At 68.4% G+C, this 230686-nt stretch carries 191 protein-coding genes, 6 tRNA genes, 1 other RNA gene and 2 pseudogenes (2 of these 200 only partly in view); 95 read left to right on the forward strand and 105 right to left on the reverse strand.

Annotated features, from left to right (window positions below; genetic code table 11):
• The 4 genes from AAFX79_02345 to eno all read right to left on the reverse strand — a co-directional run.
• Nucleotides 1–799, reverse strand: partial view of a rhomboid family intramembrane serine protease gene (locus tag AAFX79_02345; GenBank protein MEO1007386.1) — the 5' portion only. It extends 128 nt beyond the left edge of the window; 799 of the gene's 927 nt are visible here — the first part of the coding sequence; it begins with the start codon at nucleotides 797–799; its stop codon lies off the left edge, out of view.
• Between the two features lie 97 nt (nucleotides 800–896).
• A complete protein-coding gene (locus AAFX79_02350) occupies nucleotides 897–1919 on the reverse strand; it encodes a DUF6576 domain-containing protein (protein ID MEO1007387.1) in 1023 nt (340 codons plus the stop codon).
• A complete protein-coding gene (locus tag AAFX79_02355) occupies nucleotides 1916–2506 on the reverse strand; it encodes an NUDIX hydrolase (GenBank protein ID MEO1007388.1) in 591 nt (196 codons plus the stop codon). The genes AAFX79_02350 and AAFX79_02355 overlap by 4 nt, the downstream gene beginning before the upstream one ends.
• A complete protein-coding gene (eno, locus tag AAFX79_02360; protein ID MEO1007389.1) occupies nucleotides 2503–3798 on the reverse strand; it encodes a phosphopyruvate hydratase in 1296 nt (431 codons plus the stop codon). The genes AAFX79_02355 and eno overlap by 4 nt, the downstream gene beginning before the upstream one ends.
• A 143-nt stretch (nucleotides 3799–3941) precedes the next feature.
• Between eno and AAFX79_02365 the strand changes: the two genes are divergently transcribed.
• From AAFX79_02365 to AAFX79_02375, 3 genes are all read left to right on the forward strand, one after another.
• The gene (locus AAFX79_02365) at nucleotides 3942–4652 is read left to right on the forward strand and encodes a PhoU domain-containing protein (protein MEO1007390.1); all 711 of its coding nucleotides are present in this window, start codon (nucleotides 3942–3944) and stop codon (nucleotides 4650–4652) included.
• A 213-nt stretch (nucleotides 4653–4865) separates the two neighbouring features.
• Nucleotides 4866–5210, forward strand: a complete 345-nt coding sequence (locus tag AAFX79_02370) for a hydroxylase (GenBank protein MEO1007391.1) — start codon at nucleotides 4866–4868, stop codon at nucleotides 5208–5210.
• A 108-nt stretch (nucleotides 5211–5318) separates the two neighbouring features.
• Nucleotides 5319–6584, forward strand: coding sequence for an MFS transporter (locus AAFX79_02375; GenBank protein MEO1007392.1), 1266 nt, complete (start codon nucleotides 5319–5321; stop codon nucleotides 6582–6584).
• Between the two features lie 126 nt (nucleotides 6585–6710).
• Here the strand turns inward: AAFX79_02375 and AAFX79_02380 are convergent.
• The 4 genes from AAFX79_02380 to AAFX79_02395 form a co-directional block, all read right to left on the reverse strand.
• Nucleotides 6711–6785 (reverse strand) — tRNA-Pro (locus AAFX79_02380).
• Between the two features lie 151 nt (nucleotides 6786–6936).
• Nucleotides 6937–9603, reverse strand: a complete 2667-nt coding sequence (locus tag AAFX79_02385; GenBank protein ID MEO1007393.1) for a GC-type dockerin domain-anchored protein — start codon at nucleotides 9601–9603, stop codon at nucleotides 6937–6939.
• A gap of 315 nt (nucleotides 9604–9918) precedes the next feature.
• A complete protein-coding gene (locus tag AAFX79_02390) occupies nucleotides 9919–13002 on the reverse strand; it encodes a GC-type dockerin domain-anchored protein (protein ID MEO1007394.1) in 3084 nt (1027 codons plus the stop codon).
• A gap of 268 nt (nucleotides 13003–13270) precedes the next feature.
• Nucleotides 13271–13353: transfer RNA gene (locus tag AAFX79_02395), tRNA-Tyr, on the reverse strand.
• Between the two features lie 168 nt (nucleotides 13354–13521).
• Between AAFX79_02395 and AAFX79_02400 the strand changes: the two genes are divergently transcribed.
• Both AAFX79_02400 and kynA read left to right on the forward strand, forming a co-directional pair.
• The gene (locus AAFX79_02400; protein MEO1007395.1) at nucleotides 13522–14688 is read left to right on the forward strand and encodes a citrate/2-methylcitrate synthase; all 1167 of its coding nucleotides are present in this window, start codon (nucleotides 13522–13524) and stop codon (nucleotides 14686–14688) included.
• 4 nt (nucleotides 14689–14692) lie between these two features.
• Nucleotides 14693–15550: a tryptophan 2,3-dioxygenase gene (kynA, locus tag AAFX79_02405; protein ID MEO1007396.1), complete on the forward strand. Its 858-nt coding sequence runs from the start codon at nucleotides 14693–14695 to the stop codon at nucleotides 15548–15550.
• Between the two features lie 24 nt (nucleotides 15551–15574).
• On the opposite strand, the gene AAFX79_02410 is transcribed toward kynA, so the two are convergent.
• The 6 genes and pseudogenes from AAFX79_02410 to AAFX79_02435 form a co-directional block, all read right to left on the reverse strand.
• Nucleotides 15575–16882 carry a GC-type dockerin domain-anchored protein gene (locus AAFX79_02410; protein MEO1007397.1) on the reverse strand — a complete coding sequence of 436 codons (1308 nt, stop codon included), beginning with the start codon at nucleotides 16880–16882 and terminating at the stop codon, nucleotides 15575–15577.
• On the reverse strand, nucleotides 16879–17805 hold the full coding sequence (locus AAFX79_02415; GenBank protein MEO1007398.1) for an ATP-binding protein: 927 nt from the start codon (nucleotides 17803–17805) through the stop codon (nucleotides 16879–16881). The genes AAFX79_02410 and AAFX79_02415 overlap by 4 nt, the downstream gene beginning before the upstream one ends.
• A 145-nt stretch (nucleotides 17806–17950) precedes the next feature.
• Nucleotides 17951–18175 (reverse strand): annotated as a pseudogene (locus tag AAFX79_02420) (cold shock domain-containing protein).
• A gap of 221 nt (nucleotides 18176–18396) precedes the next feature.
• Nucleotides 18397–20745 carry a polyribonucleotide nucleotidyltransferase gene (pnp, locus tag AAFX79_02425; GenBank protein ID MEO1007399.1) on the reverse strand — a complete coding sequence of 783 codons (2349 nt, stop codon included), beginning with the start codon at nucleotides 20743–20745 and terminating at the stop codon, nucleotides 18397–18399.
• A 333-nt stretch (nucleotides 20746–21078) separates the two neighbouring features.
• Nucleotides 21079–21348, reverse strand: coding sequence for a 30S ribosomal protein S15 (gene rpsO / locus AAFX79_02430; GenBank protein MEO1007400.1), 270 nt, complete (start codon nucleotides 21346–21348; stop codon nucleotides 21079–21081).
• Between the two features lie 236 nt (nucleotides 21349–21584).
• Complete coding sequence (locus AAFX79_02435; GenBank protein ID MEO1007401.1) at nucleotides 21585–22640, reverse strand: KpsF/GutQ family sugar-phosphate isomerase; 1056 nt, start codon at nucleotides 22638–22640, stop codon at nucleotides 21585–21587.
• A 64-nt stretch (nucleotides 22641–22704) separates the two neighbouring features.
• Here AAFX79_02435 and AAFX79_02440 point away from each other — a divergent pair, with 64 nt between their 5' ends.
• From AAFX79_02440 to AAFX79_02450, 3 genes are all read left to right on the forward strand, one after another.
• Nucleotides 22705–23499 (forward strand): segregation/condensation protein A, encoded by a 795-nt coding sequence (locus AAFX79_02440; protein ID MEO1007402.1) that lies wholly within the window; start codon nucleotides 22705–22707, stop codon nucleotides 23497–23499.
• A 138-nt stretch (nucleotides 23500–23637) separates the two neighbouring features.
• The gene (locus tag AAFX79_02445) at nucleotides 23638–24174 is read left to right on the forward strand and encodes a hypothetical protein (protein ID MEO1007403.1); all 537 of its coding nucleotides are present in this window, start codon (nucleotides 23638–23640) and stop codon (nucleotides 24172–24174) included.
• Between the two features lie 8 nt (nucleotides 24175–24182).
• Nucleotides 24183–25538 carry a M24 family metallopeptidase gene (locus tag AAFX79_02450; GenBank protein MEO1007404.1) on the forward strand — a complete coding sequence of 452 codons (1356 nt, stop codon included), beginning with the start codon at nucleotides 24183–24185 and terminating at the stop codon, nucleotides 25536–25538.
• An 88-nt stretch (nucleotides 25539–25626) separates the two neighbouring features.
• On the opposite strand, the gene AAFX79_02455 is transcribed toward AAFX79_02450, so the two are convergent.
• The 4 genes from AAFX79_02455 to AAFX79_02470 form a co-directional block, all read right to left on the reverse strand.
• On the reverse strand, nucleotides 25627–26283 hold the full coding sequence (locus AAFX79_02455) for a hypothetical protein (GenBank protein MEO1007405.1): 657 nt from the start codon (nucleotides 26281–26283) through the stop codon (nucleotides 25627–25629).
• 224 nt (nucleotides 26284–26507) lie between these two features.
• Nucleotides 26508–28826, reverse strand: coding sequence for a hypothetical protein (locus tag AAFX79_02460; GenBank protein MEO1007406.1), 2319 nt, complete (start codon nucleotides 28824–28826; stop codon nucleotides 26508–26510).
• The gene (locus AAFX79_02465) at nucleotides 28823–30052 is read right to left on the reverse strand and encodes a GC-type dockerin domain-anchored protein (protein ID MEO1007407.1); all 1230 of its coding nucleotides are present in this window, start codon (nucleotides 30050–30052) and stop codon (nucleotides 28823–28825) included. The genes AAFX79_02460 and AAFX79_02465 overlap by 4 nt, the downstream gene beginning before the upstream one ends.
• Nucleotides 30053–30109: 57 nt before the next feature.
• Nucleotides 30110–31366 carry a pyridoxal phosphate-dependent aminotransferase gene (locus AAFX79_02470; protein ID MEO1007408.1) on the reverse strand — a complete coding sequence of 419 codons (1257 nt, stop codon included), beginning with the start codon at nucleotides 31364–31366 and terminating at the stop codon, nucleotides 30110–30112.
• A gap of 172 nt (nucleotides 31367–31538) precedes the next feature.
• On the opposite strand from AAFX79_02470, the gene AAFX79_02475 reads away from it, so the two are divergent.
• On the forward strand, nucleotides 31539–32069 hold the full coding sequence (locus tag AAFX79_02475) for an HAD hydrolase family protein (protein ID MEO1007409.1): 531 nt from the start codon (nucleotides 31539–31541) through the stop codon (nucleotides 32067–32069).
• 80 nt (nucleotides 32070–32149) lie between these two features.
• Nucleotides 32150–35197, forward strand: a complete 3048-nt coding sequence (locus AAFX79_02480) for a hypothetical protein (protein MEO1007410.1) — start codon at nucleotides 32150–32152, stop codon at nucleotides 35195–35197.
• A gap of 20 nt (nucleotides 35198–35217) precedes the next feature.
• On the opposite strand, the gene AAFX79_02485 is transcribed toward AAFX79_02480, so the two are convergent.
• Both AAFX79_02485 and AAFX79_02490 read right to left on the reverse strand, forming a co-directional pair.
• Nucleotides 35218–35769, reverse strand: a complete 552-nt coding sequence (locus tag AAFX79_02485) for an NADH-quinone oxidoreductase subunit C (GenBank protein MEO1007411.1) — start codon at nucleotides 35767–35769, stop codon at nucleotides 35218–35220.
• A gap of 11 nt (nucleotides 35770–35780) precedes the next feature.
• Nucleotides 35781–36392, reverse strand: a complete 612-nt coding sequence (locus AAFX79_02490) for a hypothetical protein (protein ID MEO1007412.1) — start codon at nucleotides 36390–36392, stop codon at nucleotides 35781–35783.
• A 192-nt stretch (nucleotides 36393–36584) separates the two neighbouring features.
• On the opposite strand from AAFX79_02490, the gene AAFX79_02495 reads away from it, so the two are divergent.
• The 4 genes from AAFX79_02495 (at nucleotide 36585) to xerC (ending at nucleotide 40642) form a co-directional block, all read left to right on the forward strand.
• Nucleotides 36585–36851, forward strand: a complete 267-nt coding sequence (locus tag AAFX79_02495; GenBank protein ID MEO1007413.1) for a hypothetical protein — start codon at nucleotides 36585–36587, stop codon at nucleotides 36849–36851.
• Nucleotides 36852–37170: 319 nt separating this feature from the next.
• A complete protein-coding gene (locus AAFX79_02500) occupies nucleotides 37171–38598 on the forward strand; it encodes a DPP IV N-terminal domain-containing protein (GenBank protein ID MEO1007414.1) in 1428 nt (475 codons plus the stop codon).
• A 99-nt stretch (nucleotides 38599–38697) separates the two neighbouring features.
• Nucleotides 38698–39498 (forward strand): hypothetical protein, encoded by an 801-nt coding sequence (locus AAFX79_02505; GenBank protein MEO1007415.1) that lies wholly within the window; start codon nucleotides 38698–38700, stop codon nucleotides 39496–39498.
• 139 nt (nucleotides 39499–39637) lie between these two features.
• Nucleotides 39638–40642 carry a tyrosine recombinase XerC gene (xerC, locus tag AAFX79_02510; protein ID MEO1007416.1) on the forward strand — a complete coding sequence of 335 codons (1005 nt, stop codon included), beginning with the start codon at nucleotides 39638–39640 and terminating at the stop codon, nucleotides 40640–40642.
• A 36-nt stretch (nucleotides 40643–40678) separates the two neighbouring features.
• Here xerC and AAFX79_02515 read toward each other — a convergent pair whose 3' ends face one another.
• Nucleotides 40679–41680, reverse strand: a complete 1002-nt coding sequence (locus tag AAFX79_02515; protein MEO1007417.1) for a pyridoxal-phosphate dependent enzyme — start codon at nucleotides 41678–41680, stop codon at nucleotides 40679–40681.
• A gap of 439 nt (nucleotides 41681–42119) precedes the next feature.
• A complete protein-coding gene (locus tag AAFX79_02520; protein MEO1007418.1) occupies nucleotides 42120–42317 on the reverse strand; it encodes a hypothetical protein in 198 nt (65 codons plus the stop codon).
• Between the two features lie 101 nt (nucleotides 42318–42418).
• Here AAFX79_02520 and AAFX79_02525 point away from each other — a divergent pair, with 101 nt between their 5' ends.
• Nucleotides 42419–43630, forward strand: a complete 1212-nt coding sequence (locus AAFX79_02525; GenBank protein ID MEO1007419.1) for an aminotransferase class I/II-fold pyridoxal phosphate-dependent enzyme — start codon at nucleotides 42419–42421, stop codon at nucleotides 43628–43630.
• A 78-nt stretch (nucleotides 43631–43708) separates the two neighbouring features.
• Here AAFX79_02525 and AAFX79_02530 read toward each other — a convergent pair.
• The 4 genes from AAFX79_02530 to AAFX79_02545 form a co-directional block, all read right to left on the reverse strand.
• A tRNA-Ala gene (locus AAFX79_02530) sits at nucleotides 43709–43783 on the reverse strand.
• Nucleotides 43784–43861: 78 nt separating this feature from the next.
• Nucleotides 43862–44968: a glycosyltransferase family 9 protein gene (locus tag AAFX79_02535; GenBank protein MEO1007420.1), complete on the reverse strand. Its 1107-nt coding sequence runs from the start codon at nucleotides 44966–44968 to the stop codon at nucleotides 43862–43864.
• Nucleotides 44961–45584, reverse strand: a complete 624-nt coding sequence (locus AAFX79_02540; GenBank protein MEO1007421.1) for an HAD-IIIA family hydrolase — start codon at nucleotides 45582–45584, stop codon at nucleotides 44961–44963. Before AAFX79_02540 ends, AAFX79_02535 begins: the two co-directional genes overlap by 8 nt.
• Nucleotides 45585–45633: 49 nt before the next feature.
• The gene (locus AAFX79_02545) at nucleotides 45634–45978 is read right to left on the reverse strand and encodes a hypothetical protein (protein ID MEO1007422.1); all 345 of its coding nucleotides are present in this window, start codon (nucleotides 45976–45978) and stop codon (nucleotides 45634–45636) included.
• A gap of 148 nt (nucleotides 45979–46126) precedes the next feature.
• Here AAFX79_02545 and queA point away from each other — a divergent pair, with 148 nt between their 5' ends.
• The 17 genes from queA (at nucleotide 46127) to AAFX79_02630 (ending at nucleotide 69112) form a co-directional block, all read left to right on the forward strand.
• The gene (gene queA / locus AAFX79_02550; GenBank protein ID MEO1007423.1) at nucleotides 46127–47248 is read left to right on the forward strand and encodes a tRNA preQ1(34) S-adenosylmethionine ribosyltransferase-isomerase QueA; all 1122 of its coding nucleotides are present in this window, start codon (nucleotides 46127–46129) and stop codon (nucleotides 47246–47248) included.
• Between the two features lie 67 nt (nucleotides 47249–47315).
• Nucleotides 47316–48830, forward strand: a complete 1515-nt coding sequence (locus AAFX79_02555) for a UDP-N-acetylmuramoyl-L-alanyl-D-glutamate--2,6-diaminopimelate ligase (protein ID MEO1007424.1) — start codon at nucleotides 47316–47318, stop codon at nucleotides 48828–48830.
• Nucleotides 48827–50194 carry a UDP-N-acetylmuramoyl-tripeptide--D-alanyl-D-alanine ligase gene (murF, locus tag AAFX79_02560; protein MEO1007425.1) on the forward strand — a complete coding sequence of 456 codons (1368 nt, stop codon included), beginning with the start codon at nucleotides 48827–48829 and terminating at the stop codon, nucleotides 50192–50194. Before AAFX79_02555 ends, murF begins: the two co-directional genes overlap by 4 nt.
• Nucleotides 50195–50197: 3 nt before the next feature.
• Nucleotides 50198–51382 (forward strand): phospho-N-acetylmuramoyl-pentapeptide-transferase, encoded by a 1185-nt coding sequence (gene mraY / locus AAFX79_02565; protein ID MEO1007426.1) that lies wholly within the window; start codon nucleotides 50198–50200, stop codon nucleotides 51380–51382.
• A gap of 6 nt (nucleotides 51383–51388) precedes the next feature.
• A complete protein-coding gene (locus AAFX79_02570) occupies nucleotides 51389–52756 on the forward strand; it encodes a hypothetical protein (GenBank protein MEO1007427.1) in 1368 nt (455 codons plus the stop codon).
• A gap of 140 nt (nucleotides 52757–52896) precedes the next feature.
• Complete coding sequence (locus AAFX79_02575; protein ID MEO1007428.1) at nucleotides 52897–54225, forward strand: hypothetical protein; 1329 nt, start codon at nucleotides 52897–52899, stop codon at nucleotides 54223–54225.
• A 4-nt stretch (nucleotides 54226–54229) separates the two neighbouring features.
• A complete protein-coding gene (locus tag AAFX79_02580) occupies nucleotides 54230–55201 on the forward strand; it encodes a hypothetical protein (protein ID MEO1007429.1) in 972 nt (323 codons plus the stop codon).
• Between the two features lie 227 nt (nucleotides 55202–55428).
• On the forward strand, nucleotides 55429–56505 hold the full coding sequence (locus tag AAFX79_02585; protein ID MEO1007430.1) for a hypothetical protein: 1077 nt from the start codon (nucleotides 55429–55431) through the stop codon (nucleotides 56503–56505).
• Between the two features lie 55 nt (nucleotides 56506–56560).
• Nucleotides 56561–58492, forward strand: coding sequence for a peptide ABC transporter substrate-binding protein (locus AAFX79_02590; GenBank protein MEO1007431.1), 1932 nt, complete (start codon nucleotides 56561–56563; stop codon nucleotides 58490–58492).
• Entirely contained in the window at nucleotides 58492–59499 is a 1008-nt protein-coding gene (locus tag AAFX79_02595) for an ABC transporter permease (GenBank protein MEO1007432.1), read from the forward strand. The genes AAFX79_02590 and AAFX79_02595 overlap by 1 nt, the downstream gene beginning before the upstream one ends.
• 45 nt (nucleotides 59500–59544) lie before the next feature.
• The gene (locus AAFX79_02600) at nucleotides 59545–60486 is read left to right on the forward strand and encodes an ion transporter (GenBank protein ID MEO1007433.1); all 942 of its coding nucleotides are present in this window, start codon (nucleotides 59545–59547) and stop codon (nucleotides 60484–60486) included.
• Nucleotides 60487–60567: 81 nt separating this feature from the next.
• Nucleotides 60568–61758, forward strand: a complete 1191-nt coding sequence (gene rlmN, locus AAFX79_02605; protein ID MEO1007434.1) for a 23S rRNA (adenine(2503)-C(2))-methyltransferase RlmN — start codon at nucleotides 60568–60570, stop codon at nucleotides 61756–61758.
• On the forward strand, nucleotides 61758–62519 hold the full coding sequence (locus AAFX79_02610) for a TIGR02206 family membrane protein (GenBank protein MEO1007435.1): 762 nt from the start codon (nucleotides 61758–61760) through the stop codon (nucleotides 62517–62519). The genes rlmN and AAFX79_02610 overlap by 1 nt, the downstream gene beginning before the upstream one ends.
• A 9-nt stretch (nucleotides 62520–62528) precedes the next feature.
• Complete coding sequence (locus AAFX79_02615) at nucleotides 62529–63635, forward strand: MraY family glycosyltransferase (protein ID MEO1007436.1); 1107 nt, start codon at nucleotides 62529–62531, stop codon at nucleotides 63633–63635.
• On the forward strand, nucleotides 63628–65919 hold the full coding sequence (locus AAFX79_02620; protein MEO1007437.1) for an O-antigen ligase family protein: 2292 nt from the start codon (nucleotides 63628–63630) through the stop codon (nucleotides 65917–65919). Before AAFX79_02615 ends, AAFX79_02620 begins: the two co-directional genes overlap by 8 nt.
• A gap of 255 nt (nucleotides 65920–66174) precedes the next feature.
• Nucleotides 66175–68295: an elongation factor G gene (gene fusA / locus AAFX79_02625; GenBank protein MEO1007438.1), complete on the forward strand. Its 2121-nt coding sequence runs from the start codon at nucleotides 66175–66177 to the stop codon at nucleotides 68293–68295.
• A gap of 205 nt (nucleotides 68296–68500) precedes the next feature.
• Nucleotides 68501–69112, forward strand: a complete 612-nt coding sequence (locus tag AAFX79_02630) for a nucleoside monophosphate kinase (protein MEO1007439.1) — start codon at nucleotides 68501–68503, stop codon at nucleotides 69110–69112.
• Between the two features lie 21 nt (nucleotides 69113–69133).
• Here AAFX79_02630 and AAFX79_02635 read toward each other — a convergent pair whose 3' ends face one another.
• Nucleotides 69134–70441 (reverse strand): transglutaminase domain-containing protein, encoded by a 1308-nt coding sequence (locus AAFX79_02635; GenBank protein MEO1007440.1) that lies wholly within the window; start codon nucleotides 70439–70441, stop codon nucleotides 69134–69136.
• Nucleotides 70442–70679: 238 nt separating this feature from the next.
• Here AAFX79_02635 and AAFX79_02640 point away from each other — a divergent pair, with 238 nt between their 5' ends.
• Nucleotides 70680–72191, forward strand: a complete 1512-nt coding sequence (locus AAFX79_02640; GenBank protein MEO1007441.1) for a class II fumarate hydratase — start codon at nucleotides 70680–70682, stop codon at nucleotides 72189–72191.
• Between the two features lie 28 nt (nucleotides 72192–72219).
• Nucleotides 72220–73041 carry a UbiA family prenyltransferase gene (locus tag AAFX79_02645; GenBank protein MEO1007442.1) on the forward strand — a complete coding sequence of 274 codons (822 nt, stop codon included), beginning with the start codon at nucleotides 72220–72222 and terminating at the stop codon, nucleotides 73039–73041.
• Nucleotides 73042–73084: 43 nt separating this feature from the next.
• Here the strand turns inward: AAFX79_02645 and AAFX79_02650 are convergent.
• The 6 genes from AAFX79_02650 to AAFX79_02675 form a co-directional block, all read right to left on the reverse strand.
• Nucleotides 73085–73157 (reverse strand) — tRNA-Ala (locus AAFX79_02650).
• 688 nt (nucleotides 73158–73845) lie between these two features.
• A complete protein-coding gene (locus AAFX79_02655) occupies nucleotides 73846–75006 on the reverse strand; it encodes a GC-type dockerin domain-anchored protein (protein MEO1007443.1) in 1161 nt (386 codons plus the stop codon).
• A gap of 67 nt (nucleotides 75007–75073) precedes the next feature.
• Nucleotides 75074–76021, reverse strand: coding sequence for a prepilin-type N-terminal cleavage/methylation domain-containing protein (locus AAFX79_02660; GenBank protein ID MEO1007444.1), 948 nt, complete (start codon nucleotides 76019–76021; stop codon nucleotides 75074–75076).
• The gene (locus AAFX79_02665; protein ID MEO1007445.1) at nucleotides 76018–77250 is read right to left on the reverse strand and encodes a phytase; all 1233 of its coding nucleotides are present in this window, start codon (nucleotides 77248–77250) and stop codon (nucleotides 76018–76020) included. The genes AAFX79_02660 and AAFX79_02665 overlap by 4 nt, the downstream gene beginning before the upstream one ends.
• Before the next feature lie 49 nt (nucleotides 77251–77299).
• Nucleotides 77300–77578: a helix-turn-helix domain-containing protein gene (locus tag AAFX79_02670; protein MEO1007446.1), complete on the reverse strand. Its 279-nt coding sequence runs from the start codon at nucleotides 77576–77578 to the stop codon at nucleotides 77300–77302.
• Between the two features lie 245 nt (nucleotides 77579–77823).
• Nucleotides 77824–77896 (reverse strand) — tRNA-Ala (locus AAFX79_02675).
• A gap of 105 nt (nucleotides 77897–78001) precedes the next feature.
• Here AAFX79_02675 and AAFX79_02680 point away from each other — a divergent pair.
• A complete protein-coding gene (locus AAFX79_02680; GenBank protein MEO1007447.1) occupies nucleotides 78002–79282 on the forward strand; it encodes a DUF1570 domain-containing protein in 1281 nt (426 codons plus the stop codon).
• 99 nt (nucleotides 79283–79381) lie between these two features.
• On the forward strand, nucleotides 79382–80419 hold the full coding sequence (locus AAFX79_02685; GenBank protein MEO1007448.1) for a hypothetical protein: 1038 nt from the start codon (nucleotides 79382–79384) through the stop codon (nucleotides 80417–80419).
• Between the two features lie 32 nt (nucleotides 80420–80451).
• Here AAFX79_02685 and AAFX79_02690 read toward each other — a convergent pair whose 3' ends face one another.
• Together AAFX79_02690 and AAFX79_02695 are read right to left on the reverse strand one after the other, a co-directional pair.
• Nucleotides 80452–81453 carry a peptidylprolyl isomerase gene (locus AAFX79_02690; GenBank protein MEO1007449.1) on the reverse strand — a complete coding sequence of 334 codons (1002 nt, stop codon included), beginning with the start codon at nucleotides 81451–81453 and terminating at the stop codon, nucleotides 80452–80454.
• Between the two features lie 208 nt (nucleotides 81454–81661).
• A complete protein-coding gene (locus tag AAFX79_02695; GenBank protein ID MEO1007450.1) occupies nucleotides 81662–82360 on the reverse strand; it encodes a hypothetical protein in 699 nt (232 codons plus the stop codon).
• Between the two features lie 313 nt (nucleotides 82361–82673).
• Here AAFX79_02695 and AAFX79_02700 point away from each other — a divergent pair, with 313 nt between their 5' ends.
• Both AAFX79_02700 and AAFX79_02705 read left to right on the forward strand, forming a co-directional pair.
• Nucleotides 82674–83249, forward strand: a complete 576-nt coding sequence (locus AAFX79_02700) for a sigma-70 family RNA polymerase sigma factor (GenBank protein ID MEO1007451.1) — start codon at nucleotides 82674–82676, stop codon at nucleotides 83247–83249.
• Entirely contained in the window at nucleotides 83246–84061 is an 816-nt protein-coding gene (locus tag AAFX79_02705) for a hypothetical protein (GenBank protein MEO1007452.1), read from the forward strand. The genes AAFX79_02700 and AAFX79_02705 overlap by 4 nt, the downstream gene beginning before the upstream one ends.
• A gap of 50 nt (nucleotides 84062–84111) precedes the next feature.
• Here AAFX79_02705 and AAFX79_02710 read toward each other — a convergent pair whose 3' ends face one another.
• Together AAFX79_02710 and AAFX79_02715 are read right to left on the reverse strand one after the other, a co-directional pair.
• Entirely contained in the window at nucleotides 84112–85929 is a 1818-nt protein-coding gene (locus AAFX79_02710; protein ID MEO1007453.1) for a hypothetical protein, read from the reverse strand.
• A 20-nt stretch (nucleotides 85930–85949) separates the two neighbouring features.
• Entirely contained in the window at nucleotides 85950–87044 is a 1095-nt protein-coding gene (locus AAFX79_02715) for a hypothetical protein (protein ID MEO1007454.1), read from the reverse strand.
• Between the two features lie 317 nt (nucleotides 87045–87361).
• Here AAFX79_02715 and AAFX79_02720 point away from each other — a divergent pair, with 317 nt between their 5' ends.
• Both AAFX79_02720 and AAFX79_02725 read left to right on the forward strand, forming a co-directional pair.
• Nucleotides 87362–87901, forward strand: a complete 540-nt coding sequence (locus AAFX79_02720; protein MEO1007455.1) for a hypothetical protein — start codon at nucleotides 87362–87364, stop codon at nucleotides 87899–87901.
• A gap of 81 nt (nucleotides 87902–87982) precedes the next feature.
• Nucleotides 87983–88408: an EVE domain-containing protein gene (locus AAFX79_02725; protein MEO1007456.1), complete on the forward strand. Its 426-nt coding sequence runs from the start codon at nucleotides 87983–87985 to the stop codon at nucleotides 88406–88408.
• Here AAFX79_02725 and AAFX79_02730 read toward each other — a convergent pair.
• The gene (locus AAFX79_02730; protein MEO1007457.1) at nucleotides 88405–89370 is read right to left on the reverse strand and encodes a glycerophosphodiester phosphodiesterase family protein; all 966 of its coding nucleotides are present in this window, start codon (nucleotides 89368–89370) and stop codon (nucleotides 88405–88407) included. The genes AAFX79_02725 and AAFX79_02730 overlap by 4 nt on opposite strands.
• Nucleotides 89367–89936 (reverse strand): methylated-DNA--[protein]-cysteine S-methyltransferase, encoded by a 570-nt coding sequence (locus AAFX79_02735; protein MEO1007458.1) that lies wholly within the window; start codon nucleotides 89934–89936, stop codon nucleotides 89367–89369. Before AAFX79_02735 ends, AAFX79_02730 begins: the two co-directional genes overlap by 4 nt.
• A gap of 52 nt (nucleotides 89937–89988) precedes the next feature.
• Here AAFX79_02735 and AAFX79_02740 point away from each other — a divergent pair, with 52 nt between their 5' ends.
• From AAFX79_02740 to AAFX79_02750, 3 genes are all read left to right on the forward strand, one after another.
• A complete protein-coding gene (locus AAFX79_02740) occupies nucleotides 89989–90870 on the forward strand; it encodes a LysR substrate-binding domain-containing protein (GenBank protein ID MEO1007459.1) in 882 nt (293 codons plus the stop codon).
• Between the two features lie 99 nt (nucleotides 90871–90969).
• Complete coding sequence (gene acnA / locus AAFX79_02745) at nucleotides 90970–93741, forward strand: aconitate hydratase AcnA (GenBank protein MEO1007460.1); 2772 nt, start codon at nucleotides 90970–90972, stop codon at nucleotides 93739–93741.
• 11 nt (nucleotides 93742–93752) lie between these two features.
• On the forward strand, nucleotides 93753–94136 hold the full coding sequence (locus AAFX79_02750) for a VOC family protein (protein ID MEO1007461.1): 384 nt from the start codon (nucleotides 93753–93755) through the stop codon (nucleotides 94134–94136).
• Nucleotides 94137–94139: 3 nt separating this feature from the next.
• On the opposite strand, the gene AAFX79_02755 is transcribed toward AAFX79_02750, so the two are convergent.
• The 5 genes from AAFX79_02755 to AAFX79_02775 form a co-directional block, all read right to left on the reverse strand.
• Nucleotides 94140–95978: an ATP-binding protein gene (locus tag AAFX79_02755; protein ID MEO1007462.1), complete on the reverse strand. Its 1839-nt coding sequence runs from the start codon at nucleotides 95976–95978 to the stop codon at nucleotides 94140–94142.
• Nucleotides 95979–96105: 127 nt separating this feature from the next.
• Complete coding sequence (locus AAFX79_02760; protein MEO1007463.1) at nucleotides 96106–96891, reverse strand: glycosyltransferase; 786 nt, start codon at nucleotides 96889–96891, stop codon at nucleotides 96106–96108.
• A gap of 7 nt (nucleotides 96892–96898) precedes the next feature.
• The gene (locus AAFX79_02765; GenBank protein MEO1007464.1) at nucleotides 96899–97654 is read right to left on the reverse strand and encodes an enoyl-CoA hydratase/isomerase family protein; all 756 of its coding nucleotides are present in this window, start codon (nucleotides 97652–97654) and stop codon (nucleotides 96899–96901) included.
• Nucleotides 97655–97670: 16 nt separating this feature from the next.
• A complete protein-coding gene (locus AAFX79_02770; GenBank protein ID MEO1007465.1) occupies nucleotides 97671–98390 on the reverse strand; it encodes an enoyl-CoA hydratase/isomerase family protein in 720 nt (239 codons plus the stop codon).
• Entirely contained in the window at nucleotides 98387–99340 is a 954-nt protein-coding gene (locus AAFX79_02775; protein MEO1007466.1) for a hydroxymethylglutaryl-CoA lyase, read from the reverse strand. The genes AAFX79_02770 and AAFX79_02775 overlap by 4 nt, the downstream gene beginning before the upstream one ends.
• A gap of 177 nt (nucleotides 99341–99517) precedes the next feature.
• Between AAFX79_02775 and AAFX79_02780 the strand changes: the two genes are divergently transcribed.
• The 6 genes from AAFX79_02780 (at nucleotide 99518) to AAFX79_02805 (ending at nucleotide 107329) form a co-directional block, all read left to right on the forward strand.
• Complete coding sequence (locus AAFX79_02780; GenBank protein MEO1007467.1) at nucleotides 99518–100174, forward strand: TlpA disulfide reductase family protein; 657 nt, start codon at nucleotides 99518–99520, stop codon at nucleotides 100172–100174.
• Between the two features lie 202 nt (nucleotides 100175–100376).
• Entirely contained in the window at nucleotides 100377–101258 is an 882-nt protein-coding gene (locus AAFX79_02785; protein ID MEO1007468.1) for an enoyl-CoA hydratase/isomerase family protein, read from the forward strand.
• Between the two features lie 66 nt (nucleotides 101259–101324).
• Complete coding sequence (locus AAFX79_02790) at nucleotides 101325–103319, forward strand: acyl-CoA dehydrogenase family protein (protein MEO1007469.1); 1995 nt, start codon at nucleotides 101325–101327, stop codon at nucleotides 103317–103319.
• 160 nt (nucleotides 103320–103479) lie between these two features.
• Nucleotides 103480–104604, forward strand: coding sequence for a pyruvate dehydrogenase (acetyl-transferring) E1 component subunit alpha (gene pdhA / locus AAFX79_02795; protein ID MEO1007470.1), 1125 nt, complete (start codon nucleotides 103480–103482; stop codon nucleotides 104602–104604).
• Between the two features lie 14 nt (nucleotides 104605–104618).
• Nucleotides 104619–105593: an alpha-ketoacid dehydrogenase subunit beta gene (locus AAFX79_02800; protein MEO1007471.1), complete on the forward strand. Its 975-nt coding sequence runs from the start codon at nucleotides 104619–104621 to the stop codon at nucleotides 105591–105593.
• Nucleotides 105594–105712: 119 nt separating this feature from the next.
• On the forward strand, nucleotides 105713–107329 hold the full coding sequence (locus tag AAFX79_02805) for a 2-oxo acid dehydrogenase subunit E2 (GenBank protein MEO1007472.1): 1617 nt from the start codon (nucleotides 105713–105715) through the stop codon (nucleotides 107327–107329).
• Nucleotides 107330–107428: 99 nt separating this feature from the next.
• Here the strand turns inward: AAFX79_02805 and AAFX79_02810 are convergent, their stop codons facing one another.
• Entirely contained in the window at nucleotides 107429–107872 is a 444-nt protein-coding gene (locus AAFX79_02810) for a hypothetical protein (GenBank protein ID MEO1007473.1), read from the reverse strand.
• Nucleotides 107873–108371: 499 nt separating this feature from the next.
• Between AAFX79_02810 and AAFX79_02815 the strand changes: the two genes are divergently transcribed.
• On the forward strand, nucleotides 108372–109934 hold the full coding sequence (locus AAFX79_02815; GenBank protein MEO1007474.1) for a hypothetical protein: 1563 nt from the start codon (nucleotides 108372–108374) through the stop codon (nucleotides 109932–109934).
• A gap of 42 nt (nucleotides 109935–109976) precedes the next feature.
• Here the strand turns inward: AAFX79_02815 and AAFX79_02820 are convergent, their stop codons facing one another.
• On the reverse strand, nucleotides 109977–111716 hold the full coding sequence (locus tag AAFX79_02820; protein ID MEO1007475.1) for a choice-of-anchor I family protein: 1740 nt from the start codon (nucleotides 111714–111716) through the stop codon (nucleotides 109977–109979).
• A gap of 170 nt (nucleotides 111717–111886) precedes the next feature.
• Nucleotides 111887–112159: a sulfur carrier protein ThiS gene (gene thiS, locus AAFX79_02825; GenBank protein ID MEO1007476.1), complete on the reverse strand. Its 273-nt coding sequence runs from the start codon at nucleotides 112157–112159 to the stop codon at nucleotides 111887–111889.
• Nucleotides 112160–112250: 91 nt separating this feature from the next.
• Here thiS and AAFX79_02830 point away from each other — a divergent pair, with 91 nt between their 5' ends.
• Nucleotides 112251–113117, forward strand: coding sequence for a hypothetical protein (locus AAFX79_02830; GenBank protein MEO1007477.1), 867 nt, complete (start codon nucleotides 112251–112253; stop codon nucleotides 113115–113117).
• A gap of 18 nt (nucleotides 113118–113135) precedes the next feature.
• On the opposite strand, the gene AAFX79_02835 is transcribed toward AAFX79_02830, so the two are convergent.
• The gene (locus AAFX79_02835; GenBank protein ID MEO1007478.1) at nucleotides 113136–116156 is read right to left on the reverse strand and encodes a hypothetical protein; all 3021 of its coding nucleotides are present in this window, start codon (nucleotides 116154–116156) and stop codon (nucleotides 113136–113138) included.
• 99 nt (nucleotides 116157–116255) lie between these two features.
• Here AAFX79_02835 and AAFX79_02840 point away from each other — a divergent pair, with 99 nt between their 5' ends.
• A complete protein-coding gene (locus AAFX79_02840) occupies nucleotides 116256–117131 on the forward strand; it encodes a thiazole synthase (protein MEO1007479.1) in 876 nt (291 codons plus the stop codon).
• 218 nt (nucleotides 117132–117349) lie between these two features.
• A complete protein-coding gene (locus AAFX79_02845) occupies nucleotides 117350–118324 on the forward strand; it encodes a GC-type dockerin domain-anchored protein (protein ID MEO1007480.1) in 975 nt (324 codons plus the stop codon).
• 72 nt (nucleotides 118325–118396) lie between these two features.
• On the opposite strand, the gene AAFX79_02850 is transcribed toward AAFX79_02845, so the two are convergent.
• Together AAFX79_02850 and AAFX79_02855 are read right to left on the reverse strand one after the other, a co-directional pair.
• Entirely contained in the window at nucleotides 118397–118627 is a 231-nt protein-coding gene (locus tag AAFX79_02850) for a helix-turn-helix transcriptional regulator (protein MEO1007481.1), read from the reverse strand.
• 1 nt (nucleotide 118628) lies between these two features.
• Nucleotides 118629–119048 (reverse strand): hypothetical protein, encoded by a 420-nt coding sequence (locus AAFX79_02855; GenBank protein MEO1007482.1) that lies wholly within the window; start codon nucleotides 119046–119048, stop codon nucleotides 118629–118631.
• Nucleotides 119049–119248: 200 nt separating this feature from the next.
• Between AAFX79_02855 and AAFX79_02860 the strand changes: the two genes are divergently transcribed.
• A complete protein-coding gene (locus AAFX79_02860; protein MEO1007483.1) occupies nucleotides 119249–119851 on the forward strand; it encodes a nitroreductase family protein in 603 nt (200 codons plus the stop codon).
• Here the strand turns inward: AAFX79_02860 and AAFX79_02865 are convergent.
• Nucleotides 119835–120242 (reverse strand): DUF962 domain-containing protein, encoded by a 408-nt coding sequence (locus AAFX79_02865; protein MEO1007484.1) that lies wholly within the window; start codon nucleotides 120240–120242, stop codon nucleotides 119835–119837. The two genes, AAFX79_02860 and AAFX79_02865, sit on opposite strands and share 17 nt — an antisense overlap.
• Nucleotides 120243–120433: 191 nt before the next feature.
• Here AAFX79_02865 and AAFX79_02870 point away from each other — a divergent pair, with 191 nt between their 5' ends.
• The 8 genes from AAFX79_02870 (at nucleotide 120434) to AAFX79_02905 (ending at nucleotide 129719) form a co-directional block, all read left to right on the forward strand.
• Nucleotides 120434–121282: a Coq4 family protein gene (locus AAFX79_02870; protein ID MEO1007485.1), complete on the forward strand. Its 849-nt coding sequence runs from the start codon at nucleotides 120434–120436 to the stop codon at nucleotides 121280–121282.
• Nucleotides 121283–121354: 72 nt separating this feature from the next.
• A complete protein-coding gene (locus AAFX79_02875; protein MEO1007486.1) occupies nucleotides 121355–122374 on the forward strand; it encodes an NAD(P)-dependent alcohol dehydrogenase in 1020 nt (339 codons plus the stop codon).
• A gap of 109 nt (nucleotides 122375–122483) precedes the next feature.
• Entirely contained in the window at nucleotides 122484–124220 is a 1737-nt protein-coding gene (locus tag AAFX79_02880) for an AarF/UbiB family protein (protein MEO1007487.1), read from the forward strand.
• A gap of 44 nt (nucleotides 124221–124264) precedes the next feature.
• Complete coding sequence (locus tag AAFX79_02885; GenBank protein MEO1007488.1) at nucleotides 124265–125671, forward strand: DUF418 domain-containing protein; 1407 nt, start codon at nucleotides 124265–124267, stop codon at nucleotides 125669–125671.
• Between the two features lie 31 nt (nucleotides 125672–125702).
• On the forward strand, nucleotides 125703–126104 hold the full coding sequence (locus AAFX79_02890) for a transcriptional repressor (GenBank protein ID MEO1007489.1): 402 nt from the start codon (nucleotides 125703–125705) through the stop codon (nucleotides 126102–126104).
• Nucleotides 126105–126129: 25 nt separating this feature from the next.
• A complete protein-coding gene (locus AAFX79_02895) occupies nucleotides 126130–126603 on the forward strand; it encodes a DUF3568 family protein (protein MEO1007490.1) in 474 nt (157 codons plus the stop codon).
• Between the two features lie 241 nt (nucleotides 126604–126844).
• On the forward strand, nucleotides 126845–128815 hold the full coding sequence (locus AAFX79_02900; protein MEO1007491.1) for a transketolase: 1971 nt from the start codon (nucleotides 126845–126847) through the stop codon (nucleotides 128813–128815).
• Nucleotides 128816–128861: 46 nt separating this feature from the next.
• Nucleotides 128862–129719 (forward strand): hypothetical protein, encoded by an 858-nt coding sequence (locus AAFX79_02905; GenBank protein MEO1007492.1) that lies wholly within the window; start codon nucleotides 128862–128864, stop codon nucleotides 129717–129719.
• On the opposite strand, the gene AAFX79_02910 is transcribed toward AAFX79_02905, so the two are convergent.
• Nucleotides 129716–131044 (reverse strand): SpoIID/LytB domain-containing protein, encoded by a 1329-nt coding sequence (locus AAFX79_02910; GenBank protein ID MEO1007493.1) that lies wholly within the window; start codon nucleotides 131042–131044, stop codon nucleotides 129716–129718. The two genes, AAFX79_02905 and AAFX79_02910, sit on opposite strands and share 4 nt — an antisense overlap.
• A 121-nt stretch (nucleotides 131045–131165) precedes the next feature.
• Between AAFX79_02910 and dprA the strand changes: the two genes are divergently transcribed.
• On the forward strand, nucleotides 131166–132329 hold the full coding sequence (gene dprA / locus AAFX79_02915) for a DNA-processing protein DprA (GenBank protein ID MEO1007494.1): 1164 nt from the start codon (nucleotides 131166–131168) through the stop codon (nucleotides 132327–132329).
• A 500-nt stretch (nucleotides 132330–132829) separates the two neighbouring features.
• The gene (gene lexA / locus AAFX79_02920) at nucleotides 132830–133447 is read left to right on the forward strand and encodes a transcriptional repressor LexA (GenBank protein MEO1007495.1); all 618 of its coding nucleotides are present in this window, start codon (nucleotides 132830–132832) and stop codon (nucleotides 133445–133447) included.
• A gap of 40 nt (nucleotides 133448–133487) precedes the next feature.
• On the opposite strand, the gene ispD is transcribed toward lexA, so the two are convergent.
• A complete protein-coding gene (ispD, locus tag AAFX79_02925; GenBank protein ID MEO1007496.1) occupies nucleotides 133488–134216 on the reverse strand; it encodes a 2-C-methyl-D-erythritol 4-phosphate cytidylyltransferase in 729 nt (242 codons plus the stop codon).
• A gap of 114 nt (nucleotides 134217–134330) precedes the next feature.
• On the opposite strand from ispD, the gene ssrA reads away from it, so the two are divergent.
• Nucleotides 134331–134679, forward strand: a transfer-messenger RNA (tmRNA) gene (gene ssrA, locus AAFX79_02930).
• A 115-nt stretch (nucleotides 134680–134794) separates the two neighbouring features.
• Here ssrA and AAFX79_02935 read toward each other — a convergent pair.
• From AAFX79_02935 to AAFX79_02950, 4 genes are all read right to left on the reverse strand, one after another.
• Entirely contained in the window at nucleotides 134795–136450 is a 1656-nt protein-coding gene (locus AAFX79_02935) for an iron ABC transporter permease (GenBank protein ID MEO1007497.1), read from the reverse strand.
• On the reverse strand, nucleotides 136447–137328 hold the full coding sequence (locus AAFX79_02940; GenBank protein ID MEO1007498.1) for an EfeM/EfeO family lipoprotein: 882 nt from the start codon (nucleotides 137326–137328) through the stop codon (nucleotides 136447–136449). Before AAFX79_02940 ends, AAFX79_02935 begins: the two co-directional genes overlap by 4 nt.
• A gap of 79 nt (nucleotides 137329–137407) precedes the next feature.
• The gene (locus tag AAFX79_02945) at nucleotides 137408–138463 is read right to left on the reverse strand and encodes an extracellular solute-binding protein (GenBank protein ID MEO1007499.1); all 1056 of its coding nucleotides are present in this window, start codon (nucleotides 138461–138463) and stop codon (nucleotides 137408–137410) included.
• 213 nt (nucleotides 138464–138676) lie between these two features.
• On the reverse strand, nucleotides 138677–139501 hold the full coding sequence (locus AAFX79_02950; protein MEO1007500.1) for a hypothetical protein: 825 nt from the start codon (nucleotides 139499–139501) through the stop codon (nucleotides 138677–138679).
• 481 nt (nucleotides 139502–139982) lie between these two features.
• Here AAFX79_02950 and AAFX79_02955 point away from each other — a divergent pair, with 481 nt between their 5' ends.
• The 3 genes and pseudogenes from AAFX79_02955 (at nucleotide 139983) to AAFX79_02965 (ending at nucleotide 140681) form a co-directional block, all read left to right on the forward strand.
• Complete coding sequence (locus AAFX79_02955) at nucleotides 139983–140243, forward strand: hypothetical protein (protein MEO1007501.1); 261 nt, start codon at nucleotides 139983–139985, stop codon at nucleotides 140241–140243.
• Complete coding sequence (locus tag AAFX79_02960) at nucleotides 140240–140626, forward strand: DUF4112 domain-containing protein (GenBank protein MEO1007502.1); 387 nt, start codon at nucleotides 140240–140242, stop codon at nucleotides 140624–140626. Before AAFX79_02955 ends, AAFX79_02960 begins: the two co-directional genes overlap by 4 nt.
• A pseudogene (locus tag AAFX79_02965) lies at nucleotides 140580–140681 on the forward strand (DUF4112 domain-containing protein). The gene AAFX79_02960 and the pseudogene AAFX79_02965 overlap by 47 nt, the downstream one beginning before the upstream one ends.
• A 111-nt stretch (nucleotides 140682–140792) precedes the next feature.
• On the opposite strand, the gene AAFX79_02970 reads toward AAFX79_02965, so the two are convergent.
• Nucleotides 140793–142580, reverse strand: a complete 1788-nt coding sequence (locus AAFX79_02970; protein MEO1007503.1) for an FAD-dependent oxidoreductase — start codon at nucleotides 142578–142580, stop codon at nucleotides 140793–140795.
• Between the two features lie 513 nt (nucleotides 142581–143093).
• Here AAFX79_02970 and AAFX79_02975 point away from each other — a divergent pair.
• Nucleotides 143094–144488, forward strand: a complete 1395-nt coding sequence (locus tag AAFX79_02975; protein MEO1007504.1) for a sigma 54-interacting transcriptional regulator — start codon at nucleotides 143094–143096, stop codon at nucleotides 144486–144488.
• On the opposite strand, the gene AAFX79_02980 is transcribed toward AAFX79_02975, so the two are convergent.
• Genes AAFX79_02980 through AAFX79_02995 form a run of 4 tightly spaced genes read right to left on the reverse strand, consistent with a single transcriptional unit; the run spans nucleotide 144393 to nucleotide 149600 of the window.
• On the reverse strand, nucleotides 144393–145178 hold the full coding sequence (locus AAFX79_02980) for an amidohydrolase family protein (protein MEO1007505.1): 786 nt from the start codon (nucleotides 145176–145178) through the stop codon (nucleotides 144393–144395). The genes AAFX79_02975 and AAFX79_02980 overlap by 96 nt on opposite strands.
• Before the next feature lie 37 nt (nucleotides 145179–145215).
• The gene (locus tag AAFX79_02985) at nucleotides 145216–147075 is read right to left on the reverse strand and encodes a hypothetical protein (protein ID MEO1007506.1); all 1860 of its coding nucleotides are present in this window, start codon (nucleotides 147073–147075) and stop codon (nucleotides 145216–145218) included.
• Between the two features lie 47 nt (nucleotides 147076–147122).
• Nucleotides 147123–148427 carry a hypothetical protein gene (locus AAFX79_02990; protein MEO1007507.1) on the reverse strand — a complete coding sequence of 435 codons (1305 nt, stop codon included), beginning with the start codon at nucleotides 148425–148427 and terminating at the stop codon, nucleotides 147123–147125.
• 3 nt (nucleotides 148428–148430) lie between these two features.
• On the reverse strand, nucleotides 148431–149600 hold the full coding sequence (locus AAFX79_02995) for a hypothetical protein (GenBank protein MEO1007508.1): 1170 nt from the start codon (nucleotides 149598–149600) through the stop codon (nucleotides 148431–148433).
• Between the two features lie 2333 nt (nucleotides 149601–151933).
• On the opposite strand from AAFX79_02995, the gene AAFX79_03000 reads away from it, so the two are divergent.
• Nucleotides 151934–152719: a hypothetical protein gene (locus AAFX79_03000; GenBank protein ID MEO1007509.1), complete on the forward strand. Its 786-nt coding sequence runs from the start codon at nucleotides 151934–151936 to the stop codon at nucleotides 152717–152719.
• A 236-nt stretch (nucleotides 152720–152955) separates the two neighbouring features.
• On the opposite strand, the gene AAFX79_03005 is transcribed toward AAFX79_03000, so the two are convergent.
• The 7 genes from AAFX79_03005 to AAFX79_03035 all read right to left on the reverse strand — a co-directional run bounded on the left by AAFX79_03005 (nucleotide 152956) and on the right by AAFX79_03035 (nucleotide 163130).
• Nucleotides 152956–153771: a restriction endonuclease gene (locus AAFX79_03005; GenBank protein ID MEO1007510.1), complete on the reverse strand. Its 816-nt coding sequence runs from the start codon at nucleotides 153769–153771 to the stop codon at nucleotides 152956–152958.
• Between the two features lie 53 nt (nucleotides 153772–153824).
• A complete protein-coding gene (locus AAFX79_03010) occupies nucleotides 153825–155444 on the reverse strand; it encodes a type I restriction-modification system subunit M (GenBank protein ID MEO1007511.1) in 1620 nt (539 codons plus the stop codon).
• A complete protein-coding gene (locus tag AAFX79_03015) occupies nucleotides 155441–156643 on the reverse strand; it encodes an AAA family ATPase (protein ID MEO1007512.1) in 1203 nt (400 codons plus the stop codon). Before AAFX79_03015 ends, AAFX79_03010 begins: the two co-directional genes overlap by 4 nt.
• Nucleotides 156640–157908 carry a restriction endonuclease subunit S gene (locus tag AAFX79_03020; protein MEO1007513.1) on the reverse strand — a complete coding sequence of 423 codons (1269 nt, stop codon included), beginning with the start codon at nucleotides 157906–157908 and terminating at the stop codon, nucleotides 156640–156642. Before AAFX79_03020 ends, AAFX79_03015 begins: the two co-directional genes overlap by 4 nt.
• Entirely contained in the window at nucleotides 157905–160967 is a 3063-nt protein-coding gene (locus AAFX79_03025) for a type I restriction endonuclease subunit R (GenBank protein ID MEO1007514.1), read from the reverse strand. Before AAFX79_03025 ends, AAFX79_03020 begins: the two co-directional genes overlap by 4 nt.
• A 108-nt stretch (nucleotides 160968–161075) precedes the next feature.
• Nucleotides 161076–162221 (reverse strand): tyrosine-type recombinase/integrase, encoded by a 1146-nt coding sequence (locus AAFX79_03030; protein ID MEO1007515.1) that lies wholly within the window; start codon nucleotides 162219–162221, stop codon nucleotides 161076–161078.
• A 342-nt stretch (nucleotides 162222–162563) separates the two neighbouring features.
• On the reverse strand, nucleotides 162564–163130 hold the full coding sequence (locus AAFX79_03035) for a metalloregulator ArsR/SmtB family transcription factor (protein ID MEO1007516.1): 567 nt from the start codon (nucleotides 163128–163130) through the stop codon (nucleotides 162564–162566).
• Nucleotides 163131–163752: 622 nt separating this feature from the next.
• Between AAFX79_03035 and AAFX79_03040 the strand changes: the two genes are divergently transcribed.
• The 16 genes from AAFX79_03040 (at nucleotide 163753) to AAFX79_03115 (ending at nucleotide 192124) form a co-directional block, all read left to right on the forward strand.
• The gene (locus AAFX79_03040) at nucleotides 163753–164988 is read left to right on the forward strand and encodes a TolC family protein (protein ID MEO1007517.1); all 1236 of its coding nucleotides are present in this window, start codon (nucleotides 163753–163755) and stop codon (nucleotides 164986–164988) included.
• A gap of 32 nt (nucleotides 164989–165020) precedes the next feature.
• Complete coding sequence (locus tag AAFX79_03045; protein MEO1007518.1) at nucleotides 165021–166760, forward strand: efflux RND transporter periplasmic adaptor subunit; 1740 nt, start codon at nucleotides 165021–165023, stop codon at nucleotides 166758–166760.
• A gap of 12 nt (nucleotides 166761–166772) precedes the next feature.
• Nucleotides 166773–169886, forward strand: a complete 3114-nt coding sequence (locus tag AAFX79_03050; protein MEO1007519.1) for a CusA/CzcA family heavy metal efflux RND transporter — start codon at nucleotides 166773–166775, stop codon at nucleotides 169884–169886.
• Complete coding sequence (locus AAFX79_03055; GenBank protein ID MEO1007520.1) at nucleotides 169883–170485, forward strand: cation transporter; 603 nt, start codon at nucleotides 169883–169885, stop codon at nucleotides 170483–170485. Before AAFX79_03050 ends, AAFX79_03055 begins: the two co-directional genes overlap by 4 nt.
• 798 nt (nucleotides 170486–171283) lie before the next feature.
• Complete coding sequence (locus AAFX79_03060) at nucleotides 171284–172768, forward strand: TolC family protein (GenBank protein ID MEO1007521.1); 1485 nt, start codon at nucleotides 171284–171286, stop codon at nucleotides 172766–172768.
• Nucleotides 172765–174240, forward strand: coding sequence for a hypothetical protein (locus tag AAFX79_03065; protein ID MEO1007522.1), 1476 nt, complete (start codon nucleotides 172765–172767; stop codon nucleotides 174238–174240). The genes AAFX79_03060 and AAFX79_03065 overlap by 4 nt, the downstream gene beginning before the upstream one ends.
• A gap of 3 nt (nucleotides 174241–174243) precedes the next feature.
• Nucleotides 174244–177480 (forward strand): efflux RND transporter permease subunit, encoded by a 3237-nt coding sequence (locus AAFX79_03070; protein ID MEO1007523.1) that lies wholly within the window; start codon nucleotides 174244–174246, stop codon nucleotides 177478–177480.
• Nucleotides 177481–177482: 2 nt separating this feature from the next.
• On the forward strand, nucleotides 177483–177992 hold the full coding sequence (locus tag AAFX79_03075; protein MEO1007524.1) for a hypothetical protein: 510 nt from the start codon (nucleotides 177483–177485) through the stop codon (nucleotides 177990–177992).
• 9 nt (nucleotides 177993–178001) lie between these two features.
• A complete protein-coding gene (locus AAFX79_03080; protein MEO1007525.1) occupies nucleotides 178002–178916 on the forward strand; it encodes a cation diffusion facilitator family transporter in 915 nt (304 codons plus the stop codon).
• Between the two features lie 744 nt (nucleotides 178917–179660).
• Nucleotides 179661–181103, forward strand: a complete 1443-nt coding sequence (locus tag AAFX79_03085; protein ID MEO1007526.1) for a TolC family protein — start codon at nucleotides 179661–179663, stop codon at nucleotides 181101–181103.
• The gene (locus AAFX79_03090; GenBank protein MEO1007527.1) at nucleotides 181100–183160 is read left to right on the forward strand and encodes an efflux RND transporter periplasmic adaptor subunit; all 2061 of its coding nucleotides are present in this window, start codon (nucleotides 181100–181102) and stop codon (nucleotides 183158–183160) included. The genes AAFX79_03085 and AAFX79_03090 overlap by 4 nt, the downstream gene beginning before the upstream one ends.
• Nucleotides 183153–186995: an efflux RND transporter permease subunit gene (locus AAFX79_03095; protein ID MEO1007528.1), complete on the forward strand. Its 3843-nt coding sequence runs from the start codon at nucleotides 183153–183155 to the stop codon at nucleotides 186993–186995. Before AAFX79_03090 ends, AAFX79_03095 begins: the two co-directional genes overlap by 8 nt.
• A complete protein-coding gene (locus tag AAFX79_03100; GenBank protein ID MEO1007529.1) occupies nucleotides 186992–188056 on the forward strand; it encodes a hypothetical protein in 1065 nt (354 codons plus the stop codon). Before AAFX79_03095 ends, AAFX79_03100 begins: the two co-directional genes overlap by 4 nt.
• A gap of 2 nt (nucleotides 188057–188058) precedes the next feature.
• Nucleotides 188059–189408, forward strand: coding sequence for an APC family permease (locus AAFX79_03105; GenBank protein ID MEO1007530.1), 1350 nt, complete (start codon nucleotides 188059–188061; stop codon nucleotides 189406–189408).
• 41 nt (nucleotides 189409–189449) lie between these two features.
• Nucleotides 189450–189758, forward strand: a complete 309-nt coding sequence (locus AAFX79_03110; GenBank protein MEO1007531.1) for a metal-sensitive transcriptional regulator — start codon at nucleotides 189450–189452, stop codon at nucleotides 189756–189758.
• An 8-nt stretch (nucleotides 189759–189766) separates the two neighbouring features.
• Complete coding sequence (locus AAFX79_03115; GenBank protein ID MEO1007532.1) at nucleotides 189767–192124, forward strand: heavy metal translocating P-type ATPase; 2358 nt, start codon at nucleotides 189767–189769, stop codon at nucleotides 192122–192124.
• Between the two features lie 4 nt (nucleotides 192125–192128).
• Here AAFX79_03115 and AAFX79_03120 read toward each other — a convergent pair whose 3' ends face one another.
• From AAFX79_03120 to AAFX79_03205, 18 genes are all read right to left on the reverse strand, one after another.
• Nucleotides 192129–193481, reverse strand: a complete 1353-nt coding sequence (locus AAFX79_03120; protein MEO1007533.1) for a Hint domain-containing protein — start codon at nucleotides 193479–193481, stop codon at nucleotides 192129–192131.
• Entirely contained in the window at nucleotides 193478–194401 is a 924-nt protein-coding gene (locus tag AAFX79_03125; GenBank protein ID MEO1007534.1) for a hypothetical protein, read from the reverse strand. Before AAFX79_03125 ends, AAFX79_03120 begins: the two co-directional genes overlap by 4 nt.
• Entirely contained in the window at nucleotides 194401–194961 is a 561-nt protein-coding gene (locus AAFX79_03130; protein MEO1007535.1) for a methyltransferase domain-containing protein, read from the reverse strand. The genes AAFX79_03125 and AAFX79_03130 overlap by 1 nt, the downstream gene beginning before the upstream one ends.
• Nucleotides 194958–195986, reverse strand: coding sequence for a hypothetical protein (locus tag AAFX79_03135; GenBank protein MEO1007536.1), 1029 nt, complete (start codon nucleotides 195984–195986; stop codon nucleotides 194958–194960). Before AAFX79_03135 ends, AAFX79_03130 begins: the two co-directional genes overlap by 4 nt.
• Nucleotides 195987–195989: 3 nt before the next feature.
• Nucleotides 195990–196799, reverse strand: a complete 810-nt coding sequence (locus AAFX79_03140; GenBank protein MEO1007537.1) for a hypothetical protein — start codon at nucleotides 196797–196799, stop codon at nucleotides 195990–195992.
• A gap of 29 nt (nucleotides 196800–196828) precedes the next feature.
• Nucleotides 196829–198817, reverse strand: coding sequence for a hypothetical protein (locus tag AAFX79_03145; protein ID MEO1007538.1), 1989 nt, complete (start codon nucleotides 198815–198817; stop codon nucleotides 196829–196831).
• On the reverse strand, nucleotides 198818–199258 hold the full coding sequence (locus AAFX79_03150; protein MEO1007539.1) for a hypothetical protein: 441 nt from the start codon (nucleotides 199256–199258) through the stop codon (nucleotides 198818–198820). It abuts the gene before it with no gap.
• Entirely contained in the window at nucleotides 199255–199719 is a 465-nt protein-coding gene (locus AAFX79_03155; protein ID MEO1007540.1) for a hypothetical protein, read from the reverse strand. The genes AAFX79_03150 and AAFX79_03155 overlap by 4 nt, the downstream gene beginning before the upstream one ends.
• Nucleotides 199709–199939: a hypothetical protein gene (locus AAFX79_03160; protein MEO1007541.1), complete on the reverse strand. Its 231-nt coding sequence runs from the start codon at nucleotides 199937–199939 to the stop codon at nucleotides 199709–199711. The genes AAFX79_03155 and AAFX79_03160 overlap by 11 nt, the downstream gene beginning before the upstream one ends.
• Nucleotides 199940–199959: 20 nt before the next feature.
• Complete coding sequence (locus AAFX79_03165) at nucleotides 199960–200478, reverse strand: hypothetical protein (protein MEO1007542.1); 519 nt, start codon at nucleotides 200476–200478, stop codon at nucleotides 199960–199962.
• Nucleotides 200479–200494: 16 nt separating this feature from the next.
• Nucleotides 200495–200923: a phage tail tube protein gene (locus tag AAFX79_03170; GenBank protein ID MEO1007543.1), complete on the reverse strand. Its 429-nt coding sequence runs from the start codon at nucleotides 200921–200923 to the stop codon at nucleotides 200495–200497.
• Nucleotides 200924–200926: 3 nt separating this feature from the next.
• Nucleotides 200927–201358, reverse strand: coding sequence for a hypothetical protein (locus AAFX79_03175; GenBank protein ID MEO1007544.1), 432 nt, complete (start codon nucleotides 201356–201358; stop codon nucleotides 200927–200929).
• The gene (locus tag AAFX79_03180; protein ID MEO1007545.1) at nucleotides 201355–201534 is read right to left on the reverse strand and encodes a hypothetical protein; all 180 of its coding nucleotides are present in this window, start codon (nucleotides 201532–201534) and stop codon (nucleotides 201355–201357) included. The genes AAFX79_03175 and AAFX79_03180 overlap by 4 nt, the downstream gene beginning before the upstream one ends.
• Before the next feature lie 89 nt (nucleotides 201535–201623).
• Nucleotides 201624–202010, reverse strand: a complete 387-nt coding sequence (locus tag AAFX79_03185) for a hypothetical protein (protein ID MEO1007546.1) — start codon at nucleotides 202008–202010, stop codon at nucleotides 201624–201626.
• A gap of 27 nt (nucleotides 202011–202037) precedes the next feature.
• Nucleotides 202038–202370: a DUF2190 family protein gene (locus AAFX79_03190; GenBank protein ID MEO1007547.1), complete on the reverse strand. Its 333-nt coding sequence runs from the start codon at nucleotides 202368–202370 to the stop codon at nucleotides 202038–202040.
• A gap of 71 nt (nucleotides 202371–202441) precedes the next feature.
• Nucleotides 202442–204457 carry a Mu-like prophage major head subunit gpT family protein gene (locus AAFX79_03195; protein ID MEO1007548.1) on the reverse strand — a complete coding sequence of 672 codons (2016 nt, stop codon included), beginning with the start codon at nucleotides 204455–204457 and terminating at the stop codon, nucleotides 202442–202444.
• A gap of 2 nt (nucleotides 204458–204459) precedes the next feature.
• Nucleotides 204460–205983, reverse strand: coding sequence for a phage portal protein (locus AAFX79_03200; protein ID MEO1007549.1), 1524 nt, complete (start codon nucleotides 205981–205983; stop codon nucleotides 204460–204462).
• Nucleotides 205977–206219 carry a hypothetical protein gene (locus AAFX79_03205; protein MEO1007550.1) on the reverse strand — a complete coding sequence of 81 codons (243 nt, stop codon included), beginning with the start codon at nucleotides 206217–206219 and terminating at the stop codon, nucleotides 205977–205979. The genes AAFX79_03200 and AAFX79_03205 overlap by 7 nt, the downstream gene beginning before the upstream one ends.
• 234 nt (nucleotides 206220–206453) lie before the next feature.
• Here AAFX79_03205 and AAFX79_03210 point away from each other — a divergent pair, with 234 nt between their 5' ends.
• Genes AAFX79_03210 through AAFX79_03220 form a run of 3 tightly spaced genes read left to right on the forward strand, consistent with a single transcriptional unit; the run spans nucleotide 206454 to nucleotide 209189 of the window.
• Nucleotides 206454–206822, forward strand: a complete 369-nt coding sequence (locus AAFX79_03210) for a helix-turn-helix domain-containing protein (protein ID MEO1007551.1) — start codon at nucleotides 206454–206456, stop codon at nucleotides 206820–206822.
• Nucleotides 206816–208117: a type II toxin-antitoxin system HipA family toxin gene (locus AAFX79_03215; GenBank protein MEO1007552.1), complete on the forward strand. Its 1302-nt coding sequence runs from the start codon at nucleotides 206816–206818 to the stop codon at nucleotides 208115–208117. Before AAFX79_03210 ends, AAFX79_03215 begins: the two co-directional genes overlap by 7 nt.
• Nucleotides 208118–208151: 34 nt before the next feature.
• Nucleotides 208152–209189: a hypothetical protein gene (locus AAFX79_03220; GenBank protein ID MEO1007553.1), complete on the forward strand. Its 1038-nt coding sequence runs from the start codon at nucleotides 208152–208154 to the stop codon at nucleotides 209187–209189.
• An 18-nt stretch (nucleotides 209190–209207) separates the two neighbouring features.
• Here the strand turns inward: AAFX79_03220 and AAFX79_03225 are convergent, their stop codons facing one another.
• Nucleotides 209208–211508 carry a terminase gpA endonuclease subunit gene (locus tag AAFX79_03225; GenBank protein MEO1007554.1) on the reverse strand — a complete coding sequence of 767 codons (2301 nt, stop codon included), beginning with the start codon at nucleotides 211506–211508 and terminating at the stop codon, nucleotides 209208–209210.
• Nucleotides 211498–211737 (reverse strand): hypothetical protein, encoded by a 240-nt coding sequence (locus tag AAFX79_03230; GenBank protein MEO1007555.1) that lies wholly within the window; start codon nucleotides 211735–211737, stop codon nucleotides 211498–211500. Before AAFX79_03230 ends, AAFX79_03225 begins: the two co-directional genes overlap by 11 nt.
• A gap of 158 nt (nucleotides 211738–211895) precedes the next feature.
• On the opposite strand from AAFX79_03230, the gene AAFX79_03235 reads away from it, so the two are divergent.
• From AAFX79_03235 to AAFX79_03250, 4 genes are read left to right on the forward strand one after another with little or no spacing between them, the layout of a single operon-like run.
• Nucleotides 211896–212153 (forward strand): hypothetical protein, encoded by a 258-nt coding sequence (locus AAFX79_03235; GenBank protein MEO1007556.1) that lies wholly within the window; start codon nucleotides 211896–211898, stop codon nucleotides 212151–212153.
• 30 nt (nucleotides 212154–212183) lie between these two features.
• Complete coding sequence (locus tag AAFX79_03240; GenBank protein MEO1007557.1) at nucleotides 212184–212408, forward strand: hypothetical protein; 225 nt, start codon at nucleotides 212184–212186, stop codon at nucleotides 212406–212408.
• Between the two features lie 51 nt (nucleotides 212409–212459).
• Nucleotides 212460–212975, forward strand: a complete 516-nt coding sequence (locus AAFX79_03245) for a winged helix-turn-helix domain-containing protein (GenBank protein ID MEO1007558.1) — start codon at nucleotides 212460–212462, stop codon at nucleotides 212973–212975.
• Nucleotides 212976–213338, forward strand: coding sequence for a hypothetical protein (locus tag AAFX79_03250; GenBank protein MEO1007559.1), 363 nt, complete (start codon nucleotides 212976–212978; stop codon nucleotides 213336–213338).
• Nucleotides 213339–213358: 20 nt separating this feature from the next.
• Here the strand turns inward: AAFX79_03250 and AAFX79_03255 are convergent, their stop codons facing one another.
• From AAFX79_03255 to AAFX79_03265, 3 genes are all read right to left on the reverse strand, one after another.
• Nucleotides 213359–214714, reverse strand: coding sequence for a DNA modification methylase (locus AAFX79_03255; GenBank protein MEO1007560.1), 1356 nt, complete (start codon nucleotides 214712–214714; stop codon nucleotides 213359–213361).
• A gap of 484 nt (nucleotides 214715–215198) precedes the next feature.
• A complete protein-coding gene (locus AAFX79_03260) occupies nucleotides 215199–217364 on the reverse strand; it encodes an AAA family ATPase (protein MEO1007561.1) in 2166 nt (721 codons plus the stop codon).
• On the reverse strand, nucleotides 217364–219055 hold the full coding sequence (locus AAFX79_03265; GenBank protein ID MEO1007562.1) for a DEAD/DEAH box helicase family protein: 1692 nt from the start codon (nucleotides 219053–219055) through the stop codon (nucleotides 217364–217366). Before AAFX79_03265 ends, AAFX79_03260 begins: the two co-directional genes overlap by 1 nt.
• 38 nt (nucleotides 219056–219093) lie before the next feature.
• Between AAFX79_03265 and AAFX79_03270 the strand changes: the two genes are divergently transcribed.
• Nucleotides 219094–219471, forward strand: a complete 378-nt coding sequence (locus AAFX79_03270; protein MEO1007563.1) for a hypothetical protein — start codon at nucleotides 219094–219096, stop codon at nucleotides 219469–219471.
• Between the two features lie 10 nt (nucleotides 219472–219481).
• On the opposite strand, the gene AAFX79_03275 is transcribed toward AAFX79_03270, so the two are convergent.
• From AAFX79_03275 to AAFX79_03335, 13 genes are all read right to left on the reverse strand, one after another.
• The gene (locus AAFX79_03275; GenBank protein MEO1007564.1) at nucleotides 219482–219889 is read right to left on the reverse strand and encodes a RusA family crossover junction endodeoxyribonuclease; all 408 of its coding nucleotides are present in this window, start codon (nucleotides 219887–219889) and stop codon (nucleotides 219482–219484) included.
• Nucleotides 219877–220338 (reverse strand): DUF669 domain-containing protein, encoded by a 462-nt coding sequence (locus AAFX79_03280; protein MEO1007565.1) that lies wholly within the window; start codon nucleotides 220336–220338, stop codon nucleotides 219877–219879. Before AAFX79_03280 ends, AAFX79_03275 begins: the two co-directional genes overlap by 13 nt.
• 3 nt (nucleotides 220339–220341) lie before the next feature.
• On the reverse strand, nucleotides 220342–221154 hold the full coding sequence (locus tag AAFX79_03285) for an ATP-binding protein (protein MEO1007566.1): 813 nt from the start codon (nucleotides 221152–221154) through the stop codon (nucleotides 220342–220344).
• Nucleotides 221155–221188: 34 nt separating this feature from the next.
• Complete coding sequence (locus tag AAFX79_03290) at nucleotides 221189–222046, reverse strand: PD-(D/E)XK nuclease-like domain-containing protein (GenBank protein ID MEO1007567.1); 858 nt, start codon at nucleotides 222044–222046, stop codon at nucleotides 221189–221191.
• Nucleotides 222046–222366 carry a hypothetical protein gene (locus AAFX79_03295; protein MEO1007568.1) on the reverse strand — a complete coding sequence of 107 codons (321 nt, stop codon included), beginning with the start codon at nucleotides 222364–222366 and terminating at the stop codon, nucleotides 222046–222048. The genes AAFX79_03290 and AAFX79_03295 overlap by 1 nt, the downstream gene beginning before the upstream one ends.
• A gap of 168 nt (nucleotides 222367–222534) precedes the next feature.
• Nucleotides 222535–223134, reverse strand: a complete 600-nt coding sequence (locus AAFX79_03300) for a hypothetical protein (GenBank protein MEO1007569.1) — start codon at nucleotides 223132–223134, stop codon at nucleotides 222535–222537.
• A gap of 370 nt (nucleotides 223135–223504) precedes the next feature.
• A complete protein-coding gene (locus AAFX79_03305; protein ID MEO1007570.1) occupies nucleotides 223505–225280 on the reverse strand; it encodes a hypothetical protein in 1776 nt (591 codons plus the stop codon).
• Nucleotides 225270–226046 carry a hypothetical protein gene (locus AAFX79_03310; protein MEO1007571.1) on the reverse strand — a complete coding sequence of 259 codons (777 nt, stop codon included), beginning with the start codon at nucleotides 226044–226046 and terminating at the stop codon, nucleotides 225270–225272. Before AAFX79_03310 ends, AAFX79_03305 begins: the two co-directional genes overlap by 11 nt.
• A gap of 563 nt (nucleotides 226047–226609) precedes the next feature.
• Entirely contained in the window at nucleotides 226610–227017 is a 408-nt protein-coding gene (locus AAFX79_03315) for a hypothetical protein (GenBank protein MEO1007572.1), read from the reverse strand.
• Nucleotides 227014–228609, reverse strand: coding sequence for a recombinase family protein (locus AAFX79_03320; GenBank protein ID MEO1007573.1), 1596 nt, complete (start codon nucleotides 228607–228609; stop codon nucleotides 227014–227016). Before AAFX79_03320 ends, AAFX79_03315 begins: the two co-directional genes overlap by 4 nt.
• Complete coding sequence (locus AAFX79_03325; GenBank protein MEO1007574.1) at nucleotides 228606–229133, reverse strand: DUF2924 domain-containing protein; 528 nt, start codon at nucleotides 229131–229133, stop codon at nucleotides 228606–228608. Before AAFX79_03325 ends, AAFX79_03320 begins: the two co-directional genes overlap by 4 nt.
• 26 nt (nucleotides 229134–229159) lie before the next feature.
• Complete coding sequence (locus AAFX79_03330; GenBank protein ID MEO1007575.1) at nucleotides 229160–229408, reverse strand: hypothetical protein; 249 nt, start codon at nucleotides 229406–229408, stop codon at nucleotides 229160–229162.
• Nucleotides 229409–229831: 423 nt separating this feature from the next.
• Nucleotides 229832–229905: transfer RNA gene (locus tag AAFX79_03335), tRNA-Met, on the reverse strand.
• 84 nt (nucleotides 229906–229989) lie between these two features.
• Between AAFX79_03335 and purD the strand changes: the two genes are divergently transcribed.
• On the forward strand, nucleotides 229990–230686 hold the 5' portion of the coding sequence (gene purD, locus AAFX79_03340) for a phosphoribosylamine--glycine ligase (protein ID MEO1007576.1). The gene runs 623 nt beyond the window's last position; only the first 697 of its 1320 coding nucleotides appear in the window; it begins with the start codon at nucleotides 229990–229992; the stop codon falls past the right edge of the window.

Raw genomic sequence — 230686 nt, forward strand, 5'->3', positions numbered from 1 at the left:
CGGCGTCGCTGCCGGCGAGCCTGAGGTTGCCCCCCCCCCGCCGTCGCCGCCCGCCGCGGGTCTTGGCGGCCCCCTTGGGCTTGCGGGAGTCGCCCAGCACGTCGAAGAAGTCGATCAGGTGGTGGCTGTTGCGGATGAAGTACCAGCCCGCGGCCGCGCCGCCGAGATGGGCCGCATTGCCGCCGGCGTTGCTCGCGCCGAAGACCAGCAGCGCAACCGTGATGGCGACGTAGCCATAGGCGAAGGTCGACATCTTCATGGGGATGGGCGGGAACAGCAGCTGGATGCGGGCGTTGGGCGCGATGTAGGCGCAGGCCATGACGACGCCGAAGACGCCCGCGGATGCGCCCACGAGCGGCGTCGAGGGATCGTTGAACAGCAGGCCCGGAAGCTGGATGTTCAGCACCGATCCCAGCAGGTTGAGCAGGAGGTAGAACAGCGCTCCGGCGATGCCGCAGACGAGGTAGAACGCGAGGTACTTCTTGGCACCGAGCTGGTCCTCGACGAGCCGGCCGAGCATGAACAGGCCGATCATGTTGAAGGCCAGATGGTAGATTCCACCGTGCAGGAACTGGAACGTGACGAAACGCCAGAACTCGAGGAATGGCAGGAAGACCCGCTCCGTCGAGAAGTACCCGTACACGAACATCGGGGCGAACAGGACCGGCGCGAGATAGCGCATGAGCTCTATCGCGACATTGATGATGATCAGCCACAGCGTCGCCGACAGCCGAAAGCCCGGCGCGGGCCCGCCGCGGGGCGGGTCGGCCTGCATGTAGTCGCGGTCGTGCAGCCCCATGGCGCTCCTGGTGTTGCCGCGGTGGTGCGCGGCCGGTTCCGCCGGATTGTTCGGCGATCGTCCGCCGGCGTATCGCGGCCCCTGGCTTATCGGCAGGCTATCCCGCCTCGCTGTCGCGCTTCTTCTGGGATACGCGATCGAGGAACCTGCGTTCGCGCCCCGAGAGCGAGCCCATGCCGTCCCGGGCGATCTTGGCCAGCAGCCGCTCGACCTCGGCCTCTTCCTTCTGCCGCTTCTGGATGGCCGCCAGCTGGGCCCGGGTCGGCCCGCGGCGGACCTCGGGCTCGTGGGCGGTGGCGTACTGCGGCTCGTAGCCCATCATCTTGAGGCTCTGCTTCTGCTGCCAGCTGGTGATGCCGCCGAACAGCGCAATGCCCAGCAGCAGCATCGCGCCAAAGGCGAAGGCGACCACCGCGACCACTACGGCGGCGACCATGCCGACGTTGCAGACGATCCAGAGCGACTTCTCGTAGCCGACCTTCCGCCATAGCAGGCACTGCACGATGCGGCCCGAGTCCATGGGGTACATGGGCACCAGGACGTTGAAGAGCAGCAGCACCAGATTCATGAAGTGCATCGAGAACAGCAGCGTCGGCACGAGCCCATCGCCGGGCCAGACGGGAGCGAAGGGGTTGAAGAAGGCGTTCCGCCAGTCGCCGGTCGCGAGCCAGACCCCGCCGGCGAGAAGGGGATACAGCGCGGCGTTCACCGCCGGCCCGCCCACCACCGTGATCAGCTCGTCCCGCCAGTTGTGCGGCGGCCGGCAGTAGGCCAATCCGCCCAGCGGCCAGAGCATGATCTCGTCGGCCTCGCCCCCAACGTGGCGGCAGGCGAAGCAGTGGCCGTACTCGTGCATCAGGACCAGCCCAAACAGGCTGCCTAGATAGATCAGCGTGTATAGCGGACCGATGAGATCGCCGCGGAAGGACGAGATCGCCATGATCACGACGAACAGGATGAAGATGACGTGCAGCTTGACGCTGATGCCCCACGCCCGGTACAGCGGGACGGCCCAGCGCATGGGGTTGTCGCCCTCGCCGAAGACGCGGGAGAGGAAGCCGCGGCGGCCGTAGCCGCCATCGCCCGCCCCACCGCCTCCGGTCCGCCAGCCGTCGCTCACGCCGCCCCCCCCGGCAGCAGCAGGCCGGCGAGGCGGGCCCGCAGGATGGGGATGATGGACTTGGCGTCGAGCATGGTGCCGTCGTCGATCATGGCCATCGCCCGGTCGGCGGGCACGGGGTGCACCTCGATGCGCTCGCCGTCGTCGAGGTCCTGGCCGACGTGGGTGAGATCGCGGGCGACGAAGGCGTGCATGACCTCGTCGGTCAGGCCCGGCGTCGTATAGAACCGGCAGAGCGGCTCGACCGTTGCGGCCCGGTATCCGGTTTCTTCGGCCAGTTCCCGGGATGCGCACGCGTGCGGGTCCTCGCCGGGGTCGATGGTGCCCGCGGGGATCTCCCAGAGGATCCGCCCGGTGGCCGGCCGCTCGTTGCGGATGAGCACGAGCGTCGCGGGGGCGTGGCTCGTCGCTGGCTCGAGGATGGGCAGGATGGCGGCCGCCCCCGGGTGGCGGACGGTGGCCATGGTCCGTGCGCCCCCGTCGCCGCGGACGGTGATGAGCTCGAAGTCGAACTTCGGGCCGTCGTAGATCGTGCGGCGTTCGATTGGTTCGGGCAGCGTGTCGGGCTCGGCCTGCGCGTCGGTCATGCGGCTCCCCCGCCGAAGATCGCCGAGGGTCCCAGCTCCTCGGCGATCACCAGCAGGCGATTGTACTTGGCGTTGCGGTCGCTGCGGCAGGGCGCCCCGGTCTTGATCTGCCCGCAGTTGGTCGCCACGGCCAGGTCGGCGATGGTGCTGTCCTCGGTCTCGCCGCTGCGGTGGCTCATGACGGCGCCGAAGCCGTGGCGTCGCGCGAGGTCGACGGTCTCGAGGGTCTCGCTGAGGGTGCCGATCTGGTTGGGCTTGACGAGGATGGCGTTGCCGCAGCCCTCGTCGAGGCCCCGCCGCAGGAACTTCGGGTTGGTGACGAAGAGGTCGTCGCCGACGAGCTGGACGCGGTCGCCAAGTCTCTCCGTCAGTGCCTTCCAGCCCGGCCAGTCGTCCTCGGCCAGGCCGTCCTCGATGGAGCGCACGGGGTAGTTGTCGCACCAGGAGGCCCAGGTGTCGATCAGTTCGTCGCTGGTGATGACCGCGCCGTCGCTCTTGAAGCGCTTGTAGCCCTTCTTGCCGTCCGCGGCGGCGGCGTTGGCCATCTCGCTCGTCGCCGGATCGAGGGCCAGGAAGACCTGCTCGCCCCAGCGATACCCGGCGGCCTTGGTCGCCCGCTCGATGAACTGGAGCGCCTGCTCGCCCGACTCGAGGTGCGGCGCGAAGCCGCCCTCGTCGCCGACGGCCGTCGAGAGCCCGTCGTCGTGCAGCAGGCCGCGGAGTGCGTGGTAGATCTCGACGCCGGCGCGCAGGCTCGACTCGAAGTCGTCGAAGCCCATCGGCTGGAGCATGAACTCCTGGAAGTCGAGGTTGTTGTCGGCGTGGCGGCCGCCGTTGATGACGTTGAGCATCGGCACGGGCAGCGTGCGGCCCGCGGCGCCGCCGATCGAGCGGTACAGCGGCAGCCCGGCCTCAAGAGCGACGGCATGGGCCGTGGCGAGCGAGACGGCGAGGATCGCGTTGGCGCCCAGCTCGCCCTTGGTGTCGGTGCCGTCCAGCTCGAGCATCGTGGCGTCGACGTCGGCCTGGTCCCGGGCGTCGATGCCGAGCAGGGCCGGCGCGATCCGCTCCTCGATGTTGGCCACGGCGCGGGTCACGCCCTTGCCACCGAAGGCGCCCGGGTCGGCATCGCGGAGCTCGACGGCCTCGTGCTCGCCCGTGGAGGCGCCCGAGGGCACCAGCGCCTCGCCGATGGCCCCGCCGGCCAGTCCGACCAGCGCCCGGACGGTCGGATTGCCCCGCGAATCCAGGACCCAGCGTGCGGCTACCCGATCGACGCAGAACTCGTTCATGCCCCCGTTCCCCCCGTGTGGTGCTGCGGTGCACGCCGCCGCGGCGGACCCGTGGCCGCACGGGGCGGTCGGGCGTGCGGGCTACGCTAGGCGGAGGGGCTCGCCGGACGTGCCGGAGGAGGGCCCCTCGAGCGAGGAGCCCGATGGCCACGACCGCCGACGAATTCCAGCGCCGGCTCGGTGGGCTGAAGGCCGACATCGTTCGGCAGGGCCTCCGCGTGCGGATCCTCGCCGAGGAGGCCTTCGAGGCGGTGTTCTCGCCCGATGCGAGCGCCCTCTCGCGGCTGAACGCGCTCGAGGACGAGGTCGACCGCGTTGACGTGGAGATCGAGCGGGAGGCCGTCGCGCTGCTCACCGACGCGACCGAGATCGGCAGCCGGCTGGCCGACGCCGATCTCCGGCTGGTGCTCACGATCGTGAAGATCAACAACGAGCTGGAACGGATCGCCGACGCCGGGGTGCAGACCGCCGAGCTGGGGCGGCAGCTCTCGCAGCGTGAGGCAAGGTGCCCCGCCACCCTCCGCGTGATGACCAACAGCGTGGTGGGCATCCTCCGCGACGCCATCCAGGCCATCGAAGCGGGCACGCCGGAGCTGGCGCGGGTGGTGCTCGAGAGCGACGACGCCGTCGAGGCCTTCAAGGACACGCTCGTCCGCGAGGCCGAGCGGATGGTCGCCGGCGGCTCCATCGGGGCGGGCAGCGCCTTCGCGATGGTCGAGATCGCGACGGCCTGCCAGTTCATCGCCGAGCACGCCGTCAACATCGCCGAGCAGCTGCTGTACTACCACACCGGCACCATCGTCCGCCACAGCGACGGCCGATGGCAGGAGGTCCGGCTGGAGGAGTCCGAGTAGGCCGGTGGGCTCAAATCCCGGTGCCGTCCCAGCGGCATGCGCGGGATGCCCACCCGAACGACACAGGAGTTACGCATGAACCGGTCGCTACTCCGTATTGGCGTTCTTTGCTCCGTGCCCGTGTTGCTGGCGGGTGCCGCCGCGATCGACCATCGAGCCCAGGCCCGCGATGAGTCCGGAGCCGCCGCCCAGCCGCAGGCCCAAGAGGCGGCCATGGCGGTGCACTACCTCGAGATCGTGACGCCGGCGGTGGACGAGACGTGCACGGCCCTCGCCCAGGCCCACGGCATCCAGTTCGGCGAGCCAAACCCGATGCTCGGCAGCGCGCGAACCGCCGGCCTGAAGGACGGCGGCCGCATCGGTGTGCGGGCGCCGCTCCGCGCAACCGAGGAGCCGGTCGTGCGGCCCTACGTGCTGGTCGACGACATCGAGGCGGCGGTGAAGGCGGCCAAGGCGGCCGGCGCCGAGGTGGCCATCCCGCCGATGGCGATTCCCGGCGAGGGTACCTTCTCGATCTACATCCTGGGCGGCATCGAGCACGGCCTGTGGCAGAACTAGACCCCGCGGCAACGCACCCGCTGCGCCGTGCGCGGGCGGGCGGGGATGTGTGCCCGGGCTACGCCCGCGGATCCCGGCTTCGATGCAGGTAGGGCACGGACGTCCCGCATGAGCCCGCTCCGCCTTGCCGCCATCACGCTGCTTGCCGCGAGCAGCCTGACCGTCATGAGCGGCGCGACCATCGCGCCGGCGCTGCCCGCAATCCGAGATGCGTACGCCGATGGCTGGCAGGCCGATCTGCTATCCAAGCTCGTGCTCACGCTTCCCGCGCTGCTGATCGCGCTCATCGCGCCCATCGGCGGCCGGCTGCTGAATCGGCTCGGCCGCAGACGCACCTTGTTCGCGGGGCTTGTGTTCTACGCAGTCGCCGGGAGCAGCGGGCTCTGGGTGCCCGAGTCGTGGACGCTGCTCGGGCTCCTCGGCGGCCGCGCCGCGCTCGGTGCCGCCGTTGCCATGGTAATGGTTTCTGCGACGACGCTCATCGGCGACTACTTCTCCGGCGAGCAGCGGCGGGGTCTGCTCGGGGTGCAGAGCGCCTGCATGGCCGGAGGCGGCGTCGCCTTCCTGCTCCTCGGTGGCGTGCTCGCGGACGTGGATTGGCGTCTGCCATTTGCGGTCTACCTGCTGAGCCTGCTGCTCGTACCGATGGCGCTGATGCTCCCGGAACCAGATCGCAGCGATGACCGGCAGGAGCGTACCGAGGGGAGCGTCCTTGCGGTGCTTCCGGTCTACCTGATCGCGTTCGGGTTCATGGTCGCGTTCTACCTCGCACCGACGCAACTCCCGTTCCTCGTGGAGGCCATCCTCGCGCACGGCCCCGAGGCGGGTGGGCTGCTGAGTGGGAGCGCGATTGCTGCGAGTACGGCGACGGGCGTCGTTACCGGGCTCGCCTACGGAAAGCTCCGGCCGCGGCTGGGGCTCCACGGGGTGAACGCATCGGCATCGGGGCTCATGGCGATCGGATTCGCGATGGTCTGGTGTTCGTCGTTCCTCGGCCACGGCTGGCTGCCGGCCTACGCCATGGTCCTCGGGGGCATGGGTGTGTTCGGGCTTGGATCCGGAGCGTTCATGCCGAATCTCAACAACTGGCTGCTCGATGTCGTGCCCGAATCGAGCCGTGGTCGGGCGGTGGGCATCCTCACCGCGTCCTTCTTCCTCGGACAATTCCTGAGCCCGGCGGTGATGGAGCCTGTCGTCGGTGCGACGAGCATTCCCGCCGCGTTCGGCATTGCCGGCGCGATCCTCGGAGTGGGCGCTGTGCTCGTCGTAATCATCACGCCGAGCCTACGGCGCAGGCTCGGCGGCCACCGCGGCGGCACCCGATGCGGCTACCAAGACCCGCTTGGCCCATGCCCTCGGATTGATGACCGCTGAATCGAAGGAAAGCGTACCCGAGCAGAATCGATCGGGCACGATGGGCCTGCCGGGGCGGGGGTAAAGAACGACTGGACCGTACTGATCGGCACGCCTTGGGTCTTGGGTTATTACGAGCAAGGCGAATCGGGGTGAGAGGATTCGAACCTCCGACCTTTTGACCCCCAGTCAAACGCGCTAACCAAGCTGCGCCACACCCCGGATGGACGACGACTGCTCCGCGGCACCCGCCGGACTCGATGGTAGGCGGGCGTGCCGCGAGCGGGCCGGCACGAAAAACGGCGGGCGACCCTTGGGTCGCCCGCCGCATCGTTGGTGTGCGGTTGCGTCGCGAGCGACGCGGTGCTGCGGATTATGGGCAGCCGGCGTCGAAGGCGGTCTGGAAGGCCAGGAAGTCGAAGATGGTGAGGCTGCCGTCGCCGTCGAAGTCGGCGATCGGATCGCCGGCGTCGAAGGCGGTCTGGAAGGCCAGGAAGTCGAAGATGGTGAGGCTGCCGTCGCCGTCGATGTCGGCCGGGCAGCTCGAGCCCGCGTCATCAAGGATCCAGAAGCGATCGATGCCGGCCTCGGTCACCGAGTCGTTGGGATTGTCGGTGACGCTGAAGCGGACGCGGAAGCCGTCCGTCAGCTCGGCCACGTCGGCGATGCGGAACTCGCGGACGACCCAGCCGACGGGCTCGTCGCTCACGTCCTCGAGGATCGACCACGACGCGCCGCCGTCGTCGGAGACCTCGATGAGCATGTTGTCGATATCCTGGTCGTCGTTGCGGAACCAGCGGGCGTAGGAGAGCTGCGGGTCGGTCGCGCCGCTCAGGTCGAAGACCGGCGAGATGAGGCGGGTCGGGCCGCCGTCGACGTCGCTGTTGCCGCTGGCGCTGTCGGTCAGGGCGGCGGCGCCCGAGCCGTCGAAGTCGACGGGCGGGTCCTCGTCGCGATCATCGCCCGCGCCGCGCGGCCGGTCGAAGTTCCAGCCGCCGTCGGTCAGGGCGATGTCCTGGGTGGTCCAGCCGGTGCTGTCCTCGTAGTCGAAGATGGCCACGACCGCACCGACGGGCACGACGAAGCCGCGGGCGGGCGGGAAGCGGAGGCTGGTGCCGTCGCTGGCCTGGCCGGTCACGAAGAAGCTCAGATCGGTGAAGGCGTCCTGGCCCGGGATGCTTGCGGTGAAGTCATCGCCCGAGGGCGTAAACGCGATGGTCTGGGTGCTGCCGTCGGCGATGACGTTCAGCTCCAGCGAGCCATCGACGAGCGAGGCGGAGACCTCCTCGATCGATACAACCACGTCGCCCGAGGCGCCGGGATCCAGCGCGGCCGGACTCTCGACGAGCTCGATCACGACCGTATCGAGCGCGGGGCAATCGACGCCGTGGCGGTCGAAGGCCGCGCAGATGTCGTCGTAGTTGGGCGTGCCGTTGCCGAGGATGCCGTCATCGTCATCGATGGTCAGGACCTCGATGGCGGTCCGCGGGTTTGCGGAGTTCAGGCCCTCGCCGCCGAGCGTGATCAGCGACCAGCCGACGAAGAGGTCGCGGGCGACCTCGAGGCCCTCGGCCGAGCCCAGCGTGTCGCCGAGGTTCAGCCGCGTCCAGCGCCAGGTGCCGCCGAGGATCTGGCCGCACGTGTGGATGGCGCCCGAGGAGCAGGGGAACTGCTGGCGGGCGGTCTCGGGGCGACGGATGGGACCCGAGCCGGGGCCGAAGAACTGCTCGCCGACGATGCCGGTGTCGTAGAGCATGATGGCGACGCTGTCGCCGTAGCCCTCGCCGAAGGCGCCCTGGGCGAGGCCCAGGCGGTTGACGATGAAGTGGCCGTACTCGTGGGCGATGACCGTTGAAAAAGCGGTGTTGACGCAGCCGCCGAGGTTGCGGAAGAAGTTGATCGACAGGTCGAAGCCCGAGAAGAACGCGTTGCACGAGTCGTTGAGGTTGACGTTGGCGACGGTCTGGCGATCCAGGCCCGTGAAGCCCGGCGCTCGCGTCTTCATGAGGTCGTAGGTCAGGTTGGTGCCGATCAGCGTGTTGACCTGCGAGGTCTCGAACTCGCTGGGCGTCTCGTTGAAGAGCAGCATGGCCGGCCCGGGGGGCGTGACGGTGGTGCTGGCGGTTAGCTCGCTGCCGCGATCGTTGACGATGCGGACGAAGGGACCCGAGAGCTCGGCGTCGACGGTCACGGGATCGGTGCCGCCGAAGGGGATGGTGAAGCTGCCATCCAGTTCGGTGACGGCGCTGGCGCCGCCACGGATCATGACCTCGAGAAGGGGCAGATCCTGCTCGGTGGCGGGGTTGGTGGCGATGTCGGGCGCCGTGCCGGGGGTGGCCAGGCCGCGGGCCGTGCCGTCCACGTCGGTGCTGTGCACCAGCGAGCCGACGAAGAGCTGCTCGCCGGTCTCGGCGTCGATGATGATCTCGTAGGCCTCCGAGACGATCGGGAAGCCCACGTGCCGCGCCTTGGTGCGCCATGCCGGCCGGGTCACGGCCGACTTGGCGCCATCGCCCTTGTTGAAGAAGGCGATGAGCTCGGGCTCGGACCACTCGACGAAGTCAGCGAAGCGGACGTCGCCCTGGGCGGCGTCGAGAGCCTGGTCGGCGTTGACGAAGACGATGTCGTCCAGGTCGCCATCGTCGTTCATCGCCAGCTTGCCGGAGGCGTAGACGACGGCGTGGTCGCTGCCACGATCGAGCACCAGGATGCGGCCGTTGCCGCCCTGGACCGCCAGGCCATCGATGGACTGCTCGAACTGGAAGGCGGTGAACCGGCCGTTACGGACCGTGGTCTGCTGGGTGAACTCCCAGTCGAACTCGCCGACGCCGAACTCCTGCGCGTGCGCGAACAGGAACAGCTCGGCGGCCGCCTCCGGGGTCGCGGCGGCGAGCATGGGCACGCCGTAGAACGCCTCCATGCGTCCGCTAACGTGCTCGACGGTCCGCAGGCCCGGATAGAGGTCGGTCAGGCGATCGCCCACCACGTCGTCCGCGGCTGCGGTCGCCGACAGGGCAGCGCCGGCGATGCATGGCAGCACGCAGAGTGTCTTCTGATAACGGTGCAAGGAACGCTCCCCATGTCTCTGGGCCGCTTGGCCTTCGGGCCGTCGGCTTGTGATTCGCTCTCCCCGGCGATCGGTACGAGCCGATTCCGGGGCGGATGCGGTGACTAGGCCGCACCCCTCATACACGGCCGTTGAATCTCGCGCGTTACATATTGATTCGCGTGGTGTCATTTTGATGCCACCGTGGTGGCATGTGATTTCCCTGGTTTTGGATCACGTTCTCAAATAAAGACGCCCGTCCCTTTCGGGACGGGCGTCGTGGATGGGTCACGGATCGGCTAGGACCGATTACGGGCAGCCGGCATCGAACAGGTTCTGGAACTCCAGGAAGTCGAAGAGGCTCAGCGAGCCGTCGCCGTCCAGGTCGGCGGCGAGATCGCCGGCATCGAAGGCGTTCTGGAACGCCAGGAAGTCGAAGATGGACAGCTCGCCGTCGCCGTCGAAGTCGGCGAGGCAGTCGCCATCGCAGCGGAAGCCGGAGATGGACAGCGCGTCGATCGCCGCCTCGGTGATCGAGTCGTTGGGGTTGTCGGCCACCGAGAAGCGGATCCGGAAGGCGCTGGTCAGCTCGACGAAATCGGTGATCGGGAAGCTGGCCTGCTGCCACTCGACGGCGCCGCCGTCGTCGGTCACCGACTCGAGCAGCGTCCAGCTGGAGCCGCCGTCGTCGGAGACCTCGATGGTCAGGAAGTCGTCGCCGTCGTCGTTGAAGAACCAGCGGGCGTAGCTGATCTCCGAGTCGCCCGGCGCGTTCGACAGGTCGATGACCGGCGAGGTCAGCACCGTCGGGCCGCCGTCGAGGTCCTCGGTCGCCAGGTTGCCCGTGACGAACGCGGCGCCCGAGCCGTCGAAGTCGGCCGAGGGATCGCCGCGGCCGCCGTCGACGGGCACGCCGGCTTCCCAGCTGCCGAACGCGACGGACGTGTCGGCCACGTCCCAGCCGGCGGCGTCCTCGAAGTCGTAGCTCGCGGCCACCTCGAAGGTGCCCACGCGATCGACCGAGAACGGCTCGATTGCGCCCAGCGGCGGAATGCTCACCTGGGTGCCACCGCTGCCGAGAGCCTCGACGTAGAACTGCGGCAGGAAGTCGCACTGAGCGGCCGGCAGATCGAAGATCCACTGGTCGCCATCGGCCGTCATCGCGGCGCTCACGAAGCCCGCGCCCTCGACGTCGTAGAAGATGGTCGGCGTGCCGACGAGGGTCTCGTCGCCCTCGACGACCTCGACCGCGATGCCGAGCTCGGCGCCCGGATCGAGCACGCCGGGCACCTCGCTGACCAGCGACAGGCCGATGGTCGGCGTGACGCCGGCGACGACCATCGAGTAGACCGCATCGAGCCCGGGGGTGTCCGGGTGGCCGTCCTCGTTGATCTCCGAGGCGATGACCTCGACGGTCCACACGCCGCCCGCCGGGTTCTCGATGAAGACGTTCTCGACGGTGTCGAGGGTGTTGGGATCGCCGCCGGGCGTCGAGAGGTTGCCCGTGGCCAGGCCGTTGTTGCCCCAGTACACCTCGCCGGTGGGCGAGGTGACCTTGAGCGTCAGGTCATTGATGCGATCGATGGTGGCCGACACCGTGCCCTGCGGGTCGGGGTAGGCCATGGTCACGCGGAGGTCGGGCTCGCCCGAGGCCACCTTGACGCTATAGGCGTTGGTCGCCAGCGGCTGGATCACGTCCGCCTGGTCGACGATGAAGAAGCGATCCCGCTCGTCGTACATCTTGCGGAGGTCGGCCATGCCCCAGCCCTGCGTGAAGCGGGTCATGTCGGTGGTGTCGGGGTCGTAGCGGAAGGCGCTGCTGATCATCATCGCCTTCGCGGTCGTCGCCGACGGGCGGTTGTCGAAGACCGAGGCGCCCGGCAGCGGCACGCCGCCGTTCCACACGCCCTCGGACCACATCTGGAAGAAGAGGCCGAAGTGGCCCGCGGTGATGGGCGTCGCGCCGCTGGTGCCGCCGAACTGGGTGTAGGCGGTGACCCCGCCGGTGGTGGCGGCCGTGGTCTGGTCGTAGAAGTGCGCCAGGTCGGGCTTGATGCGGCCGTCGCCGGCGGGGCCCGTGCTGCCGCCAAAGCAGTGGCAGTCGTCGCTGCGGGTCAGCGTGCCCTGGTGCACGATGCCGCCCACCGAGACGATGTTCTTCGCCCAGGCCTGCGGACGCGACGGGGTGCTGCCCGAGTTGGACTGCGACTGGGTGATCAGGATGTCGAAGTCGAACAGGATGTCGTCCATCTCGGCCGAGATCGTCGTGTACGTCGTCTCGCGCGGATCGCCCCAGCTGTTGGTCTGGAACACGGCGCGGTAGATGTCGCTCGGATCGACGAGCTCTTCGGTGTGCGTGTACCGATCACTCCGGGCGGGACCGCCGTAGTCGGCCATGATCTGCTGCTCGGCGTCGGGCAGGAAGCCGCGGGCGTCGGCCCGCACGCCCGGCGCGAACACGATGCTGAACACCGCGGTGCCGTGCGACTGCGAGTCCACCGGGCCGTGCAGCAGCACGTCCATGTCGGCGAACTCTTGGTGGGCGGTAAACAGGCCGCTGTCCATCACCTCGCCGCGGACGCCCTGGCCCGTGAAGCCCAGCTCGTCCTCGATGTAGTTCGCGCCGCCGATCTCACGGGCGATGTCCGCGTCGTCCTCGGGCTGGCCGCGGAAGTCCATGTAGAGGACCTCGGACCGCTGGGCGAGCGAGAGCAGCTGGCCGTCGGTCAGCGTTGCCTCCAGGCGGCCGACCTCGGGCACCAGGGCCGTCACCTCGCTGCCGATCGCGGTGATGTGCGCCTGCAGGGCGGCCATCGTCTCGGGATCGTCGTTGAGCGCGAGGATCGAGTAGTTCTGGATCACCGTCGAGTCGCCCGACAGGATCAGCCGCTGCAGGTCCGGCTCGTGCAGCTTGTACGCGGGGTGGTACTCGCCCACCCACCGCACGAAGGGCAGATCCGCAACCGCGTCGACCTGTGCGGGATCGATGGTCACGATCTGGGCCTGGTCGGCCAGGAAGCGCTCGACCTGGCCGCCGAGGTCGGCGATCGCCTGGCCGTAGGCCTCCAGCGGCTGCGAGACGTACTGCACGATGAACGCGCGGCTGTCCGCGGTCGCCCGCAGCTCCCGCGGCACCGCCGGCGTGGTGACGGCCGGGTCGAACTCGGCGTAGCGCAGGCGGATCGTGGGCCGCTGCTCCACCACGCGATCGACGCCCTGGCCGTCCAGGCTGATGGCCACCATCGGGGTGCCGTTCTCGGTCCACGTCTGCACGTAGCCCTGGCCGACCTGTAGGGTGCTCGGTCCCGTCTGCGCGGCCACGGCGAAGCCGCTGCAGGCCACGAGGGCGGCCGCGGAGGCAACGAAGTTCTGCGAACGGATGTGTCGGTGCATTGCTCGTCCTCTTCCGGTGCTAGAGCCCGCCCGCATCCACGCGGGGGCCAGGGGACCGGGGTTTCTTTATCAGGCCTACGGACAACCCGCCTATGGCGTAACCGCCCCCGTGGGTTTGTACGCCCGCCCCGTCGGGTTTATACAGGATGCTCGGCAACACGCCGGCGGACAAGCCGATCGGACGTGCCGAGGAGGTGGTATTCACCCTATGCGTCCGAAAACCGAATTGGTCCGTAGCCCCGGGGTGCCCGGGGCGGGCCGGCGGAAGTGCGCGAGGAGGGATTCGAACCCCCGAAGGCGTATGCCAGCAGATTTACAGTCTGCCCCCGTTGGCCACTTGGGTACTCGCGCAGAGCGGCCCCGATGGTAGACCGCGGGCCTCCGAGCCGCCATGCTGCGGCGATGCGGCCGATTCGCCGGTCTGCCCGCAGCTCCGAGAATACACTGCGGCACGGCCAGCCCGCGTTCCGCGTCTGGTCGAATTCGCGCATCCGAACATTTACCGACGGAGCATGGCCCATGTCGACCACCGCACCCCCGAAGGCCGGCCTCGAGGGCATCATCGCCGGCGACACCAGCATCTGCAACGTCGAGCAGGATGCGCTGATCTACCGCGGCTACGAGATCCACGATCTGGCCGACAACGCCACCTTCGAGGAGGTGGCCTACCTGCTGCTGGTCGGCGAGAAGCCCGGCGACGAGGACCTGCGCTTCTTCAAGGACGAGCTCGTCGCCAACCGGGCCCTGCCGAGCCCGGTGATCGACTACCTGATGACGGTGCGGCCGATGGTCGAGGCCGGCAGCGCCGTGCCGATGGACCTGCTGCGGACGGCCGTGAGCATCCTGGCCAACCTGGACAAGGAGAGCCAGGACAACAGCGCCGAGGCCAACCTCCGCAAGGCCAAGCGGCTGCTGGCCAAGATCCCCACCATCATCGGGCACATGCAGAACGCCATCGACGGCCGCGACCTAGTCGCGCCCGACACCGGCGGCGACGCCAACCTGTCGCACGCCGCCAACATGCTCTACCTGATGAGCGGCGAGCGGCCCGACGCCGAGGCCGAGAAGGTCGTCGACGTCTCGCTCACGCTCTACGCCGAGCACGACTACAACGCCTCAACCTTCACCAGCCGCGTGATCGCCGCCACGCTCAGCGACATGCACGGCGCCGTCACCGGCGCCATCGCCGCCCTGAAGGGGCCGCTGCACGGCGGCGCCAACGAGGCGGCCATGGACATGCTCCGCGAGATCATGGGCGACCTCGGCGAGGGCTTCGATCGCGCGTCGGTGCTGGGCTGGATGCAGCGAGCGTTTGCCGAGAAGCGCAAGCTGATGGGCTTCGGCCATCGCGTCTATAAGAACGGCGACCACCGCGCGCCCATCCTGCACCGCCTCGGCCGCGCCGCCGCCGAGCGACGCGGCCCCGAGTTCGTTCGCTGGTTCGACCTGGGTGAGATCGTCCAGGACATCATGCTTACCGAGAAGAGCATCCATCCCAACGTCGACTTCCCCTGCGGGATGACGTACTTCGCGCTGGGCATCCCGGTGCCGCAGTACACGCCCATCTTCGTGGCCTCGCGCATCACCGGCTGGGCGGCGCACATCATGGAGCAGCACGCCAACAATCGGCTGATCCGGCCGCGGGCGAACTACGTCGGGCCCGATCTGCGCTCGTGGAACGGCTGAGGCGATGCCCGAGCGCGCCTTCGAGGACTCGCTGCGGACCGATCTCGCGGATCGACTGACCTACGGCGGCTACCTCCGCCTCGACAAGATCCTTGCTGCGCAGCAGCCGCTGTCGGATCCGCCGCACCACGACGAGATGCTGTTCATCATCCAGCACCAGACCACCGAGCTGTGGTTCAAGCTGATGGTGCACGAGCTCGAGGCCGCCATCGCCGCGGTCGAGCGGGACGATCTCTCGCCGTGCTTCAAGATCCTCGCCCGCGTCAAGCACATCCTCTCGCAGTTGCTCAACCAGTGGAGTGTGCTGGCGACGCTGACGCCGACCGAGTACGTCCAATTCCGCGACGTGCTCGGCCCCGCCAGCGGGTTCCAGTCCTTCCAGTACCGGCTCGTCGAGTTTCTGCTGGGCAACAAGGATGCCCGCATGCTCAAGGTCCACGGCCACGACGCCGAGGCGCACGCACGGCTCGAAACGGCACTGCGGGCGCCGAGCCTGTATGACGTGTTCCTCCGCTACCTGGGCCGCCGCGGGCTGCCGATCCCGGCCGACGTGCTGGAGCGCGACCTCGCGGTGGTCCACGAGCCCGATGACCGGGTGATCGCTGCCCTGCGCCAGATTTACGAGCAGCCCGACCGCTACTGGGAGGCCTACGAGATGGCCGAGAAGCTCGTGGACATCGACGAGCAGTTCGGCCTGTGGCGCTTCCGCCACCTCCGCGTCGTGCACCGTATCATCGGCATGAAGCGCGGCACGGGCGGCAGCTCGGGCGTGCCCTTCCTCCGCGAGATGATCGACCACCTGTTCTTCCCGGAGCTCTGGGATGTGCGGACGCGGATCGGCCCGGCCACGCCACCCGCCTGACCAGCCGATCCTCGGTCCGCGGCGCTAGGGGCAGCCGACGTCGAACTCGGTCTGGAAGGCCAGGAAGTCGAACAGGGTGTAGCGGCCGTCGCCGTCGAAGTCGGCCCGCGGGTCCTCGACATCGAACAGGTTCTGGAAGGCCAGGAAGTCGAAGAGCGTGGCCTCGCCGTCGCCGTCCATATCCACCCGGCACAGGAAGGACGGCACCTCCGCCCGCCAGGCCTCCTTGATGCCCAGCGGATTGATGCCGTAGCCGACGATGACCGTGCCGTCGTCGGAGATCGCTGTCGCCTCCAGCAGCCCCCGCCAGTCGCCGACCTCGACAAGCCCGAAGTCGTCGATGAGCCAGTCGGCCACCGTGCGCACGGATCCATCGGGCAGCCACACCGTCGCCGAGAACGGCGAGCCGGCGGCCGACACCGAGGTCGTCCCGACCGCGATGAGTCCGCGCTCCGAGATGCCCTGCACCATGTCGTTGCCGGTCGGGAACGGGGCGCCGGGCGGCGTGCCGAGCACCTCCAGCCCCGAGCCACGCCGCCAGATCGCGGGGCGGATCGGGTTGGAGAATGGGTCGAAGTCTCGCGGCGTCACCGAGCCACCAACGACGCTGGCGTCGGGCGACAGGCTATGGATCTCGAAGCGCTCGAACTCGGGGGGTAGGCCGACGTCCACTGCTTCCGGCACGCCGTCGGTCCAGAAGACCAGCATGTCGGTGCCGCCGGCGCCGAATTGGCACCCGGCGATGATGCGGCCATCCGCGGAGATGCGGCTGGCCTGGCCGCCGCTCCGTCCCGGCAGCAGCGCGAGGGGGCGGACCGCGCCGGTCGCCGGATTCCAGGTCACGGGCTGCCGCGTCCCGCTCCGATCGGAGGACACGCCCACGGCGACCGAGCCGTCGTTGCTGATGTCGCCCGGGAACGTCAGGAGCCGACCCAGCGGCCGGGCATCGGGCAGCGGCTTGAGCTCAACGCCAAGGCCGAGGTTGTCCCACGCCATCGCAACCTGCAGGAAGACGCCGTCGCGGAAGAAACCATGCAGGCCGATGATCACGTCACCGTCGCTGCTCACGGCCTCCGCGGTGCCGAAGGCGAAGTCTCCCGCGGGATCGAAGAGGAGGTTGGGGAAGCGGAAGCCCTCGAACCAGTACGCGGCGATGGTGCCCAACTGGGTGTCATCGCCACCCACGATGGCCTCGCCGTCCGGGCTCACGCCGTTCGCTCGGCTGCCAACCAGCCCGCCGCCGAGGCCGTCGAAGCCGAGCCCATCGAAGGACGCGTCCTGGGCGCTCGCCACGCCCGCCGTTGCCACAAGCACGATCGTCATCCGCGTCATCGCATCCATCCTCCGCGTGGTCGTCCTCGGGTCTCCGATGAGTGGATTCGGGAATCCGCGGTTGCCGGACGCAGGCCTTCGCTCGAGGCGTGCGGCAGCGCGATCACGAAGTCCGTGCCGCGATCGAGCTCGCTCGTAAATCCGAGCGTGCCGCCGCTGGCTTCGACGATGCGACGCGCGGTGGGCAGCCCCAGGCCCGTGCCGCCCGCCTTGGTTGTGAAATAAGGCCGGAACACCCGCTCGGCGGTGTCGGGCGGCATGCCCGGGCCCGTGTCGGTGACGTGCAGTTCGAGGACGTCGTCCCGCCGGGGCCGCACGCGGAGCATCAACTCCTTGGGCCGGTCTGCGGCGGCCGCGCCCGCCATGGACTGCAGCGCGTTGATCATGAGGTTGAGCACCGCCTGCTTGAGCCTCGCGGCGTCGACGCTGGCCACCGCGGGCGCGGGCGATCGCTCGACGCGCAGCCGCACGCCCTCGGACTCGGCCTGGGGCAGGAAGAAGTCGGCGAGCTCCTCGACCAGCACGTTGAGGTCGGTGGGCGCCGCCGAGATCCGCAGCTCGCCGGCGAACTCGAGGAAATCGGCGAGGATATCGCGGAGCCGATCGACCTCGCGGAGCAGCGTCGCGGATCGCCGGACGAGTCGCTGCCGCTCCTGCTCGTCGCCCGGCAGTTCCTCGATGGCCTCGGCCAGCAACTGGGCGTTCAGGCCGATGGTGGACAGCGGGTTCTTGATCTCATGGGCGAGGCCGCCGGTCATCGAGCCGATGTCGGCCATGTGCTCGGCGGCGCGGGCGCGGCGCTCGGCGCTGCGGGCCCGCTCGGTGAGCAGGCGCACGCCCCACCACGCCACGCCGGTCGCGAAGAGCACGCCTACGCCGAAACCGGCGATGCCATCGAGCCACGACACGCCAAACCAAGCCACGCCGAGATGGTATCGGCGGCGCTGGTCCGCCTGCGGCGTACCGGCTGGTTCGGATCCGGCTGGTTCGGATCCGGCTGCCTCGAACCGGCTAGGTGGCCCGCCGGGGCGTGCGCGGCGCGTGCCGCGGCACCTCGATGCTCTCCCGTCGCTCGACCCTCGTCGCTCGCCAGCCCTTGTCGGTCCTCTCGGCGTCGTAGTCCACGACCGCGCCGTCACGCAGCACGCGGTAGCCGCCGCCCTGGATGACCGAGAAGTGCACGAATATGTCCTGCTCGTCGGGGCCGATGATGAAGCCGAAGCCCTTCTTGGCGTCGAACCACTTCACTTCACCCTCGTGGCCGACCAGCGCATCCGCCGACCGCTCGGACATGTACGTTCGTCCTTCGTTCGTCCTGCGGGCGTCGCCCGCGCCCCCCGCCGGCCCACCGCGGCCAAACTCACCGCGCGGCCCAGCACCGTCTTACCCAGTCTACCAGAGATGGGTTCGGGGTCCTAGCGCAGGATGCCCCACACGGCGAAGGTTTGCAGAACCTTCATGCCATCGCCGCGTGAGGTAACCCGAGGTGGGTCAGCGTCTTAGATTTCTTGAAATCAATCGACGGACGCGGGCCGTCGGCCCCGGCGGCGGCGACGCGACCGCGACCGGTCCTCGTCGTCGCGATCCTCGCCCCGGTCGCCTTCGCGATCCGAGCTGCGCTCCGAGCGGCCGTCGTCGCGACGCTCGCCCCGATCGCGCCCACGACCGCGGCGCCGGCCACGGCCGTCGTCGTCGGCCTCATCGGAGCCGCCGCCATCGCCGGCGATCGCTTGCTTGCGGCTGAGCTTGATGCGGCCCTGGTCGTCCACCAGGATGACCTTCACGGTCACCTCGTCGCCGACCTCGACCACATCGGTCACCTTCTCGACGTAGCCGTCCTGGAGCTCGGAGATGTGGCACATGCCGTCGGTGCCGGGCGCGATCTCGATGAAGGCGCCGAAGTCGCGGACCGAGACGACCTTGCCGGTGTAGACCGAGCCGACCTTGATCTCCTCGGCCAGGGCCTCGATCTCCTGCTTGGCGGCGGCCAGGCTGTCGGCGTTGGTCGAGGACACCGAGACGGTGCCGTCCTCCTCGACGTCGATCTGCACGCCCCACTTGTCCTGCAGGCCGCGGATGGTCTTGCCGCCCGGGCCGATGAGCTTGCCGATCTTCTCGGGATTGATCTTGATCTGCTCGATCCGCGGCGCGAAGCGGGAGATCTCCTCGCGCGGCGCGGGCAGGACTTGCTCCATGATGTTGATGATCCGCAGCCGCGCGGTGCGGGCCTGCTCGAAGATCTGCTCGATCTGGTCGAGGTTCAGGCCGCGGGCCTTGAGGTCGAGCTGGATGCCGGTGATGCCCTCGCGGGTGCCGGCGACCTTGAAGTCCATGTCGCCGAAGAAGTCCTCCTCGCCGATGATGTCGGTGATGTAGGTCTCGCTGCCGCCCTTCTCGTCGGTGGCGCGGCCGACCGAGATGCCCGCGCACACGTTGCGGATGGGCACGCCGGCGTCCATGAGCGCCAGGCAGCCGCCGCAGATCGACGCCATCGAGGACGAGCCGTTGCTCTCGGTGATGTCGCTCACCAGCCGGACGGTGTAGGGGAACTCGTCGGGGCCGGGCAGGATGCCAAGCAAGCTCCGCTCGGCGAGGGCGCCGTGGCCGATCTCGCGGCGGCCGGGACCGGTGATCCGCCTCGCCTCGCCCACGCAGAAGGGCGGGAAGTTGTAGTGCAGCGTGAATTTCTTGCTGTACTCGGGCAGCAGGCCGTCGACGATCTGCTCGTCCTTGCCCGTGCCCAGCGTGCAGGACACGAGGCTCTGCGTTTCGCCCCGCTGGAAGAGCGCCGAGCCGTGCGTGCGGTCGAAGTAGCCGACCTCGCCGTAGATCGGTCGCAGGTCGTCGAGGCCGCGGCCGTCGGCGCGGATGCCCTTCTCGACCAGGAGCTGGCGGGCGGCCTTCTTCTCGAGCGTTCGGAAGGCGTCCTTGGCCATGCTCCGCCGCTTGACCGAGGTGATGTGTTCGCCTGGTGTGCCGTCCTCGGCGATGGCGAAGTGCTTCTCGAGCACCTCGTCGCGGAGGGCGCGGATGGCGTCGCCGCGGTCGTGCTTGCCGGGGATCTGCCGCGCCTTGAGCATCTTGGCCTTGGCCGCCTTCTCGACGATCGCGGTGACATCGTCATCGGGCAGCAGCAGCGTGCCGTCGCGCTTCTCCTGGCCGACCTCGGCCACGAGGTCGTCGATGAGGGAGAGGATCTCGCCGATGGTCTCCTCGCCCAGCTCCATGGCGTCGAGGACGTCGTCCTCGGGCACCTCGGCGGCGCCGACCTCGATCATGTTGATGCCGTCGCAGTGCCCGCTGAGGACCATGTCCAGGTCGGAGAAGTCCATCTGGCTCTGGGTCGGGTTGGCGACGAAGACCGGGCCGTCCTCGGTGTGCACGCGGCCGACGCGAACGGTGGCGATCGGGCCCTCGAAGGGGGCGTCGCTGATGGCCAACGCCGCCGACGCGGCGACCGAGGCCAGCACGTCGGTGTCGTTCTCGCCGTCGTGGCTCATGACCCAGCACTGGATCTGGATCTCGTCGACGAAGCCATCGGGGAACAGCGGACGGATCGGGCGATCGATCATCCGCATCGTGAGGATCTCTTTCTCGTTCGGCGGGCCCTCACGCTTGCGGAAGCCGCCGGGGAACTTGCCCGCGGCGGTCAGCTTTTCGCGGTAGTCCACGGTGAGGGGGAAGAAATCGAGCCCCTCGCGGGGGTCGGCCCGGACGACGGTGGCCAGCACTGCGCTGCCCTCGTAGCGGGCGATCACCGCCGCCGAGGCGAGCCTCGCGACGACACCGGTCTCGAGCGAGAGCGTGCGACCGGCGATCTCGCGCTCGATCTTGACCTGCTCGGAAATCAGAACATCTGCCATGGCAGTACCTTTCCTCAGATCCTGCGTGCCGGGCGAACGCCGTTGCAGGACCTACAGCAAGAAGCCGGCGGCCGCTCGGGCGTCGCCGGTGCGAGGTTGCCGTAGGGTCGATGGAGGAAGGGGCAGAGGGCGGAAGGCACCAGCGTTGCTACACGCATGCCGCTGCGTTCCGCCGACTGCTCCCTCGACCGGCGATCCCTCGCGGATGGGCGGGAGCCCCGCGGCCCGATTGCCGCGAATCGCCTCCCGGATGTCTCGTGGGGCGCCTCACCCCGCCGCCCGGTGCGGCGGGACCGCCCCACAGCTATGCGTCCAGGCGTCCGTCGCGGACGCCTACTTGCGGAGCCCGAGCCTCTGGATCAGGTTCCGATATGCCTCATGATCGGTCCGCGACAGGTACCGCAGCAAGCGATTCCGCTTGCCGACCATCAGAATCAGGCCGCGGCGGCTGTGGAAATCGTGGCGGTGCTCCCGCAGGTGGGCGCTCAGCTCCTTGATCCGCGAGGTCAGGATCGCGATCTGGACCTCGGGAGAGCCGGTGTCGCCGTCGTGCCGGCGATAGTCGCCGATGACCTGCTGCTTCGCATCCGCTTCGATTGCCATGCACCCGTCCTGTTCAAGCTATCGCGGACAAACTCGCGCGGGCGCGACGGCCCGCATCAAACACGAACAGGATAGTAGACCCGCCGGCGGAGGGGCGTCCACCTGGGCGGGCCCTGGAGCATCTTCGAGCGCTCCGTAGCGGCCTTCCGGCCGCACACTCGCTCTCATACGGCCTCGCCGGAGTGAATCCGGCGGGCCTAGACGGCCGCACACGCTACATCTGGATCGAATCTGCTCTAGCCGCGGGCGTCGACGAGCCGCAGGGCGACGAGGTCCTGCACGTCCAGCAGCGCGACGGGGCGGCCGTCGGCGTCGACCACCGGGATCTCGTCCTGTCGGTGCTCGAGCACCAGCGAGACGGCCTCGCGGGCCCGGGCGTCGGCCGACACGGTCCGCGGCCGCCTGGTCATGACCTCGCCGATGGGCCGGCCGAGCTGGGCGGCATCATCCAGCACCAGCCTTCGCAGGTCGCCGTCGGTGAAGATGCCCGCGAGCCGGCCGTCGCCGTCGACGACGAGGATGGCCCCGGGACGACGCCCGCCGGGCGATTCGGCCCGCACCTGCGCGTCGAGCACCGTGGTGCTCTCGGTCGCCAGCGGCAGGTTCTGGCCCACGTGGCAGCGGGCCACGTCGAGCACCGGCCGCAGCGCGCCACCCAGCGAACCACCGGGGTGCCGCTTGGCGAACTCGGCATCCCCGAAGCCTCTGCGGTGCGCTGCCGCGATCGCGAGGGCATCGCCGAGTGCCATGGTCGCGGTGGTCGAGGATGTCGGTGCGCTGAACCGCGGCTGCGCGGCCTCGCGCTCGATGCCCAGGTAGAGCGGCACCGTCGACAGCCGTGCCAGCGGGTTGGGTTGCTGGCTGTTTAGCGGCGGCGCGCCGGTGATGGACACGATCGGCAGGCCGTCCTGCCGGAGGATCGCGCAGAGTCCCACGACCTCCTCGGTCCGCCCCGAGAACGACAGCGCGATGACGGCGTCTTGCGGGCGGAACCGCCCGAGGTCGCCGTGGGCCGCCTCGGTTGGGTGGACGGCGTGGCTCGGGATGCCGAGCGAGGCCATCGTCGCACTGATCTTGGCGCCCACCAGGCCGCTCTTGCCCAGGCCCGTCACGAGCACGGTGCCGTCGGCCCGCGCGCACTCGTCGAGGATGCCGACCGCACGCTCGAAGCCCTCGGGCAGCTCAGCCAGCCCGGCGACGGCGGCGGCTTCCTCACGGAGTACTCGCCGCGCGAGATCGAGCGCCGAAACCTCGGCCGGCGCGGGAGCCTCGCGTCGCTGCTGGTTGGTCATCGAAGCCACGCAAAAGGGTAGACCGGCGGCCGCCAACCGCACCTATCCGCACCTAACCTGCCCGATGGAGCCCACCGGCCCCGCCATCACCGTCGAGGCCTTCCAGGGGCCCATGGATCTGCTGCTGCATCTGGTGCGCGTGCGCGAGGTGGACATCCACGACATCCCGATCGCCGACATCGCCGACCAGTACGTCGCCGCGGTGGGCGATCTGAGCCGCGTGGACATCGAGGCCGCCGGCGAGTTCCTGGTGATGGCCGCCACGCTCGTGCAGATCAAGAGCCGCGTCATCGCCGCCGAGAACATGACCGATGAGGACCGGGCCGATCGCGACGAGGCCGAGCGCGTCGAGGACGATCCACGGGCCGAGCTCGTCAAGCAGCTGCTCGAGTACAAGCGGACCCGCGAGCGCGCCGACGCCCTCGAATCCCGGCTGGCCGACTGGCAGGCGCGGGTCCGCGTCGCGCCCGCGGCTCGGCCCGACATCGAGACCGACGACGACGACGCGCCCGTCGACCTCGAGGACCTGAGCCTGGCCGACATCGTCGCCGCCTTCGAGCACATCGCCGAGGCCATCCAGTTCGATCGTCTGGGCGACCACGCCATCGTCGACGACGACACACCCATCGAACTGCACCAGGCCGACGTCCTCGATCGGCTGCAGCGCGTCGAGGCCGCCGGCGGCCGCCCAGCGCTGGCGCTGGTCGACGTCTTCACCGGCCGCAACCGCCTGGAGGCCATCGGCTTGTTTCTGGCGATCCTCGAGCTGCTCCGCAACCACCAGCTGAGCGCGTGGCGAGCGGAGGGAGAGGGCGGCATCTGGGTCGGGCGAGTCGCCGCCGAAGCCGCCAACGAGTAAGTCGCCAGCAAGCGAGCACGGTGGCCAGCGATCGCAGCGAAGGTCCCGGCACGGGCAACTCCATATCGACCATCGCGGACGCCAATGCACGCCTACGCCAGCAGGCCGGACGTGGCGTCGGACTCGCTACGCTCGTCCGTGCGATCGGACGCCCCCACCATCACCGACGACCGCGGCCGCGATCGCCCGCTCCGGCCGCCGCGCCTCGTGCTGCCGTGGCACGGGCGGGCGTTCCTCGCCATGCCGGGGCGGTGGGTGTTCCTGGCGATGCTGCTGCTGGCGGCGGGGCTCGCGTGGGCGACCGTCCGCACGGGGTGGAGCGGGCTGCGGATCGTCCGCGGCGGGCCGATGCCCGGCGAATCGCTCGACATCGTGCTCGCCGTCGGCGGGGCGATGCTCGTGCTGCTGCTGACCGGCGTCGGGCTGCCGGCGATGTACCTGTGGATCGCGTCGGCCCGCACCCGCTCGTGGCGCGCGCGGCTGCGGCTGCTGGCGGGCCGCTGCGCGGCGTGCGAGTACGACATGTCCGGCCTGCTGCCCGAGGACGACGAGCGCTGCGTCTGCCCCGAGTGCGCGGCCGCGTGGCGGTGCGATCTGCTCTCGGCCGGTGCGCACAATTACGGGGCGATCACCCGCTCGCTCAATCGATCGGCTGCACGACGGCACGGCCGCTAGAGTCGGCGATGCCAGCCGACTACCTGCCCGCTCGCCGCCGCCGCATCGCCGCCGCGCTCGCCAAAAAGTCTCGCGAACTCGCGGGCGATGGCGCACCGCTGCCGATCGTGCTCGTCGGCGCGGGCGAGATGATCCCGGTCGCCGGGGCGCACGATCGCACCTACCCGTACATCGCGCACTCCCACTACTACTACCTGGCCGAACAGGAGTGCCCGGGCGGCGTGCTGGCGATCGATCTCGAGGAGGCCGAAGCCGAGAACCCGTGGCACGCCTTCGCGCCAGAGGTCACCGATGCTCGCCGGACCTGGGAGGGTGACGTCGAATGGGAGGGTCGCCCGCTAGCCGAATTCGCGGCCTGGCTCGCGCCTCGCGTCGGCGCCGGTCGCGGGCGGGCGATCGCGGCGCTAGGCAACCCGCCCGCGGGCATCAACGTGTCGCACGGGGTCGACGGGCCGCTGGCCGCGGCGCTGGATGACGCGTTCCTGCATGCCCGCCGCGTGCTCGATGATCGCGAGATCGACCTCATGCAGCGCGCGGCCGAAGCGACGGCCCACGGCCACGCCTGGGCGCGCGAGCACATCACCAGCGGAACGGCCGATGGCGTTACGGAGCGGGCGATCCAGATCGAACTCGAGGCCGAGTTCTTTCGCGGTGGTGGCGATGCGACCGCCTACGACACCATCGTCGGCTGCGGCGCCAACGCGGCCGTGCTGCACTTCTTCCCGAGCGAGCGCGTGGTGCACCGCGGCGAGTGCGTGCTCATCGACGCCGGCGCCCAGGTGCGGCGCTACGCCGCGGACGTCACGCGCACGTGGCCCGTCGGCGAGCCGACCAGCGTACAGCGGGACCTGATCAACATCGTCTGCGACGCCGAGGAGAGCGCCATCGCGATGTGCGTGCCTGGAGTCGAGTGGCACGACGTGCACCGCCACGCGAGCGAGAGAGTGCTCGAGGGGCTGGCCGGACTGGGCGCCCTGAAGGGCGACCCCGCTGAACTCGTCGAGCGGGGCATCGCGGCGCTGTTCTTCCCGCACGGCGTGGGCCACATGATCGGGCTTGGCGTCCGGGGCGCGGGTGGCCGCCAGCCCGGGCGTGCGCCCCGTCCCGGCCCCGGCGAGGTCCGCGTTCGTGTCGACATGCCGCTGGCCGCCGGCCATGGGTTTACGGTCGAGCCCGGGCTCTACTTCATTCCGCAGCTGATCGATCCGGACGCCACGCGGCAGCGCTTCGCCGACGCCGTCAACTGGAGCACGATCGACGCCCTGCGCACCGAGATCCAGGGCATCCGCATCGAGGACGACATCGTGATCCGCGAGGGTCGGCCCGAGGTGCTCACGTCGTCGATCGAGAAGCGGCCGGGGTAGCCGCCGCACACCGGGCTGCGTGCGAACGGCACTGCCGCGGCATCGGTGCGCCGATCGTGGCGGACCCCGCCGGGCTGCTTGGCTTTCTTTAGTCGCCGCCGCCGACGCCACCACGGCCGATGCCGAACGCCGACATCACCGCGAACAAGATCCACAGCGCATCGAAGCCCGACAGGAAGTTCTCGTTGCGGGTCTCGGTGAAGATCTCCCGCATGGCCGCACGAACGGCCTCGCGGTCCTCCTCGAACTTGTTGCGGTAGGCCTCGCGGATGATCTGCTGGTCCGCGGGCGAGGACGACTCCCATCGGGCCATCGCGTCGTCCCAGAGGTCGGCGGGATAGTCCTCCTCCAGCCAGGCATCCTCGTAGGTCATGCCCACGGGCCAGTCGATCTCGATGCCTTCTTCCATGTACTGCTGCGCCACGTCGTCGGCGATCAGCGACATGAGGATATCGTCGTCGAACTCGGTGGTTTCGAACATCTGCTCGGCGTCGCTGTAGCTCACCTCCCAGGCCGCCAGCTTGCCGCCGGCGATGGCCGCCAGCGCGACGACCGCCGCCAGGATGCCCGTGCCATCCCCCGTGCGGCCGCCCGAGCCCGCGACGGCCCCGATGCCGCACAGCACGCCCACGCCCCAGGCGATCCAGCCGATCTCGTAGCCCGTGTGGTAGGCGATGACCCCCCAGATGGTGGCCCCGATGATGCCGCCCACCAGGGCGCCGACCAGTGCGCGTGCGAATTGCATGGCTCTCCGTCCCGCCCCACGGGCGACCGCAAACCCCCAACACCAGCCCGCGTCGTTGCGCTCGCGGGGAACTCGCGGGCATGCTACCGAGACTCGGGCGTCATTACAAGGGAATCTGCGTGCTCCAATAGGGAGATTTCGGAGTCACACGCTCGGGGTCCGCCGGTGCCGCACATCTCCTGACTTCTTATGTCGCCTCGGGAGCCGGGCGGTGCCGCTGGGGCTCACGGGCAGGCGTCGGGGTCACCCAGCACCTCCAGCAGCCGAAGCACGTCGAGGGTGTCGACACGGCCGCTGCGGTCCAGGTCTGCCGCGGGCGCACCGCGGGCGACGAGGTCGGCCATCGCGAGCACGTCAAAGGCGTCGATGGCGCCGCTGCCGTCGACGTCGGCTCCCGATCGCACGCGACCGGCCAGTTCGATGTCGTCGAGGACCAGCCGGCCGGTCGCGCGGCCGTCGAAGACGATGGCGAGTCCCGCGAGTCTGGTAAGGTCCAGCTCGGGCTCGGCCGCGACGAATGCCGCCAGCGGGAAGCGGTACGTCTCGAACATCGTCTTCCACCCGATCCCCGGGGCGGGCCCGTCCGGGTAGGCCAGCGGGCCCTGCGGCGCATCGGACAGCCGCAGCCGCGCGACGCGGCCGGACTGGTCGTGCAGTTCGACGGACAGGTCGATCTCGGCGCCAACGGGGTTGCGCGGATCGCCGTGCAGCTGCGCGAGCCGGAAACTCAGGTCCATCCAGCAGCGGGCGTCCAGGCCGCCGGAGTCCGAGAGCGTCTCGTAGAAGCCCAGCCCGGTCGTCGTCCACGCCACGTCCAGCCCGGACGTGGGCCAGTACAGCGTCTGGAAGTCGAGCATCCACCGCTCGTCGGCCACGTCCAGCTCCGGGGCGTAGGCCACCGGCAGTCCGAGGCTGTTGGTGAACGGATCGCCCACGCCGCCGACGCGATCGAGGTCGTTGTTCGCGAACGACACGCCCGCGCCCACCTCTTCCAGGCTCGCGGTCCAGATGCCCCAGCCGGGGTTGCGGAACAGGGCGACGTGGTCGTTGAACAGTCGCTCGACGGGAAACATGCGGTCGTAGTTGGTCTGTCCGTCGTACGCCGCCCCGGCGCAGGCCAGCACGGCCGGCAGCGTCGGCGAGCCCACGCGGAAGTCCGAGATGATCGCGCGGCCGCCGCCGCAGACATACGCGGCGAGCGGCGCGTCGAACGGATGGCTGGCCGTCGAGCTGCCGTCCTGGTTCGCGCTGATGATCAGGTCCCAGCCGCCGGCCACGATGCGGGTCGCGAACTCGCGGCGATCCGACACCTGCACGATCTCGCCGACGCGACCGGTGGCGGCCTCGGCGTTGAGCGCCGGCCGGTAGAGATCGGTGCCGCGGATGTTGTCGAGGAAGAACAGCACGCGGGCGCCCTCGTCTTCGGCCAGAAGAGCGCGCAGCTCCTCGCGGAGCACGCGGATGCCCACCTCGCGGTCGACGAAGGTGTCGCTCAGGAAGCCGTTGACGAAGGTCTGCCCGGGGATGCCGACGATCGCGTCGGCGAACGACTCGGTCGAGTCATCCTCGAAATTGTCGATCACCAGCCGCTCGGGCTCGTGGATCTGGTAGTGCACCGTTGCGCCGTCCTCGAGCAGATCGTGGCTGCGGCGGAGGGCGTCGAGCGCCGCCTCGTCGTCGAAGAAGTGGTGCACCACGAACGGCACGATGGCCGATGCGGCGGCGTCCTGGGCCTCGTGTCGCGGGATGACCGTGGCGCCCAGCGCGCCATGGTCGTCGAAGGCGTGGTGCCCCGATCCATCGACGTAGGCGTAGTGCCGCAGCCGGTCGCCGTATTCGTAGATCGCGATGGACTGCCCGTTGGCGACGCAGCCGTCCTCGTCCCGAGAGCCGTACACGACCTGCGTTGCGGGCATGCCGGGGTACCGCACGGCGTAGTCACCGATGGGCGTGCCATAGGGCAGCGGGCAGGGCGCCAGGAGCACCATGAACTCGGGATCGAGCGGAGGGCCGGGAGAAGAGCCCACGAGGTACAGCGCCGCGCCGGCCCCATGGGAGTGGCCCGCGAGCCCGTACCGCTCGTCGTCCACCTTGCCGAACAGGAAGTGCCCGGGCGACTGCGACCATTGCAGGACTCGGTTCGTCGTGGCCCGCAGGAGTTCGCGGTGCAGGTCGCTCACGTCTCCCGGGCCGGAGTGCCAGTCCCCGTTGTGCCGCACCGAGGCGATGATCACGCCGCGGCTCGCGAGCAGCGGGAAGAGGTAGTCGTACCAGTCGTAGTCCGAGCCGCCCGCGTGCGCGAACACGATGAAGGGCAGCGGGCCGGCGTTGGGCACGATCGGCGCATCCTCGCCCCGAGAGGTCGCCGGGTAGCTGATCTGCATCTCCCAGTCCCGCGCCCGGCCCTCGAGGGTGAGGGTCGACGCCCAGTAGCGGTAGCCCCACTGGTATCGCCCGGGTTCGAGCCACGGCTCGTCGGCCGTCGACGGCGCCGCAAGCAGCGCGAGCAATGCGCACACCGCGATCGCCGTCCCGCGCCTCATGGGCAGCCCCCGTCGAAGGCGTTCTGGAAGGCCAGGAAGTCGAAGAGCGTGAGCACGCCGTCGCCGTCGATGTCTGCACGCGGCTCGCCCGCGTCGAAGGCATTCTGGAAGGCGAGGAAGTCGAAGAGCGTGAGCTCTCCGTCGCCGTCGAAGTCGGCCACGCAGCCCGCGAGGCGGACGATCCAGGACTGCGAATTCGCGATCGAGCCCTCGTACCCCCAGCCCGTCATCCACTCACCGCTGGGCGAGATGGACGCAACGAACGAGAACACGAACCCCGGCGGGTACGCCACGCCGCTAGCGTCGAGGAAGTCCTCGACCGCCGTCGTTCCGACGCCCTCTTGCCACACGAAACCCCGGCCGAAGGTCGCCGGCCCGAGCGGCCAGGTGCCCCCCACGACGATCGAGCCGTCGGCCGTCGTCGACGTGGCCGCGGTGTTCCGCTGCGCCGCGGGCGGGCTCGGCAGCGGCTGGTACTCGTCGGTGTCGACGTTGTAGCGATACGCCACGCCCGGCGCCCCGATGCCGAAGCCCACGACGTACCGCCCGTCGTCCGAGACGCCGAAGGCCTCGAGCGCGGGCCGGCCGGCATCGGTGGAGATCAGCTCCTGCACGCCGTCGACCCACACGGCGCCCTGGCGGCCCGCGCCGTCCTGCCACCCCGCGACGACGTTGCCGTCGAGGTCGACCGCGCTGGCGCGCGCCGACGTGCCGATGGCCGCCGTGCCCAGGTCGATCACGCCGACGCCCTCGGTCCACTGCATCGCGTGCGCGTCGGCCGTGCCGAGCAGCGTCCAGCCCAGGCCGACGACCGATCGACCGTCGCCCGAGATGTTCCAGCCGCTGGAGATCTCGTCGTCCACCGGCTCGCCGAAACCCGGTATGAAGCCCAGCGGCGTCCATTCCCCGGTCGTGCGGTCGTAGCGGGCCATCTCGTGCCAACCCGGCCCATCGTTGAAGATCGTGCCGCAGACGTACCGACCGTCGTTGGAGATCTTCGCCTGGCCGCCCACGCCCGAGCCCGCGGGCACGCCGCCGATGAGTTCCACGCCGCCGTCCTCGGTCCAGAGGAAGTACTCGCCGGCGGGGTGGTTGAAGGAGCCCACGGCGACGCCGGCGTCGCTGATGCCCTCCATGAGCCCCTGGCCAACGGGCGTGGTCCAGAACTGGCCGAGGGCCGCCCCGCCGCAGCAGAGCACGATGACAGCGGTGAGGCGTGGCGCCATGTCGGGTCTCCGGGATTCGGTGGGTGGCATTGTGGCGCGAGTATACCGCGCGCGAACCTATTTGAGGCCCCCAACAAACACCGCAAGCCGGCGTAGCCCCTCGCGGATATCGTCGTCCGAGCAGGCGTAGCTGATGCGGACGTGCTCGTCGCCGCACCCGCCGAAGGCCCCGCCGGGGACCATCGCCACGCCCTGCTCCTCGAGCAGCGCCTCGCAGAAGCCCAGCGAGTCATGGATGGTGGCTCCGCCGGCGCTGGTTCCGCCGTAGAAGCTCGCCACCTTCGGGAAGGCGTACATGGCTCCCGAGGGCCGGGCGGTCTCGATGCCGTCGATGCCGCCCAGCAGGTCGATGACGAGGTCCCGCCGCCCCTCGAAGGTCGCGCGGATGCGCTCGATCTCACCGCTCGCCTCCGAGAACGCGGCCTCGATGGCCGGGTAGAGGAACGAGGTGATGTTGGTCACGCTCTGGCCCTGGACCCGGGCCATGCCGGGAATCAGCGTCTCGGCCAACTCGCCGGTGGCCGCCGCGTAGCCCACCCGCCAGCCGGTCATCGCGTAGCTCTTGCTGAGCGCGTTGAGCGTGACGGTGCGATCGGCGACGCCGGGCAGCGCACCGAAGGACGCGTGCTCCATGCCGTCGAAGATCAGCTTCTCGTAGATCTCGTCGGTGATGACGACGAGGTGGGGCGCGATGGCCCTCGCGGCGTCGGCAACCACCTCGGCGATCTTCTGCATCCGTTGGCGGTCCATCACCGTGCCGCACGGATTCGACGGGGAGTTGATCACCAGCAGCCGGCTCCGCGGCGTTATGGCCTCCCGCAGCGCCGCCGGCGAGAGCGCGAAGCCGTCGGCTGCCAATAGGGGCACCTCGACGATCGTGCCCCCGCACATCCGGGCGATGGGCGCGTAGCTCACCCACGCGGGCGCCGGCACGATGACCTCCCACGTGCCCCCGTCGGGCGCCGGATCGCCCAGCAGCGCGAAGCAGGCCTGGAAGAACGCCGCCTTGGCACCGCTGGTAATGATGACGCCGTCGGCGTCGATCGGCAGGTCGTTGTCCTCGCACAGCTTGCGGGCGATCGCCTCGCGCGCGGGCTTCGGGCCGGCGGCGGCCTCGTACTTGGTGCGGCCCGCGTGCAGCGCATCGATCGCGGCCCGCTTGATGACCTCGGGCGTGTCGAAGTCCGGCTCGCCCGCGCCGAAGCCGATGATGTCGCGACCCTCGGCCTTCAGCCGCTTGGCCCGCGTGGCGACGGCGACGGTGGCCGAGGGCTCCAGATCCGCCACCCGCGACGACATACGCAACCAGGCCATCCGCCCTCCAGCCTCGCGAGCCGCACAAAGAACGGGCGCGACCACGCGCGCCCGGCGGGACCCGCCGCCCGCCGAAGCGCTAAAGATACGCCCAGGGCCACCGCGACGAGCCAGGACGGTTCGGCGACGCCCGCGATCGGTCGGTCCGCCAAGGCCGGCCTACGGAACGGGCATGGACACCACCTCCGAATTCCGCGAGCGAGCCAAGGACGTCCGCGTGCTGCTGTGCGACGTCGACGGCACCCTCACCGACGGGGCGCTCTACCTCGACGACGACAACGTCGAGACCCGCCGTTTCTGCGTCCGCGACGGCCAGGGCATCACGGCCTGGCGGCGGCTGGAGCGGCCCGTGGCGATCATCACCGCCCGCCCCGGCAAGGCCGTCCTTGAGCGGGCCCGCATGCTGGGCGTCGACGCGGTCCTCGAACGGGTCGAGGACAAGCACGCCGCCGTCCGGAGCGTGCTCGGTCGGCTGGGCTACGCGAGCGAGCAGGCGGCCTTCGTCGGCGACGATCTCGCGGACCTGCGGGCCTTCCGGGCCGTGGGCTGCCCGATTGCCGTCGCCGACGCCGACCCGCACGTCCGGGCCCGCGCGGCGCTGGTGACCGAGGCCCGCGGCGGCCACGGCGCGGTGCGGGAGGCGATCTGGAGGATCCTGGAGGTCCAGGGCCTGCTGGAGCACGTCATCGAGATGTACAGTTGACGATGCCGGCCCTCCGACGAGAACCAGCTCGATCACCAGCACGAGCAGCAGCGCGGTCACCGCAACGCCGAGGCGGCGCGGTGCAACGGATCCTCGCCGCCCTCGCCGTGGCCGCCATCCTCGTGGCCGTGTTCGTGTACGTCTTCGCGGCCCCGAGCGGCCCGACGCCCGGGCGGCAGTCCGAGGCGCTCCCGCCGCCGGAGCTGCAGCCCGGCGCGCAGCTCGGCGCGGGCGGGCAGCTGGCCCAGCGAGTAGACGTCTACTTCCAGGACGGCAGCCAGCCGGGCCGGACGGCCGCCCGGATGATCGCCGACGAGATGGCGCCCGACGGCCCCCGCCGCTACCGCGCCGCGGCGCCCCGCGTGTGGCTGTACCAGTCCAGCGGACGCACCATCCACGTGCAGTCGGAGACCGGCGACCTCGTCACGCCCTCCCGCGAGCAGCCGCCCGAGCGGGGCACGCTCCGCGGCGACGTGCTCGTCCGCCTGTTCGATGCCGGCGTGGCAACCGAGCCCGGGGACCTCGCGGCCGCGCCGGTGGCGGCCACCTTCCGCAGCGAGAGCCTCGACTTCAACGTCGAGCTCGGCACGCTCTCCACCACCGACGTGGTCCGCGGTGGCACCGATGCGGTGACCTTCGAGGCCCGCGGCCTCGACGTGCGGGGCAACGAGGTTACACGCCAATTCGAGCGGCTGGAATCGCCGGGCGGCGGCACCGCGTCGTACACGCCCCGCGACGAGCCGATCGCAGCCGAGCCTGACGCAGGGCAAGAGCCGGCCGATGCCACGGCTGGTGAACCCGGTGCAGCGGCGCCTCGGCATCCGCAGCGCGGTGCACCGGCGGACGATGCCGCGGCGCCCGATCCATCCGGTTCGTCCGAAACTGCCGGCGTCGTCGAGCGCTTCTACCACCTCCGCATCGCCGGCGGCGTCGTCGTCGAGCGGGGCGGGCTGGAGGTTGACGCCGACACCCTCGATGCGTGGATCCGCTTGGAGAACGATCGGCTGGCCGACGACGCGATCGCGCCGCTGGCCCGCCGCGGCGGCCTGCCGGTGGAGACCGGGGCCCGCCTGCTCGCCGCGGTGCTGGCCTCCTTGGGCGATCAAGCGACCAGCGATGATCGGTCGGCGGACGTGCCCGTCACGATGACCTGGAGCGGCCCGCTCGTGGCCCGCCCCATGCTCGACGAGCCGCCCGAGCTGGCGTGGGACGACATCGCGCTGCGGTTCGGCGCGGCCGAGCGGGGCCTGGTCCGCCTCGCCGATGCCGAGACGTCGGCCGTCGGCCACGCCGCGGCCATCGACTACTACCCCACGACGCAGCGGGCGGTGCTGGTGGGGCCGTCGTCCAACAGCGTGTACGTGAGCGCGCCGGGGGTGGGCGAGGCCCGCGGCATCCGCGTCGAGCTCGACCTGCTCGCCCGCGAGGCGCGGCTCATCGGGCCCGGGCAGCTCGCGGCGTTGGGTGGCGACGAGCAAGGCAGCATTGCGTGGGCCGAGCGCGCCGACCTGGACTTCGTTCGCCTACCCGGTGCCGGCGACGCCGGCGAGCCCCGCGTGTCGCTCTCGTCCGCCGACTTCCGTGGCAAGGTGGAGGCCATCGCGGGCGATGCGCGGCTCGCGGGCGATCGCGTCGCCGCCGAGTTCTTCGAGGTCGAGGCCGACCGCCCGCTGGTCCGCCGGCTCGTCATCGATCGCGAGGCCAACCAGCCCGCCAGCGCGGGCAGCGACCGCGCGGGCCGCCTCACCGGCGATCGCATCGAGGTCGAGTTCGCCCTCACCCAAGAGCGGGACCGCGCCGATCCGGTGCGGCTGCTCGCCAGGGGCTCGGTCACCGGGCGCGACGACCGGGCCACCTTCTCGTGCGGCACGCTCGACGCCGCCCTGCGGGCGACCAACGAGGGCCGCCGCATCGAGGTCGCCCGGGCCGAGCTCGACGGCGGCGTGGACCTGCGGGCCACGGATCGCGACGGAGTCCGCATCGAGGTGGTCGGCCGATCGCTCGTGGCCGAGCCCGAGCGGCAGTACATCGAGATCATCGCCGCCGAGGGCGAGACGGCCGAGGCGTCACGGGGCGTCAGCCGCATCCGCGGGCCGCAGATCACCCTCGACGGCGGCACGGGCATCGCGCAGGTGTTCGGGCCGGGCTCCTTCGCCCACGAGTTGCCCGGCGAACGGGGCGAGCGGCCGACCAAGCTCGACATCGCCTGGCGAAACTTCATGATCTTCGACGACGAACGGGGCCTGGCCGAGGCCGACGGCGCCGTCCAAGTCGTCGCCACCGACGAGCGGACCGAGGAGAACCGCGTCGCGGCCACCAACGTCCAGCTCGCCTTCGCACGTCCGGACGCGGACGCCGCCGAAGACGACCAGCCCAGCGCCTCCGAGAGCCTGCAGCGCGGCGAGCGCACGCTGCTGTGGGCCAAGGCCTTCGCCGAAGAGTCGCCCGGCGGCCGCGTCGTCGTCGAGATCAAGCGGTTCGCCCGTGGTGGCGGTCTGCGATCGGCCGTGGCGCTGCTCGTGCCCGAGCTCGATGTCGATGGTGCCACGGGCGACATGTCCGCCCCCGGCGCGGGCCGCGCCATCTTCTTCAGCACGCCGATGGACGACGCCGAACTTGCCGGGGACCTCGCCGACGAACCGGGCGGCCTCGATGCACTCGGCGGCGAGGGCGAGACCCTCGTCGACTGGTCGGGCGGCCTGGAGCTTGCGCGCGAACGCTCCAGGCTGGTCGTGAATCGCGGCGTGAGGCTGAGCCACCGCAGCACGCCCGAGGCCGACCAGATCGACATGGACTGCGAGACGCTCACTCTCGTGCTGGAGGAGGGCGGCGGCCGCGGCCGCAGCGGCGGCACGGCGCTCCGAGAGGCCCGGGCCGAGGGCGCCGTCTACGCCGCCACGCCCGCCCGGGAGATCGTCGCACGCTCGCTCCGCTTCGACGCTCGCACCGGCGAGGTCGTCGCGTCGGGCGACCCGGTCGCCCCCGTCGTGGTCTTCGATCGCGAGAGCGCCCAGCCCGCGTCGGCCGCCATGATCCGCTGGAACACCGAGACCGGCGAGTTCGTGATCGAGCGGCCGCTGCCCACCAGCGGCGCGGTCAGCGATCTCGTGCTCGAGGGTGGCGGCTGAGACGCCCGGTCGAACGGCCGCTACGCGTCGCTGCGATCCACGATCTTGTAGCTCTCGCGCTCGCCCTGCCCACGAACCGGGTAGTCCTTCCGCAGCGGGTGCGCCGGGTAGTCCTTCCACGTCAGGATGCGGCGCAGGTCCGGGTGGTTGCGGAAGCGGATGCCGAACATGTCGAACACCTCCCGCTCGGGCCACTCGGCTCCGGGCCACACGTCGCACACGCTGTCGACGTAGAGCGTCGGATCCTCCTCGATGCCGTCGGTAGGCAGCGAGGGATCGAGGAACACCTTGACGAAGAAGCGATCGTCCCGCTCGGTGGCGATCAGGTTGTAGACGACCGCGAAGCGGCCGAGCGTCTCGCCGGGGTAGTCCAGGTAGTCCACGCCGGCCACATCGGACAGGAAGTCGTACGCCCGCTTGTCCCGCAGGAAGAGCATGATGGCGTGCAGGGCGCCGGGCTCGACGACGAGGGTCGTCTGCCCCCGGAATTCCGTCGCCCGCAGCTTCGCGTCGGGGAAGGCCTCGCGGACGGCCGGGACTGTTGGGTGGTTCAGCGTCGGAGCGTCGGCCATGCGGATCCCCCTTAGGTCGCGGGCTTCGGGAGCGACGATAGCAGGCCGGCTTCCGCAAGAAGCCGCTCCTGTGCGTCGACCTCGTCATCCAGAATTGCGATCGGCGTCTCCCGCGGACCGGCCGCCCGGAGCACCCCCAGCAGGTCCTCGCGATCGAACTCGCCGTGGGACAGCGGGCACGGCGTCGGCGGGTCGCCGTCGCTGCCGGCCCGCTCGACACCGGTGAGCAGCACCGCCGCGGTGCGAGGGTGGCCGCCGAGCGCCTCGAGGATGCGGAGCAGGTGATCGGCCGCGTCGGGCAGCATGTCGGCCGACAGCATCATCGCGGGGTCGAGCAGCAGGCCGAGGCGCGGATCCTCGAACAGCGAGAGCGTCTTCTGGATGGAGGGCACGTCCGAGGCCATGTGGCGGCTGTGCGGGCGGAGCAGGATCTGCGTGCCCCGCCGGCTCGCCTCAGCGAGCGTGGCGCCCAGCACGTCCTCGAAGGCGGCCCACGCGTCGGGCGTCCAGGTGGGCGCGCCGGCCGGGAAGCGGTACCGCGCCGCATCGGCGTCCGGGCCCAGCCAGCCGCTCCATAGCACGACGGTCTCGCCCTCGCGGATGTCGATGGGCTCACGCAGCATGTTGTGTCGCGGCGCCCGCCAAGCTGTGCCGGACGCAACATCCACCATGCGGGGTTCCGGCTGTGCATGCGGCTGAAAGAGGAGCATCGGGAATGGTACTCGCGGGCGATTTCGCCCTGCGTCCGAAAATATGGAAGCCCTCGCCGCATCGCGCCGACAAGGGATCGCCCAGAAGGAACATGGAGATACGCGATGCGCGACGGGGCTCGGAGGCCGGCGTCGTGCGAGATGGCGGAGGCCCGCTCGCTTGAACCCAGAACGCGATTGACCCGGGAGCAGGTCGTCGATCGCATCATCTCGATCAACCGGTCGGCGTCGCCCGCCTTCCTGGAGCGATTCGAGGACGTCCAGCTGACGCGGTACCTCGCCCGGCTGAATCTCGCCGGTGGCCGGCCCGACGTGCCGTGGGTCCGCGCGGCGGACACGCCGGCGATCGTGGGCCGCGACGCCGCTCGCTAGCCCGAACCAGCCGCGCGAATCCGTGCGACCCACCCGAACGGACTGATGCCCCCAACCCCGTTGTCCGATCTCTGCCATCAGGAAGGATGGCGGCGGTCGAGCGACGGGTGCCGCACGTCCGATACAGATCACGAAGGCCGCGGACGGAGCCCCGCGGCGGCCTCGGCCCGGGCGGATGCCCGCGGCGGCCGGGACCGGGATGCTCGAGTTGTCCCGTCGCACAGGCGCCGGCGTGAGCCGGGGAGCAGGTAGCAGGGCAGCAGCCGCGGTGCACGAAGAGGACGCCCGCCACAGCCCGCCAAGGATGGAGGCTTCGCCGATGAGCTCGAACACGACGTACCACGCCGCACGCATCACCGCCGCCTCGGTCGCCATGCTGGTCGGCCTCGCGGCCGGCTGCACCACCGACGACGCCTCGGGCGACTCGATCCTGACCCAGCGGAGCAACGGCAACAGCCGCATCGCGCCGCTGCAGACCAGCCGCAGCGGCCAGTTCCGCGGCGACCAGTTCCGCGGCGGCGAGAGCGGCTTCTCGGGCTCCTCGCGGGGCGGCTCGGTCGCCCAGGGCACCAGCCCGCAGGGCAGGATCCAGCCGAGCGATCCCTACGCCGTCGCGCTGACCGCCGACGATCCGACGGGCTTCCAGCGGACCGGCGCCGCGCCGCGGACCGGCGAGCGGATCAGCCTGTCGCCCAAGACGCCCCCGCAGTTCCAGCCGACCGACGCGGTGCACGACTTCTACGGTGAGGTCTTCACCGACGCCGCCGGGCTTGTTCCGCTGGATCCCGATCGCGCGGGTGGCAACAACCTGGCGCAGGTCAGCTTCAGCGTCGAGGGTGCGGACTTCGACCCCGATGTCGCCCCCGACGGCCGCAGCGTGGTGTTCGCCAGCACGCAGCACAGCCTGACCAGCGACATCTTCGTCAAGCCGGTGGATAGCCGCGTGGTGACCCGCCTGACCAAGGACGAGGCCAACGACGTGATGCCCAAGTTCAGCCCCGACGGCGACCGCGTCGCCTTCGCGAGCAACCGCTCGGGCAACTGGGACATCTTCGTGACCCCCTCCACCGGTGGCGCCGCCGTCCAGGTGACCACCGAGAGCAGCCACGAGCTGCACCCCAGCTGGTCGCCCGACGGCCGGTACCTGGCCTTCAGCCGCCTCGGCGAGGTCAGCGGCAAGTGGGAGATCTGGGTCACCGACGTGAGTAACCCGGGCGTGACCAAGTTCCTGTCCTACGGCCTGTTCCCGGAGTGGTCGCCGGTCGCCGGCAACACCGCCAACGGCCAGGGCGAGCGGATCCTGTTCCAGCAGAGCAAGGAGCGGGGCGACCGCGCGTTCACGGTCTGGACGCTGGACTTCACCGACTTCAACGCCGGCAACCTGACCCAGGTCGCCTCGAGCCCATACGCCGCGTGCATCAACCCCTCGTGGAGCCGCGACGGCCAGTGGATCTCCTTCGCCACCGTGCCCAACCCGGCGCAGTGGGCCGAGATGAACGAGACCCGCCCCGCCATGGCCCAGCTGTGGATGGTCGCCAGCGACGGCACCTCGCTGGTCGAGCTGACCGACGACAACGCCGTCAACCTGATGCCCACCTGGGCCCCGGACAACCACATCTACTACATCTCCGATCGCGGCGGCGTAGACAACATCTGGTCGCTGAGCGCCCGCACCGCCATCATCGCCGCCACGGGCGAGGACCCGGGCGTCGGCCCGCGGTTCACCACGGTGCCGAACAACCCTTGAGGCACGAGCCGTGAGGCACTAGCCACATCGCGAGAACCCCAGCCCGGCGGAGTCCGGGCTTGCCTTGTTTTCTGGAGCCATGCCAAGGCGGAGCCCCCAATGGCCAGCACGCACGCAACGCACCCAACGCGCCAGGGATGGTCGTCGTGGATCACGCACCCCGCAGCACGGACGCTCGCCGGCGCGATGGCGCTCGCCGTCGTGCTTGCGCCCGGCTGCGCGACGCCCGATCCGCTGACGCCGCCGCGGCAGCTGCTCTCGCCCTACGCGACGCAGGGGGCCGAGCCCATCTGGGCGGTCGTGCCGCTGCGGAACGAGTCGGGCACGACGGCGGCCGATCGCTTCGCCACCAGCGACCGCCTCGTCGCGACGATCACGCAGGCGCAGGGCCTGCGGGCCCTGCCGCTCAACCGCACGATCGACGCGATGGCGTCGCTGGAGATGGCCGAGCCCTCGGGCCCGGAGGACCTCGATCGGCTGGCCCGCCTGCTGGGCGCGGATGGCGTCATCGTGGGTTCGATCACCGCGTACGACCCCTACGAGCCGCAACTGGGCATTGCCCTGGCGCTCTACGCGCGGCCGGGAGCGCTGAGCGACGCGGCCGCCGAGCCGCTGGACACCCGCCGCCTCGTCGAGCAGCCGACCGATTACGACTTCTTCCGCCAGGTCGAGGCTGGCCGCCGCCCCGCGTCGTCGGTGGCCTACGTGTTCGATGGGCGGGATCACGACGTGCAGCAGCGTGTCCGCCGATTCGCCGAGGGGAGATCCGCGGAACCGTCGGCGTTAGGGTGGCGGACGTATCTCAAGAGCATGCCCGACTTCGAGCGCTTCGCCGTGTGGGAGGCTACCGAGGGCCTGCTCGAGCGCGAGTGGATCCGGCTGGCGAGCGCCGCCGGGTAGCGTGGCCGCGGTGCCGCTCGGGCCGTGCCGCCGGCCGAATCGAAGGAAACTCGGTGTGTTATCTCGCCGATGAGCATCGGGGGCGGTGTCGATCGCGCCGTCCTGGCGTTCGTGCCGAAGCCCAAGCAAGGAGTTCGCGATGGCCACGCTGCCACTGACCGACGCATTCGCCAGCTACCTGACCGACGAGCGTCGCTTCAGCCCGTACACGGCCCGTTGCTACGGAGCCGATCTGCGGCAGTTCGTCGAGTTCCTCGCCAACGTCCGCGGGGGCGAGATCGACCAGCCGGCCGAGCAGGCCGCCTACGACCGCCGGGCTTCGGGCGGCACGGCCGACGCATCCGCGTCGCTAACCGACACGATCTGCGAGGGCGACGCCGACCTGATCCGCGACTTCCTGCAGCACCTCGATAGCCAGCAGTATTCGGCCGCCACGCTGGCGCGCAAGATCGCCACGCTCCGCTCGTTCTACAAGTGGGCCGCTCGCAACAAGATCGCCGCGCAGAACCCGATGGTGTCGATCCGCACGCCGCGGCAGAGCAAGCGGCTGCCCAAGGCCATCACCATCGAGCAGGTCGAGCAGCTCCTGAGCGCCCCCGACGACCGCGACGTGCTGGGCATCCGCGATCGCGCCGTGCTCCAGACGCTCTACTCCACCGGCCTGCGCGTCAGCGAGCTGGTCGGCCTCACCTTCGCCGATGTCGACTTCGAGCAGAAGGTCCTCCGCGTCCGCGGCAAGGGCAAGAAGGAGCGGCTCGTGCCCCTGGGCCAGCGGGCCCTGGCGAGCATCTCCCGCTACGTCGAGCGGCTGATGGCCGACTCGCGCTTCGCCCACGTGCTCCGCGGTGATGCCGAGCAGACCCCGCTGTTCATCAACAAGCACGGCAAGCGGCTGAGCTCCCGCTCGGTCCGCCGCAAGCTGGACAAGTACCTCGGACAGGTGGGCCTCGACGGCACCATCAGCCCGCACACGCTGCGGCACACGTTCGCCACGCACCTGCTGGACAACGGCGCCGACCTGCGCAGCGTGCAGGCGCTGCTGGGCCACCAGTCGCTGAGCACCACGCAGGTGTACACCCACCTGAGCGCCCAGCGACTCCGTGAGGCCTACGACGACGCCCACCCGCGGGCCGAGGCGAGCTAGCTCCGTCCGAGCCACGTGCGTGCGCACGCGGCTCGGTCAATCCAGATCGACGTTCCCGCCGCTAATCATGACGCCCACCCGGAGCCCGGCGATGCCGCCGGGTTCGTCACGCGCCAGGCGCAGTGCGCCGGCGACGCCCAGCGCTCCGGATGGCTCGACCACGAGCTTGAGCGCCCGCATGCACCACGAGGCCGCCTCGGCGATCTCCTCCTCCGCGCAGGTCAGGAAGCGGTCGACGTGCCGCAGCACCAGCGGGAAGGTGTAGCGGCCCAGGTGCGGCGTCCGCGTGCCGTCGGCGATCGTCGGCGGGTTGCGGACCACGTGCAGCACGCCAGAGCGGAAGCTGCGGGCCGCGTCGTCGGCCAGCGCGGGCTCGACGCCCATCACGACGCACCGCGGGTATAGCGCCCGGGCGACGATGGCCGACCCACTCAGCAGCCCCCCGCCGCCGCAGCAGACCAGCAGCAGGTCCAGCTCGCCCGCCTCCTCGAAGAGCTCCAGCGCGGCGGTGCCCTGGCCCGCGATGACGTCCGGATGGTCGTAGGGCGGCACGATCACCAGGCCCTCGCGCTCGGCGATGCGCCCCCCCACCTCTTCGCGGACTTCGGTTGCCGGGTCGTACTCGACGACGCGGGATCGTGGATCGCCCGAGCGCTCGATCCAGGCCTCGGTCGCATTCCGCTTGACGCGCGGCGCGTTGCACGGCATCACGATGACCGTGGCGATGCCGAGCGAGGCGCCCGCCCGGGCGATGGCCTGGGCGTGGTTGCCGCTGGAATAGGTCAGCACGCCTCGCTCACGGGCGTCGTCGTCGAGCGAACACAGCGCATTGGTGGCGCCGCGGATCTTGAACGCGCCGGTGTGCTGCAGGTTCTCGCACTTGAGGAAGGCCTCGGCGTGCAGTCGATCGTCGAGGGGCGTGCCGGACAGGACCGGCGTGCGGCGCACCTTGCCGGCGATTCGGTTGGCGGCCGCGCGCACGTCGTCGAGGGCGACGGCGTCGACGAGGGACATGTCGGGCGTGCTGCCGGCGATCATGCCCGAGCGTATCGGCGTGCGCACGAAAAAACGCCGACCCCGTGGGGCCGGCGTTACGGGTTGCGTCCTGTGCTTCCGCAGGAGCCAAGCCCGCGCGAACGCCGCGCGGAGCCGGACCCCGTCGGGTCCGGCGTCAGCGACGCAGCGTCCTGTCGTGGATCCTCTTGAGATCCTGACTGAGATTCGACACTGGATCACCTCCTTTCGCACGGGCCCGCCCGGCCGCCGCGCTCGGAGCAGCGCCGCCGGGCTCTTTTCCCGGGCACCGTCACGCCCGGGCTCATCGCCCGCCCAGGACACGCTCCCGGGCGGTCGTCGCGTCCGCTTCGCCGGGCCGCCGCGGGGTTCTCCCGAGCGGCCGCATGCGTGCGCCCCGCGATGCTCCTGTATCGATCATTTCGCGACCGATCCGACAGCGGATCCTCGTTCGTCGTCGTGGTTAGTCCTCGAGTTGGTCGAAGGACCCCTTGGCGGCCTCCCCATCCAGGTAGGCCTGGAAGTCGGCCGTCTTGTACGAGACGAAGCAGAAGACGTGGTGCAGCGTGACCCACTCCAGGTCCGAGGGGTCCTTATCGAGGTCCTGGCGAAGGCGATTGAGTTCGGCCAGCAGCTTCTCGGCCTTTATGGCATTGGGCACGCGTCGGTCCTCCGGAGGGTCGTGGACGAGAGTCCTTGGGCAGGGATGTCGGGCCGGCCGCGTTCGGGCTCCGGCAGGCGTGACGCTACGATCGCCGCACAATGGACGCCACCGAAACCCTCTCGTCGCAGCGGCTGCGGGCTCTGCCCACGTACCTCTTCCACGCCCTCGACGAGGCCAAGGCCCGCCGCCGTGCCGCCGGGGGCGAGGTCATCGACCTGAGCGTCGGCGACCCGGATGCGCCGACGCCCGAGTACGTCGTCGCCGCGATGGTCCGCGCGGTGCGGGACGAGGCCAATCATCGCTACCCCAATCCGAAGGGGTCGGCCAAGTTCCGGGCGGCGTGCGCCCGCTTCCTGGACCGCCGCTACGGCGTCACCGCCGACCCCGACCGGCACATCATCGCGTGCATCGGGTCGAAGGAGGGCATCGCCCACCTGCCGCTGGCGATCGTCGACCCGGGCCGCTCGGTGCTTCGGCCGAGCCTGGCGTATCCGGTGTACCACGCCGGCGCGATCCTGGCGGGCGCGGACCCGATCGCGATGCCGATGCGGCCGGCCTCGGGCTGGACGCCGATCTGGGAGGAGTTGCCCGCGGCCGATCTTGAGCGTGCGGCCCTGATGTGGGTGAACTTCCCCAACAACCCGACGGCGTCGACCGTGGGCGTGGGCTTCTACCGGCAGGCCTACGAGTTCGCCAGCCGCCACGGCATCGTGCTCGCCAGCGACCAGGCCTACTCGGAGCTGTACTTCGAGGGCGATCCTCCACCGAGCCTGTGGCAGGCGGATGGGCTCGATCTCGAGCGGTCGCACGCGATCGAGTTCCACTCGCTGAGCAAGGCGTTCTGCATGGCGGGCTGGCGGATCGGCTTCGCGGTCGGCCACGAGTCGCTCGTCTCGGCGCTGGGCAAGCTCAAGGGGCCGATCGACATGGGACCCTTCAACGCCATCCAGGAGGCCGCCGTCGCCGCGCTGGAGAACTACGACCACCCCGACATCGCGGCGGTGCGGGACCGCTACCGCGAGCGTCGCGACGCGGTGCTGCCGCCGCTGCGGGCGCTGGGCTTCCAGGCCGACACGCCCGCGGCGGGGATGTTCGTCTGGGCGCGATGCCCGGAGGTCGATGGGGTGCCGCTGGATTCGTGGCAGGTCGCCCGCGACGCGATGGAGCAGGCCGATGTGTGCCTGACCCCCGGCGCGGGCTTCGGCGAGGACGGCCGGCACTACGTCCGCCTGGCGCTCACGGTCGATCGTGAGCGGATCGTGAAGGCCATGGAGCGGCTGGGCGAGGTCCGGTGGGGCGCCTCCGTCTAGCGAGTTCGCGGGACGCCCGGACGCCGGCAGGAGCTCAATGAAAACAGCCGGGCCCGCGATGGACCCGGCTGCGTCGAGTGGAGGCGACCGGACTCGAACCGACGACCTCTTCCATGCCATGGAAGCGCTCTACCAAAACTGAGCTACGCCCCCGACTGGTTGTCTCCCGCGGGCCGAAAGCCGGCGGGCCCCGATGGTAGCAGCCCGGCCGCGGCGATGCCCGCTGCGGCCTCAGGGGCCGGCTCTCGCGGCTGCGGCCCGCCGCAGCAGTTCTTCGGCCGCCCGCCGCACGCGCTCCAGCGAGATGCGGTCGATGCGGCATCGCTCGGGGTGGTCGTTGGCGGCCTCGCGCTCGGGCAGGTCGGGGTCGGCGAGCACGATCTCCTCGCCGGCGGGCGCGGGGATGGTCGTCCAGCGGTGGTCGGTGGGCCCGAAGAGCGACGCCACCGGCACGCCCAGGGCGGCGGCCAGGTGCCTGGGCCCGGTGTCGTTGGTGACCAGCAGCCGGCTGCGGGCGATCACGCCCTTGAGCGCGGGCAGCGAGCCGCCGTGGTCCGCGAGGCATGGCGGGCTGGACGCGGACGCGCCCTGGATGGCCCGCGCGATCTCGATCTCGGCGGGCGAGGCGTTGACGACGCAGGCGAGCCCATGCTTGGCGGCGAGCCAGTCCGCCAGGGCGGCGTACCGCTCGGTCGGCCACCGCTTGGCGGGGTTGTTGCCGCCGGGGTTGAGCACCGCGAAGCCCGCCGCCGGATCGACGCCCGCCCGCCCCAGCACGGCCTCGGCGTCGGCCCGCTCGGCGTCGGACAGCGGCAGCTCCATGCGGGCCGCCGCTGGCAGGGGCTCGATCGGCCGCCGCGCGTCGACCGTCTTGCCCTGCAGCACGTCGAGCAGGGCGCACGCGGCGTGGTGGTAGTAGTCTGCGGCGGGCACGACCGCCCAGCCCCCGCCCGGCCGCCTGGGAGCCGCGAGGCGGTGCGTGAGCAGCAGCCCCCGCCCGTCGCGGTCGTAGCCCAGCCGGAGGGGCACACCGGCAACCCTCGCGACCAAAGCCGTCGAGAACGAGTTGGTCAGGAGTAGCGCCGCGGCGTATCGGCGGGGCCGCAAGCGCGCCGCGACCCGCTTGGGCCCGAGCACGCCGGTGATGGGCTCGACGTGCATCTCGTCCAGCAGCGGCGTGCCGCCGAGGACCTGCGCGACCGCGGGCCGCGCTAGCCCGCCGAAGAACCAGCCGGGCAGCGCGTCGCGGAGCAGCCGCAGCGCGGGTGTCGCCATCACGCCGTCGCCGATCCACGAGGGCATCACGATCAGCAGGCGGTTGGAATGCGCCTCAGCCATGCGCCGCCCGCTCCGCGAACTGGGCCGTGACCTCGCGCAGATTGGCGGCGCCCTCGCCGACCCGGACGCAGCGCTCCGGGCTTAGGCCGGCTGCGACGGCGGCGGCGATGTCCCGCTCGGCATCGCCGACCATCCAGGACGACTCCAGGTCCAGCCCCAGCAGGTCACGCGCGGCCTGCAGCATGCCCGGGGCCGGCTTCCGCCAGGGATGCTCTCGTGCGAAGGCCGGGACCGTGCCCCGCGGGTGGAACGGGCAGGCCAGAACGGCGTTGACCGTTCCCGGGCCGGCGTCCACCTCAATCAGTTCGACCATGCGATCGCAGGTGGCCTCGACGTCCGCCAGCGTCGCGCCGCCCCGGGCGACCACGCCCTGGTTGGTAACGACGACGACCGCGAAGCCCGCCGCCCGCGCGGCCCGGCAGGCCTCCGCGGCTCCCGGCAGCAGACGAACGTGCCGCGGATCGGCCAGGTCGCCGCGTGTGCCCGCGAAGGCTTCCGCCGGCAGATCGGTGTTGCGGATGAGGGTGTCGTCGCGGTCGAAGAAGACCGCGGGCCGCGCGACGCCCCCCGGGCGAGCGCGGGGCGGCAGAGAACGGACTTCGTTCGGGAAGATCACCAAAGCAATAGGCTAGGGAAGCCGCGGCACCACCGGCCGCGCACTCGGCCTACGCCAGCACGTCGATGATCGACCCGATGGGCGAGAAGTGCTGCACGCGGAACTCGTGCTGCGCCTCGGGCGGCGTTGGCGGCGTGGGCGTTGGCGGCACATCCGCCAGCCGCGGGGCGTCGCGATCGCCCGCGGCCTCGGGCCGCGGGGCGGCCGGGACGGGACGCGCGGCGCCGCTCTCCTCCCCGTGGGCGAGACGCGCGACTCGTGCCCCGGCCGCCAGCGGTGGCTCCTCGGCGTTCGTTCGGGCCAGGAAGCGATCGAAGGGGATCGGCTTCGCGGCGTAGCGCTGCGGGCACACGGCCCAGCAGTGCATGGCGTAGCTGTCTTCGACCCGGTTCACGCAGAACCACTTGAAACCCGCGTGCCAGCGGAAACCGTCTGATAAGACCGCCGCTGGCGCACGGCAGCGAGGCCGTCCCGCGGGATCGCACGGCCTCGTGCGGCAATGATGTCTCCGCGCAACGCCGTGGCGTTGCGCGGCCACGACGATGCTGCCCACACGCGACCTCGACTACGACCTGCCCCCCGAGCTCGTCGCGACGCGGCCCGCCGAGCCCCGCGATGCCGCCCGGCTGATGGTCCTCCGCGGCGACGCCCCGCCCGAGCACCGCGTGTTCCGCGATCTTCCTGATCTCCTGGAACGCGGCGACCGCGTCGTGCTCAACACCAGCCGCGTGCTGCCGGCGCGCTTCGTCGGCGTCCGCGAGGACACCGGCGGCCGCGTCGAGGGGCTGTTCCTGGGCGTTGCCGGCCAGGCGTGGCACGCGATGATCAAGTCGCGGCGGTTCCGGGCTGGCGCGGTCGTGCGGCTCTCGGAGCGGGATGGCTCGGCCTCGGCCGATTGCATCGAACTGGCAGAGCGGCTGGAGGGCACGCCGGGCGCGTGGGTGGTCCGTCCGCGGCTGGCGAGCGGCTCGGGCGATGCCAGGGCCGATGCGATAGCGGTGCTGGATCGTCTGGGGCGGCCCCCGCTGCCACCGTACATCCGCAGCGCCCGCCGGCGATCGGGCGAGCCCGACGACGGGCCGGCCGACCTCGACCGCTACCAGACGATCTACGCGGGTGAATCGGACGCGGCATCGGCTCCCGCCGCGGGGTCGGTGGCCGCCCCCACCGCGGGGCTGCACTTCACCGCTGGCGTGTTTGGTGGGCTCGAGGCCCGCGGCATCGCTCGCCGGGACGTCCGGCTGCACGTGGGCATCGGCACCTTCCGCGACGTAGAGGCCGACACCGTCGAGGCCCACGACATGCACGCCGAGTGGTGCCACGCCGAGGCCGCCGCGATGCGGGACCTGGTCGGGGCCGCCGACGCCGGCGGGCGGGTGGTTGCCGTGGGCAGCACGGCCACGCGGACGCTCGAGACGCTCGCGGAATCGCCGGGCGACTGGGGGCGGTGGATCGAGACCAGCCTGCTGGTCACGCCGGGCTGGCGGTGGCGGCTGGTGGGCGGCATGGTGACGAACTTCCACCTGCCCCGCTCGACGCTCATGGCGCTCGTGGCGGCCATGCTGCCGGGCGGCGTCCAGCAGCTGCATGCCGTGTACCGGATCGCCATCGAGCGGCGGTACCGCTTCTACAGCTATGGTGATGCGATGCTGATCCTGCCGTAGGGAGACGGCGGGGCCGAAATCTCGGTCGGGCGGTCGATCCCGGCCGATGGAGGTGCCGAGCACGGACGTGGCGAGCACACCCCAACGCCCATCGATCGACCTTGCCGACCTGGCCCGGGATCTGCCGGTGCGGCTGCCGCATGGCGCGACGCCCGCGATCCGCGGCGTCACCGAGGACAGCCGCCTCGTCGAGCCCGGCTGGTTGTTCGTCGCCCGGGCCGGCTGCCGGGTGGACGGTGCGGCCTATCTCGGCCAGGCAATCGAGCGGGGCGCGGTTGCGGTCGTCGCCCGGCCCGGCATCGGCGTCGACGGGGCGGTCCACGTCGCGTGCGAGGACCCGGCCGCGACCGGCGCCGAGATCATCGAGCGGTGGCACGGCTCGCCTTCGCGGACGCTGGCGATCGCGGGCGTCACCGGAACCAACGGCAAGACCACCGTGTGCGCGCTGCTGCGGCAGCTGCTCGAGGCCTCGGGGGTTCGCTGCGGGTTGATGGGCACCATCGAGCACCACGACGGGGCGGACTCTTGCAGGGCGACGCTGACGTCCGCGCCGGCGGAGGTCACCAGCGGCACCCTGGCGCGGATGGTCGCCAACGGCTGCGGTGCGGCGGCGATCGAGGCGTCCAGCCACGCCCTGGACCAGAGGCGGCTCGCGGGCGTGCGATTTCGCGCGGGCGTCTTCACAGGGCTCAGCGGCGACCACCTGGACTACCACGGCACGCTCGACGACTACGCCGCAGCCAAGGCCCGGCTGTTCGGGGCGCTCGACGCGGACGCCCTGGCGGTCGTCAACGCGGACGATCCGCAGGCCAGTCGGATGCTCCGCGACTGCGGCGCACGCGTGCTGCGGTGCTCGGCCAACCCGGCCGGCGCGGACGCGTGGGTGGCAGCAACCGCCGACGGCCTGGCGAGCCGGGTCGAGCTGGGCGGGCCGTGGGGCGTGATCTCCGGGCGGCTGCCGCTGCCGGGGTCGCACAACGCCATGAACGCGCTGCAGGCGGTCGCGGTGGCGCACGCGTTCGGGGCCTCGGCGGAGGATCTGGAACGGGCGCTGCCGACGCTGGCTCCGCCGGCGGGCCGGCTGGAGCGGATCGAGGTCGCCGGCGTCGCGGGCCCGCTCGTGTTCGTCGACTTCGCCCACACCGATGATGCGCTGGACAAGACGCTGGCCGCGGTGGCGGGCGGCATGGCCGGCGGCCGGCTGTGGGTGGTCTTCGGCTGCGGCGGTGATCGCGACCGCACCAAGCGGCCACGGATGGGGGCGGCGGCGGCCCGGCACGCCCACCACGTCGTGGTCACCTCCGACAACCCGCGGACCGAGGATCCGACGGCCATCATCGACGACGTGCTGGGTGGCGTGGGCTCGCACGAGTCGGTCCGCTGCGACCCCGATCGCGAGCGGGCGATCCGCCTGGCCATTGAGGCGGCGGCCGCCGGCGACCTCGTCGTCATCGCCGGCAAGGGGCACGAGGACTACCAGATCCTGCCCGACGGCGAGGGCGGCACGGTGCGGCGGGCCTTCGACGATCGCGAGATCGCGCGAGCCGCCCTGCGGGCTCGCGCGATGGGGAGCGTGGCGTGACGCCGCCCGGCTGGACGCTGCGGACGCTCGCGGAGGCCACGGGCGGTGCCTGGCTGTCGCCGCCCGACGGAGACGCGGTTGCCTCGGGCGCGGGCATCGATACGCGAACGCTCGGCCGGGGCGAGGTCTTCTTCGCGCTGCGGGGCGAGCGCGCCGACGGGCACGACATGCTCGCCGCCGCTCGGAACGCTGGAGCTTCTGCGGCCGTCGTCGAGCGCGGCGTCGCGGCGCCCGATGGCCTGGCGGTGCTGCGGGTGGCGTCGACGATCGACGCGCTGGCTGCCGCGGCCCGGGCGGTCCGTGCGTCGATGCGCGCGCGGTGCGTCGGCGTGATCGGCAGCAACGGCAAGACCACGACGGTGCGGATGCTCGAGTCGGTGCTGGGCACGACGTTCCGAACGCACGCGTCGCCGCGTTCGTTCAATAACGCGCTCGGGGTGCCGCTGGCGGTGCTCAATGCGCCCGGCGGGACCGAGGCCCTCGTGTGCGAGCTGGGAGAGGGCACGCCGGGCGCACTCGCCGGGTACGCGCGGATCGCGCGGCCCGACGCGATGATCATCACGAGCGTCGGCCTAGCGCACGCGAGCGAGTTGGGCGGCATCGCGGGCATCCGCCGGGAGTTCGCCGACGCCGTCGCGGTGCTGGCCCCGGCCGGACTCGTCGTGGTGCCGCCGGAGGATGCCCTCCTCGCGGGCGGTCGCCGGGCGGCAACGTTTGGTGCGCGGGACGACGCGATCCTGCGGATCCGGCGGTCGTGGCACGAGGACGCGGCCCTGCGATTCGAGCTGGACGACGACTCGGCCTGGGATCTGCCGGTGCCCGGTGAGCACAACGCACTCAACGCCGCGGCCGTGATCGCGCTCGCGCGGTCCTGGGGCGTTGCCGACGAGCACATCGGCGTCGGCCTGGCAACGTTCACGCCCGCGGACATGCGGCTGGCGGTGCACGAGGCCGGCGGCCGGATGCTCATCGAGGACTGCTACAACGCCAATCCGCCGTCGGCTCTTGCAGCGCTGCGGACGCTGGTGGCGCTGGGTGGTGATCGCCACCGCGTGGCCGTGCTGGGCGACATGCTGGAATTGGGCGACGAGAGCCCGGCGCTGCACGCCGAGGTCGGCCGTGCCGCCGCCGAGGTCGCCGATGCCTGCGTGTTCGTCGGCGAGGCCAGCGAGCACGGCTTCCGAGCGGCCCGCGATGCGGGGGTGCCGTGCGTGTGGTGCGCCGACGCGACGGAAGCCGCGGATCGCGCGGCCGGTGTGCTCGAGCCGCGATCGATCGTGCTGCTCAAGGCGTCGCGGGGCGTGCGGCTGGAGCGCGTGGCCGCCGCGCTGCGGCACGCGGCTCCACGGCCGGCGGTGATCTAGGCCGTGCTGTACTGGCTCATCACCGCGCTGCAGGACGTGCTGCCCGAGTGGCTGATGGACGCCTTCCAGGTGCTCTACCAGGTCGAGTTTCGGGCACTCGCGTCGGCGGTGCTCGCCTTCGGGCTCGTGCTGGGCTTCGGCAAGCAGGTGATCGCGCAGCTGGTGAAGTTCAAGATCGGCGACCCGGGACTGAGCGACGCCGAGGCGCTGCAGATGGGCGCGGCCTCCAAGCGGCACACGCCGACGATGGGCGGCGTGCTGATCTGCGGAGCCATGCTCGCCGCCACGCTGCTGCTGGGCGACCTCGCGAACTTCTACGTCCGCACCGGGCTGCTGCTGCTAGTCAGCTTTTCGCTGATCGGCGGCGCCGACGATGTCCTCAAGCTGCTGGCGTCGAGGCGGGGCGGCGGGCGGCAGGGCCTGCACTCGTGGGAGAAGCTGCTGTTCCAGCTCGGCGCGTCGGCGTTGATCGCCTACTTCGCGTTCCGGCACGCCGACACGCCCGAGGCGCTGGACCTCGCGCACGCGGTCAACCTGCCCTTCCAGCGAACGACGCTGCCGGGCGGCGGCGAGGTGAACCCGGCGTTGCTGTTCCTGCCCGCGTGGGCCTTCGTGGTGGTGGGCACGCTGATGATCGCGGGGCTCTCCAACGCCGCCAACCTGACCGACGGCATGGACGGGCTCGCGGGCGGGCTGTCGGCGACGATGTCGGTGGGCCTGGTGGTGCTGGCGGTGATCGCCGGCACGCAGTCGACGGCGCAGCAGCTGCTGGTGCCCTACGTGCCGGGGTCCGAGGAGCTGAGCGTGCTGGCGGGCGCGCTGCTCGGGGCCAGCCTGGGCTTCCTATGGTGGAATTCGTTCCCGGCACAGGTGTTCATGGGCGATACCGGCTCGCTGCCCATCGGCGGGCTGGCGGGCTACGTGGCGCTCGTGACGCGGCAGGAGATCGTCGTCCTGCTGATGTGCGGCATCTTCGTGCTGGAGATCGCATCCGTGGTGCTCCAGGTGGGGTATTACAAGTGGACGAAGCGGTTCGCGGCCGGCGGACCCCGCCGGATCTTCCGGTGCGCGCCGTACCACCACCACCTGCACCTGGGCGGGCTGGCCGAGCCCAAGGTGGTCGCGAGGCTCTGGATCGCCGGCGTGCTGCTGCTGGTGCTGGCGCTGGCCTCGATCAAGCTTCGATGAGGATCCGTGCCCGACGCACCCCCCCGAAGATCGGATGACCGATCCACGCCCCGCGACGTGGCGCCGTCGCTGTGGCTGCTAGTGCTGCTGGCTCTCGGTGTCGCCGCGGTGCTCGCCGTCGTCCGCCAGCACGACGCGGTCCCGCCGGCCGCCGTGTCGCTGGCCGCCCCTCAGGAGGCCAGGCCCGCCGACCCCGAGACGCTCCGGGCCAAGGCCGAGACGCAGCTCGCCGGTGATCTCGGCCGGCGGGCGCCCATCCGACTGGTCCTCCGCGACGGCCGCTCGCAGGACGCCGACCTGCTCGAGGAGACCGCGGCGGAAGTCACGGTGTCCATCGGCGGCGTGCGGCGGGTGTTCCGGCAGTCGCAGATCGAGCGGCTGGTGCGGCTGCCCGACCTGGCGACGCGGTATCGCCAGTGGCGGGCGCAGATCGATGACGACGACGTCGTGCAGCTCGAGCAACTCGTCGATTGGCTGGTGGGCAAGGAGCTCTACCACGTCGCCCACTTCGAGATCTCGAGGCTCGTCGAGCGGCGGCCCCGCGACACCCGGCTCCGCGCCATGCTCAAGACCATCCGGGGGCAGACGCGACTCTTCGAGCGCCGCGGCATGGGCGTCAAGCCCGAGCGCGCGGAGGGCCCCGAGCCGCTGCCGCTGCTGACGCCCGAGCAGATCAACCTGATCCGCGTGTTCGAGCTGGACCTGCTCGATCCGCCGCGGCTGCGGATACCGCGGGACGTCGTCCAGCGCTTCCTGGTGGCGTACCGGGACGATCCGCGGCTGCCGCAGACCCCCGAGGGCCGTGTGGCGCTGGCGGCGGCCGAGCCCGAGCGGATCCTGCGGCTGATGTTCGAGCTGCAGGCCCGCGAGTTCTACGGCCAGGTCGTGGTCCAGCAGGACCCCAAGAGCATGCGTCTGTTCCGCCAGGACGTGCGGCGGTGGTTGGTCCCCGGGTGTGCCACGAGCCGCTGCCATGGTGGCGCCGAGGCGGGCCAGCTCCGTCTGGAGCGCCGTCGCGCGTCCAGCGAGCCCGGCGCGTACACCAACTTCTTGATCCTGCAGCGATTCCGGCTGGCCGACGGCACGCCGCTGATCGACTTCGAGCAGCCCGAACGCAGCCCGCTGCTGCACCTGGGCCTCGCGCGGGATCGCTCCCGCTACCCCCACCCCGAGATCCCCCGCGACGAGGGGCCGGGGGACGCGTGGAAGCCGGTGTTCCGCACCGTCGACGACCCCGACTGGCGGAACACGACGGCGTGGATCCGCTCGCTCTACCAGCCCCGGCCCGAGTACCCGATCGAGTATCCGCCCGCTGGTTCGGATGCGGGAGCCACAGAGGGTCCGGCGGATCCGGCCGGCAGAGGCGGCGGTTGATCGGCCCCGCCCGCCCCTAGAGTGCCCATTCGGATCCGAACCGCTCGCCCGGACCGCCCGAACAGCGGACGGCGTGCGATCCCGATCGTGGACCCAGGGTCGCCCGGTGCTCGCCGGGCGGCGGCCGACGGAGTGAGTCGATGCATGTAGTGCGAGGTGCGGTGCCCGTGGCGATGGCCGGCGTGGCGGGGCTCGTCCTGCTTGGCGGTTGCGATAACGCCGATCCGAACGCCACCGCCATCGCCGATGCGTCGGTGGAGATGCGGGCGATCTCGCCGGGCTCCATCCCGCCGGCGGACGAGAACGACGCCGCCGCCAAGTACGGCCGGGTGGCCTCGGCGGTGCGGACCGCGGCTTCCTCGGGCGATGGCGCCCACGCCGCGGCGGCCCGGCAGCTTCTGGCCCGGGCCGAGGCCGGCCGTTCGCTGCCGGCGATGGCGGATCTGGCCCGCGTCGAGCGGGAGGCCAGCGAGATGCTCGCCCGCGTGCTCTCGCTCGAGACCGCGAGGCTGTCGGCCGAGCAGGTCGCCGCGACGCTGGAGGGCTACGACGCCGCCGCCGAGCGGGCCGAGATCGACGAGCGGATCGCCGAGCGGCAGCGCGAGCTGGGCGGGCTGGAGGACGAGCGGGACGCGGCGCGGAACCAGGTGGCCACCCTCCGCGGCCAGATCGAGGATCTGGAGGGCCAGATCGACACGCTGCGACGCCGGGAGACCGGGCTGCGGGACCGCTCGTTGGGCGAGGACCCGATCCGGGCGGCTGAGACCATCGGCGAGGCCCGCCGCGTGGGCCGCCAGGCCGACGGCCTGGAGGCGCGGGCGAGCGAACTGGACGCCGAGATCCTGGTGCGGCTGCCGGCCGTGGGCGAGCTGGAGACCAAGATCGAGGCCGCCAACCGCCAGCTGACGATGCTCGGGGCCGCCCGCAGCGCGGTGGACGAGCGCGAGCAGCAGGCCCTCCGCGAGGCCGAGACCGCCTCGGAGGACGCCCGCCGGTACGCCGCCCAGATGCGGGAGATGATCGAGCAGGTCCAGGCCCTGCATCTCCAGCAGGCCCGCGACGCGACCAACGCGGCCCAGGAGGCCCTGTCGGCCGCCGCCGGCTCGGCCCGCGGCGACGAGGGGGCGCTCACCGCCGCCGTCGCCCAGAGCGACCTGGCCTCGCTGGCCGCCCGCCGGGCCGGCACGCTGCATCGATTCGCCGAGACCCTGGACCGGCTGGCCAGCGCGGCGTCGACCCAGGACCAGTCCCGCCTGAGCGCCCTCACCCGGCAGTTCCGCGAGCGGGCCGCCGAGCAGCGCGAGGCGGCCGTCCAGGCCTACGACAGGGCGGCATCGGCGTTCCGGCGGGTCCGGGCGACCGGCGACACCCGAGAGGCGCTCCAGGAGACCGCCGACGCCCTTGAGGCGCGGCGAGACGAACTCGGTGGATCGGCTCGCAGCGACGCGACCACGCCCGGGGACGGCTGACCGGATGGCGGCGCTCGACGCGGAGCACCACATCGATCCCGGGCCCGATCTCGTCACGGCCGAGCTGCACCGCGTGGGCCCGAGGGAGCCGGTCGAGGGCGTGGTGCGGTCCAACGAAATCTGTACCGCCAGTGGCAAGGCGGCCAGCTTCGTTCGGCACATCGAGATCGACGTGGGCGGCACGCCTCTGGCGCGTTCGTTCGTCGCGGGCCAGAGCTTCGGCGTGCACCCGCCGGGAGAGAACGAACGGGGCCGACCGCACGCGCTGCGGCTGTACTCGCTGGCGTCGCCAACGCGGGGCGAGGATGGCGAAGGCGGCGTCATCGCCACCACCGTCAAGCGGCTGATCGACGAGCGGTCCGACGGGCCCGGCCTGTTTACGGGCGTCGCCTCGAACTACCTGTGTGATCTGCGGCCCGGCGATCGGTTGCGGGTCAGCGGGCCCAACGGCAAGCGATTCGTGCTGCCCGCACGGCCCGAGGAGCACGATTACGTGTTCTTCGCGACCGGCACCGGCATCGCGCCCTTCCGCGGCATGGTCCTCGAACTGCTCGAGCGGGCGCCCGAGAGCCGCATCGCGCTGGTGATGGGCGCGCCCTACGCCACGGATCTGCTCTACGACGGCGCGATGCGGGCCCTCGACGCGGAGCACGCGAACTTCTCGTACCTGCCGACGGTCAGCCGCCAGCCCCAGCGGGACGGCGCGGGCCCGATGTACGTCCAGGACCGCTTGGAGCACGATGCCGATCTGCTCGGCGAGATCCTGAGATCCGATCGCGGGCTGATCTACGTCTGCGGGCTGCTGGGCATGGAGCTCGGCATCGCACAGCGGCTGGCGCGTCGATTCGCGGGAGATGCGCTGGAGCGATACCTGCGGATCGATCCCGAGGTGGCCGACGACATCGATGGATGGACCCGCAAGATGATCCATCGCAAGGTGAAGCCGACCCGCCGGATGTTCGTGGAGGTCTACTGAGGCGCCCCGCCGCCGGTGGTCGCCATCGGTGCCCCGCGTTGACCATATGGGCGGGTTCGGCTAGCTTTGGGGCCTTCCGCAACCGCCGGGTCCCGGCCTCGCGTAGAGGAGTGCCTCCGAGCGGGCGGCGCGGATGGCCGATCGATCGTTCGACGCCCGTTTCTGTCCGGATTGTGTTGGGAACCAAGGAGCTGGCCTTGCGAGGACTCATCCCTCGACTGTGTGCGGTGGTGCTAGTCCTGGCGGCGACGGCCGGCACGCGGGCGCAGAGCGATCTCGATCCCTCGATCCCCGCCAAGCTCTCGCTCTCCGGGCAGGACCGCACCGATGTCCGCGGCTGGGCGGACGCCAACTGGGCCATCCTCAGCGGCGGCGACCCCGTGGCGGCGAGCACGGCCCGGCGGCGGCTGGTCGCCCCCCTGCTCCGCGAGGACACCACCGCCGCGTTCCGGTCCGCCTTGGACCAGGTGCTCCAGGATCGACTCGATGCCGCCATGCGGGGAGGCGACGCCTTCTTGGGCATCAACTCGGCCATCATCTGTGGCTGGATCGGCACCGATCGCTGCCTGCGAACGCTGCTCGACGTCGCCGAGCGAGGCGACGCGGCCATGCGGTTCGCGGCCCTCTCGGGCACCGAGAACGCGTTCCGTGCGGGCGTGATCGCGACCCCGGCCTTCGACGCCACCCAGGCCCGCCAGGCGGTGGACGCGGTCGCGGCGGCCATCCCGAATACGACGGAACGCAGCGAACTGGACGCCCGCATCGACGCGCTGGCGCAGGCCATGCGGGTGCCCGAGGATCGCGCGTCGGGCCTCTCGACGCACGCGGCGATCGAGCTAACGCGGGCCACGGGGGCACGGATGCACACGCTGCCGGTCGACGACCAACTCGGCGACCGGATCCAGCCGCTCATCAAGGGGCTGGGGGCCATCCAGTCGGGCGTGACGCAGCGGCGGGGCGACGTCGACCCGGCGTGGCGTCGCGAGGCGATGCGGCTCATGGGCCGCTGCGGGGCGCTGGCCTTCCAGCTGGTGCGGCGGGAGCAGGCCGGCGAGATCTCCGAGCCGGCCGCCGCCGACGCCCGGGCATCAATCGAGACGGCGCTGCTGGTGGCCAGCACGCTGCCCTCGCTGGTCCGCGTCGACGCGGACGTGCAGCAGGACCTCAACCGCCTGCAACTGCTGGATCGCTTCCGTGGGACGTCGGACGACGGCGGCGACACCTTCCGCCGCGCCATCGACGACCTGATGCGGATCATGGGCAACGAGTTCGGATTCCCCATCGGGGAGTTCAACCTGCGGTAGGCCCTCGGCGCGTGGCGGCCGCAGCCGCGGGGCCCGCCGCGTCGTACAGTCGGCCATGGTCAAGCTGCTCGCCCCCGTGCTGCTGCTGGCCCTCGTCGTGGCCGCGACGATGGTCAGCGATCGCCCGCTGCCCCGCGCCGACTTCGCGTTCGTCAACCGCGGCGACGTGAGCACGCTGGACCTCCAGAAGATGAGCTGGATGCAGGACCTCCGCGTGGCGCGGATGGTCTTCGAGGGCCTCGTCGAGAACGACGTGTTCACGCAGGGCTACGACGTCGTGCCGGCGGTGGCCGAGCGATGGGACATCAGCGGCGACGGGCTGACCTACACCTTCCACCTCCGCGACAACGCAAAATGGACCAACGGCTCGCCCGTCACGGCGCACGACTTCGTGTACAGCTGGCGGCGGGCGATCCTGCCCGACACGGCGGCGGACTACACCAAGCTGTTCCAGCTCATCAAGGGCGCACCCGAATTCGCGGACTGGAGGCAGGCCCAGCTCGACGCGTTCCCCGATCGGCGGTTCGAGTCCGACGAGGCCCGCCGGGAGGCCGCCGAGGCGTTGTGGGCCGAGACCGAGGCGAAGTTCGCCGAGATGGTCCGGCTGCGGGCGCTCGACGACCGCACGCTCGAGGTCGAGCTCAAGCAGCCCACGCCCTACTTCCTGGATCTGCTCGCCTTCGCGGTGTTCTACCCGGTGTACCCGCCGCTGGTGCGGCAGTACGAGAGCATCGATCCGGCCACGGGCCTGCTCAAGGTGGCCTTCGGCTGGACCAAGCCGCCGCACCTGGTCAGCAACGGCCCATTCGAGCTGACCACCTGGCGCTTCAAGCGGGACATGTTCTTCGAGCGCAACCCCTACTACTGGAATCCGGACAAGCTGGACGTCGACACGGTGCTGATCCCGTCGATCAACGATCCCAACGCGGCGGTGCTCGCGTACGAGACCGGCGTGGTCGATTGGGTCAGCGACGTCACGCCGGCCTACCGCGCCGATATGCTGGCCGATAAGGCCGCGTTCTACGAGGAGAACCGCGAGCTGGTCGATCGGCTGCAGGCCGAGGGGCTGGACCAGTTCGAGATCGATCGGCGGCTGCCCGACGACCCCAGGAAGAACATCCATGCGGTGCCGGCGTTCGCCACGTACTGGTACAACTTCAACTGCCTGCCCACGCTGCCCGACGGCACGCCCAACCCGTTCGCCGACGCGAGGGTGCGGCGGGCCTTCGCGATGGCGATCGACAAGCACGCCATCGTCGAGGACGTGATGCGGCTGGGCAACCCGGTTGCGCGGACGCTCATCCCGCGGGATTCCATAGGCGGCTACGCGAGCCCGGACGGCCTCGAGAGCCTGGGTGATGCGACAACCGAGGCCGAGCGGGCGGACATCGTCCGGCGTGCCAAGGCGCTGCTGTCCGAGGCGGGGTATCCGTCGCCCGACGACCTGCCGACGATCACGATCCTGTTCAACAAGGACGCGGGGCACGACCTGATCGCCCAGGTCGTGCAGAAGAACTGGCAGGAGAACCTCGGCGTCGATGTCCGGTTGGAGCAGAAGGAGATCAAGGTCTTCCGCGACGACCTGAAGGAGCAGAACTTCATGGTCAGCCGGGCGGGCTGGTACGGGGACTACGGCGACCCGACGACCTTCCTGGACATCAACCGCAAGGACGATGGCAACAACGACCGCAAGTACCACGGCGTGCGGTACGAGGAACTGCTCGACGAAGCGGCCGTCGAGCTGGACAGCGAGCGCCGCATGGCGCTGCTCGGCGAGGCCGAGCGGATCATCATGGAGGAGGACCTGCCCATGGTGCCGCTCTTCCATTACGTCACGATCTACCTGTTCGATCCCGATCGGGTGAGCGGGCTGAACCCCCACCCGCGGACGACGCAGAATATGTTCCTGATCGATCTGCTCGACGACGGCAAGGGCCGGGACGAGGCCCGGGCGATGCGTCCGGCGTCCGCGGCGGGGAGCCAGTAATGCTGGGCCTGGTCGTTCGCCGGCTGCTGCAGCTTCCCCTCATCGTGCTGGTGATCTATACGCTGACGCTGGCGCTGGCGTGGGCGATTCCGGGCAACCCGCTCGAGAACCCCGAGGGCCGCCAGCCCAAGCCCGAGGTGATCGCCGCGATGAAGCGGCAGTACAACCTCGACAGCTTCCCGCGGTTCTACGCCTCGTACCTGGCCAGCGCCACGGGATTCGACTACGCCCGCGACCTGCTGACCGGGGAGATCGCGCGCGAGCGAGAGAAGGCCGAGGCGGCGGGCGAGCCCCCGCGGCAGCGGTACGTCTTCGACTTCGGTCCGAGCCTCGAGTACGAGGATTGGACGGTCAACGAGATCGTGCGGGACTCGCTGCCGGTGTCGATCACGCTGGGCTCGATCGCGATCCTGATTGCGCTGGGCGTGGGCACGTTCGCGGGCATCGTGGGTGCCGTCAAGCCCAACTCGCTGGCGGACCTAGCGACACTGGTGGTCGCGCTCGTGGGCATCAGCCTGCCGAGCTTCGTGATCGGCACGGTGTTGCTTCTGGTGTTCCCGGTGTGGCTCGGGCTGGGCGAGGTGGGCTCGAGCGCGGGCCCGCAGGACATGTTGCTGCCCGCGATCACGCTGAGCCTGCCGTTCGCGGCCTACATCGCCCGGCTGACGCGGATGGGCATGATCGAAGCGCTCTCGACCGACTACGTCCGCACGGCCCGCGCCAAGGGCGTCGCGGAACGGGTCGTGCTGCTGCGGCACGCCCTCAAGAACGCCTTCCTGCCCGTGCTGAGCTACTTGGGGCCCGCCGCCGCCCTGGCGATGACCGGCTCATTCATCGTCGAGCGTGTCTTCAACGTGCCGGGGATGGGCCAGCACTTTGTCAACGGCGTGCAGAACAAGGACCTGTTCCTGATCATCGGCGTGGTGCTGGTCTTCGCGACGATGCTCGTGCTCTTCAACCTCGCGGTGGACGTGCTATACCGCTGGGTGGATCCGCGGATCGCCTAGAACCGAATCGGCCCGTCCCGCGATCGCCAGCTATCGTCGCACCCGATGAGCGTGTCCGAGCCGTACGACCCGACCACGAAGAGCCGGCTGGCGCTCTCCCTCCGCGCGCTGGCGGAGTCGTCGCGGTTCCAGGCAGTGGTCGTCGGGGCCATCCTCGTCGCGGGCATCAACGTCGGGCTGGAGACCTACCCCGGCGTGATGCAGCGGGCGGGCGGGGTGCTGCTGGCCATCGACAAGGCGGTCATCGGCTTCTTCCTGGCCGAGATCGTCGTCCGCATCGGGGCCCACTGGCCCAAGCCCTGGCGGTTCTTCTATTCGGGCTGGAACACCTTCGACTTCGTGATCGTCGCGGTGTGCCTGCTGCCGATGGGCGGGCCCTACGCGGCGGTGCTGCGGCTGGCGCGGGTGCTCCGCGTGCTGCGGCTGCTGACGGCCGTCCCCCGCCTCAGGATCCTGGTGACGGCGCTGCTGCACGCGATTCCCTCGATCGTGTACGTCGCGGGGCTGCTGATGGTCCTGTTCTATGTCTACGCGGTCATCGGCACGGTGCTGTTCGGCCGCAACGACCCGGTGCACTTCGGCACGCTGCACGACAGCATGTTCAGCCTGCTGCGAACCGTGACGCTCGAGGACTGGACCGACCTGTACTACACGCAGTCGCTGGGCTCGCGGGTCTACCCGCCGCCCGGCCTGGAGCGGTTCGATCGCGTCGTGCCGCGGCCGATGCCCATTCTGGCCGCCGCCTACTTCACGAGCTTCGTGATCATCGGCACCATGATCGTGCTGAACCTGTTCATCGGCGTGGTCATCAGCTCCATGACCGAAGCCCAGGCGGCCAACGCGCGCGACGCGCTCGACCGCCGGGCCCGCGAGGATGAGGCGAGCATCGAGGCGCAGCTGATCCGCATGGAGCAGCAGATGGAACGGATGGGCGAGCAGATTCGCGGCCTGCGGGAGGCCGTCAAGCGTCAGCAGGACGAGGGCTAGGGCGCGTCGGCCGGCTCGCGCGGGCGCCTGGCCATGGTCCGCAGCCGCGAGGGCGATAGAAGCCCGCCGCTACGATCCTCCGTGCAGCACCCCGAGCACCACGTCTTCGACTTCACGCCGGAATCGCTGTCGGAGTGGTGCCGCCAGCGGGGCATGCCCGCGTTTCGAGCCAAGCAGATCCTCGAGTGGGTGTACGGCCGGGGCGTGGTCGATCCCGGGGCGATGACGAACCTGGCCGCCCGGGATCGCGCCACGCTCGCCGCGGAGATGGTGTTCCTCTCGGGGCCGACGGTGGCCCACCAGGTGGCGACCGACGGCACCCAAAAGCTGCTGGTCGAGTGGCCCGACGCGATGCGGCCCGGCCAGCTCGACGCGGGGCATGCACAGATCGATCACGGCATGCGGCTGCCGATACTCAACGGCGACGGCTCGCCCGGCGGCATGCCCTACAGCGATTCGGCGCGGCAGACCGAGTGCGTGATGATCCCCAGCGTCGCGAGGCGGACCGAGGGCCGCCCCCGCAAGACCGCGTGCATCTCGAGCCAGGTGGGCTGCCCCGTGGGCTGCACGTTCTGCGCGAGCGGCCTGGGCGGGCTCGACGGCAACCTGTCGACCGGCCGCATCGTCGAGCAGGCCTGGCGGCTGGCGCAGCTCGAAGGCGTCGGCCGCATCAGCAACGTCGTCTTCATGGGCATGGGCGAGCCGCTCGCGAATTTCGGGAACGTCGTGCATGCCGTGCGGACGCTCGCGGCGCCCTGGGGCATGGGCATCTCGGCACGTCGGATCACGATCTCGACGGTCGGCCTGCCTCGCGCCATCGAGCGGCTGGCCGCCGAGCTCGACCTGCCCGTCACGCTCGCCCTCAGCCTGCACGCCCCTACCGACGAGCTCCGCCGGCGGCTGATCCCCTGGGCCGAGTACTCGACCGTCCGCGAGCTGCTGGACGCCTGCCAGCGCTGGTTCGAGAAGACCGGCCGCGAGATCACGCTGGAGTACATCCTGCTTCGGGGCGTCAACGATCGCCCGGGGCACGCCGAGGCCGTGGCCGACCTCGCCCTGTCGATGCGGGCCAACGTGAATCTGATACGCTACAACGAGGTGCCCATGGACGGCGGCGCCACGCGATTCGAGCGGCCACGCGGCGAGGACGTGCGGGCCTTCCTGGAGGTGCTGCGTCGGCGGGGCGTCAACGCGCACATCCGCGCGAGCCGCGGGCGAGACATCGCCGCCGCTTGCGGACAGCTCCGCCACGAGCACGCGGGGTCGGCCTGATGTCGCTGGAGACCTTCGCGCCCTTCACGCCGATGCACGGCATCACGCTGGCGTGGAACCTGGCGCTCGGCTGGCTGCTGATCTGGTGGGGGCTGAGGCTCAGGCGGCGGGACGAGGCGACCGAGCGGCGCTTCCGCCGGCGGATCGGCTTCGTGCTGCTCGGCATCAACCTGCTGAACGTGGCGTTCTGGGCGTTCCTCCAGCCGCGCGTGCCGGGTGGCGAGCCGTTCGATCCCAAGAACGACCTGCCGCTGCACGTGTGCGACCTGGCGGCGTTCATCGCGGTGTGGGCGTTCATCGCGCCCAACCGCCTGGCGCACACGCTGCTGTACTTCTGGGGGCTCGCGCTGTCGTCGTCGGCCTACGTCGTGCCGGTGCTGACCAAGGGGCCGGCGTACCTGCACTACTGGAGCTTCTGGTTCGGGCACCTCGACATCGTGGCGCCGGCGCTGTACGTCGCGATCGTCGCGGGCTTCCTGCCGACCTGGCGGGACCTGCTGCGGGGCGTGCTGGTGACGCTTGGCTACGTGGCGGTCGTGCTCACGGTCAACATCATCCTGGATGACGGCCAGAGCGGCGGCAACTACGCCTACGTCGGCCGCACCGACGACGGACCGCAGGCCGCGCTCGGGCCCTGGCCCTGGCGGTTGCCCGTGATGTTCGCTATAGGCGGCTTGATCATGGTGGCGGCGTGGGCACCGTGGGCGGTGCGGCGGCAGGTGCAGCGGCGGCGAACGGCGTCCGGCGCGGGCGACGCCTAGAACCGCCCGATGCCGCTGCTCGTCCTTGGACTCGGCCTGGTTGCGCTGGTGGTCGGCCTGCTGGCGACCGGCGCGGCGGTGGCGGCCGGTCGGCGGCTGGAGGCCCTCGACGCACCGGGCGTCGCCGGGCAGGTCAAGGCCGCGCCCCGGCGGGTGCCCAACATCGGTGGCGTGGGCATCGCAGCGGGCATCGTGCTGCCCCTGGCCGTCGTGGGCCTCATCGTTGGGCTCTCGCAGCCGCCGGCGATGCACCCGGACGCAGCCGAGCACGTCGACGGCCTCCGCGGGAGCCTGCCGGGCCTGGCCTGGCTGCTGGCGGCCCTGCTCGGGCTGCACGCCCTCGGGCTGATCGATGATCGGCGGCCGCTGGGCCCTTGGCTGAAGCTCGGGCTGATGGCCCTGCCGTGCATCGCGGTGCCGCTGCTGACCGACACCCGCATGCTGGTGCTGCTCGATGCGCTCCCGGGGGGCTACGCGCTCTCGGTGGCGGTGACGGCGGCCTGGCTGCTGGCGATGACCAACGCCCTCAACTTCCTGGACAACATGGATGGTCTGGCGGCGGGCCTGGCGGCCATCGCGTCGGGCTTCCTGCTGTTCACGGTGCTGGCGGCCGGCCAGTGGTTCGTGGCGGGCATGCTCGCGTGCGTCGCCGGCTCGTGCCTGGGCTTCCTGCCCTGGAACTTCCCACGGGCCCGCATCTTCATGGGCGACGGGGGCTCGCTGGTGCTGGGCTTCGCCATGGGCTTCCTGAGCGTGCGGGGGACCTACGTCAACGCCGAGGCGGGCAACTGGTACGCCGCGTTGCTCCCGCCGCTGGTGCTCGCCGTCCCGCTATACGACCTGGCGACCGTCGTGCTGCTGCGGCTGGCCCAGGGCCGCAGCCCACTGGTCGGCGACCTGCAGCACGTGAGCCACCGCCTGGCCGACCGCGGCCTGGGCCGCACCGGCGCCGTGCTCGCGCTGTGGGGCCTGGCGGCCATCAGCGGCGTCTCGGGCGTACTGCTGGCGCGGGTCGATGCCGCGGGCGCGGTCCTCATCGCGGTGCAGGCGGCGGCGGTCGTCGTGGTGCTCGCGGCCCTCGAGTTCTGGCCGATGCGGTGGGGCGGCGATGGCTGACGAGGGCCCACGATCGATGGCGGCGTTCGCGTGCACGATGGTGCTCGCGCTCGTCGCGTGCCTGCGGGCGGCCATCGTCTTCGAGCCCATGCCCGGCTGGGGCCTGGACCCGTTCGTCGTGCCGGCGGCGGCCGGCGCGTTCGGCCCGCGGGAGTCGCTGCTGGCCGACGTCGTCCTGCTCGTGCTCTCGGCCTGCGTGCTGGGCCTCGCGCCCATCCGTCGCTGGCGGACCTGGCTCCCCTGGCTGGCGAGCCTGCCGCTGATCGCGATCGTTGGGCTGGTCCATGGCATGCCCGATGGACCGAGGCCCGCGGATCTATCTCCCGCGATGTCCTGGCTCGCGGCGTGGGCCGCCGCCGGCGCGATTGCGCGTGGCTGCGCGGACCCCGCGGCGAGGCGGGCGGTGCTGGCCGTGCTCGCGGGGTTCACCGCGCTGCTGATCGCCAAGGGCGCGGTCCAGCTCTTCGTAGAGCATCCCCAGACGCTCGAGCGCTTCCGGGCCGACCGTGAGCAGATCCTGGCGGCGCAGGGGCTTCGACCGGATAGCGCGAGCGCCCGCGGCTTCGAGCGCCGCGTCGCGCAGCCCGAGCTGACCGGCTGGTTCTCGTTCTCGAACGTATTCGCGTCCTTCACGGCGGCCGGCACGGTGGCGTTGGTGGCGCTGCTCGTCGCCGAGGTCCGCGCGCGGCGCTGCGATGCGGGCACGGTGCTCCTGGGCCTCGCCTCGATCCTTGCTCTGGCCACGCTGCTGACGACGGCGAGCAAGGGCGCCATCGCCGCGGGCGGCGCGGGGTTGCTGCTCGTGCTGGGGGCGTGGCTGCTGCCGGCGCGCTGGCGGACGGGCCGGGTCGCGGCGTGCGTCGGCGGGGCCGCGATCGTCCTGCCGCTGCTGGCCGTGGTGGCTCGCGGCGCTCTCGGCGACCAGATCGGCGAACTGAGCGTGCTCTTCCGCTGGTTCTACGTCGAGGCGGCGAGCCGCATCGCGATCGACCACCCGCTGCTCGGCGTCGGGCCGGGCGGCTTCAAGGACGCCTACGCCCTGGCAAAGAACCCGCTGAGCCCCGAGAACGCCGCCAGCCCGCACAGCGTGCTCTTTGATGCCACGGCGACCCTGGGCGTGCTTGTGGGACTCCTGGTGGCGGTGGCCATCGTGGGCGCGGCAGTGTGCGCGAGTCGGGCAATGCTGCGTAGGGACGTCGTCGACGAGGAGGCCAGCCGCGCGCCGCGGCTAGCGCTCGTCGCCGGCACCTCGCTGATGGTCGCGATTGGCGCTCGCTTCGAGATCGGCTCGGCGGGCGTACTCACGCCGGCGCTCGCAGCCGCGTGGGTGATTGGGCTCGTCGCGTGGTGGCTGGTGGCCTTCGCGGCGTGGCAGGCGGTGCAGGGGACCCGAGCCATGGCGGTGGCGGCGGGTGCGGCGGCGATCACGCTCATCGCGCACGCGCAGATCGAGATGGCGGCGGTGCTCGTGCCGTCGGCGGCGCTGTGGGCGGCCTGGATCGGGCTGGCGTGCGGTGCCGGCGCTCCGGACACGCCTCCTACGACGCCGCCACGATGGGCGAGATTGGCCGGCCTGGCGCCGGCGCTTTTGGCGGTATTGCTCGCCGCGTGGCCACTGCCGGCGGTGTGGGCATGGCAATCGGCGATGCTCTCGGCCCACGGGCACGCCGCGCTGCCGGGTTCGATCGCGGCACGGCTCCAGGCCGGCGGCGGCGATCCGGCCGTCGCGCGGGCGGCCGCCGACGAGCTTTCGAGCGTTCTCGGAGGACGCGTGCCGCCGGCGGACATCCCTCGCGCAATGCGGCGAGCCTCGGCGATCACCGCGCAGCGCGCGGCGGCCGACCTGGAGCGGGCGGCACGCTCAGCCCCGGCGGACGGGCCCACGCTGCGGATCGCCGCCCGCGCCCGATTCGAGGCCTTCCGCTGGTCCCAGAATCCCGCCGACGCCGAGGCCGCACTCGAGCTGGCACGGCGGGCGTGCGGCACGAGCCCCGCCTCGGCCCAGAACTGGATCTTCCTCGCGGGCCTGCTCGAGGCCGCGACGCCCGATCGGCCGGAGCTCGCATGGGACGCCCTCGGAGCGGCCGTCGAACTCAACCCCGCCAGCGCGCAGCTCCGCTTCCGCCGCTTCGAGGCCGCTCGAGCCGCGGGATGGCCCGATCGGGCGCGGGTGGCCGCCGAGCGAGCCCTCGCGGCACACGAGAACGCCCGCCTCGATCCGCTCGGCGCGGGCCTGTCCGAGGCGCAGATCGCCGCGCTGAAGGCGGCCTTAGCGGGATCTTGACGCGGGCTTCGGCTTGACGCCAACTCGTTGTGTTCTAGCATTTTGCTCGGGCGGGACCGCGGCGGGCCTAGTATCGAGGCTTTGGCCGACGGGGAACACCGGACAACCGCGGCAGCAGCCCAGAACTGCGGCCGATAAGAGCATCTGGATGCAGGGCCCGGCACGGGCCGGAGCGTGTTCCGCGTGCCCTTCCAAGGGGGCGGCCGGACGAGCGTTGGATCCGACGAGGGGATCCGCACAAGCGAGGAAGAAGCCATGGCCGAGTTGCCGCTCAACAGGGTTCGAAACATCGGCATCGCCGCCCACATCGACGCGGGCAAGACGACCGTGACCGAGCGGATCCTGTTCTACACGGGCAAGACCCACAAGCTCGGCGAGGTGCACGAGGGCACCGCGACGATGGACTTCCTGCAGGAAGAGCAGGAGCGCGGCATCACCATCCAGTCGGCGGCGACCACGTGCTCGTGGGTCCGCAACGACATCGACTACCAGGTCAACCTGATCGATACGCCGGGCCACGTCGACTTCACCATCGAGGTCGAGCGGTCGCTCCGCGTGCTCGACGGCGCGGTCGCGGTCTTCGACGGCAAGGAGGGCGTCGAGGCCCAGAGCGAGACGGTCTGGCGGCAGGCCGACCGCTACAACGTGCCCCGCATGTGCTTCATCAACAAGATGGACAAGATCGGGGCCGACTTCGAGTTCAGCTTCAAGTCGATCAAGAAGCGGCTGGGCGCCAACGCCATCGCCGTGCAGATCCCCATCGGCGCCGGCAACGAGCTCGAGGGCATCATCGATCTGCTGGGCATGCGGGCATACTACTTCGATGCCGATGAGCAGGGCGCCGTCGTCACCGAGAAGGACATCCCCGAGAGCATGCAGGCCGACGCCGAGGCGTGGAGGCAGGAGCTGATCGACAGCGCCTGCGCCCTCGACGACGACCTCACCGAGAAGTACCTCGAGGACGAGGATTCGGTCACCGTCGACGACATCCGCGCCGCCCTCCGCAAGGGCACGCTGGCGCTGCAGTGCAACCCGGTCTTCTGCGGGTCGGCCCTGAAGAACATCGGCGTGCAGCGGCTGCTGGACGGCGTCATCGACTACCTGCCCAACCCCACCGAGGTGCCCGAGGTCCAGGGCGTCAACCCCAAGGACCCCGACGAGAAGCTCAGCCGGCCGCACGACGCCAAGGCGCCATTTTCGGCGCTGGTCTTCAAGGTCGTGGCCGACAGCCACGGCGACCTGACCTACACCCGCATCTACTCGGGCACGCTCGAGAAGGGCAGCCGCGTGCTGAACCCCGGCAACGGCAAGCGGGAGATCATCAGCCGCATCTACCAGATGCAGGCCAAGACCCGCGAGCCGCTGGAGGCCGCCCATGCCGGCTCGATCGTCGCGATCATCGGCATCAAGGACTCGATCACGGGCGACACGCTCTGCGATGCCAGCCAGCCCATCCTGCTCGAGCGGATGGACTTCCCCGATCCGGTGATCTCGATGTCCATCGAGCCCAACACCAGCGACGACAAGCGGAAGCTCTCCGAGGCGCTGGTCACCATCCGCCGCGAGGATCCGTCCTTCCAGAGCCACTACGACGAGGAGACCGGCCAGACCATCATCGCCGGCATGGGCGAGCTGCACCTGGAGATCATCAAGAACAAGCTCACCCGCGACATGAAGATCGGCGTGCAGGTCGGCAAGCCCCGCGTTAGCTACCGCGAGGCCATCCAGGGCACCGCCGACAACTGCCGCGGCTTGTTCAAGAAGCAGACCGGCGGCCGCGGCCAGTTCGGCGACGTCACCATCAACCTGATGCCCTACACCAAGGAGCAGGCCGAGGCCGACGGCGTTAAGTTCGTCGACGGCGTGGCCTTCGAGAACAAGATCGTCGGCGGCTCGGTGCCCCGCGAGTTCATCCCCTCGGTCGAGGCCGGCATCCGCCAGACCGCCGTCAGCGGCGTGACGGCGGCCTACCCGCTGATCAACATCAAGGTCGAGCTGGTTGATGGCTCGTCGCACGCCGTCGACAGCTCGCAGGTCGCCTTCGAGCAGGCCGGCCGCCTCGCCCTCCGCGAGGCCGTCGCCAAGGCCCGCAGCGTGCTGCTCGAGCCCATCATGAAGGTCGTCATCATCACGCCCGAGGAGTTCTTCGGCAACGTGACCGGCGACATCTCGGGCCGCCGCGGCATGATCGTCGACACCGAGGACCGCGGCAACGGCATCAAGCAGGTCACCGCCGAGTGCCCGCTGTCGGAGATGTTCGGCTACACCACCTCGCTCCGCGGCATGAGCCAGGGCCGGGCGGCCGCCTCGATGGAGTTCCTCGAGTACCGGGCCATGCCGGCCAACCTGATGCAGGAGGTCATCGCCGCAGGCTGACGCCCGCCGCCCACGTCCGAGTTTGTCCACGCCCCGGGCCCGCACCCGGGGCGTTGTCATTCGGGGATAAGCCCCGGGCCCGAGAAGCCGATGCCGGAGTGCAATTCGCCGGTCCTCGGGCGGGCCGTGCCGCGACGCGGGCCTTACCCTTTCCGCTCGACCGGCGGCCTCGGACCGGGCCGGTGCGACGCGGGGGACACCAGGCATGCCAGACCGCTTTCCGACCGCACTGCTCTTCGGCGCCCCGGGAGCCGGCAAGGGCACGCAGGGCAAGATCCTGGGGCAGATCCCCGGCTTCTTCCACCTGTCCTGCGGCGACGTGTTCCGCAACCTGGACATCCACTCCCCGCTGGGCGAGACCTTCTTCGAGTACTCGTCCAAGGGCGAACTCGTGCCCGACGACGTCACCGTGGCCATGTGGCACGAGAACCTCAAGGCCCAGCAGACCCTGAGCCTGTACCGGCCCCATGCCGACCTGCTGGTGCTCGACGGCATCCCCCGCAACCGCACGCAGGCCGAGATGCTCAATGACCACATCGACGTGCGGTGCATCGTCCACCTGATGTGCAACGACATGGAGGCGATGCTCGTGCGGCTGCGGAAGCGGGCACTCCGCGAGAACCGGCCCGACGACGCCCGCGAGGAGGTCATCCGCCACCGCTGGGAGGTCTACGAGCAGGAGACCCGGCCGGTGCTGGAGTTCTACCCCGACGAGGTCATCCGCGAGGTCGACGCCATCGCGTCACCTGCCGGCGTGCTGCAGCACGCGCTCGAGGCCCTCGTACCCATCCACGACGAGCTGTTCGGCACGTCGTAGGTCCGGAGCCCGTGCGATCCCCTAGCGGGATCGCCGCTGACGCTGGCGTTGCTGCTGCATCTCGCGCTGCGATTCCGCCGTGGTCGGCGTGCGGGTCACATCGAAGGTGATTGCCTGCGTGGCTCGACCGGGCTCGGTGGGCTCGGCGAAGATGCCCCAGAAGCCCGGCGAGCCATAGGCCTTGACCGTCAGCGGCGGGTGGAAGTGGTGCGAGAAGGGCGCCCACCGATCGCTGTCCTCGATGGTGCCGAAGCCCTTCCAGGGCCTCGCGAGTTCCTCGTACTTGCTCACGTCCGGCGCGCGGCTGCTGCGGTCCATCAGGCCGATGAGGTCGATGGGGATCCACACCGAGCGGCCACGCTCGACGAGGGCAAACTCGACCCAGCAGATGATGTCGTCCTCGTCGTCATCGTCGCGCGCGATCATGTCCTCGTCATCGAACTCGACGTCGGCGATCACGCCCAGCACGAGCCGGGCGGGCAGGCCGGCCTGCCGCAGCACGTACACCAGCATCGAGCACGCATCGAACTCGTTCGTGCGGCCGCGGCCGGAGATCGTCCACGGCACGCCCTGGAGCCCGATGCCCTCGATCTCGCCGAGACGGTTGTACTGGAGCCCGTTGCCGTTGGTGTTGCGGATGTGCCGCCAGACCTGGGCCGTGAGGAACTTAGCGACCAGGTACGGCGGGACTTCGCGGGGCTCGCGGCCGAGGGTTTGGAGCAGCCGCTCGACCTTCTCCTGGGCTCGATCGAGGCCCTGGTACGGCTCGCCCGCCAGGTCGAGCTCGATCCCCATCTGGGGCAGCAGCGCCGACGCCGCGTCGGCCGGCCAATCGCCCTGGGGCCACTCCATCGCAATCGCCGCCTCGTCGTCGACCTCGACGGCGTAGGAGGTCATCGGCAGCTTCATCTGCACGCGGATCTCGCGGCCCATGCCCTCGCCCATGGCGAACATGCCCCACCGCGACCCGGCGTGCTTGCCGGGGATGAGCCGCACCGGTTCGGCGACCGCGGGCGGCGCGGGCCGGTCGTCGAGAGTGACCTCGATCGACAGGCCCCGGGGATCGACGCGGTGCGTGCTAGTCCGCTCCAGCACGGGCACCACGACGCTGGCGTTGTCGAAGGTCCACACGTCGTGCTCGGCCGCTCGCTTGGCCCGCACGCTGCCGAAGTCTTGCCAGGCGCGGATGTCGACGCGGAAGCTGAGCGTCCAGCGCTCCGGCTCGCGCTGCCGGATGACCGCTTGGGCCGACGCGGCCGGCGGCATCGCGGTGCACGCCAGGATCGACAGGACGCCCGCCAACGACGCTAGTCCGAAGTGTGCTCGCACCTGGGTCGCCCCCCTTGCGCCGGTTCGTCCCTCCGCACGTCCACGCGTCGCGGACGATGCGCCGGCCGGCACGCGAAACTGTACGGCCCCCTGGCGGGCGGGTTGCGGCGGGGGCCGGGTGGCCGTGGACGGCCTCGATCGGGGGCGCGGCGGCGACCTTCCCTAGCATCTCCCGGCCGTCCGACGCCGCCCGGTCGGCTCCGAACCCAAGAGACTCGCACCGCAAGGAGGCCCCGCCATGGCAACGACCGCCACCCCCGAGACCCGCACGGAGAAGGACGCCCTGGGCGCCCTGGAGGTGCCCGCGGATGTGCTCTACGGGGCCAGCACCCAGCGGGCGGTCGACAACTTCCCGAGCTTCCGCCCCGTGCCGGACGCGATCTTGCGGGCCTACGTGCTGCTCAAGCGGGCCGCGGCCGAGGCCAACAACGAGATCGGCTGGCTGGAGGACGAGCGGGCCCGGCTCATCGCCGCCGCGTGCGATCGGCTCGAGGCCGGGCTGCCCGGCGACGGCGGGCTGGGCCGCCACTTCCCCGTCGACGTCTTCCAGACCGGCTCGGGCACCAGCACCAACAACAACTTCAACGAGGTGATCGCCAACCTCGTCTGCCGGGACCGCACCGGCGAGATCGGCGGGAGCAAGGACAAGGCATACATCGCCGCCGGCGGCGTGCACCCCAACGACCACGTCAACCTGGGCCAGTCCTCCAACGACACCTTCCCCACCGCCATACACGTGGCCGCCGTGCAGGCCATCGCCCGCGGCCTGCTGCCCGAGCTCGGCCGGCTCGCGGCGGCGCTCGAGGCCAAGGCGGACGCCTTCCGAACCATCGTCAAGAGCGGCCGCACCCACCTCATGGACGCCACGCCCATCGGCATGGGCCAGGTCTTCGGCGGCTACGCGCGGCAGGCACGCTTGGGCGAGGACCGGCTGCGGCGCGCCCTCGACGTCCTCGCCGAGCTGCCCATCGGCGGCACCGCGGTGGGCACGGGCATCGAGACGCACGAGCGCTTCGGCGCACTGGTCGCCGCCAAGCTCGCCGATGCCACGGGCTGCGACTTTCGCGAGGCCGCCGACCACTGCGAGGCCCAGCACGCCAAGGACGCCGTCGTCGAGGCATCCGGCCACCTGCGGACGCTCGCGGTGAGCCTGACCAAGATCGCCAACGACATCCGCTGGATGGGAAGCGGTCCACGGTGCGGGTTGGGTGAGCTGCGGCTGCCCGAGATCCAGCCCGGCTCGTCGATCATGCCCGGCAAGGTCAACCCGGTCATCTGCGAATCGGTGGTCATGGCCTGCTGCCAGGTGCTCGGCAACGACCGCGCCATCGAGGCCGGCGGGCTGGGCGGCATCGGCAGCATCCTTGACCTCAATGTCGCCATGCCCATGATGGCCGCCAACTTGCTCGACTCGATCGACCTGCTCGAGCAGTCCTGCCGCGTCTTCCGCGAGAAGCTGATCGAGGGTCTCGAGGCCCACGCCGACCACTGCGAGGACCTGGCCAAGCGGAGCAGCGCCGTGTGCACGGGGTTGAAGAACATCATCGGCTACGAAGCCGCGGGCGAGCTCGCCGTTGAGGCGCTCGAGAGCAAGCGGAACGTGGTCGACGTCGCCGTCGAGCGGATCACCGCCGAGTGGCTCGCCGAGCGGAAGGTCTCGCTCTCGGACTCGGATCGTGCGCGGGTGCTCGACGAGGCGGGCCTCCGCGACCTGCTCGACCCCAAGAACATGATCGCGCCGAGCCGCTGAGCGAGGCGCGAATCCCCGCGAGCCGCCGGTGCCCCACCGACTCGAGCACGCGTGCCTGCCCGCGGCGATCTACGCCGGCGGCGCGGCGTCGTGCGTGCTCACGCTCGCCGGCGGCGCCCCGGGCCACGAACAGGCGCTGGCGATCGGATTCACCGCGGCCGTCGCATGGATGGCCTACATCCTCGATCGCGCCAAGATCTTCGCCCGGTGGCACGACCCGGCCGACCGGCTCGCGCGACCCGAGCGGGACGCCTGGGTCCGGGCCCACCGCGGAGGATTGCTCGCGGGGGCGGCCGCGCTCGCCACGATCGGCGTCGTGTTCGCCCTCGCCCTCCGCCCCTGGCTCGCGACGTTCGTGCCCGCGGGCGCGGCGGCGGTGATTGCCTACGGCTCTCGGGACGCCGCCAGCGACCGCACGCGGCCGAAGGACGTCCTGCTGCTCAAGAACGCGCTCACGGCGGCGGCCTTCGCCACGCTCGCGTGCAGCTCGACGAGTGCGGCCGGTATCGACCCGCGGGCCGTCGCATCGCCGGGCTTGTTCCTGGCTTGTGTCGTGCTGGGCGACGCGGTGCTGTGCGACATCGAGGACCTGCACGCCGACGAAGCCCACCGCACCAGGACGGTCGCCGTCGCCGCCGGCCCGCGGACCGCTCGGACGCTCGGGCTGGGCATCCTGGCACTCACGGCGACGTCGTGGCTGGTCTTCGTCGATCGCACGCCGGCCTCGGCGGTGATCGCGGCCGGCCTCTGGCTCACCGCCACGCTCGCGGTGTGGGCGACCCACCGCGTGCGCATCGCCATCGATCTCCGCATGGGTGTCGTCGCCCTCGCGGCGGCCCTGATCGCGTAGCCACGATCGCACCCAGTGCGAGACCGGCGAGCCGAAAGCCCAATGGAGCGGAGGCGACTCGAACGCCCAACTTCCAGCGTGCAAAGCTGGCAACCCACCGCCGCAAACCCTGATTCAACAGTCACCTACAAATCATCGCCCGACAATCCCCGCGCAAACCCCAGCAGTTGCGGGCAGAATGGCCCCGATCTGGGTGACCTAAGCACTGACCTGTGCGCCCTCATCGAGGCGTGGTCGGACCTGCCCGAGCCGATCAGGCGGGCCGTCGTGGCGATGGTCGCGGCGAGCAGGGGCTGACGCCGCTGGTGTTCTGGCACGTCTTGCACCGAATTCAGGCCCACTCCGGGCCATTATCTTGGCGGGGGAAGGGGGGCTCCCCGCTGCCGACCTCCTCAGAATTAGACCGCACAGCATTGCTCAACAAAAACGCGGCGTCCATCCCAACTCAAACTGGGAGGGCGCTTGTATCTATACGGAGAAACCAAAGTGGCTGCCAAACTGGAGCACCCTTGGCCAAGCGGATGGCCGCCCATCTTCATCGTGAATCCGGACGGCCACGCACGCCCTTGCCCCTTCCTCTTGGGTTGGGCCTTGATGATCTGATCGACTTCCTGCGACTCCACGACATTACCCATCCAAGGGCTTCGATCAGTCGGTATCGCAAAATGGGCCTGAAGAGTGTCCGGGTGGGCCGGCGTGTCTGGTTCAGGCTGGATGACGTGCTGGCGTTCTTGGAGTCCCAGCAGCGGGCACATACGCCTCCACCGTCCAACTTACTCCTGACGGGGGCACGCTCGCCACATCTTATGGGCACCCCGCATCGAACGCGTTCTGGAACGCGAGGAAGTCGAAGATCGTCAGCTCGCCGTCGCCGTCGAAGTCGGCCGCCAGGTCCCCGGCGTCGAAGAGGTTCTGGAACGCGAGGAAATCGAAGATGGTCAGCTCGCCGTCGCCGTCGATGTCCGGGAGGCAATCGCTCGCGGTCGGCTCGAGGATCCAGATGAAGTTCTGGGTGAACGAATCGCCCTGGTTGGTGAGGAACAGCGTGCCCCGCGAGGCGTCGAATGCGAGGGACTCGAGCTGGAGCACGAACCCGTCGACCTCGAGGAGCGGCTCACCCAGGTCGTCGAAGAGCGGCTCGTAGCCGACCTGGGTGCCGTCCAGGTCGAACGCCTGCAGGCCCGGGCCCACGTCGTCGAGCGCGACCATCACGGACTCGGTGCCAAACGGGTTCGCCGCGGTGTCGGCCAGGTAGGTCAGCCCCTTGGGGTCGCCCGGGATGGCCGGGTCGAGGCCGTTGCCGATCGGGAACTCCGAGAGGAAGCCGCCGTCGGTGTCGAAGATGACGCACTTGAACGCGAAGTCCTCGTCCTGGTCGATGGTGTAGAACTCGTCGCGCGTCGGCACGTAGGCGACGTCCTCGCAGTCGTTGTTGAACGGTTCGGTCAGCAGGCCGCAGTCGAAGCCGGTGCACCCAGCGCTGGTCTCGATCAGCGTGCCGTCGGCCAGCGAGAAGCCGAACAGCGCCTCGCTGCCCGAGCTGGCGACGACGTCGCCCCCCGCGGCCAGGCCCGTCGAGCCGGTGTTGATGGTCACGCCCGAGACGTTCAGGTCGAACTCGGCGAGCTCGTCGACGAACCGGATCACCTCGCCAAACGCCAGGCCAGTGATCACGCCGTCGCCATCGCGGACCAGGTCGATCTTCACGATGGCGTTGCTCGGCCCGCTCTGGTCGGCGAGCTGGTCGGTGGTCATGATCAGGGCGTCCTCGCCCGGCAGGTAGTGGGTGCCCTCGACCTCGAAGAGCACCAGGTCGAAGCCCGGGAAGAAGGGGTTCTCGAACGTGATGGTCGAGTAGTCGAACCGCGTCACGTCGTACGTCACGCCGAACAGGTCGATCGAGTCCTGGGCGACGGCCAGGCCGCTGGCGGCGGCGAACACGGAAACGGCGATTGCGCGCTGCATGGTGGTATCTCCTCTCTCGCAACCGATCGCCGGCGGGCACACGACGCGCGCCCGCGACCGGAGATTCTCAGAAAGTCAGGCCCGGCCGCGTCAGCCAACCGCCGTAGACCTTGTCCCCGAGCTCGGGGTACTCGTGCGTGAGCCACCCGCTAATCTGCGCGGGCGTGGCCTCGAATGTGCCCGTTCGCGTGGTGTCACTGAACACCGCGACGTGGCCATCGGCGAACAGAATCTGCGCGTGTATCTTGTCGTGGTTGTACTCGGCGGTCTGGATCTTGCTGGACTTGCCGTGGTTGGGGCCCCAGTCGGTGTAGTCCTGGCGGCCCCAGACGTTGCCACCCGGACCGGTGGCGCGGAGCGGACCGTCGGTGAGCGCCTTCGCCGCGGGCAGGCGTTCGCCCTCGATCACCACGAAGTCGTCGAGGTTCTGCACCGTGCCGTTGCCCAGCAGCGGCAGCCGGCTGGTCGTTGTGTTCGCGGTGATCCAGTCCTCACGCAACGGCCCGCGGGTGAAGTCGCGCTCCTTAGCCCGGCCCGTGCGCTTATCGAGCATGTCCGTGTGGGCGGTGTACCACGCCAGGCAGTAGTTCGTGTTGAACCCCCGGCGCACGAGGTCATCGATCTCAGCCGCCGAGAACGCCCTCCACGCCGTCGAGCCGCTCATGCGGTCGAACGCGAGATTCTGCGTGTGCTGCCCCGGGCTGGCGGGGTTGAGCAACTCGCCGGGCTTGCCGTACCCGCCCAGCACGAAGTCGGCGACCCATCCCTTCTCGTCCATCGGCCCTTCGCTGCGTTCCGAGCGATTGTCCCACGTGCCGGTGCTGTAGAGTCCGGCGTTGTCGGCCGAGTGCGTCATAAACATGATGCCAAGTTGCCGCTGGTTCGACGCGTCCTTGGCCATCCGGGCCGAGTCGCGCGCGCCGGCGAGCGACGGCAGCAGGATGCCCAGCAGCAGCGCGATGATGGCGATGACGACGAGCAGTTCGATCAGCGTGAAGCCGCGACCACGGTTCATGGTGCGTGTCCTCCTTGTGCCGCCGCCCGGTGCGCGCTCGCCGACTCGAGCACCGCCCGGACTCGCTCCCAGGGTACGAGCTTGAAGTTCTGGTTCGCGCGTTCGCCATCGGTGCCCGACCCGAGCGTGTTCTCGTCGTCCTGCACGACGAGCACGCCGTGCGGGAAGCCCGGCCCGAGATCGCCCACGTAGACGGCCAATCCGTCCGTGTGCGAGACGTCGTCGATGCCGTCCCCACCCCCAACCCGGAATGAGCCGACGTAGCGGTTCGGCGGCCGACGCTCGTAGGCGTCGAAGCGATCGGCCTCCTGGCTCGAGACGAGCAGGTAGCCCGCGCCGTCGGGACCCTCGATAGCGATGTCGACGCCCTCGACGTCGGCGGTCAGCCGGCCGTGCGGCTCCACCAGGTCGACGGGTGCACGCTCGTGGTCGCTCTCTTCGGTCGAGAACGGATGGTCCTCGGGCAGCGTCCACGGCTCGGCGTGGTACCGCCACAGGCCCGTGCGCTCCTCGCCGACGTACAGCCAGCCCAGCTCATCGTCGGCGGCCATGCCCTCGACCTGGCCGCCCACGTTGAACGTGCGGACGAGCCTTGGGGAGTAGCCGGTAATCGTGGAGAGTCCGGTGAGGTCTCCCAGCAGATCGAGGCGCCACTGCTGCACACGGCCGGACTTGTCGTTCACGAACACGTGAATCTTGCCGGTCGATGCGCTGCGGTACATGCACAACCCATAGGGCTCATCGAGCTGCTCGGAGGGTTCGGGGACCTCCACGCCCGCAAGCAACGGCCACCCCTTGTTGTGCGAAGGCGGGACGGCGAACATCTCGAACCCGCCGCCGCGACGATCGCTCGCGGCGAACACGGGCCGCGTGGGCGCGTCATCCCCGATGAGCCGGGCGAGGCGGAAGTCCACGTTGTTGGGCCGTACGTCGAAGGAGTACTGCCGCTCGCGGCCCTGAAGGTCGTACACCGCAAGACCGCCGCGCTTGTCGGTGCCAACGATCGCTCCCGCGTGCTCTTGGCTCCCGGGCATGAACGGCCACACCACGGCGTCGTCCGCCGCATCGTCCTCACTCGGCATTGGCTCGGTCTCAACGGTCGCGAGCACGACCGGGATCCGCGGCGCAGATCTGGCCTCGCCGGCTGCGTCCTGGTCGTGCGCGCGCGTCCAACTCGCGGTCGCGAGGACGCCCAAGCCGAGCACCCTGCGGAAGCCCCGGGGAACCATGCACGACTATCTGCTCGCGAAGGGGCCGCCGGGCTGGCTTTGCAAACTCTTAATGCTTGGGCTGCCCGTGGGACGCACCCCATTCGTAGAGGGCCTTGAGGACCGGACCGAGGCTCCGGCCCCGCTCGGTGAGGACGTACTCCCATCGCGGCGGATGCTCTTCGTACAGCCGGCGTTCGATCACGCCGTCGGCCTCGAGATCCTTGAGCCGCTGGGACAGCGTGGTCGGTCCGATGCCGTCCAGCGAATCCTGGAGGCCCTGGAATCGCCTCGATGGGTTGAGGAACAGATCCCGCAAGATCAGGATCGTCCAGCGTTCGCCGATCACGTCCAGGCTCGCCGATACGGCCGGCGCTGTTGCCGCCCTGCCCAGCATCGGAACGCCCGACACCCAGCAAGCCACGGGCACCACGGACGCCCAGCCCGAGAACGGACCCCCGCGCATACACCAGCGCATGCAGGGCGAAAGCGGGCGTTTCGTGGCTAAGCGTGGCACAAACCGCGACAACGGCCAGAGCGTTGCCGGGGCCGTAAACACCGGGAAAAACAGCGTTTCCAGCGTTGGAGAGGGAATGGAGCGGAGGCGACTCGAACGCCCAACTTCCAGCTTGCAAAGCTGGCACTCTACCAATTGAGTTACCGCCCCCGGAAGGGTCCGACTATACGCGGCGAGGCCACATCGGCGGCCGGGCGTCCCGCGTCCGTCGATGTCGGGGCGGGAGGGTGCCGATAGCCTGTGCGGAGGTGTTCGATGGGCATCGCACGCGGCGTCTGCACAGCCACCTGGCTCCTGTTCGCCGCCCTACTCGTGGCGGGCGGACCGAGGGTTTCCGCGCAGCAGCCCTCCAACGCCGGCGAGGCCGACGCAATGCGGCCCGCCCGGGAGGCCGAGCGGGCCGGCCGATTCGACGAGGCCTTCGACGGCTATCTGGAGGCCTGGCACGATCCGACATTCCGGGTCGACGCCGCCCGCCGGGCACGGGCCATAGAACGCATCGGCCGCTTCTCGCTCGGCGACGACGAGGAGGCCCTAGAGCAGCTGCGGCGAGAGCTCGGCCCGGGCTTTGCGGCCTACCGATCGAAGGCCTTCGTCGTGTTGTCCAATGCCGACGACGCGTGGACCCGCACCCGCGTGACGCTGCTGGAGCGCGCCCGCGCCCAGTACTTCCGCGAGATGGACCGCCTGGGCATCCCGGTGCACCCCCACCGCACCCGCCTGGTATGCGTGATCTTCGCCACGCACGATGAGTACGTGCGGCACGCCCGCGAGCGCGACGGCTTCGACGCCGGGTGGGCCGCGGGCTACTACGGCAGCGAGCGAAACGTCATCGTGATGTACGACGACCGCAGCTCGCCCCAGCTGGCCGACGCCATCCAGGAGCTTGCCATCCACGAGGGCCGCGTGGACGAGCTGCGGCTGCAGGCGACCGACGCCGAGCGCGCCGGCGGCTTCGACAAGGCCCGCATGCTCCGAAATGCCGCGGCCGAGCTGGACGACCAGATCCGCGACGAGCGGACGCGGATCGAGCGGGCCATCGGCGACTTCGGCGTCGCGAAGGCGATCCACGAGGCCATCCACCTCCTGGCGTTCAATACCGGGCTGCAGTCTCGGCAGCGCTCGTATCCGGTCTGGGTCAGCGAAGGGCTGGCCTCCAGCTTCGAGACCGCCTCGGTCAACGCAGCCTTTGGCTTCATGCACCCATACGAGCCCCGGGACCGGGACCTCGCCGACGCCGTGCTCACCGGCACCCTACCGGCGTTCCGCGAGCTGGTGGCGCTCGAGACGACCCAGGGCGTGCATGCCGCCGGTGCGCGGCCGATCTACGCCGCGTCGTACGGGCTCTTCCGCGAGCTCTACCGCACCAATCGTGCGCAGCTGCAGCGGTACCTGATCGCCCTGGCCGACCAGCCCCGCGGCCGCCTGTCACCCGCCCAGCACGTCGAGCTCTTCGAGCGGCACTTCGGCGCAGTCGAGGCGCTCGAACGGCGGCTGCTGCGTCGGTGGTCCGTCTGGGCCGAGCAGCAGCAGTAGCGGCAGCACCAGCAGCAGCACGATGCCCCGCAGGCTAGTGATGACTATCCTCGCGTGCGAAACGGCCCATTCCCGTGGGCTCGCCGGAGGGATCGCACCGTGGGACCCAAGCTCGGCGTAGCGGCGTGCGTGGCGTTGGGGTGCTGCGGCCCCGCGGCGGCGCAAGACGACCCGCCGGCCGATCAGGCCGGCGACGTGCAAGGCGAGACCCCGGGCGTGCAAGCCCAGGATGCGCAGGGTCAGGTTGCGGAGAGCCAGGTTGCGGAGAGCACGGAGGGCGATCCGCCGGTCCAGGGTCCGCCTCCCCAGCTCCCCCCGCGCTTCAGCTTCGACCTCAGCCAGACCGGCGACTTCGAGGCCGGCGGGCACATCGACGGCGGCGGCGACGTCTTCGTCGCCCGCATCGGCCAGGAGGTCGGCCTCACCTGGCTTCCCTCGCTCCGCACCCGGGCACGCTTCACCCTGGGCAACGAGCTGACCTTCTACGACTTCGATGACGCCTTCGTGCTCGACCCCATAGACGGCGATCCGTTCGACTCATTCAACGAGCAGTCGCTGGGCGGCAGCGTCTTCCACGTGCCCAACCAGACTTGGACGCTGGTGGCCAACGGCGCGGTCGGCTTCAGCCGCGAGGACGACGCCGACTACGGCGATTCATTCGTCTGGCGGGTTGGCGGCGGTGCGCTCTATCGGGTCCTGCCGAACGTGTCCCTAGGCGCGGGCTTCCTGGCGCAGAGCCGCTTCGACGACGAGATCCGGCTGCTACCCATCCCGCTGGTCGACGTCGAGTTCCAGCTCGCCGAGGACGTCCGCTTCGTGCTCAACACGGTCGACGGCGGCCGCTTCCTCTACGAACCGAGCGACGCGTGGACGTTCTCGCTCATCGGCAATTTCGCCGATGAGCAGTTCCGACTCGACGACGAGGGTTTCGCGCCCGATGGCGTGTTCACCGAGCAGCGGGTCAACGTCTTCGGCGAGGCCGAATGGAAGCCGCTGCCTGGGCTGAGCCTGCGGGCGGGCGTGGGCTCGGTGGTGTACCGCGAGTACGAGATCGAGGACGCCGAGGGCGTCGAGCTCAACGACGCGACGCTCGACCCCGCGGTCTACGCCCGCTTCGGGCTGACCTACCGGTTCTAGCACGGTTCTCCAGGCGGCGTTCTCGCGCGGAGCTACCGCCGCGGATTGGCGGGCTGCGGCCGTGCGACGGGATCGGGTCCCGTACCGATCGACGGAGCGTCGACGAGCCGTGCGGCCACGATGCGGGGCGCCGTCACGGGCTGTCCGCTCGGCAGCAACTCGACCGAGGCGATCGCCTGGATGACCTCCGCGCCGCTCACGGCCTCGCCGAATCCCGTGTAGTTGCCGTCGAGGTGGGTCGTCGCCTGGCGGCTGAGCGCCACGAAGAACTGCGAGCCGTTGGTGTCGGGGTCGGGCGAGCGGGCCATCGAGAGCACGCCGAAGCGGTGCTGCAGCGCGCTGGGCTCGAGATCGATGAACACGCCGGGGCCGCCGAGGCCCGAGCCGACCGGGTCGCCCACCTGGATCACGAAGGGGTGCCCGCTTGGGTGCGTGTTCACGATGCGGTGGAAGGCGATGTCGGTATAGAAGCCCCCGCGGACCAGCTCGCGGATGTGCCACACCGTGTTGGGGGCCTCGTCGGGGCGGAGGCGGAAGCGAACCTCGCCCTCGGTGGTCTCCAGGATCAGGTGCTTGTCGACGTAGGCGCGGATGCCCGAGTAGACGTCCCCTACCGGCGACCAGCGGATCGTGGGCCGGCCGTCGCGGCCCGGCACGCTCTGCGGCCGCTGCGGGGTGATCATCGGCTGCAGCACCACGGGCGGACCAAGGGGGGCGCTACCGGCGTAGGCCTGGGCGTACAGCAGTTCGGGCGTGCTCGTGCTCCATAGCACGGGGAAGAAGGTGGCCAGGTCGACCGCGCCGGGCAGCACCTCCTCGCGGGCGACCTCCTCGCCCGAGGCCGTGTGCAGCGCGATGCTCACCGCGCCCGCGGCCTGCTGCGGCGCCGCGACGCGCACCGGGATGCTGCGATCGATGCCGTAGTAGGTCCGCTCGGGCGTGATCTGCGCCGACACCGGCGCAACCGGAACGACCAGGGCGAGGACCGCGATGCAGCACGCGGCGAAGGATCTCGGCGTTGTCAACCAGTGCATGCGGCCCTCCGGTTCATCAAAATGGGTGCAGATTCGATTGGATGCGGAAACGCGATGCCCAACGCTCCCGTTCCATGGGGACGCGCGGAGCGACAGCGTACGTCAACGCCGCATCGACGGCGAAACCGAGAGGCGATGGCTGGTAGATTCCGTCTCGCGAGCCCGGCCGGAAGGGATCGCGGCGTTGTGGCCGCCGCGGGGGGGCTTGCTAGTTGGACTGGTCGCCGAGCTGGCCATCGATCAAGTCCCACGCCGCCGCCACGGGGCCGGACGCCGCCTGGGACTCGGCGGCCGGAAGCTGGTCGAACAGCTTGCCGCTGTAGTCGCGGAACCAGGTCACCGAAAGATCGGCTCGCATCACGTTGCCGCCGACCTTGTGGTTGTAATCCGCCTGGGTCCGCATGCCGTCGGCGATGAGTGCGGTCCGGCGGGGCTCGATCTTGGAGAGGTACCGCTGGCCGTTCTTGCCCGCGCCGCGGTATTGGTAGTTGCCCACGACGCGGGTCTGCGGACCACCGAAGCAGCAGGCGTAGGCCGAGAAGGGGTGGGCCCCCGTGTGGCTGGGGCAGAAGAACACCTTGCCATCCGAGAGATACTCGTCATAGAAGAGGATGCCGAGGCCATCCCAACCTTCGACCGACGGATCCAGCGGCGGCCCATCCCGCCCGCCATCGCCGAGTCTCAGCAGCAGCATCTGCTCGAGGCGGCCCTTGTCGGGTGAGTTGAAGGTCGTCGGGACGAGCTCGTCCTGGTTGGTATCTGCGTACATCAGCAGGCCGATGCCGATCTGCCGCACGTTGGACGAGCACACGACGCGGTGCGCCGTCTCGGTGGCCCGAGCCAGGGCGGGCAGCATGATCGCGATGAGCAGCATCAGCACGGCGATCGAGACGAGCAGGTCGATCACCGAGAAGCCGCGTGTGCGCGCCGATGCCCCGGAACGCGATCCGGACGGAATGCGAATCTCGCTAGCCAGCGGTCCTACCCCACACATGCCGCGCCCCTTCGCGGGCTTCCACGATAACCAAAATGATACACGGTGCGAACATGCCATTACAACCCCGGTATTCGATTCGTCCGAAATTCGCACCGCACAAAAACCGGACGATTCTGCCCCGTTGATTCTCGGACGCCGCCGCGATGCAACGGCGCCGCAGCGGGCGAACAATTCGGGGTGGTCGACCGCATAGTGCATGCCGGCGGCCGCGCCAAACCTGCCCATGCCCACGCACGAACGAGATCCCGTTGCCGACCAGACCCTGATGCAGGGCGTCGCCTCCGGCGACGAGAAGGCCATCGGCGAGCTGTACGACCGCTTCGGCTCGCTCGTGTACCGCATGGCCTACCAGACCATGCCCACGCGGGCCGACGCCGAGGACGCCGTCCAGGAGATCTTCGTGCGGCTCTGGAAGACCGCCGACCGCTACGACTCCAGCCGGGCGGCCCTCGTGACCTGGGTCATGCTGCTGAGCCGGCGGCACCTGGTGGATCGCCTCCGGCGGAGCCAGGCCCGCCTGAAGACCACCATGCTGGCAGACTCTGGAAACCAGGGTCCGGGAGTCCCCGCTGCGAATCTGTCGCGTCTGGAGCAAGATGAGCGGTATCGGGACGTTCTCGCGCACGTAAAGACCTTGCCGGAACTGCAACAGCGGGTGGTCATTCGTGCGTATCTGGGGGGGCAGACGCTGCGGCAGATCGGCGAGGAATTGGACACGCCGATCGGGACGATCAAGTCGGCCCTGAGCAGGGCTCTCGTCCGCCTGAGAGAGCGCAGCGTTGAGGAAGCGTCCGCATGACGACCATGGATCTCATCGAGCTCGCGGTGCTGGATGCACTGGACATGCTCGACGATGCCGAACGTGAGGCCTTCGAGCGGGCCTTCCGATCGGCGGTCCCCGCCACCCAGGCTCGGGTGCGTGCCGAGCAGGCCCGCCTCGCGAATCTCGACGCCCTGCTGCCCGACGTCGAGCCCGACCCGGCACTCCGCGGCCGCGTGATCGACGCGGTCCGCCAGGCCGTGCTCGCCAGCACCGTGGCCAGCTACTCCGAGTCCGATCAGGATGCCGAGCCGACGCTGCGGCTGCGGTCCAGCGACGGTGTCTCGCGGACCTGGCGCGTTGGCGCCATCGCGTCTGCGGCGGCGGCGATCCTCTTCGGCGTTGCCTTCGGCAGCATGTGGCAGCGCTACAACGAGCTCGACCAGCGGATCCAGGACAACGCCCTCGTGGGCATCGCCATCGAGAGCTTCGGCGCCGAGGCAACCGAGATCTTCCTCGATCGCGAGTCGTACAACGTCGCGGCACTCTCGGCGTCAGACGATTCGGAGAACCCCGGCCTCGCGCTCTGGTACCACCGGGAGCAGGATCTGGGATTCCTGTTCTGCCCGGAACTGCCCGCCAATAGCAACGCGAGCTACGAGCTCGTCGTGCTCGACGACGATGGCGAAATCGACGAGTCGCTCTTCGCCTTCACCGCCAGCGGCTCGTACACCATCGAGCGGATCGAGGGCGTGGAGTTTCCCGCCGGACGCACGCTTGCGGTCGCCTCGGTGGACCGTGTCACGGGCGAGCAGTCGATCCTCTTCCGCACCGACGGCGTGCTCGCCTAGCGATTCCCACCCCGAGCGAGCGGAATTCAGGCGGCACGGCCGTGCCGTCTCTATCCAATGGTGATCCGCGAGAATTGATCGTCGCCGGTCTCGTGCAGCGCGGTGCGGCCCTCGTTGTCGACCTCCTCGCGGACGCGGGCGAGCCGCCTCGAGAGCACACCGGCGAGCAATGCACACGCCAGCGTGCCCCCACCGAGGATGCCTCCTGCGTAGACCGGTCGCTCATCATGCACCGGCTCCGCGTCGGCGCGGGCCTCGCGGGTGACGACGCTCGGCAGCCCGTCGGGGCGGCGGTCGCGGGCCGCGTTGGCCTGGCCGATGAGCGCGATCGCGAGCGTGTCGGCGACGCGGACGGCGCGGCCCGATCCCACGTCGCGAACCTCCAGCATCAGCTCCCCGTCGCGGCCCGACTGCGCCGAGACCGACGTCTCCAGGAACGATCGAAGGTCGATGGCCGACGCGAGTTGCAGGATGCCCCGCCGCTGCATGCGTTCGGCGGCGAACTCCATGAAGCGGGGGTCGGAGAGCAGGTCCTCGTGGAAGGCCTGCCACCCCGCGAGATCCTCGCTGGTGACCTCCCGGCCCCGGGCGTCGTGGGAGATGACGACCGTGGCGTTGTAGGTGGGCGTCGCAAAGTGCCCCGCGGCGAGCCAGCTCAGCCCGCCCAGCAGGCCGACCCCGAACGCCACCGTGGCGAAGACGAGCCCGAAGACGCGGAGGCGTGAGGCCGAAGCGGGAGCCTTGCCTTGACGCGGGGCAGCTCCGCCTGCGGCTGCCTTGGTGTCCTCGGCCGCCTGTCGTTCCTGCGCCAGCGCATCGCGGTTGCGTCGCAACGCACGCCGTACGCTCGCGAGCCGCTGCCGGCGCCTGGCGAGGTGTTCGTCGGCAATGGGTGCGGATGCAGGCGCGGAAGCGCCTTGGTCGAGCTCGGTGCGGAGCTGGGCGATGATCTCGGCCGCGTGCCGCAGCTTCGTGTTGGCCTGCTCCAGCTCGGCCTCGTACTCGGCGAGCCGCTCCTCGGCGGCGGCGTCGATCGGTGCCGGCTCGACGGGATGCGCATCGAAGGCCGGCTCGGCGGCTGGCTGCTCCTGCGCCTCTCGGGACTGCTCCAGCTCGGCTTCGAGGGCGGCCACGCGGGCCCGCAGCAGGTCGGCCTGGCGGGTGTTCTCGGCCAGCCACTGCTGCTGCTGCTTGAGATCGTCGCTGGCGCCGGCGATCTGCTCCTGGCGTTCGGCCAGCTGCCGGGCGAGGGCCGCCAAGCGGCGGTCCTGTTCGTCGAGCGTCCCCGCCCGCTCCTCCACCGCCCGCAGCTGGGCCGCATTCTCGCGGGCGCGGCGGGCGAGCTCGGCGGCCTGGGCGTCCAGGTCCTGCTGCCGCTGGTCGAGCTCGACCGCCGTGGCCGAGATCGCCCGGCGATCCTCCTCGGCGTCGGTGAGCATGCGGCGGGCCTCGGCCTCGCGCTGCTCCAGCTCGGCAACCTGCCGCTCGATCGCCTCGCGCTCGTGGGCGGGCTGGTCGAGCTGGCCCGTGATCTTCGCCTGCTCGTCCTCCCGCTCGCGGCGGGCGGCCTCGATCGACTCGCGGAGCTGCCGCTCGCGGTCGTCCAGCTCCCGGACGCGACGCTTGTACTCCGATTCGGCCTCGTCGATGGCGCGGGCCCGATCGAGCAGCACGGCCTGCTGCTCGTCGAGCTGGGAGGCCCGGTGTTCGAGCTGGGCGCGCTCATCGGGCCGGGACTCGTGCGCCTCGCGGAGTCGCTGCAACCGCCGCTCGATGTCGCGGACGACGCCGCGGATGTCGTCGGCGAGCGCGGTCGGCGCCACGTCGTGCTCGATGGCGTGCTCGTGCTCGGAGGTGGTGTCGTGCATGGTCGCCCCGCGTGCGATATCTACCCAACCAGTCTCAGATCCGGCCGCCGCCGCGCGACCACCGGAATGGGCCACGCGGAGACGGGCAGCGGCGTGCGTGGGTCGACCCAGCGCTCGAAGGCCGCTCGATCGGCCCGGTCCAGCTGGCGGCCCAGCCGGAACAGCGCCTGGTCGCAGGCGGCCTGGTCGTCGGCCAGCCGGCGGCTCTCCCGTTGCAGGCGTTCGGCCTGGGCCCGCAGCAACGCCTCGCGCTCCTCCAGCTCCGCGGTGAGTCGCAGCGAGTGCTGCGATTGCAGCACATGGTCGTGCGACATGTCCTCCACGCGGGACTCCAAGCGGGCGATGTGGGCCCGTGCGGCCTCGAGGGCGGCACGCAATTCCCGCGATTCCTGTGAGGCGCGGTCCGAAGCCGCCACCAACTCGCGGGATTCCGATCGACTGTCGCGGAGCTGCTCGCTCAGCTCCCGGATGCGGTCGCCCTGGCCGAAGACCTCCTCGAGGCGTTCGATCAGCTCCAGGGCTGTCTCCTCGCGTGCGGCGCAGAGCTTCTCGCTGGTCTCGGCGTGCACCGCCATCAGCGTCGCTTGCTCGTCGATCAGGATGCGCGCGGCGTCCAGCTGCGCTCGCTCGGCCTGCGCACGGTCGAGCTGCTCGTCGGCGACCTGCAGCGCCGTCTCGAGCTCGGCCTCGCGGGATGCAAGCTCGGCCTCCCGCTGCTCGAAGTCCTCGCGGTGCGCGGCGTCATGGTGGTGCTGCGCCGCGGCGAGCCGTGCGCGGCGACGCCGGAGCCTCTCGGCCAGGATCTTGCGGCGTTGCGTCAGTCGCTCGTCGGCATCGGCCACCCGCTTGCCCAGCGCTCGCAGCTCGACGCCATGGCGATCGAGTTCGGCCTGCCGCTTGAGGGCGATCTGGAGCGTGCGGTCCAGCTCGGCCTGCCGCTGCTCCATCTCGGCGGCTTGCCGCGAGGTGGCCTGCTCGCACCGCTGCACGAGCGACTGCAGCTCCCGCTCGATGGCCGAGAACTGATCGTCGACGCCATCGGTCGGGGGATCCCCCTCCGACGACCGTGCGCCGGCGAGGCCCTCGTGCTCGTGCTGGTCGGGCGTGCGTTCCATGGGGATCCCCGGCGGGGCGGCCTCGATCCGCCCCGCACGGTCATCGGCCGGGCGGCACGGCCGCTGCATCCCGCCCAGGCGGAAAGGTCCGAGGCGAGGCGTTATCGCTCGCGATCCCTGCCAGGACCCGATCAGATGCAATCTTCCCGACATCGCGAAAGAATTTGCGGCGGCCGGAACAAACACCGTGCCCAGCGATTATCCTGGTAAGAGGAGATGATCCCGAGGGCGGCGGCTGTGCGCAGTCCCCGGAAACCACCGATACACCACTGGATCGCACCGCACGGTGCAGCCTTTGTTTTCAGGAGATATCGACGATGATCGCACGCAAGGGTTCGAGCACCGTGACGACGATCGTGGCCCTCATCGGCCTGGGCATCATGGGCGTGGCCGGCTACCAGATGATGGGCGGCTGCGGCTCGTGCAGCACCGGCGTCGAGGCCACCGCTGTTTCAACCGCGAGTGACGAGCACACCGGCAGCTGCTGCCCGCTGGGCGACGCCGCCGGCGTTGAGCTGGTGGCCACCGAGGCCGGCGATAGCTGCGAGTCCAGCTGCTCGGCCGACAAGAGCTGCGATGCCGCCGGCGTCGAGCTGGTTGCCGCCGAGGCCGGCGACAGCTGCTCGGCCGCGAAGGCCTGTGAGAGCAGCTGCTCGGGCGAGAAGGCCGGGGCCGTCGAGCTGATCTCCACCGAGGCCGGCTCCGAGTGCTCCGCCGAGTGTGCAGAGGCCAAGAGCTGCAGCGAGGCCAAGGATTGCGGCGCCGGAGCGTGCGAGTCGGAGTGCCACGGCGAGAAGACCCTCGAGAAGGTCGAGGCCGAGCCGGTGGTCGTGCCGGTGGCCGCCCCGGGCAACTGAGGCCGCGGGTACCCAGAAGATCGCTTCCATGCCAAAACGGCCCGCCCAAGCGGGCCGTTTTTTCGTGCGCTAGCGTTCCGCATGGCGACGTGGCTCCTCAAGACCGAGCCCGGGGACTACTCCTGGGACGACATGACCCGCGACAAGAGGACCGAGTGGACGGGCGTTCGCAACAACGCCGCGCGCATGCACATGCGTGCCGTCCGCAAGGGCGATGACGCGTTGTTCTACCACACGGGCGACGACAAGGCCATCGTCGGCCTGTGCACCATCGTGACCGATCCCTACGAGGACCCCGAGGATCCGGGCCTCAACGGCAAGGGCGAGATGAAGGCGCCGCTCTTCGCCGTCAAGGCCGCCAAGAAGGCCGCCACGCCTCTCACCCTTGCGGACATGAAGCAGGACGATCGATTCGAGGGCTTCGAGCTGCTCCGCCAGGCACGGCTGAGCGTCGTGCCGGTGCCCGCGAAGATCGACAAGATCATCCGCACGCACACGGGGCTCTAGGGCGAGCCATCGGCGGCGCGGCGTCCCGCGTCGGGGAAGTCGGTGAACAGCCCGTCGACGCGATGCTCGCGGAAGAAGCGGGCCATCGCCTCGGGCTCATCCTTGAACGTCCAGCAGTAGATCGCGAGGCCCCGCTCACGGGCCCTCCGCAGGAGCTCGGTCTCGGCACCATCGTCGCCTTCCACCAGCCGGCGGCTGGGGCCCAGCCCGTGGCAGAACTCGGCGGCGTCGCCCAGCTGGGCGGCGGAGGGTGGCTCGCCTACCAGCCACACCAGCCGCAGGCCCGTGCCCTGCTCGTACCGCATCCGGCGGAGGCTCTCCAGGTCGAAGCACTGGATGACGCACGGCGTCGCGGGCCCGGCGTATCCGCTGCGGGCGAGCGTGCGGATAAGAACGGGCTCGATGGGCCGGCCCTCGTCGCGGTGGAACTGCGGCCGCTTGGCCTCGGGCATGATGCCGACGTCGGCGCCGCCGTGCTTGCGGAGCGTGGCGTTGAGCCGCTGCACGAGCGCCGCCATCTCCTGGAGCGTGGGCACCGCACCGCCGCCGACGCCGGTCGTGACACGGAGGCGGCGGACCTCCTCGAGCGTGAAGTCGATCCAGTAGTAGCGGCCGTCGTCCCTCGCGCGGCCCGGGAAGACCGAGGCCACATCGGTCACGCGGTCCATCGTGACGTCGTGGGCGCAGATCGCTACGCCGTCGCGGGTCAGCACGACGTCGGGCTCGATGTAGTCGGCCCCCTGCGCGTACGCGAGGGCGTAGGCGGCCAGCGTGTGCTCCGGGAGGTATCCGCTCGCGCCGCGGTGGGCAATGACGATGGGTTCGGACGGGGCACGCGTCTCTTGGACGGAGGAGGCCTCAGCGCGGGCAGGCGGCAGCGACGCGAGCAGCGCCCCGAAGCAGGCGACCACCACGAGGCCCAGGGGAATGAAGCGGCGGGCGCGACCGTGCGTGCTCGTCATGCGTGTGCCTCCGCAGTAGCCGGGCGGAACAGCCCGCCATTCGCCGTCGATTCGTGGTCCAGCAGCCACCGCTTGCGACCGAGCCCCCCGCCGTACCCATGCAGGCCGCCCGAGGCATCGACGACGCGATGGCAGGGCACGAGGATGGAGATGCGGTTCGCGCCGTTGGCGGCCCCCACCGCCCGCGCGGCGCCGGGCCGGCCCAGCCGCCGCGCGATGTCGCCGTAGCTGGTCGTCTCGCCGTAGGGGATCCGCAGCAGCTCCCGCCAGACCGCCTCGCGGAACGGCGTGCCCTGGATCACGAGCGGCAGGTCGAACTCGCGGAGCGAGCCCTCGAAGTACCGCCCAAGTTGCTCGGCGAGTTGGGTGAGCGCGGGACAGGCCTCGGTTGTCGCCGCCTCCACGATCGCGGCACCATGGAGCGCCCCAAGGCCCTCGATGGCGGCCGGCACGCGATGGCCGTACTCCACGAGGGCAACCCGCGGGCCGCCGCCCGCGTCGATCGATCCGAGGGTGAGCACCCCGACCGGCGAGGGCATGGTCGTGATCGTGAGGCGTGCGTCCATGGCCGGACTGTATCGGCCGCGACCCCGCCGGCTGGGTCTGCAACGATCCTCCATGGAGCTCACCCCGCTGCGGTACCTCAGCGCCATCGCCGAGGCGGACACGATGACCGCCGCCGCCGAGCGGCTGGGCGTCGCGCAGCCCACGCTGTCGGCCGCCGTGCGCCGCCTCGAGGAGGAACTCGGCGTCGAGCTGTTCAGCCGCACGGGCCGGGGGCTGGAGCCGACCGAGGCCTGCCGGGTCTTCCTGGAGCACGCGAGCGACGCGCTGCGGGGCATCGACGCCGGCGTGCGCGCCGTGCGGGCGCTGGCGGGGCTCGAGGCGGGCACCGTCCGAGTGGGCGGCGGCGCGACCGCGGTGACCTATCTGCTGCCCCGGGTCGTCGAGCGGTTCCGCCGCGAGCACCCGAGGCTGCACGTCAACATCCGCGAGGCGGGCAGCGCCCACGTGGCCGAATCGGTGCTGCGGGGCGACCTGGACCTGGCCATCGTGACCCCCCCGGTCACGCTACCGGGGGGCGACGAGCTCATGACCGTCGCCACGGGTCGAGACGAGCTGCGGCTGGTCGCACCGCCCGGGCACCCACTGGCCGATCGGGCGACCTTTCGCTGGGACGCCCTCGCCGGCGAGCCGGTCGTGGGCTTCGATGCCGGCAGCAGCGTGCGGCTTGCCATCGACGAGGCCGCGGCCTCCCGCGGCGTGTCGCTGGATGTCGTCGTCGAGTTGCGGTCGATCCAGGGCATCCGCCGGATGGTCCAGGCCGGCGTGGGTTGCGGCTTCGTCAGCAGCTTGGCGCTCGAGGAGGGCGAGGGGCTCGCGTGCGAGCACGGGGCGCTGGCCCGAGAACTCGCCGTTGTGCGACGGCGGGATCGTGTGCCCAGCCCCGCCGCGGTAGCGTTCGAGGCGGTGCTGGCGGCGTCCCTGGCCGAACAATAGTCTCAATCTATTACACAGTGTATTGGCATCAATTGGAATGATGCACTCGGGTCGCGGATACTGAGGTGGAGTTCGCACCGACGCGCAGGAGCCCAGCCCATGCCGAATGCCTTCAACAGCCGCCGATCGCTCACCACGTCCTCGGGCGAGTACGCCTATGCCGCCCTGGCCGCTCTGGAGGAGCAGGGCATCGGCAACGTGGCCGCGCTGCCCTTCTCGATCCGGGTGCTGCTCGAGGCCATGCTGCGGAACGTCGACGGCTTTACGGTGACGCAGGACGACGTCGCGGGGCTGGCCAACTGGAACGCCAAGAACGTAGATCGCGTCGAGATGCCCTTCATGCCGGGCCGAGTCGTGCTCCAGGACTTCACGGGCGTGCCCTGCGTCGTCGATCTGGCGGCGATGCGGGACGCGATGCAGCGGCTGGGCGGCGACCCCGAGCAGATCAATCCCGAGGTCAAGTGCGACCTGGTCATCGATCACTCGGTGCAGGTCGACGACTTCGCGACACGGGTTGCGCTGACGATCAACGCGCAGCGCGAGTTCGAGCGCAACAACGAGCGGTACAAGTTCCTCAAGTGGGGCCAGCAGAGCCTGGCCAACTTCCGCTGCGTGCCGCCCGCGACGGGCATCGTGCACCAGGTCAACCTCGAGTACCTCGCACGGGGCTGCCTGACCCGCACCGTCGATGGCGAGACGCAGGTGTACCCCGACAGCCTGGTCGGCACCGACAGCCACACGACGATGATCAACGCGCTGGGCGTGCTGGGCTGGGGCGTGGGCGGCATCGAGGCCGAGGCCGTCATGCTCGGCCAGCCCGTGTACATGCTCACGCCCGAGGTCATCGGCTTCAGGCTCGTCGGCGAATTGCCCGAGGGCGTCACCGCGACCGACATGGTGCTCACCGTCACGCAGATGCTCCGCGAGTTCGGCGTGGTCGAGAAGTTCGTGGAGTTCTTCGGCCCGGGCATGGCGCAGCTGAGCGTGCCGGACCGGGCGACGATCGCCAATATGGCACCGGAGTACGGCGCAACCTGCGGCTTCTTCCCCATCGACGACAAGACGATCGACTACCTGCGCCTGAGCAACCGAAGCGAGGAGGAGATCGAGCTGGCCGAGGCCTACGCCAAGGCCAACATGTTCTGGTGGAACGAGGGCCAGCCCGACCCAGAGTTCACCGCGGTTCTAGAGCTGGATCTCTCGACGGTGCAGCCGTCGCTGGCGGGCCCCAAGCGGCCGCAGGACCGCATCCTGCTCAAGGAGGCGCACTCGGCCTTCACGACCGCACTCACGGCGCCCAACGGGCCCAAGGGCCTGGGGGTCGACGCCTCCAAGGCCGATTCGACCGCGACGGTCGAGCACACGACGCAGCGGCCCGGCGAGGAACCCGGGATGACCAGCGAGCTGCATCACGGCAGCGTGGTCATCGCCGCCATCACCAGTTGCACCAACACCAGCAACCCCGACGTGATGGTGGCCGCGGGGCTGGTGGCCCGCAAGGCCCGGGCGCTCGGCCTGACCCGCAAGCCCTGGGTCAAGACCAGCCTCGCGCCGGGCAGCAAGGTCGTCACCGAGTACTTCGACAAGGCTGATCTGACCGAGGACCTCGACGCGCTGGGCTTCCAGACCGTGGGCTACGGCTGCACGACGTGCATCGGCAACTCGGGGCCGCTGCCGCCCGAGATCGAGAAGGCCATCGGCGACGGTGACCTGGCGGTCGCCAGCGTGCTGAGCGGCAACCGCAACTTCGAGGGCCGCGTGCACCCGAAGGTCAAGGCCAACTTCCTGGCCAGCCCGCCGCTGGTGGTCGCCTACGCCATCGCGGGGCGCATCGACCGGGACATCGTCAACGAGCCGCTGGCGCAGACGCCGGACGGCACGGACGTGTACCTCAAGGACATCTGGCCCACGCAGCAGGAGGTCAACGACCTCGTGGCCTCGTGCATCGACCGCGAGCAGTTCGAGCGGCGGTACGGCGACGTGTTCACCGGCAACGAGACGTGGAACAACGTGCCGGTGTCCAAGAGCGAGCTGTACCCCTGGGACGAGACAAGCACCTACATCCAGAACCCGCCGTTCTTCGAGGGCATGACCGAGGAGGCGCGCGGCTTCGCGGACATCGAGGGCGCCCGCTGCCTGGCCCTGCTAGGCGATAGCGTGACAACGGACCACATCTCGCCCGCCGGCCGCATCGAGCCCGAGACGCCCGCGGGCCAGTACCTCATCGAGAGCGGCGTCGCGCAGCGGGACTTCAACAGCTTCGGCAGCCGCCGTGGCAACGACCGCGTGATGACGCGGGGCACGTTCGCAAACGTCCGCGTCAAGAACCGCATCGCGGCCGACGGCGACCAGCAGCCCGAGGGCGGCTGGACGCGAAACTTCACCAAGGGCGACGACCTTGCCAGCGCGCCCGTGGAGTACATCTACGACGCCGCGATGGACTACAAGGCAGCCGGCGTGCCGCTGGTGGTCCTGGCTGGCAAGGACTACGGCATGGGCTCGAGCCGCGACTGGGCGGCCAAGGGCACGATGCTGCTGGGCGTCCGAGCCGTGATCGCCGAGAGCTTCGAGCGGATCCACCGCAGCAACCTGGTGTTCATGGGCGTGCTGCCGCTGGTCTTCAAGGACGGCCAGAACGCCGAGAGCCTGGGGCTGAAGGGCGACGAGACGTTCGACGTCACGCTGCCCGACCCGCTGGAGCCCGGCGCCGACGTGCCGGCGCGGGCGACGGCGCCCGACGGCACGGTGACCGAATTCGTGTGCAAGAGCCGCATCGATACGCCCATCGAGATCGAGTACTACCGCAACGGCGGCATCCTGCAGACGGTGATCCGCAAGAAGCTGGATACGGCGAAGCAGCCGGTTGGGTGAGGCCGGGCACGATGGGCGACTTCAACTCCGAGCACAACCGAGCCGTCTGGTTCGACATTCCCGTCGCCGACCTCGATCGTGCGATCGTGTTCTACGGCGACGTGCTGGCGATCGGCGTGCATCGCGAGAGCTTCGAAGGCTTCGAGTTCGCCGTGCTCGACCACGACCAGGGCAACGGCGGCTGCCTCGTGCCGAACACGGGCGAGGTGGCCGACACGGGCGTGCTGATCTACCTCAATGTCGACGGACGGATCCGAGATGCGGTCGAGAAAGTCCGGGCTGGCGGAGGCGCGGTGAAGCAGGACATTCACCAGATCGGGCCGCACGGGTACCGGGCAATCATCAGCGATTGCGAGGGCAACTGCGTAGCGCTGCATTCACGCAGCGACGCGTAGGCGTCATCGCTCGGCGGCGTGTGCGTGCTTGATGCACGCGTCCACCAGCCCGTCACGGCTGAAGGGCTTGGGCAGGAAGCCATCGAAGCCCGCCTCGCGGCAGCGCTGCTCTTCTTCGGGCATGACGCAGGCGGACGCGGCCAGGATGGGCGTCGCGACGCCCCGGGCGCGGATGGCGCGGGTCGCCTCGTAGCCGTCCAGAACGGGCATCTGGAGGTCCATCAGGATGAGATCGAAGGCCTCGGCGTCGTCGCACGCGGCGTCGACGGCCTGCCGTCCGTCGTCGACGATGCGATGCTCGGCTCCGCACAGCGTGAGGAAGTGGGCGACGAGCCGCTGGTTGTCCCGGCCGTCCTCGGCGACGAGCACCCGCATGCCCCGCAGCGGTGCGTTGGTGTGGTCTTCGGTCTCGAGGGGCGGAATCTCTGGCTGGGGTGGCGGTGCGTCCATCGCGGCCACGCTAGCCGGCTTTGGGTGGATCTGCAGGCAGGCCTCGTTGAGTGCGCGAGTGGCCTCCTCGGCGGGCGTTGCATCGCCAGCAGAGTCCCCGATGTCGATGGTGCAGGCGAAGGTGCTGCCGACGCCGGCCTCGGATTCGACGATGAGCTCGCCGCCCAGCATGCGGGCCAGCGCCGCGGAGATCCTGAGCCCGAGCCCGCTGCCACCGAAGCGACGCGTCGCGGACGAGTCCTCCTGGTGGAAGGCATCGAATCGGAGCACGCGGTCGCGCTGCTCGGGGTCCATGCCGATGCCGGTATCGACGACGGTGATGCGGAGCCGCCGCTGGTCGGGCTCGGCTAGCACGCGGATGGTGACGCCACCGTGGTCGGTGAACTTGACCGCGTTGTCCAGGAGGTTGCCGACGAGCTGTGCGAGCCGCTCGGGGTCCGTCGTGATCCGCTTGGGGAGCGAGCCTCGAACCTCGGCCGAGAGCGTGAGGCCCTTCTCGTGGGCGTGGCGGGCGTGACGCGCGAGCACCGCGCCGAGCACCGGGAGTGCCCGCACCTCCCGTCGCTCGACGATCAGGTCGCCCCGATCGATCTTGGAGACGTCGAGTACGTCGTCGAGGAGGTGGAGCAGCCGCGAGGCGCTGCGGCCGATGGCGTCGCCCGCCTCGCGGACCATCCGCGGATCATCGCCGTCGCGGAGCAGGTCCGCGTATCCCAGGATGGCCGACATGGGCGTGCGGATCTCGTGGCTCATGGTGGCCAGGAAGCGGCCCTTGGCGTCGCTGGCGGCCTCGGCCCGCAGCCGCGCCTCGTCGAGCTGGAGTGTGCGGCGGCGGACTTCCTCCGAGAGCGTGCGGTTGCGCTGCTCGAGCTCGTCGCTCAGCTTCCGCTCGGTCGCCTCGGCGCATAGCGAACGCTCGAAATCGCCCAGGTCGGTCAGCACGAAGCGCCAGGACCACAGATTCAGCAACAGCAGCGCGGCGGCGAGGAGCCGGTACGCCGGCCAGGCGAACGCCACGATGCTGAAGGCGTAGCCGCAGGCGGCGCACCAGAAGAAGATGTGCGCGAGCTGGAACATCTTCTGGTTGCGATCCTGCGGAGCCTGCTTGCGGTGCGTCCGCAGCCAGAAGACGTAGATCCGCGCGTAGGCGGCGACCACGCCCAGCGTCAGCGCAATGAGCGCGATGATCCACGGCCAATCGGGCTCGCCCGCCTGGTTCACCAGGCAGTGCGTCCGCGGCATGTAGCGGCCGAAATTGGTGAAGAAGTCCCACGGCGTGGCGGCCGACGCGGCGGCGAGTTCGCCCATTTCGGGCCGCGGTGCGGCGCACGTGGCATCGACGGGGATTAGCCGCTCGCCCATCGTGGCCTGCCCGCCGTCGGCCCAGTGCATGCATGGTGCATCGGGCGTCGATGCACCGTCGTTCAGGCCGTGTCGTGCCGGGATCGGAGCGATCCCCGATCTCCGGGATAGGGATTCCCGAAAGCCGGTGCTGGCCCACCCGATCGGGCTCGGGCCGCTAGCGAGCCTCGGCCTCGGCGGCTTTGGCCCTGCCGCGGGCCGATCCACATGCGTCGCCGAGCGGATCGGGGTCGGTGCGACGCGGGCCGTACCACAGGTCGAGCCCGCCGCGCTTCCGGACGTGCCCGGGCCCCCGGACGCACAGGCGGGCCAGCTCGCCGAAGAGCTCCAGCAGCGTGTAGGTCCGGATCTTGCGGGCCGACGTAGTGACCGGATGGCGGATCCAGGCGTAGCGCCCAATCCGGCGGAGGCGTCGGGCGAGGATGGTCTCCTCGGCGGCGTAGTAGCGTTCGTCGAAGCCACCCGCGGCGTCGAAGGCCTCCCGCGTGCAGAATAAGAACGCGCCCGAGGAGAGGCCCAGCACGCGGTAGCCGAGCATCATCAGCCAGAGCAGCACCCGCACGGTGCGCGAGACCCGGCCGTCGAATCGGATCGGGCACGCGCCGTAGGCGTAGCCGGCCTCGAGCGCTCCAACCGCGGCGACGGCGGCGTCCGGCGGCACGATGCTGTCCGCATCGACGAAGACCAAGATGTCTCCCGTGGCGCGCGCCGCGCCGGCGTTGCGGGTTGCGGCGATCTGGCGATTGCGCACCCGCACGACGGTGGCGCCGGAGGCTTCGGCGATCTCGGCCGTGCGATCCTCGGAGGCATCGTCGGCGACGATGATCTCCGCGTCGTGGCCCGCGCCACCGAGCACCGCCGACGCATCGCGAAGCGCTGCGAGCGTGCGGGGGAGCAGCAGCTCCTCGTTGTACGCCGGCACGACGAAGGAGACCCGGGCCACCGACCCGCTAGGCCTTCTGGAACGCGGCGGCCAGCCGGTCGCGGGCGTCGGGCGAAGCGAGCACCGAGGCGCTCAGGTCGGCGGCCCGCTGCGCGAGCTCGGGGTCGGCCGACCCGTCGAGTTCGGCCAGCAGCCGCTTCGTCGCCGCGAGCGCATTGGGCCCACCCGAGGCCAGCCGATCAACGACTTCCGCGACGCAGGCATCGAGCGCGTCTCTGTCGGCCGCGAGCGCATCGACGATGCCGGCGTCGCGGGCGGCCTCCCCGCTCATGAGCCCGCCGCGGAGCAGGATGGCCCGGGCCGGCCCGTGGCCGACCTTTCGGGCGAGCACCGGGGCGACGACCGCCGGGCACACGCCCAGGTCGACCTCGGGGAAGCCCAGCTTGGCGTCGGCGTGGGAGGCGACGAGGTCGCACGCGCACGCGAGGCCGCACCCACCGCCGATCGCCGCGCCGTTCACGCGGGCGACGACTACGGCCGACAGGCGGCGGAGCCGAACCGTGAGCTCGGCGATGCGGCCCAGCAGCCGCGGCGGCGCATCGGGATCGCCCAGCACGCTCTTGAGGTCCATGCCGGCGCAGAACGCCCGGCCCTCTCCCGTGAACACGAGCACGTGCGGCCCGGACTGCTCGGCCTCGAACTCGTCGAGCCGGTCGTGAATGGCGTCGAGCAGCGGCAGCGACAGCGCGTTGCGTGCATCGGGCCGCCGCATGGTGAGCGTCGCGGTCGGTCCTTCGCGTTCGAGCGTTGCCAGTTCGGGCATGCGTCCTCCGAGTGGGCTACCGGGCCAGGGCGGCGCCGAGCATCTGGTGCGATTCGTCCGAGCCCACGAGCGCGAGCGACGCGGCGAGGCCCGCGGCGGCGTTGGCGGGCATCAACTCATTCATCCAGCGCTTGGTTTCGCGCAGCGCGTGGGGCGGCTTGGCGGCGAGGCTGCCCGCGATCTCCATCGCCCGGGCGGCCGGGTCATCGGCGAGTTCGTGCACGAGGCCAACGTCGTGCGCGCGACGTCCGTCGATCAGCCCCGGATCCAGCAGGCGTGCACGGGCCGGCCCCCAGCCGATCGAGGCCAGGAACGGCGCAGTGACGGCGGGCGAGATGCCCAGCCGGGTGACCGGGTAACCCAGCTTCGCGTCGGGCGAGGCAACCACGACGTCGGCCCCGCCCAGCAGCGCGCATCCACCCGCGATCGCGGCGCCCTGCACCGCGGCCACGACCGGGATGGGCAGCGCTCGCAGGGCGGCCACGATTGCCGACAGGTTCGCCAGCAGCGAGGCCAGGTTTGCGTCGCCGTGGGGCCCAACGCACGCGTCGAGATCGAAGCCCGCGCAGAATGCCCGGCCCTCGCCGGCCAGCAGCATGGCACGATCGCCGTCCCGTTCGAGGTCGCCGATCCGCTTGGCCAGTTCGCGCAGCCCGTCTGGCGTGAGCGCGTTGCGCCGCTCGGGTCGATCGAGCACGATCCGGACCACGCCGTTGTCGCGGTCGAGCCGGATCACGGGGTGGCCCCGGCCCGCGCTTCGGCCAGCATCCGGTCGGCAACGGCGTGGGCCACGGAGAGCGCGGCGCGGTCGATGCGTGTCGCGTATCCCACGTGCTCGATGGCGGCAACGAGTGTTTCGGTGGCTATGTTGCCCGGCGCACGCGACTCGGGCGTCGAGGCGTACGGACACCCGCCGAGTCCGGCGATCGACGCATCGAAGGACCGCACCCCAGCTCCCAGCGCCGCGATGACGCAGTCGGCGGCGCGGCCGAACGTGTCGTGCAGGTGCAGGTTGAGCCCCGCGTGCAGATTCGCGGGCGTGGCGGCGAGCACCCGCTCGACGCGGCGGGCGACGTCGTCGGGCGTCGCGTGGCCGATGGTGTCGGCGACGGACAGCTCATCGACGGCGAGATCGTCGGCGAGCCTCTGCGCGACCCCGAGCACCGCGTCCACGTCGATGACGCCCTCGAAGGGGCACGCAAAGGCGCAGCTGATGTACCCGCGGATCCGCAGGCCCGCGTCGTGGGCCCGCCGGGCGACGGGCCGCATGCGATCGATGGACTCGGCGATCGATGCGTTGGTGTTCTTCTGGCTGAAGGTCTCGCTGGCGGCAGTGAAGAGGGCGACCGTGTCGATGACGGGACGGCCGCCGCTGCCCGCAGCGGCGATCGCGTTGGCCTCCAGCAGCCGATCGAGGCCCTTTTCGTTGGGCACCAGGGCGCTCACGGAGACGTCCTCGGGCATGCCGCCGGCGAGCATCGCCAGCAAGTCGGAGGCGTCGCCCAGCTGCGGAATCCACCGCGGGCTGACGAAGCTCGTGGCCTCGATCGCGTCGGGCCGGGCGGCCAGGAGGGCGCGGATCAGCCGGGCCTTGGCCTCCGTCGGGACGCGTTCGGGCTCGTTCTGGAGCCCATCGCGGGGCCCGACCTCCGTGACGCGAACGAGCTGGCGAGCCTCAGCGGCCATGGGCGATGGTAGATTCGGTGTCCCGAACGGAGCAGGGACGCCCGGCGGCCGATCGCGATACAGTCGGAGGCCCGCACGCGGTTCGGGGAATCGCGGCATCATGAGCCGGAACACACGGGCCGACGGCCAAGAAGCCGCGTCGGCCCAGAAAAGAAGAGAAGCCAAAGGAGAGTCGCCATGAGGTGCATCTGCAGGTCGAGTTCGATCGCCGCGTCGGTCGCCGTCGCCGTGCTCGCGTCCGGGGTGGCGCTGTCCGTGGGCATGGGCACCAGCCCGGCGAGCGGGGCGCAGCAGGACGGGCAGGCGAAGTTCGACGGGGTCTTCTCGCGGGACATGACCTACGTGGGCAATGACGAGCGCGGCGACGCGCAGTGGAAGAAGATCCAGGAGCAGGTCGGCAAGGCGGCGCCCGATTTCGCCGTTGGCCCCTGGCAGAGCCACAACAGCGCCATGCAGGGTGGCACGATCAAGTCCATGCGGGGCGAGATCGTCGTCGTCGATTTCTGGGGCACCTGGTGCCCGCCGTGCCGCAAGGCGATGCCCAAGACCACCGCCATGGCCAAGAAGTACCAGAGCAAGGGCGTCCGCGTTGTCGGCGTCTGCAACACCCGCGGCAGCGACACGATGATGGAGACCGCGGAGGCGCACGACGGCCAGTTCGCGATGGCCGCAGACCTTGAGGACAAGACCAAGAAGGCCTACGGCGTGCAGTGGTGGCCGTACTACGTGGTCGTGGATCGCGACGGCATCGTGCGGGCCGCCGGCCTGAAGTCCGACAAGGTCGAAACGGTGGTCCAGCGGCTGCTCGAGATCCAGCCCCCCCGCGAGGGCTGAGCCACTCCCGCGGCGGGTCCGCCGCGAATCCGGGCGAATCCCCGCTCCGGACTGGGTCAACCCCCGTCCGGAGCGGTTTTCGTACCACCGCACGCATAAACTGCCCGAGGGCAGGCTCGGCGGGTGTTCGTAGTCCGCCACGGCGTGGTCACCGAATGGTGTCACGCCGCGGATTCGCTCTTCTTGCAGCCCAGGGGTGTTCATGGCCGCACCGACGACGCAGACCCTGCCGGTCCACCGCGATGAGCGGGGCGAGCCCGTGCTGGTCGTGGCGCTCGAGCAGGAGGCGCCCGTCGTCGTCCTCGACCGCCCGCTGCTCGAGCGGCTGGCGGCCACGCTCGATGGCCTGGACTTCGACGGCGTAGCCGGACTGGTGCTGGCCTCGGCCAGCGAGCGTGTCTTCGTCGCCGGCGCGGACCTGAAGGCCGTCCGGGATCTCGATGACGCCGCGCTGCACGAATACCTGCAGTTCGGAGCGTCGGTGTTCGCGCGGCTGCACGAGGTGCCGGTGTGGACGGCGGCGGCGATCCACGGCGCGGCGCTGGGGGGCGGGCTGGAGCTCGCGATGCACTGCGACGCGCTGATCGGTGCGCCGGGCGCCAAGCCCTACCCGATCGGGCTGCCCGAGGCCGGCCTTGCCATCTGCCCGGGCTGGGGTGGCACCAACCTGTTGCCCGCCCGCATCGATCCCGCGCGGGCGATCGCGGCGACGGCCGCCGGCACACCCCTGCCCTACCCCGAGGCCGTCGACGCGGGCATGTTCGATCTCATCGGCTCCGATGCCGCGGGCGTCCGCGCTCTGGCGGCCGACTGGGTGCGGGGCCGCGGCGCCCCGCCGCACCGCGACGGCGCACCCTCCCGCTGGATCGGGCGGGATCCCGCATCTGCGGCCGAGGCCCTCGATTCCGCGCGCGGCGAACTCGGCGATTCCGGTCCGGCGAGGGCCATCGTCGACGCCGTCGAGGTCGGGCTCCGCGACGGCTGGGCCGCGGCGCTGTCCTGCGAGCGGGACCACCTCGTCCGGCTGCGTCACGAGCCCGCCGGTGTTCAAGCGATCGCGGCCTTCTTCGCCAGGTCGAAGTAGGCCGCCAAGGAACTCATGCACGGGCGGCTGCCCACAGCACCCACCCGGATTCAACGGAGGATCACCATGGCCGATCTCAAGCAGATGAAGGGCGTCTCGGAGGAGGACAAGCGGCTGCTGCAGGAGGCCGAGGAGTTGCTCGGCCCCGAGCCCGATTCGATGGGCTACGTCAAGAACCTCTTCTGGGGCCGCAGCCGCAACGACCTGATGTTCCCCTACCCGGAGCAGACGGCCGACGAGAAGACCAAGTGCGAGAAGCTGGTGGGCGAGCTCGAGCAGTACCTCAAGACCGAGCACCCGTCGATCCAGATCGACCAGGAGCAGGAGATCCCCCGCTGGGTGATCGATCGCCTGTTCTCGATGGGCGTGCTGGGCATGACCATCCCCGAGGAGCACGGCGGGCTGGGCATGGGCATCACCAGCTACAACCGCGTGCTCGAGACCATCGGCAAGTACTGCGGCTCGACCGCGGTGCTCGTGAGCGCCCACCAGAGCATCGGGTGCAAGGCGGTCATGCTCTTCGGCACCGACGAGCAGAAGGGCCGATGGCTGCCGAAGCTCGCCAAGGACTGGCTCAGCGCCTTCTGCCTGAGCGAGCCCAACGTCGGCTGCGATGCGGGCGGCCAGGAGACCCGCTGCGAGCTGAGCGAGGACGGCGAGCACTACATCCTCAACGGCGAGAAGAAGTGGGCCACGTCCGGGGCCATCAGCGGCATGTTCACGGTGATGAGCAAGCAGAAGATGGAGGGCGGCAAGGAGAAGGTCACCGCGCTGGTGTGCACGCCCGACATGGAGGGCGTGGAAATCTACCAGAAGAACCGCAGCAAGTGCGGCATCCGCGGCACGTGGCAGGCCCGCATCCGGTTCAACAACGTCCGGGTGCCCAAGGCCAACCTGCTGCACAAGGAGGGCCGGGGCCTCAACGTCGCCCTGACCTGCCTCAACTACGGCCGCTGCACGCTAAGCGCCGGCATGCTGGGCGGCGCCCGCCGCGCAATGGACCAGGCCATCCGCTGGAGCAACACGCGGCACCAGTTCAACGCGGCGCTGGCGGACAAGGACCTCGTCAAGCAGCGGATCGCGCACATGTCCGCGCTCACCTACGCGATGGACGCGGTGCTCTACATGACCACGGGCATGCTGGATCGCCACGATGAGGACATCATGGTCGAGACGGCGATCTGCAAGGTCTTCTGCTCGGAGATGGGCTGGCGGGCGGTCAACGACGCGGTCCAGATCATGGGCGGCGAGAGCTACATGACCGAGAACGAGATCGAGCGGATCTTCCGCGATAGCCGCATCAACATCATCGTCGAGGGCTCCAACGACCTGATGTGGTCGTTCGTGTTCGGCTACGGCGGCAAGCAGCTCGGCGAGAGCATGCTGAGCATCAAGCTGCTGGTAGATTGGGACAAGGACGAGAGCCTCGGGCAGAATCTGGGCCGCATCGTGCCCAACCTGCTCAAGCCCAAGATCCTGGCCAAGGCCGTGCCACTGGGCGCCCAGGTGTTCCTGGGCATTCGCCCGCCGGCGCCGAGCATCGGCAAGGTGCATGCCTCGCTCAAGAACGACGCCGACCGGCTGGCACGGCTCATCCGCGAGCATAGCCACCAGTTCAAGATCACCAGCAAGCGCTACGACGCCGAGCTGGTCAGCCGCCAGGTTCCGCAGAGCCGCCTGGCGCTCAACGCCATCTACCTGCACGCCTACGCGTGCACACTCAGCAAGCTGGACCGCGACGTCCGTTCGGGCCGCAGCGGCCCCGAGCTGGAGCGCGACAAGGCCGCCGCGGCGCACTTCTTCGATCTGGCCGAGCTGTGGATCCACGAGAACTTCCGCGCCCTGTACGAGAATGCGGACGACTCGATGTTCAAGGCCGCCGACGCCGCGCTGGCGTACAACGCGACGCTGCCCACGGGTGACTTCATCATCCCCGAGTCCTCGCCAACCGAACAACTCGGGCAGGGCCGCACCGTGGACCAGTCGGCCATCAAGCAATTCCCGGGTGATGCGGCGGGCTCCTATCATGGGGACCACGCGCACGCGGGGGCGGCCGGCTAGGCCGCGACGTTCCAGCACGATCCGACGCGCCGCGGATCGCCCCGGCGCTTGCGTGAGGGCCGCCCCAGTCCGCCGCCGGGGCTATCGTGCGGCACCCGGATGGACCCGATCGGAGACCGGCCACGCCGCCCCGCGGTCGGCCGCACAGGAGACGACCCGGATGCCCAAGAAGGTCGCCTACAAGACGCAGATCGACTATCTGCAGCTGATGGACGAGAACGGGAAGCTGGACGCCCGCCTCGCCAAGGACCTGCTCGGCGACGAGGAGGTCCAGCAGATGTACGAGCACATGACGGTCTGCCGGCGGTACGACGAGGTGGCCTTCCGGCTGCAGCGGTCGGGCCGCATGGGCACCTTCCCGCAGAACAAGGGCCAGGAGGCCGCGGCCATCGGCTCGGGCCACGCCGCCCGCAAGGGCGTGGACTGGCTGGTGCCCGCCTATCGCGAGAACGCGGCGCTCTTCATGCACGGGCTGCCCATGCACTACGTGCTGGTGTACTGGATGGGGGACGAGCGGGGCAGCCAGATCCCCGATGGCCTCAAGATGCTGCCGCTCAGCGTGCCCATCGGCACGCACATGCTGCACGCCGTGGGCATCGCGTGGGCCAACAAGATCCGCGGCGACGACGGCGTGGTGCTGACCTACTTCGGTGATGGCGCGACGAGCGAGGGCGACTTCCACGAGGCCGCCAACTTCGCCGGCGCATTGCAGGTGCCCTGTGTCTTCATCTGCCAGAACAACCAGTGGGCCATCAGCGTGCCCCGCGACCGCCAGACCGCCAGCGAGACCTTCGCCCAGAAGGCGCTGGGCTACGGCATGCCGACCATCCAGGTCGACGGCAACGACGTGTTCGCGATGTACAAGGCCACCCGCGACGCCATCGAGCGGGCCCGCGAGGGCGACGGCCCCTCGTTCATCGAGGCGGTGACCTACCGCCTGGCCGACCACACCACGGCCGACGACGCCAGCCGCTACCGCGACGAGGACGAGCTCGACGCCTGGAAGGCCAAGGACCCGCTCATCCGCCTCCGCAAGTACCTCGAGGCCAAGGGTCTGTGGGACGAGGACAAGCAGGAGGCCCTCGAGGCGCGGGCCAAGGCCATCGTCCAGGAGGTCGTGAAGACGGCCGAGGAGATCCCGGCCCCCGAGGTCGACGACATCTTCGACTACACCTTCGCGGAGCTCCCCGAGAGCCTCAAGGCCCAGCGCTCGACGATGCGGACGACCTCGCTCGGGCAGGATCCATCGCAGGTCGGCGGCGCGGCCGCCCAGACGGTTCGGTAGGGAGAGAACGACGCATGGCCGAACTGAACCTGGTCCAATCGATCAATCTCGCCCTCGCCCAGGAGATGGAGCGGGACGACCGCGTCGTCGTGCTCGGCGAGGACGTCGGCCTCAACGGCGGCGTGTTCCGCGTTACCGAGGGCCTGCAGAAGCGCTTCGGCGAGGACCGCGTGGTCGATACGCCGCTGGCCGAGTCGGGCATCATCGGCACCAGCATCGGCCTGGCGATGAACGACATGCGGCCCGTGCCCGAGATCCAGTTCGAGGGGTTCCTGGGGCCGGCCTACGACCAGCTCGTGCACCACGCCGGCCGCATGCGGAACCGCACCCGCGGGGCGGTCACGGTGCCGCTCACCGTGCGGGTGCCCGTGGGCGGCGGCATCCATGCGCCGGAGCTGCACAGCGACAGCCCCGAGGCGATCTACAGCCACCACGTGGGCATCAAGGTGGTCATGCCGTCGACGCCCTACGACGCCAAGGGCCTGCTGCTGGCGGCGATCCGCGATCCCGATCCGGTCCTCTACTTCGAGCCCAAGCGCGTCTATCGCAGCTACAAGGAGCACGTGCCCGAGGACGACTACGAGGTGCCCATCGGCGAGGCCAAGATCCTCAGCGAAGGCAACGACGTGACCGTCGTGACCTGGGGCGCCACCGTGTTCCAGGCGCTCGCCGCGCTCGACGAGCTGCCCGAGGACGTGAGCGTCGAGCTGATCGACCTGCGCACGATCTACCCGATGGACGAGGACGCGATCGTCGAGAGCGTGCAGAAGACCGGCCGCTGCGTCGTCGTGCACGAGGCGGCCCGAACCGCGGGCATGGGCGCCGAGATCGCCACCATCGTCCAAGAGAAGTGCTTCCTGAACCTGGAGGCGCCCGTGCAGCGGGTCACGGGCTTCGACGTCGTGATGCCGTATTACAAGCTCGAGAACCACTACCTGCCCGAGGCCCCCCGCATCAAGGAGGCGATCGAGCAGGTGCTGGCGTACTAGCGTATGGAGAGGGAGGGGGCAATGGGCACCAGGCAATGGGCAACGGCATCGATGCGGATGCCGGCGTTCGTGCGCAGTCCCATTGCCTAGTGCCCATTCCCCATTGCCCGAGGATTTCCATGGCCGGCAAGGTTTCTAGCGATCCAAACGTCTTCCTCCTGCCCGACATCGGCGAAGGTCTGCAAGAGGCCGAGCTCATCAAGTGGCTGGTCAAGGAGGGCGACACGGTCGAGGAGCAGCAGTCGCTGGCCGAGGTCGAGACCGACAAGGCGCTCACCGAGATCCCCGCGCCGCGTGGAGGCACCATCAAGACGCTACACGGTGCCGACGGCGACACCATGAAGGTGGGCGAGCCCTTCGTGACCTTCGAGGGCGGCGCCGACGCCCCCGCGGCCGCCAGCAACAACGGCGATGCCGCCACGACCAGGCCCAAGGACACGCCCGCCCGGGAGGACGACGGCACCGTCGTCGGCAAGATGTCCGCCGACACGCCAGGCCTGACGCGGACCGCCGGCAAGGCCCTCGCGACGCCCGCCGTCCGCCGCATCGCCCGCGAGATGGGCGTGGACATCAACCGGGTGCCCGGCAGCGGCATCGGCGGCCGCGTTCTGGAGAAGGACCTCAAGGCCTTCGTCGCCGGCGGCGGGGCATCGTCGCCGGCGTCCGAGGTTTCGAGCGCCCCCGCCGCCCGCACGAGCGAGCCCGCGGCGCCGCCGACGTCGCGCCGCCCGATGCCCAGGCCGCAAGCCTCACCCCAGCCCGGACCGCAGCAGGCGTTCCAGCCACCGATGCCCCAGCCCGGCATGGCTCCGCAGATGGCCGCCCCGCAGATGGCTCCGGGGATGGGCATGCCCTACGGCATGCCGATGCCCATGATGATGATGCCCATGCCGATGATGATGCCCTTCCCCGGCATGTACCCCGGCATGATGCCCGGGATGGTTCCGGGAGCGGGCGGCGCCGGAGTTCCGCAGGCGCCGGGCTACACGCCGTCCTCGATCCGGCCGATCCCCGATCCCGCGCAGCAGAGCAAGGCTTCGGGTGCCGATGCACGCACCTCCTTCCGCGGGGTCCGCAAGACTATCGCCAACCGCCTGCGGCAGTCCGTGGACACGGCGGTGCACTTCACGGTGATGGACGAGGCCGACGTGACCGACCTCGATGCGCTCCGCCGGCAGCTCTCGCAGCAGGGCGCCAAGCTCAGCTTCCTGCCGTTCGTCGCCGCCGCGGTCTGCCGGACCATCGGCCCGAATGCGGGTGGGCGATTCGGCGCACTCAACGCGATCGTGGACGACGACGCCGAGGAGATCGTCGAGCACGCCGCCGTGCACCTGGGCATCGCTACCGACACCGACGCCGGGCTGATGGTGCCCGTCATCCGCGAGGCCGATCGCATGGACGTCGCGGGCCTGTCCGACTCGATCGCCGGCGCGGCCCGGGGCGCCCGCGACCGCAGCGCCCCGCGGGAGGCGCTCACGGGCAGCACCTTCACGATCAGCAACGTCGGCAGCCACGCGGGCATGTTCGCCACGCCGGTGATCAACTACCCCGAGGTGGGCATCCTCGCGGTGGGCAAGGTCTACGACGCCGTCGTGGTGCGCGACGGCCAGCCGCTCGTCGGCAAGAAGATGCCCCTGAGCCTCGCCTGCGACCACCGCGTGGTCGACGGCGCGACGGCGGCGCTGGCGCTGGCGGAGATCGTGGGGTTGCTGGCCGATCCCTCTTCGATTGCCTGAGTCGCTGCGTCGGCAACAACAACAACAACAACAACAACAACAACAACCGCGCGCAGCCGGTCGAACCGAACCGCACGCGGTTGCTCTATCACCCTGGCCTCAGAGTCGCCACTCCTTGGCGCTGGGCGAGATCTGGGTTGCCGGCGTCGACTTCGCCTTCCGCTCCTTCTTCGGACGGAACGCAGCCGCGTAGGTCTCGCCGACCTCGACCAGTTCGACCTGCCGCAGGTCGATGGTGGTTCGCTTGCCCTTGCCGCGCGAGACGACGACGTAGGGCAGGCTGACCGCCTCGATCCGCAGCGGGGTACCCGCGCGGCCCCACGGCTCCCACTCGCCCGAGGTGTCGCACTCGGGCCACCAGGGCAGCACGAGTCGCTCGAACTCGCCGCCGTACGGCCGCCACCAGTAGTTCTTGCGGACCATCAGCACGGCAACGTGCTGGCCCGGCCCGACATCCTCGGGCGCGAGCCGGCGCGACAGGATCGATGGTTCGGTGGACGCGCTCTGCGGGCGGAGCGCACGCTGCTGCACTTCGTGCTCCATGGCTCGTCCTCCTAAGAGGGCTACATGCGCGTGCGCGCGGGCGACGACGCATCACCCGGTCGCATGCGCGGATCGCGGGCCCAAGAATCAACTCCGGACCGGTTTGGGCGTGCGCGGGTCCGGCTCAGCCGGACGAAGCTCAGCCGGACAAAGAACCTCGCCGACTCGGCACGCGCAGGGCCCCGCCGCCGAATCGACGGCCGGGATCGTGCATTGCGTTGGCTGCGTTGCGCAGCATGGTCGGGGTTCCTTCGTGTCAGGCGCTCTGCGGCGAGCTCGTCACCGCGATCCCGCGCCGGGCGCAATCGACGGCGCGGGCCCCAAGTTTCCCGCGGGATGCCGTCGAGTCAAGAGTCGCCGCCGAGAAACTGCGTCCGCCCACGGTTATGTGGCCCCGGTTCTGGGTTCCGGCGTTGCGGGCTCCGGCCGCCGGGAACACTACAGTGGCCGGGGACGTTCGCGTGGATTGCGGCCCGATCGGCCGCGCAGGAGGATGCGGATGGCCGAACGCGGCAAGACCGGCGATCGACGCCAGGGGCTGGGCAACCGCGCCCGCAGCATGGCGGTGCGGGCCCTGGGCGAAGTGTCGTCCTTTGCGCACCCGAGCCCCGCGGAGATCTACGGCCGCTCGGCCCAGCAGGACGCCAGCACCCGAAACCCGCTGATCCTGATCCCGGGCATCCTCGGCTCGCGGCTGGTCTGGAAGAACGCGACGGGCGAGGAGGACGACTACCTCTGGGGAGGCTCGGATAAGGCGGGCTTCGCCGACCCCGAGGATCCCAAGGCCGTCCAGAAGATCATCCACCCGATGGAGCCCGGCACGCCGCTGCACGACCTGACCGACGAGGTGCGGTCGGCCGGCTCGCTGACCAAGCTGCGGCTGAGCATGCTGGGCTTCCCCATCGAGGTGCGCGCCTACGAGGCCATCCTGCGGATGCTCGGCGTGGGCGACTACGAGGCGTCGCTGCAGACCAAGGGCTCGCGGATGCGCGCGCAGCTGGACTACGGCTGGACCGCGCTCTCGACCTGCTTCCAGTTCGACTACGACTGGCGGCGGAGCATCCCCGAGAACGCCCGGCTGCTGGCCCGCTTCATCGAGCAGGTCCGCACCTTCTCGGCCCGCGACGCCCGCGTGTGCGATCCCGAGGGACTGAAGGTCGACGTCGTCGCCCACTCGATGGGCGGGCTGATGCTGCGGTACTACATGCGATACGGCGACCAGCTGCTGCCCGAGGACGGCTCGCCGCCCAAGCTGACGTGGGCAGGCGCCAAGAACGTCGAGCACGCCATCATGATCGGCACGCCCAACGCGGGCTCGACGATGTCGCTCGACAAGCTGGTGCACGGGCTGCCCGCCACGCCGGCGACGCCCGGCTACGCGTCGAGCTTCCTGGGCACCTTCCCGTCGATCTACCAGCTGCTGCCGCGGTCCCGGCACCGCTTCTTCATCGATGAAGCCACGGGTGAGCCGATCGAGGACCTGCTCTCGATCGAGCGCTGGATGAAGATGCGCTGGGGGCTGGCGAATCCTGCGATCGAGGACCACCTGGCCATGATGCTGCCGGACGTCGACGCACCCGCTCGGCGTGCGATCGCCCTGGATCACCTGGCCAAGTGCCTCCGTGAGACCGAGCGGGTGCAGGCCGCGCTCGATCTGCCCGCCAACGCGCCGCGGGACCTGGCGCTGCACCTCTTCGCCGGCGACGGCGCCCGCACGCCGAGGCATGTGGAGGTCGGCGTGGGAGATCAGAAGTTCCGCAACGCGGCGACCGAGTTCGGCGACGGCACGGTGCTGCGGTCCAGCGCACTCATGGACGAGCGGATGGCCGAGGACGAGCCCGGCCCGCGGGTCGTCACGCCGATTCGCTGGGACGCGGTGACCTTCATCCCGACGCACCATCTGACGCTGACGCGGCACCCCACGTTCATCAATAATGCGCTCTATATCTTGCTCGAGAAGCCGCGGCCGACGTGCCTGTACAGGGCACCCCAAGCCGCCGCCGCCCCGGCCGCGGCCCAGCCCGGGGGGCGTGCGAACGGGGCGGCGACCGGGACGACGTGAGGAGCGATCGGGGATCGCGCCCGGCATGATGCCGAGGGGTCTCTACCCGTCGAGGGCGGCCCGCAGCAGCAGCAGAACGTCGATGAGGTCGACGCGGCCGTCGCCGTCGAGATCCTCCGGGCAGCCCCGGCACGGTCCGAGCGCATCGAGCAGGATCAGCAGGTCAAAGACGTCGACGATGCAATCGCCGTTGAGGTCGGCGAAGACCGTACAGCCGCCGTCGGCGATGACACGGTAGATCGCCGTCGTGCCGGAGACCTCGTGCGCCGCAACGAGCAGGGGCTCGCCGATGGGGCTGTCGTCGGCCGGAATGAAGACCAGGCCCTCGGGCGCAAGGTCGCCAGCCGTGCCCGCGGCGGGGTCGCCGCCGAAGTCGCGGCTGGTTGCATAGGTCTCGAAGATGGGTTCCCTTGGATCGGTGATGTCGTACACGAAGATGCCACCGACGCGCTCGGCACCGATGAAGGCATAGGTCCGCGAGCCGATCTCACCGAGCGTCAGCGCCTCGGGCTCGGGCCCCTTGTCGTCCGAGCGATCGTCGAAGCTGCCGTTCTCGTCGTTCGTGCTGTTGAAGTCGTCGGGCAGGATGCCGGCCGTGATCCTCTCGAAATCGGATCCCGAATCGAACACGAGATCGCCGTCGGTCGTGAAGATGCTGAAGCTGCGTCCGCCGTAGCTAAAGAGCTGATCGAAGTCGCCGTCGCCGTCAGGGTCGCCCGCAGTGGTCGTGATCTTCAGGCGGCCCAGATTCGCGTCGTCCTGGATCGCGGCGGCGTGCGGGAATGCCACGGGGTCGAGCACCACGTCGCCGACGCGCGCCTCCTCCGAGAAGCCGTCGTAATCGCGGGCGTCGCCCTCGTTTGCCGTCACGATGAGCGTCGAATCGCCCATGGCATAGGAAGCGATGGAATCCGGCAGGTAGAAGCCCAGTACGGGCCAGCTGCGGATGTTGATCGCGTCGTCACGATTGGAGGCATCCAGTTCGTTGTCCGGTGCGGCGTGGTCCTTGGTGCCAAGCCCAAAAATGTCGGTGACCCACGCGAAGGGGATGAACACCTCGACGATGGCGTTGTTCTCCTGGCACACGACGTAGGCGAAGCGGGAGTCCTCGGAAATCGTGATGAACTCAGGCTCCAGGTCCTGGGCGATCGATGCGCCAGGGCCGAAGATCCGCACGCCCCCATCGAGGTCCCCAGCGCGCAGCCGTCCGAAGCCCGCGGTCCGGACGTCCCGCTGCCGCACCGGGTGATCACCGCGGATGCGGATCACGCTGACCGAGCCCTCGGGGTCGACGGTGTAGTCGTCGCTGGGCTCGCCCTCGTTGGCGACCAGCAGCCAGCGGCCGTCCGGGCTGTACGTGAGCATGTCGGGCAACGCGCCGACCTCAACGCTCGACTCGAAGCTGCCGTCGTTGCCGAAGAACACCACCGAACCCGGGTCCTGTGGGGGGTCGGCTTCGACGGCCACCGCAACACGACCGCCCGAGACGTCCACGGAGTTCACGCCCGCGCCGAAGGAGGACAGGTCGATGGTGAATGCCAGGATCGGCCTCGACGGATCGGTGATGTCGAGGGCATCTACGGTGTTTGCGTTGGCGTTGGTGACGAACACGAGTCCGCTATCGGCGTCGAAGGCCGCGATCTCGGCGGCGCCCTCGTCGAAGGCTCCCGATTCGAAGCGGCCCAGGAATTCCACCGAGACGTCCTGCGCCGCGGCCGAGGTTACGGCGGCACCGAGGGCTAGCCCGGCCAGCATCGACGCTGCTTGCGCGCGAGTGTGCATGTTCTCTCCTTCGTTTCTGCGGGATGCGAGTCGCCCACATCGATCGACGCGCGCGATCCTGAGCGCGGCAACGCTACGTCGGATCGCATCACGGATGGTGACGTGAGGCGCTCAGCTTGCGCGATGTACGAATTCAGATGTAGTTAAGCGTGATCGGTGGACCGGCGTCGTCAGCCGCCGCCAACGAGCGTCACGATCTCTATCTCATCGTGCTCGGCGAGGATGATGCGGCCGTGCTCGGCACGGGGCGCGATGGTGCGGTTGACCTCAACCGCGCAAGTCGCCGAGGCCAGGCCAACCTGTTCGAGAAGATTGGCGATCGTGGTGCCTGGTGGAAAGCGATGCTGCTGGCCATTGACCACGACCCGGATGGTGCAGACCGCGGAATCAGCGTTGCTCGCCTGGACGGCGGTACCGGCCGGATCGTCGCTCGATCGCCCCATGGTTCCGATGATACCTGAGCCCGCGGATTGCTGCAATCCCGTTCGCGACGGGCGAGGCAAACCCCCACCGCTCCGCCGCATACCCTTCGACATGCGGCAGTCGTTTAGGATGGCCGGGCGGACCCTGGGGCGATCGCGGTTGTCGTTTGTTGTCGGATGCACCGGCCTCGTCGTGGTTCTGGCGAACCTGGGAGGCTGCGACAATTCGTATCCCCACGACAGCCCCGAGGCGCTGCTGGACTCCACCCGACAAATGGTCCTCGACGGCGAGATCCGCCGCGTGCACGAGCTGACCTGGTCCGAGGGCGACGGCGAAGCCCTCGTCGTCGAGCGGCTCGCGCGGACGCTCGGCGTGCTCCAGCGGTTGGGCGGAGCCGTCGCGGATGCCTTCCCGGACGAGGTCGAGGGCATCCGCCGGCAGGCCGACGAGGCCGCCGCGGACGGCCGAATCGATTCGCTCATAGGCCGGGCGCTCACGGCCCAGCCCGGCGCCGCCCGCGGCGTGCCCCGCGCCGTGGAGGATCGGGCCGCGATGCGGCGTGGCCTGGACGGCGTGGTCCGCGAGCTGCTGGGCGATCCGTACGGCTGGATCGAGCGCAACGCCGAGGCACTCCAGCCCGTGCGGGTGACCGACGACATCGTGGCGCTGTCCTGGCGGGACAAGCCCGTGCTCGGGCTGCGGATCGTCGAGCGGGACGGGCTGTGGTACTACGACATCCCGTTCGATCTGCCGCTGCTGCGGGGGTTCGGCCCCAAGAGCGACGAGGACTTCGAGATCCTGGCGGAGTTGGTTGCGAGCATCCACAATACGCTGCTCGACCTGGCCAAGGAGGTCGAGCGGGGCGAGCACGAGAACCTCGAGTCCGTCGCGCAGCAAGCCGGCGAGTACGCGCTGCCCACGGTGGTCATCGTGATGGTCGCCTACGGCAAGGCGCTCGAGAACCGCGACGACGGCTGATCGCCCCAACCGCGCAATCTAGAAGCCCAACGCCGAGTTGCCCAGGCGATCGAGCGCTTCCCGCCGGCGATCGATCACGGTCGGCCGGAGCCGGACGCCGACGGTCGTCTCGCCCGTGATCTCGTTGAACCGAACCCGGCCGGTGAGCACGAGGTTGGGAATCTCGCGCGAGAGGCTGGCGCCGATGCTCTGCAGCGAGTTCTCGTCGGCGTCGTACACGCCGTCGACGGCGATGTCGTAGCGATCGCTGAGCTGGTAGGCGGCGCCCGCAGAGGCGTAGGTGTCGTCGGGTGCGCCGATGTGGCGGACCTCGCCGAACAGCCGCGTTGTGGGCGAATGGTCGATCTGGAACCCACCGACGATCTCGGCGTTGCGATCCAGATCCAGGTCGTAGGTGTACTGGAAGGTGAGCCCGACCGCGTCGGTCGCCTGGTAGGCGGCGCGGAGATCGAAGGCGTCGCCCAGCTGGCTCCGCTCCGGGTTGGCGTCGAAGAACCGCGGGATGCGGTCGTCGTCGGGACGCTCGTCGCCCGCGAAGTGCAGGTGCGTGGAGAGCGTGAGCACGTCCACGGACTCGTACGCCCCGGTGGAGCCCCGCTTCGTCTGGAAGGTCTGGTCGATGCCGAAGCGGGTCGCGAAGCCCTCGGCCACATTCTCCACGAATTCGTCGTAGACCGGCAGCGCACCCTGGGGCACTTCGCTGTCGGCGTACCAGAACGTCGCGTTGGGCTCGACCACGTGCCTCAATCGGTAGAGGTCGAGCGCCGGCACATCGACGCCGTCGTACACGCGGGTGAGCTGCGTCGAGAGCCTCGCCCCCGCCGTGCCGCGGACGCGGGCTTCGTCGGCCTCGTCGCTGAATTCCTCGAACTCGGTGTCGTACGCCGTCACGCGGCCGCCGACGAAGGGCTGCACGCGGACGGGGCCGAGATCGAGCTGGGCCGAGAGTTCGTGGCGGGTATCGAAGCGGAAGATCGATCGTTCGGTGAGGCCCTCGGCCCGGAGGGTGTCGTCGAGGGTCTCGCTCGGCGCGATGCCGAAGGCCGCCATCGAGCGGGTGGGCGTATCGAAGCCCAGCTCGGCCGCCGTTGGCTCGGTGAAGTTGAGCCGCAGCTGGCCCATGCGGGTGTCCGACCCGTAGGTCAGCAGCCCGGGGCGGACGCCGGGCAGCAGGTCGTCGCCGGGGCGGATGTACCGCGCCTCGGGCAGCCGCTCGGCGATGTAGCCCCTCGAGCGGAGCTGGTAGTCGCTGACCAGGAAGTCGTTGGTGAGGAACTCGGTGCCGACCAGCAGGCTGCTGGCGTCGTCGATCCGCTGGAGCGAGCCGCCGGTGACCGCCTCGCGGCGGCTGGAGGTCAGGTTGGGCGCGAAGGCCGACAGCACGTTCTCGTCGCTGAAGAAGGCGCCCTCGGCCCGGAAAGTCCACAGGTCGTCGAGTTGATCGATGTGCTGCAGGAGCCCGATGAAGCGGTTCTCGTCGTCGCGATCGATGCGTGCGCCCGTGGTGAGCTGGTCCGTGCCGCTATCGCTGACGAGGTTGTACACGAACAAATCGCCGCCGTCCCACCGCACCTCGCCGCCGAAGGCCGGACCGCGCTCGAAGTAGAGATCGAGCAGCACGTCCAGGTCGATGCCCGCGGGCTTCTCGACGCCCAGCAGCGAGAAGCCGTCCCAGGCGGTTCGGATGGCCGCACCGGTCCTGGACGAGTTCTGGAACGCCAGCCGCCGCAGCGGGATCTGGGTCGGATCGCCGACGTAGACCGGCCAGTACAGGAACGGGACGTCGAGGGCCCGCACGGTGATGTTCCGGGCATCGGCGATCAGGCGATCGCGGTCGGGCCGAGGTTCGCTGCGGACCGTCACGGTGCTGGCGCCGAGGGCAAGGTGCGGCCGGAAGAAGCCGGTGTTGGTCAGCTGCGCATCGGTCGCGGTGAACTCCCGCAGCGACCGCTGCCGGATCTCGCCGGCCCGCACGAAGATGGGCGTGGGCCAGTCGGGCGGATCGGCCCGGAAGACCGCCTCGATCAGCAGCGCACGGTCCTCACGCAGGTCGTAGTAGACCCGCGGGGATCGCACCCGGTATCGCTCGGCCCCGCCCCGGCGATCGATCTCGATGTCGACCGTGACGTCACCCTCGAGGTACAACCCGGCGACGTCGGCGGCATCCAGCCGGCGCAGCCCGCCGAGATCGGCCTCGTGGAACAGCACCGCGTCGCGTGCCGTCAGCTGCGCGCGACGCCCGCCCTGCGTGTCCTGGAACTGGACGATCACCGGACCGTCGAGCACGACGGCGTACTCGGGTCGCTCGCCCTCCGCGGCCTGGCGGACGAGCATCTGCTGCACGCCCGCGGCATCGAACCACACCCGGCCTCGCGTGGGCAGGATGGGCTCGCGGGTGGGCAGCCCGCCCAGCCGCAGCTGGGCGCTATCCAGGAGGCTCCGCAGCGCGGCGTCCTCGTCGGCGAGCGTCTGCGTATCGGCGACGGGGAGCGCGAGCCCGACCGACTCGCGGAGCCGCTGGGCGAACCGCGACTGGGCGACCGCGGTCGTCGCGGCGAGCGGGGACTCGCGCTCGACGGTGATCGCCGACAGTGCGAGCGTGGAGCCCGCCGCCAGCACACCCTCGATGGGCAGCAACGGGCCGGAGACGCCGCTGCCGGGCGAGCCCGTAGGGATGAGGGCGTCCTCGAGCACCAGGAAGAACTGCTGGCGTCCATCGGGCAGCCGCTGGAACCAGCCGTGGGCCGCGTCGGCGGATACCTCCAGCGTGCCCACCGAGGCCCGCACGTCGCCCTGCAGGTACACCCGCCGCGTCGTTTCGACGCCGGCCCGCAGCGGGCGATCCGACCACAGCCGCGCGCGGCCGCCGGCGAGCCGCAGCGTCGCGACCGGGGGCGTGCCCGGCGCGACGAGCACGACGGGCCCGAAGCCGTCTCCCGTGATGTCGAAGGGATCCACCGGGACGGGCGGCGACGCATCGGGCTGGGCCACGGCGTGGGCCGCGGCCACGCACAGCACCAACGGGGTCAGCAGGGTCATCAGCCGCCATCCTGGCATGGCCCGAGTGTAGCGACCGAGATCGCCCCCAATCGCGAAGCGATCGGGCGTGCGGCGCGGCCGCTTCCCCTAAAATCGGCCATGACGAGCACCGACACCGCGGGACCCTCTACCGACACGACCCCCGACGCAACATCTGACGCCCCGCTGGGCGTCGCCGGGCGAACCTTCGCCAGCCGGCTCTTCGTGGGCACGGGCAAGTACGCCAGTTACGACCTGATGCAGCGGTCGCTCGAGGCCAGCGGCTGCGAGGTGGTCACCGTGGCCGTCCGCCGCGAGCGGCTGGTCAACGAGCGGGGCGAGAGCCTGCTCGACTACATCGACACCGGCCGCTACACCATCCTGCCCAACACCGCCGGCTGCTTCACGGCCGACGACGCCGTCCGCGTCGCACGGCTCGGCCGCGAGCTCCTCGACCAGCTGGGCAATGCCGGCCGGGACTGGGTCAAGCTCGAGGTGCTCGGCGACAAGCGCACCCTGCTGCCCGATCCCGTCGGCACCGTCGAGGCGACCGAGCAGCTCGTCAAGGACGGCTTCCGGGTGCTCGTGTACTCCAGCGACGATCCGATCGTCGCGAAGCGGCTGAAGGACCTTGGCGCCGCGAGCGTCATGCCGGCCGGCAGCCCCATCGGCAGCGGCCGCGGCATCGTCAACCACGCCAGCATCGTGCTCTGCCTCGAGGCGCTCAAGGACGGCGACTCAGACTACCCGGTGATCGTCGACGCCGGCGTGGGCACCGCCAGCGACGTGAGCGTGGCGATGGAACTCGGCGCCGATGGCGTGCTGCTCAACACCGCCATCGCGCACGCGCAGGACCCGGTCCGCATGGCCCGCGCGATGCGGCTCGCACTCGATGCCGGCCGCCAGGCGTACCTTGCCGGCCGCATGGACCAGAAGCTCTACGCGACGGCGAGCAGCCCCTTCGAGGGTGCGATCAGCTACATCCCGGGCGAATAGACCCGCCCAGAAATACTTCGCCCGCCGCGTAAGTAGAACCCCGCCCGTTCGCTCTTCTGGACAAGCGGGGTCGGGCGCAACGCGTGTTGCCGCTCCGCCGCCGCCCGGCATCGGACGCACCCATCTACTCGCAGATGGTCCATCTGGACCAGGGCCGGACGGCGTTTCGCCATCCGGCGGCGCTGCATCGCGCCGCCGCTTCTCGTCGGGAGATCACCATGTCGCATCGCACCAACATCTTCGTTCGGGCAGCGTGCCTGGCACTCTGCGTGGGCGCCCCCGCGCCGGCACTGGCGCAGCAGCTCGTGCTCGAGGAGCACGCCAACGTGCAGATGATGGTCGAGAGCGTGCTGCACGGCGTCGCCATGGAGGCGACCTTCGGCGGTGTCGGGCCGGCCGATGGCGCGCTCGACCTATTCGGCACCTTCGACGCCTCGTTCTGGTCGGCCCAGGGCAACGGCGTCGTTGGCGGTGGCGACATGTCGCTGCAGTACTCCGGCGAGCTTCTGGCGACGCCGGACGGCCTGGAATCGCCCGCCAACGGCAGCGGCCAGTGGGCCGGCGACGTCTGGAACAGCTCGATCGTCGGGCTGTGGACGCTCGACGACACCGGCACCGAGCTCGTCGCCCTCGATTACGACGAGGTGGCCGACGACGGCGGCGCGCTCAAGCCCAAGTGGTGGGTCAAGGCGCTCGAGGCCATCGCTGGCGGCGCCATCGGCAGCATCGGCGGCGTGGGCGTGGGCACCATCGAGGGCGCCATCGCGGGCGTCAACCTCAGCAACCTGATCTTCTCGGACACCAGCGCAACCGGCGACCCTCCCGCCGGCCGTCCCGGCGCCGATGTGACGATCGAGATGTCGCCGCCCATCGACGCCGACCAGATCGTCGTCGTGGTCGCCGGCGACGGCCGCGTCGAGGGCCACCACCGCTCGGGCACCACGTCGGTCCGCTTCGTCGGCGAGTGGTTCGTCGATCCGGGCACCGGCGGCCAGGTAACGGGCACGATCACGCTGGAGTCCTCCGGCTGCATCGCCGACTTCGACGGCGACGGCGCGCTGACCGTCTTTGACTTCCTCGCCTTCCAGAACGCCTTCGCATCGGGCGACGCCACGGCCGACATCGACGGCGACGGCGCCCTCACCATCTTCGACTTCCTGGCGTTCCAGAACCTGTTCGCTGCTGGGTGCTAGGCCAGCCAACGGCCCATTGTCCCCCTCGGCATCGCGAGCCCGGCCCGCTCCCCTGGGTCGGGTTCGCGTGTCCTATGCGCCATCGCCGGTCGGCTCGTACGCGAACACATCCTCCAGGCCGACCCCCAGCGACCGCGAGATCTTGAAGGCGACCTCCAGCGTGGGCGAGTACTTGCCGCCCTCGATCGCGTTGAGTGTCTGGCGGCTGACGCCGACCCGCTCGGCGAGCTGTCGCTGGGTCATCTCGCCACGCTCGAAGCGGAGCCGGCGGATGCGGTTAGTGACGGCCGTCGAGCGAGCCACGCTACAGCCCCCGGCGGTAGTAGAGGATCTGCAGCCCGAAGCGGAGCAACTCCGACAGGAAGAGCGACGCCAGCAGCAGGTGGGCGGTCCAGACCGCCTCGACCCCGAGCACCATCAGCGTGATGCCCGCCAGCACGCCGACGCCGAGCAGCCAGCCCGAGTTGGCCTCCGCCCGCCAGCCGACCAGCCGATCCCGCTCATCTGCCTTCTCCGGCCGGCCGGTGGCCACGGCGACCACATGGCCGGCGATCAGCACCACCACCAGCAGCGCCACAGCGATGGCGAAGACGGGCGCATACGCGGGCAGGGCCGTGACGCCGTGGGCGAGCATGATGCCCGCGATCGCGAAATAGGCCCCCAGGACCAGCCCGACGGCGGCGGCCTGGATCCACACGCTCTTCTCGGCAAACGACGCGTTCATGGGTGCCGTCCTTGTATGTCAGCCAGAGTGGACACTATGTCAAGTATACACGACACTGTAAACATGTCAAGTATGCTTGACAAGGCAATCGCGATGCGGCTCCTTGGCGGGTTGCGGGCCGAATCACGCTTTGGGACGGGACGCCGGCCGTAGGCTGCCGGCCACTCGCAACCGATGCCCCACTCTCAGGAGATGCCGACTTGGATACGTTCGACGCCATCTACTCGCGCCGCGCCGTCAAGCACTTCGATGCCGACCACCGGATGCCCGAGGCCGACCTCACGAAGCTGCTCGAAGCGGCGATCCAGTCGCCGACGAGCTTCAACATCCAGCACTGGCGGTTCGTGGTCGTGCAGGACCCCGAGCTCCGCGCGCAGATCCGCGCCAACGGCAACGACCAGGCGCAGATGACGGATGCCAGCGTCCTGATCATCATGACCGGCGACGTCAAGGCCTGGACGAAGGAGCCCGGCCGCTACTGGCAGAACGCGCCGGACGAGGTCCGCGACCTGCTGGTCAACTGGATGGGCCCCTTCCACGAGGGCAAGGAGCAGCTCCAGCGCGACGAGGCGCAGCGCTCCATCGGCATGGCGATGCAAACGATCATGCTCGCTGCCAAGGCACTAGGCTACGACAGCTGCCCGATGATCGGCTACGACCACGACGCGGTCGCCAAGCTCATCAACCTGCCCGGCGACCACTGCATCGGGCCGATGGTGGCGATCGGCAAGGGCACCAAGGACCCGTGGCCCAAGCCGGGCCAGCTGCCGCTGGGCGAGGTCGTGGTCACCGATCGCTTCTGATCGGTTGCGCGTCGACCCGCTGGGGCACCGGCTCGCGGAGCGGCCGCTGCAGCGTCAGGATCTCGTAGGTCATCTTGAAGTCGCCCAGCACGGAGTAGAGCGGTTGCTTGAAGGTCCGCGGCCGGTTGTGCTCGACCAGCAGGTGGCTCAGCCACGCGGCGCCGTACGCGACGATCACGCCGACGAGCAGCAGCCACCAGGTCATCGAGATCGCGGCGAGGAGCACGGCCGCGAACAAGCCGAGCGTGCCCAGCACGTGCCACACGCGGGTTGCGGGCTTCTGGTGGTCGGCGAGGTAGGCCGGATAGAACTCGCCGAAGCACGCACAGCCTTCCGTCTCGGGGCAGGCCTCTTCGACGTAGCTGCCGCTCGGGGGCTCGGCGTGGATCATCGACGTCTCCTTCGGGCGTGGGGTCGCTGGTCGGGCCCGACGCTCCGCCGGGCGGCCGCACCGAGCCCAACCCCTCTCGGCACGGCCGCTATTCGCGATATCATGAGAAAGGTCCGCGATGCCGCCCGCGGTCATATCGGTCCTACCGGGCGGGCTGTTGGTCGGGGCCCCGCTGGCAGGTGGAGTTGATCATGGCCGTCCTGAGCGCGTTCCTGAGCAAGCACAGGAATCACCACCAGCACGCGTCCTACCTGACGCTCGTCAAGGGCGTGGTGGGCATGCTGATCGACCCGGAGCACACCGAATCGGTATTCGACATCGAGGACGGCCTCCGCAAGTCGGACGCGACCTGCGAGCTGCTGCGATTCTCGACGCAGGATCCGGGCGTGATGGCGATGGTCGAGGAGCGGTACCTCCAACCCGTGCCCGACACCGATGCGCTCCGCCGGCTGCCGACGGGCACGCTCGGCCGCGCCTACGTCGATCATCTCGAGTCCATGGGCTACGACCCGGACTACTACCGCAAGATCGAGGTCAAGACCGACGCCGAGTACATCATGATGCGGATCCGCCAGACGCACGATATCTGGCACGTCGTGACCGGCTTCGACACGCACCCGCTCGGCGAGATCTCGGTCAAGGCCGTCGAGCTGGCGCAGACGCACCGGCCGATGGCGGCGGCGATCTGCGCGGGCGGCATATTCCGCTACATGATGAAGCAGCCCGACGAGTTCGGCGACTGCATCGACACCATCGTCGCGGGCTACCACCTGGGCCTGCGCGCCAAGTCGCTGCTCTCCATGAAGTGGGAGCAGCACTGGGCCGAGCCGCTGGAGGACCTGCGGCGGCGGATGGACGTCGAGCCGCTGGGGCCGCACGGCGGGCAGCTGACGGTATCGCTCACCCCCCACTCTCGCTCTGTTGCCGACCGCTGGGTGCGATCGGAGATGGCCGACGCGCTGGCGCGGATCGAGCGGGAGGATCCCGAAGCGGCCGCGGCCGAGCCCGAGTCGGACCACGACCACAGCGAGCACGCCTAGAGCCCGCGCGGTGCCTGGGGTGTGCGGTCGCTCGCGGGACTACCGTCCCGCGAACCCCCCGAGGAGCACCGCATGCCCACGACCGTCAAGGCGATGGCCGCCGAATCCGCCGGCGCCGAGCTCACGCCCTTCGAATACGAACTGGGCGACCTTGGCGCGCACGAGGTCGACATCGACGTGGAGACCTGCGGCATCTGCCACAGCGACCTCTCGATGCTCAACAACGACTGGGGGCAGAGCGCCTACCCGCTCGTCGCGGGCCACGAGGCCAGCGGCCGCATCGCCGCCGTGGGCGAGCACGTGCAGGGGCTGGAGGTCGGCCAGCGGGTCGGCCTGGGCTGGTTCAGCGGCTCGTGCATGCACTGCCGCCAGTGCATGCGGGGCGATCACAACCTGTGTGCTGAGACTGAGGCGACCATCGGCGGCCGCCACGGTGGGTTTGCCAGCCGCGTTCGGTGCGGCGCGGAATGGGCCGTGCCCATCCCCGACGGCGTCGATCCGGTAAAGGCCGGCCCCCTGTTCTGCGGCGGCATCACGGTGTTCAACCCCATCGTGCAGATGGGCGTGCGGCCGACCGATCGCGTGGGCGTCATCGGCATCGGCGGGCTGGGGCACCTGGCGCTGCAGTTCCTGGCCGCGTGGGGCTGCGAGGTGACGGCATTCACCTCGACGGGCTCGAAGGCCGACGAGGCCAAGACGCTCGGGGCCCACCGCATCGTGGATTCGCGAAGCGATGCCGCCATCGAGGAGCAGGCCGGCCGCTTCGACTTCATTCTCTCCACCGTCAACGTCGGGCTGAACTGGGACGCCTACCTCGCGGCGCTCGGGCCCCGCGGGCGGCTGCACTACGTCGGCGCGGTCGCCGAGCCGATCGAGTTCGGCGTGTTCGATTTGCTTATGCAGCAGCGTGAGATCTCCGCGACGCCGCTGGGCAGCCCCGCGACGACGGCGAGCATGCTGGAGTTCTGCGGCCGCCACGGCATCGAGGCCGTCACCGAGACCTTCAAGATGTCCGAGGCCAACGACGCGCTGCAGCACCTAAGGGGCGGCAAGGCCCGCTATCGCATCGTGCTCGAGCAGGATCTGGCGTAGGCGTGTGGCACGCTCCGGGCGATCGTCGCCGCGGTCCCAGCCCGGCCAGAAAACGCGGAGCGGGGATGTTCGCTATCGGAGCCGCCGTCTCTGGACCGACGGACTGAGCATGGCCGTGTACCTCTTTAATCCGCGCCGCACCATCCGCAACGCGCAGCGGGCCCGCGAGATCCTGCAGACCTTCGCCCGCTTCGGGTTCCAGGAGTTCATCCACGAACTGCAGCTCGATCGGCTGGTGCTGCGGGGCAGTCGCTTCGTCGGGCTGGCCAAGCCGGACGCCAAGGTCCAGCGCACGCCGCTGGCGGTCCGGCTCCGCCAGGCGATGGAGGACCTGGGGCCGAGCTTCGTCAAGATGGCCCAGATCCTGTCGACGCGGCCCGACCTCATCCCGCCCGAGTGGGCCGAGGAGTTCCGCACGCTGCAGAGCTCGGTGCGGCCCGTGCCCGCCGACAAGATGCGGGCCCACCTCTCGACGCTGTATGGCGGCGATGCTGGCAAAGGCGTAGACGAACGATTCCGAGTGATCGACGAGGAGCCGCTGGGTTCTGGGTCGATCGCGCAGGCGCACCGGGCCGAGCTGCGGGACGGCACCGAGGTGGTGCTCAAGGTGCTGCGTCCCGGGATCCACCGCGTCATCGAGGCCGACGTCGAGATCCTGCGCGTGCTGGCCCGCTTCGCGGAGAGCCGATTCCGTGATCTGGGGTACAGCCCGATGCAGATCGTCGAGCAATTCGCCCAGCAGGTGCAACGCGAGCTGGACCTTACCCGCGAGCTGCGGTCGATCGACCGCATGCGGGCGGCCTTCCGCGAGGACGACCGCATCGTCTTCCCGCGTGTATTCGCCGAGCACAGCACGGACGCGGTGCTGTGCATGGAGCGGGTCCACGGCACGCTGCTCGGCCGGGCGGCGGACGACGAGTTCACGCTCGCCGAGCGCGAGTCGATCGTGGCCATCGGCAGCGACATGGTCTTCCGCCAGTGCTTCGAGATCGGCTTCTTCCACGCCGACCCGCACCCCGGCAACCTGTTCGTGCGCCGCCGGGAGGGCCACGTGGATGGGGACGACTCGCCCGTCCAGCTGTGCCTGATCGACTTCGGCATGACCGGCGAGATCGATCCCCGCACGGCCGAGCTGCTGGCCGACATGGTGCATGGCACGGTCTCGGGCGATCTCGATCGCGTGCTGGAGGGCGTGCTGGAGCTTGCGGGGGCCAACCCGCTGCGGATCCGAGAGCGGGCGCTTCGCACCGACGTGTGGGAGTTCATGTCCCGCTTCGAGACCGCGAGCCTCGATGGGCTGAAGATGGGCGGGCTGCTCGGCGACTTATTCGTGAAGGTCCGCCGCCACGATCTCGAGATCCCCGCCGACATCGTGTACCTGGTCAAGGCCATCGCGACCATCGAGGGCGTGGGCGAGCAAGTGTGCCCGTCGTTCGACCTGGTGGGCCACGTCACGCCGCACATGGAGCGGCTCGTGCGGCGGCGGCTTGGGTTCGGCGCGCTGCGGAGGCGGGTCGAGCGATCGTCGATGGCCTACGCCAAGCTGCTCGACCGCGTGCCCACCGCCGCCAGCGGTCTGCTGCACACCGTCCGCAGCGGTGACCTGGAGGTCCAGCTCCGCCACAACGGGCTGGACAACGTGACCCACGAGATCGAACGGGCCAGCCGCAACATCAGCTACGCGCTGGTGATCAGCGCCCTGGTCGTCGGCGGGGCCATCCTGATGCTGGCCGATCGCGCCGGCTCGGGCCCGCAGGCGGGGTTGCTCTTCTGGGCGGCCATCGGCTGCTTCGTGCTGGCGGTCGGCCTCGGCATCGTGCGGGCCCTGACGCGGACGAGTGTGTAGGGGATCACCGCAATCGCGAGGCCGATGCGGCTAACAATGCCCGCATGGACCAGCCCGACAGCGACGCTCCGAGTCCGACGCCAGGGCAGCCACCCCTGCAGGAGGCTGCGCATCCCCCGCTCGAGCGGCCGGCCGCCCCGCTGCTGCTGTCCTCCGGGCCGACCCGGGGCGGCGAGCGGATCGCCGGCATCGACGTGCTCCGCGGCTTCGCGGTGCTGGGCATCTTCGTGATGAACCTGCCCACCTTCGCCTACAGCCGCTACGCCTTCATGGACCCCTCGCTCCAGGGCGGCCTGGATGCCGCCGCCGACCGCTGGGCGTGGATCGGCTCGCACGTCGTCTTCGAGATGAAGATGATGACGCTCTTCAGCCTGCTGTTCGGCGCCGGCCTGTTCATCATCGCCGACAGGCAGCGCCGCCGGCGAAAGGCCTGGGATGGCATGGGCCGCCGCCCCGCGAGACCCGCGGCGGTGATCTACAGGCGGCTTGGCGTGCTGCTGCTCGTCGGACTGGTGCACGCGTACCTCGTGTGGGAGGGCGATATCCTGTTCACCTACGCGGTGCTGGGCGCGCTCGTCTTCCCGCTCTACCGGCTGCCCGCGGGCTGGCTGGTGGCACTCGCGTGCCTGCTGCTACCCGTCGCGATGGCGAGCAACTTCGGCTTCGGCTGGTTCTTTGAGGCCTCCCGCGACGCCTGGGATCTGCAACAGGCCGACCCGGAGCGATTCGCGGCCCTCCCGGGCTGGCAGCAGGAATTCGCCGACGAATGGCCCGACCTGAGCCGGGACTTCGCCCCGACCGAGGAGATGCTGGCCGAGGAGCGGCGGGTCTTCCAGGGCGGATTCCTCGACCTGATGCCCAGCCGGGCGGAGCAGGCGTTCTTCATCCAGGTGCCCATGATGCTGATGTTCAGCCTGTGGCGGGTGGGCGGCCTGATGCTGCTGGGCATGGCGCTGTTCAAGAGCGGCGGCCTCCGCGGGGCCTGGTCGGTGCGGACCTACGCCGCGCTGGCCGTGCTCGGGCTCGGGCTGGGATATCCGATGGCGTTCTGGGGCGCCCGAGGCATGCTGGCGAGCGACTTCGACGTCGTGCACCTGTTCAAGGTGGGCTGGAACACCAACTACGTCGCGAGCCTGCTGGTGGCGATGGGCTACTTCGGGCTCGTGTTCTTGATCTGTAAGATCAATATTTTCAGCATGTTGCGCTTGGTGCTGGCCTCGATCGGCCGCCTGGCGCTGACAAACTACCTGATGCAGTCGGTCATCGCGGCGACCCTGTTCTACGGCTACGGCTTCGGCCTGTGGAACGAGATCGGCCGGGCCGGCTTGCTCGGCGTCGTGGCCGGGGTCTGGATCGGACAGGCCGCCTTCTCTACTCTTTGGCTTCGCGTTTTCGATTTCGGGCCGTTGGAGTGGCTCTGGCGGCGCACGACCTACCCGTCCGCTACGTAGCCATTTCCCCGCCCGCGAGGAGGGTCTTCCCGTGACTCGCGACACCCGACAACGCCGCGCGATCCGCACCGTCTTCGCCGACGCCGACGGCCCGCTGAGCCCCCAGGAGGTGCTCGAGCGGGCCAAGCACACCGTGGCGGGCATCGGGCTGGCCACGGTCTACCGCAACATCAAGCTGATGGTCGAGGACAGCGAGCTGTCGCCCGTGGACCTCCCGGGTGAGCCGTCTCGGTACGAGTCGGTGCAGCGGGCCCAGCAGCACCACCACTTCTTCAAGTGCGAGCAGTGCGGGCGGGTCTTCGACATCATGGGCTGCGTTGGCAACCCCGATTCGCTTGCGCCCGACGGCTTCTCGGTCACCCGGCACCACATCGTGCTGTACGGCGACTGCCAGCGAGAGGACTGCAAGGCCCGGGCCCATGTGTCCGCGTAGGCGAGCCGGCTCGATCTCCGGATCGATGCGGCTGCTCGCGGCCGCCCTGCTGGCGGGGTCCTGCGGCGGGTGCGCCGCCGCCGCCGCGGTGCCGATCTTCAGCGTGGCGTCGGCGGGCGCGTCAACCGCCAACGTTGGTTACGCGACCTGGCGGGGCTCCAGGCTGCAGTACGTCGACCTGGTGGGCATCGACCGGATGACCAGCGCCGCCCTCACGGTCTTCGACGAGTTGAGCCTCACCGTCAGCGAACCCCGCGACACGGCCCTGGAGGCCGTGATCGTCGAGCGGAGCTACGTCGTTCGCACCGAGCGGGGCCGGCTGGCGGAGATCCAGATCGACCGGCTGACGCCGTCCATGACCCGATTCACGATCGACGTGGGCCTGTTCGGCGACCGGGCGTCGGCGCGGCTGCTGGTGGACAGCATCCAGCGCGAGCTGCGGCGGATGATCGACGCCGATGCGGCCGCCGGCCGGTCGCCCGGGGCCGCCGATCCCTGAGCAATTCGCGAATCCTCGGGTCGCGGCGGTTGCCATCGTCCGGAGGGTTGCAGATACTCCCGGCACGCCGTCGCGGGGCCGGAGATCGGTCCGCCACCCGCGCCGGCCGCAATCTCAGGCACCGCCCCGCGCGGCGTCCGGAGCTCTTGGGGATAGACGGCCGACGGTCCTCCGCGGACCCGCTCGCATCGGCCCTTTCCGCCCACGGTCTCGGCGACCGTCGGGCGAGAAAGGAAGCCCGATGTCCTTCGAAGCCGCCGTCCACGCCCAGGCCATCGATCTCTGCCGCATGTCGCTCGACATGACCGATGCCGCCGGAAGCGGACACCCCACCACGGCCATGAGCCTCTCGCACCTCGTCACGGTGCTGATGTTCCACACCATGCGGTGGAGCCCCGAGTACCCCGACTACCCGACCAGCGATCGCCTCGTGCTGAGCTCGGGCCACGGCGTGCCGGTGGTCTACGCCGCGGCCTGCAAGCTGGGGGTGATGGTCGGCAAGGATCCCGACAACCGTCGGCCGCTGACCCTCGACGACGCGATGAATCTGCGGTCCCAGGACAGCGAGCTCGACGGCCACCCCAACCCGATGGAGGGCTTCCCGTTCTTCGACGCGGCCACGGGCTCGCTGGGCCAGGGGCTGAGCGTCGCCTGCGGCGTCGCCGAGGCCGACATCCTGGATGAGCGCGACCGCCTGGTGTACTGCATCCTGGGTGACGGCGAGGCCCGCGAGGGCCAGGTCTGGGAGGCGATCGACTACATCGCCGAGCGCGGCCTCCGCGGCGTGCTGCCGATCTTCAACTGCAACGGCTTCGGCCAGGCCGGCCGGGTGAGCAACCAGCAGTCGCCCGAGACGCTGCACAGCAAGCTGGAGAGCGCGGGCCTGCGGGTGTCGCGGATCAACGGACACGATCCGTCGGCCATCCTCGCGGCCTTCGAGGACTTCCGCCAGAACGCCGGTGCCGACGACGCGAAGCCCTTCGCGATCGTGGCCGAGACGGTCAAGGGCTGGGGCGCCCCCTCGGTGCAGGGCGGCGGCTGGCACGGCAAGCCGCCGTCGGGCCCGGCGCTCGAGCGGGCCAAGAGCGAGCTGGACGAGCGGCGCGGCGAGCTGACGAGCGCGCTCTCGAGCGCCGATAGCTTCGCCATCCAGCCGCCCAGCGAGCCCAAGCAGCCCGCGGCCGGCGCGGGCGAGATGCCGAGCATGGGCGAGGCCATGAAGCAGTTCGACATGGAGAGCCTGCTGCACACCGGCAGCCTGGCGACCCGCAAGGCCTACGGGCTGGCGCTGCGGGCGATGGGCCGCCCGCTGCCCGAGGTCGTGGTGCTCGACGCCGACGTGAGCAACTCGACCTTCGCCGAGACCTTCGCCAAGGACGCCGAGCTGGCCCCCCGCTTCTTCGAGTGCAAGATCGCCGAGCAGCACATGATCTCGATGGGCGTGGGCCTGAGCGCCGCGGGCAAGACGGCCTTCTCGTCGTCGTTCGCCAAGTTCGTTACCCGCGCGTACGACCAGATCGAGATGGCCATCAACAGCGGGGCCAACCTCAAGATCGTCGGCAGCCACAGCGGCGTCACGCTCGCCGCCGACGGCCCCAGCCAGATGGGCCTGCCCGACATCAGCTGGTTCCGCAGCTTCACCACCATGCGGGACCACCGCGGCAACCCGGGGTGTTACGTGCTGCAGCCCAGCGACGCCTACAGCGCCTACGCGCTGACGCAGGTCATGGCCGAGTACGAGGGCGTGTGCTACATGCGGACGCACCGGCCCGACGTCGAGTTCCTCTACTCGAGCGAGGACGTCTTCAACCTCGGCGGCTTCGAGGTGCTCAACGAGGGCCGCGACGTGCTGATCTGCGCGTCGGGCTACATGGTGCACGAGGCCAACAAGGCCATCGAGCTGCTCGACAAGGCCGCGATCCAGGCCACACTGGTCGACATGTACAGCCTGCCCTTCGACACCGACAAGCTGCTGGACCTCATCTCGGCCAACGGCGGATTCGTGATCTCGCTGGAGGACAACTACGGCGGAGCGCTGGGCGGCGCCATCGCCGACGCCATCGCCGAGAGCGGCGACGGCTTCACCCTCAAGCAGATGCACGTGCGGCACATCCCCAAGAGCGCCCGCACCCCCGAGGAGCTGCTGGCGGCCTGCGGCCTGACGGCGGACGACCTCGTAGAGAGCGTGAAGGACGTGCTGCAGCTGGTGTAGGGGCGGCGGCGGATGCGGGAGAGACCTCCGGCCTCGGGCGACCGCGATGCACCGCTTGCTACCCCTCTCCGAGATCCTGCGGCGGACGCTGGGGGTATGCGCCGATCTGCACGACGACCTCGAACGGAAGCCGCTCGAGGTCGACGCGATCGGCTCGACGGCGCAGTGCGAGCCACGACGCCGGGTGGCGCCCGACGGCGTGCAGAGTACCACCTTTGGATCGACGGTCGCCATGAACGACCGGCACCTGCTCGTCGGCGACCCGATGGTGGTGCGGTGCGCCGCACCGGGTTCCTGCTACGCCGGCGCCATGCACGCCTATCGCCTGGTGGATGGCGCCTGGACGCTCGGGCAGATCGTCGTGCCGCCGGACGCAACCTACGGAGATCGCTTCGGCTACCGCATCGACCTCGACGGCGATCGGATGATCGTCGGCTCGGTCTTCGCGCAGCTCGCGGGCTTCAGCGCGGGCGCGGCCTACGTGTACGAGTTCGACGGCACGCAGTGGATCGAAACCGGCCGCATCGCGCCTCCCGAGCCCATTGCCTGGTCGGACTTCGGCTCGAGGGTGGGCATCGACGGCGACCTGGCGGCGGTTGGCGAGGGGGCGGCCTATCTCTTCCGCCGGCAACCGGACGGCGACTGGCGGCAGGCGGCCCGGCTCGTGCCGCCGACAACGAGCTACCTCTTCGGCTTGTCGGTCGCGACCTGGGGTGGGCGCGCTGCCAACGCCGCCCCCGCGAGCCCGACGGCGACAACGGCGGCGCGGTGCACGTGTTCGATCTTGCTTGCCTGCTGTGTGCGCCCGACCTCGATGCCGACGGCCAGCTCACCCTCTTCGATGGCTCGCCTTCCAGGCCGCCTTCGATGCGGGCTGCGATGGCTAGCTGGCGCCGCGGCCTAGTACACCCGCTCCACGCGGGCCCCGGGATAGAAGTTCGCCAGGATCCGCTCGGCGTGCCACCGCCGCATTGCGAGTGCGTGCGCCGAGAACTGGCACATGCCCACACCATGGCCGAAGCCGCGGCCGCGGAAGACGAAATGGCCGCCCGACGCCACCGCTTCTAGGTCTCCGCTCCGCACGAGCTGGTCGCCGGTTGCCGCGGGCAGGCCCTCCGCCGCCGCGTTGAGCGCTCCGCGGAGTTGCTCGGCCTCGAGAACATAAGATACGCCGTTGCGCTCATGCACCGAATAGTGCGTCGGCCGCCCGACGCGGTTGGTGGAATGCACGCCGATGAACACGACGTCGCGGGCGAGCCGCAGGTCGTGTCCGTTGGTTGCGCCCCAGGCCCGCAGGCGTCGGGTGACGTCCTCGGTCGAGCGCCGCACCGTCCAGCGGTGGTACGGCGACGCCTCACTTGCGTGCACGATGCGTCGCGCCTGCAGCGGAGCCGCCAGGTTGTAGCCGAAACCCGGGCCGTCGGGCCAGGTGTCGGCGGCGCTCGCGGACCGCCCCCCCGCAGTGGAGGAGTAGTACGCCTTGAGCGGCCGTCCGCGCCACGACAGGATCCGTCCGCGCGTGGCGATCGTCGCGTCGATCGCGCGCCTTAGCGTGGTTCGGCCGCCGAACGCCTGATCGGCGGTCGAGGCCATGACGTCGTAGCCGCGGCGTGCACGCAACGCTTCGCCCATCTCGTGCACGGCGTACGAACGGGCGGCGACGGCCTGCGCCTCGAAGGCGGCCGGGTGCCAGCTCGGATACAGCTCTCGCGCGATGACCGAAGCCACGTACTGCTCCAGATCGACGACGTTGATCGCCGTGAGCCCGTCGCCGCCCGCCTGAACTTGGACCTCGCCGGCGTAGGCGGCGCCGTCGAGTTCGACCGCGGGCGCCTCGGCGAACCACTCGGGCGTGTACCGGGGAGGCGGCGGCACGGCGCGGGGTTCGGCCGAGGCCAGCGTGACCGAGCCGGCCACCCGTAGCCGTTCGCCCGCGGCGTCGAGCACGACGGTCGCTCCGTCGGCGATCATCCGAATGGGGGTGCGGAGGACGCTGGTGCGCCCCGTGTTCCGGATCAGCACGAGCCGCGGGCCGGTCACCAGGATCTCGTCCGCCGCGTGCGCGATGCGGACCCGGATGGTGCCACCGTGGGCCGGCAGGCCGGCCACTCCGTCGAAGGCCGGCGGCGGCCCCGCCGATTGGCATGCCGACGAGCCAATAGCAACGCAGCACGCCAGCAGGCACGCCGCCCGCAGGCACCAGTGCGCGATGCTCCGTCGGCGAGCCATCCGTGCCCTCATCGACGCGAAACAGGAGTTCGGGGTGAATCGAGGCAAGCGTAGCGTGCCGCGAGGGCGGTTTTCTGTCTGGTGCTTGTCCGGATGCCACGATCCGGATATACGATTCGGCATGCCCGAGGCGACGGCGACACCGACCTCGTCCCACCGGAGCATGCTCGCGCTGACGCTGGTCGCGGGCCTCGGGCCGGCGCGCATCCGTCGGCTGGTGGCCGTGCTCGGCTCCGCCGAACGCGCCGCCCACGCGAGCGCAGCCGATCTCTCGAGCATCCCATCGATCGGGGAGGCCACGGCCCGGAAGCTGGCCGCCGGCCTTGCGCAATCCCGCCAAGAGACCGACGCCGAGCTCGAGTTGGTCGAGCGCGCGGGCGTCAAGCTCGTCGCATACACCGACGGGACCTACCCCGCCGCCCTTCGCCACGATGAGTACGCCCCCGCGTTGCTGTACGTCCGCGGCACGCTCGACGGCCTCGCCGATCGCGGGCTGGGCATCGTCGGCTCGCGGAAGTGCTCGGCCTACGGCCTCGATCAGGCGGCGCGGTTCGCCGGCACGCTCGCGGGCCAGGGCTGGTGGATCGTGTCGGGTGGAGCCCGGGGCATCGATACCGCGGCCCACCGCGCCGCCCTGCGGGTCAACGGCCAGACCGTCGCCGTGCTGGGCTGCGGGCTGGGCCGCTGCTACCCCGAAGAGAACGCCCCGCTCTTCGACGAGATCGCCGAGGACGGCGGCGCCGTCGTTTCCGAGTTGCCAATGCGGCGAGGACCCGAGCCCCGCAACTTCCCGGCTCGCAACCGGATCATCGCCGGGCTGTCGCGGGGCGTGCTCGTGGTCGAGGCCGCCCGCGGCTCGGGGGCGCTGATCACCGCCCGCCAGGCCGGCGAACAGGGGCGGGACGTGATGGCGGTGCCGGGCCGCGCGGATCTGGAGTCCAGCCGGGGCTGCCACGACCTCATCCGCGATGGCGCCACGCTCGTGTCGGCCCCCGAGGAGGCCGCCGAGATGCTCGAATCCGGGGCGGCCGGCGTGCTCTACCAGCCCCCGCCGCCCGCGACCGCCAGCCGCGATGGGCTCAACGCGGATGGTGCAACCGACTACGAGCGGATTCCGAACAGCGTAGAGGACCGGGTACTCGCCGCGCTGGATGAGCCCCTGACGATGGACCAGGTGTGCGTTCGGCTCGGGCTGCCGCCGGAGCAGGTCCGCGCCAGCGTGACGCTGCTGGAGGTGCGGCGCCGGATCCGCAGGCAGGATGGCCGGCTTCTGCGGAGCCGCTAGCGAATTCCAAGCCGTCCATGGGCGGATCTTGATCGGGCTTGATATCAGGTGTATTTATTGCTATCTTTTCCTGAACAAACATCCGAAAATATGTCGAACGAACCGCCGACGAACCGACGACCCATGCATGAGCGGATCTCACAGACTTCGCAGCCCAATCCCCGAAATCGGGGAGATTCCGCTGCTCGTGCTGGGCCCGGGCGGGGACTTCGCAAGGCCGGTCTGGGACCGCGATCTGCGGTGTACCGGCGAGCACCCAGCGCACCCGGTGCGGAGCACGAACAAGGATCTATCGCCGGCCGGCGCACGCACGCGCCCGGCGGGCATCGAGGCGGTGATCGCCGGAGGCGTGGTCGAGCGGCCGCATCGCGTCCGGGGCCATGGCCCGGATCGAACTTCCCGGAGGGACGCGGGGCCGGATGCCCCGCGGGGACACGAGGCGGATCGGCCGCAGCCGGAGCTGCTGCACGCCGCGCCGCCGCACATCGAGGTATGCACCCATGAACCTGACTCCAAAGCAGCTGCGCATCCTCAGGCTCATCCGCGATTGGCGGATTCGCCGGGGCTATTCGCCGACGATGCAGGAGCTCGCCGACGAGATCGGCGTCAGCAAGGTAACCGTGTTCGAGCACGTCGAGGCACTCATCAAGAAGGGCGCCCTCGTGCGCGAGCCCAACAAGGCACGCTCTTTGTCGATCGCGGAGGGGATCTCGGTTCCCGATGAGGCGCGACCGTTCCGCTACCCGCTGGTCGGCAAGATCGCAGCGGGCTACCCGATCGAGAAGGTGGCCGATTCGGACGAGATCGACCTGCAGCAGCTGGTGGGCAACAGCGGCGACGGCAGCCGCTCGATGTTCGCCCTCAAGGTCGACGGCGACAGCATGCGGGACGAGGGCATCCTCGATGGCGACTACGTGCTGATCGAGCGATCCCCCACGGCCCACAACGGCGAGCGGGTGGTCGCGCTGCTGCCGGATGGCGCCACCACGCTCAAGACCTTCTACAAGGAGGACGACCACATCCGCCTGCAGCCCGCCAACCCGGACTTCGAGCCCATCCGCGTGAAGCACTGCGAGGTGCAGGGCATCGTGCGGGGCGTCGTGCGGCGGTACGCGTAGCCACGTGCGGGCTTCGGCGGCCGGGTAGATCTCTGGCTGTTCAGGGGGCAAGGCCGAGCGTGGGCCAGATCGCGCGGGCCAGCTCCAGATCCTCGGGCCGGGTGATCTTGATGTTCCGCGGATCGCCCTGCACGAGCAGCACGGGGCGGCCGAGCCGCTCGACGAGCTGGGCGTCGTCGGTGCTCCGTAGGTCCGTGGCCTTATAGGCCTTCTCGAGCACGCCTCGATGGAAGCCCTGGGGCGTCTGGGCTAAGTGGATGCCGGCGCGATCCTCGGTCCGGGCGACCTGCAGCTGATCGATCGCTCCCTCGGCGGGACGCGCACGCTTCAGCGTGTCGGCCACGCCCATGGCCGGGACGACGGCGGGCGCATCCGACAGCGCCTCGATGACGCGAACGAAGACCTCCGGCGGCGTGCAGGGCCGGGCAGCATCGTGGACTAGGACCCACTCGGCCTCGTCGGGCAGGCGGGCGAGGGCCCGAGCGACGGTCTCGTATCGCTCCGTAATTCCACCCGCGACGATGGTGCCCTTCCGGGCCGCGATGGCCCCGCCGAACTCCTCCTCGAACCTCGTCAGAGCCGCCGGTTCGGCTGGCCCCGCGACCAGCACGCGATCGACGCCCGGCGCGGCCGCGGCGGTCTCTATCGAGCGGAGCAGCACGGGCTCGCCGCACAGGTCTGCCGACAGCTTGTTGCGATGCGCGCCGGCGGACGTCTGGAAGCGTCGCCCCGAGCCGGCGGCGCACACGATGACGGTCGTCGAGGGCACGCGGGACCATACGTCGCGGGAATGCTCCGCGCACGCGCGGCGGTCCTGCGACGTATTATGCATCGCCGGGTGCGTTGCCCGGTGGCTCCTCGCGGGCGGAAGCCTGCGAGGCACGGGGCCGAAATGGTTTCGACCGGACGTGTAGGGCGTGGCGTGGCGCGTCGAGAGGCGTGCTCTTCTCGTAAAAGGCACGCAAAACCAACAACTGCCGAACCGCAGTACGCACTGGCTGCCTAGGTAGCCCGCTCCCGGCCTGACGCCCGATGGGGCCGGGAGCGACGACATCGGGCTGGTCGACGCGTGGTGCCTCCGGGCGCGTCGGCGAGGAGGTTCGCCGGTGGCTGGGCCGAAGACGAGGGCGTCGGCGCCCGCGGCGAGGCCGAGATCAAATCGCCGACTACACGCGTAGAGGCGCCACGTCCGCCGTCATGGCACGGGGGTTCGATTCCCCCCGGCTCCATTCGCTGGCATGGGCAGCGGTCCGCATCGTGACTGCTGGCACAGACAAGCCACTTGTGCCGTCGTTAGACGTCCGAGGTCGACCCAGGCCGCGGAGTGACCATGGGCGATCGTGCGTGTCAGGCGGTGTCGCCAGCATCGCGGCCGCGTCGGCCGCCCATCGAGGCGGCGAGTGTGGCAACGGGAAGCAAGCCAACAGCGATAATGGCGAGCGCGCCCGTCGAGGCCTCGTCGAGCCGCTCGTCGGAGGCTAGCTGGTAGACGCGAACGGCGAGCGTGTCGAGCCCGAAGGGCCTCAGCATGAGCGTCATGGGCAGCTCCTTGGCGACATCGACGAAGACGAGCAGCGCCGCCGCCAGCAACGCCGGCCGCAGCAGCGGGAGCTGGACCCGCACGAGTGCTCGGATGCCGCCGGCGCCGAGGGTGCGGGCGGCCTCGTCGAGCCTCGGCGGGACTCTGTCCATCGCGCCGGCGAGCAGTCCGGAAGAGACCGAGACGAACCGCGCCTGGTAGCCCAGCAGCACCGCGGCGATGGTGCCGCCGAGAAGCAGCCCGGGGCGGGCAAGGCCGGCGGCGGATGCAGCGTCGTTGATCCCGTGATCGAACCGAGCGACGGCGGCCAGCACCCCCACCCCCAGCACCGTGCCCGGGACGGCGTACCCGAGCTGTGCGGTTCGGCACGCAGCCCGCGTCACCGCGCCGGGCGACCATCGCCGCGCGGCGACCAGCACGAGCCCCAGCAGCACGGCGATGGCGGCGGCGGCGGCGGCGAGGCCGGCGGTCGCGCCGCCGTGGTCGAGCAACAGCTCGCGGGCCCGGGCGTCGCCACGCGTGGCCGCGAGGTAGGCCAGCCAGCCCACGGGTGCGATGAAGCCCCCCGCGATGGGCACGAGGCACGCCAGCACGGCGGCCGAGGCGCGCAGGGCGGGCAGACGCGTCGGCGTCGGGGGTCGCGTGCGAGCGCCGTCGGCGTGGAATCGCTTGCGTCCCCGCGTGATGAGGAGGACGAGCATGACCGCGAAGATGGCGGCGAGCAGCACGGACGCGAGCTGGCCGGCCGCGACCGGCGAGGCCAGCGTGGCCCAGGCGCGGTAGACGCCCGTCGCGAATGTATCCACGGCGCAGTAGTCCGCGGCGCCGAAATCGGCGACCGTCTCCATGACGACCAGCAGCGTGCCGGCCGCGATGGTCGGTGCCGAGACCGGAATCGCAACGCGGGCGAAGGTGGACAGCGGCGTGCGGCCAAGCGTGCGCGAGGCGTCCAGCAGCGAACTGGGCAGCGCGAGGAAGGCGGCGCGGGCGGCGACATAGACATATGGATAGAGCGAGAACGCCAGGATACACGTAGCACCGGGCAGCGTGCGCACGCGGGGCCACCAGGTCCGCACGCTGCCGGCATCGATCGCGATGGCCCGCAGCGGACCGGCGGGTTGCAGCAGGTCGGTCAGGGCGTAGGCCGCGATGTACCCCGGCACGGCGAGCGGCAGGAGCAGCAGCCAGGACAGCGTGCGGCGGCCCTGGAACTCGTGCATCGTGACCAGCCACGCCGGCGGCACGCCCAGGAGCACTGCGAGAGTGACCACGCCGAGCACGAGCAGCGTGGTGTTGCCCGCGTAGAGTCCAAGACGCGTGGACGCGATGTGGGCAAAGGCTCCGTCGCCGTCCTGGAAGACCGTCGAGAGGACGACCCCGACCGGCACCAGCACGACGGCGGCCGCGGTCATCGCCGCGGCCGTCGCCAGCAAACGCGACCGCCGCCGCAGCGCCGGGGTCATCCGAGGACGTCGACGCCCATGGCCTCGGCCGCACCGGCGATGGCGTCCCGCAGGCGGTTGCTCGCATCCGCGATGGTGCGGCGTTCGACGATGCCGATGCGGCTGTAGGGCGTGCCGGCGGCCGACCCGGCCGAGAAGTGCCGCTCGACGGTAGCCCGCGCGGCTCTGTAGGCGTCGGCCACGCGATCGACGTGCGTCTGGTGCTGCTCGGCGAGCAGCGGCGCGAACGGCTCGAATTGGCTGTACACGCCGATCCAGTTGTGCCGGAAGATCAGCAGCGACTGGTCGGACCAGGCCTCTTCCTCGCTGGAGATCTTCTTGGCCGCCACCTCATTGCTCACCGCGTACATGCCGGCGAACTGGCCGTCAACGCTGAAGCGATCGAGTTCCCCGAGTTCCTCCGATAGTCGCTCGACGCTGCGGACCAACCCGCGGGCGAAGGGCAGTGCGGCGTCGAGGTCCTCGTACGCAAAGATGAGGGCCTCCACCTTGTGGAAGCCGCGGAACTCGGGATCCGTCTCGCCGCGTTCGAAGGAGTACGGCCGGGCATCGATGTCGCTATCGCTAACCTCGAAGCTGGCGGCGAGGACTTCGATCTCTTCATAGGGCGGTCGCGACTCGACGTAGGCGCGCTTGGCCCGGGAAAGATCACCCGAGGCAATTGCGTCGGCGAGCGCACGGACCAGGGGCTTCTGGTCCTCGCAGCGCCGCTGGAAGTACGCGAGGCCAGCGGTCACGGCCGCGCGCTGCTGCGACGTGCCCGCGGCCTGCCGACGCACGGCCGTCGCACCGAGCCTCGTCGTGCACCCCAGCGCCGAGCCGGCGGCGAGTCCCATTCCGGCAGCCAGGCTCGCCTTGACAACGTCTCGTCGGAGCATCGTTCGATTCCTCGTGCGGTGGCGTCGGGGTCCCAGATGCATGCGGCGTGGGATCGGGGGGCTTCTTCTCGCGTGCGGGCTAGCGCCAGCCTGCACGGTCCATCATCTCGACCGCCTCGCGGTTGCCCGAGGCCATGGCCGACACCGGGACGTCGTCGGCGCGGAACGTGCCGAAGCCGCGGAGCACGCTGGTGATGGGCACGCCCGGAACGACTGGATATTCGTTGTTGCCCTCGGCGAGCGCTCTCTGGGCGTCGTTGCTCAAGAGATACTCGATGAACTTGATCGCGTTCTCGCGGTTCGGCGCCGTCTTGACCACGCCCGCGCCGCTGATGTTCACGTGGGCGCCCGAGAGGCCTTTCGATCCATCGGACGCGGAGGCGGACGACTGGTCCGGGAAGATCACGCGAACGGACTCGGCCGCGTCCCGGTCGGCCCCGCCGCCGGTGAGCATCCTCGCGACGTAGTAGTGGTTGACCAGGGCAACGTCACCCTCGCCCGCGGCCACGGCGCGGACCTGATCGCGGTCGCCACCCTGCGGGTTGCGGGCGAAGTTGGTGACCAGACCCTCGCACCACGCCTCGGTGGCTTCGGCACCGGCCGCATCGGCCATCGCCGCCACGAGCGACTGGTTGTACACGCTGCTCGAGCTTCGGACCAGCACGCGGTCCCGCCAACGAGGGTCGGCCAGGTCGGCGTAGCTCGTGATGGCACCCTCGGGTACGCGATCCCGATGGACGACGATCAGCCGGACGCGACGCGTGAGCGCAAACCAGCGACCCTCGGGATCGCGGAGCGTGGCGGGCACGCGGGCCTCCAACTCGGCGGACTCGGTCTCGGCGAGCACGCCGGCCTCGACCGCCTGCTGCAGCCGCGCCGCGTCCACGGTGATGAACACGTCGGCGGGGCTGAGGTCGCCCTCCCGCTGCAGCCGCGCGAGCAAGGCGTCGCTGCGGCCCTCGATGAGGTTGACCCGGATGCCGGTCTGGGCGGTGAATCGCTCGTACAGCGCGTCGTCGGTGTCGTAGTGCCGAGCGGAGTAGACGTTGACGACCTCGTCCTGGTCGGTGGCCAGGTCGGTCGTGGCCGAGAACGCGATGGCGAGCGACACGATGGCTGCGATGAGATGGAGCAACTGGGCCTCCCGTCGTATTGTTGAGACTGAGTCTCAGACTCGGGATGCTAGCCCGCTTGCCCCCCGGGGCAAACGCACGGGAGTGCCTCACCGGGCGTCGCGTTGGGCCCGTCCGCGTCTCTGCGCCCGAACGCGAGAACGCCGGAGATCGCGGGATCTCCGGCGTCGACTCGTCGCGTCCAAGATGGGTGCCCACGGGGCGGGCGTCCGCGGCTAGTCGAAGGGGTTGGGCCGCTGGGGCAGCACGCGCGGCCGGGTCCAGACCGCGAAGATCTTGAAGTCCGGATCGCTGGTGCCGTTGGTGACCCGCAGGTACCGGATGCTCTCGACGCCCAGCCGCGTGAGGTCGACCGTCGCGCCGCCCATGGTCTGGTTGGTCAGGTGCGTGGCCCACGGCGTTCCGATGGTCACGATCGGCGTGGTCGGCAGCGTCTCGTCGCCATCGATCATCACCAAGGGGCCAAGCGCGTTGCCGTCCTCGTCGACCGCCTGGATGTACGCGGTGCTGTTGCCCGCGTTGGTGCCGCGTTCGAAGTAGAGGATCTCCCCGAAGTTATCGAACTCCGGATCGTCGTCGTGGATCGTCTCGTTGAACTCGATGATGAACGATGCATTGGCGCTCTTGAGGTGGACCAGGCTGTTGAGGTTGCGGTCGTTGAGCACTTCGGTCACGCGCTGGTTGAACAGCTCGCGATCCTCATCGGTGATGTCGCTCGAGTCGCCGTCCTCGGCCTGGACCTTGAACCAGCCCGGATCGCCCGTCGTGCATTCGGTGCCCGTCGAGACGCTCCAGCCGAGGCCCCGGTAGGAGGACGCGCACTGGAAGTCGGTCACGGCCCGGGCCGTGACGAAGTCGGAGAACGTCTCACCGCCGGGGAACTCGACGGACTCGAGGATGGCGTCGCCCCACATGCCGGAACGTCCCTCGGTCGCGGGGCCGCTCATGTGGAAGATTGCTCCGCTCTGCGCCGAGGCGGTGGCTGCGACGCAGGTGGCGGCCGCGATGGCTCCGATGCGAGTCGATGCGCGTCCGATCATGTCGAGTCTCCTTGGACGAGTGCGAGTCCTGCAAGGGTCCTTTCCGCGTCGCCGCGTTGCCACTCGCGCGGTCGCCGTGAAGCGCTCCGTGGTTCGGGCTGGACCTCCCAGGGAAAACAGGTAGGGTTCCGCGGGTCCTCTGGATGCACCTGTCGTGGTTATGGGGTCGCTCCGTGCGGTGTGCGAACGAGAATCGCGGCTCGCATGGGCCGCCGCGTGACCCGGCCATTCGGCCCGAACGGCGCGCGGCCCTGTACGGCGATGCGGAGCGATGTCGCGCCTCGGCGGAACTTGGGGCCGAACGTGCGGGCGCACGAGTGCCTTGCAGCAATCAGGCCCGCGGCGTGACCGGGCGGCGGGCGAACCGCACGCGATCGGCGCGACGGCGTCGGGGATTGGAGGCCGCGTTGGATCGAGCCGTTCGCGAGCATCTGATCGCTGCCGCGCTTGTCGGCGTCCTGGTCGCTTTCGGCCGGCGGGTGTGGCTCACGCCCAGGCCAACGCTGACCGGCCGCATCCCGCGAACCTCGAGACGCCGCAGGCGTGCGTCGAGCACTTCTTCGAGGCCGCGAAGGCGGAGGACTGGGCCCGGGCTGCCGAATCGCTGAACCCGCGGCTGGCCCCGGATGCCGACCCGAGCACGCTGGCCGAGCAGCTTGCCTGCATGCTCAAGCAGGAGCTCTGGATCGACTGGAGCACGCTGCCCGATCGCGCGGAGGCGTCATCGACCACGGCGCCATGAGCCGCGACAACCCGCTGGCGGGCAAGGAATACACCAGCATTTGGCTGGGCGACATCGCGCTCGACGACCGGACGGTCCCGATACGCGTCGAGCGCGGCGACGTCGACGGACACCAGGTCTGGCGGTTCGCCGCCCAGACCTGCGAGAAGATCCCGGCGCTCTTCGAGCAGCACGCCGAGCGGCGGCGGCGGGTGCGGCCGTGGGTGTTCCGGCTGGCCCGACTGATGGACAGCCGCTTTCGGGTGCCCGGCACGCATGTCCGCTTCGGTCTCGACCCGCTCATCGGCCTCATTCCCGGCGCGGGGCGATACGCTGACCGCCTTCATCGGGCTTGCCATGCTGGTCGAAGCGAGGCGGCTTGGGGCTCACCCTGGCATCTATGATGCAAGAATGCTCGGCAACCTCGGGCTCGATTGGCTGCTCGGGCTCGTTCCGGGGGTCGATCTGGTTCTCGACACGGCGTTTCGGGCGCACACGCGGAACGCGGAGTTGCTTGCCTCGCTCGCAAATACGCCTCGATCGCGAACACCTCGATCGCGAACAAACTGGTTAGGAGGCCGTGGCGCCGGCACCGACACGCTGTTCGTCCAGCACGCGGTGTACGTCCTGGATGCACACGGAGCCCTCTCCCACTGCGCTCGCAACACGCTTGACGCTGCCCGCACGCACGTCGCCGGCCGCGAAGACGCCCGGCAGGCTGGTCTCGAGCGGATGGGGCGACCGCTCGAGCGGCCATGGCATGCGTGCGTCGTCGCGCTGCACCTTGCTCCCGGTGCACACGAATCCGCTGCGGTCGATCTGCAGGATGCCCTCGAGCCAATCCGTGTTGGCGACGGCGCCGATCATGAGGAAGATGTGGCGGATGGGCCTGATCTCGGTCTGGTCGCCGACGGACCACTCGGCCTCGGCGAGCCAGTCCTCGCCGCGCAACGCGGTCAGGCGGGCGTTGGTGCGCAGGTCGATGCGGTCCGAGGCCTCGATCCGGCGGAGCAGGTAATCGCTCATGCTGGCCGCGGGGCTCGGCCCGCGGATGAGCATGTGGACCTTCTTGGAGAAGCGGCTCAGGAAGACCGCCGCCTGGCCGGCCGAGTTGCCCCCGCCGACCACGACGATCTCTTCGCCGTCGCACAGGTCGGCCTCGACCGCCGTCGCGGCGAATTGGATGCCGCGGTTCTCGAAGCGTCGAGCATTCTCGAGGTCGAGCCGTCTCCATGTCGCGCCGCATGCGACGACCACGCTGCGGCTGCGGACCGCTGGGCCGGTATCCAGGTGCAGCGCGTAGCCGCTCTCGCCGTGGCCGCAGCATTCCAGCCGCTCCACGCGGCGGGGCACGGTCAGCCGCGCGCCGAACTTCTGCGCCTGCACCTGGGCCCGGCCCGACAATTCCTGGCCGCTCAGTCCCGTCGGGAAGCCGAGGTAGTTCTCGATGCGGCTGCTGCTGCCGGCCTGGCCGCCCGGGGCTTCGGACTCGAGTATGAGGGTCGAGAGGCCCTCGCTGGCCGCATAGACCGCCGCCGCAAGCCCGGCCGGCCCGCCGCCGACCACCGTTACGTCGTAGACGGTGCCACCGTCGGGCGGCTCGGTAAAGCCGAGGCAGTCGGCGAGCGTCGCCCGATCAGGCTTGTGCAGCACCGTGCCGCCCGGGCAGACCGCGATGGGCAGCTCACCCGAATCCGCTGCCCGCTCGACGTCCGACGTGCCGAGGCCCTCGGGCAGGGATGATGCAAGGCCGTCCGAGCCACCGTCGAGGCGGATCGTGCGTACCGGGTGGGCGTTGCGGTGCAGGAATCGCTCGAGTTCGAGCATGCCCGTGGTGGTCGTGTCGCCGATGAGCGTGACCGCCCCCTGTGCGTTGTCGACCAATCCGAGCCGCCGCAGGATGAATGCGCGGATGACGATGTTGCCGATCTCCGGCTCTGCGGTCATCAGCCTGGCGAATTGCTTTCGGGGCACGCGGAGGACGCTGGGGCGGGTCGACCCGTCCGAGGCCGCCGACACGAGGCGGCCGCTTACGAGGATCTTGCGATCGCTGAACAGATCGAGCTCGCCGGTGAAACCCCGTTCGTGGTGCACGTGCACGACACCATCCGAGTCGGGCTCGTCGCCACCCTGCGTGGACCCGTGAAAGATCTCGACCCTGCCGCTCAGCACGACGAAGAAGTCCACGGATCGCTCGCCCTGCTCGAAAAGCAGATCGCCGTCGTTGAGCGTTTCTTCGCTGCCGAAGGCCCGGATGCGATCGATGTGGTCATCGCTCAGCCGCGGGAACGCATGGCGGTCGTCCCGCGTGGCTTCGCGCGTGCCCCGGGTGGGCTCGGGATATTCGATTCGACCCATTGTGTCGATGATATCCAGGGATCCACGACCCGGGTATCCGGCGGCACCTGCACGGGCAATCGCATCGGTTCTTTAGGACCCGTGATGTCGTGCACGCAGCGATCGAGTGGGAAGCGGCCCGGTTGGCGGACATCCTCGCTGGCGTGGCGGACCAACGATCCACCCATCCGTTCCGCAGGGTTCTGGGGCAACTCGCGGTCCCACGACCCACACCCTCTACGTAGACGCGCTCCCCACTCGCGCCCTGCAGATCCAACCCGATTCCGGTGATCGCCAAAGCAAATCGCCTGCCTAGCGACAGCCACCCAACCGAATGCTGCCACGGTTGCACAGTGGCCCAGGGGATGCTGCGTCGCATTGCATTGTGTGGAAACTTGAGTTCCAAGGCCATCCAAGCGGGCTAGTCTACGTCGCATTACCTTCGTTCCAGCACTCCAGGTTATCGCGTCATGGCGGACGCGCGCTGCACTGGACGGATCCATTCGATCCCGGGCCACGCACGAGCCTTGGCGAATGACGGACAACGAGAGAGTAGAACCGTGCCCGCCGCAGGCGGTGTGGTGCCTCCTGGCTGATTCGTCCGGATCGGCGCGGGAGCTGCTCGACGGTCTGCGAGACCGCAAGCTCGGTGTCTCGGTGACCGACGGTCCCCAGCCCGGACCGGGGCTGGTCATTCTGGGTCGCCAACTGGATGCCCTCGACGTCCTCGCGGGAACCGGCACGATGGATCTAGGCCGCATAGCGGCCTGGGCCCCCGGAGCTCCGGTGGAAGCCCAGCGCGAGTGGCTTGGCCGCGGGCTGGGCGACTTCATTACCAGCCCAAGGTGCACCGATTCGTGCGGCATGATCGCCGCTCGCGTAGCTCGCTGGTTTCGGATCGACGAGTTAGTCTTAAGATTTCGTTCCCGCGTCGTTGGCGACAGTCCTGCCCTTCGAGACGCGCTGCGCGACGCGGTGGAGTGCGGCGCATTCGGCCGCCAGCCGATCGTGCTCCAGGGCGACTCGGGCGTCGGCAAGGAGCTCTTTGCCAAGATCATCCACGAAGTCGATCCCGAGTATTCGCGAGGCCCGCTGCGGGTGCTCGACTGCGCGACGGTCAACGCAGATCTGTCCGGAAGTGAGTTCTTCGGGCACGAGCGGGGTGCGTTCACCGGCGCGGTGAACGAGCGAGACGGAGCATTTGCCGAAGCCAACGGCGGCATGCTGTTCCTGGATGAGATTGGTGAACTACCGCCTCGCCTGCAGGCGGAGCTGCTTCGCGTCGTCCAGGAGCGGACGTTCAAGCGCGTGGGCAGCAACGCCTGGCAGCGTTCAACGTTCAGGCTCGTCTGCGCAACGCACCGCGATCTGAAGACCGAAGTCGCCGAGAGCCGCTTCCGGCTGGACTTCTACTTTCGCCTTGCCGGCTCGACGTGCCGCATCCCGTCGCTCTCCGAGCGTCCGGCGGACGTACTTCCGCTCGCAGCGCACTTCTTGAAGCTGCGCTTTGGTCGGGACGCCCCGGAGATGACAAGGGCCTTTGGGACACACCTCCTGGCACGGTCGTATCCAGGCAATGTGCGGGAACTGCGCCAGCTCGTTGACGGCTGCGCCATGAACTGGCCCGGTGCCGGGCCGCTGGATCTCGGATGCCTGCCAAGGGCAGAGCTCGCGTGCTCCGGGCGGAGCTCAGCCGCGGATCTGCCCGGCTCGATCGCCCGGCTCGTCCGGTCGGGCCACGACCTGGCCGGCATACACGCCGAGGTGAAGCGCGCGGTGTACGACGCGATCATCGCGGAAGTTGGCGAAGATACCGCCAGGATTTCGGAACGACTAGGGGTCCACAAGCGCACCGTGCAACTCGAGCTTCGGGACCGCAGGCCCGCGCGACTCTCCGAGTCGGAGCAGTCTCCGGGCGTTCTCGCCTAGGACGAGCCCTAGATCCCGGCCGCGGAGCGGCAGTGCCCGGACCTTTGCGAGCTCCAGGCCGGGGTGCAGGAACGGCCCATCGGATCCGAACAGGATCTTGCCGGGCCCCGCCGCCTTCAACGCCTCGATCAGCAGATCGAAGTACCGCACGCCGGACGTATCGGTGTAGACGTTGTCGAACCGAGCGAGCGTGCCGATGAAGGCGTTCTGGGCCCGCCAGTCATCGGCGAAGCTCCCCAGGTGCGGAATGATGAAGTTGACGCCGGGATACTCGCCGGCGATGAGCGGCAGCGGATCGACCTCTGCCATCGGATCGTAGAGGATCGGGATGTCGTGCTCGAGCGCCGCCTTGCACACCTCCCGGGTGATCCGCGCGTCGTACCGGTGCACCTTGATGCCGCGGAACCCGAACGTGTCCACGGCCTCGCGCACCAGGGCGCCGATGCGACCCTTATCACGCTCGGCGTGCACGAAGGCGAAGCCGGTGAGGTGATCCGGGGCGGCCGCCACGATGCGTGCCACCGCACGATTGCCCTCGGCGTAGTCGTGATGGAACACCGAGAAGACGACCGTGCGGCCGATGCCGGCGGCGCGGGCCCGCTTCGAATAGCGACCCAACGGCGCCGAGGTATCAAATGGGCCGCGCCACCCGCTCGCGCGACCAGCATGGCAATGGCAGTCGATGATCATCTCACACCCGGCGGCGACGCGACCTGGCCGGCACCCCTCACACGCCGAGCTGACGACCGCGCATGAAGCGCGCGGGCTGCTGGGTGTTGACGGCCCGGAGCGACCGGTCGGACGAGTCTGCCAGGTCCACGCCGGTCACGGCGTAGTACGCCTCGATGTAGCCCTGCACCTGCGGCTTCCAGTAGCGGGCCCAGTCCTGGGCGTCGCTGGACGTCATCGCCATGTCCACCCAGTCGGTGAAGCGGATGCTGAGAATGAGCTGCTCGCCGTAGACCGCCAGTCGGTGGAAGCTGGAGACCGACGGCTGCTGCCATCCGAGGATCTTGGCCAGCGAGTCCACCTGCCCCATCCATCGCTCCTCGTAGGGCACCATCTCGCGCGTCTGCAGCAGCAGGCGCATCGGCTCCTGGGCGAGCAGCCACTGCTCGGTCATCATCTCGACGCGAGACGTTGTGGGCAGATCGCCGAAGGAGTTGTGGGCGCCCTCGGCCAGCACGACGTGCAGGTCCCGCAGGGTGTTCAGCATGCGGAAGGCATCGGGCTGGATGAACTCGTGGGCATCCTCCTTATAGAATCGCGATGCGTGACGCAGCAGCATGTGGAACGTATCGATGAAGCGCGATCTGTTGTCGACGATCTCGGGGTCCCCCGGTCGCAGCGTCGAGAGCTCCAGCCCGTACTCGTGGCGGTACTCAGCCGCCCGCTGCCGCACCGTCAGGCGGTTCGGCGCGTCGCGGACGTAGCCCCACAGCAGGTTGTTCAGGGGCCGCAGCGGCGAGAGCTCGAGGTTGCGCAGGCCCTCGGCACCCTTGACGGGGAGGTTCTGGAACCGCTGGGCAATCGCCGCAATCGAGCGGCTGAGCTGGCCCGATTCGTGCCAGAACGACCAGATCAGCTCGATGAGGCACAGCCGGTTCCGCATGCCGTCCTCGCAGAGCGGGAACGAGCCGAACCTCGTGGGATCGAAGTCGTGCCCCCACGTGGCCGTGATGATGCGATCTAGGTACGGCAGGGTGTCGGTGGACACGTTGTTCTCGAGGTAGCGCACCATGTAGGCGTTGAGGTCGCCCACGAGGTCGCCGGAGCCGCCGTACTCCCGTTCGGTCCCCGGTTCCGTGCCGGCGATGTTGTAGATGCAGCACCCCTCGGCCAGCAGGAACACCTCCGTGGCGGCCTTCAGGATCTTGTAGGCCTGGGAGCCGTACCGATAGGCCGTCGCTCCGCCGAGCTGCTTCTGCACGGCGTCGCAGTCGCTGCGACGAGGCTTGCAGGGGTTGCCGCCCCACGAGCAGCCGTCGCACATCACGGCGCTCACGAAGTCGTCGTAGGCCTTGAACTGCTTGGTGTCGTAGGAGCGCCGCACGACCTCCCAGAGCGTTCCGTGCCGGCTTGTCCAGCCCTTCTCGGGCGAGGACACGGTCATGTCGGCGCCGTTCGCGGCACTCGCGGGCGTCCGCGTCAGCAGGGTGTGCGCTACGTCGTACGTTGTGGTGCCGAGTTCAATCTCGGCGGTGTATACCTGGGCGTCGCCGGCCGTGATTTCGATGTACAGGATGGCCGTGCTGTCGTACACGCCCTCCAAATCGCTGGCGGACGTATTCAACTCCCACTCCGTGTCACCCGTTCCGCGTGCGGTCATTATCTGCGAGCCGGGCGGGAAGTTGTTCGCGGTGTTCTGCAGGCGTGTACGCAGGTTGACGCTGGTTGTGCTCGAAGCATGCGTCACACCCGATGTCGACAGCACGAACTTACCCTCGGAGTCGAGCCGCACGGCGACCTCGCCGACCTCGCCGCCTGATCCATCGTGGAGCGGACCGCGTGCGACAAACTCAGGCGCAATATCGAGCGCAAACAGGAGGGTGCCATTGGCGGCAGCCGACTGTGGGTAGACGGTCAACTGGGTTCGATCTGATTGTTGCGGGCGCATTCTGGCATACTCCTGTTCTATTTGATTGGGGCAGATGTCTCGGCGGCGCATCGGGCGCACACGCCATCACAGAGTGCGCGCGAGAGCGCCCAATGCTGGAGCAACTGTCCTACGAGCCGGTGCTCCTGCTCCGCTGGCAGCGCGCCGTCCAGGCGCGCCAGTCCGAGATAAGCGAGCGCACGCGTCGGGCTTAGCGCCGCGACGCGATGCGGATGCATCCCGACGCGGGCACGCGAGCTGCGGAGTGCACGCGGAGTGCGCGAGCCGTGACGCACGATGCGTCGCAGCTCATCGCCGTTCGCACGCGACACTCGATGCGAGAGCATGCGATCGATGAACGGATCCATCGTGGACTCGAGCTGTTGCACGATCTCGCGGGTCTTCGCGGGAGCGCCATCCAGGGGATACATGGTCCGCCACGATCGCTCCAGCTGGGACCAGATCGGATCGGGGTAGACCGTGTTGCCGACGCGGCAACTCAGGACGACGCGGATCCACGGAAACGGGTGCGGGCCATCGAGTCCAACACGGAACACGAAGGCGAGCGGCAACGAGACGACGCCCATCAATCCGGACGTAGCCGCCGGACCGAGCTTGCCGATCGCCCATGCGTCGGCCAGGATCTCCGAGATCCACCGCTGCCACAGCTCCCAGGGATCGAGGCTATTGGACCGCGCCGTGCGAGCGCGGCCAAGGTCCCGCCTCAGGCTGGCAACGAGGTCGAGGAGGCCAGCGACCTGGTGGCCCGCCTCGTGCACGAGCGACGATGCGATGCCGGTGCCAACCATGCGCTCGCGTGGGATGCGCACGATGGCAACCGGCGACGGCGCTCCGCCCGGGAGCCTGGTGCGGGCCCTGCGGATGGCGGCGCCATGGCCTCGATCCAGGTAGGTCACGGCGAGCGGCATCTCTCCGCGATACGACTCGATCTGCATGGCGTCGCTGGCAGCAACATCGAGGCCGCCGATCCACGAGCCAGTCTCGTGCTCGCTTCGCTGCGTCATGACGTCCGCAAAGATGTCGAGCTGGTCGAGCGTTGCATTGAAGCGCAGCTTGAGGAACACGAACTCGCGCTGTACGGCGCGAGCACTCTCTCCGGTGAGTCGCTCGTGCTTCAGGCGAGCCAGGAACCTGGTCACGTGCCGCCCGAGGTCTTCTCGCTGGCAGATCAGCATCTGGTCGATCGCACGCAGGGCGGGCGCACCGACCGAGGCCGACGCGACCGCGGGCATCGTCGCGCTGAGCGGACGCACGCGACGCAGCCGCGTGAGCAAGCCCTGCGCCTCGCTCGCCAGGAATCGAGATGGCGTGACCGCCTGCATGGATCACACCCCAGCGAGGATGATGTTCGAGCCACGGCGGTACCAGCGACCTGCTTGCGCATGCGAAGCACCGCTGCGCCCATAGGGGCGCGATGCATAGCCCGGGCGGCGGTACCCGCGGGCCCTGGCGAAGCCGACAGAACGCTGCTGGCCCAACCCGCCCGATGGCGATCCATAGCCGCGCAGCCCGCCGAACTCGCCCTCGCTCTTGCTGGCGGCGTTCTTGGCCGCACGCTTCAGGGCGATGGCGGCAGCCTTCTTGGGCGGAATGGCGGCCGAGAGCTGGTCGGCATTCGTGGCCGCCTCATTCACGATCGAGACCAGCTGCCTCGTCGCTTCGGCAGGATCGCTCATGGCGAGCTCCTGGCTGGTCTGTGCATCCAGCCAGGACTGGGTCCGATCGTGAATATTGCCAACGGCGCCCTTCGCGGCGGCTACCAGCGTTGGCTTCGCGAAGCTCCAGACCCTTCTCGCACCATCGCTGTTCCAGAACCTCCGAACGCCATTAATGATGTCGCCAAGCTCGTCGTCGGAATCAGCGCTCAGCAAATCCTCGACGATCTCGTCCAGATCGTCGTCCGAGAGCGGAGAGTCCTGCGCGATCACGCCAACTTCCGCCGCCGACGGGGCGACCTTGGCGATCGCCTTCTTGACGGCCTGCTTCGCCGCGGCGGGTGACTCGGGATGCTTGACCGCGTCCTTGGTGGCGACCTCGGCCAGCTTGACGACGCGGCGAGCGATCTCGAACTCCTGGTCTTCTGGGCTCAGGCCTTCGACCTCGGCCTCGAAGAGGCTTCCCACGGCCGAGCCAAGCTGGCCGCCTATGGCGGTCCCCACGCCCGGCAACACCAAAGATCCGAGGGCGCTGCCCACGGTTGGCAGGGCCGCCTTGGCCACGCCCTTGAGCGTGCCGGTGAGCGCTTTACCGGCGCCCGACTTGAGGAAACGCCCGGCCCCCTTCGCCACGTTCTTCACGAGCTTGCCGAGGAATTGCTCCATCTCCTCGTCATCGGAAACGGCTAGCAGATCCGCCGCAAGCTCGTTCAGCTGGGCGTCGGTCAGAGATCGGGCGGCGAGATCTTCGCCGTACATCCCGATCTCACCGAACTCGTCATCCTCTAATCCGATGTCGAGATCGGACATTTCGGGCTCCATGTAATCCAGGTCGTGCATCGGATTCTCCTGTTCTGTGACCAACGCCAGGACCGCGGCTCGCGGTCGTCCGTGCGTAGGCAATGGGCATGCCAGCCCGCTCTGAGGCCCGCTGCGGAGTCTCACGCGTGTCTACGGCGCATGGGATTGCGCTGGGGCACTCGGCCGCGCAGCTCGTTGCGCCGTCGCGATGGCGCAACACTGAGATCTTCAGCGATCCTGCCGTTGGCCATCCGGAGTTTCACGGGGCGCATGCCCGAGCGACCCGGCACTCCACGAAGACGGCACTCTTGATGGGCCCCTTGATGGGAAGGCCAAGGCGAGGCCGATCGATCTAGCTGCGCACGAACTGAGCGTGGCTACGAGCTGGTCAAAGCCGCGGCGCTGGCGGGCGTTCTCGGCTTCGACGGCGTGCCCGAAGCTGCCGCGCCCGAAGCCGCCGGAACAGCCAATACGGCGGCCCGACGAGCAGGGCATATGCGAACGAAATCAGGTTCCACGCGCTCGCAAGCACCAGGACCAACGGGTAGAGCAGGATCCACGGCCATCGCTCGAACAAGAAGGGATCACGGTTCCACTCTGACCAACGGTTCCGATTCACTTACCAAGAATAGCGTGACCCAAAACCACAACGACCCGCCGTCTGGCGGGTCGCGTGTTGGTGCAATAGCGGGGGCAGGATTTGAACCTGCGACCTTCGGGTTATGAGGGCTCCGCGGCCCTACCCCGCAACTCTCGCCCGGACAGCTACTTGCAGTATCCGCCAGGACTTACGCGAATCCCGGCACGGATCCATTGTGCCCATTTCGGCCATGCTTTTCAACGGACTGTGTACAGATTTGTGTACAGGCGCAGCCGACCCAATCCCAAGGCCGGACTGCCCCTTGACCCGAACGGCGGAGCGAACTGCGATCAGGCGGGTGCTGTCAAGGCCAAGCGAGTCCGCGAGCGCCGCGCCTTTACTGCTCCCGTCTGATCGCGACAATGACAGCCGTCGGGCCAAGGTGGCACATTCAGCTGCACTCAGCTGCGTGGAAGGCGAGGTCGTTCGCGACGTGTGAATCGCTCGTCAAGCTCGCTCACCCGAAACCGTACGGGCGAGTTCTTGGCTGATCTCTCTTGATCGGCCTCAGGCAGCGGATCCGCGGCGTCCCTACACCGGTTGTAGAGCGTGCTGGGTGAGGCTCCCTCGTAGAACAGCTGGACACGCGTGCGTTCGATAACGTACCGGTCGCACTCGGGAGTTCCGCGCTGCGGCAACTGCTCAGACACCACCTGAAGCGATCGCTCTGTTGCCGCCTCAAGACCGCCACGCTCGCCGCAAACGATGCAGAGACAGCGGCGGATCTCCTCTACTTGCGCTTCCAAGCCATCAACTGCCGCGCGCGTTTGGGTGTAAAGTCCACTTGAGAGGTCGTGATCCATCGGCACGAAACTACTAGCGGCCTGTACGAGTTCAACAAACTCTCGGATTGGTCCCGGCGGCGGAAGTCGAATTCGAGCGCGATCGGAGACGGGGACTAGCTCTCCGTTCCTGATCGCGCGGTTGACGATCGGACTCGTGAGCACGAGCAGCACCCCACTGAATCGAGTGTGCGCATCCGTGACTGACGCTGGCACGTACTGCGCTACCCAACCTGACTCCGAGCGTCTTGCGGTCAGGTCCAGCTGCCTTCGCAGGATCCTCACCAACTCAACCAGTTGAGCGCCAGGATCAGGCTCCGCGGCGCGCACCTCAATGAGCACCTCGGACCCGAGTTCTATCACACCAGTAGCATCCGCCTCTTCATGCTCTACTTGTTGCATGGTTTCCAACTGTACCAGCGTGGGCAACAGTCGACCGCGGCTGCAGGTTCCCCAAGTGGGCCGGTGCACGGCGATCGTGCCTGTACGGCTTGGCGGAGGGCTGGCAACTGGACGGGTACGACCTGGAGAATGCCTAGCAGAACGCTCGACAGAACCGAGGCGTGCACCGAGGCTAAGGCAGGCGTTGCCCCGAAGGGCCTGAGTTCGCTACTGCCGGACGACTGCCTCTCATTCTGCCTCTCAGCCTCCCAATCCGCCTCTCAATCGATGTCGGGCTCTGGCGGCGGCTTCGACTCTCGGTATCGTCGGTCACCATGATGCCCAAGAACTCGACGAACACCATCCTGACCGACCTACCCCGCGTACCCGCCGCATCCGTTTTACTTGAATCAGATGACAATGTTGTAACAGACCCGCTCGTCACGATCGGCGCAGAGATCCGACCGCGTCGATGCCGATGCTCGTTCTGCGCGCATTGCTGTGTCGCGCTCGGGCTTCAGCAACGCAGCCAGTTGCTCACGGCCCTCCCCACCTTCGCGGGGCTGCTGATGCTGACACTGACCGTCGACCCCACTCTCTTCGAGAGACCGCGCGACGCGTACTTCCACGTTCGCGAGCGAAGGGCCCTAGGCGTCCTCATTCAGGCACTCCATCGGGCTGGCGTACTCCATAGCCGGAGGTTCTGGTACGTCGTGGAGTTCCAGAAGTACACGGAAATGCCGCACTACCACGTGCTCGTCGATGCCTCGTTCATCCCGAAGGACTTGCTCGATCGCGAGTGGAGCAAGAACAGACCCGCAAGGTGCGGACCCCCTCCGTCTAACCGGCCGGCGTTCGGAATGACGCGCATCTCCCAACGGAGCCTCGGCGACCCTGAGCACGCAGCCGCGTATGTCACCAAGTACCTGACCAAGCCAGACTGCATTCCCGGCTGGGTCCTAGACCTGGGAGCAAAGCGCCGGGTCCTGCGCTTCTCGCACAGTCGAAGGCTGTTTCCCAGGAAGAAGCAGCAACCTCGACGGCTCCGCCGGGCTGCCTCAAAGCGCGGTCAGTCTCGATCCTACAGGCAGCGAGCGACCGACTGTGGGCAGCAGTCCGTCGCATTCGTGGTCGGCGCGCGTGTAAACGAGTTCGGAGAGCTTGTGCGTGAAGAGCGGAGGTATGCGGGAGCGGCGTCGCTGACAGCGGATGACCTGTCGAAGCTGGCGGACGGCAAGCCGACGCCCTTGCGCGGTTCTGGCACGGTTTCATCTCTTGCCCAAGACGCGGCGACTCGGCTCGGCAAGACGGTATGGATTGACGGACACCCGAGAGGGAGGCCCGAGGATGCCTAGGCAGGAGTCTCTGTTCATCTCGCCCAAGGAACTGGCGCACCGCTGGCAGGTCTCACGCTCAAGCGTGGATCGCATCGCCCAACGGAACAGGCTCAAGCGATACTGCCTGGGCACAAACCGAGGCGGCACGGTGCGATACTTGCGAAAGGAGGTGGAACGACTGGAGCAACATCACCAAGCATGACAACTGCTTAAACTCAGCCGCCCCGGAGATGCGAGTCCGCCGGGGCCTTGTGTCATTGGGCCTCATCCCTACCGCGGGTCCCCCGACACTTTGGATACGTCGAGCACCCAAAGACTGCCTGCCCCGCGTTCAGACCGCGCTTCGCCACGCGGCGGACCATGGGCGCGCCGCAGTTGGGGCACCGCGGGGTGTCCATCGCCATTGCTGTTGCCTCCGATGGTTCGGTTGGCGTGCCGGGCTCAGTTTGCACGCCCTGCAGCATCCGCAGCAGTTCCTCGCCGTCGATCAGCCGGATCGGGTTGCTTGCCGCGAAGCGCCTCGCGTCGGCGGTGAAGCCCGAGGAGGAGACCACGATGCCCTCGGCCGTGCCCTCGCTGGTCACCACGCCGAGTAGCTCGCGGACCGTTGGAACGCCGACGTTCTTGGTTGTCCACCGCTTGCACTGCACGAGCGTTGCCTTGCCGTCTCTGTTCAGCCACACGTCCACCCCGCCATCGGGTGCGCCGTCGCCGCGGCGTTGTGCTTCGTAGCCCTGGCGGCGGAACGCCTCGGACAGCAACGCCTCGAACCGCTCTGGCGTGAGCGCGCGGACGTCGTCGATGGTGCGGATGGCGTTGAGCCGCCGCGACTCGCCGCGCCGCTGGAAGCGTGCGGCGAACCATGTCGCGAAGATGAGCGCGGCAAAGCACGCGCCGCCGACTTGACCGAGGCGGACGAAGTTCTGCTGGTGTGGCAGGGCCGCCTCAAGCACGAGCGGCACGGCAACGCCCAGGCTGAGGTAGACCAGGAGGGCGAACGCCGGCCCGAGCCACGCGGGGCCGTCGCGGAGGGTGTCGAGGAGGGGGAACGACTGGGTTGGCTTCGCCATGATCGATCTTGGTGTTGTAGGTTGGCACGCCTTCCGCGATGACACCTTTGAAGCTAGTGCAACGGATCGAGCCCAAGCTCCTTCAAGAACCCGTTGTGCCGCCCCTTCGCGTCCTTGATCTGTTTGTGGATCTCCGTCAACTCCGCGTGCACTTCCGCGAGATCGATCTCTTCCTCTGGCTCGGCCGTGCTGACGTAGCGGGAGATGTTGAGGTTGAAGTCGTTCTCTTCGATCTCGCTCATGGGGACGCGGCGGGCGTAGCGATCCTCTTCCCCGCGATGCTGGTACCTGTCGACGATCTTCTGAACGTGCTCGTCGCTCAGGAAGTTCTGCCGCTTGCCCTTGTCAAAGTGCTTCTCGGCATTGATGAACAGCACGTCGTCCTCGCGCTTGCACTTCTTGAGCACGAGGATGCACACCGGGATGCCCGTCGAATAGAACAGGTTCGCGGGCAGGCCGATGACCGTGTCGATGTGGCCGTCTTCGAGCAGCTTCTGGCGGATCCTCGCCTCGGCCGCGCCGCGGAAGAGCACGCCGTGGGGCAGGATGATGGCCATCACGCCGTCGTCCTTGAGGTAGTGCAGCCCGTGGAGCAGGAAGGCGAAGTCGGCGGCGCTCTTGGGGGCCACGCCGTGGTCCTTGAAGCGGGCGTCCTCGCCCGCGTCATCGCCGGGCTTCCAGCGATAGCTGAAGGGCGGGTTGGCAACTATGGCGTCGAACTTTGGGCGCTTGGCGGGGTTGGGGTCGGTCAGCAGGTCCCAGTCGTTCTCGAGCGTGTCGCCGTGGTGGATATGGAACTCGCTGTCCTTGACCCCGTGCAGCAGCATGTTCATGCGGGCGAGGTTATACGTGGTGACGTTCTTCTCCTGGCCGTAGGTCATGCCGACGGCTCCGCCGGCTTCCACGATGTGCCGGCGCACGTTCAGCAGCAGCGAGCCCGAACCGCACGCGAAGTCGTAGACGGCCCCGAGTTTGGAGCGAGGGCCCGTCCTGGGGTCCTGTCCATCGAGCGTGACGATCGAGGAGAGGATCGAGCTGATGCGCTGGGGCGTGTAGAACTCGCCGGCCTTCTTGCCGCTGCCGGCGGCGAACTCGCCGATGAGGTATTCGTAGGCGTCGCCGAGCGTGTCGGCGCTCGCATCGAACTCGGCCAGCTTGTCGGCGATGCGGCCGACGATGGTGCACAGCTTCTCGTTGCGCTGGGCGTAGGTCTTGCCGAGCTTCTCCGAGCCCAGATTGATCTCGCTGAATAGCCCGCCGAAGGTGCTCTGGAAGGAATCGTTCTCGATATGGCTGAAGCCCTTATCGAGTGTCTTGAGCAGGTCGCCTGACTGCGTGCGGGCGAGGTGCGCGATGTGCGTCCAGAGGTACGGAGGCTCGATGACGTAGTGGGCCTTCCTGCGCATCTGCGCCTCGAACGCGTCCACGTCGCCGGGGTTCTCCTCGTACCACGCGCCCAGGGGCGTGCGGCCGCCGTTGCCCACCGCGTCGGGGTCGGGGTAGTCCTTGCCGAGCTCACGCTGGGCGGCCTGCTCGTAGTTGTCCGAGAGGTAGCGAAGGAACAGCAGGGCGAGCATGTAGTCGCGGAAGTCGTCCGCGTTCATGGCGCCGCGGAGGTCGTCGGCGATGTTCCAGAGGAGCTTGCCGAGTTCTGCTTGGTCGCTCTTGGTCATGTTGTGGGGTCGCCCTCTGGTATGGCCTCTTCAGGGAACAGGTCGGCATTGAACGGGTAGCGCTCCAGGAAGTCACGGACGATCTTGCGGAAGTACCAGCGGGTCTCCTCGCCCATCTCCGCAGGCTCAAAGAGCGAGTACTTGCCGTGGCTCAGGAGATCGACGAATCGCTGGTGGAGGATGCCGTCCGCATCGTCCTCGTTTTGCTTGATACACCTGCCGAAGTGGGCGTAGCCGTGGAAAAGCGCAGTTTTTTCCAAGACCGTCCGAAGCATGTTGAAGTGATAGGTGTGGATTATGCCGCCGCGGGCGACCTTGTCCAGTTCGACCAGCGCTGCCACATGGTGGAAGCTGGGTGTGTCCCCTTTCTGCTCGGTCAGACGGTACTGCTCTGTCCCTCGGTCACGGGTAAGCGTGTACTGGGGTGAACGGTTGAAGTGGTTCTTGAGCTCGTAGTGCAACACATTGAAGAACAACTGCTGGTGGGTCGAGATCACGGTACCGACGCCGACGGTGTCGGCGTCCCGATAGATCTGTACCAGATGGTTGGCGACCACGATCGCATTGTGCTCGTCGAGCGAAGACACCGGGTCGTCGATGTAGACGTACCTTACCCAGTCATACGCCTGATCACCGTCGAGCGCGAGCTGAACAGTGGCGAGAAAGAAGCACCAGACGAACACGTTCTCCTCACCGCGCGACGGCTTCAACGGTATCGGGTTGCCATCGGCGTCACGGTCACGGAAGAATAGAACGCAAGGTGCTTTTGGATACTTGTGCCTATCTTCGTCTGGAACTAGCGTCCACTCTTCGCGATCCTCATACTGAATGTAAATGCGTAGATCGGTGTAGCGCTCCAGCAACAGTTCGATACGGCTCTCCATCTCTAGCTCGCGCAATCCTTCAAAAAACGTTGAGGCCGCGTTCAACTGCAGGAAGCGATCTGCGTCTCGCTCGAGGTCGTTGAACCATGTAAACAGGTCTTCTGTGAACGCATTGAAGTACAAGGTGTCGCGAGCCGTCGTTGTGCCTTCGTCGTCCACCTGCTTGCCAAGATCTCGGAATGCGCCGGAGAGGCGGGTCTTGCCCGTGCCGTTGTATGCGAAAAGCAGCACGAACTTCTTCCGGCTGTCCGGATCTGGGTCGAGCTTGCCCCTTACGTACTTGGCCAGTTCGGACAATCCGCTGAATGAACTCACTGCGAACTACCTTGTTGAGCCCGGCGCGAGGACGGAAAGAGCTGCTGCATCAGGGCGTGTTTGTGTTGACGGAGGGCAGCAAGCTTTCCAGCCTGTGAGGTCAGGTGGGCATCGAGTGCGGCGAGGCAATCGGCGATTTGCTGTTGTTCGGCAGGTTCGGGCTTCGACAGCTCTAGCCTCTTGATCTTGTCAGTGTCCAGACGCCCGGTACCATGTCCGGCAATGTCAACAAGTGATCGGAGACTCGGCTTGTTGGCAATCAGCAGGTAAATGAGGAAGTCGCTGCGCGTACCCTTACGGGGAGAAAGGGCCTTGAGATCTTGGTTGAAGGTCATCGGCCGCTGCAACAGGCAGATCGGCACATCCTTCATTAGGGTCATGCCGCGAGTGAGCATAAGCAGTGTGCCAGCGGGTACAAGTCTTGCGCCTTCATCCACGGCGAGCTGCGCGATGTGACTCTTGCTGTCATCCAACAGTACGGTCTTCATGTCTTTTGCGGAGACCCACGGGATGGACCCACCCCAGTAGTGCGGATTGCTCTTTGAAGGTGTTCCGCCTGACTTGATGCTCGCGAGCTTGTCTATTGGCGTGGGCTTCCAATCTGCCGCGTTCCGAAACTCCGGAAACCGAAGCCGCGGCCGGGTCTCGCCGGGGCGGGGGAAGAGTTGCTGCATGAGGCCTGCCTTGTGCAGCCGCAGCGCCTCCAGCGCACGCTCCTCGGCCGCGATCCAATCGCCCAGCGACCCCAGGCACGCCGCGATCTTGCGCTGCTCCTCTGGTGATGTCGTGTAGAGCCGAATCTTCGCGAATCGGTCATACTTGAGATTGAGTGTGTCCTTCACCAGGCCCTGCGAAAAGCGACGAAACTGCTCAATCGCTACGGCTGTCTTGAAGTAGTGCGCGAAGAAATCGCTGTCTTGCCCCTGCCTCGGCGTGCACACGGTGTAGGCTGGGCTAATCAGACCTTCTTCATGAGCAAGAGCACTCCGGCCTTCCCACATCCGCATGGTGTTGTATGCGATATCGCCGGGACAGACTCGCGCGTAGCGAGACTTGTCGGCGTTTGAATTGTCCCTTCTACCGGAGTCTTCTTGTCGAATTAGCCCTTCGGCATCGGTGAGCGACAATAGCGGCAGGCCATCGCCTCCAGTGTCCGTTCTCTCCAAGAAAAGACGGCCGAGATGTCTCGAATCCCACGGCGGATCGTCCCGAAACTCCGGGAACCGCAATTGCGGCGTCAGCTTGGCTGGATGCTTGTTGCTCACTGCTCCCACGCCTCCAGCCCATTAATCCGCCGCCCACCCGCACGCTGGTGCAGCAGCGGGATCAGCCCGCGCATCAGCTCCTGCTCCTTGCGCTGGCGGTCCTTCCAGCCCAAGTCCAGCGGGGCCAGCAGGTCGGTCAGCTTCTCGCCGTCGAAGATCATCCGGCCCAGCACCTCATCGACGAAGGCGCTCAGGCGACCCTCCGGCAGGCCGTGGACGCCCGCCAGCCCCGCGAGTTGCTCGGCCTGCCGCCGGGCCTTGAACCGCGCGTAGCCATCCCTGACCTCCTGCTCGCTCAGGCCCTTGCCCGCTTCCAGGCTGCGGACGTAGGCGGCGATCTCGTCCTTCTCGTCGAGGAACTTGGCGTCCGACTCGATCAGCCCGATCAGCTCCTCGCGCGTCAGCTTGGAGCGCACGGGCTTGGCGTCCCTGCCCGTGCCCGCCTGCGACAGGTCGCTGATGAGCTTCATGATGTAGTCGTAGTCGATCGTGGCCGAGGCGAAGAGCACCAGCTCGAAGTCCAGGTTGTCGACGGTGCGGTTGGGCTCGTCGCTGCCGGCGGCGGCCCGCTTGAGCTGCTTGGCGGTCTCGAGGTAGGCCCCGCGGAAGCCGCGGGCCTCGTCAGTAGGCAACACGGCCTCGATGGTGGCTTCCTGCTTCTCGGTCAGGTCGGTGTACTGGCCGAGCTGCGTGGCCAGCCGCTGGACCTCCTTGAACCGCTCGACGAAGCCGGCCCGGGCGTCGTCGCCCTTGAGGTTCGCCACGCTGCTGGGCGTCGGCGGCAGGCCTTGGCTCTCCATGAACGCGTCAAGATCGGCCTTAGCCTTCCTGAACTCCTTGATGACTTCTGACGCGGGCTCGACCAGCCAGATCTCGCGCGGCTTGTCGGCGTTGTCGCCGGTCGTCTGCAAACCGGAGAACATGCGGATGGCATCGTTGACTGCGTCTTCCTGGCCGCGGAAGTCGAGGATCTGGCCGTGCGGCTTGGTGTCGTTCAGCACGCGGTTGGTGCGGCTGAAGGCCTGGATGAGCCCGTGGTGCTTGAGCTTCTTGTCAACGTACAAGGTGTTGAGGTACTTGGAGTCGAAGCCGGTCAGCAGCATGTCGACCACGATGACCAGATCGACCTTGGCCCCGCCGGGCGTGCCGTCCGGTCCCTTGGTGTCCTCGTCGGGGAACCGCTGGCTCTTGATGCGCTGCTGGACGTCCTGGTAGTACAGGTCGAATTCGGCGATGCTGTGATTGGTGCCGTATTGCTCGTTGTAGTCGCTGATGATGCGGGTGAGCGCGGCCTTCTTCTTGTCGGGCTCCTGCTTGTTGTCTGCCTGCTCCTGGGGCAGGTCCTCCTGGAGCTGCTTGACGTCGGCGTTGCCCTCGGCCGGCGGCGAGAACACGGCGGCGATCTTGAGGGGCTGGAAATCGGGGTGGGTCTGTGTGCGGCCGAGCTGCGTGGCCTTGAAGAGCTCGTAGTACGTGATCGCGTCGTCGATGCTGCCCGTCGCGAGGATGGCGTTGAACTTGCGGTGATTTGTCGCCGCGTCGTGCTTCTTGAGGATCTCGTCGACGATGGCCTTCTTGGTCAGCTCGCCCGTGGGCTGCACGTTCGTCTCGGCCGAAGGCTGGAAGTAATCGACGTGGAACTTCAGGACGTTGCGGTCCTCGATGGCGTCGGTGATCGTGTAGGCGTGGAGCTGCTGCTGGAAGATGTCGGCCGTGGTCTTGTACGTCGCCACGTCGCCCTCGACCCTGATCTGCGAGGCGTTCTCCTCGAAGATGGGCGTGCCCGTGAAGCCGAAGAACTGGGCACGGGGGAAGAAGTCCTTGATGGTCTCGTGCGTGCGCCCAAACTGCGAGCGATGGCACTCGTCGAAGATGATCGCCATCCGCTTGTCGCGGAGCGGGGCGAGCTGGCTCGAATAGGTCTCCTGCCCGCGCTCGCTGCGCTTCTTGTTGCGCTTGCTCTGCTCGTCGAGCGCGAGGCCGAGCTTCTGGATCGTCGTCACGATGACCTTGTCGGCGTAGTTGTCGCTCAGCAGGCGGCGGACGAGCGTCGCCGTATTCGTGTTGTGCTCCACGCTGCCGGCCTGGAAGCGGTTGAACTCGTCGCGGGTCTGCTTGTCCAGGTCCTTGCGGTCGACCACGAAGAGCACCTTGTGAAGGTCGTCGTTGGACTTGAGCAGCGTCGAGGCCTTGAAGCTCGTCAGCGTCTTGCCGCTGCCGGTGGTGTGCCAGATGTAGCCGTTGCCGCCGCCGTTCGAGGCGCCGTCCTTGATGCAGTCGATGATCTGCTCGACGGCATAGATCTGGTACGGCCGCATCATGAGCAGCTGCCGCTCACTGGCGACGAGCACGGTGTAGCGGCTGATCATGCGGCCCAGCGTGCACTTGGCCAGGAACGCCTCGGCGAAGTCGTCCAGGTGCGGGATCTTGGTGTTGCGCTCGTCGGCGAACTCGTACACGGGCAGGAACCGCTCGTCGGCGTTGAAGGCGAAGTGGTTCTTGTTGTTGTTCGTGAAGTAGTACGTGCGGTCGCGGTTGCTGACCACGAAGAGCTGCATGAAGCACAAGAGCGTGTTGGTGTAGCCGTTGCCCGGATCGGCCTTGTAGTCGACGATCTGCTGCATGGCCTTGCGCGGGCTGATGCCCAGCGTCTTGAGCTCGATCTGGACGGCGGGGATGCCGTTGATGAGCAAGATGACGTCGTAGCGATGGTGGCTGTTGGCGGTGTTGATGCGGAGCTGGCTGACGACCTCGAAAATGTTCTTGCACCAGTCCTTGATGTTGACCAGCGTGTAGTGCAGCGGCGTGCCGTCGTCCCGCACGAGCGTCTGCGGCTCTCGCAGGCGGGTAGCGGCCTCGAAGACGTCGGCGGTGATGGTGTCGGTCAGCAGGCGGTCGAACTCGGCGTCGGTGAGGGTCACCCGGTTCAACGCCTGGAAGTGCTCGCGGAAGTTGCGATGCAACGCGTCGCGGTCGCGGATCTCGGGACGATGCAGATACTTCAAGCCCTGCAGCTTGGCGATGAGGTCGTCTTCGAGTTGGCGTTCGAGGGTGGTCATGCTGTGAGCGGGCGTCCGTGCGCTTCGATGAGGGACATCCTACCGCACGCCCCACAAACAACCCACCCGACCGGACAACGCCTCACACCTACAGAATCGGTGCTGGCGTCAAGAGCGACCGGCTACGTTGGCTACGAACTGCGCCACCTCCACCAAATCCTCGGTTGCCAGATGGGCGTAGTGCCTCCGACAGACCTCGGGGCTGTTGCCCATGAGCTTCGAGATCTGATGGAGCGATAGGCCCCGCTGGGCGAGCAGGCTGCCATAGGTGTGCCGGAAGTCCAGGCAGTGCCACGGCAGGCCCGCGGCCCGCTGGGCTCGCGCGAGGGCCTGGCTGAAGTTGTCCGGGTCCCAGCGAGCCCCCCTCAAACTTGGGAAGCGCCACTCGCCTGGGCAGGGCCGCGGCGGGTGCGCTCGCAGGATCGCAACAAGGGCCGGCTGGATCGGCACGAGCCGGTTGCTGGCGGTCTTGGGCTGCCACGAAGCACCACCCACTGTCTTCGCCCGAACGCGGATGAACCCCGCCGCAAGGTCTATGTCCTCCCGCTGGAGCCACAGCAGCTCCGCTCGTCGCAGCCCGACGTAGATCAGCACGGCGACCATCGGCAGCAGCACAGAATCGTGCGCGAGCGCGGCCAGCTGCTCATCGATCTGAGCGAGCGTCAAGTGTCGGATCTCCGGGGCCCGCTCGCGGGCCCGCCGGATCCGCGCCACAGGGTTCCGATCGCCCGCGATGCGGATGCGTTCGCTCTCGATGGCCCACGTGTACATCCGCTGCAGGATCGTCCGGTGCTGGTTGTACGTCTTGGGCGACCACGCCCGCTCGCGCATCAGCCCGCTCAGGTGCTCCTCGACCTGGGCGGTGGTGACAGCCTCGGCGCACGATGCCGTGAGCGGCCGCACCGGACGATCGCGACGCTTGCCCGCCATGGCGCGGGCGTTGCTCTCGCCGCGCCGGGTCTGCTCCAGTTCGGGGCAGCACACGCCGAACACGTTGCGGAGGACCGAGGCGTCCTTGCCCGCGTTCGCAGCTGTCTTGAACGTCAGGACGTGCCGCATGTACGCGCCGACGAGTTCGGGGATCGGCGTCTGGGTCGGCAGGCGCAGCTCGCCCGCCATGCGATCGCGCTCCAGCTCCAGCAGCTTTGCCTTGGCGATCTGCTTTGAGGTCGTGCGCAGGCTGCGCCGTGTCACCTTGCCGTTGGTCGAGACCTGCACGTAGTACGTCTTCCCACGCGTGAAGAGGCTGGCCATCGCCACGCCCTCCCGGCGGCGTGCGCCGCCCTGCGCGGGTCCGCGGTGCCGGACTGTGTACAAATCTGTGTACACATGGTCCAAATGGGCACGCAAAAAGGGACCCGCATTGTCATGCAAGTCCCTTTCCGAACGCGAATAGTGCTGGCTGGACTTTGGTCGTGACGCGATTTTCTCTCGACTTGGTTGCACAACTACCCGGGAGTAATCGGCAGTTTCATGAGCCATTCGAGAGCCCATACCCCACGCTGTTCGCATTTTACTTGGGGGTCTCTTTTGTCAAGTCCAGCCCCCTTGTCATCCGGAAGCCTGGGGTCGGAGAAGCTCTCAAGACGGAAGTGCTCATCGGATGTCCCGTTGATCGGCGGATGTAAAACCTGCTTCGACGTACTCATCCACATGGCACCAAGCGCGTTCCAGCAGCACGGGAACGCATGGATCGATCACGCAGTAGATTGCCTGAAGCCCATTGCGACGCTTGCCAACTACGCCGATCTCAGCAAGTCGTTGCAACTGGTTCGACACCGCCTGAACCGACATCCCGCTTTCATCCGCGAGATCTCCCACGCTGAGTTCGTCCACCCGGATTAGGGCGTGAAGCAGACGGAGTCGGGTTGGATGGGCCAAGCTCTTAAAGAGGATGCCGACCCGCTCGGCTTCGAGAGCCCCAATGAGCGGGCGCGCGGCCAGAGGCAGTTTTGGGCGGCAAGACTCCATTTGGGACCCTTTCGGATTTGTGAAAAGCGATGAACCGCGCTTGACTATTACACGACATGGTGTAATAGTCAAGATGTCGCAGGCCTGATTGACCCGCATCCCCGCATCCATGAAACACCGCCAAGCCATCTCGACCCTGCTCACCCTCTTGTTGGCCGTGGGAGCGGGCCTCGGCCCGCGGTTTCTCTGCATTTGTGCTGATGGGACCGCAAGCACCCAGTTTGGCGACCAATTCTGCTGCGACGGGCCGGGTGAGGACCCGTGCCCGGTTCCCTCAGAGCACAGCGAAGAATCGAGTCACCGCATTGCCTGCCCCGACGGCGGATGCCAGTCCACCGAGGTGGAATCCGAGTTGATCGTCGCCGTTGACCGCTTCGAGAAAGACGCGGTAGAAGACTGGTCTCTCGGTGGGCCTGATGATCTGCCCTTCCCTTGGTTCGAGTTCCTCACTGACAGATCGGCAAAAACGTCCTCCGCCGTCCGACCTCCGGTGCTATCGGGAGTCGGATTCTCTGCTTGCCATCTTCGCAGCGTAATTCTGCTCGTTTAGGACGACCTGGGATTCTGCGCAGTACGTGTACTGCGTTCGTATTTCCCAAAGGCTCGGTGTGCGCCGGGCAATGTCTCTATCCGAGTAGAACACATGAGATTTACTGAACCAAAGCTGTTTTGCTGCCTGGGCGTCGTCACTCTGTTGGGCGGTTGCGCGCCGTCACCATTCGACTTCGACCCCCCCGCCGCAAGGCCTCTCTTGCGCGATATGCCTCGTTACGAAGCACCGGAGGATCCTGATCGAGTCGGACCAGGATCAGATGTGGTCACCATCGGTGAGCAGTTGACCCTTCGCCAGGCTCTCGCGGCTGCGCTCGTACGCAACCCGCGACTTCGATCGCTTGCCTGGGAGCCGAGGATTGCGGAAGCGCGTCGTCTGCAAGCCGGGCTCTCCCCCAATCCAAGCGTCGGAATCGAGGTCGAAGACTTCGCGGGCTCTGGAAGCTTGAGTGGCTTTGATTCTGTCGAGACCACCATAGCCTTTAGCCAGCTTCTTGAGCTTGGCGGGAAGCGAGACCGCCGCGTGCGGGTCGCCGAGGGGCAGTGGACTGTTTCTGCTCTCGACTACGAAGCACAGCGGCTGGCCGTGCTCACCGACACCGCGTCCCGCTTCGTGCGGGTACTGGAGCTCCAGCAGCGTGTTGAGTTCGCCGTTCGCGCGCAAGTACTCGCAGAGGAGAACCGGCGCGTCATCGATCGGAGGGTGCAGGCCGGAGATGTTTCACCCATCGACGAGATCAAGGCCCGGCTCGAAAGCGAATCCACCCGCATCGCCGCAGATCGACTCAGCCGGGAACTTGAGGCCGCGAGGCGTGAACTCAGTGCGATGTGGGATGCAACCGACCCCGGCTTTGACACGGCCATCGGATCGCTGGATGACCTCATGCCTGTGCCGTTGCTCGATGCTCTGACGGATCTCGTTGAGCACCATCCGGAAGTTCAGCGTTGGATCGCAGAGACCGAGCGACGATCATCGGTGGTCGCTCTCGAACGGGCTCTAGCCGTCTCCGACGTGACGGCTGGTGCTGGCATTCGGTATGCCGAAGAGAGCGAAGATGTCGGTCTCGTCGTGGCCGTGTCCGTGCCATTGGCGATCTTCGATCGCAATCAGGGAGGAGTACTGGCCGCCCGGCTCCGAGCAGCACAAGCGATCGACGAGGGGCGGGCTTCCCGACGCGATTTGGCCACCCGACTTGTTCGGGCACACGCCCGATTGACCGCCGCGTATCACGAGGCCCAGGCGATTGATGCCGCCCTACTCCCCGCGGCGAAGAACGCATACGACGCGACGCGTCGGGCCTACGACGAAGGCAAGCTCCCGTACCTCGATGTCCTCGATGCGCAGCGCACCCTTTTCGATACTGAAACCCAAAGGCTCGAAGCTCTCGCCGAATACCACGCCGCGAAGGTGCAGGTTGAGGGGCTCATCTCAGAGCCGCTGGACACCCATTCGCTCCACGAACATTCTGATCACCCCAATCAAGGAGACACACCGTGAGACCATCACGCGGCGTCATTTCACTCGTTTGCATGTTCACAACGACGCTCCTGCTTGGCGGGTGCGATGGCGAACAGGAAGCATCATCGTCATCCAACGGATCACGCGCATCTGATGTGACACAGGTCGCTCACTCGCACGAGAACGGCGAGACTTGCTTCGTGTGCGACGCCACGAAGCGCGACGCCGGCCGCTTGTGGTGTACCGAGCATGCCCGGTACGAGGACCGGTGTTGGATTTGTCAGCCGCAGCTTGAGGATTCGTCCCGACCGTATTGCGACGAACACAATTTGTATGAGGACGAATGCCATCTCTGCAACCCGGCACTCGATGCCTCGGAGAACACATCCGACGAGTCGTCGGGCGGGCTCCATGGACACAGTGCTGACGAGACCTGCTTCATCTGTGACCCGGCCAAGCGTGATGAGGGCCGCTTGTGGTGCAGCGAGCATGCTCGCTATGAAGACCGGTGCTGGATCTGCCAACCCCAGTTGGAAGACGCGGACCGGGCGTATTGCGAGGAGCACTTCCTTTACGAAGACGAATGCCACCTGTGCAATCCCGCTCTGCTGGGGGACGCCTCGGCGACGCCCTCCCGCGATGGTGCCCCCTCTCTCTTCTGTCATGAGCACGGGGTCGATGAGATCGAATGCGGAATCTGCCAGCCTCAGCTCGCTGGGACGCTTGAGGCTGGCGAGTCGCTGCTCGTCCGCATGCCCTCCGCGAGATCGGCAGAGCTTGCCGGGCTGACGCTTGAGCGACCGAATCGAGGCGCTGCTTCAGCAACGATCAGCTTGTTGGGCGAGGTCCGCTACAACGGGAACAGATTGGCCAAGCTCACACCGTTGGCCCCCGGTGTAATCACTGATATCCGTGTCGATGTTGGCGACCAGGTTGAAGAAGGGCAAATTCTCGCGGTCATCAACTCCGTGGCGGTGGCACAAGCGAAGTCCGCGTACCTGTCCAAGATCGCAGAGGTCGAAGCGAGAACCACCGTGTTCGAGCGTGAGCAGAAGCTCGTCAACGAGAACATTGCTGCACGCCGGGACTTCCAGGATGCCCAGGCAGCGCTCAAGCTCGCTGAGCTGGAAGTGCGTCGCACGCATCAGCAGCTCATCAATCTCGGCTTCACTGAATCGGAAGTCGCGGATATCGCGGCGGAGCAGTCGTCATCCTCGGACCTTTACGTCAGGGCACCCTTCGCTGGCAGCGTCGTCGAGCGGACCGCGGTTCTTGGCGAGGCAGCGGATTCAGAGGGCTCACTCTTCGAGATCGCTGATTTGTCGACGATGTGGATCGAGCTCGCGGTCCCGGAAGAGCAGGCGTTTCAGATCGAGCGCGGCGGAGAGATCATCGCGAGCGTCCGGGCTCTACCCGAGTTAGAGATCCCTGGGCAGATCACATGGATCAGCCCGCGTATCGATGAACGTACCCGGATGGTACGGGCCCGCGCGACGGTTAAAAATGATCGTGGCATCCTTCGCCACGGCATGTTCACCGAAGTCTCCGCGATGATCGGTGGCACCTCGAACTCGCTGCTTGTCCCTGGCGAAGCGGTGCATGAGATCGATGGCTCGCCTTTCGTTTTTGTGCGGCAGGAACCGGATCTGTTCGCGGTTCGGCGTGTTGATGTCGGGCCGCGCACGGTTTCCGGCACGATCGCCATTCTGGCGGGCCTCACAGAGACTGAGTCCGTCGTGACCGGCGGCAGCTTCACCATGAAGACCGAGTTCCTCAAGTCTCGCCTCGGTGCGGGATGTGTCGACGACTGATCCGGAGCCACCATGCTGACCCGTCTTATCGAGATGTCGCTCAGGAACAGAGTGCTTGTCATTCTGCTGTTCGCGATCGCGTGCGCCGCCGGTGTGTACCGGATGATCCAGCTTCCGATCGACGCGTTTCCAGATACCACGCCGATCCAGGTGCAGATCAACACGGTGGCCCCCGCGCTCAGCCCGGAAGAAATCGAGCAACAGATCACCCTTCCTGTCGAACTCTCGATCGGCGGGCTGCCCGGGCTCCAGAACGTGCGGTCCGTCTCAAAGTTCGGCTTCTCACAGGTCGTGGCGACCTTCGATGATGACATCCGCATTATCGACGCGCGGCAGTACATTACCGAACGGCTCTCGGCAGTCGAACTGCCAGATGGTGTCGGAAGGCCGGAGCTCGGCCCGATCGCGACCGGTCTCGGTGAGGTCTTTCACTACGTCATCCGGTCGGAGACCGGCGAACACTCTATCGAAGAACTCCGGACCATCCATGATTGGGTGATCAAGCCCGAGCTTCGCAAGGTGCCGGGTGTGGCCGAGGTCAATTCGTGGGGTGGCTTGGAGCGGCAGTATCACGTCGTCGTCAAACCTGAAGCACTGATCAAGTTTGGCTTCACGCTTGAGGATGTGCTGGATGCGCTGCGCCGCAACAACGCCAACGTCGGCGGCGGGCAGATCGTGACCTCCGGTGAAGCGAGGGTGGTGCGGGGACTGGCGCGTGTTGCGACGATCGGTGAGATCGAGAACATCGTGGTTGCTTCCAGCGACGGCACGCCGGTGCGGATTCAAGATGTCGCGGAGGTTGCAATCGGTAGCGAGATCCGCCGCGGCGCGGTTTCGGCGTACGGTAAGGGCGAGGTCGTCCTCGGCCTGGCCTTCATGCTGATGGGTGAGAACAGTCGTGTGGTGACCGAGGAACTCCGCGAACGCCTTGAATCCCTCGCGCCGTCGCTGCCGCCCGATGTCGTCTTGGATGTGGTGTACGACCGGACCCTGCTGGTCGAGCAGGTCATCAAGACGGTCGAGCACAACCTCGTGATCGGTGCCGTGCTGGTGATCGTCGTGTTGCTCATCATCTTGGGTAACATCCGAGCCGGTTTGCTCGTCGCGGTCGCCATCCCGATTTCAATGCTGTTCGCCGTGCAGGGCATGTACGAGTTCGCGATCGCAGCAAGCTTGCTCAGCCTCGGCGCGATCGACTTCGGCATCCTTGTCGATGGCTCGGTGGTCATGACGGAAGCCAATCTCCGCTCGCTGAAGGAACGCCAGAGAGAGCTTGGCCGGAAACTCTCGCCTTCCGAGCGGCTCGAATCGATCGCGAAATCCAGTGCGCGCGTGGTACGACCGATCGTGTTCGGGATGGGCATCATCACGCTCGTCTTTGCCCCCGTGCTGACGCTTGAAGGCATCGAGGGGAAGATGTTCCGGCCAATGGCGTGGACGTTCATATTCGCGCTCCTGGGAGCCCTGCTGGTCGCGGTGTTCCTGTCCCCGGTCTTGTCGTACTACTTCCTTCCGCGTCGCGCGAAACCCAAGGACGCCATTCTGCTACGTGGATTGGCCGGGGCATACGGCTGGGCCGTCGGCGGAGCGATTCGACTCCGGTGGGTCGTGATGCTGCTGGCCGTGGCTCTGCTAGGCGTCGCGGGCTACCGGAGCACGCAGATGGGCGGCGAGTTCATCCCGCGCCTGAGCGAGGGCTCGATGGTCCTGAACACCATCCGCCTCGCTGGCGTCTCGATCGATGAGTCCGTGCGGTACAACACACGGATCGAGGAGGTCCTGCTCGATGAGTTCCCAGATGAGATTGAGCACATCTGGAGCCGCATCGGGACCGCCGAGGTGGCGACCGATCCGATGGGGATCGAACTGACAGACATTTTCTTGACGCTCAAGCCACGTGCAGAGTGGACGCAAGCGGACACGCAGGCGGGTCTCGTGATCGAGATGGAGAAGACCATCTCACAGTTTCCCGGCGTCAACATGGTGTTCACGCAGCCGATCGAGATGCGCATGAACGAGATGGTTTCGGGCATCCGATCCGATATCGGGATCAAGATCTTCGGCGACGACTTCGACGAGTTGCTCCGGATCGCCGACGACGTTCAGCGTGTGCTTCTGGACATCCCGGGTGCCTCAGATATCTCGGTCGATCAGATCACGGGGCAACCATCGCTGTCAGTTGCTGTCGATCAGTCCCGTGTTGCCCGCTACGGCGTCGCCGCCAGCGAGGTGTTGGACTTCGTTGAGGCGATCGGCGGGATCCGCGTCGGTGAGGTATTCGAGGGCCAGCGTGTCTTCCCGCTTGTCGTCCGACTCCCGCAGACATTCAGGGAAGATGTAGAAGCGGTGTCATCAGTACGCATTCCGACCGAAGGGGGCGTCGCGGTGCCACTTTCGTCGATGGCCTCGGTCGATCTCTCGGAAGGATCGGCCACGATCAACCGCGAGTGGAGCAGAAGACTCATCCGTGTGCAGTCGAACGTCAGCGGAAGAGACCCCGCATCGTTTGTCAGTGAAGCAAGGGCAGCCATTGATGAACGGGTCACATTGCCCGAGGGCTATGTGCTTGAGTGGGGTGGGCAGTTTGAGAACTTGGAACGCGCCAGGACTCGCCTGATCATCGTCGTGCCCGCGGTCTTGCTTATGGTGTTTTTTCTGCTGTACTTCAGCCTGAAAAACCTACGGGATGTCGTCATCATCTACACCTGCATCCCGTTTGCGGCCGTCGGTGCCATCTTCGCGTTGTGGTGGCGCGACATCCCTTTCAGCGTCAGCGCCGCCGTCGGGTTTATCGCTCTCACGGGCATCGCCGTGCTCAACGGACAGATCCTCATCACCGCGATCCGCGACACACTCAACACCGGCCAGCAGAGCAAGGACGCGATCATTGCGGCCTCGAAGACCCGCCTCCAGCCGGTGCTCGCGACGGCGATCACTGATATCGCTGGGTTCGTCCCGATGGCGATTGCAACGGGGGTGGGGAGCGAGATCCAGCGACCGCTGGCGACGGTGGTAATCGGCGGCATGGTCACGTCGACGCTACTCACCTTGTTTGTGCTTCCGGTCATCGCATCCGTCTTCATGAAAGAAAGTGCGCAGGTTGCTGACTCGGAGCGTGATCAGTGAGCGGCTGCGACTGTGGAAAGGATGCCGTTGGTCTGGAGCAGCGAACGCTCATAGCGCTACTCACGATCAACGGCGTGATGTTCGTTGCCGAGGTGATGGTTGGATGGATCGCGGAGTCCACCGCGCTGCTGGCCGACTCGCTTGACATGCTGGCAGATGCCACGGTGTACGGCATCGCGTTGTACGCGGCGAGCCGGTCCGGCGGCGCACAGCGGACTGCAGCGCGAGTGAGCGGCGTCCTTCAAATCGCGCTGGGTCTTGGAGTTTTGGTCGAGGTAATCCGCCGGGCGGTGTTCGGCAGCGAGCCGACGAGTCATCTGATGATTGGAGCTGGGACTGTCGCGCTTGTTGCGAATCTGATCTGTCTCCGGCTTATCGCAAAGCATCGCGAGGGCGGTGCGCATATGCGAGCGTCTTGGATCTTCTCGAAGAACGATGTCATCGCGAACACTGGCGTGATCGTAGCGGGGCTTCTCGTGATGGCATTGGGTAGCCGCGTTCCTGATCTCTTGGTCGGTTCGATTGTCGCCGCGGTTGTGATTCGTGGGGGCGTTCAAATCTGGGCGGACTCAAGCAGAGACGCAGGGGTCCGGAACTGATTTCTGCTGTAGGTACATCCTCTCACGGTTTCAGGTAGGTGTCCCCCCTCACCCCCGGGTGCCCGACGGGCATGGCTGGCCTTGGTGGTGAGACTCGGGCACCGGATGGCGGGTCCTGCGAACGGGCTCCCCGAGGCCCCGGCAATCCCTTGAACGGTCCAACCGCACTGAACTCGGTAACCCCCAATAATCTTGGCAGTGTCAGGGATGTCCCGGCAATCGATCCGTCTCGGTCAGGTCTCCGGATCTCAAGCAACGCTCGGCAAGAGCCGAGGTATACTAAACGCGTGAAGTATCGCCCGCTCGCCATCCTGCTCACCGCGATCATCGCCTTTAACGCCCTCGCTGGCGGTGTTGGCGGCGTGGCTGTACTGTGCTTCGGAGGCGGCCATCAACACGCACCCGCAGAGTCCGATCACTGCGAATCCTCGTGCAGCCACGATGCGTCATGGCCACTCCCCGTGCCCGCGGGAGAGCATGAGCACGACTGCGGCTGTACCGATGTCGAGATCACAACCGCGGAACTCCTGACACTGCCCCGGAGTGACACTGGGAGCGATGTACCGCCCGCGATCGTCTCGTCGCCATCGTGGGGCGTCATCCTGGCGGAGACCGGCCTTGGACGCCGCGGCCCGCCGATGCCGCCGCGTTGGTTTGACCCCAGCGGGGCCCATAGGCTCGCGATCGTGGCGAGCGTTCGCCTGACCATCTGATTTCTGTCTGTTCCTTCGCGCGTGCCGCGGCGGCGTTGTCCGTTGCGGCTGTCATCGCTTTGGACCCAGACAGGAATCACAAACAATGGACAATCTGAAACGCCCGCGTCGAACGCGGGTCATGCTGCCGGGCCTCGGCTCGACATTCGCCCTGATCGCGCTGGCGGGCTGCCAGTCCTACGAGCGGGTACCGCTGGAGTTGGCCGACCATCGGGCCGCGCTCGACGCACGGCTCGCTGCCACTGAACCCATCTCGGATTTCGTTGAGCGGCTCTCCGAGGCCGGCAACCAGGTGCCGGAGCGGTTCGACCCGAACGACGGGCTCTCACCCGCCGAGGGCGAAGTGCTCGCCCTGTTCTATAACCCCGACCTCCGGCTCGCTCGCCTCGATGCCGGTGTCGCACTCGCGACCTTCGAGACGGCGGGGCTGTGGGAGGACCCGCAGTTCGGTTTCGACGGGGCGGAAATCCTCTCGCCGTCGGGGCCGTTCGAATACGGACTCACGCTGAGCCTGACGATCCCGATTTCGGGTCGGCTCGGCGTCGAGAAGGATCGGGCCGGAGCGGCGTACGAGGCCGAGCTCCGCCGGATCGTGGACGCCGAGTGGAGCACGCGGGCCGCGGTTCGCTCGGCCTGGGCATCCTGGTCCGCGGAATCCGAGCGGCTCCGCCTGCTGCGAGAGGTGATCGGTCAGGTCGAGCGGATATCCGCCATAACCGACCGGCTGGAGACGGCGGGAGAACTCACGCGGGTCGAGGCTCGGCTCCTGCGGGCCGAGTTGGTCGAGACCCGTGCGGATGTCGCCGAGGCGGTGTTCGCAGAAGCCCGGGCCCGTGTCGAACTTCTCGGTTTGATGGGGATTCCGCCGGACGCCCCGGTGGTGTTGCTGCCGGCGCTTCCGCCCGCGTCGATCGCCGAGATCGCCGATGCGATCGAGCGACTCATCGAGGCGAACACCACCCTCGCGGTGCGGCGGGCCGAGTATCAGGTCGCCGAGGAGACACTCCGCCTGGAAGTCCGCAAGCAGTATCCGGACATCACCATCGGCACGGGCTATGGGAGCGAGGACAACGACGACCGACTCTTGCTTGGCGTGTCGATTCCGATACCGATTCTCAACGCCAACCGGGCGGGCATCGCGGAAGCAAAGGCTCGCCGCGAGGTGGCTCGGGCCGCGGCGGAGACCACCTTCGAGCGCCTGACTCGCGAGCTCTCGATGGCCCGTGCCGCGTACGACGCCTCGCGAACGCAGCGAGATGCGTTCGAGCGTGACCTTGTGCCGATGCTCGACGAGCAGGCATCCGAAGTTGAGCAACTGATCGACCTTGGCGAGGTCAACACGCTGCTCTTGCTCGAAACCGTCACGCGACGGTTCGAGGCCAAGAGCCGTCTGCTCGATCTTCGTCTGGCCGAGACCGACGCGGCGATTGAGATCACTCGCCTGCTCGGCCCGGACGAGCCGGAAATGCCGGCTGCTGTCGAGCCCGCGACCGACGATGACACCACATCCTTAACCACACCACACACCGCGGCGCGAGGCGACACGCCCGCCGAGGAGGCATCCCGATGAACATCATGGAACGGGCGATCGCGATCGCCCTCGCGGCAGTTCTGCCGCTGACACTGGCCGCCTGCGATGGCGGATCTCCGAAGACATCCGGCGAGGCCGAGCACGGCGAGGCGGATGGGCACGACCACTCGTCAGAGGCCGAGGCCGAGGCAACCGGGTCCGACCGTGTCGCGATCCCGGCCGCGGTGCGGTCGAACCTCGGCATCAGCTTCGTCAAGGTCGAGCGCCGGCGGGTTGAGCAGACCCTCCGCGTGCCGGGTCGGTTCGAGTATCTGCCCACGGCGCGACGCGAGTACCGGACCGCCGTCCCCGGTCGTGTTGAGCTCCTCGTCGAGCAGTTCGACCGGGTCGAAGCGGGCCAACCGCTCTATCGGCTCGATTCGCCGTCATGGCGGGAGATGCAGCAGCAACTGGCCGACGCCGGGGCCCAGATCGAGCGTCTGGATGCACGGCTAGAGACCTTCGAGCCGCTTCTCGCGGCGCACCAGCAGCACGAGGACAGCCTCCACGAGAGTGTCGCCGTCTGGAACGAGCGGGTCGAGCAGTTGCAGTCGGTCCGCGAGGCGGGCGGGGGCCGCGTCGATGAGTTCGCCCAGGCCCGTGCGTCGCTCGCGAGCACCCGAGCCGACCTCGCCAACGTGATGGAAAAGAAGGCGGAACTCGGAGCGGACCGGCAGCAGACCGTTGCTGATCTCCGTGCGGCCCGGTCACGCCTGGACTATCTGCTCGATGCCGCCTCATCGGTCGTTTCTCGTTCGAGGGACGAACTCGCCCGGACCGTGGAGACGCCTCATGGGACCGAGCCCGTTTGGGCCACGATCGCCGCGATCGAGGTCACTGCGTCCGAAGCCGGCGTCGTGGAGATGCTGGGCCTGACGAACGGCTCGTGGGCGGACGAGAAGACACCCGTCGTCACCGTCGTGCAGCCCGATCGGCTCCGTTTCCGAGCGTCCGGGCTCCAGAGCGACCTGGGCGTGCTGCGGGACGGGCTCACGGCCCGGATCGTCCCGCCGACGCCGACCGCCGCGGGGCGCGCCGTGCCTCTGACCGCGACGATGGACGGCACGATCACACTTGGACTTGCCGGCGATCCAAACGACCGCACGCTCGAACTGTTCGTCGTACCCGATGAACTCAAGCCCTGGGCCCGACCGGGCGTCTCGGCCCAACTCGAAATCGTCACCGACTCGACGGCTTCACCCGAACTCGCCATCCCGCTCGCCGCGGTGCAGCGTGATGGGCTCTCGCCCGTCATCTTCCGTCGCAACCCGAGCAACCCGAACGAGGCGATCCGCATGGAGGCCGACCTCGGTCTCGACGATGGGCGTTGGGTCGCCCTGCTCAGCGGTCTTCGTGACGGCGACGAGGTCGTCCTCGACGGTGCTTTTCAGCTGATGCTCGCCACCAGCGGTTCGATCCAGAAGGGTGGCCACTTCCACTCCGATGGCACGTTTCACGAAGGGGAGGATTGAGCCATGTTGAAAGCCGTTATCCGCTTCTCGCTCCGCTATTCCACGCTCGTGCTCATCGCGGCGGTCATGATCGTCGGCTATGCCGGTTATCGCCTGCCGAGGATGAGTGTCGATGTGTTCCCCGAACTCAACGCCCCGACCGTGACCATCATGGCCGAGGCAGGCGGGCTCGCCGCCGACGAGGTCGAGCAGTACGTCACCTTTCCCATCGAGACCGCCGTCAACGGCATGTCCGGCGTGCGGCGGGTCCGCAGTGCCAGCGCGATCGGCCTAGGCATCGTCTGGGTGGACCTTGAATGGGGCTCGGATCTGTTCGATGCCCGGCAGCTCGTGGCCGAACGGCTCGTGACCGCTCGCGAGAACCTTCCCGATGAGGTTGAACCCTTCATCACCCCGATCACCTCCATCGCGGGCGAGATCATGCTGATCTCCCTGTCGTCACCCGACGGTTCCGTCAGCCCGATGCAGCTCCGCTCATACGGCGAGTTCGACCTGCGGACCAAGATTCTCGCGGTGCCCGGCGTCGCCCAGGTCGTCGCGATCGGCGGCGAGCTGCCCGAGTACCAGGTCAATGTCGATCAGGAGCGGCTGAGGCTCTACGACCTGACCATCACGGACGTGGTCGAGGCCGCGGGCGGCGCGCACAGCACCGCGAGCGGTGGCTATCTGGTGAATGTGGATAACTTCGAGATCCCGATCCGCCAGCAGAGCCGGGTGACGCGACCGGAAGACATCGCGAACACGGTCATCAAGTACCACGAAGGCGTCCCCGTGACGATCGGTCAGGTTGCCGAGGTCATCCTCGGGCCGGCGATCAAGCGGGGTACTGCTTCTGAGGGGGGGGAGCCCGCCGTCGTGCTGTCCATCCAGAAGTCACCGGGCACCAACACGCTTGCCCTGACCGACAGTCTTGATGCGCTGTTCGATCAGATCGAGCCGACGCTTCCCGGAGGTGTCCTGCTCAACCGAGATGTTGTCCGCCAGTCGCACTTCATTGACCGCGCGGTCCACAACGTCACCAAGGTGCTTGGCGAGGCGGTCATCATCGTGCTCGTCGTCCTTGTCCTGTTCCTGATGAATCTGCGGACAACGCTCATCACGCTCACCGCGATCCCGATCTCACTGGCCGTTGGGCTCCTGATGATGGACGCGATGAACCTCGGTCTCAACGTCATGACGCTCGGCGGCCTCACGGTCGCGATCGGCGTGCTTGTCGATGACGCGATCATCGATGTGGAGAATGTCTTCCGACGCCTAAAACAGAACCGGGCCATGCCCGAGGCCGACAAGCGTCCCTTTACGGAGGTCATTTTCGACGCCAGCAACGAGATCCGACCGGCGATGGTCTTCGCCACGGTCATCATCGTCATGGTGTTCGTGCCGCTTCTCTTCCTGCAAGGGCTCGAAGGCCGCTTCTTCCAGCCCTTGGCACTCACCTACATGATCTCGATCCTCGCTTCACTGGTCGTCGCGCTGACGGTCGTGCCCGCGATGTGCCGGTTCCTGCTCAAGGGCAAACTCGGCGGCAAGCACGAGGACCGGGACGGATTCCTGGTCCGCCTTCTGAAGCGGGCGTACGAGCCGTCACTCCGGGCGGCCATTCGGTACCGGGCGTGGGTGCTCGGCACCGCCGGTGCCGTAACCGCCGCCGCACTCTTGCTGGCGAGCACGTTCGGAAGCTCGTTCCTCCCGTCGTTCAACGAGGGCACGTTCACGGTCTTCCTGCTCGCTCCTCCCGGCACATCGATCGTCGAGAGCGATCGGCTCGCAACGGAGGTCGAGAAGCAGCTCGTCCAGATCGAGGGCGTCCGGTCTGTCTCCCGTCGCACCGGCCGGGCCGAGCGTGACGAGCACGCCGAGCCGGTCAGCAACTCCGAGATCGAGGTCACCGTCGATGCAGGGAGCGACCGATTCGAGGTGCGAGAGCAGATCGACCGCATCCTCGGGGCGGTCCCTGGCATCACGACGATGGTCGGCCAGCCCATCGAGCACCGCCTCAGCCATGTGCTTTCCGGTACGCCCGCGGCGATCGCCATCAATGTCTTTGGTGAGGACCTGACCGAGCTTCGCGATGTCGCCAAGGCGATCGAGGCCGAACTCCAGGGCCTGCCGGGTGCTCGCGATGTCAACGCGAATCGTGAGGTCCTGATCACATCCCTTCCCATCCGCTACCGGCACGCCGAGCTCGCGGCGGTCGGTCTCAGCCCCGCCGACGCCGCGGAGCAGGTCCGCGAAGCTCTCTATGGCGAGGTCGTGGATACGGTGAACCAAGGAGTGCGGCAGTACGACCTCGTCGTGCGGCTCGCACCCGAGGAACGCGAGTCCATCCGGCAGGTCCGCGACCTGCTGCTCAGGGGCCGGGGAGGGGCCACCGTTCGATTGAGCGATGTCGCCGACATCGGCCCCGAGCGATCGAGCAACCTCATCACCCGCGAGAACGCACAGCGCAAGGCGGTGGTGTCGCTCAATGTGGCCGAAGGGTCCAACTTGGGCGACTTGGTGGCCCAGGTGCAGGAGCGTGTCGATCCGATTGTCCAACGGGCCGGCATGACCGTGTCCTACGGCGGTCAGTTCGAGGCGCAGCAGTCGGCCTCCCGGACCATTCTCGTGGCGGGCGTTGCGGTCGTACTCATCATGCTCATGCTGCTCCAGATCTCGACGGGATCAATGCGGGCCGCTGTGCTTGTGATGCTCAACATGCCCCTCGCGCTCATCGGCGGCATTGCGGCGATCTATATCACCGAGGGGGGTGGGCTGGTCCACAACACCTTGGCGTTGATCGGCATCGGTGGCCCGTACATCCCGCCCGTGGTGTCCATCGCCAGCCTTGTCGGCTTCATCACCCTCTTCGGGATCGCCGTTCGTAACGGCATCCTGCTCATCAATCATTATAATCACCTCATGGAAGCCGAGGGCGTCCCCCTCGGCGAGGCCATCGTCCAAGGGTCCATGGAGCGGCTCGTGCCGATCCTGATGACCGCGATCTCGGCGGTGCTCGGGCTCGTGCCGCTGGCGCTGGCCGCGGGTGAACCGGGCAGCGAACTGCTCGCGCCCCTCGCCATCGTCACCCTCGGAGGACTGCTGACCTCCACGTTCCTGAATCTCATTGTCGTCCCGGCGGGATACTCGCTTGTCTTCGGCCACAAGCCCGAGCGTCGTCCTGCTGGCCATCCATCCGTGCTTTCCCGGCTTGTCGGTGTGTTCCGCCGACCCAAGGCCATCACCTCGAAGGAGTCCTGAACATGAACGATCTCATCAAGATGCTCGCTGTTGCCGGTACGGCCGTCGCACTTTCGGTCTCGCTGCCTGGCTGTGGGGAGTCCTCAGAATCAGAGTCCGCCGAAGCGCACTCCGCAGACGACGGTCATGATCACGCTGATGACGGCGACGACCATGAGGGGCACGACCATGCCGAGGGTGAACACGGCGAGCACGACCACGGCGAGATGCGGTCGCTTGGCAGCGTGACGATCGCCGGAACGGCGCTGGCGGTCTCGGTATCCAGCGACATCAAGCCTTCTTCCGAAGTGCATCTCGATCTCGAAGTCGAGTCCGGGCCAATCCCCGCCGCAGTGCGTTTCTGGATCGGCGATGAGGCCGGGACGGGCGCGCTGAAATCGAAGGCGGACGCCCACGACGACCATTTCCACGGCCAGACCGAATCGCCCGCTACCATGGCCGGTGCGAGCCTGTGGATCGAGATCGAGACCGCCAGCGGCGAACGTCAGACCGCGGCCGTATCCCTCGAATAGGCATCCTCTATGAGCGGCCATGACCATCATCACGGATCCGATCTCGGAACCCGCCGGCTCGCCTGGGCCGTCGCCATCAACCTTCTGCTGACGGCGGCCCAGGTGGTCGGGGGCGTGCTGTCCGGCAGCCTTTCCCTCGTCGCCGATGCTCTGCACAACTTCAGTGACGCAGCCGGGTTGCTGCTCGCGCTGGTCGCAAGGCGGATCTCCAAGCGGCCCGCAGACGAGCAGCGTACCTTCGGCTACGGGCGAGCCGAAGTCGTCGGCGGACTGATCAACCTCACGTCCATCATGGTCATCGCGGGTTATCTGCTTATCGAGGCCGTCACCCGCACATTCGACCGGCCAGAGGTCGATGGATGGATGGTAGTGATCGTCGCGGGAATCGCATTTGTCGTTGATGCGGCGACTGCGTTGCTCACATACTCGATGTCCAAGGGCAGTGTGAACATCAAGGCCGCGTTCCTGCACAACATCGCCGACGCGCTGGCCTCGGTGGCGGTCATCATCACCGGCACCTTGATCATCCTGTTTGACTGGTACTGGACCGACATCGTCGCGACCATTGGAATCTCGGTCTACATCGTGTGGGTGTCGTGGTCGCCGATGCAGCGTTGCATCCGGATTCTGATGCAAAGCACACCAGAGCATCTGTCGATCAATTTGATCGCGGAGTCGCTCAGCCTAATCGAGGGGGTAGATGCCGTTGCCCATCTGCATATCTGGCCGATCGACGAGCGGACCACTTCTTTGGAGGTATCGGTTGGTGTCGCAGAAAATGCAACCATTCAAGATATCGAGCGGATTCGCCGCGATGCCATCGATCTGTTGACCAAGCGTTACGGCATCCACCACGTCACGTTCGAAGCTAGGCTGCTCGTAGAGGTGGCCGATCGTGGGCTCATACAGGACCACATCCCCTAATGCAGAGATCAATCACGTAAGCTGTAGACAGGATCACGAAGGATTTACGACTCTTGCACGACCAGGAACTCTAGTCATGTAGTCTGTGTCGTGATCTACTGCATGTTCGGCATCCGTTTTGTTTTCGTTCGCATCCTGTACTCTCGGCACCTTCGCTGGTTGGATTAATCGCCGACGAAATATTTGAGCCCGCGTCAGCGTTCACTTGCGACCTATCCGAAGTAGACTTCAATCGTGACACGTTTTCTTCCCATCCTGTTGCTCGCCACGGCCGGCCTTCTGCGGCTTCCAGGTCCAACTTGGGGATCGCATGGCGGTTGTGGCCATGCAGAGTGCGTGGCGGAAGTCGTTTCGCCTCCTGAAACCGGTTGCTGCGATTCGGAGCCTTCGGCTGCCGACTTCTGCCCGATGAGCAACGGGCCATGCGAGTGCCGGGTATCCCCTCTCCCTGATCGTCAGCCGGCACCGGATACTCCGTTGCCAAGGACAGATCGTGATTCGGTGACGGCAGTTCCGACTCCGCCCATCCGGGTGGAGATCGAGGTTGTTGCACAGCGACGATCATTCGTTTGGTCTTCAAGCCCGCTGAGCCTGCTCGCGGGGCTGACCCACAACGAGATCCAGGCGCTCCTCGGTATTTGGCGAACGTAGAGCCCAAGCTCGGTAGGGACAGTGCGCGCTCATATAGGCCGTGCTGACCTCGCTTGTCCCGCTCTCCAATCACCAGAAACTCAGGAGCCATCCATGGCATCGCGAATTGCCGCGAGCGCGATCTGCGCCGCAGCGGCTGGTCTGCTCGCGGGGTGTTCGTCCCCGTTCGATCGGCCCCACAACATCACGCAGTCACACGACCGAACGCTGCCGCGGGGGATCGAGCAGACGCCTCCGTCTGCCTTCCGGGAATCCTCGGCATCAACCGAGATGCTCGGGCCATCAATCGCGCCAGACGCCTCGCCCGATGCGTTTGTCCGCTACGCCCTGTACCACAGCCCCGAGGTTGAGGCGGCGTACCAGCGCTGGCGTGCTTCCGCCGAGCGGCTACCTCAGGTCGGCGCGCTACCCGATCCTCGATTGAGTGTCGGATTCTTTCTCGAAGAGGTGCAGACGCGTACTGGCCCGCAGGAGGCGAGAGTCGGCGTCAGTCAGGCATTCCCGTGGCCGGGCCAGCTCCAAAATCGAGAGGACGCAGCGTCGAAGGCGGCGGCGGCGGCTTGGAGGCGATTCGAAGCCGTCCGGCTGTCTGTGACCGAGCGTGTCGTATCGACCCTGCACGATCTGGCGTACCTCGACGCGACGATCTCGATCACCGATGAGAACCTTGAACTGCTGCGGTCCTTCGAAGAAGTGCTGCGGGCTCGCTACCGCGTGGGATCGGGGTCGCACCCGGAGTTGATCCGTGTACAGGTAGAACTCGGTCAGCTCGAAGACCGGCTCACCCAGCTCCGGTCGATGCGCCCGGCCTATGTCGCCGAGTTGAACGCCGCTCTCAATCGCCCGTCCGGTGAAGAGGTCGCGAGGATGACCGGCTTGCCTGGACGGATCGCCTCAGTTGATGCCGATGGGCTCGCTGAGATCGCCCGGCGCTCGAATCCGATGCTGCTGGCTATGGACGAGCAGATCGAAGAGCAGCGGCTACTGTCCGAGGTTGCAAGGCGGGATGGGCTGCCGGAGTTCATGGTGGGCCTGGATTACATCGTCACAGGCGAGGCGATGAACAGTTCGACGCCGGGCAGCGGCGATGATCCGATTCTTCTGAACTTCGGCATCAGCCTTCCCATCTGGCGTGACAAGTACGACGCGGGCGTTCGTGAGGCGCTTGCGCGGCGGCTGGCGGTCGCCGGCGAGCGCGCCGACCAAGCCAACCGCATCGCCGCGGGCATCCACCGAGCGTGGTTCGAGCATACGGACGCTGACCGTCGGGTCCGGCTGTACGAGAACACCCTCATCCCTAAGGCCGAGGAATCGCTTCGCGCTTCGCTCGCCGGCTTTCGGGCGGGCGAGACGAGTTTTCTGGACCTGCTTGACACGGAGCGGACGCTGCTGGAGTTCGCCATCGCGGCCGAGCGCGCACGGGCGGACCGAGGCAAAGCACTCGCGCGGCTCAATGCGCTCGTCGGTGAACCCGTTCCCACAGACGCTGCGGCTCCTTCCGCACGAACTGATCCTTCTGACGAGGTGCAGCCATGAACACCGTCCTCGCACGCCTCCGCGTCACAATCGGTTGGGTATGGAAGCACGCCGCGGCGGGAATCGCAGTCGCGCTCATTATCGCGGCGCTGGTCATCGGCTATCGGATTGGTCGTCCCGCCCCAGAGCCCGCAACTGAACTGGCGGCGGAGGCCCACGAGCACGGCGAAGACACGAGCCAACCGCAGATGTACACATGCTCGATGCATCCGTCTGTTCGCCTGCCTGACCCAGATGCTAAGTGCCCGATCTGCTTCATGGACCTCATCCCGGTCACCGCGGATGAGGGCGAGGGGAATGAACTGCGTGTCAGGATGAGCGAGGCGGCCGCCGCGCTCAGCCGGATCGAGACAGCCCCGGTCGGCCGGTTCTTCCCGACGGCCGAGGTGCGGATGTATGGCAAGGTCACCTACGACGAAACTTCGGTGGCGCGACTGACGGCGTACTTCCCGGGGCGGATCGAGCGGTTGTTTGTCAACTATGTCGGTGTTCCGGTGTCGGCCGGAGACCACATGGCCGAGGTGTACAGCCCGGAGTTGCTCGCGGCTTTCGAGGAACTTCGACAGGTTGCCTCTGCGGCCACGGATACAAGCTCCGGCAGCGAACTGCTGCGATCCGCCACGCGGGACACATTGGCGGCGGCACGCGAGAAGCTGCGGTTGTTTGGTCTGACCTCGGAGCAGATTATCGCGGTCGAGGAAGGCCGCTTCGAATCGGATCACCTGCCCATCTATGCCCCGATCGGAGGCGTTGTCACGCATCTGGCGGTGCGCGAGGGGGACTATGTGCAGACAGGCGATCCGATCGCGACGGTCGCCGACCTGTCTCGCCTGTGGGTGGATATGGAGGCGTACGAGTCGCAGCTCCCGCTGCTCCGCTGGGGGCAGCCCGTGACGTTCACGGTCGAGGCGCACCCGGGCGATGTGTTCGAGGGACGCGTCTCGTTCATCGAGCCGATGGTCGACGAGAGGACCAGGACCGCAGCGGTACGGATCGCGGTGGAGAACGAGCGGAATCGGCTCAAGCCGGGGATGTTCGCGTCCGGCACCGTCCGTACCCGCATCGCGAAGGATGGTGCGGTTGTCAACGATGAACTCGCCGGACGCTGGGTGAGCCCGATGCACCCGACCGTCGTCAAGGACGGGCCGGGGCAGTGCGACATCTGCGGGATGGACCTGGTGCCCGCCGAATCGCTCGGCGTGGTCGGCAATCCGAGCGCGGCCGAGGAGCCCCTGGTCATCCCCCGCTCGTCGGTCCTCTTCACCGGGACGCGATCGGTGGTGTATGTCGAGGTGCCCGATGCCGACAAGCCAACCTACGAGGGGAGGGTGATCGTGCTCGGGCCGCGGGCGGGCGATTTCTACATCGTCCGCGAAGGCTTGAGCAGAGGCGAACGCGTGGTGGTCAATGGCGCGTTCCGGATCGACAGCGCCATGCAGATCGCGGCAAAGCCGAGCATGATGACGCCCGCCGGTGGCGGTGGGAGCGACCCGCACGCAGGGCACGGCGGCACATCCGACGGCGCGATGCCGACCATGCCCGAGCGCGTCAGCGTGCCCGACAGCTTCGTGTTCGCGCTCAAGCCGATCTACGCGGCGTACCTCGACGCCCAGGAGGCGCTCGCGGCGGACGACCTCGGCGGGTTTTCGCAGGCGGCCGCGGACCTCCGAACCGCGATCGGCTTCGTCGAAGAGGCCGGACTGGTCGGCGAACCGCTCGGCGAGTGGCGGCGGGCCGCGGCCCGGCTGCGTGTCGAGCCGGGTATCACAGATATTGAGATCGCTCGGACTAAGTTCGAGGGCATGAGCGAGGCGGTCATCGCGCTCCAGCGTCGTTTCGGGCACCGGGGGAGCGAAGAATGGCAACTCGCGCACTGCCCTATGGCTTTCGATAACCAGGGAGCCGACTGGCTCCAGCGCGGCGAACAGATCAACAACCCATACTTCGGCGCAAGCATGCTCCGGTGCGGGGAGATCCGCGAGTCCTTTGAGCCGCTCAACGGTGACGCTATGAACAGCGCGACCGAGGGAAGCAGCGAGGGTCACGATCATGAGTGACCACGCCCCGACCACTCCTCCAACTCCCCGCGGACCGCTCAACACCGTGATCCGGTTCTGTCTGGAGCAGAAACTGGTGGTGGCGATCCTCCTAGTCGGTACGCTCTTCTGGGGTGTGCTCGTCGCGCCCTTCGACTGGGAATGGGGGGGGCTACCGCGGGATCCGGTGCCGGTCGACGCGATTCCGGATATCGGCGAGAACCAGCAGATCGTGTTCACCGAGTGGCCCGGTCGGAGCCCTCAGGACATCGACGACCAGATCAGCTACCCCATGACCGTGGCGATGCTGGGCGTCCCCGGTGTGAAGGACATACGCAGCTACTCGGTCTTCGGGTTCTCTTCGATCTACATCGTGTTCGAGGATGGGATCGACTTCTACTGGTCGCGCTCGCGTGTGCTTGAGAAGCTCAACTCGCTGCCAGCGGGCACGCTGCCGACCGGCGTCACGCCTGCTCTGGGTCCGGACGCCACGGCGCTCGGGCAGGTGTTCTGGTACACGCTGGAAGGACGCGATCCCGATGGGAATCCGACCGGCGGCTGGGACCCGCACGAGCTGCGCTCCATCCAGGACTTCATCGTCAAGTACAAACTCGCGGGAGTGCAGGGCGTCTCCGAGGTTGCCTCCATCGGCGGGTTCGTGCAGGAGTATCAGGTCGATGTGAACCCCGACGCGATGCGGGCCGCCGGCGTCTCGCTCGGCCAGGTCATCGGCGCGGTCCGGCAGAGCAATATCGATGTCGGCGCGCGGACCATCGAGGTGAACCGGGCCGAGTACATCGTGCGCGGGCTCGGGTTCATCGAATCGGTTGAAGACCTGGAGCAGGCGGCCATCACCGCGCGGGATGGGCAGCCGATCCTGATCAGAGACATCGCGAAGGTCTCGCTGGGTCCCGCCCTGCGGCGGGGCGTGCTCACCAAGGCCGGCGAGGAGGCGGTGGGCGGTGTCGTGGTCGTTCGCTACGGCGAGAACCCGATGGCGACCATACAGCGCGTCAAGGACACGATCGCCGACACCGCCTCGGGTTTGCCGTCGAAGGTTCTCGCCGACGGCACCGAAAGCCGCGTGACGATCGTGCCCTTTTACGACCGCTCGGGACTGATCCGCGAGACCCTCCAGACGCTCAACTCAGCGATTTCCCAGCAGGTGCTGGTGACGATCATCGTCGTGGTGCTCATGGTGATGCACCTGCGCAGCAGCCTGCTCATCGGCGCGATGCTCCCGATCACGGTGCTGATGACCTTCATCGGTATGAAGCTGTTCCGCGTCGACGCGAACATCGTCGCCCTCTCGGGCATCGCGATCGCGATCGGCACCATCGTCGACATGGGCATTGTGCTCAGCGAGAACATCCTTCGCCGTCTCGATGAAGCCGCCGTGGACGAGGCGAATCGAGAGCCGACCATCGAAACGATCTACCGCGCGACGACCGAGGTCGGGAGCGCCGTGCTGACCGCGGTGGCCACAACCGTAGTCAGTTTTCTGCCGGTCTTCACGATGGAGGCCGCCGAGGGTAAGCTTTTCAAGCCGCTCGCGTACACCAAGACCTTCGCATTGATCGCCTCGATCATCATCGCCCTGACCATCCTGCCCGCGGCGGCGCATGTCCTTATGGGGTTCCGGCTCCGTGCCGGGGCGGTACGCACGGCGGCTGCCGCGGCGCTCACCGTGACGGGCTTGGCGGTCGCGGTCTTCGTGCAACCGCTCGGCGGCCTGATCCTCGCGGCGTTCGGCGCGTTCTATCTCGCTCGACCGTGGCTGCCCAAGATTGTCGCGCGGGGCCTCCAATGGTCGGCGAATCTCGTGGCGGTCATAGTCGTGCTCGTCGTCCTGGCTGGCGCGTGGGAGCCGCTCGGCCCCGAACCGGGAGTGGTAGGCAATGCAGTATTCATCGGAGTGATCGTCGGCGGGATTTTGCTCGCATTCTGGGCCGTGCGTCTGGCATTCCCGCATGTGCTCGCGTGGACACTGCGCCACAAACTCATCGGACTCTCACCAGCTCTCCTCGTAGTTCTGCTGGGCGCGACGACATGGCTTGGCTTTGATCGAGTTTTCGGATGGCTGCCGGACTCGATCCGCAGTAACGAAACAATGGTCGAGATCGCGCACGCTTTCCCCGGACTGGGAAGCGAGTTCATGCCCTCGCTCGATGAGGGCGCGTTCCTCTACATGCCCACCACGATGACGCACGCTTCGATCGGCGAGGCGACGGACATCCTCAAGGAACTCGATCGCCGCATCATGAGCGTGCCCGAGGTCGAGATGGCCGTGGGCAAGATCGGTCGTGTCGAGAGCCCGCTCGATCCCGCGCCGATCTCGATGGTCGAGACGGTCATCCAGTACCAGAGCGAGTACCGCACCGATGATCAAGGCCGACGGGTGAACTTTCGCTATGACGAGTCAGCGGACGAGTTTGTCCGAGACGAGCGGGGCGAGCTGATTCCCGACGAGGACGGCCGACCATACCGGCAGTGGCGGGACGAGATCGAATCCCAACAGGACATCTGGGACGCGATCGTGGCGGCGGCGGAGATGCCGGGTGTGACGAGCGCGCCAAAGCTCCAGCCGATCGAGACCCGCATCGTCATGCTCCAGTCCGGCTTCCGTGCGCCCATGGGCATCAAGGTCTACGGACCGGACCTGGAGACCATCGAATCGTTCGGGCTCGAACTGGAACAGCTGCTCAAGCAGGTCCCCAGCGTGCAGCCCGCGGCGGTATTCGCCGACCGCGTCGTCGGCAAGCCCTACCTTGAGATCGACATCGACCGCGAGCGGATCGCCCGCTACGGGCTGCGCATCGCCGATGTTCAGGAGGTCATCGAGGTCGCCATCGGCGGCAAGCCGCTGACCATGACCGTCGAAGGCCGGGAACGCTATCCCATCCGGGTGCGCTACCTGCGGGAACTGCGCGACCAGCCCGAGACGCTGGGCGACATCCTCGTGCCCACGCCGATGGGAGCGCAGGTGCCTCTTCGTGAGTTGGCCACACTGGAGTATCGCCGCGGGCCGCAGATGATCAAGAGCGAGGACACCTTCCTCGTCGCCTATGTGCTGTTCGACAAGATGCCCGCCGAGGCGGAAGTGTCGGTTGTGCGGGACGCTCAGGCGTTCATCCAGGAAGCGATCAGTTCCGGCGATCTCGTGGTGCCTGCGGGCGTCAGCTACGAGTTTTCCGGTTCGTACAAGAATCAGGTCCGGGCCGCCAAGCGGATGAGCATTGTCCTGCCGCTCTCGCTGGCGGTGATCTTCCTCCTGCTCTACTTCCAGTTCCGCAAGGTGGGCGTCACCCTGATGGTCTTCAGCGGGGTGTTCGTCGCGTGGGGCGGTGGGTTCCTGATGCTGTGGCTCTACGCCCAGCCGTGGTTCCTCGAAACCTCGCTGCTGGGTACGAATCTCCGCGAACTCTTCCAGATCCGGGAGTTCAACCTGAGCATCGCCGTCTGGGTGGGGTTCCTCGCGCTCTTCGGCATCGCCACCGACGACGGCGTCATCATGGCCACCCGCATCGAGCAGTCGATGGCGGAAAGCAAGCCTCAGTCGATCGAGGCCATCCGAAAGGCCGTCGTTGATGGTGGACAGCTCCGTATCCGTGCGGCTGTCATGACCAGCGCCACCACCATTCTCGCGCTGCTCCCGGTGCTTACCAGCACGGGTCGCGGCTCGGACATCATGGTTCCCATGGCCATCCCTTCGTTCGGGGGCATGGCCGTCGCGTCCATCACTTGGTTCGTCGTTCCCATCCTGTACTGCTGGGCGCAGGAGTGGAAATTCCGTTTGTCACACGCACGCCCAGCGTCCAACACCAATGTGCCCCCGGCACAAGGAGATTCTGTATGAAGCCCGCAACCCTGATCACGTGCATCTGTCTGATCTCGTCGACTGCTCTTGTATCGGCGCAGGATTACGACTCCGGTTCGCACACCCAACAGGCTGCCGAGCCCGTCAACACCATGTGCCCGATCGGCAAGGAGCCGATCGTTCCCTCCGCGGGAACCGTCGAGTACAAGGGCAAGACCATCGGCCTCTGCTGCCCCGGCTGCGGCGAGGCGTTCCTCGCCTGGGATGAAATCCGCAAGGACGAGTTCGTCGTACTGGCCGCAGCGGGCCGCGAGCCCGGTTCGGAGCGACATGGCCAGCCCGACGACGAATCCCCAACGGGCACGGCCTCACCCGGGCCGACCTACCCGTACACCCTGCCCGACTGCCCCGTCGGCGGCCCCCTCGGATCGATGGGCGATCCGATCGTCAAGGTCTACGACAACCGAGAGGTGCGCTTCTGCTGCGCCGGCTGCATCGAAGAGTTTGAGGGCAACGAGGCCAAGTACTGGGGTGAGATAGACGAGAAGATCGTCGAGCAGCAGCTCATGCACTACCCCATCGACACCTGCATCGTCACCGGCGAAAAGCTGGGCGCTAACGCCGTGAACCATGTGCACAACAACCGCCTTGTCCGACTCGCGAGCGCCGACGCGGTTGCCGCGTTCAAGACCGATCCGAAGAAGTACCTGGATGCTCTCGACAAGCGAATCATCGACTCACAGCTCCCCGGATACCCGATGGACAACTGCCCCGTCGGTGGTCCGCTCGGCTCGATGGGTGAGCCGGTCAACTTCATCTACATGAACCGCCTCGTCCGCCTGTGCTGTGGTGCCTGCGAAAGGTCCATCGCCACTGAGCCTGCAAAGTACATGGCCAAACTCGATGCCGCGTACGCCGATCAGCAGCGTGACGATTACGCCCTTGACACCTGCGTCGTCACCGGTGCGAAGCTGGGTTCCATGGGCGATCCGGTTGAGCTCGTCGCCGGAACGAGACTGGTTCGCTTCTGCTGCGCCGGCTGCCTGCCGAAGTTCAAGGCGAACCCGGCCGAGTTCCTCGTCAAGATGCCGCAGGATTGAGCATGGCAGAACACGACGAGCACAATCACGGGTCCGAGTACCGCAGCGGCAGCCTCACGCTTACCGGATCGATCGCGATGGGAACCGGCGTCATGATCGGCGCGGGCATATTCGCCCTGACCGGTCAGGTCGCCGAGCTCGCCGGCGGGCTCTTTCCCGTAGCATTCATCGCGGCGGCTGTGGTGGTGGCTTTCAGCGCATACTCGTACATCAAGGTCTGCAACGAGTACCCGTCCGCGGGCGGCATCGCGATGATCCTCAAGAAGGCGTACGGCCCGGGCGTTGTCACCGCGGGCTGCTCGCTGCTGATGTACTTCTCGATGGTCATCAACGAGAGCCTCGTCGCCCGCACGTTCGGCACATACACGATGCGGATCTTCGGCGAGGGGTCCGACTCATGGCTCGTGCCCGCGCTCGGCGTCGGTTTGATCGTCGTCGCGTTTGTTGTCAACCTACTTGGCAACCAGGTCATCGGCGGGCTGAGCAAGGTCACCGCGATCGTCAAGATCGTCGGCATCGCGGCCTTCGCGGGCATCGGACTCTGGGTGTCGGGGCTCTCCTTCGACACGCTGGCGGGCGATGGCGCATCATCCGACGCCCAGGGCGGCATTACCGGGTTTCTGGCCGCCGTCGCACTGTCGATCCTGGCATACAAGGGTTTCACGACCATCACCAACAGCGGTGATGAGATCAAGGAGCCCAAGAAGAACGTCGGCCGATCCATTATCTTCAGCCTGCTCATCTGCACCGGGCTCTACCTGCTCGTGACGCTCGCCGTCGCGGGCAACCTTAGCGTGGATGAGATCATCGCCGCTCGCGACTCGTCGCTCGCCGAGGCCGCCCGTCCGGCGGTCGGTCAGTGGGGCGAGTGGCTGACGATCGGCCTTGCGATCGTGGCCACTATCTCCGGCATCATCGCAAGTATGTTCGCCGTCTCCCGGATGCTCGCGATGCTCACGGACATGAAGCTGGTCCCGCACAGCCACTTCGGCATGCCGGGTCGCATCCAGAAGCACACACTGGTGTACACCGCTGTTGTCGCGCTCGCACTTACCGTCTTCTTCGACCTCAGCCGAATCGCCTCTCTCGGCGCAATCTTCTACATCGTGATGGACATGGCGATCCATTGGGGCGTGTTCAAGTACCTGCGAACAGAGCTGAACGCCAAGGCGTGGGTCCTTCTGACCGCCCTCATCCTCGACGCCGTCGTGCTCGGGGCCTTCCTTTACCTCAAGCTCACCACCGACCCGCTCGTAGTAGCCGTGTCGCTGGGGGGAATGGCCCTGATCTTCGGAGCCGAATGGTGGTTTCTAAGAACCGGGGACGAGAGGGGGAAGGCGGAGACGGACTGAGGGCTTGACAACCGCGGGCCTCTCACATACCCTTAGGGGGTATGGGTACCAAAAAGACACATCGGACAGCTCATGGGGTCTGCCCGGCCGATCGAGAGGCCAACCTCGCACGCCTGAAGCGGATCGAGGGCCAGGTGCGAGGCATCGCCCAGATGGTCGAACAGGATCGGTACTGCGTCGACGTGATGACCCAGATCGCAGCGGTGCAGCAGGCCCTCCGCGGCGTTGGCCGCGAAGTGCTGCGCCACCATCTGAAGCACTGCATAACGGAGGCCGCGGGGAAGGGCGAGAAGGCTCTTAATGCGGCCAGCGATGAGCTGATCGATCTGCTCTACAAGAACGCCCGATAGGAGGATCCATGGCACGCGACCCAGTATGTGGCATGACCGTCACCCGCGAGAACGCCGCGGCGACCATCGAGCATGACAGTACCGAGTATCTTTTCTGCAGTACGCACTGCGCCGACAAATTCAGGGCCGATCCCGAGCGATTTGTGCCAAGCGGCGATCCGGGTATGCCACAACCAGCAGCGTCGCACTCCTGTTGCTCACACACGCACTCGGACCACGCATCGCCACGGCACGAGGGTCCGAAAGATGCCATCTACACCTGCCCCATGCACCCCGAGGTTCGCCAGATCGGACCAGGTGACTGCCCGAAGTGCGGAATGGCACTTGAGCCACTCGACCCGACCGCGGCACATGACGACACCGAGCTGCGGGACATGACCCGTCGCTTCTGGGTCGCCACCGCCTTCACCGCGCCGCTGCTGGTGTATGTGATGGGCAACATGCTCTTCGGACACCCGTTCCTCAAGTGGATTGATCCAGCAGTGAGCCAGTGGGGTGAGCTGGTCCTCGCAACCCCCGTGGTGCTCTGGTGCGCCTGGCCGTTCTTCGTCCGGGGCGTTCGATCCGTCCGCGCATTGCAGCCCAACATGTGGACGCTGATATCGATCGGCGTCTCTCTGGCATACGTCTACAGCGTGGTGGCCACGATCGCCCCGCAGCTCTTCCCGGATTCCCTGCGGGACGAGTCGGGGCGGGTCGGGGTCTACTACGAGGCAGCCGCGGTGATCGTCACGCTGGTGCTGCTTGGGCAGGTCATGGAACTCCGCGCCCGAAGACGGACCGGCGGCGCGATCCGAGAACTTCTTGAACTCGCGCCCCCGATCGCCCGTCGAATTTCCGACGATGGAAGCGAGCAGGATGTCGCGGTCGAGGAACTACACCCAGGCGATCGTGTCAGGGTCCGACCGGGTGACAAGGTCCCTATCGACGGAGAGGTCCTCGAGGGGCGAAGTACCATCGATGAGTCGATGCTGACCGGTGAGCCAGTGCCGGTGGAGAAGACGAGCGGCGACAGAGTCACCGGTGGGACGGTGAACAAGGCGGGCTCGTTCGTCATGCGGGTCAGCCGGACCGGGTCGGATACGACCCTCGCCCAGATCGTCCAGATGGTCGCCGAGGCCCAAAGATCCCGAGCGCCTATCCAGCGGCTCGCGGACGCGGTCGCGGCCTGGTTCGTGCCGATCGTCGTTGTCATCGCCATCATCGCCTTCGGCACGTGGATGCTGGTCGGACCGTCGCCGGCCTTCAGCTACGCCTTGGTCGCGGCGGTATCCGTGCTCATCATCGCCTGCCCGTGCGCCCTCGGGCTGGCCACACCTATGTCGATCATGGTTGCGGCCGGTCAAGGGGCCAAGCAGGGCGTGCTGATCAAGAACGCCGCGGCGCTCGAGACCTTCGAGAAGATCACCACCATCGTCGTCGACAAGACCGGAACCCTCACCGAAGGCAGGCCAGAACTCGTGGTGGCCGAGGTGGCGGAAGGCATGGATGAACAGCGAGTACTCGCTCTGCTCGCGGCGGCGGAGCGGGGCAGTGAGCATCCCCTTGCCGAAGCAATCGTCTCCGGCCTGGAAAGCAGGACCGAGCTGCGTTTCGACGCCGCGGACTTCGAGAGCATCACCGGCAAAGGAATCATCGCCACGGTTGACGGCGTGCGTGTAGCCATCGGTTCGCCCGCGCTGATGCGAGATGAGGGCGTTGCCGTTGAGTCCATGGCCGAACGTGCCGATGAGCAGCGGCGCAAGGGCGGGACCTCGATGTTCGCCTCGATCGATGGAACGCCGGCAGCCCTTCTTGCCGTTGCCGACCCGATCAAGAAGTCCACTAGGCAAGCGATCGACGCCCTGCACCGGCAGGGAATGACGGTGGTCATGCTCACCGGTGACAATCGCACCACGGCGCAGGCCATCGCCGACCAACTCGGCATTGACCGCGTCGAGGCGGAGGTGCTGCCGGACCAGAAGGCCGAGATCATCCGCAAACTCCAGAGCGAGGGCCAGAAGGTCGCAATGGCGGGAGACGGCGTCAACGACGCCCCCGCCCTCGCTCAGGCCGATGTCGGTGTCGCTATGGGCACCGGGGCCGGTGTGGCGATCGAGAGCGCCTCGATGACACTTGTCGGTGGTGATCTCAACGGTCTGGTGCGGGCACGCGAACTGAGCCGCGCGACGATGCGGAACATCCGCCAGAATTTGTTCTTCGCCTTCGCCTACAACGCCGCGGGCGTGCCGATCGCCGCGGGTATCTTGTATCCGGTGTTCGGCGTCCTGCTGAGCCCCATGATTGCCGCGGCGGCAATGAGCCTCAGTTCGGTTTCGGTGATTACCAATGCACTTCGGTTGCGGTGGATCACTTCGAGCTCCTAGCAGACTACTTCTTCACCGACTGCCCCGGCCCTGTAGCCTCGGTCAGCGCGCCGCTCTGGCTACTCGCGGTCGCCGAGAAGCCCGGGCCGCTGCTGGAGGCGGAGGCGCTGGCCGAGCCGCTGGAGGAGCCCGAGGAGGAGAAAGAAGAGGAGCCGCTCGATTTGCCGGATGAGCCCGAGCCGCTGCTGGAGCCCGATCCGGAGCCGGATGCGGACGCCGAGATGCCGCTGCCCGATCCGGAGGAGGCGGCGGTGGCGGGCAGGTCGTTGTGGACCCAGACGCCCTCGGCCAGCAGGGTGTTGGTGCCGGGGATGTGGATGGCCACGGTCCGCGTTGGGGCTTCCACCCGATCGACCCGTTCGACTGGTTCCTCATTGAACTGGTCGTCGACCAGGCGGTCGCCTGGTTGGACGAACTCGGCGGATGCGAAGCCCCACTCGTCGCCGCGGCGGATGAGGATCGGGTGCTCGGGCGTGGCCTTGATGCGGCGGTTGATGACGACGAAGCCTTGGTGCTCGCCCAGGGTCACGCTGGCGACGCGGGCCTCGGTGCGTTCGGCACCGTGCAGGCCGTGGTGGGACAGCCAGTTGTACTGGGCGCGGTACGGCACATCGACCTCGAGGCCGGGGACGCGGACGGAATCCACCAAATCACCGGGCTTCAGGTTCTCGATGGGCGTCATGCGGCCGTCGGCCAGGCGGACGAGGGTGCCGAAGAGGAGGCAGTTGCCGCTCGACCCTCCCCCGGAGGAGCCGCCACCACCCGACGACCCACCGCCCCCGGACGAACCGCCTCCGCCGCTGGAGCCACCGCCGCCAGAGGATCCGCCTCCGCCCGACGACCCACCGCCCCCGGACGAACCGCCACCGCCGGAGGAACCCCCGCCGCCCGAAGATCCGCCCCCGCTGGAGCCGCCGCCGGATGAGCCACCCGAGGAGCCGCCGGACGAACCGCCCGACGACTGCCCGCTGCTGAAGCCCGAGCTGCCGGCCGACGAACTCGCGCCGCCGCTCGATGAGCCGCCGGATCCGCTTCCGCTCGACTCGGTGGGTTGGCTGGAGGCGGTCTCGGTCGGGGTGCCGCTGCCTGACTGCGTGGTGCCGCTATCGGTGGTGAACGCGTCGGTCGTGTAGGTCGTTAGCGTGGGCGTGCCACCGGGCCCGGTGGTGTAGATCACGTCGCCGGTGGTCGAATAACTCGACGGCTCGCTCGACGGCATCGACGGCGACGACGAGGGCGTCTCGCTGGGCGCGGACCCCGAGCCCGACGAGTACTGGCTCGACCCTCCGCCCTGCGGCGGCGTACCTGTCGCCCAGACGGGGATGTAGAGGTAGTAGCGCGTCGGGCCGTCGCTCATCGGGCGGCCTCCTTTGCGGGCGTCTTCTCGGTCGACGGATTCGGCTCGTACCAGCCCTGCGAACTGACGCGCTTGGCGCACTCGGCGCTCGCCGCCGCCACCGCGTCCTCGTAGGTCATCGTCTCGAACGCCCGCAGCTCGCTGCCCGGTGAGCAGTTGACCACGCGGAACTTGTGCTTGTCGAAGTGCGGCCGCAGGGCTTCGAAACGCCGGGCCAGCGAATCGTAGAGCACGTTGTTGTGGCGAATGGCGTCCTTGGAGCGATACTCGTCAAAGGCGTAGCGCCGGTCCGGGGCCATCTTGAAGTCGCAGCCGAGCAGGTACACCGTTCCGAAGCCCAGATAGTGCAGCAGGCGCAGGGCGACGAGCATCACGCTCCGCTTGCCGACGATCCCGAGTGAGTCCGCGGTCTTGCCGTCGTTGCCCCAGGGGATCGAGTCCCCGGTCAGGAACCGCTCGTGGTCGAAGTGGTCGGCCCGGCGGAAGAACAGCACGCTCGGCATCTGGTGGACCTTGAAGGCGCTGTCGCGCATCGTGACGCCCCCCTGACGATCAATCGTCTGGATGCGCAGCCGCTTGGACCACATGCACGTCGGGACGATTTTGAGGATGCCCGGATCCTTCCAGCCGGTGTCGATGAACCGGCCCGGGTCGTCCACGCAGGTCCATAGCGTCGGCCGGTGGATCGTCCACGAGTTGTTCACGCCCATGGTGACGATGCCCCGCCGATTGAGCAGCGAGAGATCGACCTGGTTGAGTGACGGACCGGAGAGGATCAGGAACGCCGAGCGGCCGCGGTAGAACCGCGCGAGCGAGACCGAGTCAAAGTCGGCGGTATACAGGCGCAGCCCGTCCCGGGCGGGCCGGCGTGACTTGAGCCCGTGCTGGAGCGCCGCGATGTCCGACTGGTTCTCGCGCATCAGCGGGTGAACCTCCCGATGATGTAGCGGCCGGCCGCCCGGCGATCGGTTACCGCACCCACGCGCCCGATGCGGTCGAGCCACCAGTTGATGGGCCGCACGGTCGGGTGCAGGTTCTCGCCCAGGGCCGTGATGCGGCTGGGTCGTGTGCACACCGAGACGCAGAACCACCCCCGCGGCCGGGCGACGCGGCGCATCTCGGCCAGCACCGGGTTCACGTCCTCGGGCAGCAGATGCTCGAGCGCGTCGAAGCAGGTGACCACGTCGGCCACGCCTTCCACGAGCCCCGTCGCGTGCATGGGCTTGACGACATCGGCGTCGTCGAACGCGAAGTCCACGCCCAGCCCGTCGATGCCCAGCCGGCGCAGGTGTCGGATGAAGTCGTTGCGTCCGCAGCCGAAGTCCACGACGAGGCGCGGCTTCCAGCCCCGCACGATCGGGACCGCGTGGCGACCGTGATTGGTTGAGCCATACGCCGAGCCCGGCCGCGCGGCCAGTTCCAGGTACTTGGCCCGCTCGTGGTCGCGGCGGGTGTCGAGGTCATTCGTGGTGGTGCTCATGCCCCGCCCTCCACGAACAGGTTGAACTTGCGGTCGCCGTCGGCGGGGTCGGCCAGTTCCATCAGCGTCATGGCTTCGAAGACCCAGACGGGCCGCCCCTTGCTGTTGCGCTCGCAGGTGAGCTGCACGCACACGCCTTCGGGGATGGGTACGAGCGTGGGCCGAAGCGACCGCGCGGGCGGACACTTGGGCAACACCCCGGGCAGGTCGCACACCGGGCCGAGGCCCAGCAGGCCCTCGAAGCCCGAGCCCGGTTCGGCCGTATTCATGTGGTGCGCTTCGAAGCGGTTGATCGCCAATAGCGTGGGGTCTTCGCCGCCGCTGGGCAGCTGCGATGACAGGCCCTCCGGCACCGCCACGTAGCGGAGGTAGCTCTCGCTGCCAGGATCGCCGTCGAGGCGGGCCTCCTGCCACGGGTAGCGCCAGCGGTTGTGCTCGCTGGGGATCGGCTGGGCCGCGCCGAGGATCGCGGTGACGCGGCCCGACGAAGGCCGGCCCATCTCGATCACCGCCCACTTCTCCCCAACGCCTTCCTCCTTCCAAAGGATCGGGACGCCGCCCATGGGTGTGCTGGTGAGCACCGTCTCGTCGGGCGCGAGATCGCACGTGGTGTCGAGCTCGTTGTTGACGAACACCCGCGCGGGCGTGACGCCGGTGAGCACGCACCGCCCAAGTTCGCCCGCCTTGATCGGCTGGGTCGCCAGCACGAACGCCATCGGGCTTGAGCCCTCGGTCTCGATCTCGCCCGTCAGCGGGGTGCGGCTGTGGAACGTCCGCTCCTGGTCGTTCTCGCCCGGCTCGACCAGCACGCCCGAGATCGCGAGTACGTGGTACGGCTCGATCGTCTGATCGGAGTCGTTGCGCACGAGCACCAGGCCGCGCGGCATGGCGTCGGCCAGAGGCCCACCGCCACGCGTCTGCTCGCGCCGGCGCTCGGCCACGGCCGCATCGACGAATGCGTTATACGCCCGCGCGGGGATCACCAGCGGCTGGCCGGATCGGACTTTGCGGAAGGCGTCGGTCATGGTTCAGATCCCCAGCGCCGAGAAGTTGCCCTGGTCGTACACCCGCTCGACGTACGCCGCGACCGGGCGCTTGACGATCGCCTGCGAGCCCGCGTCCTCCGCGTCGGCGTAGCGGACCCACAGGTATTCCCAGCCCTTCTTGCTGATCCCGCTGATCGGCCCGACCGCGATTCCCGAAGCGTTGGGACTCGCCGCAAAGCGGAAGGTGATCTCCCAGTCGGAGTCCACGCCCGTGCCGCGACGCGAGCCGGACGCGCCCAGGAACAGCACCTCGCCCGCGCTGAAGCCCTTCCATGAGCCGCTGTTGACCTTGCCGGTCAGGTTGAACAGCGCGGCCTTGTACGCCTGCGTGACCTGGCTGGCCGGCAGGTAGTGCGTCTCGCTGAACTGGTACACCGGCACAGTGATGTCGACGCCCTCGACGCCGTCACCCGTCACGCCGATCGCGCCCTTGAAGTCGGGCGCGGTCGTCCCCGATGCCGCGTGGCTCGAGATCGTCTGCTTGCTCTGGGTGATGTGCTGGGTGCCGCCGCCGGTGTCGAAGCTGAAGACGCTCTCGCCGGTCTGCGGGAACCCGCCGCCCTGGGCCTGAGCGTACCGGGCCGTCGCTTCCCACAGCTCGAATCCCACCGGCTCGACCGACACCGTCTGCCGGGGCAGGCCGTCGTAGGTACCCGGGCTCTCGGCCTCGGCGGCGGACCGGGCCGCGAGGTCGTCGTTGGTGCCGCGCACGGTGTAGACGAGCTCCGCCGAAGGGTTGTCTCCCTTGGTGGACCGGCGGCTCTCGAACTTCTCCGTCACGGTGATCGGCACGGGGTGTTGCTCCTACGCGAAGGTCCTGCTCATGCGAAAGTCAGGCCGCCACTCTTGGCGGCGTCGGCGAGTTGGCGGGTGTGCTTGGCGGTCTGCTCGGTGGCCTTGGCCGTCCGCTCGGCGACGGCGTCGTCGGAGGCCAGCCCCTGCACGGCGCTGGCGTTGAAGGTGCCGCGCACCGAGATGCCCTCGGCCACGAGGTCGCCGATGCCGCGCAGGCGGTCCTCGAACTCGGCCAGCAGGTTGCGCGGGCGGCTGTCGGGTTCGGCCTCGGCTTCTTCGCGACGCCTGCGGGCCTCTTCGATGGCATCGTCGAGCCGCTTGCGGGCGGCTTCCAGCTCGCGCTGCGCATCGGTGACCCGCTCATCGGTCTGGGCATCGAGCGCCTTCTGGGCGTCCTCGTACTGCTTGCCGATCTCCGACAGCGTGGCGTCGTTGAGATCGCTGGATCGGTCGCGCTCGGATGATCGCCGGGCCTCGCGGTCGGCCAGGGCCGCGCGGGTGCGGTCGTCGATCTCGCCAAGCCGCTGCTCGAGCTGCTCGTCCACGGCCTTCTTGGCCGCTTCGACATCCAGTCCATCGTCGAACAGCCCCTGGATCTCCAGCATCCGCTTGGCGACGAACGACGAGGCCGACTCCCATGCCTTCTGGAACCCGCCCGTGAAGCGTGACCAGGTCTTGGAGAGGAACGCCGTCGTCTCGATCCAGCCGACCTCGAGCGCGTGCAGCACGATCTGGGCGGCCGCCAGCGCGCCGTACCACATCGACTGGGCGGTCGAGACGAAGAACCGCCGTGCCTCGAGCCACGCCGAGTTCAACGCCGCCACGCCCTTCTGCCAGATGACCTTCAGCGACAGCCAGAGGATCTCGGCCGCCAGCGCGATGTCGCCAGCGGCGAGGGCGTCGGAGATGCCGCGGGTGACCTTGGAAACCCAATCGCGCAAGCGCGTGAACTGCTCCATGAGCCAAGCGAGCGCCTCGCCGCCCTTGCCTGAGGTGACCAGCAGCGTGCCGCCGAGCCCGACGACCGCCGCCACCACCAGCCCGATGGGCGAGAGCAGCGCGCCCAGGGCCGCTCCGACGATGCCCAGCGCTGTGCCGACGCCGGTGATGATGCTCGCCAGCAGGCCGAAGGTCGCCGCGACACCCGCCACCAGCACGCCCAGCCCGATCAGGACCACGCCCGCCAGCGCGACCGCGGCGGCGACCTTGAGCGCCGAGACGACCACGGCCCGGTTCTGGCGGATCCAGTCCGATGCGCCGACGATGACCCGGGTGATGCGCTCGGCCAGGTCCTGGAGCACCGGCGCAAGCGCCGAGCCGATCACGAACACGCCCTGCTTGATGACCCGCCAGAGGATGTTGAGCGTGTCGTTGAGCTCCGCGGCGTCCTTGGCGGTTTGCGTTGAGACGGTCAGTCCGAGCCGACGGGCCTGCTCCTGAAGTTCCTCGATACCCGCGGCCCCGCCCTCCATGAGCGGCAAGAGTTGCGAGCCGGCGCGGCCGAAGATCTGCATCGCGATCGCGGCGCGTCGGCTTGGGTCTTCGATCTGGCTCAGCCGCTCGGCGATGAGCTTGAACTGCGCCTCGGGCGAGAGCCCATCGAGGTCGGCCATCGTCAGCCCGAGCGTGGCGAACGCGTCCGTCTGGGTGGAAAGCCCGCGTCCGAGGTCGTTGATCGACCGCTGCATGGACCGCACACCCTTCTCGAAGGTCGCGAGGTCCGCGCCTGACTGCTCGGCCGCGAAGCCGAGCTCGCTGAGCGATTCGACGCTCACGCCGGTGCGCTTGCTCATCTTGTCCAGCGTGTCGCCCATGGCCGTGAACACCTTGACCGTGCTCAGCAGCGAGGCGACCGCGCCGGCCCCGATCGCAGTCAGCCTGGTGCCGACGCTGCGGAGCCCGTCCCCGAAGGCCTTGAGCCGCTTCTGGGCGCGCCGCAGCCCGGCCGACAGCTTGTCGCTGACGCCCAGTTCGACGAACGCCCGCCCAGCCCGGATGCCTCGGGTGTCGGCCATCTACGACCCCCTCCGTACGCTGTTGCGCCACAGCACCGGCAGCTTCGGGCGCTCGCGTTCGAGCGCCGGGGCCATGTAGGGACGGGCTGCGATCTTGACCTTGCGGCTCTGCAGGCGACCACGCCGGCGCGAGACGACGACAGTCGCGCCGCCGTGCTCGAGTGCTCGCGGCGCGACGCTCTTCTTGAAGCCCACCGGTCCGACCACCACGCTGTCGGACCTGCGGTCGTAGCCGAAGAGGATCAGCCGCCGCAGCGAGCCCTCGTGCGAGTGCGGCGGCTTGCCGGGCGGGGCCGTGCCCTTGCGCTTGCGGATGCTGGTCCGGGCGGCGGTGCGGATGAACGCCCCACCTTTGCTCAGCACGCGGCGCTTGGCGGCGTCCACCGACCGCTTCACCGCGGGCCGGTCGAAGAACACGTCCTTGATCCGCATGGTGATCACGCGGGTGTACCTCCGCTGGGCACCACGCGGCCTTCCTTCAGCCCCTTGTTGAACGACGCCTCCTTCTCCTTGCGGAGTCGCCCTGCGCCGATGAACAGTCCCGCCAGACCAGTCAGCGCCGGCAGAGCCGGGCCCGCGATGGGCACGCCCGCGAGCGTGGGGCCGAAGTCGTCGAGGGCCGAGAGGGTGATCTGCCCCAGGAGACCGCGGATCTCGCCGCCGCGTTCGATCGACGCCTTCCACTGGGCCCCGACCCGCTGGGTGTCCTCGAACCAGGCCCGGTACTCGGCCTCGGCCTCGTTGAGCGTGGTGGTGCGCGGCAGGCCGCGGGTCTGCTGGATGCCGCTCGGCGTCTTGACCTTGACGACGTCGCCCAGGTCAAAGCCGGCGCACGCGCCGAGCCCGAGCGAAAGCATCACCACGCCGAAGCCGAAGGCCAGATGCTTGGGATCAATCTTCACGCGTGCCTCCTTGCTGCTTCTGGTTCCTGATGAACACGTCCTTGAGCACCGACACGGGGGCCGGGATGACTTGGGCTCGCTTGTCAGCGGCCCGGGCGAACGGGTCGAAGTCGCCGGGCCGGAACGGGCGGGTCTTCTTGGGGTTGCGCTGGGTGTTGGCCACCAGCGCCATGACCGAACTCGTCCGGCTCCACTCGTCGCGCTGGCGGGCCTCGGCCATCGCGACCAGCTCTCGCAGCGTCAGGGGGGCTGGATCGATGCCGAGGACGCCGGCGCACTGCCAGACGAGCCGCCAGCCGCCGCCTCGACCGTCGGCGGCACCGCTTCGAGCACCGCCCGCTCCAGCGCCCCGCCGTCGATCAGCTCGTCGATCCGGCGTTCCACCACGTCCCGGGCCTTGTCCATCACCTCGCGTGTGGCCTTGAGCACCCGCCCGAGGTTGGCCCGGTCCCTCGAGCTCGGGCAGAAATCCACCAGTTCCTCCAGGAGCGCCGCCGTGGCGTGCTCGATCGCGTCCCCGGCCATCGATGCGCCGAACGTCTCGTCAGTGACCTGACGCTCATCCGCCTGTGGCTTGCACGCGGCGTAGATCACGTCGCACAAGAGGACGGGATCGCGCACGAGCTTCTCGATGAGCCCGTTTGACCCTTCGAGCACCTCCATGAGGTCGACGCCCGCGAGCCCACGCACGCGTTTGATCGCCGCGACGGTGATCTCGACGGTCCACTCGCGGCCCTGGTTGTCCTTGAACGTGCGCATCGATGCCTCCGATCCGTTATCCGCCGATCCAGCTCGGGGCCGTGTCCGAGTAGGTCACCTTGGCCGTCACCGAGACGGTGATGGCCTCCTCGAGCGCCTCGTTGCGGCTGAAGTTCGTGATCGAGAAGTCCGCCTGCAGCCCCTGGCCGTCGGCCTCGTCGAGGATCTGCAGCCCGATCAGGTCGTTGTTGAAGAACGCGTTCTTGATGGCGGTGAACCCCGCGTCGGCGGTATCCCAGACCATCTCCCACTCGACGCTCGCCTCCTTGAGCGTGGCGACCGTCGCGCGCCAGCCCGCGTTGGCGCGGGTGGTCACGTCGGCCTCGCCCGCTTCGAGGCTGAGGGTCACGTCCCTGACGTTGTCCATCGCTGTCCACGAGCCGGCCCCGCCCTGGCCGCCGACCAGGTAGAGCAGCTTGGCTTCCATGCCGAGCTTGATTGCCATCGGTTACCTCCTCACCCGGTAGGTGACGCTCAGAACACTGGTGAATACGCGGTGCTGCTCGAGGCTCTCGCTGGAGACGACCGGCTCGTGCGCAAGGCCAGCCCACGCCGCCTCGGGGAACCCCGCCAGCCGCGTGTGCCGCAGGCGGTCGCCGATGGCTTCGGTGAGTTCGAGCAGCTCATCGATCGCGGGCTGATCGTCTTCCGCCGGCAGCTTCTTCTGCACGCCCACATCGAGCACATGCTCGTAAGTGCTGCTCTCGCGGCTCGCGGCCGCGACGGTGGTCGTCCTTGGCACGACTGATACCCGCAGCTCGCCGAGCTCCTCGAGTGTGAACGCGGGCTGGTAGGTGCGGACGGCCGAGACCGGCTGGGCGTAGGTGCCCGCGTTGATGTGCTCGGCCACCGCGTCGGCGAGGGTGCTGATTGTGCTCATGGTCCCTTCGCGCCTCCGATGAAGCGGCCTTCGAGGTAGGACACCCGGCGCTCGATCGCCTGGTACTCGGCCCGCAGCGACCGAGCCTCAACGATGAGCTCGTCCAGCCGCCGCTCGACGTGGTCGAGCTTGGTGGTCACCACACCCCACTGGACCGTGACGGCCAGCGCCGCCATGCCGATGGTCAGTGCGATCGCGGCCCACCGGTGCCCGCCGTTCGGTGGGGGCGTAGGCCTGGGGGGATGTCCGTTCGTGGGAACACTGGTCACGGAAGGTCCTCGGTGGCGATGTGCTTGGTGTGGATGCGAAGCGCCTTGCGGTACGGGTCGCTGTACCGCCACGGCGGCTGGCCGCCGGGCGCATTGACCTCGTAGACGAACACGGATGAACCGACGGTTTCGCGGACGCGGTCGCCGGCCTTGGGCAAGGCGGGGCCATCGCCCAGATCCAGATCAGCCGTGCGGACCAGGAAGTCACGCGACTCGATCCGGTGGATGAGCCCGGCTTCGTTGGCCTGCTCGAACTCCGTGCGGCCGATGGTGGCGTTGAGCTCGACCTGAGCAGCGCCCCGCTGGTACACCACCGGTCGCGTCATGTGCGCGTGCCGCTGGGTATCGAGGAACGATGCGCCTTGTTCGAGCAGGTCCGCCACGGTGAAGCCTCCGATCGATACGTTCGCTTACTGCGACAGCCGGATACGAATGGTCGCGTCGGCGTCCGCCGCGGCCCGCACGACCTTGCCGATGAGCTTGTTGCCCGTCGCGGTCTTGGTCGCCATGTCGTTAGTGTTGTCCCAGTACGCGAGCTGACCGGCGGTGAAGCCCGTGCCCGCGGTGGTCGCCTTGGGGAAGTCGAAGACCCCCTCGACCGCGAGCGCACCGAGCTGGCCCGCCTTGAGATCCACCCGGGTGACCCCGACCAAATCGCCCTGCACGACGACCGTGCCCGCGGGCGTGTCGGCCCCCGGCGTGTAGTCGATCGCCGCGCCCTGCTGTACGAATGTGGTTGCCATCGCTATGCCTCCGTTGCCGTTGCCTGTGTCACCGGGGTCGACAGGGTCGAACCCGCCGCCGCCGAACTGAGTCATGCCTCACCCTTGCTCTTCACGCCGCCACGCGGGTCCTGCAGCGCCACGCCGAAGTCGTGGTAGCCGCGCATCTGGATCCCCAGCCGGTTGAAGCTCTGCTCGGCGGTCTCGATGGTCGGGGCTTCTTGTCCGTTGAGGAACGCCACCTCGATGACCGGCAGGTCCGCCGGTGAGGCGAGCATGTACCAGGCTTTGCTCGATTGGCCCGGGTAGGCCGCGTTGCCCAGGTAGCGGCTGACCTCGACGCGGAATTTGCCCTGGTGTGGGTTGGTCACCGGGTACTTGGCGCTCGAGGTGTTGTCGCGCAGTTCCATGCTCTTGAAGAGCTGGCTGCCCAGCGCCGACAGCGCTGTGGGCACCAGCAGCACCTGCGGCATCACCCCCAGCGGCTTGCCGTCGGAGTCCACCTGGTCCATGAAGGCGACCTCGGCCTTGGTCAGCCCGTCGATTGACAGGGCGGTGTCCGCGCCGGCGAGGTAGTTGTTGTTGCCCGCCGTGTAGAAGCCCGAGTTCGCCAGGAAGGTCTTCCAGAAGATGTCGTTGATGGTCTTGCCCGAGCCCGCGCCGAGCTTGCGGGGCACGCTGGTGATCGCGCCCAGATCGTCGTTGATGATGTCGGTGCGATCGATCGACAGCATGAGGCCATACGTCTCGGCCCGGTTGGTGTAGGTCTCCTCGCCCAGCGTGCCGTGCTTGATCTCGCCTCCGGGCGCGATGCGCTCGTACTGGTCGTTGCCCGTCAGGCGGTAGCTGGTGACGGCCTTGAAGTCGGTCACGCTGCGCACCGCGGTGATGTTCCGCCAGGTGCGTTCGACGCTGAAGAAGCCTTCGAGCAGGAACTTGTTGGCGACGTTCGAGAGGATGCCGCCGATGCTGATCGTGCTGTTGGACGCTTCGATGCCCCTTCCGAACGCGGCATCCATCACGCCGTGCCAGTCGCGGAACGTCCGGCCGGTGTAGCCGTTGGCCCAAGCGGCGTGGAGCAGCAGTTCCTGGAGCCCGATCGACTGCCCGAAAGCCCGCGTCGCGGCTTCCAGATCCTGCTCCGCACAGTGTCGCTCGGGAGTGGTCAACCGGCCCGAGAGCACGCACGCGGCTTCGAGAACCCGCTGGTTGACCGCCGGCGCGGCGGGGGCGTGAATGGCAGGGGCCTTGGGTCGGCTGGCCCGCAGGACCTCCAGTTCGGTCTTGGTCGCGTCCCAGCCCTCGCGGATCGAGCGGGCCTCGATCTCGGGGTGCTGGCCCGCGCACAGCCGTCGCACGGCGGCGATCCGCTCGCTCTCGGCGGCGATCTGCTGCCGCATGGTCTGCACCGGGTCGGTGATCGCGGGCTGGTTCGCTTCGGGCGCAGGGGTGCCCGCGCCCTGGACGGGATCGGATGCATCGTCCCCCGCGGCAGCGCCGGCGGCGATGGTCGCCGAGGTCGAGCCGTCAGCCCCGAGGTCGACGAAGCTGATCTCGCCGAGCGTGGACTTGCGCACGATGTTCAAGGGGCCGGCGACCTCGCGTCCGTTGACGGTCGCGGTTTGGTTCTCGCGGAGGAACTCGAACGCCTCGACGCTCGCGCCCACCGATGCCTGCCAGGGGAATCCGTTGCGCGCTGAGACCACGACCTCGCGGGCCGCGGGCGTGTCGCGGGAGATCATCCCGGTGGCCACCAGCCGCCCCTCTTCGACCATCACCTGGTCGGTGTGCCCGACGCCCGCCGTCGCGTCGTGCCCGAACCGGATCGGCCGCGACGGGGAGGGGATCGCCAGCCCGGCCAGGTCGATCACGACCGGGTGCCGCCAGCCGGCGACGCGCATCGGCCCGCCGCTGTAGGCCATCATCCGGAACCGCGGCAGAGGAGCGGCAGCGCCGCCGTCGCCGCTGACCGTGTCAGCGCCCTCGATCTCGAACTCCGCCTGCGCGGTGAGCGCCAGCGTCCTGGGGTGCGAGCCGGGGTTTGAGTGGGCAAGGGCAGTGGGCTGCGCGGGAGCAGCGGACGCCTGGATCATGCGGGGGTGTGACATCGCTACGCGGCCTCCTTGGTGGTTTCGTCGGTGACGGTCTCGTCGGTGTCGGGATTGGAGTCTTCGGGATCAGGCTCGCCCGTTGTGTCGCTTGGGCCGCCGGCCTTGGTGGTGACCGGCAGCCCGAGCTCGCGCATGAGGGCCAGTTCCTTGGCCCGCTGGCGGAGCTCGTCCTCCCAGTCGCGTCCCTGGCGTGCGAACTCGTGCGCGAGCGTTGTGGTGTGGTTGGCCAGGCGGGTTGCCTGTGCGTTGGCTTCCTTGGCCGGGTCGACATGCTCGACGCCGTCCCAGAACCAGACGTGCGGTGTGGCTGCGCCGCGCACACGCATCGCCTGGGGCAGCAGCCCCTCGACCAGCGCGGCCTCATCGAGCCAGGCGCGGAGCAAGCGGTCCAGCACCGTCTGCTGGAGGCGGTGCTGCTCGACACGGATGCTCTTGAAGTAGGTCTGATGGTCCAGGCGGCCCGAGGCGTAGTTGTAGCCGGAGCTGTTCCCGGCCGCGACGTTGAAGGGCATGTTCAGGCAGCGGGCGATCTCGTTGAGGATCTCGCGCTTGAACTCGCCGTAGGTCGTTGATGGGTGCTCGGCGTGGACCTGCCCGAGCTTCCAGCCGCCGGGCAGCACGGTGGCCATCCGCTTCTCGAGCTCGACCTCGTCCATCGGTTCGAGCGGGTCGGCCTCGCCGTTGGCGGGCGCATCGGTGTAGAGCACCGCCGCGAAGTCCGCGGCCGTCTCGGCGGCGGCGATCACCGCCAGCGTGTAGCGGCGGAGCTGCGCGAAGAGCGGCAGGGCGGGTGTGATGTCCGGGATGCCGCGCCACTGGCCCGGCCGGTCGGGCCGGAAGTAGTGCAGCACGGACGCCGCGGGGTAGGTGTCGTGGTCTCGAACGGTGTGCCACGCCCCGTCGCCGGGGTGGTGCCGCAGCACGTGGTACGCCACCGGCAGCCCGCTGGGGTCGAAGACGATGCCGTCGACATCGGTCACTGCCTGACCGGTGGGCGTGCGCCCGAACCACGGCGTGCAGACCTGATCAGGTTCGAGCAGGCGCAGGTCGAGCTTGACGGGTGTGTCGAGCCCGGGGCTGGAGATCAGAAGGCCGAACGCCTCGCCGCTCTCGGCCCGGGCCATCCGCATGCTGCGGAGCTTGCCGGGCAGGTCGATCGCCGCCGACCAGGCCTCGAAGGCTTCCTCGACGCGGGCGTTGACCGACGTGTCGGGCGTGAGCATCTGCAGCCGAGGCCCGGTGCCGATGGTGTCGTTGGCCAGCGTGAGGACGATGCCCTTGGCGTAGGAGTTGTTGGCCACCTCGTAGCGGGCGCGGTTGCGCAGGATGCGCCGCACCTCGGGGCTAACGGCCGCGTTGGGCGAGAGCCCGTCGGCCGCGGCCCAGTGGCGGCGGTTGTCGGCGGTGGTCTGTGCCGAGTCGAACCGCGCCCGGACCATCCGTGTCCGCTGAGGCACGATCGCCGTGGCGGCCCGGACCGGGTCGGCCCGGCGCGAGAGCGGGGCGAGCAGGCGCTTCAGCATCCGCCCTCCCGTCCGCCGGTGCCACCGGCCCCCCCGGCCCCCCCGGCCACGATCTTGAACAGCCGGATCCCCAGCCCGCGCCGGCGCGTGGCCCGCTTGGACTCGAGGTAGCGGTCCGCCTCGATCTGGTCGCGGATCGCGTGCTGCTCGACCGACTGCCCGTCCACCGAGGCCTTGGCAGGCCCGGCGGCGTTGTCGGCGATCGCCTGTTCGAGATTGGGGGTGGGATCGGGCACGGCAACCTCGCGTGCCCCCGCACCTCGCGGGGGCCTCTCGGGTCACCTATGCCGTTCAAGAACCGACTGCACGGGTTGGCAAGGCCAAGCGTGCCGGGACCGGCAGCAGGAGGTCAGAAAAGCGCGTTCTCGGGCCTCAGGGCTGATTCCCGGCCCACTTTGTGGTGCCAATTCTGTCGCTTTATGGGCGAATTGACGATATAGTTGCCAGTATTGGCACTTTACGGACGCCCTATGGACACCCCCAAGTACATGACGGATACGGCGGCTTTAACCGCGATCGGCGAACGGATCGCGCAGCACCGCCTTCGGCTCGACTGGACACAGGCCCAGCTCGCGAAGGAGGCCGGTGTCTCCAAACGCACGGTGGTCAGATTGGAGGGAGGAGAATCCACCCAGCTGACCAACCTGATCAGGATACTCCGCGCGCTCGACCTGCTCGCCAACATCGATGAGCTGCTGCCACCGCCAACTCCGAGTCCGCTCGAACTGCTGCGATCGAAGGAGAAGCGACGCAAGAGAGCGAGCGGACGCGCAGAGTCCGATGGCGAGAAGGGATCCGAGGAGTGGACTTGGGGCGACGAGGAAGGGACTGAATCATGACCGTCGCCGAAGTCCGTATGTGGGGGCGGCAGATCGGTGCGGTCACGGTCGACGGGCCAGGTGGCGTGGCCTCGTTCCAATACACCGAACCGTTCCGCCGGAGCGGCATCGAAGTTGCGCCCTTAATGATGCCCCTCTCCTCCAAGGTCTACCGGTTCCCGGGTCTCGCCGAACGATCGTTTCACAGGTTGCCAGGAATGCTCGCAGACTCGCTTCCCGACAAGTTCGGTAACGCCGTCATCGACGCCTGGTTGGCTGCCCAAGGGCGTTTGCCATACGAGATTGATGCAGTCGAGCGCCTGTGCTATACCGGCAAACGGGGCATGGGCGCACTCGAGTTCGAACCCGCCGAGGGACCACAAGCCGATGAAGCCGTGCCTTTGGAAGTCGCGGCACTCGTGCGGCTGGCATCGCAAGTGCTCACGGATCGGGAGCGCTTCAGCACGAACTGGGAAGATGGCCAAGAAGCGGCTGCACTACGGCAGATCCTGCAAGTCAGCGCTTCCGCGGGTGGTGCGCGAGCAAAGGCACTCATCGCCTGGAACCCAACCTCCAACGAGATCCTCTCCGGACAGATCACAGCCCCCCCGGGTTTTGAGTACTGGCTCCTCAAGTTTGATGGGGTGTCGAACAACCGCGACAAAGAGCTTGCCGACCCGCAGGGGTACGGCGCGATCGAGTACGCATACTCGCTCATGGCACGAGCCGCGGGTATCCGCATGGCCGACTGTCGCCTGCTCGAGGAAAACGGCCGCCGACACTTCATGACCCAACGCTTTGATCGCACCAACGGGGGCGACAAGCTCCACATGCAATCGCTCGGGGCGCTCGGGCACTTCGACTTCAACGATGCGGGGTCGCACTCCTACGAGCAGGCGATCATGGTCATTCGGCGGCTTGGGCTGTCCATGGACGACATCGAGGAGCAGTTCAGGCGTATGGCCTTCAACATCGTGGCTCGTAATCAGGACGACCACGTCAAGAACATCGCGTTCCTGATGGACAAGAAAGGGAAATGGTCGCTATCTCCGGCATTTGACGTGTCCTACAGCTACAACCCCTCAGGGGCATGGACTTCCACTCACCAGATGTCGATGAACCGCAAACGCGACGGGTTTACACGCGAGGACTTCCGGGCCTTCGGTGACACCGCATCAATGAAACGCGGGCGAGCGGATTCCATCCTGGACGAGGTTATTGATGCGGTGAAGCAGTGGCCTGACTTCGCCGACGAGGCGAGGGTCAGCGAAAAGTGGAATAATGATATTCGCTCGACTCATCGTGTCTCGTTCTGATTCGAGCGGCGAGCTGCAAGCGGTACCATCTCTCGTGAATGCCGAAAGCATCCATCTCAGTGAAGTGGACTGGACAGAGATCGAAGCCGATCTGGTCGAGCGCGGAGCCGTGCGCGGGGCGATCAAAGTGCAGAACGTCGTATTGCCTTTCGGGCGACACGTGGTCCCGCAATTTGTGTTCATCGGAGAGAAGGCATGGCGGCCAACGATGCTCCCGATCGCCATCGTCCAAGGGGACGAAGGCCAGTTCTATTGGGCCCGTGTTGACTTCGACGTCGTATTCAATAGACCCGCCAGGGCGGACATCCTGTACACCCGACATCGCCGGCTGGCTGAGTATCCGGACGGCAGTGCCCTCTACGAGTGCCTAGTGACCGATGCGGATGCGCTTCCTCAAGAGGCAGCGATTGAACATGACGGCTTCAGGCTCAAGCTGTTCCATCACACATCTACCGAGTGTCTTCCGCTCATCAAGAAGAGCGGGCACATACGTGCCAGCAAGTGGAACTATCAGGGCAGCGCCGAGCTCGACGACAGGCACTTCATCTACTTCACGGATGTCCCTCGCTTCGAGAACGCGACGGATTTGATGAGTGTCGCCATGACAGATGGTGGCTTCACGATCGGAATGCAGTACGACGATCCCAAGCTGCCGCCCGAGATTATCGTGGTACCGGCTCGTGACCGTGCGCAGATGTCCGAGCGGATCGACTGCCTCGTCGAACCATGGCTGATCGAATCATCGCCGATGCTCTTTCACGATCCGTCGCTGCGGGGAGAGGGGATTGCCAGGTACTGGGAATTCAGCCATCCCAACATCTATCGGATCCCCGTCAAGCCTGGAACCGTCTGTGAGCTTTCCAAGTCCGGTGTCGTGAATGCAGAGTGCGTCCCGGGCTGGTTGGATACGAAACGGATGGTGGCTGGATCGGCTTTCGAACCTGGGGGCGTGCGCGCGGTGTTCGATGAGACGCCGCTGGAGCATCTCCCGATCAACATCGGTCGAGATGACCCGGATCCCTGCCCACTGAACCGTTTCCTCCGAACACCTCAGCCACCTGTCAGCCGGTGAGACCGGTTCGAAGCCCATTCACACTGATGCGCGGCGGAGCTCTGAGAGTTTGATTCGAGGCTTGCTGACGGGCTTGTGATCCGTCCCGAACAGCACCGACCCCTGCATGGACGCCGCGACCGCCGAGCCGACCAGGCAGTCGAGCCAGTGGTTGTCGAGGCCCGCGACCCGCAGCTTCCACTCGTCGACCGTCCGGCCGCGGCCCTCGGTCTTCACCCGGTACTCGCTGGTCAGGTGGTCGGCCAGCAGGCGGTGCCGTGAGGCCTCGCGGCCGAAGAGCGACAGGCAGCCCGGGTCGCCCATCGGGACCGCGAGCCGCGCGTGCGTGAAGCTCTTCCAGTAGTTCGTGTCGTAGACCACGTGCCGCACGGCCCGCTTGCCGGTCACCAGTGGCACGCGCCAGTTGAGCCCGACACGCTCACCGCGCTTGCGCTTGTAGTCGCTGAAGGGGATGCTGCTCGCGCCCACGTACCGACCGTGGCTGGGCATGACGATCCCGGCGTGGGGCGACTGGCGGCAGAACTGGTACACCACGTCCGACGACTGCCCCCAGTTCGCATCGATCAGGCAGCGCTCGATGCGCAGGTCTGTCCCGTCGTCGCGCCGCCACGCCTTGCCGAGCAGGTCGCCGGTCAGGGCCTCGAGCCCGGCGTAGATCGCGCCCTCCTGGCCCGCCCTTGGGAACTCGGCCAGCAGCGTGCGCCGAGCGTCGCGCAGCGAGAAGTACTGCTGCTTTGGGTCCGGCCACGCGCCGTAGTCGAGCACGTAGCCGGTGAAGTCGTCCTCCCAGCCCGCGACGAGCCAGAACAGCAGCTTGCCCTGCACGTCGATGAACGCGGTCGCACGTGTGCAGCCGATGGGCACAACACCCCGCGGCATGCCATTGGTCTTGGCCGCGATCTGCTCGGGCGTGAGCAGGTCGTCGTCGGCCGCGACTTCGGGCAGCGGCTCGTTCTGGTACTCGGCCCAGAACGCAGCCTCGTCCTGGAGCTTGAGGTTCATCGCGTGCTGGACGGCGCTGAGCTCGTCGTGGTTGAACCGCGCCGGCCAGGCGATCGATGCGCCGGCGTCCATCTTCCTGCGGTTCCGCTTGTAGAACGCCGTCGCCTGCGAGAGACCCCGGTCGGCCCGCAAGCCCTCGGCCCGGATCTCGGCGTACCTGGCCCACAGCGCCTCGTCGGCCGGGAAGGCATAGACCATCTTCGTCCGCTCGCCCTGCCACTGGGGATGCTTGTCGCGGTCGAGCAGCCGGTCGGCCAGGTCGTCGGGGCGGACGACGGTCACCGTCATCAGCCCCGCGATCTTCTGCCCCGGCCCGGCGAGGCCGAGGATGGCCCCGGCGAGCACTCGCTCCCGTGCTGCGCACTGGCTGGGGCTCCGGGCCGACTCGTCGGTCTGCGGGTCATCGATGAGCACGAGCGACGGGCGGACGCTCTGGCCGTCCGGACGCTTTCGTTTCATGCCCCGGATGCGTCCGGTGATCCCCGCAACGGCGATGATGGCCCCCGACGCCGCCGAGCCCTCAATGGTCGGCAGCACGATCTCCTTGGCGGTCCAACCGATGTGCGTCGGCTCGCCCCTGTAGAGCTGGCCCGAAGCCCGCTGGTGGATGCCTTCCAGGCTGCGGATCGGGTAGCACGCTTCCGGGAAGTCGTCGGCCAGCAGGTCGTTGTTCTCCAGTTCGCTCTTGATGCTCTCCAGCATCGAGGCCGCGTGCTCCTCGTCCGAGCCGATCAGACACACGAACGGCCGGGCCCCGATCAGGATGGCCCAGAGGCAGGCGGTCTCGCAGAGCGTGGTCTTCCCGCTGCCGCGCGGCATGGCCATCGCGAACAGGCCGCCCTCGAGCACCGCCGTCTCCAGTTTGGCGATCACCTTGAGGTGATCGTCCGACCACGGCAGGTGGAAGGTCTGGGGAAAGTAGGTGTCGCAGAAGGCTTTGAACGACTCGGTGCAGCGTCGCTTGCGCTCGGGGTTGCCGACCGGCGGAAGCTCGCCGATGTTCCGGCCCGAGAGCGAGAGGGCTTTGTTCCTCTCGCGGGCCCGCTCGCGCACCGCGTCGTAGCCCGAGAGTTCATGCTCCGATGGCTCTGGCTTCGGCTCGTGCCGCGTCGCCACCAGCCAGGCGGTGTATCGAAACAGGTCGACGGTCTTGCCGTCCCCAATCCGAAAACCCGCCCGCGTGCGGTGGCGGTGCAGCTGCCGCTCGTTGATCACCTCGCCCAGCGGGGTCGAGTTCAGCAGCCGGCACGTCTCCGACGGCTTGAGCGAGCGCGGGTCGATCCTCGGCTGGACAGGCTGGTTCGAATCACTCGCCACGACCACCCCCGGCGCTCATCTGCTGCACGAGCCACGCGGCGTACTGCACGAGGTTGATGCTTCCGTCCGCGTTGGTCGGCGCGCCGGCGTCGATGTCCCGCCGGAGCATGTCTTCGGTGACGGGGCTTCCGCCCACGCGGGTGAGTACCCGGGCCGCGTCGGCCGGGGACATCGCGGCCGGGTTGAGGCGCTGCGGCCCGGCGTCGCTAGGCGCGTGTTCGGGAGTCATCGCGCACCTCCCGGACCTTGCCGCCACATCGCCGCAGAATCTCGAAAACATCTGCAAATGCAGGCCAAAACGCCTTCCCTTTGGCCGGATGTCATGGCTTCATGTGTCACACGCGGGGCGGATCCCCGCGGCATAGACCACCCGAAGGAGACCACGCCATGACGACCACGAACGAAACCGCCAGCCAGGCCTACGCAAAGCGCCGCAGCGACATCGCCCGCCTGATTGACGTCCTGCAGATGGAGCTCGACGCCCACGCCAAGCGGGCCGCGCTCGCCGAGAAGCACTGGGGCTACCCGGGCGACCTCGGCCGCATCCGCGAGGGGATGATCGAGCTGGTGATGAGCATGAGCGGGATGGAGCGCGAGCGCATCGAGGACTTCCTGGCCGAGGCGGACGACGCCGACGCCAACTAAACGCACCGCACCCCGAAGGAGCAGACGACCATGAGCAAAGCACGCGACACCGCCATCAACCGCATTGCCCGCGAGGTGCTCGGCCTCGAAACCCTCGAGGCCCGCAACATGGACAGCCTCGACTTCCACGACCTCTCGGTCTGGTCGATCAAGGAAGCGCTCGAGCGGGCGTACGAGGCGGGCCGCAAAGCAGCCCCGGCAACACGAACCACATGCCCGGCCTGCAACCGGGACATTGAGATCCGACCCCTCTGAAGCCCGCTCGTTGCGGGCTTCGCTGTTTTTGGAACACGAAGGAGTACCGACATGACGAAGAAGACCACCACCAAGAAGACGACCACCAAGAAGGCCAGCAGCAAGACGGCTGCGAAGAAGGCCCCGGCCAAGAAGACCCCCCGCATGTCCGCGAGCGCCGCCCGGGCTGATGGCGCGGCGAAGACCAAGCGAGCCCGGCAGGCCAAGACCGCCCCGCAAGACCACGAGGTGCCCAGCCCGAAGGAGATCGCCAACGATGCGAACCTGGAGGCGTACGCGAAGGGCAAAGCCCCCAAGCAGCCGCGCCCGAAGAAGCCCGCGACGGATCTCAAGCCGAGCGGGCTCGACCGCGCCGCGAAGGTCCTCGCCGAAGCGGGCGAGCCGCTGGCGGCTAAGGCCATCGCCGAGCGGGCGATCGCGGCGGGCTGGACCACCAGCGGCAAGACGCCGCACGCCACGCTCTATGCCGCGATCATCCGAGAGATCTCCAAGAAGGGCGACGCGGCCCGCTTCAAGAAGACCGACCGCGGCCTGTTCGTCGCCGCCGAGCCGAAGGGGGGCCGCTGAATGTACCGGCCCGACCAAGAGCCCCGGCCCCAGCGCACCGAGTCGTTCCGCGTCGACACCGACGGCAGCCTGGTGCGCAGCGTCATACCCAGGGTCGGCTCGCCCTACGAGCACCGATGCACGATGTGGGCCTTCAAGCGCGTCTGCTGGCGCTTCGACGAACACGGCGAAGGCGACACCGTCGAGACGCTCGCCGCCGCCGCGCAGATCCCGATCACCCAGGCCGCGACGGCGCTGGCGTTCCTGCTCGAGCGCGGCATCGTCACCACCGAACGCCGGCGGAACTTCCCGGCGACGACCGATGTCCATCTCGACGGAATGACCGAGTACCACGCCCTCCGAGAGAAGGGCCCGAGCGACTGACCGCATCGCGTCCCCCTCCCTCACGCCTCGGCCGTCGCCGGGGCTTTCTCTTCGGCCACAGGGTTCGCCGGAACCCGCTCGGCTTTCTTCCCCGTGAACGCCTCCCACCGCTGCACGATTACATCGCAGTACAGCGGGTCGAGTTCCATCAGAAACCCGCGCCGGCCTTGCTGCTCGCAGGCGATCATCGTCGAGCCCGAGCCGCCGAAGAGGTCGAGCACGTTCTCGCCGGGCTTGGACGAGTACTGGATCGCGCGGGCCGCGAGCTCGACGGGTTTCTCGGTCAGATGAACCATGCTCTGCGGGTTGACCTTCTTGACGTGCCAGAGGTCGGTGGCGTTGTTGGGGCCGTAGAAGCTGTGACCCGCGCCCTCCTTCCAGCCGTAGAAGCAGATCTCGAACGCGCCCATGAAGTCCTTGCGGGTCAGCACCGGGTGCTGCTTGTCCCACACGATCCCCTGGCTGAAGTACAGCCCGCACGCCTCAAGCGGCCCCGGGTAGTTGCCGAGGTTCGCGTAGCCGCCCCAGATGTAGAACGACCCGCCCGGCTTGAGCACCCGCGCCGCGTTGCCGAACCACGCGAGCAGGAGCGCGTCGAAGGCGTCGTCGGTGACGAAGTCGTTGGCCAGCGGCCGGTCCTTCGCTCGCATCTTGCTGCCGGTTGGCTTGGCCTTCTCCGGGTGCCGAGCGAGGTCGAGCTTTTGGTGATGCGTCTGCGGCTTCCCGGCCTGCTTGCTGAACGAGCTGTTACCCGCCGCGATGGCGTTGTTGCTCCGCGGCTCGACCTTCACGTTGTACGGCGGGTCGGTGTTGACCAGGTGGATCACCTCGCCGTCGAGCAGGCGGTCAAGATCTGTGGCGCTGCTGCTATCGCCGCACAGCAGCCGGTGCTTGCCGAGGATCCACAGGTCGCCCGGACGCGTGGTCGCCTCATCGGGGGGCGACGGCACCTCGTCGGGGTCGGTCAGCCCCGCGTTCCCGCCGGCGTTGAGCAGCTTGGTCAGCTCCTTCTCGTCGAAGCCCAGCGCGGCGAGGTCGAACTCCATCGCCTGCAGCTCGCCGAGCTCGATGGGCAAGAGGTCGAAGTTCCACTCGGCCAACTCGCCGCTCTTGTTGTCGGCGATGCGGTACGCCTTGATCTGCGCCGGGCTCAGGTCCTTGGCGACATGCACCGGGGCCTTCTCCAGCCCGAGCTTGAGCGCCGCCTTGTAGCGGGTGTGGCCGCAGACGATGACGCCCTCGGTGTCCACCACGATCGGCTGGCGGAACCCGAACTCGCGCAGCGACGCGGCAACAGCATCGACCGCGCCGTCGTTGATCCGGGGGTTGTTCTCGTACGGGGTGATGTCGGCGAGGGGACGCAGTTCGATCTTCATGGCAGGAGCCTCCGTGCTTCGGGGTTGGGGATCAGGGTGAACAGGCCGGTGGACCGTCGGGCGACGTTCGCCCGTGCGGGGCCGGTTGGCGGGATCGGGGGTTGGATCGGGGGTCCGCCGCCGGGCGCGACACGGGCGGACGTGGGCAGACCCGGGGCCGGACAGGCGAGGGCTTGCGGGGCGGACCGGACAGGCGAAACAAACTCAGTCGGGGATTGCGGCTGTTCCCGCGGGCGTCGGCTGGCCACCCCCCCTGGGAAGTACCTACACCGCCCGTCATGGCCCTGCCCCTCCCGAACTCGGAGCGCGAACTTAGAGCGCGCACGCGCTTCGAGTTCCCGCGGGCGAAGCGTGAGCGCACGCCCGCGGGGGGGTATGGGGGGGTGCGCGCGCTTCGAGTTCAACTTGAAGCGCGCACAGATTTGGGGGTGAACTCTGTGCGCTCCGAGTTCGAGGCGCTCCGAGTTCAAGGGCGATCTACGGGTCATGACGAGGCCTCCCCGCCCGGCAGTGCGTAGCCCCAGCGCCCGCCCCGGCCCGGCAGGCGGACGCGCTCGATCCGCCCCTCGCCCTCGGCGATGTCCAGCAGGTCTGCCACGCGACGCCAGGACAGCCCGGGCTCGCCCTTGGCGTCCTCGCGGATCTCGGCCTTGCCGACCGGCTCGGCCGAGATGAACCGGGCGACGAACCGCTCCACGCCCCACGACGGCTCCGCGGGCTTGTCCGCCTTGGGCGAGGCGTCCTTCTTCTTACCGGGCCGCTCGTTCTTGAGCGACGCTGGGTCGAGCGTGTCGTCGACCGACCACACCGGGAAGTCCCAGCGCAGGCAGGTCGGGTCGATGGGCGGCCAGGACCGCACGGCCGCGTCGAGCACGACCACGCCGTCTTCCTCGTGCGGCCGCAGAACGAGGTGCGTGTCGGTGGCCCGGGACTGTGCGCCCGCCCCGGCCCCGACATCGGTCACGCTCTTGCCGCTCTGGCTGCCTTTGGTCGAGTGGTGGATGAGCACGAAACAGCAGCCGAGGCGGTCCGCGAAGGCATCGATGCGGTTGTAGATGTTGGCCATCGTGCCGTTGTCGTTCTCGTCTCCGCCGGCGGGCATAAAGCGGTAGAAGGCGTCGAGCACGATGACCTTGAACCGCCCGGGCTCGAGGGCCTCGAAGTACGGCGCGAGCGTGAAGATGTCCTGGAGCCGCCCGCGCAGGTTGTCCACGAAGATCCGCTCGGCGATCTCGCGCATCGCCACACCCCGGGCCTGGGCGACCTTCGGCAGGCGGTGGGCGCTGGTCTCGCGGTGCAGCTCGTTGTCGATGATCAGGACCGGCCCGGCCTCGGTCTGGTAGCGCCCGAGCCACGGCCGACCGGTGGCAACAGCGATCGCCAGGTCGAGCGTGAGCCAGCTCTTGCCGGTCTTGGGACTGGCGATCACGTTCATGGTCTCGCCGGCGCGGAGCAGGCCGTGGATCACGGGCTCGCGCAGCTGCGGGTACGCCGCGACGAGCTCGCCCACCGGCACGGGGCAGGGCTCGAGCGGCCCGGTCGCTGGCGGCGTGTCGGTCATGAACGCCGAGAGGTCGACGCCGGTCGTGTGCTCGCGCGAGCCGTAGCCCTCCGTCGCGAGCGCCGACGCCGCGGCCGCGAAGTCGCCGTGGTGCTCGAGCAGCGCGTAGACCGCGAACGGCGAGTAGCCCTTGTGTGCCTCGAACGGCGCGGCGTTGGTGCTGAAGACGTAGAAGACCCGGTCCTTCAGCGTCGCGCTCGTGCCCGCCGACTTGCCGGGCCGACGCCAGTGCTCGTTCCCCCCCAACTCCCCGGAACGGACCATCACCCACCCGTGCCGGAGCAGGATCTCGCGCGGGTCGCCCCGGTCGTTGAAGTCGTCGCCGGGACGGGAGGGGCAACTATTCGGGAATGCCGAAGAGTTGGAGGGTGCGAGACCACCGCCGATCACCGGCTGGGGCGTTTCGTCCAGCGCCGAGGCACACCCGAGCAGCACGTCCCGTTCGTCGGCGGTGATCAGCGGCGGCTCGCACAGGTCGCCCTGGACGACCTCGTAGCCCGGCGAGGGGTCGCACAGGAACAGACCGCCCTCGCCCCGCGTCTCGATGATGGTCACCGTGACCACCCACGCGCCCGACGCATCGCGCCTCGGCGCGTACTCCTTGCTGCCCACGACGACCGGCTCGTCGCTATCGACATCAATCCGACGCTGGGCGAGCTTGGTGTTGCCCGACACGGGCGTCTCGCAGCGGTAGACGACGTGCCTGCCACCCGACGGCGTTGTCTCTATGACCAGCCGCTCGAGCAGTCCCGGCGACGCCGCCTCGACCGCCTCACGCCACGCCTCGAAGGCCTCGCCGCCGCCGCCGTCCCAGTTGTCGAAGTCGATCATCTCCAGGTGGCCCGAGACCGCCCCGCACACGAGGCACATCGCGGTTGGGGACGACTCGGGGTTGAACCACGAACCCAACTCGTCGCCAGACGGCAGCCGCGTCTGGTACGGCTTCCACGAGGACAGGGCGACGCGCTTCTCCTCGCCGCGGCGGATCGCGGGCAGGGCGCATAGCCCCGCGGCCACGCAGGCCGATGCGTGCGAAGCGAGCGTGCCGTTGCGACGGGGTGAATCCGATGGGTGCGGCGCGTCCTGCATCAGAACGGCACCTCGTCGTCGCTGTAGCCGAGCGCCGCGAGGGCGTGTTCAGGCAGGTTGTCGGGATCCTCCAACCGCGGCGGCTTGTCGCCGAGCGCGTAGCCGACGATCCGCTCCCACTCGTCGCCGGGCTTCTTCTCCAGCGTGATGCGCTCGGTCCGGGCCACCGCGCCCGCGTTCGCCCACTCGACGGCTTCCTCGACCGAAGACGGGGGCGCGTCATTGGACCGCTCTCGCCACCACTGCTCGGCCTTCCGCCGGGCGAAGCCGCCCTCGGGGTGCTCGAAGCAGAGCCACTCGCGGGCCCAGCGGTTGAACCCAACGCGGTACTCGACGCGCATCGTCGGCTTGGCGAGCGGGTCGTTGCGCTTGTGGTGGACGTAGTACGCGACCTCGATGACGCGCTCGTCGCGCCGGGCCGGGCCTTCCGAGCCGGTGACGACCTCCTCGTCCGAGGCGATCGCCGCGTGCTTGACCTGCCGCGGCGGGAACTTGTGCCCGCACTCGGGACAGACGGCATACGCCGCGTGGATCAGCGCATCGCACTCGGGGCACTGCTTGGCGGGGGCTTCACCGGAGGCGTCCTTGGTGTCCGCCAGACGGATCGCGTCTACCGGGCCATGCCGGAGCACGTTGCCGCCGAAGTCCAACACCAGGCACTCGGTCTTGCCCTCGGCCAGGCGGAATCCCCGCCCGACCATCTGGTAGTAGAGCCCGGGGCTCATCGTCGGGCGCAGCATCGCCACGCAGTCGACATTCGGGGCGTCGAAGCCCGTCGTCAGCACGTTCACGTTCGCCAGGTACTTCAGCTCGCCCGACTTGAAGCGGGCGATCAGCGCGTCGCGCTCCTTGGCTGGTGTCCCGCCCTCGACGAACCCGCACTCGACGCCGTGCCTCTCACGCAGCACCCGCACCACGTGCTCGCCGTGCCGGACGCCCGAACAGAAGATCAGCACGCTGCGCCGGTCGGCCGTAGCGAGGACGACCTCGGCGCACGCCGCCTCGACCAGCCCGTCCTCGTCCATGCGGTCCTCGAGCTCGCCGGCGACGAACTCCCCGCCCCGTACATGGATGTCGCTGGTGTCGGCGACCGCCTTCCCTGCCCGGCTCTTGAGCGGGCACAGGTAGCCCTGCACGATCAGCTCGCGCACGTCCGCCTCGAAGCACACCTCGTGCAGGACGGAGTCGGGGCCGCAGATCGTGCCGGTCTTCATGCGGTACGGCGTCGCCGTCAGACCGATGACGCGCTGGTGGTCGCACAGGTCCCGCGCGTCGGCCAGGAAGCGGCGGTACATGCCCTCGCCGTCCGGGGGGATCAGATGCGCCTCGTCGACGATGACCAGGTCGAGCGGACCGAGATCGTGCGCCCGCTGGTAGACCGACTGGATGCCCGCGATCGTCACGGCGTACCCGAGATCCCGCCGACCGAGCCCGGCGCTGAACACGCCCACCGGCAGGTCCGGCGCAACGGCCTGCAGCTTGCCCGCCGCCTGCTCGATCAGCTCCTTCACGTGGGCGACCACGATCACCCGCCCGTTCCACTTCTGGACCGCGTCGCGGCACAGCTCGGCGATGACGTGGGTCTTGCCCGAGCCGGTCGGAAGCACGACGGCTGGGTTCGTATCGCTGGTGGCGATGTGGTTCCACACCGCATCGACCGCATCGCGTTGGTAGGGCCTGAGTTGGCTCATTGGAATACCCCCGGCCCGGGCGGCGTTACGATGTGACCATGCGACGCACCCTTGCCGGCCTCTGTCTCGTCTTCGCCCTTGTGGGATGCCAGCAGGCCGCCGCTCCAGATCCCGGAGGCGCTGTGAAGATCGAGGTACTCGGCTTTGCTGGATGTCCCAACACGCCGCCGTTCACCGAGCGCGTCGAGGCTGCTGCCGAGGCCGTCGGCGGATTCCAGGTGGTCTACATCGATCAAGAATCGCTGGCCGAGGACGACCTTCGCCGCGGCTATGCGACCCCGACCGCTCTTGTCGGAGGAAACGACATCTTCGGGATGCCCAAGCCGATTTCGCCGAGCATGGGTTGCCGCATGTACCCCGGCGGGTTGCCAACCGCGGATGAAATCGCCGCCCGGCTTCGGGCCTCTAAGCCATAGGTCCAATTTCCTACCGTCGATCATCATCACGCTCTCCCGGTAGCACGCTTACGCGCACGACCACCTTGCCCCCGGGCACGACCGGTCCGCGCTCGATCTCGAGCCGGTCGATCTGGCCGTCGTCCTCGTACACCCCGCCGTGCCCGAGGGCGTCGAGCAGGGCCTTCATCGCGTTGTCCAGATCACGCCGCCGCCGGTCGGGCGGGTGGGCGGTGACATGCACCGCCACCCGGCCCGACATGGGCTCGGCGGTTCGCCGCTCGAGCCGGGCGCAGACCCGCTTGCGGAACTTCCGTCCCTCGCGGCTGATGAGCGTCCGATCGCCGACGCGACGCCAGTAGTGGTTCACGCTTGGCGGGTACGGCAGCTCAACGACGAACGCGCCGTCTCCCGCCGCAGCGGCGGTCAGCGCTTCCACGGCGGCGTCCCTCCCGAGGCGGCCGCCATCGGGCGCTGCGGCGCGACGCCGGTGTCCCGCTTGGCGTAGCCCTTGATGGTGTTGGTCGGCTCGCCGTTGTCCTCGCGAGTCTTGATCGCGACGCTGACCACCACCGGCAGGTTGTGCAGTTCGACCGAGTCGCGGGGCCGCAGCACATTCACCGCCCGGCAGATCGCCGACAGCGTGCCCTTGGCGATCTCGACCGTCTGCGTGTTGGGGTGCTTGAGGGTCAGGCGGTCCCAGAGCTTGCGGCCCTTGAACGGCCCCTCCAGCACCTCCATCTCGAGTTCCAGGTACTCGCCCTTGCCGTTCTTGGTCGGCTTCATGGCGCTGGCCGTGATGGCGGCCACGTACTTGCCGGCGGGGATGGGGTCGAAGCCGGCATTGGGCTCCACGTTGTTCGCGTCGAATCCGTTCAGGTCTGCCATGGGTCAGGCTCCTTGCTGCTTGGTTTGCTGGTTGATCTCGTTCTGGTTGGCGTTCTCGATGACGACGGTCGGATCGCCCTCGCCACGCGCCAGCGCCGCGAACACGCGGTAATCCAGCGGCAGCTCGTCGGGCAGGTTCAGTCGGTTCTTGGCGACATGGGCGGGCCGCTCGGTCGTGCGGAGGATCCGCTCGCCCGTGCCGATGCCCTGCGTGCGCTTGCGGTCGAAGCCCTCGCTCTGGGTCTTCGTGTGGACGCGGTAGGTGGCGAAGAGCACTTCGTCGCACCACTCCTGGATCAGCGCCGAGGCCTGCTTCTGCAGGCGGGGCACGTAGCGGTCGTAGGTGTCGGTCTCGGGGTTGGCGAACTTCTCGATCGCGGCGTGCGCGATCAGGACCACCTGCATCCCGCGCTCGGTCCGCAAAGCGTCGAGCCCCGCCAGGACCTCGCGCCATTGCGTCAGCGCGAAGATATATCCCTTGGCGTAGCCGATGTCCTCGATCGTCTCGACGCCGCGCTTCGCGCAGACCTCGGCCCAGATCAGCCGCTCGAGCCAGTCGAGAGAGTCGATGACCACCGTCTGGTAGCCGTGCTCATCGCTGTAGAGCGCCGACAGCGCCCCGAGCACGTCGGCGTACTTGGTCGCCAGCGGGAAGCGATCGCAGTCGATGTCGTTGGTGCCCTCTTCGGTCGTGATGAAAACGGGCGTCTCGGCCATCGCGCCGAAGGTGGACTTGCCGACGCCGTGGACGCCGTAGAGCATCACACGACGCGGCATCAGCGTGCGGCCCTTCTGGATGTGTGCGAGTGCGGTCATGATCGATGGGTCTCCTTGTTGTTGGTGGTGTGGTTCAGGACTCGGTGTTGAAGGGCATGCGGTCGTACAGCCGCAGGGACTCGAAACCCGTGGGCCACTGGCCGGTCTCCCGGCAACGGATGAGCTCTTCGATGGCGCGGTCGTTCTCGGCCTGGGCAGCATCGAGGCACCGCGGCGCGATCTGCCACACGCCGCAGCGGAACGGCTCGCGCTTCTCGACCGCGATGATGTGGACGGGCAACGTGACACCGCTCACGACGGCGAGCAGCGCCCGGTAGAACGCGAGCTGGTGCAGGTACTTGAATGCGTCGATGTGCCACTCGAATGAGTCGATCGAGTCGCAGGTCTTCAGATCAACGAGCCCGCGTCCGTCCTTGGGGTTGATCCAGTCGAACCGGGCTTGGCACAGCACGCCGTTCATCCGGCCGCGGACGACGCCCTCCGCGACGCCCTCGGCCAACAGCTCGCGGGCAAACAGATGCTCGCGCACGCTCGCCGCCATCTGCTCGACCGTCGCGGCGTCGGTGTCGGCCAGCACGGGCTTGCCGCGCTTCTCGGCCCACTCGGCGAACGCCTTCGTGTTCGAGCCGTAGGGCTGCCCGGTCTTCGGATTGATCGGCCCGCCGACCGCGTACTCGGCCTCGTAGCGCCCGCGGCCCTCGAGGATCAGCGTGTGCGCCGCCCGACCGACGAGGAACGCGTGGCTGTCCCGGTCCGGGATCAGCCCCATCTCCTTGCGCCGGAACAGCAGCGGGCACGAGCGGAACTCAGCCAGCCGGTGCGAGGTCAGGCAATCGCCGCGACGGGCGTGGTAGGTCTCCGCGGGCTCGCGGATGAGCACGCTGGCGAGGCAAGAGTGGAGGTCGTCTGTGTTCTGGGGTATCGCGCTCATCAGGCGGCCACCCCCTGCGGTGCGCGGGCCTGACCGCTCCTGGGCCCACCGCAGGGCATCCGCCGGACTGCGAACCCGTCGGCCCCGAACTCCTTGATCAGGAATGCCGTGAAGATGCGGACCACGGCCGACCCGCAGGGCGAGCCGCCATCGACAAGCAGCGCAGCGCGGGGCGGATCGGCGTGGTAGGACACATCGGTGCGGGTCCGGGCCTCACCGAAGAGGCCCTCCGCGGCCAGGATCGACAGGTGCAGCGTGGCCTCTGCCTCCGCCAGAGCGGCAGGGGAGGCGAATCGGAATCGAAACACATCGGTCAACATCAGGAGCTCCTTTCACGGGCGCACCGACCGCCACCCGTGAGACCCAGCCCCTCGAGCCGCGGCGTACACCGTGGTCGAGGGGCCGGGGCCTCCGGAGGGAAGAGAGAGAACCGGCAGTCGGGGGGCGCTTCTTGGGTCACCTATGCCGCCACCGCCGCCGGTGCGCGGTCAGGCCAGCCCAAACCCGGCCGCCTCGAAGCGGGCGCGGAACCGTTCGAGGGCGTTCTGGATCTGCCGGCGGCTCACCGAAGCGCCGGATCGGCGCGACCACTCGCGCGCGGCCGCCGCCTTGCCGTGCTCGGCGACGAGCCGAAGCAGGTCCCGGTCCTTCGGGTCGAGGGTGGCCATGACCGCCGCGACGGCCTCAGCGGTCTCGGCGGTATCAAACTGGCAAGCGGGGGCGGACTGGCGGCGGCGCTGCTGGTCGGCAGGACCGAGGACCGTGCGAAGCGGGACGGCGTCGCCGTCGCACTCGACGAGCGTTCCCTCAAGGGAGATCGCCTCGTAATCGCCGCGCCGCTTGTGGCGGCCACGGAATCGCAGCTCCATCGCCACCCAGGAATCGATGGCGTTCGTGACGAACGCCTCGATGTTCCCCCGGGCGGGATCGAACAGGTGGGCCTTCTCCAGCAGATACAGCAGCATCTGCTGCGTCAGGTCGTCGCGGTCCGACCAGGAGAAGTCGGTGCGCCGGCAGAGCTGGGCGGCTTTGATGCGGATGAGGGTGGCGGTGAAGGGGTCAGAAACAATCTGGTTGGGGTTACCCATGACGGGCCTCCGAGACCGGAGGCAGCGCCTGGGGTGTCGCCATCAGTGCGCACGGATCGCGCCCGACCGTTTAGCGGCGGTTCGCGGAATCGTCGTAGACGACGACACCCGAACGGCACTGCTTCGCGGCCAGTTGCGAAGTTGATGATGGACTTAGACAACGATGATGGTCATGCACCTTGCGGTAGCCGCGACCATCGCGGAGGCCCCCGAGAGCGGGGCAAGACAGACTCTCTCTGTTGGTTGGTGTGGGTCATGCGGCTTCCGACTCCTGGCCGTTAGGTGTCGGAGGAATGGTGCCGCTTATCTGGTTTTCTAGTGGGTAGTTACGGCGTCTTCAGCGCGTCATCAAGGCGTCACTAGTGGGTAATTAGTGTGCCGTCGCTTCCGCCAGATGGGAACGGCCGCCTGGGGTAATGGCAGCCCCCGAGCGCATGCCCTTGGGATAGCACACAAAGTCCAGGTCCCGAAGTTCTTTGAGCTCGCCGCCGATGGTCTTGCGCGTGAGGCGGTGGCCCTTGGCATCCGTAGCCTCAACCATGTCAGCCTGGCTCATAAGCGATTTGGCCTCTGAGAGAACCGTGAGGAGCAGCATCTGGTTCTTGCTCAGTGGATGGGATGGGCGTGATCCGCCATCAGCTTCTGATGGCTGCGCCGCCTTGGGTAGCGCAGCTTTGTGATCACCGCCGCTCGTGCCGAAGCCAAACGCAAGCATGGATCCGTCGGCGATCTTTCCGAGATACTGGTCTTCGGCTGACGCCTGCATAGCCTCGATGATCACCGCGTTGACCTGCTCGGCATGCCGCCGATGCAGGTCGAACACGCTATCGATGACCACGGAGGGTGCAAAAGGCATGAATCGGGTGACTCGGGCCAATTCGGCAGCATACCGTTGAGCGAAGTCGGCAGAGTCTTCTAGTGCTGCGATCTCGCGAGCAAAGCCAAGAAATCTCTCAGCTATGGTTCGATCTTCGGTTCGTTTGCGGGGCTCTGTCAGTACATCGTGTCGGTAGAGTCTAGATGGCTCCAACGCGCCGCCGTCTACGCCGAGCGTTGCGAAGCGTCGCGACACGCATTGTGAACACACGCCGCAGTGCGGGCTCGCCTTGGTCGTTTCCCGAGTATGCATACAACTTACGCTGGAAGCGATCAGCTCTCCCTGCCCTTCGTGCTTGATGATCTCTACCACGTCCTGCTTCGTTTTCGTCAGAAATTCGTTCCGAACCTGGAACTTCTGCTCGAACACCGCTGACAGGAGTTGGCTGTACCATGCCAAGGTCTGGGGATGTGTCGTCCGGGTTGCCCGTGCACCGAGCTCATGCTCAGCCAGGGGGAGGTTGATGCTCACGACTCCATTCTCGAAGAAGTCGACAGCATCCAGGCCGAAGATCCTCGCCACAACCGCCCCAAGCGTGACATAGAGGAAGGATCGTGTCCGCTGAGTGTGATCCTTCTCCACCAACCCCTTCTTGTTGCACCAGACAGATACTGGCAGCGGGGCATTGCCGGACACGGAGGCTCGTTTGACAAGCTCCTTCACGAGACTCTTCTGCAGCCCAGCCACATGTCCCGCGGGCTTGTGGCTCACCATTGCAATGCGCCGCCCGGCAGAAAGCTCTTGCACGGCTCCGCCCAGGGAATCGATTCCGCCTGAGAAGAGGAGGACCTTCTCGATGCCTTCTGGATTCGGGTCACCGGAGCCGAATTCCAAGTAGTTCTCTACCGCGGGGGGTTCGTCCAGTTCACAGAAGGCGAACTCGAAGTTGTCACCGGAGATGAAGTTCAACATGCGGGACAGCAGGCCAGCAACGTCTTCCTGATTCCAGAAGTCTGGGTCACGGACAGCGATCTCCATCCGAATATCTCGGTACCACAAATCGCCGTAGTCCTGGGCCTTTCGTCCGGTTCGCCTGGACAGTTGGTCAGCGACATACACCGCCGCTGCGATCTCGATAAGATCGGCTGCTCGCTTCGGCACATTGGCCGTCAGCGACTTGGAGATCTCTGAAATCTTGATAACGACATTGCTTGCAGGACCATCTGTGATGAGTTCTGTAGCCTTTAGCTCACGCCACAGCTTCCGGCGGCTAGAGAGGCCTGCGCCGTTGCACAAGAACAGATGCGGCTTGGGCGGATCAGGAGGCATCCGCTCCTCCGAGATGCGTCAGCGCATCGCCCACCTTCTCCAAAGCATGACGGACAAAGCCAGCACTCTTCCGAGGTGTGATGCCGTCTTGAAAGTTGTGCTTGGAGTACCAAGTTCCCGAGAACTCTTTGAGCACAGACGACGCGGTTCGACAATGCGCTTCCATCGCCGATAGGAATGCATTGTGCTCGGACACGTCGGCGAACCTGCGGCCCGGCCCGACGTGGTTCGAGAGCTCCTTGCTCAAGTGATAGATGAGAAATCCGCTTGCCACACGACCGAAAAAGTCTTGGGTCAGGCGAGCGAATCCTGACTGCGTGGACAGCCGACGCAATGCATCTTGAACAGCGTCCGGCCCTGTACCGAAGAGGGTATTCGCATACTCCTGACCCAGCACCGTTAGGCTTTGAGCGGCGGCCCGCTGAGCGATCTCGCTAAGGTCCGAGCGAGTTCGTGTCATGGCCAGATGGTCATCGATGGCGTACGTGAAGTTCCCGACCAAGTCGTAGATGGTGTTGGCAATAGCGGTACCATCGCCTTGGGATGGACTGAACTCCCATGCGCTGCCCGTGACCCCAAGCTCAGCCAGGCGCTCGTTGAAGCGGTCTTCATCCCGAGCTGCCTGCGTGACCTGTGTCAGCAAGTAGAACGTATGAATCAGGCCTTCATCGTTCGCAGCACGCTCGAATCCCGCAATCGCAGCGGTGAGCATCGCGTCAGCCACCTGCGCGAGCGCAGCTTGGCCCACGCCGGGCAAACCCGTCATGCCAGCACCATCGCCCAGCATGGCGACAACGCGTCTATGCGATGGCGTAACCGGTAGGCTTTCGACCTGATGGTGGCCCATAGGGAGGGTTCTCCGCTAGAGGGCCGCCAAGCTATCTCGGACACGTCGAGGTGGAGAGGCCCTATGCCGATGTCCGAAACGGCCGCCCATGTTGCCGTCCGAATACCGGACTGCATCGGCACTTAAAGTGCAGCTCATGAGTCAGAGCTATAGCCAGGATCGGGATCACCACAGAGAATCAATGCCTATGCGAAACGCTCGCTTACACGAAGTGTCCTTATCGGAACTACGGGCATCACGCACGGTCCCCGTTGGCGCAGAAGTCGGACACCGTCTTCGGACATCTTCCAGGGTCTGGCCTCTAGCATTCCGTCACTCGATCCAGCCATTCGCACTGCTCCCGATGACCAGACTCGCAGCAGGACTGGGTGAGCTGAAGATGACATCCCGCTCAGAGCGGAAGCCGTTATTCGCCGTCGATGACTATTCCTCTTCGACCGCAATGACAACATTCTGTCCCTGGGTTGACCGGGAATCAGTGTTTAAGCCTTTGCGTGACAGATTCTTGGACTTTGGTGGCCACGCCATGCTTCCCGCTGTGACGTCCAAACGCATAGCGTCACGATCTCCCGCAGATCCCGTTCCGTCACCGGATCCCGCCCCTCCGTCACAGGTGGCAGGAACAGAATCTCCTCTTGGATATCCGGGGCCAGATGAAGCAGGTTCATGATCTGCGTCATCCGCGGCTGGGTCACTCGGGCCAAGGCCGCCAAGTCGGTCTGGCTGCCCACCACCCCGTCCTGAAGCATCCGATCGAACTTGATCGCCAGGGCCATCAGGCGGGCGACTCGGGGCACCCGCCCCGGCGGAGGGAGCGGAGCGGGCTCGGTGACGATCCGCCGCCGGGTTTGGCGGACGCGGAAGTGGATGGGCCGGGTGACGGTGGTCATGCCGCCTCCTTGTTGATGCGGTCGAGAAATGCCCGGATGCTTGTCGGCCGAAAGGTCACGCTCACGCTCGACTTGACGGCGTCGTATTCCACCGCCGAGACCAGCAGCCGGATCAGCCGGGCCTGCTCACGCGGGATCAGGTTCTCCCATACGGGGTCGAAGCCCCTGAATGCCGCCTCGGCCTGCGCTTGGGTGATCGTCTCTGCGTCCAGTTCGCCGATCCGCTTCTCGACCTCGGGCAGCCGCTTGTCCCCGGCGGTGATCTGCTCATGCAGTTCTGCGATCCGCTGGGAGACATCTGTATCCGCGAGCCCTCCGGCCGCGAGCGTCTGAAGTTCGCGGTGGCAACGGTCCAGCGTCCGCTTCAGATCGGCACGCTCCGTGACTAGACCCTCGCGCTCCTCGGCGATCGTGGCGTGGGCGTCGGCCAGCACCTGCTTGAGCAAGGCTCGATCGGAGCCCAACCCGCGGATCTCGTCGACCACCACCCGCTCGATCTCCGCTGCCGGCAGCGTCCGCGACGGGCACTCGTCTGCCCCGTTCTTGATGGCGTGCGTACAACGGTAGTAGCGGTAGAACCGCGGCCCGCCCTTCTTGTCCTTCGTGAATGTGTGCGTCATTGCATACCCGCACGCCTTGCAAGTAATCAGACCACGCAGCAGGGCACCGTACTTGTTGCGGACCTCGAAGCCCCCGGTCCGGCCGTTGTAGCGCAGCAGCTTCTGCACCCGCTCGAAGACCTCCGGGTCGACGATGGCCTCGTGCACGCCGTCGTAGATCTCGCCCTTATGGGTGATTTTGCCGATGTACACGGGGTTCACGAGGTGATTGTGCAGCGTGGCCTTATTGAACGGCTTCCCGCCGATGACCTTGCCTGTCTTCTTCGTGACCCGCTTTTTGTTGGTCCACTCGCGGTGCCGCAGCTCGCGGACGACTGGCAGCAGCGACTGCTTATCCAGGTACAGATCGAACAGGGCGCGAACCCGCACCGCCTCGCGGGCGTTCACCACGAGCCGTGGGCTCGGGCCGGAGCGATCCACGTCGTAGCCCAGCACCGGCACACCGCCCGCCCACTTGCCCTTGCGCTTCTGGGCCGCGATCTTGTCCCGGATCCGTTCGCCGATGATCTCCCGCTCGAACTGGGCGAACGAGAGCAAGATGTTCAGCGTCAGACGGCCCATCGAGCTCGTCGTGTTGAACTGCTGGGTCACCGAGACGAACGACACGCCCTTGCGGTCGAACGCCTCCATGATCTTGGCGAAGTCCATCAGCGAGCGGCTGAGCCGGTCAACTTTGTAGACCACGACGCAGTCGATCTTTCCCGCCTCTATATCGCGGAGCAGATGCCCGAGCGCCGGCCGCTCGATGCTGCCACCGGAGAAGCCACCATCGTCGTACCGGTCTGGCAGGCAGACCCACCCCTCGGTCTTCTGGCTGGAGATGAAAGCCTCAGCGCTCTCGCGCTGGGCGTCGAGCGAGTTGAACTCCTGATCGAGCCCCTCGTCGCTGGACTTGCGGGTGTACACCGCACACCGCATGCGGCTGCCCGGGGCGGCGGCCTCCTTTGGCCGATCGCGTTTGCGTACCTTCATCGCGTGCTCCTGTCCTGGCCGAGCCGGAAGAACCGGAAGCCGTTGATGTGGCTCCCGGTGATGTGTTTGGCCACCCCGCTGAGCGTCTTGAACCGTTCGCCGTCGCACTCGAAGCCCTCGCCGTAGGGGAGCACCAGCACCCGGATGGTCCGGCCCTGGTATTCGCGGACGATCGCTGAGCCGGGCGGCGGGACACGCGGGTCACGCTCCGCCTCCGGGTCGAGTCCCCGCGTCACCGTGGCGGACCGCCCTGTCTGTGGCGGCGTGACAAGCGTCTTTGGGGCCATTACCCGAACCTCAGCGTCGTCCGCGAGCTCCGCGGCCCGCTTCCTCGCCCGCTCGCTGAGGTGACCCTCCTCGTTGGCCTGAAGCCGCCAGGCGATCTTGCGGATCAGGTACGTCCGGTGGCGCGTCCGCGTCTGGTAGCCGTGCAGCTCGACAAACCGCTCCACGAGCTCGTTGGTGGACATGTCTTTGAGCGAGTCGATCTCGTCCTCGATCCGTCTTGCCGTCGCATGCTTCATGCGGCCTCCTGTGGCTGGTGTCTCCATCACGCATCTCCTTCACCCGCCGGTCGGGATTTGGATAGCGTCGCCACAGTGGGGCTCGGATCGCTCGGAAGTTCAAGGCATGTCGCGGCACCTTCTTCAACTTCACGCAACGCCCGCGATGCGGCGTCCCGCTCGATGCGAACCGCACGCACGAGACCACGCGCGAGGATGCGCGAGATCTCGTCCTGCCGCTCTTCGGATGTCATCGCTTCGGGGTTGCGCCGGCTGTCGTCGCTCGCTCGTGGCATGAGTCGCTCCACGGCGACCCGCGTGCATCGCGACCTCGCCACGGGTGACCTATGACGCCGCGTAACAGCGGTGCGCGCCCGCTTCACCGCAGCGCATCTATTGGATCAATGTCGCGAGCAGCCCTTGCAGTTGATCACCCCCGTCAAACCCGCTCACCCGGTCGAACAGAGACTTCACCGCGGCGGGTGTCTCTCGGCGGGCGGCAGAGACTCCGGGGCGATTCGGGCGAAGTCGCGCCCGCCGAGCGGCCGAGCCGGTTATCCCGGCGTCCAGACCAGAGACCGCGTCACGGTTAGGGACCGTTGGCCCACCGGCCCCACGGACGCGGGAACGGGGCCCGAAGAGGCCGACACGCGCGGGTGTCTCTCACCGGCCCGGCCCAAAAACCACAAAGCCGGCTGCTTTCGCAACCGGCTTGGGAATAGCGGGGGCAGGATTTGAACCTGCGACCTTCGGGTTATGAGCCCGACGAGCTACCAGACTGCTCCACCCCGCAATCAGGTCGCGATTCTACCCGACATCCGCCGCTCGATCAACGCGAGAGCCCCCGTCGGCGTGGCGACGCCCGCTAGCATCTCCCGTGAGCAACACCCCCTCCAACGTCAACGTGCTGCTCGTGGGCGGCGGCGGCCGGGAGCACGCGCTGGCGGCCGCCATCGCCCGTTCGCCCCGGCTGGGCACGCTCTACGCATCGCACCCGCAGAATCCGGGCATCGCCGCGGTTGCCACGCCCGCGGACACGCCGATCGAGGCGTCGCAGGCCTACCGCGCGCAGTACTTCTGCCGCGACCACGACATCGGGCTGGTCGTCATCGGGCCAGAGGCCCCGCTCGCGGACGGTCTGGCCGACGCGCTGCGCTCCGATTCGGTCGCGGTGTTCGGCCCCGACAAGTCCGCCGCCCTGCTGGAGGCCGACAAGGCTTGGGCCAAGGACCTGATGCGCTCGGCCTCGGTGCCCACCGCGGAGTCCCGCAGCTTCACCGACAGCGAGGCGGCCGTGAAATATTCGCTCTCGCGGCAGCAGCCCCCGGTGATCAAGGCCTCGGGCCTGGCAGCGGGCAAGGGCGTCGTCGTGCCCGCTTCCCACCAGGAAGCCGCCAACACCATCCGCGGCATGCTCGACGGGAACGCTTTCGGCGACGCCGGCCGACGCGTCGTCATCGAGGAGCGGCTCGAGGGTCCGGAGGTCTCGATCTTCGCCCTCACCGACGGCCGGGGCGTCTACATCCTCGATGCGTGCCAGGACCACAAGCGGCTCCGCGATGGCGACGAAGGGC

Source organism: Planctomycetota bacterium, from assembly GCA_039819165.1.
GTDB lineage: Bacteria > Planctomycetota > Phycisphaerae > Phycisphaerales > UBA1924 > JAHCJI01.

Excerpts from the sequence above, each read along its gene's own strand:
- AAFX79_02460 (MEO1007406.1), bottom strand. The coding sequence starts at position 28,826 with ATGAGGCGCGGGACGGCGATCGCGGTGTGCGCATTGCTCGCGCTGCTT.
- AAFX79_02870 (MEO1007485.1), top strand. The coding sequence starts at position 120,434 with ATGGCCGTCCTGAGCGCGTTCCTGAGCAAGCACAGGAATCACCACCAG.
- AAFX79_02440 (MEO1007402.1), top strand. The coding sequence starts at position 22,705 with ATGGAGCCCACCGGCCCCGCCATCACCGTCGAGGCCTTCCAGGGGCCC.
- AAFX79_03250 (MEO1007559.1), top strand. The coding sequence starts at position 212,976 with ATGTACCGGCCCGACCAAGAGCCCCGGCCCCAGCGCACCGAGTCGTTC.
- AAFX79_03295 (MEO1007568.1), bottom strand. The coding sequence starts at position 222,366 with ATGTTGACCGATGTGTTTCGATTCCGATTCGCCTCCCCTGCCGCTCTG.
- xerC (MEO1007416.1), top strand. The coding sequence starts at position 39,638 with ATGGCCACGCTGCCACTGACCGACGCATTCGCCAGCTACCTGACCGAC.
- AAFX79_02485 (MEO1007411.1), bottom strand. The coding sequence starts at position 35,769 with ATGGCCGACGCTCCGACGCTGAACCACCCAACAGTCCCGGCCGTCCGC.
- AAFX79_02640 (MEO1007441.1), top strand. The coding sequence starts at position 70,680 with ATGGCAACGACCGCCACCCCCGAGACCCGCACGGAGAAGGACGCCCTG.
- AAFX79_02455 (MEO1007405.1), bottom strand. The coding sequence starts at position 26,283 with ATGCAATTCGCACGCGCACTGGTCGGCGCCCTGGTGGGCGGCATCATC.
- AAFX79_03075 (MEO1007524.1), top strand. The coding sequence starts at position 177,483 with ATGAACGATCTCATCAAGATGCTCGCTGTTGCCGGTACGGCCGTCGCA.
- AAFX79_02740 (MEO1007459.1), top strand. The coding sequence starts at position 89,989 with ATGGAGCTCACCCCGCTGCGGTACCTCAGCGCCATCGCCGAGGCGGAC.
- lexA (MEO1007495.1), top strand. The coding sequence starts at position 132,830 with ATGAACCTGACTCCAAAGCAGCTGCGCATCCTCAGGCTCATCCGCGAT.
- AAFX79_02785 (MEO1007468.1), top strand. The coding sequence starts at position 100,377 with ATGGCCGCACCGACGACGCAGACCCTGCCGGTCCACCGCGATGAGCGG.
- AAFX79_03065 (MEO1007522.1), top strand. The coding sequence starts at position 172,765 with ATGAACATCATGGAACGGGCGATCGCGATCGCCCTCGCGGCAGTTCTG.
- AAFX79_03175 (MEO1007544.1), bottom strand. The coding sequence starts at position 201,358 with ATGAGCACAATCAGCACCCTCGCCGACGCGGTGGCCGAGCACATCAAC.
- kynA (MEO1007396.1), top strand. The coding sequence starts at position 14,693 with ATGCCCGAGCGCGCCTTCGAGGACTCGCTGCGGACCGATCTCGCGGAT.
- AAFX79_03080 (MEO1007525.1), top strand. The coding sequence starts at position 178,002 with ATGAGCGGCCATGACCATCATCACGGATCCGATCTCGGAACCCGCCGG.
- AAFX79_02820 (MEO1007475.1), bottom strand. The coding sequence starts at position 111,716 with ATGCACACTCGCGCGCAAGCAGCGTCGATGCTGGCCGGGCTAGCCCTC.
- AAFX79_02450 (MEO1007404.1), top strand. The coding sequence starts at position 24,183 with ATGCCAGCCGACTACCTGCCCGCTCGCCGCCGCCGCATCGCCGCCGCG.
- AAFX79_02750 (MEO1007461.1), top strand. The coding sequence starts at position 93,753 with ATGGGCGACTTCAACTCCGAGCACAACCGAGCCGTCTGGTTCGACATT.
- AAFX79_03130 (MEO1007535.1), bottom strand. The coding sequence starts at position 194,961 with ATGAGCACCACCACGAATGACCTCGACACCCGCCGCGACCACGAGCGG.
- AAFX79_02950 (MEO1007500.1), bottom strand. The coding sequence starts at position 139,501 with ATGATCGGACGCGCATCGACTCGCATCGGAGCCATCGCGGCCGCCACC.
- AAFX79_02895 (MEO1007490.1), top strand. The coding sequence starts at position 126,130 with ATGCGGCTGCTCGCGGCCGCCCTGCTGGCGGGGTCCTGCGGCGGGTGC.
- AAFX79_02535 (MEO1007420.1), bottom strand. The coding sequence starts at position 44,968 with ATGGCTGAGGCGCATTCCAACCGCCTGCTGATCGTGATGCCCTCGTGG.
- AAFX79_02790 (MEO1007469.1), top strand. The coding sequence starts at position 101,325 with ATGGCCGATCTCAAGCAGATGAAGGGCGTCTCGGAGGAGGACAAGCGG.
- AAFX79_03255 (MEO1007560.1), bottom strand. The coding sequence starts at position 214,714 with ATGAAGATCGAACTGCGTCCCCTCGCCGACATCACCCCGTACGAGAAC.
- AAFX79_02800 (MEO1007471.1), top strand. The coding sequence starts at position 104,619 with ATGGCCGAACTGAACCTGGTCCAATCGATCAATCTCGCCCTCGCCCAG.
- eno (MEO1007389.1), bottom strand. The coding sequence starts at position 3,798 with ATGAACGAGTTCTGCGTCGATCGGGTAGCCGCACGCTGGGTCCTGGAT.
- pnp (MEO1007399.1), bottom strand. The coding sequence starts at position 20,745 with ATGGCAGATGTTCTGATTTCCGAGCAGGTCAAGATCGAGCGCGAGATC.
- AAFX79_02465 (MEO1007407.1), bottom strand. The coding sequence starts at position 30,052 with ATGGCGCCACGCCTCACCGCTGTCATCGTGCTCTGCTGCGGCGGGGCG.
- AAFX79_03195 (MEO1007548.1), bottom strand. The coding sequence starts at position 204,457 with ATGTCACACCCCCGCATGATCCAGGCGTCCGCTGCTCCCGCGCAGCCC.
- AAFX79_03200 (MEO1007549.1), bottom strand. The coding sequence starts at position 205,983 with ATGCTGAAGCGCCTGCTCGCCCCGCTCTCGCGCCGGGCCGACCCGGTC.
- AAFX79_02500 (MEO1007414.1), top strand. The coding sequence starts at position 37,171 with ATGAGCTCGAACACGACGTACCACGCCGCACGCATCACCGCCGCCTCG.
- AAFX79_02725 (MEO1007456.1), top strand. The coding sequence starts at position 87,983 with ATGGCGACGTGGCTCCTCAAGACCGAGCCCGGGGACTACTCCTGGGAC.
- AAFX79_02980 (MEO1007505.1), bottom strand. The coding sequence starts at position 145,178 with ATGATCATCGACTGCCATTGCCATGCTGGTCGCGCGAGCGGGTGGCGC.
- AAFX79_02615 (MEO1007436.1), top strand. The coding sequence starts at position 62,529 with ATGCCGCTGCTCGTCCTTGGACTCGGCCTGGTTGCGCTGGTGGTCGGC.
- AAFX79_03095 (MEO1007528.1), top strand. The coding sequence starts at position 183,153 with ATGAGTGACCACGCCCCGACCACTCCTCCAACTCCCCGCGGACCGCTC.
- AAFX79_02855 (MEO1007482.1), bottom strand. The coding sequence starts at position 119,048 with ATGAACGCGTCGTTTGCCGAGAAGAGCGTGTGGATCCAGGCCGCCGCC.
- AAFX79_02905 (MEO1007492.1), top strand. The coding sequence starts at position 128,862 with ATGCACCGCTTGCTACCCCTCTCCGAGATCCTGCGGCGGACGCTGGGG.
- AAFX79_02805 (MEO1007472.1), top strand. The coding sequence starts at position 105,713 with ATGGCCGGCAAGGTTTCTAGCGATCCAAACGTCTTCCTCCTGCCCGAC.
- AAFX79_03270 (MEO1007563.1), top strand. The coding sequence starts at position 219,094 with ATGCGACGCACCCTTGCCGGCCTCTGTCTCGTCTTCGCCCTTGTGGGA.
- AAFX79_02715 (MEO1007454.1), bottom strand. The coding sequence starts at position 87,044 with ATGGAACGCACGCCCGACCAGCACGAGCACGAGGGCCTCGCCGGCGCA.
- AAFX79_03025 (MEO1007514.1), bottom strand. The coding sequence starts at position 160,967 with ATGACCACCCTCGAACGCCAACTCGAAGACGACCTCATCGCCAAGCTG.
- AAFX79_02610 (MEO1007435.1), top strand. The coding sequence starts at position 61,758 with ATGTCGCTGGAGACCTTCGCGCCCTTCACGCCGATGCACGGCATCACG.
- AAFX79_02680 (MEO1007447.1), top strand. The coding sequence starts at position 78,002 with ATGGGCATCGCACGCGGCGTCTGCACAGCCACCTGGCTCCTGTTCGCC.
- AAFX79_02370 (MEO1007391.1), top strand. The coding sequence starts at position 4,866 with ATGGCGGTGCACTACCTCGAGATCGTGACGCCGGCGGTGGACGAGACG.
- AAFX79_02900 (MEO1007491.1), top strand. The coding sequence starts at position 126,845 with ATGTCCTTCGAAGCCGCCGTCCACGCCCAGGCCATCGATCTCTGCCGC.
- AAFX79_03005 (MEO1007510.1), bottom strand. The coding sequence starts at position 153,771 with ATGGCGAAGCCAACCCAGTCGTTCCCCCTCCTCGACACCCTCCGCGAC.
- AAFX79_03085 (MEO1007526.1), top strand. The coding sequence starts at position 179,661 with ATGGCATCGCGAATTGCCGCGAGCGCGATCTGCGCCGCAGCGGCTGGT.
- AAFX79_02505 (MEO1007415.1), top strand. The coding sequence starts at position 38,698 with ATGGCCAGCACGCACGCAACGCACCCAACGCGCCAGGGATGGTCGTCG.
- AAFX79_03115 (MEO1007532.1), top strand. The coding sequence starts at position 189,767 with ATGGCACGCGACCCAGTATGTGGCATGACCGTCACCCGCGAGAACGCC.
- AAFX79_03290 (MEO1007567.1), bottom strand. The coding sequence starts at position 222,046 with ATGAGCGCGATACCCCAGAACACAGACGACCTCCACTCTTGCCTCGCC.
- AAFX79_03160 (MEO1007541.1), bottom strand. The coding sequence starts at position 199,939 with ATGGCCGAGGCCCGCCAGCGCGACGAGTGGAGCCGGACGAGTTCGGTC.
- AAFX79_03330 (MEO1007575.1), bottom strand. The coding sequence starts at position 229,408 with ATGCCACGAGCGAGCGACGACAGCCGGCGCAACCCCGAAGCGATGACA.
- AAFX79_03105 (MEO1007530.1), top strand. The coding sequence starts at position 188,059 with ATGGCAGAACACGACGAGCACAATCACGGGTCCGAGTACCGCAGCGGC.
- AAFX79_02655 (MEO1007443.1), bottom strand. The coding sequence starts at position 75,006 with ATGCAGCGCGCAATCGCCGTTTCCGTGTTCGCCGCCGCCAGCGGCCTG.
- AAFX79_03070 (MEO1007523.1), top strand. The coding sequence starts at position 174,244 with ATGTTGAAAGCCGTTATCCGCTTCTCGCTCCGCTATTCCACGCTCGTG.
- AAFX79_02400 (MEO1007395.1), top strand. The coding sequence starts at position 13,522 with ATGTCGACCACCGCACCCCCGAAGGCCGGCCTCGAGGGCATCATCGCC.
- AAFX79_03280 (MEO1007565.1), bottom strand. The coding sequence starts at position 220,338 with ATGGCAGACCTGAACGGATTCGACGCGAACAACGTGGAGCCCAATGCC.
- AAFX79_02730 (MEO1007457.1), bottom strand. The coding sequence starts at position 89,370 with ATGACGAGCACGCACGGTCGCGCCCGCCGCTTCATTCCCCTGGGCCTC.
- AAFX79_02470 (MEO1007408.1), bottom strand. The coding sequence starts at position 31,366 with ATGGCCTGGTTGCGTATGTCGTCGCGGGTGGCGGATCTGGAGCCCTCG.
- AAFX79_02755 (MEO1007462.1), bottom strand. The coding sequence starts at position 95,978 with ATGCACTGGGCCGACGGCGGGCAGGCCACGATGGGCGAGCGGCTAATC.
- AAFX79_03060 (MEO1007521.1), top strand. The coding sequence starts at position 171,284 with ATGGACAATCTGAAACGCCCGCGTCGAACGCGGGTCATGCTGCCGGGC.
- AAFX79_03265 (MEO1007562.1), bottom strand. The coding sequence starts at position 219,055 with ATGAGCCAACTCAGGCCCTACCAACGCGATGCGGTCGATGCGGTGTGG.
- AAFX79_02700 (MEO1007451.1), top strand. The coding sequence starts at position 82,674 with ATGCCCACGCACGAACGAGATCCCGTTGCCGACCAGACCCTGATGCAG.
- AAFX79_02865 (MEO1007484.1), bottom strand. The coding sequence starts at position 120,242 with ATGATCCACGCCGAGCCCCCGAGCGGCAGCTACGTCGAAGAGGCCTGC.
- AAFX79_03110 (MEO1007531.1), top strand. The coding sequence starts at position 189,450 with ATGGGTACCAAAAAGACACATCGGACAGCTCATGGGGTCTGCCCGGCC.
- AAFX79_03230 (MEO1007555.1), bottom strand. The coding sequence starts at position 211,737 with ATGACTCCCGAACACGCGCCTAGCGACGCCGGGCCGCAGCGCCTCAAC.
- AAFX79_03235 (MEO1007556.1), top strand. The coding sequence starts at position 211,896 with ATGACGACCACGAACGAAACCGCCAGCCAGGCCTACGCAAAGCGCCGC.
- AAFX79_02975 (MEO1007504.1), top strand. The coding sequence starts at position 143,094 with ATGACGGACAACGAGAGAGTAGAACCGTGCCCGCCGCAGGCGGTGTGG.
- AAFX79_02375 (MEO1007392.1), top strand. The coding sequence starts at position 5,319 with ATGAGCCCGCTCCGCCTTGCCGCCATCACGCTGCTTGCCGCGAGCAGC.
- AAFX79_02830 (MEO1007477.1), top strand. The coding sequence starts at position 112,251 with ATGCGGCAGTCGTTTAGGATGGCCGGGCGGACCCTGGGGCGATCGCGG.
- AAFX79_03050 (MEO1007519.1), top strand. The coding sequence starts at position 166,773 with ATGCTGACCCGTCTTATCGAGATGTCGCTCAGGAACAGAGTGCTTGTC.
- AAFX79_02620 (MEO1007437.1), top strand. The coding sequence starts at position 63,628 with ATGGCTGACGAGGGCCCACGATCGATGGCGGCGTTCGCGTGCACGATG.
- AAFX79_03165 (MEO1007542.1), bottom strand. The coding sequence starts at position 200,478 with ATGCGCACGTTCAAGGACAACCAGGGCCGCGAGTGGACCGTCGAGATC.
- AAFX79_02810 (MEO1007473.1), bottom strand. The coding sequence starts at position 107,872 with ATGGAGCACGAAGTGCAGCAGCGTGCGCTCCGCCCGCAGAGCGCGTCC.
- fusA (MEO1007438.1), top strand. The coding sequence starts at position 66,175 with ATGGCCGAGTTGCCGCTCAACAGGGTTCGAAACATCGGCATCGCCGCC.
- AAFX79_02780 (MEO1007467.1), top strand. The coding sequence starts at position 99,518 with ATGAGGTGCATCTGCAGGTCGAGTTCGATCGCCGCGTCGGTCGCCGTC.
- rpsO (MEO1007400.1), bottom strand. The coding sequence starts at position 21,348 with ATGGCAATCGAAGCGGATGCGAAGCAGCAGGTCATCGGCGACTATCGC.
- AAFX79_03320 (MEO1007573.1), bottom strand. The coding sequence starts at position 228,609 with ATGAAGGTACGCAAACGCGATCGGCCAAAGGAGGCCGCCGCCCCGGGC.
- AAFX79_03030 (MEO1007515.1), bottom strand. The coding sequence starts at position 162,221 with ATGGCCAGCCTCTTCACGCGTGGGAAGACGTACTACGTGCAGGTCTCG.
- AAFX79_02435 (MEO1007401.1), bottom strand. The coding sequence starts at position 22,640 with ATGACCAACCAGCAGCGACGCGAGGCTCCCGCGCCGGCCGAGGTTTCG.
- AAFX79_02885 (MEO1007488.1), top strand. The coding sequence starts at position 124,265 with ATGGACCAGCCCGACAGCGACGCTCCGAGTCCGACGCCAGGGCAGCCA.
- AAFX79_02835 (MEO1007478.1), bottom strand. The coding sequence starts at position 116,156 with ATGACCCTGCTGACCCCGTTGGTGCTGTGCGTGGCCGCGGCCCACGCC.
- AAFX79_02660 (MEO1007444.1), bottom strand. The coding sequence starts at position 76,021 with ATGAACCGTGGTCGCGGCTTCACGCTGATCGAACTGCTCGTCGTCATC.
- AAFX79_03180 (MEO1007545.1), bottom strand. The coding sequence starts at position 201,534 with ATGGCGGCGCTGGCCGTCACGGTCCAGTGGGGTGTGGTGACCACCAAG.
- AAFX79_03315 (MEO1007572.1), bottom strand. The coding sequence starts at position 227,017 with ATGACCACCGTCACCCGGCCCATCCACTTCCGCGTCCGCCAAACCCGG.
- AAFX79_03100 (MEO1007529.1), top strand. The coding sequence starts at position 186,992 with ATGAAGCCCGCAACCCTGATCACGTGCATCTGTCTGATCTCGTCGACT.
- AAFX79_02935 (MEO1007497.1), bottom strand. The coding sequence starts at position 136,450 with ATGACCCCGGCGCTGCGGCGGCGGTCGCGTTTGCTGGCGACGGCCGCG.
- AAFX79_03300 (MEO1007569.1), bottom strand. The coding sequence starts at position 223,134 with ATGGGTAACCCCAACCAGATTGTTTCTGACCCCTTCACCGCCACCCTC.
- AAFX79_02940 (MEO1007498.1), bottom strand. The coding sequence starts at position 137,328 with ATGCTCCGACGAGACGTTGTCAAGGCGAGCCTGGCTGCCGGAATGGGA.
- AAFX79_02735 (MEO1007458.1), bottom strand. The coding sequence starts at position 89,936 with ATGGACGCACGCCTCACGATCACGACCATGCCCTCGCCGGTCGGGGTG.
- AAFX79_02600 (MEO1007433.1), top strand. The coding sequence starts at position 59,545 with ATGAGCGTGTCCGAGCCGTACGACCCGACCACGAAGAGCCGGCTGGCG.
- AAFX79_02710 (MEO1007453.1), bottom strand. The coding sequence starts at position 85,929 with ATGCACGACACCACCTCCGAGCACGAGCACGCCATCGAGCACGACGTG.
- AAFX79_03285 (MEO1007566.1), bottom strand. The coding sequence starts at position 221,154 with ATGACCGCACTCGCACACATCCAGAAGGGCCGCACGCTGATGCCGCGT.
- AAFX79_02765 (MEO1007464.1), bottom strand. The coding sequence starts at position 97,654 with ATGCCCGAACTGGCAACGCTCGAACGCGAAGGACCGACCGCGACGCTC.
- AAFX79_02475 (MEO1007409.1), top strand. The coding sequence starts at position 31,539 with ATGGACACCACCTCCGAATTCCGCGAGCGAGCCAAGGACGTCCGCGTG.
- AAFX79_03125 (MEO1007534.1), bottom strand. The coding sequence starts at position 194,401 with ATGCGCGAGAACCAGTCGGACATCGCGGCGCTCCAGCACGGGCTCAAG.
- AAFX79_03010 (MEO1007511.1), bottom strand. The coding sequence starts at position 155,444 with ATGACCAAGAGCGACCAAGCAGAACTCGGCAAGCTCCTCTGGAACATC.
- AAFX79_03145 (MEO1007538.1), bottom strand. The coding sequence starts at position 198,817 with ATGGCCGACACCCGAGGCATCCGGGCTGGGCGGGCGTTCGTCGAACTG.
- AAFX79_02665 (MEO1007445.1), bottom strand. The coding sequence starts at position 77,250 with ATGGTTCCCCGGGGCTTCCGCAGGGTGCTCGGCTTGGGCGTCCTCGCG.
- AAFX79_02410 (MEO1007397.1), bottom strand. The coding sequence starts at position 16,882 with ATGACGCGGATGACGATCGTGCTTGTGGCAACGGCGGGCGTGGCGAGC.
- AAFX79_03325 (MEO1007574.1), bottom strand. The coding sequence starts at position 229,133 with ATGAAGCATGCGACGGCAAGACGGATCGAGGACGAGATCGACTCGCTC.
- AAFX79_02990 (MEO1007507.1), bottom strand. The coding sequence starts at position 148,427 with ATGCAGGCGGTCACGCCATCTCGATTCCTGGCGAGCGAGGCGCAGGGC.
- AAFX79_02705 (MEO1007452.1), top strand. The coding sequence starts at position 83,246 with ATGACGACCATGGATCTCATCGAGCTCGCGGTGCTGGATGCACTGGAC.
- AAFX79_03240 (MEO1007557.1), top strand. The coding sequence starts at position 212,184 with ATGAGCAAAGCACGCGACACCGCCATCAACCGCATTGCCCGCGAGGTG.
- AAFX79_03035 (MEO1007516.1), bottom strand. The coding sequence starts at position 163,130 with ATGCAGAGAAACCGCGGGCCGAGGCCCGCTCCCACGGCCAACAAGAGG.
- AAFX79_03305 (MEO1007570.1), bottom strand. The coding sequence starts at position 225,280 with ATGCCTCCTGATCCGCCCAAGCCGCATCTGTTCTTGTGCAACGGCGCA.
- AAFX79_02525 (MEO1007419.1), top strand. The coding sequence starts at position 42,419 with ATGGACGCCACCGAAACCCTCTCGTCGCAGCGGCTGCGGGCTCTGCCC.
- AAFX79_02355 (MEO1007388.1), bottom strand. The coding sequence starts at position 2,506 with ATGACCGACGCGCAGGCCGAGCCCGACACGCTGCCCGAACCAATCGAA.
- AAFX79_03120 (MEO1007533.1), bottom strand. The coding sequence starts at position 193,481 with ATGAGCGACGGCCCGACGCGCTACTACCTCTACATCCCCGTCTGGGCG.
- AAFX79_02970 (MEO1007503.1), bottom strand. The coding sequence starts at position 142,580 with ATGGGTCGAATCGAATATCCCGAGCCCACCCGGGGCACGCGCGAAGCC.
- acnA (MEO1007460.1), top strand. The coding sequence starts at position 90,970 with ATGCCGAATGCCTTCAACAGCCGCCGATCGCTCACCACGTCCTCGGGC.
- queA (MEO1007423.1), top strand. The coding sequence starts at position 46,127 with ATGCTGCCCACACGCGACCTCGACTACGACCTGCCCCCCGAGCTCGTC.
- AAFX79_02960 (MEO1007502.1), top strand. The coding sequence starts at position 140,240 with ATGAGCCGCGACAACCCGCTGGCGGGCAAGGAATACACCAGCATTTGG.
- AAFX79_03090 (MEO1007527.1), top strand. The coding sequence starts at position 181,100 with ATGAACACCGTCCTCGCACGCCTCCGCGTCACAATCGGTTGGGTATGG.
- AAFX79_02720 (MEO1007455.1), top strand. The coding sequence starts at position 87,362 with ATGATCGCACGCAAGGGTTCGAGCACCGTGACGACGATCGTGGCCCTC.
- AAFX79_02365 (MEO1007390.1), top strand. The coding sequence starts at position 3,942 with ATGGCCACGACCGCCGACGAATTCCAGCGCCGGCTCGGTGGGCTGAAG.
- AAFX79_02490 (MEO1007412.1), bottom strand. The coding sequence starts at position 36,392 with ATGCTGCGTGAGCCCATCGACATCCGCGAGGGCGAGACCGTCGTGCTA.
- AAFX79_02515 (MEO1007417.1), bottom strand. The coding sequence starts at position 41,680 with ATGATCGCCGGCAGCACGCCCGACATGTCCCTCGTCGACGCCGTCGCC.
- AAFX79_02910 (MEO1007493.1), bottom strand. The coding sequence starts at position 131,044 with ATGGCTCGCCGACGGAGCATCGCGCACTGGTGCCTGCGGGCGGCGTGC.
- AAFX79_02690 (MEO1007449.1), bottom strand. The coding sequence starts at position 81,453 with ATGCACTGGTTGACAACGCCGAGATCCTTCGCCGCGTGCTGCATCGCG.
- AAFX79_02815 (MEO1007474.1), top strand. The coding sequence starts at position 108,372 with ATGGCCGAACGCGGCAAGACCGGCGATCGACGCCAGGGGCTGGGCAAC.
- thiS (MEO1007476.1), bottom strand. The coding sequence starts at position 112,159 with ATGGGGCGATCGAGCGACGATCCGGCCGGTACCGCCGTCCAGGCGAGC.
- AAFX79_02580 (MEO1007429.1), top strand. The coding sequence starts at position 54,230 with ATGGCGGCGCTCGACGCGGAGCACCACATCGATCCCGGGCCCGATCTC.
- AAFX79_02495 (MEO1007413.1), top strand. The coding sequence starts at position 36,585 with ATGCGCGACGGGGCTCGGAGGCCGGCGTCGTGCGAGATGGCGGAGGCC.
- AAFX79_02630 (MEO1007439.1), top strand. The coding sequence starts at position 68,501 with ATGCCAGACCGCTTTCCGACCGCACTGCTCTTCGGCGCCCCGGGAGCC.
- AAFX79_02775 (MEO1007466.1), bottom strand. The coding sequence starts at position 99,340 with ATGGCCGCTGAGGCTCGCCAGCTCGTTCGCGTCACGGAGGTCGGGCCC.
- AAFX79_03245 (MEO1007558.1), top strand. The coding sequence starts at position 212,460 with ATGACGAAGAAGACCACCACCAAGAAGACGACCACCAAGAAGGCCAGC.
- AAFX79_03135 (MEO1007536.1), bottom strand. The coding sequence starts at position 195,986 with ATGACCGACGCCTTCCGCAAAGTCCGATCCGGCCAGCCGCTGGTGATC.
- AAFX79_03260 (MEO1007561.1), bottom strand. The coding sequence starts at position 217,364 with ATGCAGGACGCGCCGCACCCATCGGATTCACCCCGTCGCAACGGCACG.
- dprA (MEO1007494.1), top strand. The coding sequence starts at position 131,166 with ATGCCCGAGGCGACGGCGACACCGACCTCGTCCCACCGGAGCATGCTC.
- AAFX79_03045 (MEO1007518.1), top strand. The coding sequence starts at position 165,021 with ATGTTCACAACGACGCTCCTGCTTGGCGGGTGCGATGGCGAACAGGAA.
- AAFX79_03310 (MEO1007571.1), bottom strand. The coding sequence starts at position 226,046 with ATGACGGGTTTGCCCGGCGTGGGCCAAGCTGCGCTCGCGCAGGTGGCT.
- AAFX79_03170 (MEO1007543.1), bottom strand. The coding sequence starts at position 200,923 with ATGGCAATCAAGCTCGGCATGGAAGCCAAGCTGCTCTACCTGGTCGGC.
- AAFX79_03000 (MEO1007509.1), top strand. The coding sequence starts at position 151,934 with ATGCTGACACTGACCGTCGACCCCACTCTCTTCGAGAGACCGCGCGAC.
- AAFX79_02875 (MEO1007486.1), top strand. The coding sequence starts at position 121,355 with ATGCCCACGACCGTCAAGGCGATGGCCGCCGAATCCGCCGGCGCCGAG.
- AAFX79_02595 (MEO1007432.1), top strand. The coding sequence starts at position 58,492 with ATGCTGGGCCTGGTCGTTCGCCGGCTGCTGCAGCTTCCCCTCATCGTG.
- pdhA (MEO1007470.1), top strand. The coding sequence starts at position 103,480 with ATGCCCAAGAAGGTCGCCTACAAGACGCAGATCGACTATCTGCAGCTG.
- AAFX79_02840 (MEO1007479.1), top strand. The coding sequence starts at position 116,256 with ATGACGAGCACCGACACCGCGGGACCCTCTACCGACACGACCCCCGAC.
- AAFX79_02995 (MEO1007508.1), bottom strand. The coding sequence starts at position 149,600 with ATGCACGACCTGGATTACATGGAGCCCGAAATGTCCGATCTCGACATC.
- AAFX79_02880 (MEO1007487.1), top strand. The coding sequence starts at position 122,484 with ATGGCCGTGTACCTCTTTAATCCGCGCCGCACCATCCGCAACGCGCAG.
- AAFX79_02575 (MEO1007428.1), top strand. The coding sequence starts at position 52,897 with ATGCATGTAGTGCGAGGTGCGGTGCCCGTGGCGATGGCCGGCGTGGCG.
- AAFX79_02845 (MEO1007480.1), top strand. The coding sequence starts at position 117,350 with ATGTCGCATCGCACCAACATCTTCGTTCGGGCAGCGTGCCTGGCACTC.
- AAFX79_02390 (MEO1007394.1), bottom strand. The coding sequence starts at position 13,002 with ATGCACCGACACATCCGTTCGCAGAACTTCGTTGCCTCCGCGGCCGCC.
- AAFX79_03210 (MEO1007551.1), top strand. The coding sequence starts at position 206,454 with ATGGACACCCCCAAGTACATGACGGATACGGCGGCTTTAACCGCGATC.
- AAFX79_03190 (MEO1007547.1), bottom strand. The coding sequence starts at position 202,370 with ATGGCAACCACATTCGTACAGCAGGGCGCGGCGATCGACTACACGCCG.
- AAFX79_02590 (MEO1007431.1), top strand. The coding sequence starts at position 56,561 with ATGGTCAAGCTGCTCGCCCCCGTGCTGCTGCTGGCCCTCGTCGTGGCC.